This window comes from Enterobacter cloacae complex sp. Mu1197 (assembly GCF_040059225.1).
GTDB classification, from domain to species: domain Bacteria; phylum Pseudomonadota; class Gammaproteobacteria; order Enterobacterales; family Enterobacteriaceae; genus Enterobacter; species Enterobacter quasiroggenkampii.
Genome location: NZ_CP157375.1, coordinates 2,454,532 through 2,685,217 on the forward strand (window position 1 = coordinate 2,454,532; position 230,686 = coordinate 2,685,217).

At 54.5% G+C, this 230,686-nt stretch carries 209 protein-coding genes, 2 tRNA genes, 6 pseudogenes and 1 other annotated feature (1 of these 218 cut by a window edge); of the genes and pseudogenes, 97 read left to right on the forward strand and 120 right to left on the reverse strand.

The genetic code is table 11. The features are described from left to right. The first annotated feature begins 76 nt into the window (after positions 1–76). Together yddG and ABFV38_RS11635 are read left to right on the forward strand one after the other, a co-directional pair. Entirely contained in the window at positions 77–955 is an 879-nt protein-coding gene (gene yddG, locus ABFV38_RS11630) for an aromatic amino acid DMT transporter YddG (RefSeq protein ID WP_348957290.1), read from the forward strand. Positions 956–1,585: 630 nt separating this feature from the next. Then, positions 1,586–2,695 (forward strand): porin OmpC, encoded by a 1,110-nt coding sequence (locus ABFV38_RS11635; RefSeq protein ID WP_032647384.1) that lies wholly within the window; start codon positions 1,586–1,588, stop codon positions 2,693–2,695. Between the two features lie 54 nt (positions 2,696–2,749). Here the strand turns inward: ABFV38_RS11635 and ABFV38_RS11640 are convergent, their stop codons facing one another. Next, the gene (locus ABFV38_RS11640; RefSeq protein WP_048223352.1) at positions 2,750–3,694 is read right to left on the reverse strand and encodes a LysR substrate-binding domain-containing protein; all 945 of its coding nucleotides are present in this window, start codon (positions 3,692–3,694) and stop codon (positions 2,750–2,752) included. Positions 3,695–3,864: 170 nt separating this feature from the next. On the opposite strand from ABFV38_RS11640, the gene ABFV38_RS11645 reads away from it, so the two are divergent. The 7 genes from ABFV38_RS11645 to ABFV38_RS11675 are packed head-to-tail and all read left to right on the forward strand — an operon-like array spanning position 3,865 to position 10,315. Further along, positions 3,865–4,815: a branched-chain amino acid ABC transporter permease gene (locus tag ABFV38_RS11645; RefSeq protein ID WP_348957291.1), complete on the forward strand. Its 951-nt coding sequence runs from the start codon at positions 3,865–3,867 to the stop codon at positions 4,813–4,815. Positions 4,816–4,823: 8 nt separating this feature from the next. Continuing rightward, a complete protein-coding gene (locus tag ABFV38_RS11650; protein ID WP_063621767.1) occupies positions 4,824–5,930 on the forward strand; it encodes an ABC transporter ATP-binding protein in 1,107 nt (368 codons plus the stop codon). Beyond that, positions 5,927–6,694 (forward strand): ABC transporter ATP-binding protein, encoded by a 768-nt coding sequence (locus ABFV38_RS11655; protein WP_348957292.1) that lies wholly within the window; start codon positions 5,927–5,929, stop codon positions 6,692–6,694. The genes ABFV38_RS11650 and ABFV38_RS11655 overlap by 4 nt, the downstream gene beginning before the upstream one ends. Next, a complete protein-coding gene (locus ABFV38_RS11660) occupies positions 6,687–7,406 on the forward strand; it encodes an ABC transporter ATP-binding protein (RefSeq protein WP_069719167.1) in 720 nt (239 codons plus the stop codon). The genes ABFV38_RS11655 and ABFV38_RS11660 overlap by 8 nt, the downstream gene beginning before the upstream one ends. A gap of 28 nt (positions 7,407–7,434) precedes the next feature. Beyond that, positions 7,435–8,592: a branched-chain amino acid ABC transporter substrate-binding protein gene (locus ABFV38_RS11665; RefSeq protein ID WP_348957293.1), complete on the forward strand. Its 1,158-nt coding sequence runs from the start codon at positions 7,435–7,437 to the stop codon at positions 8,590–8,592. Between the two features lie 17 nt (positions 8,593–8,609). Then, positions 8,610–9,092: an L-2-amino-thiazoline-4-carboxylic acid hydrolase gene (locus ABFV38_RS11670; RefSeq protein WP_047071799.1), complete on the forward strand. Its 483-nt coding sequence runs from the start codon at positions 8,610–8,612 to the stop codon at positions 9,090–9,092. Further along, on the forward strand, positions 9,089–10,315 hold the full coding sequence (locus tag ABFV38_RS11675) for a Zn-dependent hydrolase (RefSeq protein ID WP_348957294.1): 1,227 nt from the start codon (positions 9,089–9,091) through the stop codon (positions 10,313–10,315). The genes ABFV38_RS11670 and ABFV38_RS11675 overlap by 4 nt, the downstream gene beginning before the upstream one ends. 66 nt (positions 10,316–10,381) lie before the next feature. Here ABFV38_RS11675 and ABFV38_RS11680 read toward each other — a convergent pair whose 3' ends face one another. Further along, the gene (locus tag ABFV38_RS11680; RefSeq protein ID WP_348957295.1) at positions 10,382–11,869 is read right to left on the reverse strand and encodes an MFS transporter; all 1,488 of its coding nucleotides are present in this window, start codon (positions 11,867–11,869) and stop codon (positions 10,382–10,384) included. Positions 11,870–11,985: 116 nt separating this feature from the next. On the opposite strand from ABFV38_RS11680, the gene ABFV38_RS11685 reads away from it, so the two are divergent. From ABFV38_RS11685 to narI (ABFV38_RS11710), 6 genes are all read left to right on the forward strand, one after another. Next, on the forward strand, positions 11,986–12,561 hold the full coding sequence (locus tag ABFV38_RS11685; protein ID WP_235403415.1) for a TetR family transcriptional regulator: 576 nt from the start codon (positions 11,986–11,988) through the stop codon (positions 12,559–12,561). 209 nt (positions 12,562–12,770) lie between these two features. Next, complete coding sequence (locus ABFV38_RS11690) at positions 12,771–14,159, forward strand: NarK family nitrate/nitrite MFS transporter (RefSeq protein WP_348957296.1); 1,389 nt, start codon at positions 12,771–12,773, stop codon at positions 14,157–14,159. Positions 14,160–14,186: 27 nt separating this feature from the next. After that, positions 14,187–17,927 carry a nitrate reductase subunit alpha gene (locus ABFV38_RS11695; RefSeq protein ID WP_348957297.1) on the forward strand — a complete coding sequence of 1,247 codons (3,741 nt, stop codon included), beginning with the start codon at positions 14,187–14,189 and terminating at the stop codon, positions 17,925–17,927. Further along, the gene (narH, locus tag ABFV38_RS11700) at positions 17,924–19,468 is read left to right on the forward strand and encodes a nitrate reductase subunit beta (RefSeq protein ID WP_235403417.1); all 1,545 of its coding nucleotides are present in this window, start codon (positions 17,924–17,926) and stop codon (positions 19,466–19,468) included. Before ABFV38_RS11695 ends, narH (ABFV38_RS11700) begins: the two co-directional genes overlap by 4 nt. Continuing rightward, on the forward strand, positions 19,468–20,163 hold the full coding sequence (gene narW, locus ABFV38_RS11705) for a nitrate reductase molybdenum cofactor assembly chaperone (RefSeq protein WP_024909584.1): 696 nt from the start codon (positions 19,468–19,470) through the stop codon (positions 20,161–20,163). The genes narH (ABFV38_RS11700) and narW overlap by 1 nt, the downstream gene beginning before the upstream one ends. Next, the gene (gene narI / locus ABFV38_RS11710; RefSeq protein ID WP_014883923.1) at positions 20,160–20,840 is read left to right on the forward strand and encodes a respiratory nitrate reductase subunit gamma; all 681 of its coding nucleotides are present in this window, start codon (positions 20,160–20,162) and stop codon (positions 20,838–20,840) included. Before narW ends, narI (ABFV38_RS11710) begins: the two co-directional genes overlap by 4 nt. Before the next feature lie 86 nt (positions 20,841–20,926). Here narI (ABFV38_RS11710) and ABFV38_RS11715 read toward each other — a convergent pair whose 3' ends face one another. Both ABFV38_RS11715 and nhoA read right to left on the reverse strand, forming a co-directional pair. After that, entirely contained in the window at positions 20,927–21,376 is a 450-nt protein-coding gene (locus ABFV38_RS11715; protein WP_047071785.1) for a hypothetical protein, read from the reverse strand. Positions 21,377–21,470: 94 nt separating this feature from the next. Continuing rightward, a complete protein-coding gene (nhoA, locus tag ABFV38_RS11720) occupies positions 21,471–22,316 on the reverse strand; it encodes an N-hydroxyarylamine O-acetyltransferase (RefSeq protein ID WP_045908808.1) in 846 nt (281 codons plus the stop codon). A 108-nt stretch (positions 22,317–22,424) separates the two neighbouring features. Here nhoA and ABFV38_RS11725 point away from each other — a divergent pair, with 108 nt between their 5' ends. The 3 genes from ABFV38_RS11725 to ABFV38_RS11735 all read left to right on the forward strand — a co-directional run bounded on the left by ABFV38_RS11725 (position 22,425) and on the right by ABFV38_RS11735 (position 23,770). Beyond that, positions 22,425–22,997, forward strand: coding sequence for a flavin reductase family protein (locus tag ABFV38_RS11725; RefSeq protein WP_033145657.1), 573 nt, complete (start codon positions 22,425–22,427; stop codon positions 22,995–22,997). A gap of 126 nt (positions 22,998–23,123) precedes the next feature. Then, on the forward strand, positions 23,124–23,345 hold the full coding sequence (locus tag ABFV38_RS11730; RefSeq protein ID WP_235404351.1) for a hypothetical protein: 222 nt from the start codon (positions 23,124–23,126) through the stop codon (positions 23,343–23,345). Next, on the forward strand, positions 23,345–23,770 hold the full coding sequence (locus ABFV38_RS11735) for a DUF3828 domain-containing protein (protein ID WP_348957298.1): 426 nt from the start codon (positions 23,345–23,347) through the stop codon (positions 23,768–23,770). Before ABFV38_RS11730 ends, ABFV38_RS11735 begins: the two co-directional genes overlap by 1 nt. A 77-nt stretch (positions 23,771–23,847) precedes the next feature. Here ABFV38_RS11735 and fusA read toward each other — a convergent pair whose 3' ends face one another. Next, on the reverse strand, positions 23,848–25,947 hold the full coding sequence (gene fusA / locus ABFV38_RS11740) for an elongation factor G (RefSeq protein WP_348957299.1): 2,100 nt from the start codon (positions 25,945–25,947) through the stop codon (positions 23,848–23,850). Between the two features lie 160 nt (positions 25,948–26,107). Here fusA and ABFV38_RS11745 point away from each other — a divergent pair, with 160 nt between their 5' ends. Next, the gene (locus ABFV38_RS11745; RefSeq protein ID WP_069719160.1) at positions 26,108–26,407 is read left to right on the forward strand and encodes a helix-turn-helix domain-containing protein; all 300 of its coding nucleotides are present in this window, start codon (positions 26,108–26,110) and stop codon (positions 26,405–26,407) included. Here ABFV38_RS11745 and ABFV38_RS11750 read toward each other — a convergent pair. Together ABFV38_RS11750 and ABFV38_RS11755 are read right to left on the reverse strand one after the other, a co-directional pair. Further along, entirely contained in the window at positions 26,400–27,041 is a 642-nt protein-coding gene (locus tag ABFV38_RS11750) for a helix-turn-helix domain-containing protein (RefSeq protein WP_235404353.1), read from the reverse strand. The two genes, ABFV38_RS11745 and ABFV38_RS11750, sit on opposite strands and share 8 nt — an antisense overlap. Before the next feature lie 121 nt (positions 27,042–27,162). Beyond that, positions 27,163–28,494, reverse strand: coding sequence for a 2-hydroxycarboxylate transporter family protein (locus ABFV38_RS11755; RefSeq protein WP_229225935.1), 1,332 nt, complete (start codon positions 28,492–28,494; stop codon positions 27,163–27,165). 414 nt (positions 28,495–28,908) lie between these two features. Here ABFV38_RS11755 and ABFV38_RS11760 point away from each other — a divergent pair, with 414 nt between their 5' ends. Beyond that, the gene (locus ABFV38_RS11760; RefSeq protein ID WP_348957300.1) at positions 28,909–30,594 is read left to right on the forward strand and encodes an NAD-dependent malic enzyme; all 1,686 of its coding nucleotides are present in this window, start codon (positions 28,909–28,911) and stop codon (positions 30,592–30,594) included. A gap of 44 nt (positions 30,595–30,638) precedes the next feature. Here the strand turns inward: ABFV38_RS11760 and ABFV38_RS11765 are convergent, their stop codons facing one another. The 11 genes and pseudogenes from ABFV38_RS11765 to ABFV38_RS11815 form a co-directional block, all read right to left on the reverse strand. Next, positions 30,639–31,640 carry a Kdo(2)-lipid IV(A) acyltransferase gene (locus ABFV38_RS11765; RefSeq protein ID WP_348957301.1) on the reverse strand — a complete coding sequence of 334 codons (1,002 nt, stop codon included), beginning with the start codon at positions 31,638–31,640 and terminating at the stop codon, positions 30,639–30,641. Between the two features lie 184 nt (positions 31,641–31,824). Next, positions 31,825–32,055, reverse strand: coding sequence for a tautomerase PptA (pptA, locus tag ABFV38_RS11770; protein ID WP_008501760.1), 231 nt, complete (start codon positions 32,053–32,055; stop codon positions 31,825–31,827). A gap of 37 nt (positions 32,056–32,092) precedes the next feature. Then, on the reverse strand, positions 32,093–32,710 hold the full coding sequence (locus tag ABFV38_RS11775) for a glutathione S-transferase family protein (protein WP_348957302.1): 618 nt from the start codon (positions 32,708–32,710) through the stop codon (positions 32,093–32,095). A gap of 47 nt (positions 32,711–32,757) precedes the next feature. Then, complete coding sequence (locus tag ABFV38_RS11780; RefSeq protein WP_063956520.1) at positions 32,758–33,645, reverse strand: transporter substrate-binding domain-containing protein; 888 nt, start codon at positions 33,643–33,645, stop codon at positions 32,758–32,760. Between the two features lie 9 nt (positions 33,646–33,654). Beyond that, positions 33,655–34,428 (reverse strand): amino acid ABC transporter ATP-binding protein, encoded by a 774-nt coding sequence (locus ABFV38_RS11785; protein ID WP_348957303.1) that lies wholly within the window; start codon positions 34,426–34,428, stop codon positions 33,655–33,657. Continuing rightward, entirely contained in the window at positions 34,412–35,338 is a 927-nt protein-coding gene (locus ABFV38_RS11790; protein ID WP_348957304.1) for an amino acid ABC transporter permease, read from the reverse strand. The genes ABFV38_RS11785 and ABFV38_RS11790 overlap by 17 nt, the downstream gene beginning before the upstream one ends. A 9-nt stretch (positions 35,339–35,347) precedes the next feature. Next, the gene (locus tag ABFV38_RS11795; RefSeq protein WP_008501765.1) at positions 35,348–35,857 is read right to left on the reverse strand and encodes a GNAT family N-acetyltransferase; all 510 of its coding nucleotides are present in this window, start codon (positions 35,855–35,857) and stop codon (positions 35,348–35,350) included. 9 nt (positions 35,858–35,866) lie between these two features. Continuing rightward, positions 35,867–38,130, reverse strand: a pseudogene (locus ABFV38_RS11800) (NtaA/DmoA family FMN-dependent monooxygenase). A gap of 16 nt (positions 38,131–38,146) precedes the next feature. Continuing rightward, a complete protein-coding gene (locus tag ABFV38_RS11805; protein WP_045908821.1) occupies positions 38,147–39,268 on the reverse strand; it encodes an amidohydrolase in 1,122 nt (373 codons plus the stop codon). Beyond that, positions 39,265–40,266, reverse strand: coding sequence for an LLM class flavin-dependent oxidoreductase (locus tag ABFV38_RS11810; protein WP_348957305.1), 1,002 nt, complete (start codon positions 40,264–40,266; stop codon positions 39,265–39,267). The genes ABFV38_RS11805 and ABFV38_RS11810 overlap by 4 nt, the downstream gene beginning before the upstream one ends. Before the next feature lie 110 nt (positions 40,267–40,376). Further along, complete coding sequence (locus tag ABFV38_RS11815; RefSeq protein WP_348957306.1) at positions 40,377–40,916, reverse strand: AAA family ATPase; 540 nt, start codon at positions 40,914–40,916, stop codon at positions 40,377–40,379. Between the two features lie 342 nt (positions 40,917–41,258). Between ABFV38_RS11815 and ABFV38_RS11820 the strand changes: the two genes are divergently transcribed. Next, positions 41,259–42,794: a methyl-accepting chemotaxis protein gene (locus ABFV38_RS11820; RefSeq protein WP_348957307.1), complete on the forward strand. Its 1,536-nt coding sequence runs from the start codon at positions 41,259–41,261 to the stop codon at positions 42,792–42,794. On the opposite strand, the gene ABFV38_RS11825 is transcribed toward ABFV38_RS11820, so the two are convergent. After that, entirely contained in the window at positions 42,791–43,189 is a 399-nt protein-coding gene (locus ABFV38_RS11825; protein ID WP_008501772.1) for a cupin domain-containing protein, read from the reverse strand. The two genes, ABFV38_RS11820 and ABFV38_RS11825, sit on opposite strands and share 4 nt — an antisense overlap. Before the next feature lie 108 nt (positions 43,190–43,297). Here ABFV38_RS11825 and ABFV38_RS11830 point away from each other — a divergent pair, with 108 nt between their 5' ends. Next, positions 43,298–44,212 carry a LysR family transcriptional regulator gene (locus ABFV38_RS11830; RefSeq protein WP_348957308.1) on the forward strand — a complete coding sequence of 305 codons (915 nt, stop codon included), beginning with the start codon at positions 43,298–43,300 and terminating at the stop codon, positions 44,210–44,212. Between the two features lie 304 nt (positions 44,213–44,516). After that, a complete protein-coding gene (gene ansP, locus ABFV38_RS11835) occupies positions 44,517–46,013 on the forward strand; it encodes an L-asparagine permease (protein WP_023618706.1) in 1,497 nt (498 codons plus the stop codon). 92 nt (positions 46,014–46,105) lie between these two features. On the opposite strand, the gene ABFV38_RS11840 is transcribed toward ansP, so the two are convergent. Continuing rightward, complete coding sequence (locus ABFV38_RS11840; RefSeq protein ID WP_048029833.1) at positions 46,106–47,167, reverse strand: YncE family protein; 1,062 nt, start codon at positions 47,165–47,167, stop codon at positions 46,106–46,108. Positions 47,168–47,409: 242 nt separating this feature from the next. Between ABFV38_RS11840 and pqqU the strand changes: the two genes are divergently transcribed. Continuing rightward, positions 47,410–49,524, forward strand: coding sequence for a TonB-dependent receptor PqqU (gene pqqU / locus ABFV38_RS11845; RefSeq protein ID WP_045908826.1), 2,115 nt, complete (start codon positions 47,410–47,412; stop codon positions 49,522–49,524). Between the two features lie 120 nt (positions 49,525–49,644). Here the strand turns inward: pqqU and ABFV38_RS11850 are convergent, their stop codons facing one another. The 3 genes from ABFV38_RS11850 to ABFV38_RS11860 all read right to left on the reverse strand — a co-directional run bounded on the left by ABFV38_RS11850 (position 49,645) and on the right by ABFV38_RS11860 (position 52,252). Further along, on the reverse strand, positions 49,645–50,313 hold the full coding sequence (locus ABFV38_RS11850; RefSeq protein ID WP_044596524.1) for a GntR family transcriptional regulator: 669 nt from the start codon (positions 50,311–50,313) through the stop codon (positions 49,645–49,647). Between the two features lie 257 nt (positions 50,314–50,570). After that, complete coding sequence (locus tag ABFV38_RS11855) at positions 50,571–51,611, reverse strand: NADP-dependent oxidoreductase (RefSeq protein ID WP_348957309.1); 1,041 nt, start codon at positions 51,609–51,611, stop codon at positions 50,571–50,573. 65 nt (positions 51,612–51,676) lie between these two features. Then, positions 51,677–52,252 carry a helix-turn-helix domain-containing protein gene (locus ABFV38_RS11860; protein ID WP_008501301.1) on the reverse strand — a complete coding sequence of 192 codons (576 nt, stop codon included), beginning with the start codon at positions 52,250–52,252 and terminating at the stop codon, positions 51,677–51,679. 148 nt (positions 52,253–52,400) lie between these two features. Between ABFV38_RS11860 and ABFV38_RS11865 the strand changes: the two genes are divergently transcribed. Then, on the forward strand, positions 52,401–52,919 hold the full coding sequence (locus ABFV38_RS11865) for an N-acetyltransferase family protein (RefSeq protein ID WP_348957310.1): 519 nt from the start codon (positions 52,401–52,403) through the stop codon (positions 52,917–52,919). Further along, positions 52,916–53,365 (forward strand): DMT family transporter, encoded by a 450-nt coding sequence (locus ABFV38_RS11870; RefSeq protein WP_348957311.1) that lies wholly within the window; start codon positions 52,916–52,918, stop codon positions 53,363–53,365. Before ABFV38_RS11865 ends, ABFV38_RS11870 begins: the two co-directional genes overlap by 4 nt. 3 nt (positions 53,366–53,368) lie before the next feature. Here ABFV38_RS11870 and ABFV38_RS11875 read toward each other — a convergent pair whose 3' ends face one another. Together ABFV38_RS11875 and ABFV38_RS11880 are read right to left on the reverse strand one after the other, a co-directional pair. Continuing rightward, complete coding sequence (locus tag ABFV38_RS11875) at positions 53,369–53,602, reverse strand: YdcY family protein (protein ID WP_348957312.1); 234 nt, start codon at positions 53,600–53,602, stop codon at positions 53,369–53,371. A 100-nt stretch (positions 53,603–53,702) separates the two neighbouring features. Next, a complete protein-coding gene (locus tag ABFV38_RS11880; protein ID WP_348957313.1) occupies positions 53,703–55,301 on the reverse strand; it encodes an ABC transporter substrate-binding protein in 1,599 nt (532 codons plus the stop codon). A 283-nt stretch (positions 55,302–55,584) separates the two neighbouring features. Between ABFV38_RS11880 and ABFV38_RS11885 the strand changes: the two genes are divergently transcribed. The 3 genes from ABFV38_RS11885 to ABFV38_RS11895 are packed head-to-tail and all read left to right on the forward strand — an operon-like array spanning position 55,585 to position 62,094. Beyond that, positions 55,585–56,934 carry an SrfA family protein gene (locus ABFV38_RS11885; RefSeq protein ID WP_055321421.1) on the forward strand — a complete coding sequence of 450 codons (1,350 nt, stop codon included), beginning with the start codon at positions 55,585–55,587 and terminating at the stop codon, positions 56,932–56,934. Positions 56,935–56,938: 4 nt separating this feature from the next. Further along, positions 56,939–59,920, forward strand: a complete 2,982-nt coding sequence (locus ABFV38_RS11890) for a virulence factor SrfB (protein WP_348957314.1) — start codon at positions 56,939–56,941, stop codon at positions 59,918–59,920. Continuing rightward, entirely contained in the window at positions 59,917–62,094 is a 2,178-nt protein-coding gene (locus tag ABFV38_RS11895) for a virulence factor SrfC family protein (RefSeq protein WP_348957315.1), read from the forward strand. Before ABFV38_RS11890 ends, ABFV38_RS11895 begins: the two co-directional genes overlap by 4 nt. A gap of 71 nt (positions 62,095–62,165) precedes the next feature. Here the strand turns inward: ABFV38_RS11895 and ABFV38_RS11900 are convergent, their stop codons facing one another. The 9 genes from ABFV38_RS11900 to ABFV38_RS11940 all read right to left on the reverse strand — a co-directional run bounded on the left by ABFV38_RS11900 (position 62,166) and on the right by ABFV38_RS11940 (position 70,683). Further along, on the reverse strand, positions 62,166–62,921 hold the full coding sequence (locus tag ABFV38_RS11900; protein WP_235403489.1) for an alpha/beta hydrolase: 756 nt from the start codon (positions 62,919–62,921) through the stop codon (positions 62,166–62,168). Positions 62,922–63,007: 86 nt separating this feature from the next. Next, positions 63,008–63,181, reverse strand: a complete 174-nt coding sequence (locus ABFV38_RS11905; protein ID WP_013096478.1) for a GhoT/OrtT family toxin — start codon at positions 63,179–63,181, stop codon at positions 63,008–63,010. A 182-nt stretch (positions 63,182–63,363) separates the two neighbouring features. After that, positions 63,364–64,788, reverse strand: a complete 1,425-nt coding sequence (patD, locus tag ABFV38_RS11910; RefSeq protein WP_235403488.1) for an aminobutyraldehyde dehydrogenase — start codon at positions 64,786–64,788, stop codon at positions 63,364–63,366. A gap of 24 nt (positions 64,789–64,812) precedes the next feature. Then, complete coding sequence (locus tag ABFV38_RS11915; RefSeq protein ID WP_023292290.1) at positions 64,813–65,619, reverse strand: ABC transporter permease; 807 nt, start codon at positions 65,617–65,619, stop codon at positions 64,813–64,815. After that, positions 65,609–66,553, reverse strand: a complete 945-nt coding sequence (locus tag ABFV38_RS11920) for an ABC transporter permease (protein WP_348957316.1) — start codon at positions 66,551–66,553, stop codon at positions 65,609–65,611. Before ABFV38_RS11920 ends, ABFV38_RS11915 begins: the two co-directional genes overlap by 11 nt. 1 nt (position 66,554) lies before the next feature. Beyond that, positions 66,555–67,568: an ABC transporter ATP-binding protein gene (locus tag ABFV38_RS11925; RefSeq protein ID WP_235403486.1), complete on the reverse strand. Its 1,014-nt coding sequence runs from the start codon at positions 67,566–67,568 to the stop codon at positions 66,555–66,557. 17 nt (positions 67,569–67,585) lie between these two features. Further along, positions 67,586–68,731 (reverse strand): putative ABC transporter substrate-binding protein YdcS, encoded by a 1,146-nt coding sequence (gene ydcS / locus ABFV38_RS11930; RefSeq protein WP_024907240.1) that lies wholly within the window; start codon positions 68,729–68,731, stop codon positions 67,586–67,588. A gap of 271 nt (positions 68,732–69,002) precedes the next feature. After that, on the reverse strand, positions 69,003–70,412 hold the full coding sequence (locus ABFV38_RS11935; protein WP_032674890.1) for a PLP-dependent aminotransferase family protein: 1,410 nt from the start codon (positions 70,410–70,412) through the stop codon (positions 69,003–69,005). A gap of 82 nt (positions 70,413–70,494) precedes the next feature. Continuing rightward, the gene (locus tag ABFV38_RS11940) at positions 70,495–70,683 is read right to left on the reverse strand and encodes a hypothetical protein (protein WP_032645155.1); all 189 of its coding nucleotides are present in this window, start codon (positions 70,681–70,683) and stop codon (positions 70,495–70,497) included. A gap of 390 nt (positions 70,684–71,073) precedes the next feature. Between ABFV38_RS11940 and ABFV38_RS11945 the strand changes: the two genes are divergently transcribed. From ABFV38_RS11945 to hslJ, 4 genes are all read left to right on the forward strand, one after another. Then, complete coding sequence (locus tag ABFV38_RS11945; protein ID WP_048029816.1) at positions 71,074–72,474, forward strand: cytochrome ubiquinol oxidase subunit I; 1,401 nt, start codon at positions 71,074–71,076, stop codon at positions 72,472–72,474. Beyond that, positions 72,474–73,484 (forward strand): cytochrome d ubiquinol oxidase subunit II, encoded by a 1,011-nt coding sequence (gene cydB, locus ABFV38_RS11950; RefSeq protein WP_348957317.1) that lies wholly within the window; start codon positions 72,474–72,476, stop codon positions 73,482–73,484. The genes ABFV38_RS11945 and cydB overlap by 1 nt, the downstream gene beginning before the upstream one ends. Continuing rightward, complete coding sequence (locus tag ABFV38_RS11955; RefSeq protein WP_008501283.1) at positions 73,484–73,612, forward strand: DUF2474 domain-containing protein; 129 nt, start codon at positions 73,484–73,486, stop codon at positions 73,610–73,612. The genes cydB and ABFV38_RS11955 overlap by 1 nt, the downstream gene beginning before the upstream one ends. A gap of 128 nt (positions 73,613–73,740) precedes the next feature. Beyond that, positions 73,741–74,178 (forward strand): heat shock protein HslJ, encoded by a 438-nt coding sequence (gene hslJ / locus ABFV38_RS11960; protein WP_048029814.1) that lies wholly within the window; start codon positions 73,741–73,743, stop codon positions 74,176–74,178. Here hslJ and ABFV38_RS11965 read toward each other — a convergent pair whose 3' ends face one another. Then, complete coding sequence (locus tag ABFV38_RS11965; RefSeq protein WP_023312003.1) at positions 74,179–74,445, reverse strand: DUF333 domain-containing protein; 267 nt, start codon at positions 74,443–74,445, stop codon at positions 74,179–74,181. Positions 74,446–74,716: 271 nt separating this feature from the next. On the opposite strand from ABFV38_RS11965, the gene nifJ reads away from it, so the two are divergent. Together nifJ and ompC are read left to right on the forward strand one after the other, a co-directional pair. Beyond that, positions 74,717–78,241: a pyruvate:ferredoxin (flavodoxin) oxidoreductase gene (gene nifJ / locus ABFV38_RS11970; RefSeq protein ID WP_348957318.1), complete on the forward strand. Its 3,525-nt coding sequence runs from the start codon at positions 74,717–74,719 to the stop codon at positions 78,239–78,241. 388 nt (positions 78,242–78,629) lie between these two features. Next, positions 78,630–79,739 carry a porin OmpC gene (ompC, locus tag ABFV38_RS11975; protein ID WP_045908842.1) on the forward strand — a complete coding sequence of 370 codons (1,110 nt, stop codon included), beginning with the start codon at positions 78,630–78,632 and terminating at the stop codon, positions 79,737–79,739. Positions 79,740–80,078: 339 nt separating this feature from the next. Here ompC and ABFV38_RS11980 read toward each other — a convergent pair whose 3' ends face one another. From ABFV38_RS11980 to ABFV38_RS12020, 9 genes are all read right to left on the reverse strand, one after another. Continuing rightward, entirely contained in the window at positions 80,079–80,156 is a 78-nt protein-coding gene (locus ABFV38_RS11980) for a hypothetical protein (protein WP_223239581.1), read from the reverse strand. Positions 80,157–80,224: 68 nt separating this feature from the next. Further along, positions 80,225–80,647: a GFA family protein gene (locus ABFV38_RS11985; protein ID WP_348957319.1), complete on the reverse strand. Its 423-nt coding sequence runs from the start codon at positions 80,645–80,647 to the stop codon at positions 80,225–80,227. A 3-nt stretch (positions 80,648–80,650) separates the two neighbouring features. Continuing rightward, positions 80,651–80,848, reverse strand: a complete 198-nt coding sequence (locus ABFV38_RS11990) for a hypothetical protein (RefSeq protein ID WP_023616678.1) — start codon at positions 80,846–80,848, stop codon at positions 80,651–80,653. A gap of 89 nt (positions 80,849–80,937) precedes the next feature. Further along, complete coding sequence (locus ABFV38_RS11995) at positions 80,938–81,969, reverse strand: methyltransferase (protein WP_348957320.1); 1,032 nt, start codon at positions 81,967–81,969, stop codon at positions 80,938–80,940. 258 nt (positions 81,970–82,227) lie between these two features. Continuing rightward, the gene (locus ABFV38_RS12000) at positions 82,228–82,677 is read right to left on the reverse strand and encodes a hypothetical protein (protein ID WP_348957321.1); all 450 of its coding nucleotides are present in this window, start codon (positions 82,675–82,677) and stop codon (positions 82,228–82,230) included. Between the two features lie 152 nt (positions 82,678–82,829). After that, complete coding sequence (locus ABFV38_RS12005; protein WP_045908846.1) at positions 82,830–83,270, reverse strand: VOC family protein; 441 nt, start codon at positions 83,268–83,270, stop codon at positions 82,830–82,832. A 73-nt stretch (positions 83,271–83,343) separates the two neighbouring features. After that, a complete protein-coding gene (locus ABFV38_RS12010) occupies positions 83,344–83,688 on the reverse strand; it encodes a DUF1294 domain-containing protein (protein WP_252073226.1) in 345 nt (114 codons plus the stop codon). Between the two features lie 441 nt (positions 83,689–84,129). Next, positions 84,130–85,653 (reverse strand): EAL domain-containing protein, encoded by a 1,524-nt coding sequence (locus tag ABFV38_RS12015; RefSeq protein WP_348957322.1) that lies wholly within the window; start codon positions 85,651–85,653, stop codon positions 84,130–84,132. A 160-nt stretch (positions 85,654–85,813) separates the two neighbouring features. Then, positions 85,814–87,069 (reverse strand): IS3 family transposase gene (locus ABFV38_RS12020; RefSeq protein WP_348957323.1). Its coding sequence is split into 2 segments (ribosomal slippage): positions 85,814–86,718 and positions 86,718–87,069, totalling 1,257 coding nucleotides; the frame shifts between segments, so codons are not numbered across the junction. Positions 87,070–87,373: 304 nt separating this feature from the next. On the opposite strand from ABFV38_RS12020, the gene ABFV38_RS12025 reads away from it, so the two are divergent. Further along, positions 87,374–87,676 (forward strand): hypothetical protein, encoded by a 303-nt coding sequence (locus ABFV38_RS12025; RefSeq protein ID WP_348957324.1) that lies wholly within the window; start codon positions 87,374–87,376, stop codon positions 87,674–87,676. Continuing rightward, on the forward strand, positions 87,670–88,080 hold the full coding sequence (locus ABFV38_RS12030) for an ASCH domain-containing protein (RefSeq protein WP_348957325.1): 411 nt from the start codon (positions 87,670–87,672) through the stop codon (positions 88,078–88,080). Before ABFV38_RS12025 ends, ABFV38_RS12030 begins: the two co-directional genes overlap by 7 nt. A gap of 33 nt (positions 88,081–88,113) precedes the next feature. Here the strand turns inward: ABFV38_RS12030 and ABFV38_RS12035 are convergent, their stop codons facing one another. Then, complete coding sequence (locus ABFV38_RS12035; protein ID WP_348957326.1) at positions 88,114–88,629, reverse strand: GNAT family N-acetyltransferase; 516 nt, start codon at positions 88,627–88,629, stop codon at positions 88,114–88,116. Positions 88,630–88,723: 94 nt separating this feature from the next. Further along, positions 88,724–89,458, reverse strand: a complete 735-nt coding sequence (locus tag ABFV38_RS12040; RefSeq protein ID WP_348957327.1) for a YnfC family lipoprotein — start codon at positions 89,456–89,458, stop codon at positions 88,724–88,726. 133 nt (positions 89,459–89,591) lie between these two features. Between ABFV38_RS12040 and ABFV38_RS12045 the strand changes: the two are divergent. Together ABFV38_RS12045 and ttcA are read left to right on the forward strand one after the other, a co-directional pair. Beyond that, a pseudogene (locus ABFV38_RS12045) lies at positions 89,592–89,681 on the forward strand (hypothetical protein); the annotation flags it as partial. Between the two features lie 35 nt (positions 89,682–89,716). After that, positions 89,717–90,652 (forward strand): tRNA 2-thiocytidine(32) synthetase TtcA, encoded by a 936-nt coding sequence (ttcA, locus tag ABFV38_RS12050; protein WP_348957328.1) that lies wholly within the window; start codon positions 89,717–89,719, stop codon positions 90,650–90,652. Between the two features lie 42 nt (positions 90,653–90,694). On the opposite strand, the gene dbpA is transcribed toward ttcA, so the two are convergent. The 4 genes from dbpA to ABFV38_RS12070 form a co-directional block, all read right to left on the reverse strand. Then, the gene (gene dbpA, locus ABFV38_RS12055; protein ID WP_348957329.1) at positions 90,695–92,068 is read right to left on the reverse strand and encodes an ATP-dependent RNA helicase DbpA; all 1,374 of its coding nucleotides are present in this window, start codon (positions 92,066–92,068) and stop codon (positions 90,695–90,697) included. A 27-nt stretch (positions 92,069–92,095) separates the two neighbouring features. Further along, a complete protein-coding gene (locus tag ABFV38_RS12060) occupies positions 92,096–92,260 on the reverse strand; it encodes a hypothetical protein (protein ID WP_304665500.1) in 165 nt (54 codons plus the stop codon). Between the two features lie 291 nt (positions 92,261–92,551). After that, positions 92,552–93,535: a zinc transporter ZntB gene (zntB, locus tag ABFV38_RS12065; protein ID WP_023292275.1), complete on the reverse strand. Its 984-nt coding sequence runs from the start codon at positions 93,533–93,535 to the stop codon at positions 92,552–92,554. Positions 93,536–93,778: 243 nt separating this feature from the next. After that, complete coding sequence (locus ABFV38_RS12070; RefSeq protein WP_069719081.1) at positions 93,779–94,921, reverse strand: methyl-accepting chemotaxis protein; 1,143 nt, start codon at positions 94,919–94,921, stop codon at positions 93,779–93,781. Between the two features lie 457 nt (positions 94,922–95,378). On the opposite strand from ABFV38_RS12070, the gene ABFV38_RS12075 reads away from it, so the two are divergent. The 4 genes from ABFV38_RS12075 to ABFV38_RS12090 all read left to right on the forward strand — a co-directional run bounded on the left by ABFV38_RS12075 (position 95,379) and on the right by ABFV38_RS12090 (position 99,823). Then, on the forward strand, positions 95,379–97,502 hold the full coding sequence (locus tag ABFV38_RS12075; RefSeq protein WP_348957330.1) for an EAL domain-containing protein: 2,124 nt from the start codon (positions 95,379–95,381) through the stop codon (positions 97,500–97,502). 92 nt (positions 97,503–97,594) lie between these two features. Then, positions 97,595–98,827 (forward strand): sensor domain-containing diguanylate cyclase, encoded by a 1,233-nt coding sequence (locus ABFV38_RS12080; protein WP_348957331.1) that lies wholly within the window; start codon positions 97,595–97,597, stop codon positions 98,825–98,827. A gap of 74 nt (positions 98,828–98,901) precedes the next feature. Then, positions 98,902–99,042 (forward strand): Ecr family regulatory small membrane protein, encoded by a 141-nt coding sequence (locus ABFV38_RS12085; protein ID WP_045909000.1) that lies wholly within the window; start codon positions 98,902–98,904, stop codon positions 99,040–99,042. 217 nt (positions 99,043–99,259) lie between these two features. Beyond that, positions 99,260–99,823 carry a DJ-1/PfpI family protein gene (locus ABFV38_RS12090; RefSeq protein ID WP_196352900.1) on the forward strand — a complete coding sequence of 188 codons (564 nt, stop codon included), beginning with the start codon at positions 99,260–99,262 and terminating at the stop codon, positions 99,821–99,823. A gap of 79 nt (positions 99,824–99,902) precedes the next feature. Here ABFV38_RS12090 and ABFV38_RS12095 read toward each other — a convergent pair whose 3' ends face one another. After that, a complete protein-coding gene (locus tag ABFV38_RS12095) occupies positions 99,903–101,519 on the reverse strand; it encodes a peptide ABC transporter substrate-binding protein (RefSeq protein WP_045908857.1) in 1,617 nt (538 codons plus the stop codon). Between the two features lie 185 nt (positions 101,520–101,704). Here ABFV38_RS12095 and mpaA point away from each other — a divergent pair, with 185 nt between their 5' ends. Next, positions 101,705–102,418 carry a murein tripeptide amidase MpaA gene (gene mpaA / locus ABFV38_RS12100; RefSeq protein WP_045908858.1) on the forward strand — a complete coding sequence of 238 codons (714 nt, stop codon included), beginning with the start codon at positions 101,705–101,707 and terminating at the stop codon, positions 102,416–102,418. Here the strand turns inward: mpaA and ycjG are convergent. Then, positions 102,409–103,374 (reverse strand): L-Ala-D/L-Glu epimerase, encoded by a 966-nt coding sequence (gene ycjG, locus ABFV38_RS12105; protein ID WP_348957332.1) that lies wholly within the window; start codon positions 103,372–103,374, stop codon positions 102,409–102,411. The genes mpaA and ycjG overlap by 10 nt on opposite strands. Positions 103,375–103,481: 107 nt before the next feature. Here ycjG and tpx point away from each other — a divergent pair, with 107 nt between their 5' ends. Both tpx and ABFV38_RS12115 read left to right on the forward strand, forming a co-directional pair. Next, entirely contained in the window at positions 103,482–103,988 is a 507-nt protein-coding gene (gene tpx / locus ABFV38_RS12110) for a thiol peroxidase (RefSeq protein ID WP_023335907.1), read from the forward strand. Positions 103,989–104,262: 274 nt separating this feature from the next. Then, entirely contained in the window at positions 104,263–105,471 is a 1,209-nt protein-coding gene (locus ABFV38_RS12115; protein WP_348957333.1) for an aldose 1-epimerase family protein, read from the forward strand. A gap of 44 nt (positions 105,472–105,515) precedes the next feature. Here the strand turns inward: ABFV38_RS12115 and tyrR are convergent, their stop codons facing one another. The 3 genes from tyrR to ABFV38_RS12130 all read right to left on the reverse strand — a co-directional run bounded on the left by tyrR (position 105,516) and on the right by ABFV38_RS12130 (position 109,616). Next, positions 105,516–107,057 (reverse strand): transcriptional regulator TyrR, encoded by a 1,542-nt coding sequence (gene tyrR, locus ABFV38_RS12120; protein WP_008501254.1) that lies wholly within the window; start codon positions 107,055–107,057, stop codon positions 105,516–105,518. Positions 107,058–107,169: 112 nt separating this feature from the next. After that, positions 107,170–108,222: a YcjF family protein gene (locus ABFV38_RS12125; RefSeq protein WP_032674907.1), complete on the reverse strand. Its 1,053-nt coding sequence runs from the start codon at positions 108,220–108,222 to the stop codon at positions 107,170–107,172. Next, entirely contained in the window at positions 108,219–109,616 is a 1,398-nt protein-coding gene (locus ABFV38_RS12130) for a YcjX family protein (RefSeq protein ID WP_262821948.1), read from the reverse strand. The genes ABFV38_RS12125 and ABFV38_RS12130 overlap by 4 nt, the downstream gene beginning before the upstream one ends. Positions 109,617–109,771: 155 nt before the next feature. On the opposite strand from ABFV38_RS12130, the gene ABFV38_RS12135 reads away from it, so the two are divergent. After that, complete coding sequence (locus ABFV38_RS12135) at positions 109,772–110,782, forward strand: LacI family DNA-binding transcriptional regulator (protein ID WP_348957334.1); 1,011 nt, start codon at positions 109,772–109,774, stop codon at positions 110,780–110,782. Between the two features lie 34 nt (positions 110,783–110,816). Here the strand turns inward: ABFV38_RS12135 and ABFV38_RS12140 are convergent, their stop codons facing one another. The 15 genes from ABFV38_RS12140 to pspA form a co-directional block, all read right to left on the reverse strand. Beyond that, positions 110,817–111,731 carry an OmpG family monomeric porin gene (locus tag ABFV38_RS12140; RefSeq protein WP_104950814.1) on the reverse strand — a complete coding sequence of 305 codons (915 nt, stop codon included), beginning with the start codon at positions 111,729–111,731 and terminating at the stop codon, positions 110,817–110,819. 66 nt (positions 111,732–111,797) lie between these two features. Further along, on the reverse strand, positions 111,798–112,880 hold the full coding sequence (locus ABFV38_RS12145) for an ABC transporter ATP-binding protein (RefSeq protein WP_048223583.1): 1,083 nt from the start codon (positions 112,878–112,880) through the stop codon (positions 111,798–111,800). A gap of 13 nt (positions 112,881–112,893) precedes the next feature. Next, positions 112,894–113,559 carry a beta-phosphoglucomutase gene (gene pgmB / locus ABFV38_RS12150; protein WP_262801563.1) on the reverse strand — a complete coding sequence of 222 codons (666 nt, stop codon included), beginning with the start codon at positions 113,557–113,559 and terminating at the stop codon, positions 112,894–112,896. Then, positions 113,549–115,828 (reverse strand): glycoside hydrolase family 65 protein, encoded by a 2,280-nt coding sequence (locus ABFV38_RS12155; RefSeq protein WP_348957335.1) that lies wholly within the window; start codon positions 115,826–115,828, stop codon positions 113,549–113,551. The genes pgmB and ABFV38_RS12155 overlap by 11 nt, the downstream gene beginning before the upstream one ends. After that, positions 115,822–116,880 carry a Gfo/Idh/MocA family oxidoreductase gene (locus tag ABFV38_RS12160; RefSeq protein ID WP_348957336.1) on the reverse strand — a complete coding sequence of 353 codons (1,059 nt, stop codon included), beginning with the start codon at positions 116,878–116,880 and terminating at the stop codon, positions 115,822–115,824. Before ABFV38_RS12160 ends, ABFV38_RS12155 begins: the two co-directional genes overlap by 7 nt. Before the next feature lie 11 nt (positions 116,881–116,891). Continuing rightward, positions 116,892–117,680 (reverse strand): sugar phosphate isomerase/epimerase, encoded by a 789-nt coding sequence (locus ABFV38_RS12165; protein ID WP_045908869.1) that lies wholly within the window; start codon positions 117,678–117,680, stop codon positions 116,892–116,894. 17 nt (positions 117,681–117,697) lie between these two features. Continuing rightward, complete coding sequence (locus ABFV38_RS12170) at positions 117,698–118,750, reverse strand: zinc-binding alcohol dehydrogenase (RefSeq protein WP_111966570.1); 1,053 nt, start codon at positions 118,748–118,750, stop codon at positions 117,698–117,700. 28 nt (positions 118,751–118,778) lie between these two features. Beyond that, positions 118,779–119,621, reverse strand: coding sequence for a carbohydrate ABC transporter permease (locus ABFV38_RS12175; protein WP_008501243.1), 843 nt, complete (start codon positions 119,619–119,621; stop codon positions 118,779–118,781). Continuing rightward, positions 119,608–120,489, reverse strand: a complete 882-nt coding sequence (locus ABFV38_RS12180; protein WP_045908871.1) for a sugar ABC transporter permease — start codon at positions 120,487–120,489, stop codon at positions 119,608–119,610. The genes ABFV38_RS12175 and ABFV38_RS12180 overlap by 14 nt, the downstream gene beginning before the upstream one ends. Before the next feature lie 22 nt (positions 120,490–120,511). Further along, entirely contained in the window at positions 120,512–121,804 is a 1,293-nt protein-coding gene (locus tag ABFV38_RS12185) for an ABC transporter substrate-binding protein (protein WP_048029781.1), read from the reverse strand. A gap of 14 nt (positions 121,805–121,818) precedes the next feature. Further along, positions 121,819–123,516: an alpha-amylase family glycosyl hydrolase gene (locus ABFV38_RS12190; RefSeq protein WP_348957337.1), complete on the reverse strand. Its 1,698-nt coding sequence runs from the start codon at positions 123,514–123,516 to the stop codon at positions 121,819–121,821. Positions 123,517–123,712: 196 nt separating this feature from the next. Next, positions 123,713–123,937 carry a phage shock protein PspD gene (gene pspD, locus ABFV38_RS12195; RefSeq protein WP_023312043.1) on the reverse strand — a complete coding sequence of 75 codons (225 nt, stop codon included), beginning with the start codon at positions 123,935–123,937 and terminating at the stop codon, positions 123,713–123,715. A 12-nt stretch (positions 123,938–123,949) separates the two neighbouring features. Next, a complete protein-coding gene (gene pspC, locus ABFV38_RS12200; protein ID WP_023617934.1) occupies positions 123,950–124,309 on the reverse strand; it encodes an envelope stress response membrane protein PspC in 360 nt (119 codons plus the stop codon). Continuing rightward, entirely contained in the window at positions 124,309–124,533 is a 225-nt protein-coding gene (gene pspB / locus ABFV38_RS12205) for an envelope stress response membrane protein PspB (RefSeq protein ID WP_023312045.1), read from the reverse strand. The genes pspC and pspB overlap by 1 nt, the downstream gene beginning before the upstream one ends. Positions 124,534–124,582: 49 nt before the next feature. Next, complete coding sequence (gene pspA / locus ABFV38_RS12210) at positions 124,583–125,251, reverse strand: phage shock protein PspA (protein ID WP_023617933.1); 669 nt, start codon at positions 125,249–125,251, stop codon at positions 124,583–124,585. 166 nt (positions 125,252–125,417) lie between these two features. On the opposite strand from pspA, the gene pspF reads away from it, so the two are divergent. From pspF to ABFV38_RS12255, 9 genes and pseudogenes are all read left to right on the forward strand, one after another. Continuing rightward, positions 125,418–126,395 (forward strand): phage shock protein operon transcriptional activator, encoded by a 978-nt coding sequence (pspF, locus tag ABFV38_RS12215; RefSeq protein WP_045410368.1) that lies wholly within the window; start codon positions 125,418–125,420, stop codon positions 126,393–126,395. A 76-nt stretch (positions 126,396–126,471) separates the two neighbouring features. Continuing rightward, positions 126,472–127,353: a hypothetical protein gene (locus tag ABFV38_RS12220; RefSeq protein ID WP_348957338.1), complete on the forward strand. Its 882-nt coding sequence runs from the start codon at positions 126,472–126,474 to the stop codon at positions 127,351–127,353. Between the two features lie 79 nt (positions 127,354–127,432). Further along, positions 127,433–127,606, forward strand: a pseudogene (locus ABFV38_RS12225) (site-specific integrase); the annotation flags it as partial. 66 nt (positions 127,607–127,672) lie between these two features. Beyond that, positions 127,673–129,313 (forward strand): ABC transporter substrate-binding protein SapA, encoded by a 1,641-nt coding sequence (sapA, locus tag ABFV38_RS12230; protein ID WP_045908875.1) that lies wholly within the window; start codon positions 127,673–127,675, stop codon positions 129,311–129,313. Next, the gene (gene sapB, locus ABFV38_RS12235) at positions 129,310–130,275 is read left to right on the forward strand and encodes a putrescine export ABC transporter permease SapB (protein WP_069719064.1); all 966 of its coding nucleotides are present in this window, start codon (positions 129,310–129,312) and stop codon (positions 130,273–130,275) included. The genes sapA and sapB overlap by 4 nt, the downstream gene beginning before the upstream one ends. After that, positions 130,262–131,152, forward strand: a complete 891-nt coding sequence (sapC, locus tag ABFV38_RS12240) for a putrescine export ABC transporter permease SapC (protein WP_045908876.1) — start codon at positions 130,262–130,264, stop codon at positions 131,150–131,152. The genes sapB and sapC overlap by 14 nt, the downstream gene beginning before the upstream one ends. Further along, entirely contained in the window at positions 131,152–132,144 is a 993-nt protein-coding gene (gene sapD / locus ABFV38_RS12245; RefSeq protein ID WP_008501228.1) for a putrescine export ABC transporter ATP-binding protein SapD, read from the forward strand. Before sapC ends, sapD begins: the two co-directional genes overlap by 1 nt. A gap of 1 nt (position 132,145) precedes the next feature. Further along, on the forward strand, positions 132,146–132,952 hold the full coding sequence (gene sapF / locus ABFV38_RS12250; protein WP_008501227.1) for a putrescine export ABC transporter ATP-binding protein SapF: 807 nt from the start codon (positions 132,146–132,148) through the stop codon (positions 132,950–132,952). A gap of 148 nt (positions 132,953–133,100) precedes the next feature. After that, positions 133,101–134,042: an ATP-grasp fold amidoligase family protein gene (locus ABFV38_RS12255; protein ID WP_348957339.1), complete on the forward strand. Its 942-nt coding sequence runs from the start codon at positions 133,101–133,103 to the stop codon at positions 134,040–134,042. Here the strand turns inward: ABFV38_RS12255 and ABFV38_RS12260 are convergent. Next, a complete protein-coding gene (locus tag ABFV38_RS12260) occupies positions 134,023–135,087 on the reverse strand; it encodes an ATP-binding protein (protein WP_348957340.1) in 1,065 nt (354 codons plus the stop codon). The genes ABFV38_RS12255 and ABFV38_RS12260 overlap by 20 nt on opposite strands. Beyond that, a complete protein-coding gene (locus ABFV38_RS12265) occupies positions 135,084–135,788 on the reverse strand; it encodes a response regulator (protein WP_348957341.1) in 705 nt (234 codons plus the stop codon). The genes ABFV38_RS12260 and ABFV38_RS12265 overlap by 4 nt, the downstream gene beginning before the upstream one ends. Before the next feature lie 271 nt (positions 135,789–136,059). On the opposite strand from ABFV38_RS12265, the gene ABFV38_RS12270 reads away from it, so the two are divergent. The 6 genes from ABFV38_RS12270 to pdeR all read left to right on the forward strand — a co-directional run bounded on the left by ABFV38_RS12270 (position 136,060) and on the right by pdeR (position 146,175). Beyond that, positions 136,060–136,446, forward strand: a complete 387-nt coding sequence (locus ABFV38_RS12270; RefSeq protein WP_196353007.1) for a transporter — start codon at positions 136,060–136,062, stop codon at positions 136,444–136,446. A gap of 95 nt (positions 136,447–136,541) precedes the next feature. Beyond that, positions 136,542–139,637 (forward strand): multidrug efflux RND transporter permease subunit, encoded by a 3,096-nt coding sequence (locus ABFV38_RS12275; RefSeq protein WP_348957342.1) that lies wholly within the window; start codon positions 136,542–136,544, stop codon positions 139,635–139,637. Positions 139,638–139,907: 270 nt separating this feature from the next. Then, a complete protein-coding gene (gene fabI / locus ABFV38_RS12280; RefSeq protein ID WP_003856831.1) occupies positions 139,908–140,696 on the forward strand; it encodes an enoyl-ACP reductase FabI in 789 nt (262 codons plus the stop codon). 154 nt (positions 140,697–140,850) lie between these two features. Continuing rightward, positions 140,851–141,837: a CMD domain-containing protein gene (locus ABFV38_RS12285; protein ID WP_008501221.1), complete on the forward strand. Its 987-nt coding sequence runs from the start codon at positions 140,851–140,853 to the stop codon at positions 141,835–141,837. Positions 141,838–141,925: 88 nt separating this feature from the next. Beyond that, positions 141,926–143,860, forward strand: coding sequence for an exoribonuclease II (locus ABFV38_RS12290; RefSeq protein WP_032647557.1), 1,935 nt, complete (start codon positions 141,926–141,928; stop codon positions 143,858–143,860). A gap of 323 nt (positions 143,861–144,183) precedes the next feature. Beyond that, positions 144,184–146,175: a cyclic di-GMP phosphodiesterase gene (gene pdeR / locus ABFV38_RS12295; RefSeq protein WP_348957343.1), complete on the forward strand. Its 1,992-nt coding sequence runs from the start codon at positions 144,184–144,186 to the stop codon at positions 146,173–146,175. Here the strand turns inward: pdeR and ABFV38_RS12300 are convergent. Continuing rightward, complete coding sequence (locus ABFV38_RS12300) at positions 146,172–147,041, reverse strand: crotonase/enoyl-CoA hydratase family protein (RefSeq protein WP_032674921.1); 870 nt, start codon at positions 147,039–147,041, stop codon at positions 146,172–146,174. The genes pdeR and ABFV38_RS12300 overlap by 4 nt on opposite strands. A gap of 193 nt (positions 147,042–147,234) precedes the next feature. On the opposite strand from ABFV38_RS12300, the gene ABFV38_RS12305 reads away from it, so the two are divergent. From ABFV38_RS12305 to osmB, 3 genes are all read left to right on the forward strand, one after another. Further along, on the forward strand, positions 147,235–147,417 hold the full coding sequence (locus ABFV38_RS12305) for a hypothetical protein (RefSeq protein ID WP_045908883.1): 183 nt from the start codon (positions 147,235–147,237) through the stop codon (positions 147,415–147,417). 44 nt (positions 147,418–147,461) lie between these two features. Continuing rightward, positions 147,462–148,214 (forward strand): DNA-binding transcriptional regulator YciT, encoded by a 753-nt coding sequence (locus ABFV38_RS12310; protein WP_045908884.1) that lies wholly within the window; start codon positions 147,462–147,464, stop codon positions 148,212–148,214. 260 nt (positions 148,215–148,474) lie between these two features. After that, on the forward strand, positions 148,475–148,693 hold the full coding sequence (osmB, locus tag ABFV38_RS12315; RefSeq protein ID WP_008501216.1) for an osmotically-inducible lipoprotein OsmB: 219 nt from the start codon (positions 148,475–148,477) through the stop codon (positions 148,691–148,693). A 105-nt stretch (positions 148,694–148,798) separates the two neighbouring features. Here osmB and yciH read toward each other — a convergent pair whose 3' ends face one another. The 5 genes from yciH to pgpB all read right to left on the reverse strand — a co-directional run bounded on the left by yciH (position 148,799) and on the right by pgpB (position 152,448). Continuing rightward, positions 148,799–149,125, reverse strand: a complete 327-nt coding sequence (yciH, locus tag ABFV38_RS12320; protein WP_045908885.1) for a stress response translation initiation inhibitor YciH — start codon at positions 149,123–149,125, stop codon at positions 148,799–148,801. Further along, on the reverse strand, positions 149,125–149,862 hold the full coding sequence (gene pyrF / locus ABFV38_RS12325) for an orotidine-5'-phosphate decarboxylase (protein WP_235404048.1): 738 nt from the start codon (positions 149,860–149,862) through the stop codon (positions 149,125–149,127). The genes yciH and pyrF overlap by 1 nt, the downstream gene beginning before the upstream one ends. A 185-nt stretch (positions 149,863–150,047) precedes the next feature. Continuing rightward, the gene (gene lapB, locus ABFV38_RS12330; protein WP_048029769.1) at positions 150,048–151,217 is read right to left on the reverse strand and encodes a lipopolysaccharide assembly protein LapB; all 1,170 of its coding nucleotides are present in this window, start codon (positions 151,215–151,217) and stop codon (positions 150,048–150,050) included. Between the two features lie 6 nt (positions 151,218–151,223). After that, complete coding sequence (locus tag ABFV38_RS12335) at positions 151,224–151,532, reverse strand: LapA family protein (protein ID WP_008501212.1); 309 nt, start codon at positions 151,530–151,532, stop codon at positions 151,224–151,226. 148 nt (positions 151,533–151,680) lie between these two features. After that, a complete protein-coding gene (gene pgpB / locus ABFV38_RS12340) occupies positions 151,681–152,448 on the reverse strand; it encodes a phosphatidylglycerophosphatase B (protein ID WP_348957344.1) in 768 nt (255 codons plus the stop codon). Positions 152,449–152,645: 197 nt separating this feature from the next. On the opposite strand from pgpB, the gene ribA reads away from it, so the two are divergent. Then, a complete protein-coding gene (gene ribA / locus ABFV38_RS12345) occupies positions 152,646–153,236 on the forward strand; it encodes a GTP cyclohydrolase II (protein ID WP_008501210.1) in 591 nt (196 codons plus the stop codon). 182 nt (positions 153,237–153,418) lie between these two features. Here ribA and acnA read toward each other — a convergent pair whose 3' ends face one another. From acnA to topA, 5 genes are all read right to left on the reverse strand, one after another. Next, the gene (gene acnA, locus ABFV38_RS12350) at positions 153,419–156,094 is read right to left on the reverse strand and encodes an aconitate hydratase AcnA (protein ID WP_032674926.1); all 2,676 of its coding nucleotides are present in this window, start codon (positions 156,092–156,094) and stop codon (positions 153,419–153,421) included. Positions 156,095–156,255: 161 nt separating this feature from the next. Continuing rightward, positions 156,256–156,354, reverse strand: a complete 99-nt coding sequence (gene ymiC / locus ABFV38_RS12355; RefSeq protein WP_032623144.1) for a small membrane protein YmiC — start codon at positions 156,352–156,354, stop codon at positions 156,256–156,258. A gap of 310 nt (positions 156,355–156,664) precedes the next feature. Then, positions 156,665–156,805: a YmiA family putative membrane protein gene (locus tag ABFV38_RS12360; protein WP_213327741.1), complete on the reverse strand. Its 141-nt coding sequence runs from the start codon at positions 156,803–156,805 to the stop codon at positions 156,665–156,667. A 338-nt stretch (positions 156,806–157,143) separates the two neighbouring features. Continuing rightward, positions 157,144–158,118: an HTH-type transcriptional regulator CysB gene (gene cysB, locus ABFV38_RS12365; RefSeq protein WP_008502814.1), complete on the reverse strand. Its 975-nt coding sequence runs from the start codon at positions 158,116–158,118 to the stop codon at positions 157,144–157,146. A 187-nt stretch (positions 158,119–158,305) separates the two neighbouring features. Then, on the reverse strand, positions 158,306–160,903 hold the full coding sequence (topA, locus tag ABFV38_RS12370) for a type I DNA topoisomerase (RefSeq protein WP_059365098.1): 2,598 nt from the start codon (positions 160,901–160,903) through the stop codon (positions 158,306–158,308). A gap of 399 nt (positions 160,904–161,302) precedes the next feature. Between topA and ABFV38_RS12375 the strand changes: the two genes are divergently transcribed. Continuing rightward, positions 161,303–161,554, forward strand: a complete 252-nt coding sequence (locus ABFV38_RS12375) for a YciN family protein (RefSeq protein WP_003856804.1) — start codon at positions 161,303–161,305, stop codon at positions 161,552–161,554. A gap of 34 nt (positions 161,555–161,588) precedes the next feature. Here ABFV38_RS12375 and sohB read toward each other — a convergent pair whose 3' ends face one another. Continuing rightward, a complete protein-coding gene (sohB, locus tag ABFV38_RS12380) occupies positions 161,589–162,635 on the reverse strand; it encodes a protease SohB (RefSeq protein WP_167211111.1) in 1,047 nt (348 codons plus the stop codon). 251 nt (positions 162,636–162,886) lie between these two features. Between sohB and ABFV38_RS12385 the strand changes: the two genes are divergently transcribed. After that, entirely contained in the window at positions 162,887–163,648 is a 762-nt protein-coding gene (locus ABFV38_RS12385; RefSeq protein ID WP_348957345.1) for a YciK family oxidoreductase, read from the forward strand. After that, entirely contained in the window at positions 163,645–164,235 is a 591-nt protein-coding gene (gene cobO / locus ABFV38_RS12390) for a cob(I)yrinic acid a,c-diamide adenosyltransferase (protein ID WP_045908891.1), read from the forward strand. Before ABFV38_RS12385 ends, cobO begins: the two co-directional genes overlap by 4 nt. Before the next feature lie 35 nt (positions 164,236–164,270). Here the strand turns inward: cobO and rluB are convergent, their stop codons facing one another. Further along, complete coding sequence (rluB, locus tag ABFV38_RS12395; protein WP_348957346.1) at positions 164,271–165,146, reverse strand: 23S rRNA pseudouridine(2605) synthase RluB; 876 nt, start codon at positions 165,144–165,146, stop codon at positions 164,271–164,273. 1,215 nt (positions 165,147–166,361) lie between these two features. On the opposite strand from rluB, the gene ABFV38_RS12400 reads away from it, so the two are divergent. Next, complete coding sequence (locus ABFV38_RS12400; protein WP_348957347.1) at positions 166,362–167,762, forward strand: PAAR domain-containing protein; 1,401 nt, start codon at positions 166,362–166,364, stop codon at positions 167,760–167,762. Further along, positions 167,759–168,157 carry a hypothetical protein gene (locus tag ABFV38_RS12405; protein ID WP_348957348.1) on the forward strand — a complete coding sequence of 133 codons (399 nt, stop codon included), beginning with the start codon at positions 167,759–167,761 and terminating at the stop codon, positions 168,155–168,157. Before ABFV38_RS12400 ends, ABFV38_RS12405 begins: the two co-directional genes overlap by 4 nt. Before the next feature lie 671 nt (positions 168,158–168,828). Here the strand turns inward: ABFV38_RS12405 and ABFV38_RS12410 are convergent. Both ABFV38_RS12410 and rnm read right to left on the reverse strand, forming a co-directional pair. Continuing rightward, on the reverse strand, positions 168,829–169,449 hold the full coding sequence (locus ABFV38_RS12410) for an L-threonylcarbamoyladenylate synthase (protein WP_003856793.1): 621 nt from the start codon (positions 169,447–169,449) through the stop codon (positions 168,829–168,831). Then, positions 169,446–170,327, reverse strand: a complete 882-nt coding sequence (gene rnm, locus ABFV38_RS12415) for an RNase AM (RefSeq protein ID WP_045908893.1) — start codon at positions 170,325–170,327, stop codon at positions 169,446–169,448. The genes ABFV38_RS12410 and rnm overlap by 4 nt, the downstream gene beginning before the upstream one ends. 160 nt (positions 170,328–170,487) lie before the next feature. After that, positions 170,488–170,581, forward strand: a sequence feature (Trp leader region). A 25-nt stretch (positions 170,582–170,606) separates the two neighbouring features. Between rnm and ABFV38_RS12420 the strand changes: the two genes are divergently transcribed. The 8 genes from ABFV38_RS12420 (at position 170,607) to ABFV38_RS12455 (ending at position 179,227) form a co-directional block, all read left to right on the forward strand. After that, entirely contained in the window at positions 170,607–172,169 is a 1,563-nt protein-coding gene (locus tag ABFV38_RS12420; RefSeq protein WP_348957349.1) for an anthranilate synthase component 1, read from the forward strand. Beyond that, positions 172,169–173,764 (forward strand): bifunctional anthranilate synthase glutamate amidotransferase component TrpG/anthranilate phosphoribosyltransferase TrpD, encoded by a 1,596-nt coding sequence (trpD, locus tag ABFV38_RS12425; protein WP_008502806.1) that lies wholly within the window; start codon positions 172,169–172,171, stop codon positions 173,762–173,764. The genes ABFV38_RS12420 and trpD overlap by 1 nt, the downstream gene beginning before the upstream one ends. A 3-nt stretch (positions 173,765–173,767) precedes the next feature. After that, a complete protein-coding gene (gene trpCF, locus ABFV38_RS12430; protein ID WP_348957350.1) occupies positions 173,768–175,126 on the forward strand; it encodes a bifunctional indole-3-glycerol-phosphate synthase TrpC/phosphoribosylanthranilate isomerase TrpF in 1,359 nt (452 codons plus the stop codon). 10 nt (positions 175,127–175,136) lie between these two features. Continuing rightward, entirely contained in the window at positions 175,137–176,330 is a 1,194-nt protein-coding gene (trpB, locus tag ABFV38_RS12435; protein ID WP_024907111.1) for a tryptophan synthase subunit beta, read from the forward strand. Beyond that, positions 176,330–177,139 carry a tryptophan synthase subunit alpha gene (gene trpA, locus ABFV38_RS12440; RefSeq protein WP_223539075.1) on the forward strand — a complete coding sequence of 270 codons (810 nt, stop codon included), beginning with the start codon at positions 176,330–176,332 and terminating at the stop codon, positions 177,137–177,139. The genes trpB and trpA overlap by 1 nt, the downstream gene beginning before the upstream one ends. Positions 177,140–177,320: 181 nt before the next feature. Further along, complete coding sequence (yedE, locus tag ABFV38_RS12445; RefSeq protein ID WP_235404033.1) at positions 177,321–178,532, forward strand: selenium metabolism membrane protein YedE/FdhT; 1,212 nt, start codon at positions 177,321–177,323, stop codon at positions 178,530–178,532. Further along, positions 178,529–178,762 (forward strand): sulfurtransferase-like selenium metabolism protein YedF, encoded by a 234-nt coding sequence (gene yedF, locus ABFV38_RS12450; RefSeq protein ID WP_003856774.1) that lies wholly within the window; start codon positions 178,529–178,531, stop codon positions 178,760–178,762. The genes yedE and yedF overlap by 4 nt, the downstream gene beginning before the upstream one ends. Before the next feature lie 126 nt (positions 178,763–178,888). Then, positions 178,889–179,227 (forward strand): hypothetical protein, encoded by a 339-nt coding sequence (locus ABFV38_RS12455; RefSeq protein WP_063621876.1) that lies wholly within the window; start codon positions 178,889–178,891, stop codon positions 179,225–179,227. A 46-nt stretch (positions 179,228–179,273) separates the two neighbouring features. Here the strand turns inward: ABFV38_RS12455 and ompW are convergent, their stop codons facing one another. Then, positions 179,274–179,906 carry an outer membrane protein OmpW gene (ompW, locus tag ABFV38_RS12460; RefSeq protein WP_032674934.1) on the reverse strand — a complete coding sequence of 211 codons (633 nt, stop codon included), beginning with the start codon at positions 179,904–179,906 and terminating at the stop codon, positions 179,274–179,276. A gap of 282 nt (positions 179,907–180,188) precedes the next feature. Here ompW and ABFV38_RS12465 point away from each other — a divergent pair, with 282 nt between their 5' ends. From ABFV38_RS12465 to yciA, 4 genes are all read left to right on the forward strand, one after another. Further along, positions 180,189–180,593 (forward strand): YkgJ family cysteine cluster protein, encoded by a 405-nt coding sequence (locus ABFV38_RS12465; protein ID WP_032674935.1) that lies wholly within the window; start codon positions 180,189–180,191, stop codon positions 180,591–180,593. Between the two features lie 25 nt (positions 180,594–180,618). Continuing rightward, positions 180,619–181,362, forward strand: a complete 744-nt coding sequence (locus ABFV38_RS12470) for a YciC family protein (RefSeq protein ID WP_348957351.1) — start codon at positions 180,619–180,621, stop codon at positions 181,360–181,362. Positions 181,363–181,418: 56 nt separating this feature from the next. Then, on the forward strand, positions 181,419–181,958 hold the full coding sequence (locus ABFV38_RS12475; RefSeq protein ID WP_028018783.1) for a septation protein A: 540 nt from the start codon (positions 181,419–181,421) through the stop codon (positions 181,956–181,958). A gap of 104 nt (positions 181,959–182,062) precedes the next feature. Beyond that, complete coding sequence (gene yciA / locus ABFV38_RS12480; protein WP_008502796.1) at positions 182,063–182,458, forward strand: acyl-CoA thioester hydrolase YciA; 396 nt, start codon at positions 182,063–182,065, stop codon at positions 182,456–182,458. 8 nt (positions 182,459–182,466) lie between these two features. On the opposite strand, the gene ABFV38_RS12485 is transcribed toward yciA, so the two are convergent. Together ABFV38_RS12485 and tonB are read right to left on the reverse strand one after the other, a co-directional pair. After that, positions 182,467–183,722 (reverse strand): IS3 family transposase gene (locus ABFV38_RS12485; RefSeq protein ID WP_348957323.1). Its coding sequence is split into 2 segments (ribosomal slippage): positions 182,467–183,371 and positions 183,371–183,722, totalling 1,257 coding nucleotides; the frame shifts between segments, so codons are not numbered across the junction. Between the two features lie 89 nt (positions 183,723–183,811). Next, entirely contained in the window at positions 183,812–184,534 is a 723-nt protein-coding gene (tonB, locus tag ABFV38_RS12490) for a TonB system transport protein TonB (protein ID WP_023617069.1), read from the reverse strand. Between the two features lie 220 nt (positions 184,535–184,754). Here tonB and ABFV38_RS12495 point away from each other — a divergent pair, with 220 nt between their 5' ends. Continuing rightward, positions 184,755–185,051: a YciI family protein gene (locus ABFV38_RS12495; RefSeq protein ID WP_023327637.1), complete on the forward strand. Its 297-nt coding sequence runs from the start codon at positions 184,755–184,757 to the stop codon at positions 185,049–185,051. A gap of 40 nt (positions 185,052–185,091) precedes the next feature. On the opposite strand, the gene ABFV38_RS12500 is transcribed toward ABFV38_RS12495, so the two are convergent. From ABFV38_RS12500 to ABFV38_RS12535, 8 genes and pseudogenes are all read right to left on the reverse strand, one after another. Beyond that, on the reverse strand, positions 185,092–186,045 hold the full coding sequence (locus ABFV38_RS12500) for a helix-turn-helix domain-containing GNAT family N-acetyltransferase (RefSeq protein ID WP_348957352.1): 954 nt from the start codon (positions 186,043–186,045) through the stop codon (positions 185,092–185,094). 203 nt (positions 186,046–186,248) lie between these two features. Beyond that, positions 186,249–186,962 carry a hypothetical protein gene (locus tag ABFV38_RS12505; RefSeq protein WP_348957353.1) on the reverse strand — a complete coding sequence of 238 codons (714 nt, stop codon included), beginning with the start codon at positions 186,960–186,962 and terminating at the stop codon, positions 186,249–186,251. Between the two features lie 169 nt (positions 186,963–187,131). Further along, positions 187,132–187,353 (reverse strand): DNA-binding transcriptional regulator, encoded by a 222-nt coding sequence (locus ABFV38_RS12510; protein WP_348957354.1) that lies wholly within the window; start codon positions 187,351–187,353, stop codon positions 187,132–187,134. 217 nt (positions 187,354–187,570) lie between these two features. Then, positions 187,571–187,894, reverse strand: a pseudogene (locus ABFV38_RS12515) (phage baseplate assembly protein V); the annotation flags it as partial. 103 nt (positions 187,895–187,997) lie between these two features. After that, on the reverse strand, positions 187,998–189,248 hold the full coding sequence (locus ABFV38_RS12520; protein ID WP_348957355.1) for an adenylate/guanylate cyclase domain-containing protein: 1,251 nt from the start codon (positions 189,246–189,248) through the stop codon (positions 187,998–188,000). A gap of 112 nt (positions 189,249–189,360) precedes the next feature. After that, positions 189,361–189,921: a hypothetical protein gene (locus ABFV38_RS12525; protein ID WP_348957356.1), complete on the reverse strand. Its 561-nt coding sequence runs from the start codon at positions 189,919–189,921 to the stop codon at positions 189,361–189,363. 4 nt (positions 189,922–189,925) lie between these two features. Continuing rightward, entirely contained in the window at positions 189,926–190,375 is a 450-nt protein-coding gene (locus ABFV38_RS12530) for a phage virion morphogenesis protein (RefSeq protein ID WP_348957357.1), read from the reverse strand. Beyond that, positions 190,368–190,529 (reverse strand): annotated as a pseudogene (locus tag ABFV38_RS12535) (phage tail protein); the annotation flags it as partial. The gene ABFV38_RS12530 and the pseudogene ABFV38_RS12535, both read right to left, overlap by 8 nt. On the opposite strand from ABFV38_RS12535, the pseudogene ABFV38_RS12540 reads away from it, so the two are divergent. Then, positions 190,527–191,840, forward strand: a pseudogene (locus ABFV38_RS12540) (terminase family protein); the annotation flags it as partial. The pseudogenes ABFV38_RS12535 and ABFV38_RS12540 sit on opposite strands and share 3 nt — an antisense overlap. Then, a complete protein-coding gene (locus tag ABFV38_RS12545; protein ID WP_348957358.1) occupies positions 191,837–192,862 on the forward strand; it encodes a phage portal protein in 1,026 nt (341 codons plus the stop codon). The pseudogene ABFV38_RS12540 and the gene ABFV38_RS12545, both read left to right, overlap by 4 nt. Before the next feature lie 388 nt (positions 192,863–193,250). On the opposite strand, the gene ABFV38_RS12550 is transcribed toward ABFV38_RS12545, so the two are convergent. The 4 genes from ABFV38_RS12550 to ABFV38_RS12565 form a co-directional block, all read right to left on the reverse strand. Beyond that, positions 193,251–194,036, reverse strand: a complete 786-nt coding sequence (locus ABFV38_RS12550) for a hypothetical protein (protein WP_348957359.1) — start codon at positions 194,034–194,036, stop codon at positions 193,251–193,253. A 296-nt stretch (positions 194,037–194,332) separates the two neighbouring features. Beyond that, positions 194,333–196,465 carry a replication endonuclease gene (locus ABFV38_RS12555; protein ID WP_348959421.1) on the reverse strand — a complete coding sequence of 711 codons (2,133 nt, stop codon included), beginning with the start codon at positions 196,463–196,465 and terminating at the stop codon, positions 194,333–194,335. Between the two features lie 187 nt (positions 196,466–196,652). Beyond that, positions 196,653–197,288 (reverse strand): leucine efflux protein LeuE, encoded by a 636-nt coding sequence (leuE, locus tag ABFV38_RS12560; protein ID WP_348959422.1) that lies wholly within the window; start codon positions 197,286–197,288, stop codon positions 196,653–196,655. A gap of 111 nt (positions 197,289–197,399) precedes the next feature. Continuing rightward, the gene (locus ABFV38_RS12565; RefSeq protein ID WP_021240326.1) at positions 197,400–197,573 is read right to left on the reverse strand and encodes a YciY family protein; all 174 of its coding nucleotides are present in this window, start codon (positions 197,571–197,573) and stop codon (positions 197,400–197,402) included. Positions 197,574–197,717: 144 nt separating this feature from the next. Here ABFV38_RS12565 and cls point away from each other — a divergent pair, with 144 nt between their 5' ends. After that, positions 197,718–199,178: a cardiolipin synthase gene (gene cls, locus ABFV38_RS12570; protein WP_348957360.1), complete on the forward strand. Its 1,461-nt coding sequence runs from the start codon at positions 197,718–197,720 to the stop codon at positions 199,176–199,178. Between the two features lie 33 nt (positions 199,179–199,211). Continuing rightward, positions 199,212–199,541 (forward strand): HI1450 family dsDNA-mimic protein, encoded by a 330-nt coding sequence (locus ABFV38_RS12575; protein ID WP_006810881.1) that lies wholly within the window; start codon positions 199,212–199,214, stop codon positions 199,539–199,541. 31 nt (positions 199,542–199,572) lie between these two features. Here ABFV38_RS12575 and ABFV38_RS12580 read toward each other — a convergent pair whose 3' ends face one another. The 7 genes from ABFV38_RS12580 to ABFV38_RS12610 all read right to left on the reverse strand — a co-directional run bounded on the left by ABFV38_RS12580 (position 199,573) and on the right by ABFV38_RS12610 (position 207,458). Continuing rightward, a complete protein-coding gene (locus ABFV38_RS12580; protein ID WP_348957361.1) occupies positions 199,573–200,442 on the reverse strand; it encodes an ion transporter in 870 nt (289 codons plus the stop codon). A gap of 14 nt (positions 200,443–200,456) precedes the next feature. Continuing rightward, the gene (gene oppF / locus ABFV38_RS12585; protein WP_348957362.1) at positions 200,457–201,461 is read right to left on the reverse strand and encodes a murein tripeptide/oligopeptide ABC transporter ATP-binding protein OppF; all 1,005 of its coding nucleotides are present in this window, start codon (positions 201,459–201,461) and stop codon (positions 200,457–200,459) included. After that, positions 201,458–202,471: an ABC transporter ATP-binding protein gene (locus ABFV38_RS12590; protein WP_348957363.1), complete on the reverse strand. Its 1,014-nt coding sequence runs from the start codon at positions 202,469–202,471 to the stop codon at positions 201,458–201,460. Before ABFV38_RS12590 ends, oppF begins: the two co-directional genes overlap by 4 nt. An 11-nt stretch (positions 202,472–202,482) precedes the next feature. After that, positions 202,483–203,391 (reverse strand): oligopeptide ABC transporter permease OppC, encoded by a 909-nt coding sequence (oppC, locus tag ABFV38_RS12595; protein WP_008502787.1) that lies wholly within the window; start codon positions 203,389–203,391, stop codon positions 202,483–202,485. Positions 203,392–203,403: 12 nt separating this feature from the next. Then, positions 203,404–204,324, reverse strand: coding sequence for an oligopeptide ABC transporter permease OppB (oppB, locus tag ABFV38_RS12600; RefSeq protein WP_008502786.1), 921 nt, complete (start codon positions 204,322–204,324; stop codon positions 203,404–203,406). Between the two features lie 84 nt (positions 204,325–204,408). Next, positions 204,409–206,040 carry an oligopeptide ABC transporter substrate-binding protein OppA gene (oppA, locus tag ABFV38_RS12605; RefSeq protein WP_008502785.1) on the reverse strand — a complete coding sequence of 544 codons (1,632 nt, stop codon included), beginning with the start codon at positions 206,038–206,040 and terminating at the stop codon, positions 204,409–204,411. 770 nt (positions 206,041–206,810) lie between these two features. After that, positions 206,811–207,458 (reverse strand): YchE family NAAT transporter, encoded by a 648-nt coding sequence (locus ABFV38_RS12610; protein WP_008502784.1) that lies wholly within the window; start codon positions 207,456–207,458, stop codon positions 206,811–206,813. A gap of 478 nt (positions 207,459–207,936) precedes the next feature. On the opposite strand from ABFV38_RS12610, the gene adhE reads away from it, so the two are divergent. Continuing rightward, on the forward strand, positions 207,937–210,615 hold the full coding sequence (gene adhE, locus ABFV38_RS12615) for a bifunctional acetaldehyde-CoA/alcohol dehydrogenase (RefSeq protein WP_028013432.1): 2,679 nt from the start codon (positions 207,937–207,939) through the stop codon (positions 210,613–210,615). A 68-nt stretch (positions 210,616–210,683) separates the two neighbouring features. Here adhE and tdk read toward each other — a convergent pair whose 3' ends face one another. Then, positions 210,684–211,298: a thymidine kinase gene (tdk, locus tag ABFV38_RS12620; RefSeq protein ID WP_021240332.1), complete on the reverse strand. Its 615-nt coding sequence runs from the start codon at positions 211,296–211,298 to the stop codon at positions 210,684–210,686. 549 nt (positions 211,299–211,847) lie between these two features. Between tdk and hns the strand changes: the two genes are divergently transcribed. Then, positions 211,848–212,261, forward strand: coding sequence for a histone-like nucleoid-structuring protein H-NS (gene hns / locus ABFV38_RS12625; RefSeq protein ID WP_008502781.1), 414 nt, complete (start codon positions 211,848–211,850; stop codon positions 212,259–212,261). A 202-nt stretch (positions 212,262–212,463) separates the two neighbouring features. On the opposite strand, the gene galU is transcribed toward hns, so the two are convergent. The 3 genes from galU to rssA form a co-directional block, all read right to left on the reverse strand. After that, positions 212,464–213,372 (reverse strand): UTP--glucose-1-phosphate uridylyltransferase GalU, encoded by a 909-nt coding sequence (gene galU, locus ABFV38_RS12630; protein ID WP_008502780.1) that lies wholly within the window; start codon positions 213,370–213,372, stop codon positions 212,464–212,466. Positions 213,373–213,572: 200 nt separating this feature from the next. Next, on the reverse strand, positions 213,573–214,586 hold the full coding sequence (rssB, locus tag ABFV38_RS12635) for a two-component system response regulator RssB (RefSeq protein WP_032647605.1): 1,014 nt from the start codon (positions 214,584–214,586) through the stop codon (positions 213,573–213,575). 91 nt (positions 214,587–214,677) lie between these two features. Then, positions 214,678–215,580, reverse strand: a complete 903-nt coding sequence (gene rssA, locus ABFV38_RS12640; RefSeq protein WP_348957364.1) for a patatin-like phospholipase RssA — start codon at positions 215,578–215,580, stop codon at positions 214,678–214,680. 114 nt (positions 215,581–215,694) lie between these two features. On the opposite strand from rssA, the gene ABFV38_RS12645 reads away from it, so the two are divergent. The 4 genes from ABFV38_RS12645 to ABFV38_RS12660 all read left to right on the forward strand — a co-directional run bounded on the left by ABFV38_RS12645 (position 215,695) and on the right by ABFV38_RS12660 (position 217,404). Then, positions 215,695–216,150, forward strand: a complete 456-nt coding sequence (locus ABFV38_RS12645) for a YchJ family protein (protein ID WP_348957365.1) — start codon at positions 215,695–215,697, stop codon at positions 216,148–216,150. 49 nt (positions 216,151–216,199) lie between these two features. After that, positions 216,200–217,042, forward strand: coding sequence for a formyltetrahydrofolate deformylase (gene purU / locus ABFV38_RS12650; RefSeq protein WP_023312104.1), 843 nt, complete (start codon positions 216,200–216,202; stop codon positions 217,040–217,042). Between the two features lie 157 nt (positions 217,043–217,199). Continuing rightward, positions 217,200–217,284, forward strand: a tRNA-Tyr gene (locus ABFV38_RS12655). A 35-nt stretch (positions 217,285–217,319) separates the two neighbouring features. Continuing rightward, a tRNA-Tyr gene (locus ABFV38_RS12660) sits at positions 217,320–217,404 on the forward strand. Between the two features lie 76 nt (positions 217,405–217,480). On the opposite strand, the gene ABFV38_RS12665 is transcribed toward ABFV38_RS12660, so the two are convergent. Then, complete coding sequence (locus tag ABFV38_RS12665; protein WP_021240337.1) at positions 217,481–217,924, reverse strand: Lrp/AsnC family transcriptional regulator; 444 nt, start codon at positions 217,922–217,924, stop codon at positions 217,481–217,483. Positions 217,925–218,031: 107 nt separating this feature from the next. On the opposite strand from ABFV38_RS12665, the gene ABFV38_RS12670 reads away from it, so the two are divergent. Next, the gene (locus ABFV38_RS12670) at positions 218,032–218,928 is read left to right on the forward strand and encodes a DMT family transporter (RefSeq protein WP_348957366.1); all 897 of its coding nucleotides are present in this window, start codon (positions 218,032–218,034) and stop codon (positions 218,926–218,928) included. On the opposite strand, the gene narI (ABFV38_RS12675) is transcribed toward ABFV38_RS12670, so the two are convergent. The 5 genes from narI (ABFV38_RS12675) to ABFV38_RS12695 all read right to left on the reverse strand — a co-directional run bounded on the left by narI (ABFV38_RS12675) (position 218,925) and on the right by ABFV38_RS12695 (position 227,362). Next, positions 218,925–219,602, reverse strand: a complete 678-nt coding sequence (gene narI / locus ABFV38_RS12675) for a respiratory nitrate reductase subunit gamma (protein WP_023312107.1) — start codon at positions 219,600–219,602, stop codon at positions 218,925–218,927. The two genes, ABFV38_RS12670 and narI (ABFV38_RS12675), sit on opposite strands and share 4 nt — an antisense overlap. Further along, positions 219,602–220,312: a nitrate reductase molybdenum cofactor assembly chaperone gene (narJ, locus tag ABFV38_RS12680; RefSeq protein ID WP_348957367.1), complete on the reverse strand. Its 711-nt coding sequence runs from the start codon at positions 220,310–220,312 to the stop codon at positions 219,602–219,604. The genes narI (ABFV38_RS12675) and narJ overlap by 1 nt, the downstream gene beginning before the upstream one ends. Beyond that, on the reverse strand, positions 220,309–221,844 hold the full coding sequence (gene narH / locus ABFV38_RS12685) for a nitrate reductase subunit beta (RefSeq protein WP_348957368.1): 1,536 nt from the start codon (positions 221,842–221,844) through the stop codon (positions 220,309–220,311). Before narH (ABFV38_RS12685) ends, narJ begins: the two co-directional genes overlap by 4 nt. Further along, positions 221,841–225,584, reverse strand: a complete 3,744-nt coding sequence (locus ABFV38_RS12690; RefSeq protein WP_348957369.1) for a nitrate reductase subunit alpha — start codon at positions 225,582–225,584, stop codon at positions 221,841–221,843. The genes narH (ABFV38_RS12685) and ABFV38_RS12690 overlap by 4 nt, the downstream gene beginning before the upstream one ends. Positions 225,585–225,964: 380 nt before the next feature. Continuing rightward, the gene (locus tag ABFV38_RS12695) at positions 225,965–227,362 is read right to left on the reverse strand and encodes a NarK family nitrate/nitrite MFS transporter (RefSeq protein ID WP_348957370.1); all 1,398 of its coding nucleotides are present in this window, start codon (positions 227,360–227,362) and stop codon (positions 225,965–225,967) included. A 309-nt stretch (positions 227,363–227,671) separates the two neighbouring features. Between ABFV38_RS12695 and narX the strand changes: the two genes are divergently transcribed. Further along, a complete protein-coding gene (narX, locus tag ABFV38_RS12700; protein WP_048029745.1) occupies positions 227,672–229,468 on the forward strand; it encodes a nitrate/nitrite two-component system sensor histidine kinase NarX in 1,797 nt (598 codons plus the stop codon). Further along, a complete protein-coding gene (gene narL / locus ABFV38_RS12705; protein WP_008499531.1) occupies positions 229,461–230,111 on the forward strand; it encodes a two-component system response regulator NarL in 651 nt (216 codons plus the stop codon). Before narX ends, narL begins: the two co-directional genes overlap by 8 nt. A 3-nt stretch (positions 230,112–230,114) precedes the next feature. Here narL and ABFV38_RS12710 read toward each other — a convergent pair whose 3' ends face one another. After that, positions 230,115–230,686, reverse strand: partial view of a YchO/YchP family invasin gene (locus tag ABFV38_RS12710; protein WP_348957371.1) — the 3' end only. It continues 835 nt past the right edge of the window; 572 of the gene's 1,407 nt are visible here — the last part of the coding sequence; the start codon falls outside the window, past its right edge; it ends in the stop codon at positions 230,115–230,117.

A 230,686-nucleotide genomic window follows, 5' to 3' on the forward strand; every position in this document is an offset into this window, starting at 1 on the left:
TAAGAGAATAATTCACGACAGCGACAGGCGTAATGCGATACATTTTTCCTTTGATTTTTATTGCGATGGCGAAGTAATGGACAGAAAGAGAGCAACGCTTATTGGGCTGGCGGCGATATTGTTATGGAGCACCATGGTCGGCCTTATTCGCAGCGTGAGTGAGGGACTGGGGCCGGTAGGCGGTGCGGCGATGATCTATACCCTCAGCGGATTGCTGTGCCTGGTGACGGTAGGATTTCCTGATATCAGACGGTTCTCGCCGCGGTATCTTATTGCGGGCAGCGTTTTATTTGTCAGCTACGAAATATGCCTGGCGCTGTCGTTGGGCTATGCCGTTACGCGCGCGCAGGCGATTGAAGTCGGTATGGTGAATTACCTCTGGCCGAGCCTGACGATCGTATTTGCGATTTTGTTCAACGGGCAAAAATCGACCCTGTGGGTGATCCCAGGCCTGGTCATTTCGCTGCTGGGCGTCTGCTGGGTATTGGGCGGCGAAGAAGGATTACACCTTGAAGAAATAACCCGCAATGTCGTTTCCAGCCCTCTCAGCTATGCGCTGGCGTTTGCCGGGGCCTTTATCTGGGCCGCCTACTGCACGGTCACCAGCAAATTTGCGAAAGGACAAAACGGCATCACCCTGTTTGTCTTGCTGACCGCGCTAAGTCTGTGGGTGAAATATGCCCTGAGCGATCAGCCCGACATGGTGTTTACCCTCCCGGTGGTGGTGAAGCTCGTTATGTGCGGCATTGCGCTTGGGTTTGGTTACGCCGCATGGAATATTGGTATCCTTCACGGTAACGTCACGGTGCTGGCTGCCGTGTCCTATTTTACCCCCGTCCTCTCTGCTGCGCTTGCTGCCGCAGTGTTAAGCTCCCCCCTTTCATTCTCGTTCTGGCAAGGCGCGCTGATGGTCTGCGCCGGGTCGTTGCTCTGCTGGTACGCAACGCGAAAATAAGGTTTTCTTCCGTGGCCGGGGGAATTTCAACCCGGCAACATAATTAACATAAATTTAAAATGTGATCGCACTTCAGAATATTTATCCTGATAACAGGCAGTCTGTTTAAATTCGGTTTATATTTGCTGTTATCTGTAAAGCCCCCTGAAAGGAATTGACATAAACTGACAACGGAATGAAATTAGTCAACCATCAATATTAACGCCATGGATAGCCATGACTGCAATAATTCAGATCTGACACATTTGTGGAAATATGCGGAATAGCCGTCAAACATTCAGACCAACCCACTGCTTTTAAAGAAAAATAGCAATAGAACCCGCCTCAACCCCTCGAATATACCGAAATCTAACGCACGATACCAAAACCTTCAGAAATTATAGCAACAGCAATAATCCCACGCATTAAATACATATTAATCGTATAAATTCCGGTCATATTGTTTAAATATCACCCTTCCCACACGATCGAGATCACACTAATTGAAATTATCTCTAATATTTTGAAACTTATTATTGAAATAAGACTACGAGATTTTTAAGAATAGCATGCCATTTACGAACAGCCTCGTTTAGAAATCGTTCAGAGTGGTTCAGGAAATACCCAAAAAAATTATAAGGAACATTTAAGATGAAACTTAAATTAGTTGCAGTGGCAGTCACTTCCATGCTGGCAGCAGGCGTTGTTAACGCTGCCGAAATTTACAACAAAGACGGTAACAAGCTGGATCTGTACGGTAAAGTGACAGGTCTGCACTATTTCTCTGATGACGCTGGCGCAGATGGCGATAAAACCTACATGCGTATCGGCTTCAAGGGTGAAACCCAGGTTAACGATCAGCTGTCCGGTTACGGCCAGTGGGAATACCAGATTCAGGGCAACAAAGACGAAGGCGACAACCAGTCCTGGACGCGTGTGGCGTTTGCAGGTCTGAAATTCGCGGAAGCAGGTTCATTCGATTACGGTCGTAACTACGGCGTGATTTACGACGTGACCTCCTGGACCGACGTGCTGCCAGAATTCGGCGGTGACACCTATGGTGCCGACAACTTCCTGCAGTCTCGTGCTAACGGCGTGGCAACCTACCGTAACCAGGACTTCTTCGGTCTGGTTGATGGCCTGAACTTTGCTCTGCAGTATCAGGGTAAAAACGGCAGCGTAAGCGGTGAAAACACCAGCGGCCGCAGCCTGCTGAACCAGAACGGTGACGGCTATGGCGCATCCCTGACTTACGATCTGGGCGAAGGCTTCAGCGTAGGTGGTGCAATGTCCTCTTCCCGTCGTACCGCTGACCAAAATGCGGCTGGCGTATACGGTGAAGGCGACCGCGCAGAAGTGTATAGCGGTGGTGTGAAATACGACGCGAACAACGTTTACCTCGCGGCGCAGTACTCTCAGACCTATAACGCAACCCGCTTCGGTACTTCTAACAACAAGCGTACCGACATCTACGGCTTTGCAAACAAGGCGCAAAACTTCGAAGTTGTGGCTCAGTATCAGTTCGACTTTGGCCTGCGTCCATCCATCGCTTACCTGCAGTCTAAAGGCAAAGACATCGAAAACTTCGGCGACCAGGATCTGGTTAAATACATCGATGTTGGCACGACCTATTATTTTAACAAAAACATGTCCACCTACGTGGATTACAAAATCAACCTGCTCGACGACAACAAGTTCACTCGCCAGGCAGGCATCGGTACCGACAACATCGTGGCGCTGGGTCTGACCTACCAGTTCTAAACCTTGTCTGTCCAAAAGCCAGCTGAACAAGCTGGCTTTTTTTATCGCCCTCTTTTACCCGACGGACGACTCCCCGCCCGCCGCCCGACGCAGCCAGGTTTGCAGCAGCTTGCCGTCCTCGGTCATCTCTGAATCTGAACGCACGCAGAGGTAATAATCGCGTCCGTCATCAATCGGTAGGTCAAATATCTTCACCAGCTCGCCGCTCTCAAGATACGGCGCAATCAGCGGCTCACGCATTAGCGCACAGCCCAGACCAGCCTGTACGCCCGCCAGCGTCAACAGTCCGTCTTCAAACAGCGGGCCGCTGCGCCGGAGAGGACGTTTTACCCCCTGCAACAAAAACCACTGCGTCCAGCTCGTACGTTCTTCATCGTGCAGGAGCGGCATTTGCAGCAACTGCTCAGGCGTATCGATATGGCCATGAATGCGTAAAAACGCACGGCTGCACACGGGCACCATCTGACCGGAAATCAGCTTTTCACTCTGATAGCCCGCCCACTGCCCGTTGCCAAAACGAATCGACATATCCGACGCGTCGCTCAGATAGTTACGGTGGTTGGCATATACCACGTTGATCTCGGTTTGGGGATTGGCGCGCATAAACGCAGGCAAACGTGGGATAAACCACCCCATACCAAACAGCGGGATTAGGCTGATGGTGACCTGACGCGTTTGCGCCTGCTCCGCCAGATGCTCCGTCGCCTGGCGCAGCACGTTAAACGCCGCACGGATCGAGCGGTAATATTCCCGCCCGTGCTGGCTCAGCACCAGCCTGCGCCCCTGACGTTCCGTGAGCGGCATTTGCAGGTATCCTTCGAGCACCTTGAGCTGATGGCTGACGGCCGACGGAGAGATATTCAGCTCCTGTGCGGCCAGCGTGACGCTGCCCAGCCGGGCGATGGCCTCAAAGGCACGTACGGCCCGAAGCGGCGGATCGTTTGCCAGGCGGCTTTCTGCATACGCCGCCAGATTCGCCAATTGTTCTGTTTTATTCATATGTTGATTTCTTTAGGCTTCTCACCCAAAAGCAGGCATAAACTATTTTCATATAAATCATAAAGATAAAACAATATTTATTTATCATAAGAAATAATAGATGCGTATTTTACAATTTAATTCATTTATTGGATGGTAGCCGCAGAACGAGCACTTTTCGGGTACAGACGTTGGATACACTCATACAACAACTGATCAACGGTGTGATGCTGGGAAGCATCTACGCGCTGATCGCGCTGGGCTATACCATGGTGTATGGCATTTTGCGCATTATTAACTTTGCCCACGGCGATATTCTGATGGTCGGCGCGCTCACCACGCTCTCCGCCATGAACGCTCTGAACACCACCTTCCCGCATATGCCGCTGCTGTTGCAGCTTGGCATTGCCCTGGTGATTGCCATGGCCGTTTGTGCCCTGCTGGCGATGGCCGTGGAACGCTTTGCCTACCGTCGACTGCGCAACGCCCCGCGGCTCGCACCGCTGATCTCGGGTATCGGCGTCTCCGTCCTGCTGCAAACCGTGGCGATGATTATCTGGACACGCAACCCGCTGATGTTCCCGCAGATCCTGCCCATGGATCCGATTGCCGTGACGTCTGGAAGTGAAACGCACCCGCCCGCCATCGTGACCGTTACCGGAATTGTCACCGTGGCGCTGGCGCTAGCTGTGATGACCGGCCTGTGGCTGCTGGTGGAATACACCCGTCTGGGGCGCGGCATGCGCGCCGTGGCGGAAAACCCACGCGTGGCCACGCTGATGGGGGTTAACCCAAACGCCATCATCACCCTGACGTTTGCGATTGGCGGGGCGTTTGCCGCGCTGGCAGGCGTGATGATGGCCAGCAACTACGGTAACGCCAGCTTCTCGATGGGCTTTTTGCCCGGGATCAAGGCCTTTACCGCCGCCGTGCTGGGGGGCATTGGTAACATTCGTGGCGCCATGATTGGCGGCATCCTGCTCGGCATTATCGAAGCGCTGGGCGCAGGTTACCTCGGTGAACTGACCCATGGCGTATTTGGCAGCAACTATCAGGATGTCTTTGCCTTTATGGTGCTGATCCTGGTGTTGGTCTTCCGTCCGGCTGGCCTGCTGGGCGAGCGCGTGGCGCACAGGGCGTAAGGAATACCATGACAACACTTCAACTCCAGACCCCGGCGACGACACGCAAATTCTGGTCAGGCATGAGCCTGTTCTGCCTTGCGCTGCTGATTGCTCCCGTGGTGGCCACGCAGCTTGGCGGCAACTACTGGGTGCGCGTCATCGACTTCGCTCTGCTCTACATCATGCTGGCGCTCGGGCTTAATATTGTGGTCGGCTATACCGGCCTGCTGGACATGGGCTTTATCGCCTTTTACGCGGTCGGCGCCTACCTCGCGGCACTGATGGCCTCCCCACACCTGCTGGAGGTGTTTCCGATCCTCGGCGTCTGGTTCCCGGACGGGCTACACACCTCGTATCTGCTCATTATTCCGCTGGCCGCCCTCGTCGCGGCAGTCTGCGGGATTTTACTCGGTGCTCCTACGCTCAAGCTGCGCGGGGACTACCTGGCGATAGTGACCCTCGGCTTTGGCGAAATTATCCGCATCCTGATGCGTAACCTCGACCGTCCGGTAAACATTACCAACGGCGCAAAGGGCATTACCGGGGTGGATACGCTGAACCTGTTCGGCCTGAAGTTCAGCGGCGTATACCACTGGTTTGGTTTCAAAGTGCCTGCCCTGTGGCTGTGGTACTACCTGCTGATGCTGGTCATTGTGGCGATTATTTTTGTCTGCCTGCGCCTGCAGCATTCCCGCATTGGTCGCGCCTGGCACGCCATCCGCGAGGATGAAGATGTGGCGCGCGCGATGGGCATCAACGTGCGTAACTATAAACTGCTCGCCTTTGCGATGGGCGCCTCCTTTGGCGGCGTGGCGGGTGCGCTTTTCGGCGCGTTTCAGGGCTTTGTCTCCCCGGAATCCTTCACGTTACAGGAATCGATTGCCGTACTGGCAATGGTGGTGCTGGGCGGCATGGGGCACATTCCGGGCGTGATCCTGGGCGCGGTACTGCTGACCGCCCTGCCGGAACTGCTGCGCAGCCAGGCAGCGCCGGTTCAGCAGGCGCTGTTCGGTACGGTGCTGATTGACCCGGAAGTGCTGCGCCAGCTCTTTTACGGTCTGGCACTGGTGCTGGTCATGCTGGTACGCCCGTCCGGGATCTGGCCGGTACGCCACAAGGAGGCGAAGGCATGAGCCTGTTAACCGTACGCAACATGACAAAACGCTTCGGCGGCCTTACCGCTGTAGATGACGTTTCCTTAACCGTGAACAAAGGCGAGATCTACGGGCTGATCGGCCCCAACGGCGCGGGAAAAACCACCTGCTTTAACCTCATCACCGGCCTTTATCCGGCGGACAGCGGCGAGTTTTCGATAGCGGATAAGCCCTATTTCCCAAAACACATAGAGAAAGTGACCGCCGCCGGGATTGCGCGCACCTTCCAGAACGTGCGCCTCTTCAACGACATGTCGGTACTGGAAAACGTGATGGTGGGCCGCCACGTGCGCACCCGTAACGGCCTGTGGGCCGCGCTGAGCCGCCACAAACGCGCCCGTGAGGAAGAGAAACAGACCCGCGAACTGGCCTGGCACTGGCTGGACTATACCGGCATTGCGCAGTTCGCCCACTATCGCGCCTGCGATCTGGCCTATGGCCATCAGCGTCGCCTGGAAATCGCCCGCGCGCTGGCAACAGATCCGCTGCTGCTGGCGCTGGACGAACCCGCCGCCGGGATGAACGCGGCGGAAAAAGTGGCGCTCGGCGAGCTGCTCATCCGCATCCGCGATCACGGCAAAACCCTGCTGATGATTGAACATGACGTCAAGCTGGTGATGGGCATCTGCGACCGTCTGACGGTCCTTGATTACGGCAAAACGCTTGCCAGCGGCACGCCGGAAAACGTGCGGCGCGACCCGGCAGTGATCGCCGCCTGGCTTGGAGGCAACGCCCATGTCTGAATTACTGAAGGTAGAACGTCTGGACGTGCATTACGGCGGCATTCAGGCCGTACGCGACGTCTCCTTTACCCTGCGCGAGGGCGAACAGGCTACGCTGATCGGCGCGAACGGCGCGGGGAAAAGCTCCACCGTACGCGCCATTACCGGGCTGGAAAGCTTTAGCGGCAGTATTGAATTCAGCGGTAAAGCGGTGCGTAAACAGAGCCCGGAGACCCTGCTTCGCGACGGACTGGTGATGGTCCCGGAGGGCCGCGGGATCTTCTCCCGCATGACGGTACTGGAAAACCTGCAGATGGGCGCCTGGCTAAGGCGTGACACTGTCACCGTTAAACGCGAGATGAACGAGATATTCGAGCGCTTCCCGCGTCTGGGCGAACGCCAGCATCAGCTTGCCGGGCTGTTGTCCGGCGGTGAGCAACAGCTGCTGGCCCTTAACCGCGCCCTGCTCAGCCGCCCACGTCTGCTGATCCTCGACGAGCCCTCGATGGGCCTTGCCCCGAAAATGGTCGAGAACATTTTTGCCGTGATCGCCGGGCTGCGTGAGCGCGGTGTCGCCCTGCTGCTTATTGAACAAAACGCCCGGCTCGCGCTGGAAGTGACCGACAGCGCGTGGGTGATGGACAGCGGCAGCATTGTTCATCATGGCGAATCGACTGCACTGCTTAACGACGATCAGATTGCACAGATTTATTTGGGCGAAATGCCCGTTTAACCAGACCAGCCAACATCAGGGAAATACAATGAAAACAGTAAAAATCAGTGCGCTCAGCGCCGCTATTCTCCTCGGCAGCTTTGCCTCGACGGCCACGTGGGCCGCTGACAGCGAAACCGTGGTCATCGGTCTGGCGGGGCCGCTGACCGGCCCATCTGCCCGTATCGGGAAAGATCTGGAGAACGGCGCGCAGCTGGCCATTGACGATATTAACAAGCAGCACCCGACCATCGGCGGCAAAGCGGTCACCTTCAAACTGCAGTCCGAAGACGATCAGTCCGACCCGCGCACCGCCGTGGCCGTCGCGCAGCGTCTGGTGGACAGCGATGTGGCGGGCGTGGTCGGCCACTGGAACACCGGCACCAGCATTCCTGCGGCCCGCATTTATCACGATGCAGGCATCGTCCAGGTGGCACCGGTCGCGACCGGTCACGCCTATACGCAACAAGGTTTTGATACCAGCTTCCGCGTGATGGGACACGACGATGACGGCGGCCAGCTCGCCGGTCAGTATGCGGTCAATACCCTGAATGCCAAACGCATTGCGGTGATCGACGACCGCACCGCATTTGGTCAGGGGCTTGCAGACCAGTTTGTTAAATCGCTGGAAGCCCAGGGCGTGAAAATTGTCGATCGTCAGTACGTGGATGACAAAACGGTCGATTTCAGCGCCGTACTGACCGCCATTCGCAGTAAAAACGCCGATCTGATCTTCTTCGGCGGCGTCGACAGCCAGGCCGCACCGCTGGCTCGCCGCATCAAACAGCTGGGCATGAATGCCACGCTGATGGGCGCAGGCGGATTCGTCAGCCAGACGTTCCTCAAGCTGGCGCAGAAAGAAGGCGAAGGCGTTGTGGCGCTGGAGCCGGGTCTGCCCGTTGACCAGATGCCGGGCGGAAAGGCATTCGAACAGGCCTATCAGGCCCGCTACCACACCCATATCGAACTGCACGCCCCGTTCGCCTATGACGCCACCCGCGTGCTGGTTGCGGCAATGGAAAAAGCAGACTCCGTTGAGCCCTCCGCGTATCTGCCTGCCCTGCGCGCCATCAGCTATTCCGGCGTCACCGGGCAGATCGCGTTTGATAAAGAGGGCAACCTGAAATCGCCGTCGTTCACAGTCTACAAGGTTGTCGACGGCAAATGGCAGCCGCAGACCGTGCTGGGCGGCGCAAAAGCGAAGTAACGCAGCGAGGCAATGTGATGAGTGATAATAACGAGCTGGGCATTCTCGCCCGCCGCAAAATTGAAGCCGAAATTATTAAGCCAATTTATGAAATCCTGGTGCGCGAGATAGGAAAAGCCCGCGCCCAGGCGGTGATTGGCGAGGCCATTGAGCAGGCCGCGATTGACGCTGGCAAAGCGTTTGCCAGCAAAGAACCCAACGGCGCGAACATCAAGAGCTTTATCGCCCTGCAGTATCTGTGGGAGAAAGATAACGCCCTGGACGTGAAGGTGATCGACGCCGACGACCAGCAGTACAACTACAACGTGACCCGCTGTCGCTACGCGGAGATGTACCACGAGATGGGTCTGGGCGAGATTGGTCACCTGCTCTCCTGCGCGCGCGATGAAAAATTCATCGTTGGCTATGCGCCGGACGTTGAGCTAACCCGCACCACCACCATTATGCAGGGCGGTGCGTGCTGTGATTTCCGCTACCGCAGCAGCAAGGACAAGCCATGATCCGCGTCAACGCCGAACGTTTGTGGTCAACGCTTGAGATGATGGCGCAGATCGGCGGCACGCCCGCCGGTGGCGTCACCCGTCTGGCATTAAGCGAGGAAGATCGTGTTGCGCGTAACCTGCTGCGCGACTGGGCGCTGGACGCCGGTTTTACCTGTGACGTCGACAGCATGGGCAATATGTTTGTCCGCCGCGCGGGAAAAAAACCGCAGCTTGCCCCGGTCATGACCGGTTCACACGTGGATACCCAGCCGCTGGGGGGAAACTACGACGGGGTTTACGGCGTGCTGGCCGGGCTCGAGCTGCTGCGTACCCTCAATGACCATCACGTTGAGACGGAGCGTGACATCGTGCTGGTTAACTGGACCAACGAAGAAGGCGCGCGCTTCGCACCAGCCATGCTTGCTTCAGGGGTCTGGACGGGGCAGTTTAGCGAAGCGTACGCCCATGCCCGCGCCGATCACGATGGCATCACCGTGGGTGAAGCGCTGGATAGCATTGGCTACCGGGGTGAAGCCCCTGCCCGCGCGTTTCCGGTTCACGCCTGCTACGAGCTGCACATCGAACAGGGACCAATTCTGGAAGACGAAGCCCTGGATATAGGGCTCGTCCGCGCGGCAATGGGCCAGCGCTGGTTTACCCTGACGCTGGACGGATTTGCCGCCCACGCGGGCACCACGCCGATGCACAGCCGCCGCGACGCGCTGACCGCCTTCGCGGAGCTGGCGCTGAAGGTGGAAGAAATTGGCTATCGGCATGCGCCGGACGGACGCGCGACGATCGGTATGGCGCAGGTTACGCCAAACTCGCGCAACGTCGTGCCGTCTCGCGTGGTATGCAGCGTGGAGTTTCGCCATCCGGCGCAGGCGGCACTGGAAGCCATGGAGGCAGCGCTGCATAAGGTGGCTGAAAGCCTGAGCCTGCGCGGCGTGTCGGCTATCGTTGAGCGCATTTTTGACTACGCGCCCATCGCGTTTGATGCCAAATGTCTGGCTCACACGGAGAAGGCGGTGGCAGAACTGGGCTATTCGTCGAAACCGATGGTCTCAGGTGCGGGACATGACGCCTGCTATGTCAGCAACATTGCCCCTGCCAGCATGATCTTTATCCCCTGCGTGAAAGGCATCAGCCATAACGAAGCGGAAAGGATCCTGCCGGAGTGGTCGGAAAAAGGGGCGAACGTGCTGTTGCACAGCGTGTTGGCCGCGGCCCAGGAAAAATAAACCGTGTGGCGCGGCTCGGACAACAGCGCCCGTAGGCCCGGTAAGCGCAGCGCCACCGGGCGTGTTTTACCCCTTCGGCACCTTCGCCAGGCTGAACCAGATCCCCACTGCCAACAACAGCAGCATGCCGCCCGCACTGCCCAGCGCCACGCTGTGGGAGGTAATAAACGCACTTTTCGCCGCCTCAATCACCGGCTCCGCCAGGGACGGCGTCAGATCCTGCGCCACCTTCATCGCTTCCCCAATCGATGACGAGGCTTTATCGATGAGCGAGGCATTCAGCCCCTGCGGCAGGTCAATCGACGCCGAGAAGCTGCGGGTCAACAGCAGACCAAAAATGGCGATCCCCAGCCCGGCCCCCAGCTCATAGGACATGGTTTCAATCGCCCCTGCGGCGGCGGCTTTCTCCTTCGGCGCGGCAGCCATAATGGCGGAAGTCGAGGCCAGCAGCGCGCTGGCGGCACTGAAGCCGAGCAGCACCATCAGCCCCCACGCCTGCCACTGCTGCGTGCTGAAGTCGAGCGTCGACAGGCCGATAAAGCTGACGGCGCTGAGCCCCATGCCGCCGGCCGCGACGATGCGTAGCCCTAATCGCCCAACCAGCACGCCCGCGATCGGCCCGCTGAACCCGCTGGCGACCATCACCGGCAGCATAAACATGCCCGCTTCAAACGGCGTAAAGCCGTGAACAAACTGCAGCTCCTGGGCCATCAGCAGCTCAAACCCGACCAGGGCAATCATGGCGGTCATCGCCATCACCACGCCGCTCAGAATAATGCGATGGCAGAAGAGACGCATATCGATCATCGGTACGCGGGCACGAAGCTGAATACGCACAAAGATAAACAACAGCACCGAGCCGGTAACCAGCGCGGCGGCCACCAGCCACGGCGACAGTACGCCCTTTAGCGCGGTTTTGGCGCTGTAGACCAGCAGCAAAATCGCCACAATCAGCATGATGGCATGGCTGATATTCAGCGGCTGCTCCGGGCGGCCCTGCTGACGGGGCACAAAACGCGCCGCCAGCGACACCACCACCAGCACGATCGGCACGTTGATTAAAAACACCGATCCCCAGTAAAAATGCTCCAGCAGCATACCGCCAATCAGCGGGCCAAACGCCGCCCCGCCGGAACCGACCGCCGCCCAGACGCCGAGCGCGATGTTGCGATCTTTCGCGTCGGTAAAAAGCGTGCGGATCCCTGCCAGGGTGGCCGGAATAATCATCGCAGCACCAATCGCCAGCGAGGCGCGCGCCGCGATCAGCCATCCTGCTGAGGGGGCAAACGCAGCCGCCAGCGATGACAGGCCAAACAGCGTACTGCCGATCATCAACAGCCGTTTAAAACCGATGCGGTCACCCAGGGCGCCCATCGGCAGCACCATCCCCGCCATCACCAGCGAGTAGATATCGATGATCCACAATAATTCGTTACCGCTGGCGCCCAGCGTCATGCTCAATGTTGGCGCCGCCACGTGCAGCACCGTCGCGTCAATCGCGACCGGGATATACACCAGCACGATAATCACTAACGCTAACCACTGACGAAACATAAATTTCCTTTTCATTTTAAACCTGGACACATGTCCAGATTGCGATCCTACGTAAAGTTGAACGCGTGTCCAGCTTTTTGTTACACTCGTTTCGTTCCCATTGAGAGTGAGTAAAGATGCGATATCTGAGCAAGGATGAACGGCGCGAAGCCATCTTACAGGCCGCCATGCGCGTGGCGCTGGCCGAAGGACTGGCGGCAATGACGGTACGCCGCGTTGCGGCTGAAGCCGGCGTCGCGACCGGACAGGTTCACCATCATTTTACCTCCGGCGGGGAGTTAAAATCGCTGGCCTTCGTACGGTTAATCCGCGAACTGCTGGATGCGGATGTTGCGGGTGAACAGGCCGGATGGCGGGAACAGCTTCATGCCATGCTCGGCAGCGATGACGGCAGGTTCGAGCCTTATATTCGTCTTTGGCGTGAAGCGCAGATCCTGGCCAGCCGTGATGCCGACATTAAGGGTGCCTATGTAATGACCATGGAGATGTGGCATCAGGAGACCGTGGCGATTATCCGTGCCGGGGCGGAGGCTAACGCCTTTACGCTTACCGATCGCGCCGAAAGTATCGCCTGGCGGTTGATCGGGCTGGTTTGCGGGCTTGATGGGATCACCACGTTAAATATGCCCGAAATGGACGATGTGGCGTTTAATAAGCATCTCGATAAACTGATTTCCCTCGAATTATGTTAATACTCCTGAAGGCGTATTCATAACCTTCGGGCTTACAATTAGTAACATATTAAGCGAACCCTTATTTCCTTTCTAAACTCAGGGGTTCGTTTTTTTATCTATCCTTTCAGATGTATCCAAAAACATCCAATAAACCCAGCCACACCTTCTAGATCATCTTTTTGTTTTCACTGCTTTTTTCTCTTCATTAAGGTAAGCAAGAGGGCGATATGTCGCAACAAAGTGAAAAGAACAATCAGCATCTGTTGAGCAACTGGAAACCCGAAAACACGCAATTTTGGGAGAATAAAGGGAAACATATCGCACGAAGAAACCTATGGATTTCTGTGGCTTGCCTGCTATTAGCGTTTTGCGTATGGATGTTATTTAGCGCTATTGCCGTGAACCTGAATAAAGTCGGATTTAATTTCACCACCGATCAACTTTTTATGCTAACGGCATTACCTTCTCTCTCCGGCGCGATATTGCGCGTTCCCTATTCGTTTATGGTACCAATATTTGGCGGACGAAACTGGACGGTATTGAGTACCGTCATCCTGATTATTCCCTGCGTCTGGCTGGGAATTGCCATTCAGACCACCGCGACGCCTTACTGGATCTTTATCGTGATTGCCCTGCTCTGCGGCTTTGCAGGCGCCAACTTTGCCTCCAGCATGGGCAACATCAGCTTCTTCTTCCCCAAGGCAAAACAGGGTAGCGCGCTCGGTATTAACGGCGGGCTCGGCAACCTGGGCGTCAGCGTGATGCAGTTGGTCGCGCCGCTGGTGATCTTCCTGCCGATGTTTACCTTCCTGGGCGTGGAGGGCGTACCGCAAGATGACGGTTCCACCCTGTGGCTGGCAAATGCTGCCTGGATATGGGCTCCGCTTCTGTTGCTGGCCACTCTTGCGGCCTTCTTTGGGATGAACGATATCGCCAGCTCCAAGGCCTCTATCGCCAGCCAGCTCCCGGTGCTGAAGCGCTTTCACCTCTGGCTGCTGAGCCTGCTCTATCTGGCGACCTTCGGCTCGTTTATCGGCTTCTCGGCAGGCTTTGCCATGCTGTCAAAAACTCAGTTTCCGGACGTCAACATCCTGCACCTCGCCTTCTTTGGCCCTCTAATCGGTGCGCTGGCGCGTTCAGCGGGCGGAATGATCTCTGACAAACTGGGCGGCGTACGGGTCACGCTGATTAACTTCGTCTTTATGGCCCTCTTTAGTGCCCTGCTCTTCCTGACGCTGCCCGGCTCTGGCTCCGGCAGCTTTGTCGCGTTCTATCTGGTCTTTATGGGGCTCTTCCTCACCGCCGGGCTCGGCAGCGGATCCACCTTTCAGATGATCGCGATTATTTTCCGCCAAATCACGCTCGACCGCGTCAAAAAGCAGGGCGGCACGGACGAGCAGGCGCAACACGAAGCGGTGACGGAGACCGCCGCCGCGCTGGGCTTTATCTCCGCTATCGGCGCCGTTGGCGGGTTCTTCATTCCTAAAGCCTTTGGCACCTCGCTGGCGATGACCGGATCGCCGGTCGGCGCCATGAAGGTGTTCCTCGTGTTTTACATTGTCTGCGTGCTTGTTACCTGGCTGGTGTATGGCCGCAAATCCGCAAAAAAAGAATAACTACACGTCCGAAGCAGGAGAAATGTCATGAGCAAACTGTTGGATCGCTTTCGTTATTTCAAAACAAAGGGGGACAGCTTCGCCAACGGGCACGGGCAGGTATATAACACCAACCGCGACTGGGAGGACGGCTACCGTCAGCGCTGGCAGTTCGACAAAATTGTGCGCTCAACCCACGGCGTGAACTGTACCGGCTCCTGCAGCTGGAAGATTTACGTTAAAAACGGCCTGGTAACCTGGGAAACCCAGCAGACCGATTACCCCCGCACCCGCCCTGACCTGCCCAACCACGAACCGCGCGGCTGCCCGCGTGGCGCAAGCTACTCGTGGTATCTCTATAGCGCCAACCGTCTTAAATATCCGCTGGTGCGTCGCAAGCTGATTGAGCTGTGGCGCGAGGCGCTGGCGCAGCATACCGATCCGGTGCTGGCCTGGGACGCCATCCAGAGCGATCCGCAAAAGGCGCAGAGCTACCGGCAGGCGCGCGGACGCGGCGGGTTTATCCGCTCGAACTGGAAAGAGCTGAACCAGCTGATTGCCGCCGCCAACGTCTGGACCATCAAAAATTATGGCCCGGACCGCGTGGCCGGTTTTTCCCCTATTCCGGCGATGTCGATGGTCTCCTACGCCGCCGGCACGCGCTATCTTTCCCTGCTGGGCGGCACCTGCCTGAGCTTCTACGACTGGTACTGCGACCTGCCGCCTGCGTCGCCGATGACCTGGGGCGAACAGACCGACGTGCCGGAGTCCGCCGACTGGTACAACTCCAGCTATATCATTGCCTGGGGCTCGAACGTGCCACAGACCCGAACTCCGGACGCCCATTTCTTCACGGAGGTGCGCTACAAGGGCACCAAAACCGTCGCCATCACGCCGGACTTCTCGGAGGTCGCGAAGCTGAGCGACCAGTGGCTGTCCCCCAAACAGGGCACCGACAGCGCCCTCGCCATGGCGATGGGCCACGTGATCCTCAAAGAATTTCACCTCGATAACCCCAGCGACTACTTCCTCAACTACTGCCGCCGCTATACCGATATGCCGATGCTGGTGCTGCTGGACGAGCAGGAAGACGGTCGCGTGGTGCCGGGACGTATGCTGCGCGCCTCGGACCTTGTCGACGGGCTGGGTGAAGCTAATAACCCTGAATGGAAGACCGTCGCCTTTGACGTAGGCGGAAATCTGGTGGTGCCAAACGGGTCAATTGGCTTCCGCTGGGGAGAAAAAGGCAAATGGAACCTGGAGCCGCAGGCTGCGGGGCACGAAACCGAACTGACGCTGTCGCTGCTCATTACCCACGACAGCGTGGCCGATGTCGCCTTCCCCTACTTTGGCGGCAACGAGAACCCGCATTTCCGCAGCGTGAAGCAGGAGCCGGTGCTGACGCGCCGCGTGCCGAGCAAAATCCTGACCCTCGCCGACGGCAGCGAGAAACGAGTGGTCAGCGTTTACGATCTGGTGCTGGCTAACTACGGTCTCGATCGCGGTCTGGAGGACAGCAATGCCGCAGAGAGCTATGAGCAGGTCAAAGCCTACACCCCCGCCTGGGGCGAGCAGATCACCGGCGTGCCCGCCAGGCTGATTGAAAAAATCGCCCGCGAGTTTGCCGACACGGCGCACAAAACCCACGGCCGGTCGATGATTATTCTCGGTGCAGGGGTGAACCACTGGTACCACATGGACATGAACTACCGCGGGATGATCAACATGCTGGTCTTCTGCGGCTGCGTCGGGCAGAGCGGCGGCGGCTGGTCCCACTATGTTGGCCAGGAGAAGCTGCGCCCGCAAACCGGCTGGCTGCCGCTGGCCTTCGCGCTGGACTGGAACCGTCCGCCGCGCCAGATGAACAGCACCTCCTTCTTCTACAACCACGCCAGCCAGTGGCGCTACGAGAAGCTGACCGCACAGGAGCTGCTCTCTCCGCTGGCGGACGCCTCGAGGTTCACTGGCCACCTGATTGATTTCAACGTCCGCGCCGAGCGCATGGGCTGGCTGCCGTCTGCCCCGCAGCTCAACCTTAACCCGCTGCACGTGAAGGCGCGCGCTGACGCCGCTGGGATGTCCCCGCAGGATTACACCGCTCAGGCGTTAAAATCGGGCGATATCCGCTTCGCCTGCGAGCAGCTGGACAACGGTAAGAACCATCCGCGCAACCTGTTCGTCTGGCGCTCTAACCTGCTCGGCTCGTCCGGGAAAGGCCACGAGTACATGCTGAAATACCTGCTCGGTACCGAGAGCGGGATTCAGGGCGAGGATTTAGGCTCGACCGACGACGTGAAGCCTGAGGAAGTGGAGTGGCAGACCGCCGCCATTGAGGGCAAGCTCGACCTGCTGGTGACGCTCGACTTCCGCATGTCCAGCACCTGTCTGTTCTCGGATATCGTCCTGCCCACCGCCACCTGGTATGAAAAAGACGATATGAATACCTCAGACATGCATCCCTTTATTCACCCGCTCTCGGCCGCCGTCGACCCGGCGTGGGAGTCCCGCAGCGACTGGGAGATCTACAAGGGCATAGCCAAAGTCTTCTCCGAGGTCTGCGTCGGGCATCTCGGCACCGAAACGGACGTAGTGTTACAGCCGCTACAGCACGACTCCCCGGCGGAACTCTCCCAGCCGTTTGACATTCAGGACTGGCGCAAAGGGGAATGCGATCTGATCCCCGGTAAAACGGCGCCGAACATCGCGGTGGTCGAGCGGAACTACCCGGAAACTTACGAACGTTTCACCGCCCTCGGCCCGCTGATGGATAAGCTCGGCAACGGCGGGAAAGGCATATCGTGGAACACGCAGAACGAGGTCGATTTCCTCGGCAAGCTGAACTACGTCAAGCCCGACGGCCCGGCGAAAGGTCGTCCGCTGATTGAAACGGCGATCGACGCCTCCGAGGTGATCCTCGCTCTGGCACCGGAAACCAACGGTCAGGTGGCGGTGAAGGCCTGGGAAGCGCTCGGCGAACTGACCGGACGCGATCACACCCATCTGGCGCTGAACAAGGAAGACGAAAAGATCCGCTTCCGCGACATCCAGGCGCAGCCGCGCAAAATTATCTCCAGCCCAACCTGGTCAGGTCTGGAGAGCGAGCACGTCTCCTATAACGCGGGCTATACCAACGTCCACGAGCTGATCCCATGGCGCACGCTGTCTGGCCGCCAGCAGCTGTATCAGGATCATCCCTGGATGCGCGCGTTCGGAGAGAGCCTGGTGGCCTACCGTCCGCCGATTGATACCCGAAGCGTCACCCATATGCGCGAGATCCCGCCGAACGGCTTCCCGGAAAAAGCGCTCAACTTCCTGACGCCGCACCAGAAATGGGGCATCCACTCCACCTACAGCGAAAACCTGCTGATGCAGACCCTGTCGCGCGGCGGGCCGATTGTCTGGATCAGCGAAACCGACGCCCGCGAGCTGGGCATTGAGGACAACGACTGGATCGAGGCCTTCAACGCCAACGGCGCCCTCACCGCCCGCGCGGTGGTCAGCCAGCGCGTGCCGCCGGGCATGACCATGATGTACCACGCCCAAGAGCGCATCCTGAACATTCCGGGTTCAGAGGTGACCGGACGGCGCGGCGGGATCCACAACTCGGTGACCCGCGTCTGCCCGAAACCGACGCACATGATCGGCGGCTACGCCCAGCTGGCGTACAGCTTCAACTATTACGGCACCGTCGGCTCCAACCGCGACGAATTCATCATGATCCGCAAAATGAAAAACATTAACTGGCTGGACGGCGAAGGTCGGGATCAGGTACAGGAGGCGAAAAAATGAAAATACGCTCACAGGTTGGCATGGTTCTGAATCTCGATAAATGCATCGGCTGCCACACCTGCTCGGTGACCTGCAAGAACGTCTGGACCGGGCGCGAAGGGATGGAATATGCCTGGTTTAACAACGTCGAAACCAAACCGGGTATCGGCTACCCGAAAAACTGGGAGGATCAGGAGGAGTGGCAAGGCGGATGGATCCGCGGCATTCACGGCAAGCTGACCCCACGCCTCGGCGGCAAAATGGGCGTGCTGTCGAAGATTTTCGCCAACCCCGTCCTGCCGCAGATTGACGATTATTACGAACCCTTCACCTTTGACTATCAGGATCTGCACCGCGCGCCGGAGGGGGATCACCTCCCTACCGCCCGCCCGCGCTCGTTGATTGACGGCAAGCGGATGGACAAAATCGTCTGGGGGCCCAACTGGGAAGAGTTGCTGGGCGGCGAATTTGAAAAACGCGCCCGCGACCGTAACTTCCAGAAGATCCAGAAGGAGATGTACGGCCAGTTCGAAAACACCTTCATGATGTATCTGCCGCGCCTGTGCGAGCACTGCCTCAACCCGAGCTGTGTCGCCACCTGCCCGAGCGGCGCGATTTACAAGCGCGAAGAGGACGGCATTGTGCTGATCGACCAGGACAAATGCCGCGGCTGGCGCCTGTGCATCAGCGGCTGTCCCTACAAGAAAATCTACTTCAACTGGAAGAGCGGCAAGTCAGAGAAATGCATCTTCTGCTACCCGCGCATTGAGTCCGGCCAGCCGACCGTCTGCTCGGAAACCTGCGTCGGGCGCATCCGCTACCTCGGCGTGCTGCTGTATGACGCGGACCGTATTGAAGAGGCGGCCAGCACCGAGCATGAAACCGATCTGTACGAGCGCCAGTGCGACGTGTTCCTCAACCCGAACGATCCGGCAGTAATTGAGGAAGCGCTGGAGCAGGGTATTCCGCAGAACGTGATTGACGCCGCCCAGCGTTCTCCGGTCTACAAGATGGCGATGGACTGGAAGCTGGCTCTGCCGCTGCACCCGGAATACCGCACCCTGCCGATGGTCTGGTACGTGCCACCGCTGTCGCCGATTCAGTCCTACGCGGACGCTGGCGGCCTGCCGCAGAGCGACGGCGTTCTTCCCGCAGTCGAAAGCCTGCGCATTCCGGTGCAGTATCTGGCGAACATGCTCAGCGCGGGCGATACTGGTCCGGTGCTGCGCGCCCTGAAGCGCATGATGGCGATGCGTCACTACAAGCGCTCCCAGACCGTGGAAGGCGTGACCGATACACGCGCCATTGAAGAGGTCGGCCTGACCGAAGTGCAGGTTGAGGAGATGTACCGCTATCTGGCGATTGCCAACTACGAAGACCGCTTCGTGATCCCGACCAGCCACCGCGAAATGGCGCGCGACGCTTTCCCGGAGAAAAACGGCTGCGGCTTCACCTTTGGCGACGGCTGCCACGGCTCTGACACGAAATTCAACCTCTTCAACAGCAGCCGCATCGACGCGATTAACATCACCGAGGTGCGCGAACACGGGGAGGGAGAGTAATGCAGATCCTGAAAATCATCGCGCTGCTGATCGAGTATCCCGATGACACCCTGTGGGAAAACCGTGATGAAGCGCTTTCGTTAATTGCGCAGGACGCGCCCATGCTGCTGCCGTTTGCCCGGCAGCACCTGAGTGCCCCGCTGCTGGATAAACAGGCCGAATGGTGCGAGGTGTTTGAGCGCGGTCGCGCGACATCGCTGCTGCTGTTCGAGCACGTTCACGCCGAATCCCGCGATCGCGGTCAGGCGATGGTTGACCTGATGAGCCAGTATGAGAAAGCCGGTCTGGTGCTGGACTGCCGCGAGCTGCCGGACTACCTGCCGCTATACCTGGAATACCTGAGCATCGTGACCGAGGACGAGGGCCGCGAAGGTTTGCAGAACGTCGCGCCGATCCTGGCGCTGATCGGCGGCCGCCTGAAACAGCGCGGCGTGGCGCATTATCAGCTGTTTGACGCCCTGCTGACGCTGGCGGGAACGCGCCTTTCCAGCGACAGCGTGGCGAAACAGGTGTCCGGTGAAAAACGGGATGATACCCGTCAGGCGCTGGACGCTGTGTGGGAAGAGGAACAGGTGAAGTTTATTGAAGACAACGCCACATCGTGCGACAGCTCGCCGATGCAGCAATATCAACGACGCTTTAGCCAGGACGTCGCGCCGCAGTATGTGGACGTCAGCGCCGGAGGCCCAAAATGACGCACTACCTGAACGTGTTTTTCTATGACATTTATCCCTACATCTGCGCCACCGTCTTTTTCCTCGGCAGCTGGTTGCGCTACGACTACGGGCAATATACCTGGCGGGCCTCATCGAGCCAGATGCTCAGCAAACGCGGGATGAACTGGGCCTCTAACCTGTTTCATATCGGGATTCTGGGGATCTTCTTCGGGCACCTGTTCGGCATGTTAACCCCGCACTGGATGTACGCCTGGTTTTTACCCGTCGCGGTTAAACAGCAGCTGGCCATGATTGCGGGAGGGATCTGCGGCGTGCTGACGCTGATCGGCGGGTCGATGCTGCTGATTCGCCGCTTGTTCAACCAGCGGGTGCGTGCCACCTCCACCACGCCGGATATCATCATTATGAGTATCCTGCTGATACAGTGCATTCTGGGGCTATCGACCATTCCTTTCTCCGCGCAATATCCTGACGGAAGCGAGATGATGAAGCTGGTGGGCTGGGCACAAGGGATCGTGACGTTTAAGGGCGGCTCGTCGGAAATGCTGAGCGGCGTGGCGCCGATCTTCCGCGTGCATCTGGTGTTGGGGATGACGATCTTCCTCATCTTCCCCTTTACCCGCCTGGTGCACGTCTGGAGCGCGCCGTTTGAGTACTTTACGCGGCGGTATCAGGTGGTGAGATCGCGCCGTTGATTTGTCGGGTGGCGGCTACGCCTTACCCGACCTACGTTCACACGCCCGTAGGCCCGGTCAGGTGTTGACGCCACCGGGCCGCAATGTCAGAACAAAGTACTTCCGCTGACGACTGAAATAACCAACAGCAGCAGCAACACTGCGACAATCAGACCAAAAGCCAGTAACGCCGCATGAAAAGCGAGCGTGGCCCCGGAAAAAAACAGTGCACCACTCACCCCCCATCTGTTCTCTTTGCGCATCCCAGCCGTGAACGCAAGCCCTAATGCCACCACGGATAAAATTATTCCGCTATTGATAAGAATGCTGTCGATATCGACCGCTTTCTTTTTCGCTTCAACGGTCGGCTGTTCTCCCTTTATGCCAGCAATGATCCCTTTTTTTACCGCCGAAACTTTTTCAGCCACAACAATTTCAAGCGCTGTCGACTTTGTCGAAAAAGGACCAAAAGTGAACTGCACTAATGAAAGAAGCAGTGCAATAACCCCGAGTAACATTCCCACTGAACTGAATTTATTCCGCAACAAGATTTCCATATCAGCATGTCTTTGATGATGTTTAAACTAACCTGCCGGGTAGCGGCCTATGTTTGGGTACCCGTAGGCCCGGTAAGGTGTAGCCGCCACCGGGCTATTTCCCTGCCTGCGGATGCGTATCAAAGCCCGCCATCACCGCCGTCAATTCTGCGAGTGAAAAACCGTGCTTAGGATCGTCAACGCCCAGCCCAAAGCGTTTCTGCATCAACTGGTAAAGCGCCTCAGCATCCGGTAAGTGAACCTGCTCCTCCACATGACCGTTCTGCCAGTGGGTAAAGTTGAAGTTGGTCAGCGTCAGCTTACCGCCGTCCGGCAGATGGCGGCACATCAGCAGATGATGGCGGAAGTGCGACTGCGGCCAGTGCGCTGACCAGAAATTCCCCATCACGTAATCACTGAAATACTGTGTCGTCAGGTCAAAGTGGTACATCGACTGCCAGTGCTCGTGGTGACGGAACTGCAGCACCCAGTCGTTACCCTCGCTCAGCAGACGATACAGGCCGTGCGGCGTTTCCTGTTCCTCACTGGCAAGCAGACGAATTGGCGCCGTCAGCGTCTGGCCGCCAAACCCCACGTCCGCAATCCAGCGCTCGCCGTTAAGCTCAACCAGCAGCAGGCGATGCGTACGCGGCGGCATTTGCGGCGGGCTCGCTAATACCACGCGTCCCAGCACGCTGCGTACCGTGAAGCCGACTTCACGCAATACCCGCTCAAACAGGCCGTTTTGCTCAAAGCAATATCCTCCGCGACGGGCGGTGACCAGCTTGTCGACCAGACACCGATCGTCAAGCTGGATTTCGCGCGGCAGCACGACGTCAATATTCTCAAAGGGGATCGCACAGTTATGGTGTAAATGCAGTGCGCGCAGGGTATCGATATCCACCCGTGTCGGTTGCGTCCAGCCGATGCGAGCGAAGTAGGCGGTCAGGAATGGGGACATGAATCAGTTTCCTTTGATTGTGATGTTCTGTTTATAAACTAATTTTACGCACTCACTTTGATTTACGTGCTTTTTCGTCATACTCATCGTTACAGATGAGGAGATCCTATGAGCCACTTTCGCCCTGTTGAATTACGTCATGCCAGCCGTCTGCTGAACCACGGCCCTACCGTGCTGATCACCAGCCGCGATGAAAGCCTGGACAGACGTAACGTTATGGCCGCCGCATGGTCAATGCCCGTTGAGTTTGAACCGCCACGCATCGCAATCGTGGTGGATAAAAGTACCTGGTCACGCGAGCTGATCGAACGCAGCGGGAAATTTGGCATCGTTATCCCCGGCGTGGCGGCGGCCAACTGGACTTACGCGGTCGGCAGCGTCAGCGGGCGCGATGAAGACAAATTCAACTGCTATGGGATCCCGGTGGTGAATGGCCCGGAGCTCGGCCTGCCGGTCATTGAAGAGAAATGCCTGGCGTGGATGGAGTGCCGGTTATTACCCGTGACCTCCGCGGCAGAGAAATACGACACCCTGTTTGGCGAAGTGGTTTCAGCGGCAGCGGATGAACGGGCGTTTATCGCCGGGCGCTGGCAGTTTGACGGGGATAAGCTCAATACCCTGCATCATCTTGGAGCCGGGACGTTTGTGGCGAGCGGGAAGATGGTGAAGGCGCTGGATTGATTGTTTAAATCATATATGGCTGAATTATATTAAATTTCTATGGCATTTTATGTTTGCTCTTGTGTTGTAAAACGGAGGATATTTCCGGAGTTGCTGCATTAGCACTCTCCCGTTAAGGAAATATCAATGTCATGGAATAAAGATGGCGCAATCTCCTATGCCAAATCACACGCCCAACCGAAGAGCACCGGTTATTGTGCTCGCTACGTCACCGAAGCGATCAGAACGGGGGGGAAATTAAAAATTCCCAATACGCGTCTGGCAAAAGATATGGGGCGTACATTGGTCAACGCTGGATTCCGCCTGGTATACGATCAACCTCATTACGAACTGTTCAGGCACGACTAATGAAAATACTCTGCTTTTTTCTTTTTGCCTTGTCTCCGTTCGCAGTCGCCCAAATTGACTATGCCCCAGGCCAGGCTGCGCTTAAATTCAATCAATGGTATATCGCTCAGCTGAATCAGGACAAACCGCCAGTGCTAAATCCAGACATTATGAATGAATACGTTGCCTCTGGGACAATTGATGCAATTAAGGAGATGTACTCAGGAGACAGTAACGAAAAAGACATGCCCGATGCTGATATGTTCATTAAAGCGCAGGACTGGGATGAGGACTGGGATCAGATAACCGTTCTGCATTCTGATTTTGATGCCGTTTGCACAAACGTTTATATCGCATTTGGTAAGAAACAAGATCACGTTGTAGCAGATTGTCTCGTTCACGAAAAAGGGAAATGGAAAGTTCGGTCGGCCACGCTGATCAAGTAATAAACGTCTATGAAAGCCCTCTGCTACAGCGGCAAAAGCACATGGTAGCCCAGCGACTACCATGTGCAATTCATTAACTACTTCGCACGCCGTGAAATAATCTCATCCGCAACATTCCGCGGTGCTTCCGCAAAATGGTGGAACTCCATCGTATACGTCGCGCGTCCCTGGGACATCGAACGCAATGTCGTGGCATAACCAAACATTTCTGCCAGCGGTACGTCGGCGCGGATAATCTGGCTGCCGTACTGCTCTTCCATCCCCTGCACCATGCCGCGTCGGGAAGAGAGATCGCCCATGATGTTACCGGCGTACTCTTCCGGTGTTTCCACCTCCACATGCATGATCGGCTCAAGAATCACCGGATCCGCCCTGCGGGCCCCCTCTTTAAAGCCGAGGATCGCGGCCATGCGGAACGCCATCTCCGAGGAGTCGACGTCGTGATACGAGCCAAACGTCAGTGTCGCTTTAACATCGACGACCGGATAGCCCGCCAGCACGCCGCTGTTCATCGCTTCCCGCAGCCCTTTCTCAACGGACGGAATATACTCACGCGGCACCACGCCGCCCTTAGTGGCATCTTCAAATTTAAAGCCACTTCCAGGCTCCAGCGGCTCCAGGCTCAGCACCACATGGCCGTACTGGCCTTTACCGCCGGACTGTCGGACAAATTTGCCTTCGATGTCCTTCACCGTTTTACGCAGGGTTTCACGGTAGGTCACCTGCGGACGACCGATATTTGCTTCGACGCCAAACTCACGTTTCATGCGGTCGACGATAATCTCGAGGTGTAACTCACCCATACCGGAGATAATGGTCTGGCCGGACTCCTCGTCAGTGTGCAGGCGGAAAGACGGGTCTTCTGCCGCCAGACGCTGCAGCGCAATGCCCATTTTCTCCTGATCGCCTTTGGTTTTCGGCTCAATCGCCAGCGAAATCACCGGATCCGGAAACTCCATGCGCTCAAGCGTAATGACGGCGTTCGGATCGGTGAGCGTGTCACCGGTGGTCACGTCTTTCAGTCCGACGCAGGCCGCGATATCCCCGGTGCGCAGTTCGTCCACCTCGTGGCGATCGTTGGCATGCATCAGCACGATACGCCCGATGCGCTCTTTCTTCCCTTTCACCGGGTTATACACCGCGTCGCCTTTGCGCAGTACGCCAGAGTACACGCGGATAAAGGTCAGTTGTCCGACGTACGGGTCGCTCATCAACTTGAACGCCAGAGCCGAGAACGGCTCATCATCACTCGGGTGACGCTCCGCGTGCTGCCCTTTTTCATCCACGCCATCAATAGCCGGCACGTCCAGCGGCGACGGCATAAGCTCAATCACCGCATCGAGCATGCGCTGTACGCCTTTGTTTTTGAACGCGCTGCCGCACAGCATCGGCTGGATTTCGCCCGAAATGGTGCGAATACGTAGCCCTTTGATAATTTCCGCTTCCGTCAGGTCGCCGGTTTCCAGGTATTTGTCCATCAGTTCATCGCTGGCTTCCGCCGCCGCAGAGACCATTTTTTCCCGCCATTCCTGGGCGGTACTGACCAAATCGTCCGGCACGGGGGCATAGGTAAACACCATGCCCTGCGTCGCGTCGTCCCACAGAATGGTGCGCATCTTGATCAGATCCACCACGCCGGTGAAGTGATCTTCGGCCCCCACCGGGATGACAATCGGCACCGGATTGGCCTTCAGGCGTTCCTGCATCATCCGCACGACGCGGAAGAAATCGGCACCCGGACGGTCCATCTTGTTGACGAAGGCCAGACGCGGAACGTGATATTTATTGGCCTGACGCCAGACGGTTTCCGACTGCGGCTGCACGCCGCCCACGGAGTCATACACCATCACGGCACCATCGAGTACGCGCATGGAACGCTCCACCTCAATGGTGAAATCCACGTGCCCCGGGGTGTCGATGATGTTGATCCGGTGCGGTTCATAGCCTCTGTCCATGCCTGGCCAGAAGCAGCTAACCGCCGCGGACGTAATGGTAATCCCGCGCTCTTGCTCCTGCGCCATCCAGTCAGTGGTTGCCGCGCCATCGTGTACTTCACCCAGCTTGTGGCTCATCCCGGTATAAAACAGGACGCGCTCAGTGGTGGTGGTTTTACCGGCATCGATATGCGCGGAGATACCGATGTTGCGATAACGTTCGAGAGGGATGGGTCGGGGCATGATATTTCCTTAGTCACTATGACGTGTTTGTGACGACCAGGATGGTCGTGCATTCGTTCGTTTGCTATAATAGTCCTATTGTACGAGTATTATCGAACTATTTTTTAAGGGTTGACCTATTGTTGATATAGCTCAATCTGACGCCATACGCAGGAAAACGATGATCCCTAACCACCCTGAAACTGAACAAATACTGCTGGAAAATGTGCTCTTTGCCCTCGGCAACCCGCTCCGGCTATCGATTATTCGCCGGCTCGCCGATGGCAGCGAACTGAGCTGCAACGCGCTGCGCCCGGAAGATGTGGTGAAGTCCACGATGACCCATCACTGGCGCGTATTGCGCGACAGCGGGGTCATCTGGCAGCGTCCGCAGGGACGCGAAAACATGATTTCATTGCGACGAGACGATCTGGATACCCGTTTTCCAGGGTTGATGGCGATCCTGCTGCAGGTTACGTAATTTCAGTCCCTTCCAGGCGATAGACCGGGATCTGCCGGGTTGTTTTGGTGAGCGTATCGAACACCTCGGCGTTGGACGTCACGATCCGCATCCCTGTTTTGCGTAGCCGTTGTACATCAGCCGCGATGCGCTGAATGCCAAACCAGAAAAGCCCGTCGAGCGCGGTCACAGACAGCCCGTTTTCCAGCGCCAGTTTGAGGCGCTCCTTTGGCGCTTTCACCTGCTGGGCAATTTGCCGGTAAGACGCTTCCGTCGCACCCGTGGCATCTCTGCGCTGGATCCGCGTCTTCAGGTGATAGGTAAACTCGTCAGGTATACCGTCCAGATCCCGTTTAAGGCTGTAGACGCAGCCAAAGCGCTTGCCATTGAACAGAACATTTTTCTGACTGAGCTGAAGCTCTTTTCTGACAGCATCAATCAACTGGGGCGCACGGGTGAGAAGCAGCCTGAAGGGCAGCTCGAAGCTGGTGACGTAATCCACATTAAGCAACGCGAGACGCAGACGATCCTCCGCACCGGACTGTTGCTCACGGCACTCCTCCAGCACCTCCGCCCACTGGCGCGTCAGGCGCTCCGGTTCGGCGGCTTCGGTCAGGAGATATTTTTCAATCTGATAATCAACTCTTCCGGTCATCGTGTGGTATCCCGTCGCTGTGGCTGCGGTAATTCTATACAGCGCGGTGAGTTTTATAAAGGACTGAACCGCAGCGACACGCTGTAAATGTCGTTGCGATTCAGTATCCTGAGGTTTCGAATCAGTGCGCCATAACCCAGCCCATCAGCAGCGTGGCGAAAATGACCGTCGAGGCACCGCCGATACGCGTCGCAATCTGCGCGAACGGCATGAGCGACATGCGGTTGGAGGCGGACAGAATGGCCACATCTCCCGTACCGCCCAGCCCACTGTGGCAGCAGGTAACAATCGCCGCTTCCACCGGATACATATTCAGACGCGACGCAATCACGTAGCCGCTCAGCGCCATCGCAATCACCACCGATCCGCATACCACTACATAGCCCACCGAGAAGACCGACACCACGCTTTCAAGCGGCACGTATAGCATCCCGAGGCCGATCATCAGGGGCCAGACCAGCGCAGCCGAAACGAATTTATAGCAGCTGTGCGCCCCCTGCTCCATTGAGGCCGGGATCACCCTGAAGTATTTACACAGGACGGCAATCAGGATCATCAGCACCGGGCCGGGAATGTGGACCAGTTTTTCAAACAAGCCCCCGACGATGAAAAATGCGCACACCATCAGCAATCCGCCGCCCATCAGGTGAAAATCCGTCTGCTGTGCGCCCGGCGCCCCGGCGAACAGGCTGGCGTCGTCTTTACTCCGCGTGAGCATGCCATTTCCTGAAAGCGCAGGACGTTTCGTCCCGAGACGCGCCAGCGAGCCCGCACAAATAATGGCGAAGATATTTCCGACGACCGCAGCGGGAGCCAGCTGCGCCACGTAGACGTCCGGCGTCTGCCCCAGTATGGCCGAATAGGCCAGAGACAGGGGCAAAATCCCCTCGCCAATTCCGCCGCCAATGATGGGCACAATGATAAAGAAGAACGTATGGTAAGGCGTAAACCCAAACAGCGTTCCCACAATAAGCCCGCTCAGCACGGCCATCAATGTCCCCGCCACCAGCGGAACAAACATGCGCATCATGCCCTGGATCAGCAGCACCCGGTTCATCCCCAGAATGCTGCCTACCACCAGGCAGGCGATGACGAAATAGAGCAGATTCGCCTCCTTCATCAGCAGATGCACCGTATCAAGGGTTTGTTTCCCGAATGCGCCAAAATAGACCAGCACGGAAGGCACCATCAGACACAGGATCGCCGGGCCGCCGATGTCCTTCAGCACGGGGATTTGACGCCCCACTTTGGCAAACGCAAAGCCAAGGGTCATGATGACCGCCAGTCCGCCTATCATATTTTTCGGCAACAGCCCTGCCCAGGCGGACGTCGCCACAATCGCGGCAATCCCCACGAACAGCATCAACGGGACTGCGCCAACCTCGGTATTGTTGAGCCCAAAGGCGAAACGCGAGGTCGACAGCTCAGAAGTCGGTACAGGATTATCTTTCATATAATCACCTGAAATTTGTGTTCGGATATGCAGAGAACGGAATAAACGAAAAACTATTCCTGATTCGAATAAATGTTCTTAAATAGAAAATAAAGACTTTGGTGGCCTTTTCTAAAAACAGGCTCAGCGTGAAATTAACATGGGCCGCCAAAGAGAAATGTGAACACAATAGCCCTTTCCTTTTAAATAATTTAATTCATTATTATGTAACTAAAGTTATTCATTACATTCAATGCAATTCTTTTGAAATTAATAAAACCAGAAGGAATGTGAACCTTGTCACTCCTGCTCCGTTAGCTAAGCGCTAAATTAGCTCCCCAACAAAACACAGAAAACTGCGTGCCTTTATCATCCTTAAAGTCACTGTTTCTGCTCGTCTTATTTCTGTTTCGTTTAAATATTCAGGAGTTGACCATGTCTCGTAAAGACGTTCTGTACACGCCTTATAATGGCGCCGTACTGCTGGAAAATCCGTTATTAAATAAAGGCCTCGCCTTTATTAAAGAAGAACGGGATAATTTTAATCTGCATGGATTATTGCCGCATAACGTTGAAACCATTGAAGAGCAAACCGAGCGCGCCTGGGTGCAGTTCTGCCATTTTAAAAGCGATATTTCCCGTCATGTTTATTTGCGCAATATTCAGGACACCAATGAAACTCTCTTTTACAACCTCTTGCGTTCGCATCTGAAAGAGACGTTACCGATTATCTATACCCCGACGGTGGGTGAAGCCTGCGAGCATTTCTCCACGATTTATCGCCGCGCGCGCGGCTTGTTTATTTCATGGCCTAACCGCCATCGTATTGATGAGATGCTGCAAAGTTTCTCGCGCAACGACGTTCGGGTGATTGTGGTGACGGATGGAGAGCGCATTTTAGGGCTCGGCGACCAGGGTATCGGCGGTATGGGCATTCCGATTGGCAAGCTGTCGCTCTATACCGCCTGCGGAGGGATCCATCCGGCCTCCACCCTCCCGATTATGCTGGATGTCGGCACCAATAATCAGCAACACCTCGACGACCCGATGTACATGGGCTGGCGTCATCCGCGTATCAGCGACGATCAATACGCAGAATTTATGGATATGTTTATCAGCACGGTTAAAGCGCGCTGGCCCAACGTACTCCTGCAGTTTGAAGACTTTGCACAGAAAAATGCCACCCGACTACTCCAGCGCTACCGCGATCAGCTGTGCTGCTTCAATGATGATATCCAGGGCACGGCAGCCGTCACCGCGGGGACGCTGATCGCAGCGGCCCACGCGGCGGGCACGCGCATTCGCGATCAGCGCGTGGTCTTCCTCGGCAGCGGCTCTGCGGGATGCGGGATCGCTGAAAAAATTGTGGCGCTGATGGTCGATGACGGCCTGACCGAGTCCGAAGCCCGCAGCAGGATCTTCATGGTCGATCGCTTCGGCCTGCTAACCGACGACATGACCAACCTGCTCGATTTCCAGAAAAACCTGCTTACCGCGCGCGACGCCGTAAGCCGCTGGCAGGTAGACGCGAAGAATATTTCCCTGCTGGACGTGGTGAAGAACGCACATCCAACGGTGATGATCGGCGTTTCAGGTCAGCCGGGGCTGTTCAGCGAAGAGATCGTCAAAGAGATGCATCGCCACTGCCCACGCCCGATTATCATGCCGCTCTCGAACCCGACGTCGCGGGCGGAGGCCCAGCCTCAGGATCTCATCGCCTGGACCCAGGGGGCCGCGCTGGTAGCCACCGGCAGCCCGTTCGCGCCGGTATTCTGGGAGAACGCGCACTACGAGATTGCCCAGTGTAACAACGCCTATATCTTCCCGGGTCTTGGGCTTGGCGTTCTGGCCTGTAACGCGCGTCGGGTGACGGAAGAGATGCTGATGGCAGCAAGCCGCAGCCTGGCTGCCCAGTCTCCGCTGGTGACCACGGAAAGAGGAGGATTGCTGCCGCCGGTAGATCAGATTGAAACGGTTTCACGCCAGATTGCCGTTGCCGTCGCCCGGGCCGCCATTGAACAAGGCGTGGCGCCGTCGTTAGATGATGAAACCCTGATGGCGCGTATCGAGAAAACCTGGTGGCAGGCGGACTATGCGCCGTACCGCCGATCCGCGCTGTAGCGCCGGTCATGCCCTCACCGCAGGGTGAGGGCATCGCTGTGGTGTTAGTGCTGTATGCCTGAGCGGTCAGAAAAATCGCTGGCGGAGAGACTATCACCCCGAGTTGCCGCCTGTTTCAGACGGGCATACCGATCAGGTACCCCTTCAGGACGGGTTTTGAAGCGACGGTGCAGCCACATATACTGCTCTGGGGCCATGAGTACGGCCTTCTCAATTGCCCTGTTCATCTGCGTCGCCACGGCTTCTTTATCGCCGCCCTGCAGCGCCTCGCTGATATCCTCCAGAATAATCAGCTCGTAACCGGTGCCATCCGCCCTGCGACGCGGCACAAAGGGGATGACGGCAGGTTTAGCGCTTTTGACCAGCATATAGCTGCCCGCCGTCGTTGCGGCATCCGCCACCGCAAAGAACGGCACAAACACGCTGTTGGTTTTGCCATAGTCGTGGTCCGGGGCGTACCACAAAATTTCATTCTGCTTCAGCGAGCGGATCATGCCCTTTAAATCATGGCGATCGAGCATGGTTTTGTTGGAGCGCAGGCGCCCTCGCGTCTGGAGCCAGTCCAGCAGAGCATTGTTATTAGGACGATAGACCCCAATACCGGGGTTGAGCATGCCAAATATCCGCGCGCCCAGCTCAAGCGTCAGAAAATGCATCCCCACCAGCACCACGCCTTTTCCCTGCGCCCTCGCCTTTTCCATGTGCTCATACCCCTGCACGGTAAAGCATTTCTTCACCCGCCACGCTGGCCAGAACCATGCCATCCCGGTTTCAATCACCCCCATTCCTACCGATTCAAAATTACGTTGCAGCAATGACTCGCGTTCATCCTTTTTCATCTCCGGGAAACAAAGCTCCAGGTTGCGGCGGGCAATCTCGACGCGGCGAGGAAGTAAGCGCATCGCCAGTCGCCCCAGTCCATGACCGATTCTGAACAGAAGCGGATAAGGGAGCAGCATGATGAGCCACAGAGCCGCAATGCCGGCCCAGCTTAGCCAGTAACGGGGATGAAGAAAGGCGAATGAAAAACGGGGTAATTTTGTCATCAGAAAATTATCCTTTAACGTGTCTGTCCTTAATTGATTCTGTTGAAGATCTTTCCTAAGGATGAATAATATGCCAGTCAGAAACGTTAATTGTAGCGGATAAGACAAAACGCATTTTTATCGATTTTTGCGAAAAACGGGAAAACAAACCGGGGAGGATTTATTCGCTCCCCGGCAGAAGATCTTACATCGAATACCCGGGCTTCTTAATAAGCTCCTCCAGCTTCGGTCCAATTTCGGTATCCCAGACCTGCGCCTTCCAGTCTTCAGGCGCGATCTGCTTCAACGCCACCGACACGGAACTGTCTTTGCTGTTGAAATGGCGAATAATCACGTCGGCAATATCCGCCGCCAGGGCAGCTTTTTGTTCGTCGTTTAAATCACGGGGAAAACATTTAATATCTACGTGTGGCATGTGCAGGCTTCCGGTTGTGAATGTGGGTTCCACGTTATCAGATAATTTTGTTTGCCTTTAACACCTTGTGCAGTTCCGGTCGCTGGCATACGGCGTCCGCAATCGCCGTGAATTTAGGGGTATTTTCGGCAAACCAGGCGTGACGGGGCCCCCAGGTGCGCGCCACCGCAATATACACATCCAGCAGCGTCAGCCGTTCCCCCAGCGCAAACGGGGTAGCCTTAAGCTGGGTTTCGAACCACAAATAAAGGGATTTCCGGTATGCGATGCAGTTTTTCTGCAGCTGTTCTGGCGCATCCGGCACCCAGCGTTCGGGATAGTCTGCATAGGTAAACGTGGGATAGACGTTGGCTACGAACCAGATGAGCAAACGCTGAAACTGCTGACGTTCAGCCTGCCCCACGGGTGGGGCGAGATCGGGACACCGGTCGAGCGCCATCAGGGCAATCGCCGCCGTTTCGGTCATGATGGCGCCATTTTCCAGCTCCAGCGTCGGCACCTGGCACAGCGGATTGAGCTTGTGCAGCAACTCACGCTGCGGACCGGGCTGGTCAAACCCGTCCACGTTGATAAATTGATAAGGGATCTCAGCCAGGGTCAGCATCACCTCACTGATTGCCGAGCCCCAGCCGGGTACGCCATAAAGTTTAATCATGTTGCCCCCTGAGGGTGAGGGATGAAAACCCTAAGTGTAGAGCACCATTAGTAGGTTATCCCAGGCGGGTTGACCTCCGATTGCGCCACCGCTTCGCCCTGCTCACCCCAGCGCGCCAGCACCTTCTGGTAATCTCCGCGCGTAATCGCACCGTTCAGCGCGGCCTGCAGGGCGTACACCAGCTCGTTGCCTTTTTTGGTGGTGGTCGCGACATAGGCTTTTTTCGGCCCTAAACCGACCACGCGGGTCTTGCCGGTGAGCGCGGCTTTATAGGCCGAGACCGACTGCGGCCCGAAGAACACGTCCGCCCTGCCGGACTGAATATAGAGGTTGCCCGAGGCATCGTCGTGGAGATAGACCGGCAGCGCAGGCGCCCGCCCTGCCTTTTGGTTCTCTTCGTTCCAGCCCAGCAGGATACGTTCCTGATTAGTACCAGAGCCGACAATCACCTTTTTCCCCGCCAGATCTTCCGCGTTTTTAATGGACTGCACCTCGCTGGTGGATTTCACCGAAAACGCCAGCGAATCGACGCGGTAGGTTGCAAAATCGAACTTCTCTTTACGCTGTTCGGTCACCGCAATGTTCACCAGCGCCACGTCGTAGCGTCCGGAGGCGATCCCCAGCGGCCAGTCTTCCCACGCCGTCGGCACCAGCTTCAGCTTCAGCCCCAGGCTGCCCGCCAGCAGGCGAGCGATATCCGGGTCGCTGCCAATCCGCGTTCGGTTATCGCTTGCCAGCAGCGCCAGCGGCGGGGAGTTCAGCGCCGAAATGGCGACCGTCAGCGTCCCCGGTTCAACGAACCGGTAATTCGCGGGGATCTTCGCCACCGCCTGCGGATCGATCCTCACCGGCAGCGGCTGCTCGTTGGCTTTTAAATCAATGCTGGCGTGGCTGGCGGCTGAAAAGATCAGCCCCGCCAGAAGTCCGTATTTCATTGGCGCTCCTTACAGCACTTTTGACAGGAACTGGCGCGTTCGCGGGTGCGACGGATGATTCAGCACCTCGTCACTGCTGCCCTGCTCCACAATTTTTCCGTCGACCATAAACACCACCTGATCCGCCACTTCCCGGGCAAAGCCGATCTCGTGAGTGACCACCACCAGCGTAGTGCCGGACCGGGCCAGTTTTTTGATTACGTCCAGCACTTCCCCTACCAGCTCCGGATCCAGAGCCGAGGTGGGTTCATCAAACAGCATCACGCGGGGACGTAACGCCAGCGCGCGGGCAATCGCAATGCGTTGCTGCTGGCCGCCGGAGAGATGGCGGGACCAGGCATCGGCTTTATCCCGCAGCCCGACCACGTCCAGCAGGCTGTACGCTCTTTCCACCGCCTCTCTTTTGCTGAGCTTTTTATGCGCGATGGGCGCTTCAATCAGGTTTTCCAGCACCGTGAGATGGGGAAAGAGATTGAAGTTCTGAAACACATAGCCCACGTTGACGCGCTGTTTGAGGATCTCTTTCTCCTTCAGCTCGTAGAGCTTGTCGCCCTGACGACGGTAGCCAATGTAGTCCCCGTCGATCTGAATAAAGCCTTCGTCGACGCGCTCCAGGTGGTTAATGGTACGCAGCAGCGTCGATTTTCCCGACCCGGACGGCCCGAGGATGACCGTCACGGATCCCGGCGGGATCTCAAGCGACACGTTGTCGAGCGCCTTATGGCGTCCAAAATATTTGCTGACGCCGGTAATCGAGATATGTCCTTCAGGAGAGGCTTGCATGGATAGGCTCCTGTGCTGGCGAGGTGGTGACAGAACGGGTACGACGGGCGGCACGGTTCTGATTAACCGCTGAGCGGCGTTCGCTGCGGGCAAGTGCGCGTTCAACACCGTACTGGATAGCGGACAGGACGGTGGTGATCGCCAGGTACCAGGCGGCACCGACCATCAGCAGCGGGATCACCTCCTGCGTGCGGTTGTAGATCATCTGGATGGTATAAAACAGCTCCGGCATCGCCAGGACGTACACCATCGCTGTGCCCTTGGCGAGGCTGATGATTTCATTGAACCCCGACGGCAGAATGGTACGCAGCGCCTGAGGCAAAATGATGCGCACCGTGCGGCGCCAGGCCGGCAGACCGAGCGCGGCGGCGGCCTCATACTGCCCGTGATCGACCCCGAGGAAACCACCGCGAATGATCTCGGCGGTATAGGCGCTCTGCACCAGCGTTAGCCCCACTACGGCGGTAGAGAACTGCCCCAGCACGTTGATGGTTTCAAAACTGCCCCAGGTGATGCTGGTAAACGGCACGCCGAGCGAGAGCGTGTCGTAGAGATAGGAAAAGTTGTACAGGATAATCAGCACGACGATCAGCGGCAGCGACCGAAACAGCCAGATATACGCCCACGCCAGGCTGCTCAGCAGCCAGGATGACGAGAGTCTCGCCAGCGCCAGCATGCCGCCAAACACCACGCTCAGCACGGTACCGATCAGCGTCAGCAGCAGGGTCTGCCCGACACCTTCGAGGATCACCGGGTCGAAGAACCAGCGGGCGAACACCGCCCACTCCCAGCGCGGGTTAAAGGCTACGGACTGAATCACGACCGCCAGGACAAACAGCGCCACCGCGGCGCCGACGGCCCGCAGCGGATAACGCGCCGGGACCACCTTAATGGTTTCAACGTTGCTCATCGTCGTTCCTCATGCGGTTTTACTGAACGCTTCACGTACCAGCGTTTTGGTGAAACGCAGCCGACCGTCAAACGGCGGCTGGCTATACTCTTCCGGATCGCGGTTCAGATCGAACTGCGGCTGATAGCCCTGGCTAAGATAGAGCCTGACCGCCTCCGGCTGACGAAAGCCGGTTGTCAGGTAGATCTGACTGTACCCTGCCAGCACCGCCCTGCGCTCCAGCTCCTGCACCACGCGCCCGGCAAGCCCCTGCTGACGCAGGGTTTTGTCCGTCCAGATACGTTTGATTTCCGCGGTGCGTTCGTCGAACGGTTTGTACGCGCCGGTGGCAATAATCTTCCCGTCGCGCTCCAGGACGATAAACAGCCCCTGCGGCGCCAGATACCACTCGGTGAGCTCCACTTCCGCGTCTTTAGAGAAGTAGTCTCCGTAGCGGGCCGCATATTCCCCGAACAACCCCTCGATAATGGGCTGAAGTTCGGCATCTTCCGGTGATACATCACGAAATCGTTCGCTCATTACGTCTCCTTAATCGCCCAGGCCAGCCGGGTTCACTTCGGACTGAGGAATGCGCTCAACCCCTTCTCCCCAGCGGTTCAGCACTTTGTCGTAATCGCCGTTTTTGATGACGCCGTTCAGCGCGGTTTGCACCGGCTCAACCAGTCCGCTGCCTTTTTTCAGCGTCACCGCGATGTGTGCCGCCTTCGGCCAGCCGCCGTCGACGCTGCCCACCAGTTTGGTTTTCCCGTTCAGCGCCGCTTTCCATGCGCCAATCACGTTCGGGCCAAAGTAGGCATCCGCGCGCCCGGACTGCAGCGCCAGGGTTTGGGCCGCATCGTCTTTGGTGTAGATCGGGGTAAAGGGCTTCAGTCCCTTCTTCAGGTTTTCGGCATTCCATGCCAGCAGGATGGCCTCCTGGTTGGTGCCGGAGCCGACGATAATCTTCAGCCCCGCGATGTCTTCCGCCTTCTGCAGCGACGTAATCGGGCTGGTGGATTTCACGTAAAAGCCGAGGGAATCCTTACGATAGGTAGCAAAATCAAACTTCTGTTTGCGTTCTTTGGTGACGGTGATGTTGCTGATGGCGGCATCGTATTTCCCGGACGCCACACCCAGCGGCCAGTCCTCCCAGGAGGTGGGCACCACGTTGAGCTCCAGTCCGAGGCTGTCGGCGACCAGACGCGCGACGTCAACTTCGCTTCCCAGCAGCGTTTTGTTGTCGTCGGAGAAGACCGTCAGCGGCGGCTGGTTGAGTCCCGCCACCGCAACGGTAAATTTCCCGGGCACGGCAAAGCGATAGTCTTTCGGCAGCTGCGCTACCGCCTCGCTATTTTTCGCGGTGTTAATCGGGGTTTTATTGGCCTCGATGCTCACACCGGTGCCGTTAATATTCACATTCTCTGCCCAGACGGCAGGGGTAAAGGCCAGCGCAAGCGCCAGAATAAGCGATGATTTCTGCATAGCGGGGTTCTCTTTTATTGTTGTGTGTACTGGTTTTTCGGTTGGTCTAAGCCAAGGCTTTCGCGCAGCGTGGTGCCCGGGTAGTCGGTACGGAACAGGCCGCGGGCCTGAAGAATGGGCACTACCTGGTCAACAAAGCGCGGGAAGGTGTCCGGCGTGCCGCCCTGAATAATGAAGCCGTCTGCGGCATAGCCTTCAAACCAGGCCTGAAGACCGTCTGCCACCTCCTCCGGCGTGCCGGAAAAGCGCGGGCGCGGCGAAGCGGCCTCCAGCGCCACCTGACGCAGGGTTAAGTTGCGTTCGCGGGCGTTACGCTTGATTTCATCGGTGGTGCTGCGGAAGCTGTTTTTGCCTAAGTCGCCGATATCCGGGAACGGCTCGTCGAGCGGATACTGGCTGAAGTCGTGATGTTCAAAATAACGCCCGAGGTAATTGAGGGCGTCATTAATCGACACCAGCGCCGCCGTGGTCTGGTACTGGTTTTCCACATCATCGGCATCTTTCCCCACAATCACGCTGACGCCCTGGAAAATATGGAGATCCGACGCGCGGCGGCCGTTTGTTTCCAGCTGCTGTTTTACGTCGCGGTAAAAGGCTTTTGCCTCATCGAGCGTCTCGTGGTGGGTGAAAATGGCGTCGGCATGTTTCGCCGCCAGCTTTTTCCCGTCGTCCGACGCCCCGGCCTGAAAGACAATCGGGCGACCCTGCGGCGTGCGGCCAATATTCAGCGGACCGGCGACCTGGAAGAAGTCTCCGTGGTGATCGAGCGTATGCAGTTTCGCCGGGTCAAAAAACTGGCCGCTCTCTTTGTTACGAATAAACGCGTCCTCTTCCCAGGAATCCCACAGCCCTTTCACCACGTCGAGATATTCATCGGCAATCCGGTAGCGCAGCGCATGCTCGGGGTGTTTTTCACGGGAAAAGTTCTTTGCTGACCCTTCCAGCGGCGAGGTCACCACGTTCCAGCCCGCGCGGCCGTTGCTCAGGTGATCGAGGCTCGCGAACTGGCGCGCCGTGGTGAAGGGCTCGCTGTAGGAGGTGGATAAGGTTCCCACCAGCCCCAGGCGCGAGGTGATGCTGGCCAGTGCGGAAAGCACGGTTAACGGTTCAAAACGATTCAGAAAATGGGGGATCGATTTCTCGTTAATATAGAGGCCATCGGCCACAAAGAGAAAATCGAGCTTCCCTTCCTCGGCCTTTAACGCCGTCGCTTTCACAAAGTCGAAATTAATACTGGCATCGGCGATCGCTGCAGGATGGCGCCAGGCGGACATATTCCCGGATGCACCATGCAGAATGGTGCCCAGCCGCAGTTGTCGGGTTGCAGACATATTTACCTCTCCTGAATTAAACGTGTTGCAGGGCTTTTTCCGCAAGCTGTGCAAAATAGCGGGCGGCGGGCTCAATCAGTGCTTCATCCGGGTTAAAGGCCGGGTGATGTAAACCAAACGGACTGTTGCTGCCAATGCTGACAAACGCGCCGGGAACAGACTGCAAATAGACCGCAAAATCCTCCCCGCCCATATGCAGTTCCGCGTGCCGGGTTTCATATCCGGCCTCACGCGCGACCGAGGTGGCAAAATCAGCCCAGCGCTCGTCATTCACCAGCGCGGTAGGCCCGGCATACCAGGTGATATCAATCTGCGCGCTGAAGGCGCTGGCAAAACCGGCGGCAATTTCACCCACGCGGGCTTTCACATTCTGCTGCACTTCCGTGCGATGGGTTCGAAGCGTGCCTTCCAGCTCGACGCTTTCCGGCAGCACGTTCCAGGTGTTGCCGCCCGCAATACGTGTCACGCTCAGCACCACGGAATCCAGCGTGTTGACGTTGCGGCTGGCGACGCTTTGCAGCGCCGTTACCAACTGGCTCGCCAGCACAATCGCGTCGTTGCCTTCATGAGGACGTGCGGCGTGCGCGCCTTTGCCGGTAATGCGGATCACGAAGCGGTCAACGTTGGCGTAGAACGGCCCGCCGCGGGTGGCGAACTCACCGACCGGCAGGCCGGGCTCGTTGTGCATACCGAAAATCGCGCTGACATCGCGCAGGGCACCGGCGCGCACCATGCTCTTCGCACCGCCAAAGTTCTCTTCAGCAGGCTGAAACAGGATACGCACCCGGCCGTTAAGCGAGGCCTCCCGTTCTTTCAGCTTTAACGCGGCACCAAGGATGACGCTGGTGTGAATATCGTGTCCGCAGGCGTGCATCACCCCTGCATGCTGTGAGCTAAACGGCACGCCGCTGCGCTCCTCGATCGGCAGCGCGTCAATGTCGGCGCGCAGCGCAACCAGCCTGCTGCCCGTTCCGATTTCCGCCACCAGCCCGGTCGACAGGTCGTAAGGCTGTGGGGTGATCCCGGCGTTGGTCAGCCACTGGCGCAGGCGCGCGGTAGTTTCGACTTCCTGGCCGGACAGTTCCGGGTTCTGGTGCAGTTCGCGGCGCCAGGCAATCAGTTGTTCGCCAAAGCTCATACGGTGACCTCCTTGTTAAGACGCGCCCCGGCAAGCAGACGCAGCGACGCGACGCGCGTAGCCCCCTCCGCTACCGGCGTGTCGATGATAAATTCGTCAATGCCCCACTGCTGATGCAGCGCGTTGAGCTGTTCCACTACCGACTTAGCGGTGCCCGCCAGCAGCGACTGCGCCCGACGTGCAATGCGCACCGGCTCACTGCCCGCCTGGCGTGCAAACGCGTAGGCCTGCTCTTCGCTGGCCACGGTGACACGCTGCCCGTTTGCCAGCTCAACGCCCCACACTTCGACCTTCTGCGCCAGCGCGTCTGCCTCAGCCTGCGTCGGCGCGACAATCGCCTGCACCGCCACTATCACATCCCGCGCGCTGTTCTCACGCCAGGTCGATACCACCTCGCGCAGCAGGTCCGGGTCACCGTTCAGGTGTGCGGCAAACACAAAGTGCCAGTCGAGCCTGGCGGCCAGCAGCGCGCTTTCGGTACTCGCGCCCAGCAGGAAACCCTCCGCAGGCAACGGCGGCAGCGGCGTGGCGCGGACGGCCTCTTCAATAGCGTGATGCTCAGGACGGATCCAGCGGTCGAGCTGGGCCAGTTGTTCGGCAAAGCTGCCCTTTTCCTGTTGATTCAGGCCCTGCTGCAGCGCGCGGGTTGAGAGCGGTAATCCGCCGGGGGCTTTCCCGACGCCGAGATCGACGCGGCCAGGCGCCAGCGCGGCCAGCACGTTGAAGTTCTCGGCGACTTTATAGGGGCTGTAGTGCTGAAGCATTACGCCGCCGGACCCGACGCGAATGCGCGTGGTTTGCCCGAGGATCCAGGCAATCAGCAGCTCCGGCGAAGGGCTGGCAAGCTGTGGGGTGTTGTGGTGTTCGGCAATCCAGAAGCGGTGATAGCCCAGATTTTCTGCCTGCTGCGCCAGCGCCAGGGTACGCGCCAGTGCATCGGCAGCCGTTTCGTTTTCAGCGATGGGGCTTTTATCCAGAATGCTGATTCGCCATGACATGTTGCGTTCTCGTTTGACTTAACATGTCGACATTATTAAAGGCGCATTTCACCACTGAGAAACAATTAATTTACATTTAGTTTGCCGGAAAACAGATATATAAAACCCTGCTAAGAATAAGACTTTAAGGAGGCAATCAGCGATTCCACCTGCTCCCGACGGGTAATGCGGACGAAGCGAATATGGCTATATTGCGGGTTTTGCAGATCGGCTTCATAGCGCGTACGGTTGTTACGCCAGGTTTTCATCGTCCAGATGATAATGGATTCTCTGCTGAAGAACGCGCGCCGGAAACTCTCTTTATTCCCCGTTCCCGGCCAGAGTTCGTGCTTATGCCAGGCCCGCTTTATTGCTCGCGTGACGGCCTGCCAGAGGGTGCGGATAAACCCGTAATCCACCCACACCACCACATCGACATCGCGCCATTTCACAGGCCGCGTGCGGTTGTAGTTACCGTCCAGTACCCAGTCAGGCGAAGCCTGTAGCGCCTGCGCCAGCTTTGCCTGAAACTCGTCGTCCGGTGTGCCCTGCCAGTCAGCCTGCCAGTAGAGTCTGTCCATCTCGATACAGGGAATAGCCAGTTCGGTCGCAATCTGCTTCGCCAGCGTGCTTTTTCCACTTCCGCTGGTTCCTATGACGTTAATTTTCACCTCAGCCTCCCTGTATTCACGAAAATGAGACTAAATCATAGCGTTTTCATTCTGTTAACGAAACGCTATTTCAGCATGACAATTTCTTCAGGGAGGCGATCTCCCTCTTGCAGTTTGGCTTATGTCATTTATTTAAATCGATTCAAAATAACACCCACTAAAATATTTTCAATTTTATTACATTCGACAACATTAACATATTAAAAATAATGAATGCCGGGTATTTCGGAGGATCTCAATTTCAGCGAGAATATGCACAGACCGTTATTAAAAATAATCACTTTTATCTTGCCGGAGCGCTTTCCGGATTTTTTATTCTTGCACAACATCATGGAGTTACTCATGAGGCGTAACACCCCCGTTACACAAAACGAGTATTTACTTAACGCTGGTTCGACGTTAATGTCCACCACCGATACAAAAAGTCATATAACTTATGCCAACTCCGCTTTTATAGAAGCCAGCGGATATAAAGAAGAGCATCTTCTGGGTGAGCCGCATAACCTCATCCGCCATCCCGACATGCCTGCCGAAGCGTTTGGCGACATGTGGTTTACCCTCCAGCAGGGTGAGACCTGGACAGGGCTGGTGAAGAATCGTCGTCATAATGGCGATCACTACTGGGTGCGTGCCAACGTGACGCCGGTCTGGCAGGGGGAATCCCTGACCGGCTATATTTCGGTGCGCAATATCCCCTCACGGGAGGAGATCGCGGCCAGTGAAAAGCTGTATGCAAAAGTACGTAATAATGAATTAAAACAGTACCGTTTTTATAAAGGACTGTTTGTTCGGCGCGGTTTATTTTCCTTTTTATCGCTCTTTAAATGTCTCAGTACCGGAAAACGAATTCAGCTTGGTATTACTGCGACAGCGATACTTTCCTGCCTGGCGATGTATTTATTCCGCGATCGTCTCGTTCAGGCCACCACTCTGGTGCTGCTTTTTTCTGCGCTGTCCTGTTATCTTCATGCGCAGATCGCCCGGCCGGTAAAATCCATTGTTCAACAGATGCAGCGCGTGGTTTCAGGACGTAAAACGGACTATTACCATTTTGACAGGATCGATGATATCGGGCTGATGATGCGCCTGGTGAATCAGTCTGGTTTAAACCTGAATTCACTGGTTGACGATGTCGGGGCGCAAATCAGCGGTATTGGCACCATCAGCCAGCAGGTCGCGAAAGAAGGTGCGGCGCTGCAGACGCGCTCTGAAGAAACCGCAGATTTCTTGCAGCAAACCGCATCTGCAGTGGAAGAGATCGCCAGCGCCGTAAAGCAGACGGCCGAAACCGCAAACGAGGCGATTCAGATGGCGGATCGAACCCGCGACAGCGCCCACTGCGGCGAAGCGATGATGAAAGAGACCATCGGTATGATGCAGTCCGTTTCGCAGGATAACGGCCAGATCGTCGATATTATCAGCGTTATCGATCGTATTGCCTTCCAGACCAATATTCTTGCGCTGAATGCCGCCGTGGAAGCGGCGCGCGCCGGTGAAGCCGGCCGCGGCTTTGCCGTGGTCGCAGCTGAGGTGCGCAATCTTGCGCAGCACTCCGCGACGGCGGCGAAAGAGATCAAAGCGCTGATCGAGAAAAACGTTGCCAGCGTCAACGCTGGCGTGGAGAAGGTGGTACAAACCGAATCACAGCTGACGGTCATGATCGACCATGTTCTGCAGGTTTCCACCTTGATTAAGGAGATTGGCCTCGCCACGCAGGAGCAAACTCAGGCGCTGACGCTGATTAACGCCTCCCTCTCCCGTATCGGCGCAATGACCCAGAGCAATACGGGGATGGTGGATAACGTCACTCACGCCGCGAATCACCTGACGCAGCGGACGACGCGCCTGCAGCAGGCGATTGCCGTTTTTGGCGGTTAGCCGTTCGGGTACTGCTCGTCGGTCACTTTTTCCAGCCATGTTACCGGGCTGCCGTTTACCGCTTCGGCGATGGCAAGATGCGTCATCGCCGTTTGCGCACTTGCGCCGTGCCAGTGCTTCACGCCGGGTGGGATCCAGGCGATATCGCCCTGATTCAGGATTTCCGCCTCTTTGCCCCACTCCTGTAACCAGCCGCGACCCTGCGTCACAATCAGCGTTTGTCCCAGGGGATGCGTATGCCAGGCCGTGCGCGCGCCCGGCTCAAAGGTTACGGTTGCCCCGCCGACGCTGGCAGGTTCGGTCGCCTGAAAGGGCGCGTCAATCCGAACAGCCCCGGTAAACCAGGCTTCCGGTCCTCGTACTGACGGTAATGAACCGCTGCGGATAATTTTCATCTTTTGCTCCTCGTTGACTGTTGCGTTAACAGTAGCGCAAAGCACTCCGCAGCATTAGGGTGCATAATCAGATAGGACACATGACTGAAACTCATAAATAGAACCGCGATGCTAAAAGATAATTTCAACGATCTGCTCTCCTTTATGGTGGTGGCCCGCGAGCGCAGCTTTACGCGCGCAGCGGCGCAGCTGGGCGTCTCGCAATCGGCACTGAGCCATGCGATGCGCAAGCTTGAGGCGCGACTAGACGTTCGCCTGTTAACCCGCACAACCCGCAGCGTGGTTCCGACACCCGCGGGTGAGCAGCTTTTTTCGCGCCTCAGCCCGCATCTGCTGGAGATCGAACAGGAACTCACGGCGCTTCGCAGCACCCGCGACAAACCCGCAGGCGCTATCCGCCTCGTCGCCGGCGAGCACGCGATGGACGCCGTGCTCTGGCCGGTACTGAAGCCTTTTATGCTGCAGTATCCTGACATTAACGTCGAAGTGACGGTCGACAATGGCCTGACAGATATCGTAGATGGCCGCTTCGACGCGGGGGTTCGCCTGGGTGAACAGGTGGCAAAAGACATGATTGCGGTGCGGATTGCGCCGGACATGCGCATGGCGGTCGTCGGCTCCCCGGATTACCTGGCTCGTTTTGGCGTGCCGCTCGTGCCGGAGCAGCTGGGTGAACACCGCTGTATCAATCTCCGCCTGCCCACCCGAGGGGGATTGTATGACTGGGAATTTGAGCGCGACGGGCGCGAGCTTCGCGTGCGGGTTAACGGACAGCTTACGCTGAATAACCTGTCGCAGCGCATCGACGCCGCGGAGAATGGTCTCGGATTAGCCTACGTGCCCGAGTCCTCGGTTCTGGACGCTCTGAATCAGGGACGGCTGGTCAGGGTCCTTGAATCGTGGTGCCCCACGTTTGAAGGATATCACCTCTATTATCCGAGCCGTCGGCAGCACACAACCGCGTTCAGGTTACTTCTGGATGCCCTGCAGCAGCAAAAATTTATACCATCTGGTAATAATTAAGAGAATCTGATGATTAAATAATCAACCCCACCATTGTTTTGACTAAAAACTCATCACGTTTCAGCGTGTTGTGATCCCCGTCTGCTCTGACCACACGATTTCCTTCGACGCGCATCACTTTCGGCACGGTTATATTTTGCGTCGCTTATGAATTGCAGGTAGGATGCCTCGCCATGTTTCGCCTTATCCATACGCAGAATGACTGGGAAGGCGACATGTGTTTGCGCAGAAGCAATCGTTTGTATTGCGCTCTGCCAGGCAGGACTATCACGATAATGGTTCAGACAGGCAAACAGGTAACTCAATGAAAACAAGCAATAAAAGCGCAGCCGATCATCATGCTGCTAAACGTCGCTGGTTGAACTCCCACGAAGAGGGCTACCACAAAGCGATGGGCAACCGTCAGGTTCAAATGATCGCCATCGGCGGCGCTATCGGAACGGGTCTGTTTTTAGGTGCTGGTGCACGCCTGCAGATGGCTGGCCCGGCTCTCGCCCTGGTCTATCTGGTGTGCGGGATCTTCTCTTTCTTCATTCTTCGTGCACTGGGCGAACTGGTACTGCATCGCCCTTCCAGCGGCAGCTTCGTCTCTTACGCCCGTGAATTCCTCGGTGAAAAAGCCGCTTACGTCGCGGGCTGGATGTACTTCGTCAACTGGGCGATGACCGGTATCGTCGATATCACTGCCGTTGCGCTGTATATGCACTACTGGGGCGCGTTTGGCGATGTGCCGCAGTGGGTCTTTGCGCTTGGCGCGCTGGCGATTGTCGGCACCATGAACATGATCGGCGTGAAGTGGTTCGCGGAGATGGAGTTCTGGTTTGCGCTGGTTAAAGTGCTGGCCATCGTGGTGTTCCTGGTCGTGGGTACCGTCTTCCTCGGCAGCGGTAAGCCGCTGGATGGCAATGCCACCGGCTTCCACCTGATAACCGATAACGGCGGATTCTTCCCGCATGGTCTGCTGCCTGCGCTGGTTCTGGTTCAGGGCGTCGTGTTCGCCTTCGCCTCCATCGAGCTGGTGGGTACCGCAGCAGGTGAATGTAAAGATCCGCAGACGATGGTGCCAAAAGCCATCAACAGCGTGATCTGGCGTATCGGTCTCTTCTACGTCGGTTCCGTGGTGCTGCTGGTGCTGCTGCTGCCGTGGAACGCCTACCAGGCGGGCCAGAGTCCGTTCGTGACCTTCTTCTCTAAGCTGGGCGTGCCTTACGTGGGCAGCATCATGAACATCGTGGTGCTGACGGCGGCGCTCTCAAGCCTGAACTCCGGCCTCTACTCGACCGGTCGTATCCTGCGCTCCATGTCGATGGGCGGTTCTGCACCGAAGTTCATGTCCAGGATGAGCAAGCAGCACGTGCCGTACGCCGGTATTCTGGCGACGCTGGTGGTCTATGTCTTCGGCGTGTTCCTGAACTACCTCGTTCCGTCTCAGGTGTTCGAAATCGTTCTGAACGTGGCTGCACTCGGGATTATCGCATCCTGGGGCTTTATCGTGGTCTGCCAGATGCGTCTGCGCAAGGCGATTAAAGAAGGCAAAGCCGCTGACGTCAGCTTCAAGCTGCCTGGCGCGCCGGTAACGTCCTGGCTCACCCTGCTCTTCCTGTTCAGCGTGCTGGTGCTGATGGCGTTCGACTACCCGAACGGCACCTACACCATCGCGACCATTCCGCTGCTGGCCGTGCTGCTGATTGCGGGCTGGTTCGGCGTGCGTAAACGCGTTCATGAAATTCACAGCACCGCGCCTGTTCATCCTGATGATGAAAAACACGACGCGCCGCTGGTGGAAGAAACCTCGCGTTAATAAAAAAGCCGGGTGGCGGCTTCGCCTTACCCGGCCTACATTTCATTATTTTGTAGGCCCGGTAAGCGCAGCGCCACCGGGCAATTCCCATCTTACAGCGCGATACGAATGACATCGTCAGGCTGGGTGGCTTCCTGCTGGCGGGTGGATTTTTGTTTCACCGTCACGTACAGGGTTTTGCCATCCGCAGAGAGCGCCAGGCTGTTCGGGTAGACCGGCGTGTCGAACGTTTTAGTCACCTTATACGTTTTCCCATCAATCACGCTCACCTTGCCGGCTTCACGGTGCGTCACGTAGGCTTCATTGCGGGCCGGGTTAAACAGGACCGCCAGGGATTCCGGCGCGGCGATTTTCGCGATCACGCTGCCGTCTTTCAGGCTCACCACCAGCACTTCCGGCTGTTTTGAATCGGTCAGGAACGCGCGCTGACCCGCTGTATCAAGGCTCAGGTTCAGGTAGAAGTGCTCTTTCCCGTCATCCTGCACTTTTTTACGGCTCAGGATTTTGTTCGTTGCCGTATCAATGGTTAACAGCTCGCCATCCGCATTCGTGGTGTACAGACGTTTCGCCTGCGCATCCAGCGCCAGGCCAGTGCTGTAAGTACCGGTATTGGCAATGGTCTCTTTCAGCTTCAGCGTGGCGCCATCCACCACCCAAATCACGCTCTCTTTACCGACACCAGTGATGTAAATCGTGTTGCTTGCGTCATCCGCCACCAGCTGGCGCGGCTGCAGCGGTTTGACGGTTTCGCTGCGTTGACGCCCGTCCAGTACCAGTCGCCCTTTTACGTCACCCGTTTTTGCATCAATCGCGGTTACCGCGCCGTTGATCGTATTACCGAACCACAGCGTTTGGGTCGCGTTGTCAAAGGTGGCACCAAAGGGTTTGAGATCGCTATGGATCGCCTGCGTCACGTCCAGCGTGACCGGATCAAGACGGTAAACAACCCCGCCCTTGTCGGTTTTACGGCTTTGCGAGGTCGCCACCCACAGCGCATTCTCCTGCTGGCTCACGGCCATTTCATACGCCCCTTTGCCCACCGCTTTACGCAGCACCTCTTCGGCGGCATGCACCTGGAACGTCCCGGCAAGCAGTAAAGTGGCAGACAGCAGTGACAGGCTCAGACGCGGCGAGCACAGATGACGTAAAGACATAACAATTCCTTTTCTGAAAAGTGGGGTTTGGGCTGACATCACTTCCGGCAGACAACGTCATGGCATTGCCTTTTGATAATGAGAATAGTAATCATTAATCAGAGGAATGTGGAGTTTTTCTTTCCCTTCTCGTCTTTCATTAACGCAATGTGCGGTTATAGTTTTCAAAACATTTACAAAACCTTTAACATGTATGGACATGTTCCATTTGGTTCGTTTACATACCACAACCGGTTTTATTCATGAAAATCATTTCTGCCCGTAAGGCTTCTCTCCCGCTGCTGCTGGTTCCTGTTATTTTTGCGCCACTCACCGCCATGAGCGCAGAGGAACAGACCATGATCGTCAGCGCCACGCCGCAAACCGTATCGGAACTCGATACCCCGGCAGCGGTCAGCGTCGTCAATGGCGATGATATGCGCCAGGCTGCACCCCGCATCAACCTGTCTGAATCCCTTGGCAGCGTCCCGGGACTGCAAATCCAGAACCGTCAGAACTACGCCCAGGATCTCCAGCTGTCGATGCGCGGGTTTGGCGCTCGCTCAACCTTCGGAGTGCGCGGTATCCGTATGTACGTCGACGGTATTCCAGCCACCATGCCGGACGGACAGGGTCAGACCTCCAACATCGACCTCTCCAGCGTGGAGAGCGTTGAAGTGCTGCGCGGCCCCTTCTCCGCCCTGTACGGCAACGCCTCTGGCGGCGTGATTAACATCAACACCCAGACCGGTCAGCAGCCGCCGACTATTGAAGCGAGCAGCTATTACGGCAGCTACGGTACCTGGCGCTATGGCATGAAAGCCACCGGCGCGATGGGTGATGGCACCCACGCGGGCGATGTGGATTACACCGTTTCCACCACCCGTTTCACGACCAAAGGCTACCGCGACCACAGCGGCGCGCGGAAGAATCTTGCCAACGCGAAGCTGGGCGTGCGTATTGATGACGTCAGCAAGCTGACGCTGATCTTCAACAGCGTGGACATGAAGGCCAACGATCCGGGTGGACTGAATTATCAGGAGTGGCGGGACAACCCGCGCCAGTCGCCGCGCGGCGATCAGTACAACACCCGCAAGACCATCAAGCAGACCCAGGCCGGTCTGCGCTACGATCGCCAGCTCAGCACCCAGGATGACCTGAGCGTGATGATGTACGCCGGCGAGCGTGAAATGACGCAGTACCAGTCGATTCCGTATCAGCCGCAGCTAAAAGCCACTCACTCCGGCGGGGTGATTGATATGCAACGCCACTATCAGGGCGTGGATACCCGCTGGACGCACCGCGGCGAGCTGCTGGTGCCGGTGACCTTTACCACCGGTCTGAACTACGAAAACCTGAGTGAAGATCGTCGCGGCTACGAGAACTTCGTGATGAGCAATGGCGTGCCGGATTACGGCGTCAAAGGCGATAAACGTCGCGACGAACGCAACCTGATGTGGAACGTCGATCCTTATCTGCAGAGCAGCTGGCAGCTGACGCAGAAACTCTCTGTCGATGCGGGTGTTCGCTACAGTTCGGTCTGGTTTGATTCCAATGACCATTACGTTACGCCGGGCAACGGCGATGACAGCGGTGACGCGAGCTATCACAAATGGCTCCCGGCGGGCGCCGTGAAGTATGCGGTGACTGACGGGTGGAACCTCTACGCTGCCGCAGGGCGTGGGTTTGAAACGCCAACCATCAACGAACTCTCCTATCGTGCCGATAATCAGGGCGGTCTGAATATTGGCCTGAAGCCATCCACGAATAACACGTATGAAGTGGGCAGCAAAACCCGAATCGGCAACGGTCTGCTGACGGCGGCGTTGTTCCGCACCGATACGGACGATGAGATCGTGGTGGACTCCAGTTCCGGCGGCCGCACAACCTATAAAAATGCCGGGAAAACCCGCCGTCAGGGTGTGGAAGTTTCCCTGGATCAGCAGTTCGCGGAGAACTGGAAGCTTAAGATGGCGTGGACGTATCTGGATGCCACCTACCGGACTAACGTCTGCAGCGACGCAGACTGTAACGGTAACCGTATGCCGGGGATTGCGCGCAACATGGGCTTCGCTTCGTTTGGCTGGCAGCCGGAGGAAGGCTGGTACGCGGGCACGGACGTGCGTTACATGAGCGATATTATGGCCGACGACGAAAACACCGCGAAAGCGCCGTCTTATACGGTAGTCGGGCTGAATACCGGGTATAAGTTTAACTACGGCAACTGGGGAATGGACGTCTTTGGCCGCGTCGATAACCTGTTCGATAAAGAGTACGCGGGATCGGTTATTGTCAACGAGTCCAACGGTCGTTATTACGAGCCTGCACCAGGCCGTAACTATGGCGTCGGGCTGTCGGTCTCTTATCGCTTCGAGTAAGCAAAAAAGAAAAGTTTATTTTATAAATGAAATAACCCTCCTGATGGCAATAAGCCATCAGGAGTTATTCACCGGATAAATAATTAGCGGCGGTATATAGTCGCTCTGATAAATAATCTCTCAGTTAAAATATTGTCGCTGTAAAAGAGAATCCGCTTCATCAATCAACTTATCAATGGCCTTTTGGCTGGCCTCCACATCTCTCCGCTCAAGGGCTGAAAGAAGCTCGTCATAGTGATATGTTGCCGTTTTGATGTCGCTAAGCTCCTGGTGCAGATAGTTCATACAGGGGCCGATGCGGACCCATAGCTGTTCAATTAAGGCATTAAGCGTCGGCATTTCCGCATACTGATAAAGCGTAAACCTGAAGACACGATTCGCATGCAAGGCCTGCTGAACGTTTCCATTGCGCATGGCCTCATGGAAGGCCTCTGACATTTTGCGCAACGCCTCCAGCTTGCCGTCTGACATATTCTGGCATGCTGCGGCAACCGCCATTGGCTCAAGCTGTTTTCGGATGGCGTTAATCTCGTTATAACGTTCCAGCGTCACCTCAGGGACCAGAAAAGCCTGCGCTGGCGTGGCGTGAAGCGCGCCTGAGGAGACCAGGCGCAGCAGCGCTTCGCGAACCGGCGTAATACTGGTGCCTAATTTATCAGCAATCTCTTTCGTAATCAGTCGTGCTCCTGGTTTGAGGGAGCCTGTAATTAACGCCCCTTTCAAACTGTGTTCAACCTGCATGGTAAGGCTAACCCTTTGGGCTTTTTCTAAGTGATCCAAATCAAGCATGTGGAATTCCTGTAGCTAAAACTTAATGCTATTTTTAAACGCCAGTTTTAATAAAACGGCGCCGGTACGATATATCCTGTATCGTCATGCCTGGTGGTGGGAAGTACGTAAAACAGCAAAAAAAAAGCAAACATCATTTTTTTTATCGTTTTCGGGCTCATCCGGGATGATGGCGCGAAAAACCGTGTCCAGTAATTAAAGACAATATATCGTATCTTCACAAATAAATATGGCGGGAAACCCCGCCATTGTGCGCTTTATTTATTGTCACTCGCGACGCGAATCACGACTTTGCCGAAGTTTCGTCCTTCCAGCAGGCCAATCAGCGCCTCGGGAGCGTTTTCCAGCCCGTCCGTCACCTGTTCGCGATAGTGGATTTTCCCCTCCTGCACCCAGCGCCCCATCTCTTCCTGGAACTCATGAATGCGGTGTCCATAATCCTGGCCGATAATAAAACCCTGCATACGAATGCGTTTCTTGAGAAGGGTCGCCATCAGGAGCGGCAGGCGGTCCGGCCCGTCAGGCAGGCCCGTCGCGTTATAGCCGCTCACCAGGCCACACACCGGCACGCGCGCGGAGGTGTTCAGCAGGGGCAGCACGGCATCAAACACTTTCCCGCCGACGTTTTCATAATAGACATCAATACCGTTCGGACAGGCGTGTTTCAGCTGGTCGGCAAAATCCGCCGCATGGTGATCCAGACATAGGTCAAAGCCGAGAACCTCAACGGCATGACGGCATTTCTCTGGGCCACCGGCCACGCCGACCACCCGGCAGCCTTTGATTTTGCCGATCTGCCCTACTGTCGCGCCAACCGGACCGGTCGCCGCAGCCACCACCAGCGTTTCACCCGCTTTCGGTTGCCCGATATCCAGCAGCACCATATAGGCGGTAAAGCCCGGCATGCCCAGTACGCCCAGCGACCAGGAAGGATGAGACGGATTGTCGCCCAGCTTCACCAGGCCGCTGCCGTCCGAAAGTTCATACTCCTGCCAGCCGCTGTAGCCCAGCACCCATTCACCGGCTTTGAAGTCGGGATGGTTTGACTGCTCAACGCGGCTGACCGTTCCCCCCACCATCACCGCACCGATCTCAACCGGCGGTGAATAGGATGGCGCGTCGCTCATGCGACCCCGCATATAAGGATCCAGCGACAGCCAGACGGTACGAAGCAGAAGCTGCCCCGCACCCGGTTCCGGAACAGGCTGCGTTTCCAGACGAAAATTTTCCGCGACCGGTGCGCCCTGTGGACGAGAGGCCAGCACCCAGCGGCGGTTATGCGAAACAGAGTGATTCATCAGGATCTCCTTCTGGTACAAATGTCATTACAGCCTGGCTCACGTTCAGCGTTATCGCATTAGCATTACGAGCCAGACTGGTTGAGGCGTACAACCAGATAGATGCAGGTTTCATTCGTCTCGTTGATGAACCGGCAGTCATTAGGCGGCCCCAGCTCAAGACAGTCTCCGGCGTGCATCTCGTGGCGGGTGTCGCCCTCCTGAAACACCAGCTCACCGGACTGCAGCCAGATAAGCTGACGCGCCAGCGCGTAAGAAGAAGCCGGCATCGGAACGTCGCTTCCCGCAGGCAGTTCCACCTGAACCAGGTCGATGGGCAGATCGGTACGGGGAGAAACATGGCGGCGGAGGTAGTGCGTCTGCGGATCGCGCCAGACGGGCTGGTTTGCCAGGCGCAGCAGCTTACCCTCCTGCATTTCGGCCCGGGCAATCAACGTTGACATGCTGATGCCAAACGCGCCCGACAGGCGGGCAAGCAAGGTGGCTGTCGGGCTACTGTCCCCGCGCTCTATCTTATGGATCATGGCGCGGGAGACCCCTGCCCGGTCCGCCAGCTCACTCAAGGACCATCCGCGAGACTCGCGTTCAAGGCGAATTCTTGCGCTAATCCGTTGATTCATTGTGTCTGTTATGGTGTTCATGACGTCATACTATAGTGTATGAACGGCATTTCAATGGGCTTTTGATAACAAAAAAATATGGCTTATGCCGTAGCGATCGGGCGATACAGTTGTGTAATATCGTAGCGATAACGTAATACTATAGTGAACAACACACAGAGGCTTCATCATGATCGTTCGTCATGCCTGCAAAGAAGACTGCGCTGCGATAGGCGAGATTTACAACAACGCGGTGCTGCACACTGCCGCGATCTGGAACGATAAAACCGTCGATACCGATAACCGAATCGCCTGGTTTGAGGCGCGCTCGCTTGCGGGCTACCCGGTTCTGGTAAGTGAAGAGGACGGCGTAATCACCGGCTACGCCTCTTTCGGCGACTGGCGCGCCTTTGACGGCTTCCGTCATACGGTTGAGCACTCGGTCTATGTCCACCCGGCCCATCAGGGCAAAGGGATTGGCCGCACGCTGATGAAGGCGCTGATTAACGAGGCCCGCGCCATCGGGAAACACGTGATGGTGGCCGGCATTGAAGCGCAAAACCATGCCTCGATTCATCTCCATGAAACGCTCGGCTTTGTGACGACCGGACAAATGCCGCAGGTGGGAACCAAGTTTGGCCGCTGGCTGGACTTAACCTTTATGCAGCTGCAGCTGGACGAGCGCAGCGATCCGGACGCGATCCCATGAATCAGTCACTGACGCTGGCGTTTCTGGTCGCGGCGGGCATCGGTCTGGTGGTGCAAAACACCCTGATGGTGCGTATCACCCAGTCCTCCTCCACCATTCTTATCGCGATGCTGCTGAATTCGCTGGTCGGCATCGTGCTGTTTGTCAGTATTCTGCTGCTGAAACAGGGCGTGGCCGGATTCAGCGAGCTGGCCGCGACGGTGCGCTGGTGGACGCTTATCCCGGGGCTGCTGGGATCGTTTTTCGTGTTTGCCAGCATCAGCGGCTATCAGAATGTTGGCGCGGCGACGACCATCGCCGTGCTGGTCGCAAGCCAGCTGATTGGCGGGCTGGTGCTGGACGCGCTGAGGAGCCATGGCATCCCGCTGCGCGCCCTGATCGGCCCGGTGTGCGGCGCGGTGATGCTGGTGGTCGGGGCCTGGCTGGTGGCGCGACGCCAGTTTTGAGGGTTACAGTATGGTGCCGCCTTTCGTCAGCTGTTCCTCACGCGCGTCCATCTCCTCTTTATGCTGCTTACCGTGGTGCGAAATCGCGGTGCGCAGACGCTGCTGCTGGGTGTAGCGATCTTCACGGTTAAGCTCTGCATCATCGCTTAATTCAATCAGCAGCTCGTTCATGTGGGTAATGACGCTCTCTTCGATAGCGGCATCGACGCGGGCAATAACTTCGTTTAAATGTGACATTGTCACTCCTTGTTATGTGCCCGGTGGCGCTACGCTTACCGGGCCTACGGGTGCCAAATGTAGGCCGGGTAAGGCGTAGCCGCCACCCGGCTAAAAAGGCTTAGTTCAGCTTCGCTTTCGAGAAATCGCTGCCCATCAGGCTTACGCTGTACCCGGTCACATTGCTGCGGGTCGCGTAGAACGTTTTCCCGTTGGCCAGCGCGATCCACGGCGCCTGCTGGTAGAAGATCTCCTGCGCCTGGCCATAGAGCTTGGCGCGCTCAGCCGGGCTGCTGGTCAGCTTCGCTTTTTGCACCAGACCATCATACCCCTTATCGCACCAGCGCGCGGCGTTTGAGCCGGTTTTAATGCTGTTGCAGCCGAGCAGCACATCGGCAAAGTTGTCCGGGTCGCCGTTGTCGGACATCCAGCCAAACAGCGCGGAGTCATGTTCGCCTTTACGCATTCCGGAGAGATATTCGCCCCACTCGTAGGAGACAATTTTGGCCTTCACGCCGACTTTTGCCCAGTCGCTCTGGATCATCTCCGCGATACGACGCGAGTTCGGGTTATACGGACGCTGAACCGGCATTGACCACAGCGTGACTTCCGCGCCCTTCTCCAGACCCGCCTGCTTCAGCAGGGCTTTCGCTTTTTCAGGATCGTAGCTGTAGTCCTTCAGGTCTTTATTGAAGCCCAGCATATTTGGCGGGATCGGCGATTTTGCCACCGTGCCCGACCCCATAAAGACCGCATTAACGATGGCCTTCTTGTCGGTCGCGTAGTTGAGCGCCTGACGCACCAGCACGTTATCAAACGGTTTTTTCTCGGTATTAAACGCCAGATAACCGACGTTCAGCGCATCGACCGAGTGCAGCGTCAGGTCTTTGTTGTTTTTGATGGCGTCAAACTGAACCGGGGATGGCGCAGGAATGATCTGGCACTCGTTGGTCTGCAGCTTCGCCAGGCGGGTTTCCACGTTTGGCGTAATGGAGAAAATGAGATGCTTCGTCGGCACCTCGCCTTCCCAGTAGTTCGGGTTCGCGACGTAGCGGATCAGCGAATCCACTTTGTACTGCTGCAGCACGTAAGGCCCGGTGCCAATCGGCCAGGTGTCCACGTTCTCAGGCGTACCTTTTTTCAGCATTGCGTCGGCGTATTCAGCGGAGAGAATCGAGGCGAAATCCATTCCCCAGTCGGCCAGAAACGCGGCGTTGGGTTCGCTGAGGGTGAACTGGACATGGTAATCATCGACCTTTTTAACGTCCTGGATCAGCTTATCGAGACCGACATCATTAAAGTACTCGTAGTTGCCCTGCGACACGTTGTGGTACGGGTGTTTAGGGTCTTTCTGACGCATGACCGAGAAAATAACGTCATCGGCATTAAAATCGCGCGTCGGTTTGAAGTATTTGTTGCTGTTGAACTTCACCCCTTTACGCAGGGCAAAGGTATAGGTCTTGCCGTTCGGCGAAATCGTCCAGGACTCAGCCAGCGACGGCACCGGGGTGTTTTTCACCGGGTCGAAATTGATCAGACGGTTATACAGCACCTGAGAGCTGGCCACAAAAGACGGGCCAGAACTGGCGATTTGTGGGTTGAAGGACTCGGGGGAGGCTTCTGAACAGTAAATAAGGGTGTCGTTATTTGCCGCCCATGCGGCACCGGCTGGTAACAGCGCGCTCAGCGCAAGGGCGAGCAGTGTTTTCCCTGTAGACATGGTTATAACCCTGACAGTTTTATTATATAGGACAGTAATAACAGCACAGGCGTTTTGACCTGGCAAATAACGAAACACTATCAGGTTATTCTAAAGCCGCGTTTTTTGCTGTTTTAACCGCCAGCGCTCAAAAAGATGATTTGCCTTAAGTGCCATTATTCGTCAAGCACAACCGTCACTTTCTATGCCGCAAGAAATCGGCGCTTTTAGCGTCTCTTCCTCCGTTTGGTTGCTTCCTCGTTTCGTTAAAGTAATGGTGTGAAGAAGTATATGGGATCAAATCGTGGCAAAAACTCTTTTACGCAGCGGTAATCTGGATGATTTTCAGGCCGTTGGCGGCGGCGGACAAGCCGTTTTCGAATCAGCGTTGCAAATCCGGGAAGCGCTCCGTTTGCGCAAACAACAGGCCATCGTCGACTGTCTGGCGATTCCTCAGGTTAACGACAGCGGCGACCGCGTGGACTGGTATTCCCCGGTTGAAGGGAGCGTAATCAGCTGGAAAGCGGCCGATGAAGATGATCGCTATCGCGCCCTGCGCTATCTGGAAAACACGCTCGCCAGCGTCGAGTCATTAAGCAAGAAATGCCTGCAGTCGCCTAAAACCGCGCAACAGCTTTTTGGCTCTCTGCTGTCAAAGGCGTTTCAGTTTCCGGGCGAAAACTTCCTCTTCCTGGTGGACGGAAAGCCGGTCATTAGCTTCTGGGGGTTTGTAAACCTGAACGAGAACGCGCGCGACGATGTCCTCGACTGCCTGCGTGAATCGCTGATCCCTGAGCCAGCCCCCGTTGTGATTGACGATCCTGAACCCGAGCCTGAGCCAGAGCCGGTGATGACCTTTGAGCATGCTGACGAGCCGCTGATCGCCCCTTCCACGGTGGTGCGTATTACGCCGGAGGAGCTGTATGAGCCCGAACCGGCCCCCGCCGTTGCACAACCTGTTCAGGCGCCTGCTCCGGCGAACGTCGTGAAAAAGCGCCGCGTTCCCCTGTGGACCCTGCCGGTTGCCGCCGTGATCGTCGCTGCCATTGCCGCCCCGCTGCTGTGGCCAAAACAGGCACCTTCCGCTGAGCCCGCCCCGGCTCCCACACCTGAACCTGTGGAGATTGCGCCAAAACCGATCAAAGCGGTTGAGCCGCTGGCGATGAAGCTACCGCTGCATCAGGCGGAGGTCGTGGCCAGCAAAGAAAAAGAAGCCGCTCCGGCCGCTCCTGCGCCACAGCCCGCTCCGGTGGTGATTGTCGCCATCCCAAAAGACGCCATGGTGATGGAAGCGAATCAGGTAAAAGCGGGATCGACGCGTTTCCTGAACGGCACCTGGCGCGCCATCCTCGATGTGAAAGATCCGGTTACCGGCAAGCCGCCGTCGCTGCGCTATCAGATCCAGAACAATAAAGGTTTCGCCCGCGTTGTCCATGGCGACAACATTGTCTGCCGCGCGGAGGTCTTCTCCGGGCTGCACAGCAATGGCGAGCTGATGATTAAGAGTCGCGGCACTGCCCGCTGCACCGACGGTTCCCGCTACCCGATGCCGGAAATTGCCTGTAAAGCAGGCACCAGCGATATCGCAGAATGTCGCGCCCGTTATGATGCCAACACCGTCGTCCCACTGACGTTCAAGAAAGCAGGTGCCTGATCCTATGCTGGTAAATCTTTGCGACTATAAACAAAGCGTCACGCTTATTGCCAACAGCGGCGTGCAGTTCCTCGATTTCGGTCTGACGCCGCAGGACTCCGCCAGCAACGGGCGCTTCGTACGTAAAACCGCGAACGGCCCGCTATTGCGCCTCGATTTCGACCTGGTCAACGGTCGCTATACCCTGCCCGGCATGAACGGCGGGCAGCCTGAAGTGGTCAAACCGGAAACCACTATCCCGCTGCATCAGTCGCTGGCGGTACTGGATGGCGTCTGGCTTCCGGTTCCGTTCCTGCGCTTCAACCCACCACGGACTTTTGTTGAAGGGCCGGATAACTGGGCGCGCGTTCAGGTGCGCAAGCTTGAAACCCCGGACACGGCAGGCAATACACACCGCGTCACGCTCGCGCTTGACAGCCAGATTGCCGACCATGCCACGTCCGCGCTCTCTCCGGTGGAAAACGATATTCTGAACGGGACCCGCTTCGCGCTGGCGTGGCGCGATAACGAGGTAGACAGTTTCCTCGATCAGACCTGGATTGACGGCTGGCTGCGCGAGGCGTTTACCCAGTATGCCGACGGCGTTGAGAACCGCTCTGAACGCGACCTGCAGCAGGCGATGCGCAGTTTTGAATATCAGGCCCACTGGCTTAACCTGCTGACTATGCTCGGTGAACAGCTCACCGTACCGGAAGTGAAATTTGTCACCCATACGCTCAGCACGCCAGCCATTCCGGTTGACCTGATCCTTGACGTGGGTAACACCCACACCTGCGGCGTCATTATTGAAGACCACGGCGATGCGAACGATGGGCTGCGTCAGACCGCCGAGCTGCAGGTTCGCTCGCTCAGCGAGCCGCAGTTCCTGAACGAGCCGCTGTTCACCAGCCGTCTCGAGTTTTCAGAAGCGCGTTTTGGCAAGCAGCACTTCTCGGTGGAAAGCGGTCGCGAAGACGCGTTTGTCTGGCCGTCGATTGTCCGCGTCGGCGATGAGGCCCGCAAGCTGGCGATGCAGCGTCTGGGAACCGAAGGCAACAGCGGTATCTCCAGCCCGCGTCGCTACCTGTGGGATGAAACCCCGGTCGTGCAGGACTGGCGCTTTAGCCAGATGAACAGCAAGACCCAGCGTGAACCGCTTGCCACCGCGTTCCCGCTGATGAACCTGATGAACGATGACGGCGAGCCGCTCTTCACGCTGCCGCAGGACGAGCGCCTGCCGGTCTTCTCGCCGCAATACAGCCGCAGCACCCTGATGACCCATATGCTGTGCGAGCTGCTGGCACAGGCGCTGGGGCAGATCAACAGCGTCGCCACGCGCCTGCGTCTGGGCTTCCCTGCCTCGCCGCGCCAGCTGCGCACGCTGATCCTGACGCTGCCCTCCGCCATGCCAAAGCAGGAGCGCGAGATCTTCCGTCGCCGCATGTTTGAAGCCATCGCGATTGTCTGGAAAGCGATGGGATGGCACCCGCAGGATGAGGATTTTGTCACCCGCAAACAGCAGGAAAAAAGCGTGGTGCCGGTACCTGAAATCCAGATGGAGTGGGATGAAGCCAGCTGCGGTCAGCTGGTCTGGCTGTATAACGAAGCCATCTCCCGCTTTGGCGGCCAGACCGAAGCCTTCTTCGCCTCCCTTGCCCGTCCGGACCGTGAACCTGAGCCGGGCAGCCAGCCGGGGCGCGCGCTGCGCGTCGCGTCCATCGACATCGGCGGCGGCACAACGGATATGGCGATCACCCATTATCAGCTGGATGACGGTTCCGGCAATAACGTCAAAATCACCCCGCAGCTGCTGTTCCGCGAAGGGTTTAAGGTCGCGGGCGACGATACGCTTCTGGACGTGATTCAGCGCTACGTGTTGCCCGCTCTGCAAACGCAGCTGCAGAAATCCGGTATCGCGGATGCCTCGCTGCTGATGGCCTCGCTGTTCGGTGACTCCGGGCGCATTGATACCCAGGCCGTACTGCGCCAGCAAACGGCGCTGCAGCTCTTTATGCCGATTGGCCATGCCATTCTTGCCGGATGGGAATCCAGCGACGTTGACGATCCGCTGGCCGGTCTGCATGCCACCTTTGGCGATCTGCTGCCGCAGAAGCCGACCCGCAACGTGATGAACTATCTGCAGCAGGCGATCGATCATGCCCTGCCTGCGGGTTCAGACGCTTTCGATCTTTTCGCCGTGCCGCTGCATGTGAATTTCCGCGAAATGCAGGATGCGATGCTGACCGGGCAGTTTACGCTGGCCTCCCCGCTCCACGCGGTATGTGAGGCGATCTCCCATTACAGCTGCGACATTCTGCTGATCACCGGACGCCCGGGCTGCCTGCCTGGGGTTCAGGCGCTCATTCGTCACCTGCAGCCGGTGCCGGTCAACCGCATCGTCTGGCTGGATAAATACCAGGTACATGAGTGGTATCCGTTCAGTCAGCAAGGGCGCATTGGCAACCCGAAATCGACCGCTGCCGTGGGGGCCATGCTCTGCAGCCTGGCGCTTGACCTGCGTCTGCCGCGCTTCAACTTTAAAGCCGCGGACATTGGCGCGTATTCCACCGTGCGCTATCTGGGCGTGCTGGATAACACCGTCAATACCCTGCACGAGGAAAACGTCTGGTATCAGGATATCGATCTTGATAAACCCGGCGCGAAGCTTGATGCACGTCTGCACTTCCCGCTGCGCGGGAACGTGACTCTCGGCTTCCGTCAGCTGGCAAATGCGCGCTGGCCGGCCACGCCGCTCTACACGCTCAGCATTAACTCGGCCGAACTGGCAAAAGCGATTGCCGGCGACGGCGTGCTGAACGTGCGGCTCAAGCTCTGCGGCGGCAGCAAGCAGGAAGGTCCGGAGGCCTTCGAGCTGAGCGATGCCTGGCTGCAGGACGGCACGCCGGTGGCGCCTGACGCATTAACTTTCAAACTGAATACCCTGGCCGATCGCCGACACAGCGGTAGCCACTACTGGATCGACAGCGGGAGCGTATACCTGAAATGACAGCGACCACGAACACCACTCAGGCCTTAATCGGGTGGATTAACGAGACGCGCCTGACCGCCCCTGTGCTGGATAACGATGCCGACGCCCTGCTTGCTCGCATCAACGCGGTGCAGGCGCGGGAGCAGGCCATTGAACGCGCCATGACCCGCCAGAGCAGCATTGGGCTTTACGGCCATTCGCAGAGCGCGAAAGCGCACCTGCTCTTGTCGCTGTGCGGCAGCGGCAATGGTCGTCTGAACGTGACGCCAGGCCAGCGCACCTTTGACTATTTTTCGCATATCAATCCAGGACATGCCCTGACCAATATGGCCGTCCGCTTCACCCGGGAAACCCCGGAAGCGCTTGGCGAGGCGTTTCCGCTGCGCCTGAGCCTGGTCACCGAGGCCGAGCTGGTACAGCTGTTTATTGCCCGCACGACGCAGCACCCGCAGATGCGCGCGGTGGATAAGGCGGTCATCGAGACACGTCTGGAGAAATGGCGCGGACTGCGCCAGCCGCAGGGCGTGCCCGGCATCACCGCTCAGGAAGTGGGGGCAATTGCCCGCTTCTGGCAGAGCATGGTACCCGCAGCGAAACAGCAAATTGATGATGCCCTGTGGCATGAGTTTGCCCAACTGGTGCCTTCACTCGATCTCAGCACGCGAGCCAGCGTCTGGTCGCTGCTCTGGGGCGAACAGCAGGAACTGACCCAGCAGTGGTTAAACCTGGCCCATGTGCTGCACCAGACCAGCCATGCCATCGAGCTTGCGGCCCCCCTTAGCCTGCTGGTGGACAGCTTTGGGCTGCCGGGTGAAGGGTTCCTGACGCACGACGGCTCGATAGCGCTTCAGCATGCACAGGAGACGCTTCTCCATCCGCTGAACAACGGTGAAATGCTTAACGCCATCAGCCTCCCGGTCGATGTGCTGGCCTTCCTGACCCGCGAACTGGTGCTGCCGGTTGAGAGCGGCGCACTGGATAATGTTGATATCATTGATATCCCGGTGTTTGAAGAACGCCATGCCGATCCGCTACGCCAGGCGAAATCCCAGTGGCTGCTTGAGCACTATCGCCAACAGCTCCAGCCGGATGTGCTGGTCATTTGCAACGCGACGGCGCAGCACGAACAGACGGCCAAAAAAGCAAAAGTGTTAATGAACTGGGTCAGGGAGACGCAGCCTGCCGAAGAATCTGCCCTGCCGGGGCTGGTGTGGGCGATCACCCCGCATGACGCCCGCTTTACTACCCGGCAGAACCTCGACGAAGCCGTACAGCATCTGCTCGGAAAGCCAGGCTTGCGCTGGGGCACCCTCCAGGCCCTGGACAGCCACAGCATGCAGCGCGTCATTGAGTGGCTGTCTCAGGCCACGTTGCCCGCGCAGCGACAGAAACGTCTCGGCACGCTGAAAAATGCGCTGCATCAGGAGCTCTCGGCGCTGATGCAAAGCTACCTGGCACCGCTGGTTGAGGAACCGGGTACCCGACGCGCTCAGGCAGAAAACATGGTGCGCATGCTGCAAAGCAGTGCCGCCCGCCACGGCGAGCTGCTTGAAGGCCTGCTGCCGCCGCTGAAGGCCTTTGAAACGCTGCTGGCCGTTCAGCAGCCGCGCGAGGAGCAGGTTAACGGGCTGTTTACGGATACCATTGACCTGTTTGCCGATAATGCTCAGGAAAGCGCAGGCCTGTTCCAGACCAAAGACAAAGCGCGTCTGGCGCACAGAGTATGGATAAATCATCTGCGCCAGTGGAGCCGCAACGAGGCGACCGCCGCCCGTCTTGGGCTGGATCCTGAGGTGTTACAGCAAATCGCGGATGTGCTGGTCGTCACCAGCTACCGGCTGAATCTGCCTCAACAGCTGCAGCGAATTGTCGAAGCAGATAAAAGTAGCGCTGCGCAACTGCATGCCGTGATGGGCAATTTCGTTGGCTGGCTGGGTTACGACCAGACGCCCGTGCCGACGCGTCCGGCAAGCCGCATCCGCAAGGGTCAGGCCATCTTCGTCACGCCGGTGGTCAGCAGCGCCGAACCTCGCCTGACGCGCCTGGGAGAACAGCCGGTCCATGCGGCTACCGCATATGTTTACGACTGGCTGGTCGCACTCTATAGCCGCGCGATAGAGAACATTGATTACCACCACCCGCATGATGTTCAGCCTGACGCACGTCAGGCACTTCGGGCTTTAATAAAGTAACCTCCCTTCTTGCCGGGTGGTGCTGCGCTTACCCGGCCTACATTTCGCAACGATGATACATTGCACAATAATCACATCGTCATACATTCGGCTAAGGCCCGCGCCAGCGCAGAGGGGTTTTCCCAGGACATTGAGTGCCCCGCCGCAGGAATAATTTTCACCTCAACGCCCTTCTGCTGGAGATTTTCCACATCGTCATCCGGCAGAGAGAGCTCGCCAAAAATCAACGTTACCGGGCAAGAGAGTGACAGGAACTGCGCTTCCCATTCCGGTTCAACACCGGCCACCAGGCCAGATGCACCGCGCCAGACGGCATAAGCGGCATTGCTCTGCAGGCATCCCGCCCATGCTGTTTTTTCTGCGCTGAGCATGGCGTCATATCCGTGCTCCAGAAACTGTTGCTCGGATTGCGCCGCTATAGACCGGCTGAACATGCCCCCACCCGCGTGAAAATTGGGCTCTGACACCATCAGTCCCTTCACGCGCGTTGCCAGCAGCCCCGCCGTCTCGATAGCAATACTGCCGCCCATGCTGTGGCCGTATAACCAGAAGGAATCCAGTTTAAGATGGTCAATCAGTTCCGCGACAACGTGCGCCTGGTCAGTGGTTTTATAGCTGTAGTGCTCAGGCTTATCGCTGTAGCCGCTGCCGGGCAAGTCGATGAGAATCGCTCTGCGCGCGCCAAACAGCGGGTCACAAACGACGCGGGGATATTCATAGGAAGAGGCGCAGCCCAGCCCGTGAATGAACACCACGGGATCGCCGGTACCGGGCAAGTCGTGCCAGCGCACGGTGCAACCGGCCTGCTGCGAGTAAAAACTGTTCATAAGCACTCCTTTCATGATGCACTGTGTATTTATACAGCCATCACATCAGGAATGCTATGTTCATCTTTTAAAACTGGAAGCGTGCTTCAGAAAAGCGAGACCAGCAGCGCAACGGGAAAGCTCATTGGCCAGGTTGACCCCACCAGGAAAGCGCTGAGCAGGCGGATACGTTTGCGGTCTTTAGAGAGGAACCAGGTGATTAATGCGCAGATGGAAGCCATGATTGCGTAAAAAACCAACATCTTTTGATACAACGTCATTCTGTATACCAGAGCCGAAAAAATAACCGCACGCAATATGCGTCATATGTTGACACAGATCAAGTTTTTTCGTTACAGAATAACCACTTAAAAATTACGGCTAATAACAATTGAGTATCTTACGTAACACGTGTGGCGTGCAAGGAGCACGCCTGGCCGCGCAAGCGACCAGGCTGAGCGGATCAGTGTTTGATCATCACATGCCTGACGACCGTATAATCCTCAAGCCCGTAGACCGACATATCTTTGCCGTAGCCCGATAATTTCATGCCGCCGTGCGGCATTTCGCTCACCAGCATAAAATGGGTATTCACCCAGGTGCAGCCGTACTGCAGGCGCGCGCTCAGGCGATGGGCGCGCCCCACGTCTTTGGTCCAGACCGATGACGCCAGGCCGTATTGCGAATCGTTCGCCCAGGCCAGCACCTGCGCCTCGTCATCAAATTCGGTGACGCTCACCACCGGGCCAAACACCTCGCGTTGAACGATGGCATCGTCCTGTTTTGCCCCCGCCAGCAGGGTTGGCTGGAAGTAGTAGCCCGCCCCCTCTTTTTTGCTCCCGCCGGTGACAACCCGGATATGGCCGAGCGTTTTCGCCTCATCGACGGCCTGGCAGACGCGTGAAAGATGGGCGGCCGAGCTGAGCGGACCGAGTTCGGTAGACTCGTCCTCCGGGGCACCCATTTTAAGACTGGCAACCGCGGCGCCCAGCTTTTCCACCAGTTGAGCATAAATTCCCTTCTGGGCATAAATGCGGCAGGCCGCCGTACAGTCCTGTCCGGCATTGTAGAAACCAAACGTCCGCACCCCTTCAACCACCGCATCGAGGTCGGCATCATCAAACACGATCACCGGCGCTTTGCCACCCAGCTCCATATGGGTGCGTTTAATCGAGGACGCCGTATGGCCGATGATATGTTCACCGGTCGCAATCGAACCGGTCAGCGAAACCATGCGGACCTTCTCGTGTCCGGTGAGCGGGTCGCCGACCGTTTTGCCCCGACCAAACAGCACGTTCAGAACGCCCGCCGGGAAGATATCTTTTGCCAGCTCTGCCAGCTTAAGCGCGGTCAGGGGCGTGATCTCAGAGGGCTTAATCACCACGCAGTTCCCTGCTGCCAGCGCGGGGGCCAGCTTCCAGGCTGCCATCATCAGCGGGTAGTTCCACGGCGCGATAGAGGCCACCACGCCCACCGGGTCACGGCGAATCATTGACGTGTGGCCGTCAAGGTACTCGCCAGCGGCGAGGCCGTTCAGGCAGCGGGCGGCCCCGGCAAAGAAACGGAAAACGTCGACCGCCGCCGGAATTTCATCACCCAGCGCGCAGTGCAGAGGCTTGCCGCAGTTGAGGGACTCGAGCCGGGCAAACGCCTCGCCGTGCGCTTCAATCGCATCCGCCAGCCTCAGCAGGCACTCGGCGCGGGTTTTCGGCGTCGTTTGTCCCCACGCCGCAAAAGCACGATCAGCAGCCAGCACCGCCGCGTCGACCTGGGCCGCTGACGCCTCAGCAATTTCCAGCAGTACCTCTCCGGTGGCCGGGTTATAAACTGGCTGTTTTTCACCTTCTCCGGCAACCAGCTCACCGTTTATCAGCAGATGTTTTTGCATAGCATTTTCCTGTTGAATTCACTGTTATTTCCCGCTACCGGCAATGTTTTCGCCGTCGCGGGTTAGCCACCAGGCTCCCAGAATGGGGATAGTTGTCACCAGCATCACCAGCAGAGCAACAACGTTGGTGACGGGCACGTCGCGCGGACGCCCGAGCTGGTTGAGCAACCACAGCGGTAACGTGCGCTCGTGTCCCGCCGTAAATGTTGTGACGATTATCTCGTCAAACGACAGGGCAAACGCCAGCATTCCCCCGGCCAGCAGCGCGGAACCCAGATTGGGCAGCACCACGTAGCGAAAGGTTTGCCACCCGTCAGCCCCGAGATCCATCGACGCTTCCACCAGGCTCCAGGAGGTGCGTCTGAACCGGGCAATCACGTTGTTAAACACCACCACCACGCAGAAGGTGGCGTGTCCGACGACGATGGTGAAAAACCCCGGCTCAAGATTGATCGTTTTGAAAGCCGTCAGTAGTGCCAGACCGGTGATGATCCCCGGTAACGCAATCGGTAACAGCAGCAGCAGAGAGATCGCATTCTTGCCAAAAAACGCGCTTCGCCACAACGCTGCTGCAGCAAGCGTGCCAAGCACAAGGGCAATGGCGGTGGAAAGCGCGGCAATTTGGAGTGACAACGTCACGGATTCGATAATATCGCCGCGCCCCGCCGCCACGCTAAACCATTTCAGCGTCAGCCCCTGTGGCGGAAAGCTGAAAGCGGCGTCTTCGGTGTTGAAGGCATAGGTCGCGATGATCAGCAGCGGGAAGTGCAGGAAGATGACGCCTCCCCAGGCTGCCACTTTCAGGAACAGCGGTGCGCGTTCAGAGTGCATCGAATGCTCCCAGACGTTTCACGAACGCCAGATAAAGAGAAATCAGTACGATGGGTACCAGCGTGAACGCGGCGGCCATCGGCATATTGCCGATAGCGCCCTGCTGGGAGTAGACCATGTTACCGATGAAATAGCCCGGCGGGCCGACCAGCTGAGGAACGATGAAATCCCCCAGCGTCAGGGAAAACGTGAAAATAGATCCCGCCGCAATGCCCGGTATGGCCAGCGGCAGAACGACATAACGGAACGTCTGACGGGGGCGCGCGCCGAGGTCGGCTGAGGCCTGCAGTAGCGAGGCCGGCAGGCGCTCCAGCGCCGCCTGGACGGGCAGGATCATAAACGGCAGCCAGATGTACACGAACACCAGAAACCGCCCCAGCCCGGAGGTGGATAAGGTGTTACCGCCCACTGCCGGGAGCGTCAGGATTGAAGTCAGAATCGTCTCCAGTCCAAGATGGCTGAGAAACCACTGCGCCACGCCGTCCTTCGCCAGCAGCAGCGTCCAGGCGTAGGCTTTGACGATATAGCTCGCCCACATTGGCAGCATCACGGCGATATAGAAGAAAGCCTTCCACTTGCCGCTGGTGTATCGCGCCATGTACCAGGCCATCGGGAATGCGAGGATGGCGCTGGCAATGGTCACCGCAATCGCCATCGTTAACGTGCGCAGGATGATGTCGTAGTTTGCCGGGTTTAAAAGCGCCTGAATATTCGCCAGCGTCAGATCCGGCGTGACCGCCATGGTGAAATCGTCGAAGGTGTAAAACCCCTGCCACAGCAGCGTCAGCAACGATCCTAAATAGACGATGCCAAACCACATCAGCGGCGCAAGCAGAAGCAGGAACAGGCCGAGCGACGGTTTACGCCAGAACAGTGCGGTCATGCGGCTTAAGCGGCCGCGCGGGGCGGGAGGATGCGCGACACTCATATCCATTTCACCTCTCCTCGTGAAGGCGGATCATCGCGTCGCGTGACCATGACGCCATGACCGCCTGCCCCGGCGCAATGCTGCTCAGCGGCGAGACGTCACTGAAATTAGCCTGACTCACCAGCAGTTTGGCGCCATCGGCGAGCTTCAGCTCCAGACGCGTGGCCGCCCCCTGATACTGAACGGCCTGCACGACGCCCTGAACCTGAACGTCACCCTGTTCATTAAGGCGAATATGTTCCGGGCGCAGGGAAAAGGTGCCCTCCATCCCGCAAAGTGTCTGCGCAAGGCCCGCATCAAAAACGTTAGAGGTGCCAACAAAGCTGGCGACAAACGGCGTGCGCGGACGCATGTAGAGATCGCGCGGGGTATCCACCTGCTCGATGCGCCCGTTATTGAACACCGCCACCCGGTCCGACATGGAAAGGGCCTCGCCCTGATCGTGGGTGACAAAAATAAAGGTGATGCCGAGTTCCTGCTGAAGTTTCTTCAACTCGAACTGCATCTGTTCCCGCAGCTTGAGATCGAGCGCCCCTAAAGGCTCATCCAGCAGCAGGACGCGCGGTTCATTCACCAGCGCGCGGGCAATGGCGACACGCTGACGCTGGCCGCCGGAAAGTTGTGAAGGTTTGCGGGCGATGGCAAAGCTCAGGCCCACTTTTTCCAGGGCATCACGGGCCTGGGCATGCCGTTTTTTCTTGTCGACGCCTTTGACCATCAGCCCGTAGGCAACGTTGTCGAGGATCGACATATGCGGGAACAGCGCGTAGTCCTGAAACACGGTGTTCACATCCCGCTCCCAGGGGGGCAGTTCGCTCGCTTCTTTACCGAAGATAGAAATCGTCCCGCCTGACAGCTGTTCAAAACCGGCGATCAGACGCAGGCAGGTGGTTTTGCCGGAGCCCGAAGGCCCCAGCATGGAGAAAAACTCTCCGTCACGAATCGCAATGGTGACCCCATCCACCGCCCGGACGTCGCCGTACAGGCGGGAAACATTGTTAAACTCGACTGCGTACGTCATGTTCTGCTCCCGGGCAATTAACGACCGCCCATGATGGCGATGTAATCCTGCGTCCAGCGGCTGTAAGGGACAAATTTGCCGCCTTCTGCGATGGGGGTTTTCCAGAACATGATTTTGTCGAACTCGTTATAACCGTTTGTTTCGCAGCCTTTATCGCCCAGCAGCGTGCTGGCTTTACACCCTTCCGGAACCACAGGCAGGGAACCAAACCATGCTGCCAGATCGCCCTGCACTTTCGGCGTCAGCGACCAGTTCATCCATTTGTAAGCGCACATCGGGTGTTTAGCCTGCGCGTGCAGCATGGTGGTGTCCGCCCAGCCTGTCACCCCCTCTTTCGGGAAGACGGTGGCAATGGGCTGGTTCTCGGCCTTCAGCGCATTCGCCTGATACGGCCAGGCGCTGGAGGCCACGACGCCTTCGTTTTTGAAGTCGCTCATCTGGACGGTAGTGTCGTGCCAGTAGCGGTGGATCAGGGCATGCTGGTCGCGAAGCACCTTAAGCACGGCGGCATACTGTGCTTCGGTGAGCTGGTACGGGTCTTTAATACCCAGCTGCGGCTGCGTGGCTTTGACAAACAGCGCGGCATCGGCGATGTAAATCGGGCCGTCATACGCCTGCACGCGTCCCTGATTGGTTTTACCGTCCGGCAGATCCTGTTTAGTAAAGACCACGCTCCAGCTGTCCGGCGGCGTCGGGAAGGTTTTGGTGTTGTACATCAGCAGGTTTGGCCCCCACTGGTACGGCGTGCCGTAGACCTTGCCCCCGACGTTAAACCATTCCCCTTTCACAATCCGTTCGTCGAGGGTTTTCCAGTTGGGGATGAGGTCGGGGTTAATCGGCTGGACGCGTTTGCCCATGATCAGTCGCAGGGAGGCATCACCTGAAGCGGTCACCAGATCGTATCCCCCTTTCGCCATCAGGCTGACCATTTCATCCGACGTGGCTGCCGTTTTGACGTTGACCGCACACCCGGTCTCTTTTTCAAACTGGGTGACCCAGTCGTAGTTTTTATCCGTCTGTCCCCGCTCGATGTATCCCGGCCAGGCGATAATATCCAGTCGACCTTCCCCGTCGCCAATGGCCTTGGGGGGTTCTGCGGCTTGCGCTGTCATGATAGTCATGCCGAGCGCACACAGGCTGCTGCGGGCAAAATTTTTGCTCATAAGAGTTACTCCTGTCGCAATGAAATTTAGCGGCAGCCGTGCCGTAAAAATATCTCCCTTATTAAACGTAGACCGCGCAAATGCGCCGCACCGTACGGCTTCAGGAAATTTCATCAAGGTGTGACCGAGGGCGCATTCCCCGTTAACTGGATTATAGACAAGGAGTTAGGCGCGAGAGACGGTATGCAGATTTCCTATGACAGGTCACCGCGAAATATTCGCAGTGCCGTCATCAGGATAAGAATTGATTATTTAAATAACGGAGAAAGGATTATTCCAGCATCGTGCTAATTAATTTTCCTAACTGAATGACCGCCTGCTCTTCCCGCTCTCCCCAGGCCCAGGAAGTATTAAAACGAAAGAACGGCGTCCACGCGTCAGAGGTGGAAAACATCTTTCCCGGAGCAATGCTGATGTGGTGCGTTAAGGCCTTTTCGCTCAGCAGCCCCGCATCCAGCGGTGCCGGCAGTTCCAGCCATAAAAAGTAGCCGCTGTCGTTATGGTGAATTTTGACACCGGCAGGCATATGGCGCAGAAGTGACTGCCAGGCCTGCTGCTTCCGCTCGGCCAGCGTACGCCGCAGGCGGCGCAGGTGGGCGTCGTAGCGTTTGGTCGCCAGGTAATCCACCAGCGCCAGCTGCATGGGAGAACTGGTTGAGAGCGTGCTCATCAGCTGCAGCTGCTGAATGCGACGCGCGTGTTTTCCTGCTGCCACCCAGCCGATGCGAAAACCGGCCACCAGACATTTTGAAAAGGACGAGCAGTGAAGCGTCATGTCCTGACGATCCCACGCTTTCGCCGGGAGCGGCTTTTCGCGGCCAAAATAGAGTTCGCTGTAGACGTCATCTTCAATCAGCGGGACGTTGTGCTGTGTTAACAGTGCGACAAGCTGCGCTTTTTTCTCCGCGCTCAGCGTGAAGCCGAGCGGGTTTTGGCTGTTGGTCATGATCCAGCAGGCTTTAACCGGGTACTCATTCAGCGCCTGTTCAAGGGCGTTGAGATCGATCCCCTCGCGGACGTCTGTCGCAATCGACAACGCTTTAAGCTTCAGGCGTTCCAGCGCCTGTAGCGCGCCGTAGAAACAGGGGTTTTCGACAATCACCCAGTCCCCCGGTTCGGTCACCGCCTGCAGGCTAAGATTCAGCGCCTCGAGCGCGCCTGCGGTGATCACGATCTCTTCCGGGGAGATGTTCATCCCCTGCTGCGCGTAACGACGGGCAATGGCGTGGCGGAGATCGACGTTACCCGGCGGCAGGTTCTCAATCACGCTCATCGCCGTCGCGGTTTTACTGACGTTAGCCAGCGAGCGGTTGAGCTGCTGAAGCGGGAAAAGCCGGGGATCGGGAAACGCGGAAGCAAAGGGAACTACGGAGGGGTCGCGGCTGGCCTGTAAGACATCGAAGATATAGGTATTGATATCCACCGCTTCGTCACGCATCACCTGAGCGGGTGGCGCAGGCTGTTGTGCGGTCGGGCGCGAGGCAACGTAATAGCCCGACTGCGGTCTGGCGACGATGCGCCCCTGACTTTCCAGCATCTGATACGCGTGGCCAACGGTCATAAAACTCATGCCGCTGCTCGCCACCTGCTCTCGCAGGGAAGGCAGCTTATCGCCCGGCAGCCATACGCCAAGTTCAATCTGCGAGATAATTTGTTGCGCCAGACGCTGGTATTTTTTCATCAGATTCTCCTTATGACCGATAGTGTATATCAGCAGGAGAAAAAGAGAAGATTTAGCTAACTGTTATAGTCTGGAAGATGAATTACTTACGGTATTCGGTCACATGGCTCTGAGCGGAATGCGCGGCGGCCAGGTGGTCGAGCGTGATCATCGGCGATTTGCAAAAAATGCATTTCGCGCCAAACGGGTTTTTCTCAGACACGTCAAAGGCTGAGGTACGGTACTGCGAACCATGGCAGCATGGGCAGCGAAAATGGATATAAGAAGTCATAGGATTCTCCTGAAACGTTAAAACGTAAATTACTAATGGGCCGATTGGGCATAATGGTTTTAAACAAAACGAATCGGAATGTAGATAAAGACCCAAGAGAGGCTGCGGAGAGGCACAACGTGATGAGAACTGCTTTAAAAACTACGTCAGATATTTATTTGGACTCAAAACCAGAAGACCATTAACGCACGGCGCTGACGACAAAGCAAGCGGTTTAATGCGGAGAATTCATAAAAAGAATGTTTTTATTCCACAGCCTCAAGGTATATCAGATGGCTAAAGCGTGAAATTTACGCCAACTGTTATGGTTAAAATTCGCTTTTCTGCGTCTGCTCGTCCGATCTCCGCCCCTATACCATAACAGCACACCGTTTGACATTGAGGCTGTGCATGTTTGGTTTAGATGCTTTTCACCTTGCGCGGATACAGTTTGCCTTTACCGTATCCTTTCACATTATTTTCCCGGCCATCACCATTGGTCTCGCAAGCTACCTTGCCGTGCTCGAAGGGCTGTGGCTGAAAACAAAAAATCCGGTCTGGCGCTCGCTGTACCATTTCTGGTCGAAGATTTTTGCCGTCAACTTTGGCATGGGCGTGGTCTCCGGGCTGGTGATGGCCTACCAGTTTGGCACCAACTGGAGCGGCTTTTCACAGTTTGCGGGCAGTATTACCGGCCCACTTCTGACCTACGAAGTGCTTACCGCCTTCTTCCTCGAAGCCGGATTCCTCGGCGTAATGCTGTTCGGCTGGAACAAAGTCGGGCCTGGGCTGCACTTCTTCGCTACCTGCATGGTCGCGCTGGGGACCATCATCTCTACCTTCTGGATCCTCTCTTCAAACAGCTGGATGCAGACCCCGCAGGGCTATGAGATCGTCAACGGTCAGGTGGTGCCGGTGGACTGGTTCGCGGTGGTGTTTAACCCCTCCTTCCCTTACCGCCTGCTGCACATGTCGATAGCCGCGTTCCTGAGCAGCGCCCTGTTTGTCGGCGCATCCGCGGCATGGCATCTGCTGCGCGGGAATAATACCCCCGCCATCCGGGCAATGTTTTCGATGGCACTGTGGATGACGCTGATTGTCGCCCCCATTCAGGCCCTGGTTGGCGATATGCACGGTTTGAACACCTTAAAACACCAACCCGCCAAGATCGCCGCCATTGAGGGCCACTGGGAAAACCCGCCTGGTGAGCCGACCCCGCTGCTGCTGTTTGGCTGGCCGGATATGGAGCAGGAGCGCACCCGCTTTGGACTGGAGATCCCCGCGCTCGGCAGCCTTATTCTGACGCACAGTCTGGATAAACAGGTTCCGGCGCTGAAAGAGTTTCCAAAGGAAGACCGCCCGAATTCCACCATCGTCTTCTGGTCGTTCCGCATTATGGCGGGCCTGGGCATGCTGATGTTGCTGCTTGGGGTAACGGCACTCTGGCTGCGCTATAAAAAGCGCGTTTATTCATCGCGCCCTTTCCTGTGGTTTGCGCTGCTGATGGGGCCATCCGGGCTGATTGCCATTCTGGCCGGGTGGATCACCACGGAAGTGGGCCGCCAGCCGTGGGTGGTCTATGGGCTTCAGCGAACGAAGGATGCGGTTTCTGCCCATGGTGATTTGCATATGAGCGTGAGCCTGCTGGCCTTCTTCATCGTTTACACCTCGGTATTCGGCGTGGGTTACAGCTATATGGTGCGCCTCATCCGAAAAGGCCCGCAGCCGCATGAGTCTTTCGCCACCGAGTCCGATGGACGTCCGGCGCGCCCGCTTTCTGCCGTCACAACTGAACATAAGGAGCAGCCATAATGGGTATCGATCTTTCCATTATCTGGTTTGTGATCATCGTCTTTGCCACGCTGATGTATATCGTGATGGACGGTTTTGATCTGGGGATCGGCATTCTGTTCCCGGCCACGCAAAACGCCGACGATCGCGACGTGATGGTCAACAGCGTCGCGCCGGTCTGGGACGGGAATGAAACCTGGCTGGTGCTGGGCGGTGCCGCCCTGTTCGGCGCATTCCCGCTGGCCTATGCGGTCATCGTTGATGCCCTGACCATTCCGCTGACATTAATGCTGATCGGACTTATTTTCCGCGGGGTGGCGTTTGAGTTTCGCTTTAAAGCCACGCCGGCGCACCGTCCGTTCTGGGATAAGGCGTTTATAGGTGGTTCCATTCTGGCGACGTTTACCCAGGGCGTGACGGTAGGCGCCGTCATTAACGGCTTTACCGTCACCGGCCGGGCCTATACCGGCGGCCCCTTTGACTGGTTTACCGCGTTTAACCTGTTTTGCGGCGCGGGCCTGGTGGTGGCCTACGCGCTGTTAGGCTCGACCTGGCTGGTGATGAAAAGCGAAAACGCGTTGCAACAGCGGATGCGTGAAGTATCGAAAACACTATTAATCGTGCTGCTGGCGTTTATTGCCGCCATTAGCCTCTGGACGCCGCTGGCGCAACCGGCCATCGCCGCGCGCTGGTTTACGCTGCCGAACCTGTTTTATCTGCTGCCCGTCCCGGCGCTGGTCGTGATGTTGAGTCTGTACCAGTGGCGCTGCCTGAATAATCCCGACAGCCATAGCCGTCCGTTTATTCTGACGCTGGGGCTAATCTTCCTCGGCTTTAGCGGGCTGGGGATCAGCATCTGGCCGCATATTATTCCACCGTCGATCACCCTGTGGCAGGCCGCCGCACCGACGCAAAGCCAAGGCTTTATGCTGGTCGGCGCGCTGTTGATCATTCCCGTAATTCTGGTCTACACCTTCTGGAGTTACTACGTTTTCCGCGGCAAAGTTCAGCATGGGGAGGGTTATCACTGATGCAACAACCGGTCTGGAAAAGATTGCTGTGGCTGGCCATTATCTGGGGCGGCAGCGTACTGGCGCTGGCTGCGGTCAGTATGCTCTTCCGTATGCTGATGACGGCAGCAGGGTTTAAATCGCATTAACTCATCCCGGGCAACCGCAGCGTTGCCCGTCTCCTTCCCCCCGCACTTTCAGATAAACCCCATTAACGCACGGCAGAGTATCGTTACACTGGAAAAAGATTCACAGTATTTATAGTTTGAGAAGAAAAATGAAAAAGCTCATTGCGTTAAGTGTTATCAGTCTTGTCCTTACCGGGTGCGTTAATCCGGGTAAAGCCTCCGTTCAGCCGGAGCAACTTCAGAACCACCGCTTTGTGCTGGAAAATGTGAACGGTAAGGCCGTTAAGACCGCGACAACGCAACCTGAGATCAGTTTTAGTGCCCTGCCTGATATCAGCCTGGTGAATAACATCAGCGTTTCTGGCCAGATGTGTAATCGCTTCAACGGACAGGGGAAATTGTCCGAAGGCGAGCTTAAAGTGAAAACGCTGGCCATGACGCGCAAGCTCTGTACTGAACCGCAGCTGAATGAGCTGGATCAGGCCATCGGCGACATGCTGCGCAAAGGGGCGCAGGTCGACCTGACGGAAGACCAGTTAACGCTGGCGACAGCCGATAAAACGCTGATGTTTAAGCGTGTAGAATAATCAGTAGTTACCGCAGCTCCCAACGGCAAGCGACTGTTCACTACAGCGTTTGCCGTTTGGCAAGGCGCACATCCCAATCGCAGAACCATCAAGCTGGCGGGCAACCGACAGCGAGCCGCCAATCATCGCGCAGTTAGCCTGACCCGAGCTGGACATCGCCGCCTTCATTCCCGGCGCCACGTGGGCTGCCGTTGCCTGCTGAACGGGTTCACTGCTACATGCCGACAACAATAATGCGGCACACCCTACCCAAAATGCTGAGCGCATGCTCTCTCCCCCATGAATAATGCGAAACCTATGCATAATAGGCATCCCATCCCGTGTCGTCGAGAGCGGAAGTGCGTATTTATGCGCTCCAGAAACAATTTCTCGCAATTTTTTCGCCAAAAGTTTGATCTACTCATTGATGGCGAGAATACCGAGGACACAAAAGCGAAAATCGTAAAATCCCCCGTTTGCTAGAATACACAGATAATATTCAGGGTTTGTCGTCGTAATACAGACCCCTATTTTTTGCGCAATGTAAGGGTGTTGTCCTATGCAAACTATTGACGGTAATGGTGCAGTTGCCTCAGTCGCGTTTCGCACCAGTGAAGTTATCGCCATCTACCCGATTACGCCAAGTTCTACCATGGCTGAGCAGGCAGACGCCTGGGCGGGTAACGGGTTAAAAAACGTCTGGGGCGATGTCCCGAGAGTAGTTGAGATGCAGTCTGAAGCCGGTGCGATTGCCACGGTGCACGGCGCGCTTCAGACCGGCGCGCTTTCCACGTCGTTTACCTCTTCTCAGGGATTGTTGTTAATGATCCCGACGCTGTACAAACTCGCCGGGCAACTGACCCCTTTCGTTCTGCACGTCGCAGCGCGGACCGTTGCCACCCACGCGCTCTCTATCTTTGGCGATCACTCAGACGTGATGGCCGTACGCCAGACCGGCTGCGCGATGCTATGCGCCAGCAGCGTTCAGGAAGCCCAGGACTTTGCTTTAATATCGCATATCGCCACGCTCAAAAGCCGGGTGCCGTTTATTCATTTCTTTGACGGTTTCCGCACCTCTCACGAAATTAACAAAATCGTCCCGCTGGCTGACGAGACAATCCTGAAACTCCTCCCGCAGGCGGATATCGACGCGCATCGTGCCCGCGCCCTGAATCCGGAACACCCGGTGATTCGCGGCACGTCAGCGAACCCGGATACCTATTTCCAGTCCCGTGAGGCCACGAACCCGTGGTACAACGCGGTTTACGACCATGTTGAACAAGCGATGAATGACTTTGCCGCCGCGACCGGTCGGGAATACAAACCCTTTGAGTATTACGGCCATCCGCAGGCGGAACGGGTCATTGTGTTGATGGGCTCTGCCATTGGTACCTGCGAGGAAGTTGTTGACGAGCTGCTGACGCGCGGCGAAAAGGTTGGCGTGCTTAAAGTGCGTCTCTATCGGCCGTTCTCGGCGAAACATCTGCTCTCTGCGCTGCCGGAGAGCGCGCGTACCGTTGCGGTTCTCGATCGCACCAAAGAGCCGGGGGCGCAGGCGGAACCACTGTATCTGGATGTGATGACGGCTCTGGCCGAAGCCTTTAATCATGGCGAACGTGAAACGCTGCCGCGCGTGATCGGAGGGCGGTATGGTTTGTCCTCCAAAGAGTTCGGACCGGACTGCGTGCTGGCGGTATTCAACGAGCTCAGCGAAGCGAAGCCCAAGCCGCGCTTTACCGTCGGCATTTATGATGATGTGACCAATCTGTCCCTGTCGTTGCCGGAAAACACCCTGCCCTCAACCGCCAAACTCGAGGCGCTGTTCTATGGTCTGGGCAGTGACGGCAGCGTCTCTGCGACCAAAAACAACATCAAAATCATCGGGAACTCCACGCCGTGGTACGCCCAGGGGTACTTCGTCTATGACTCCAAGAAAGCTGGCGGTCTGACTGTTTCCCACCTGCGCGTGAGCGAACAGCCCATCCGCTCTGCGTATCTTATTTCTCAGGCTGATTTTGTTGGCTGTCACCAGCTGCAGTTTATCGATAAATACCAGATGGCCGAGCGCCTGAAGCCTGGCGGTATTTTCCTCCTGAATACGCCATACAGCGCAGATGAGGTCTGGTCGCGCCTGCCGCAGGAAGTGCAGGCGGTGCTAAACCAGAAAAAAGCCCGTTTCTTTGTAGTGAACGCGGCGAAAATTGCCCGCGAATGTGGCCTTGCCGCGCGTATCAATACCGTTATGCAGATGGCCTTCTTCCATCTGACGAATATCCTGCCGGGCGACAGCGCGCTGGCGGAACTGCAGGGCGCGATTGCCAAAAGTTATAGCAGCAAGGGCCAGGAGCTGGTCGAACGTAACTGGCAGGCGCTGGCGCTGGCGCGCGAGTCGCTGTTCGAGGTGCCGCTGCAGCCGGTCAATGCCGCAAGCCCGAACCGCCCTCCAGTCGTGTCCGATGCGGCGCCTGATTTCGTGAAGACCGTGACGGCGGCGATGCTCGCCGGGCTGGGTGATGCCCTGCCCGTCTCTGCGCTGCCGCCAGATGGCACCTGGCCGATGGGCACCACCCGCTGGGAAAAACGAAACATCGCCGAAGCGATCCCCATCTGGAAGGAAGAACTGTGTACCCAGTGCAACCACTGCGTGGCGGCCTGCCCGCACTCTGCCATTCGCGCCAAAGTGGTGTCACCGGAAGAGATGGAGGCCGCGCCGGCCAGCCTGCATTCGCTGGATGTAAAATCCCGCGATATGCGCGGACAGAAATACGTTCTGCAGGTCGCGCCGGAAGATTGCACCGGCTGTAACCTGTGCGTCGAGGTCTGTCCGGCGAAAGACAGGCAGAACCCGGAGATCAAAGCCATCAATATGATGTCGCGTCTGGAGCATGTTGAAGAGGAGAAGGTCAATTATGACTTCTTCCTGAATCTGCCGGAAATCGATCGCAGCAAACTGGAACGCATTGATATTCGCACTTCACAGCTGATCACGCCGCTGTTTGAATACTCCGGCGCCTGTTCAGGCTGCGGTGAAACACCGTATATCAAGCTGCTTACCCAGCTGTACGGTGACAGGATGCTGATTGCCAACGCTACCGGCTGTTCGTCTATCTATGGCGGTAACCTGCCCTCAACGCCGTACACCACTGACGCCAACGGTCGCGGTCCCGCGTGGGCGAACTCGCTGTTCGAGGACAACGCCGAATTTGGCCTGGGCTTCCGCCTGACCGTTGACCAGCACCGCGCACGCGTGATGCGCCTGCTGGAACAGTTTGCCGGGCAGATCCCCGCCGGGCTCAATGACGCGCTTCACGCGGACGCGACGCCAGAGGTACGTCGTGAGCAGGTTGCTGAGCTACGTCAGGCGCTTCAGGGCGTGGCGGGCGCTGAACAGCTGCTGACCGACGCGGACGCGCTGGTTGAAAAATCAATCTGGCTGATTGGCGGTGACGGCTGGGCTTACGATATCGGCTTCGGTGGACTGGATCACGTGTTGAGCCTGACCGAAAACGTCAATATCCTGGTTCTGGATACGCAGTGTTATTCCAACACCGGTGGTCAGGCGTCGAAAGCGACGCCGCTTGGCGCAGTCACGAAATTCGGTGAACACGGCAAACGCAAGGCACGTAAAGATCTCGGCGTGAGCATGATGATGTACGGCCATGTTTACGTCGCACAAATCTCGCTGGGGGCCCAGCTTAACCAGACGGTGAAGGCTATCCAGGAAGCGGAAGCATATCCAGGCCCGTCGCTGATCATTGCCTACAGCCCGTGTGAAGAGCATGGCTACGACCTGGCACTCAGCCACGATCAAATGCGACAGCTGACCGCGACCGGCTTCTGGCCGCTGTACCGGTTCGACCCGCGTCGTGCTGATGAGGGTAAATTACCGCTGGCGCTGGATTCGCGTCCGCCGTCAGATGCCCTGGCCGAGACCTTAATGCAGGAACAGCGCTTCCGTCGCCTTAACGCGCAGCAGCCGGAAGTGGCTGAACAGCTATGGAAAGACGCCGCGGCCGATCTGCAAAAACGGTATGACTTCCTGGCGCAACTGGCGGGAAAAGCCGAAAAATCGACCAGCGACTAGTTTCTCAGCCCGGCGTGTCCGGGCTTTTTTATGCCATAAAAAAACCCGGTGTATTCACACCGGGCGAATCCAGATAATCATTAAATATCTATTTAGTTTCCTAAATAATATTCACGCGAATTATGGATAAATAATCTTAAAGGCATATAACGCCGCCAAGAATAGCTTACTTAACGCCTGATTAATAATTTTAATTTTATATACTTTGCATTAAGACATTCATCAAACCAATGACTATTACCGTTGATTTATTCGGTTTAGATTTTACTTAGTTCGTAACAATTATAATTTATTACTCTTACTCAGGAGTGATTTAGCATGAGACAACTTTCTCATTCAGGAAGTTCAACAGGTAATTAAATAAAAACAACCGCAAAGGAATATCATAATGCAAAGAAAAGTACTGGCCCTGATGATTCCGGCTCTGTTAATGGCTGGCGCAACTCATGCAGCAGAGATTTATAATAAAGACGGCAACAAATTAGATCTGTACGGAAAAGTAGATGGTCTGCACTATTTCTCCGACGATAAAGGCGCTGACGGGGATCAAACCTACATGCGTCTGGGCTTCAAAGGCGAAACCCAGATCAACGACATGATGACCGGCTACGCGCAGTGGGAATACAACATTCAGGCTAATAACACCGAAGGGTCTGATAACCAGTCCTGGACGCGTCTGGCCTTCGCCGGTATCAAAGTGGGTGATTATGGCTCCTTCGATTACGGTCGTAACTACGGTGTTCTGTACGACGTAGAAGGCTGGACCGATATGCTGCCTGAGTTCGGCGGGGACTCCTATACCAAAGCCGATAACTTCATGACCGGCCGTGCCAACGGCGTGGCCACCTACCGTAACACCGACTTCTATGGTCTGGTGCAGGGTCTGAACTTTGCGCTGCAGTATCAGGGCAAAAATGAAGATGCCAGCAACAATCAGGAAGGCACCAACAACGGTCGCGACACGCGTCACGAGAACGGTGACGGCTTCGGTATCTCTACCACCTATGACTTCGGCATGGGGATTACCGCAGGTGCAGCCTATACCTCTTCTGACCGTACCAACGAGCAGGTGATGAATACCACTGCGGGCGGCGATAAAGCGGATGCATGGACTGCGGGCCTGAAATATGACGCCAATAACATCTATCTGGCAGCCATGTACTCTGAAACCCGCAATATGACGCCTTACGGTGATAACACCGACGCCGTGGCCAACAAAACCCAGAACTTCGAAGTGACCGCACAGTACCAGTTCGACTTCGGCCTGCGTCCGTCCCTTTCCTACCTGCAGTCTAAAGGTAAGGACCTCGGCAACGGCCAGGGCGACCAGGATCTGGTTAAATACGCTGACATCGGCGCGACCTACTACTTCAACAAAAACATGTCCACCTATGTTGATTACAAAATCAACCTGCTGGATGAAGATGACAGCTTCTACAAAAACAACGGCATCGGCACGGATGATGTCGTGGCACTGGGCCTGGTTTACCAGTTCTGATTGCCAGAGCCCGCATGATGATGCGGGCTCCCCCCCTTTTTTGAAGCTCGTCACAAAAAACAGGTTCTGGAATCGTGTGGTTGAGGGTAAGTTGAGGGAAAGCTGGTTAAACTCAGACGATAACCTTTTCATCACAAGGGATAACAGCGTTGTTTGGTCGTGTATCCGTTGCCGTACTTACTCTTTTAGCGCTCATCTGGATGGCGTTAATTTTTGATTTTGCTGATATTGTCGGTCATCTGGGCGCGGTGTTGAACCACCTCGATGGCGTTTAATATTGCTCCCGCGAAAATAAAAAGCCACCAGCAGTGCCGGTGGCGGGTAAACGCGCAGTACGCGTTATTTTTTCACGGGTTGAGGCTTTTTATCACCTGATTCAGGGGCCTCACGCGGATCGTCTTTTTCAACACAGAGCATAGTTTCTCCTGTTTCAGATAACCACCCTCCACTATAGCCAGGCTGATTACAGAGTGGCCAGGCGGCAATTACGCCTCAACTGCCCCTTTCTTGTGAAAAGAGAGGTAGCCAAACACCCCACTGTCTCCATCCGAGGGATGGTTTACCCCGTCCATTACCGTCACTTCAGGGAAATCGAACGGTGAGACGTTTTCGAAGCAGGCAACGTTCACGCCGTATTCGTTTGGATTGGAACGCCGCTGATGGAACGTGTAGATCCCGCACACCGAGCAGAAGAAGTGCCGTGCCGTCCCCGTGTTGAACCGGTACTCCGTGAGCTTATCCTCACCTTTAGTCACGGTAATCCCTGACAGCGGCGCAGAGACGACGACCGCGCCCCGCATGCGACAAAAGGAACAGCTGCAGCGCCGCGCGGTATTCAGGCCATCCGTGAGCGCAACGGTAAAGGCCACCGCACCGCAATGGCACTGCGCATTACGACATTCAGCCATAGGCTATACCCCTTTTCTCACCAGCTCGGCGGCCTTGACGAAAACCTCGTCTTCTACACCATCGCCTTTTTGCCTGCCGAGCCTGACCAGTTCATCGACAATACTGTTGCGATGGATCGGTTTCTGCGCTGAAACCAGCCCAATGACGGCGGCCCCAATCGCCAGCCCCACTAAACCTGTTTGTTCGTCTTTGTTCATCATGCTCATGCTCCTGATACAACAAACAAGCGTAGCAGGAATCCGGTAAAACGGAATGAGGACACTCGCTTTGTGAATATAATTTACGTAATTCAGACAGGTACGACTTCTAAAATCGACAAATACGAACGGGTGTCTATTATATTGTTTAGCTTCAGACTGGTCTTTTCAAACAAGGTCAGATACTCAGACTCCGTTCTTGCCCGCCCTCCATCAAAGCTTGTTAAAAGAAGAAGGTCAATTTCAAATCGTCCCTGTTCATTATTTTCTTTTTTTATAAGTGGTTCAAAAATTAATAATCTGGAATTTTCTTTCATTGCATTTCTACACGATTGAAGTATCTGAATCGCCTTCTCATCAGGCCAGTCCATCAAAATATATTTAAGCAGGTAAATATCCGCAACAGGACAGGCTTCAAAAAAGCTACCCTCAATGGTCTTCCATCGACGATTATCCTTTAACAAGTGCAGTCGATTCCGCTCAAGCACGTCTTTTTGATCGAACAGGATCCCCGTTAAGGTCGGATTTCGACGTAAAACGGCCAACAATAAGTTACCCAGCCCACCGGCGATATCGGCAACGACAGCGTTTTGAGGGAACGAATAGCTATCTGCGATGACTTCATTCTCTACGGATGACATAGAGGCCATACCCGCATGAAAAATGTTGCTGTCAGTCATCGTGTCATCATGCTGCCAGTAGTCGTAAAAAGGCTTGCCAAACAAGTCATTAAAAACAGGTTTGCCTTGCAATATCTCATCCATTTTAGCCGCTGGCTGCCAGAATGTTGGGTCTGTCAGCATGAGCACCGCCGCACGTAATGAAAATTCATGCTCAGAACACAGGAACTGTGCTGAATGGCTAAGGCTGTATTCAGCTTCGGACAGTTCGTTGAACACTCCACGAGAGGATAATACGCGCATGATCCGATGAAGATAGTCGCCATCGACATTAAGCTCCTCCGCCAGTTGTGTAACGGATTTTTTTCCTTCAACCAGATGATCTGCAACGCCTAATACTGCGACAGCCCGAAGTGCTGCCTGCCAGACAAAACCCATGCTTTGCTCTAACAAACACATTCCTTCTTTACGGCTTAGCAAATCCAGACTATTAGGATGTGACATTTTCTACTCCTTACCAATAAAGATGTGCTGAACAACTAAAACGCCGTTAGCAAGCGTAAGTCTGGTAGCGAGCTTTATCCATAATGTCAGTAAGGATTATTTGTGCGGTTTCGTACCGTTTAGCATACAGTCCATTTCAATACGTAAAAAAACAGGGCCACTTACTCCATATTTTGATTAATAACACCATGACACTATTATTTCATAAATGATTACCATGATAGAAATAATACCTGTCGTGAGACAGACATTTCATCGTTAGAATCTCGGTGCCAGCCCGTATTTTGGCGTTTTGATATTTGCCGCCCAAATTTTGATATCGTTTTGCAGGAGAATAGTGAAATCAGATTTCAAATGCGTCACCATGCCATTGACGCTGTCCGCATCCAAAACTGAAAAATGTTCAATTCTGTTCTTCCCTATCTGAACACAAGCATATTTGGCGGGCAGCACTTTACCATTCACATTGAGTGGCAGCTTATTCTCACCACAGCGCCCTTCCGTAATATATGACACCAGCAAATTAGCGGATTTCCTGCCAGGCTGGGATACGCTCACCATGACGGGATAACCTTCCGAGGTCTGCGTCATATCATAAAGCACCGCATTTTTCATATACCAGGTATTATATTCCCGCTCCTGAAAAGCGGACCAGGCAGGCGCAGAAAAAAGCGCCAGCACTGCCAGCGTAATAGAGACTATTTTCATGGAATGTTATCGTCCGTGGTGTTGCACGTATTATTCAGATTGTGCAAAAAACAGCAACAACTTAAGAATAGTCCTACCACTATTGGCAGTGATGGAGGATCAATTAACGACGCGCGACGCGGTCTGTTTCCTGTTGCTAACGTATCTTCGCTTTATTTATTCCGACTGGCCGTTCGGATCGCTTCCAGACCGACGCGCTGTCCGAATGACAGCTCTAACGTATTTCCATCGGGATCGGCAAAAAAGACATAGTATCCGACGGGATCGCCTACATTCTCAGGCGCTTTCCTTAGCACACCTTCAGCGGTGGCCATCGCGGTTTTTCTGTCAATTTCTTCGCGGGTCGCACAGGCAATTCCCAGATGCCCGAAACTGCCCAGCGGCGTATCGGTCACAGTATCGGCCTGTACCAGAACCAGTGCAAAAGGACGGGTATGGTCGCTAAGCCATGCGACTTTTCTTGCATCAGGCATGTCGGGTTCACGTAAATGAATGACCTCCATACCGGCATAGCGACGATAAAAGGCAATACTCTTTTCCAGGTCCCTGACCATAAACGCGACATGAGTGAAACCTACATCAATGTCTTTCATTTTAATGATGTTACTCCTTTATCAACGTGGTGCTGACATCTTAAAAGCTCAAGTTAACTTGATGTCAATACGCTCATAAAGAAGAAACAGGCGAGAAATGGTAAACCGCCGCCATCACGGCAATGCTAACGACAATGCTTAAGAAAAAGTAGGTTTTAAAGGGCTGCTTTTGCGTTTTATGGCGAAAGAGCTGCTGGCCCACAATCGCGCCAGGCCAGCCGCCGGTTACGCCAAATACCAGCAGCGTGGCTTCCGGTACCCTGCGCATACCCTTACGCGCTGCCCGTTTATCGGCGCCATACATAGCCATCGTCAGCACATTGATCAGCAGAAACCACATAGCCAAAGGGTTAGAGGCAAAAAGGCTGCCGATTGCAGCAAAGATCAGGAGTAAATAAAAAAAGCGATTGAGGGTCATAGCACCAACCACCGGGTTGTTTAGCAATTACGAAGCCGCATTATACCCTATCTTGCTGACGCATCTTCAAGCCAGGTTAATATGTAAGCATGACTGCATCGTCATTTCGCAGTCAGCATTTTTTTCTTAAAAAATTATACGGAAACGCCTAACGTCCAAAACCCACCGCCAGAGCAGTTACTTAACAAGTTAAACATGATTGCATCTATTATTCAGCCGTGAAGGCGGTAATATTGACCAGGATCAACTTTAAAATTTTACCTTAGACTCTTCATTCTTTTTTTTAGTATGTAATCTCTACAGCAAAGGTTGAAAACAATTAAATTGACCACAAAGCACTCAGATAACAAAATAGCACCGTAGTTAAAACAATAACGGTCTGCATTTTATTTGGGGGATGATGCCCCCCTTTTTTTCTTTATCGCAATTCCGGGGAAAACGTCACTCCACCCTCACTTTAACCTTTGGCTTCGACAAAAGGATTTTTATCAACTCCTTAAAAGGAACAGGTTTGTAGAAGAAGTAGCCCTGTAAAAACGTGATGTTATTGCGGATGAGATAATCAAGCTGTTGCTGGGTTTCAACCCCTTCCGCCACAATACGGATTGACAGTTTTTTTGCCAGTTCCAGTACCGAATCCAGGATCAGGGTGGAATCCTCATTGGCATTCACTCTGGCAACAAAGCTTTGGTCGATTTTGATGTAATCAATGTGCAGGTCCTGCAGGTAGGACAGGCCAGAATAGCCCGTTCCAAAATCATCCAGCGCGATTGCAAATCCGTTGTTATGCAGCTCATTGAGGGTCTTAACGAGATGTTCATCTACGTGGAGGGGCTCGCGCTCGGTCACCTCAACGACGAGGTTCAGATCCTGTTGCACAAAGCTGCGCTTGTAATTCAGGCACTCTTCAAAAAAGGTAGAGGCCACGATATGAGACGCACTGAAGTTAATTCCTACATGGAATCCTTCCGGCAGCAGCGTAGAAATTGAATTCATCTGCATTGCAACCTGACGCATTAAGCTTTGGGTTAATGGAATAATTAGCCCTGATTTTTCTGCAAGAGGAATAAACGACGCGGGAGAAATAAACCCGGATTGCGGATGCTTCCATCTGGCCAGCACCTCTACACCGCGCAAGGTGCCCTCTTTTCCGCTCACGACGGGTTGGTAATAGGGAATAATTTCATTTCTGTAGATGGCGGTGCGCAGCGAATCTTCAGGCGATATATCCTTAGAGAGATAGCGTTGTAGAAGATAAGCAGGAAGAGAGGAAATGAGCAGCAGAAATAACAGCACTCCACCGGCCTGGTCGAATAATCTCGTCAGGCTAAAAAGTGGCGGAGCGTTAAATTGAATCGCGAAGGGATAATCAGCGTCTTTTACCGTCAGTACATCTTTGTTTGCATGGGGTGCCGTCAACACATCGCCGGATTGGCCTAAACGACGATTGCCGACTTGCAGTGAATACGCCACGCCACGTAATGGCATATTCAGCGCATCCCGGATATGGCTGTCGCTGATGCTCACCATGATTCGGCTTCCGGCATGGTTTGTCTGGTATAAGAGAACCGGCAGGCCGTTGACCGTACTTTTCGATGGAACAAGGAGCAATGATGCCTGAGGCAGCGCTGAGCTGTTAACCAACAACACGCGATTTCCCGGTAAAGAGGAGCACCAGACCGCATCTTGTTTCAGAATAACGATCGTTCTCAGATGGGGTTGTAATGCCGCTTCAGTACCGAGCCGATACTGCCCTTCAGCATCACACTCATTCTCAGCAAGCTGCATTGCTATATGGGTCGCATGACGAGCTTCTTTAAGAATGACGTTCATGTTTCGCACGACATAGTGCGCCCCTGCAAGGCTGTCAGCCCGTGCAGAATACCAAACCTGTAAATTGATGATAAAAACGCCCAGCATAAAAATTGCCGTGGCTGCAGCTAAGGAGACAGGTGCATGGCGCATTCAGGGTTCTCGACTCGAGTGACGTTGCCGCTTCGGTGATGCTGAAGTGATTGAATTATCTTCGTCTTAAGCATGGTTGATAAAGAAAGAAATACCATGTCAGGCGTCAGAAATTTTCCCGCAAGCCAGGCTCCATCTTTGCACCTTCTCAAATGGGTGACTAGTCCTGATATAGGTTGACAGTTTTCTGTCTGTAAAACGCCTGATGAACATCATCGGGCGTTTTGTATTTCAGGGCCTGGTGTGGCCGCTCATGGTTATAAATTGTCACCGATTCTTTTACCATTTCCCGGGCCTGCGCCAGGTCGGCAGGGCGCGAGAGTAAAAACTCATTTTTCAGGATCCCGTTTATTCGCTCAGCCAGCGCATTCTGGTAGCAGTCATAACCATCGGTCATTGAACAGGTTATTCCGTTTCTCTCATGGACTGACTGATAAAGCACTGAACAGTATTGCTGCCCTCTGTCAGAGTGATGTACCAGCGGACCTGTCGTTTTTCTCCGCCCCAGAGCCTGTCTGAACGCTTTTACCACGTTTTCTGTCTGCAGGTTTTCCCCGACATGGTAGCCCACGATTTTTCTGGAGCAGGCATCAGTGACCAGGCTCAGATAAGCCGTGCCGCTGCGCAGCGGAAGATAAGTTATATCAGCGACCCAGACCTGCTCTGGTTCAAGGGCGGTGACCTGTCCCGTGCCAGGTTTCAGCAGATTAGGATGCCGGTAAAAGCGATGATGGCTGTTGGTGGTTTTGTGATATGCCCGTTTCACTGGCACAAGGAGCCGGTATTCATCCAGCAGGTTAAACAGACGATCACGTCCGATATTCAGCCTTTTATCGGCCTGAGTATTCAGCAGGTAGTGCAGTTTACGCGTACCGATTCGCGGCTGACGACACCTGACGCGGGCAACAAAATCAAGAACCTGAGCATGATGTTCCTGGCGTTTTCTGCACCTGGTGTTGTCCTGATACCATGCCTGCCTGCTGTGCCCCAGGAACTGGCATACGCGGGTAACGGTTATTTTTGGGGCCGGACTTTGCGCGAGGACTTGCCGGGCCGCTTTTTTACAACGCTCACCCCGTAATCATTTTTCAGGACATTGATAACCGACTCAAAAAACTCAGCTTTCTGGTTCGCCAGCGCAAGCTGTTCTTCAAGTTCCCTGATTTTTTGCTCGGGAGTAAGCGGGACAGTCGTCTGGGCCACAGGCAGTTTCCTCTTTACCCGGTCAGGAAATTCGGGGCTCCAGTCAAGCCGGCCATGTTTACGCAGCCAGACAAGAACAGTGGAGCGCCCCTGAATGCCATACCGCTGCTGGGCCTGTTTATAGGTCATCTCGCCTTTTTCAACCTGCTCAACAACGGCTATTTTAAAGGATAGAGGATAATCACGTTGGGTGCGTTTGAAGTCAGTCATCATCACGTTCTCCGGATTTAAGTCAGAAACGTGTCAACGCTATTCAGGACGGGTCAGGGGAAATAAAAAGGCCGCCGAACGGCAGCCTAGGTTGATACATGCTTATTAGTACTGCTTTATTGTCTTGACCGGCGTTCTTTCTGACCAGTCAGGCCGCTCGCCTGCCATGATTGCGCGCTGTTGTGATGGCGTCACAGACTGCGTTATTTCAGGCATCGACTTGTACTCAGGTTGATGAGGTGGGCTGAGAACCAGATCGGAGCTACAGCCTGACAGTAGCAACGCCACCAGTAGCGATGAATTAAGCTTGAACACGTTAACCCCTTCCAATGGGATAAAAGTTACAGAAAAAGCGTGGTGTCGGTTCTATCCCGGTGACTTTTCTTTGTTATACAACGTCACGCGCCTGGCTACCGGCCATAAATTCGCCACGCAGATAACTCCGCAAGGATATATTTACTCGAGCAATAAGCGCAACGCCTTGTTTTCCTGCCCACCAGTGAAAAAAGGTGTCAGGAAAGCAGAGTACGCTTCTGGTATCGACGATGTTTATGCTAAAACCGCTGGTATGTTTCTTTTGACAAAAGTTATGAGGGACGTTGAATGGTGACGCTTGAGGAATTAAAAATGAAATACCCGGGCGCACAGGCCAGGCAAATGGGTGACAACCCGGAACTGGCGAACGAACTAGCGGACCTGATTAAAAAAGGGCTCAAAACGGCCACCTGCGGATCTTTTGCCTCGTACTCGCAGGATGTGTCTGCTCCACGGATAGGAAGCTATAACATAATCCTTGATGGTCAGAATATCCCGGTCTGTGTGATCCGGCTGGTTTCCATGCGACTGGTGCGTTTTTGCGATGTTAATGAGGAATTCGCTCGTAAAGAGGGTGAAGGTGATTTAAGCCTTGAATACTGGCAGACAGAGCATCAGCGATTTTTCTTCCGCGAAGGCCATTTTTCTGAAGATATGGAACTGGTCGCAGAAGAATTTGAATTGGTTGAGGTGCTGTAAGCGGAGATAAAGTGGCAGAGGTGTATCTGTTACTTAAGCAGGCTTACCAATATTAAGCTCATAGACTACGCATTCCGTATCGTAATGCTGCTCTATTGCTTTATAAGTCATACCTAGCCTTTTCATAACACGCTGCGATGCGATATTTTCGGGATCGGCCACGGCCACCAGATAAGATGCTCCCACCCGTTCTACAGCATAATCAACGATCGCTTTCGCTGCCTCTGTAGCATAGCCTTTGCCATTGTGTTCAGGAACGAGGCGCCAGCCAATCTCTAATGGTGCACCCTCCACGTTTGCCAGGTGCTGGAGGCATCCTGCACCAACGATCGCACCAGAAGATTTCTCTCTGATAGCCCACCACGAGAAGTGATACTTATCCCAGCGAGCCTGCACCCTTCTGATGCCCTCCCAGGTTTCTTCGGGCGTTTTAACGATACCCTTATTGATATAGCGCATCACCTCAGCATCACTATCCATTACCCTTAAGCCTTCATAATGTGAATCATTATAGGGTTCCAGGATTAAGCGGACCGTTTCTACATTCATCTTAAATTCCTCTTACATTAAGCCAGTGCCTTCATTGAACTCGTCCCGATAAAACACCATGACGCCGGAGGTAGCTTATTGGAATCGTTTAAGACTAGTAGAATTCAACTTTCGTATGCGCTGTCATTGAAACTGGTTTCGGCGCCGGATTACCTGCGTTCTGTACTGTGGCATTACATATTTCAGGCACAAGCATTTCGTTATAATGACAAGAACTGGTTGCTGTATAACCGTCCGAGAAAACTGATGAGTTTATTAGTTTATAATCAAGAGGCTTTCTTTTTTTATCAACATAAGATATTTCATTTTTAGATATAACGCTTCCTGAACTATAAAATTCAGAGCGCGTCAAATTATAGCCTTCATCATAAAAATGTTCAGATATTTTTTTGCCTAAAAAATAGGTGTCTTTAATTAATCCATTCGGGTAAAGAGTGTAACGCAACTCGTCACCATTTTCATTTTTACTCAAAATGTGACATTTTTCATCAAGTTGTATTGAGAAAGGCTTGCCATCTCTATGGCCAATAAGACTTCCATTTGTATATTTTAGAATGGTTTCATGTCCAGAAGAAACATTATCAAGATTTAAGCTATCAACACAACCATTTTTATCCAGTCTGATGGAGATTTTATAAGTGATTTTTCCATTCTCCTCAACATCAGTATCTAAGGATTTAACAGCCCCCTTAACTGGATTGAAATCAAACATAGTCGATAAGTTATAAAGTAGAGGTATGTAGTGATTTTCTGCAAAAGCCATGCTTGAAAATAAGGAAGTACAAAGGAAAAGAGTAGAAGTTTTTATCATTTTTAAATCTAAGCTCAAGTTACCCTCAAATTAAGTAAGCTCATTACAGCATGCTTATTGCTAATTTTCAATATTGATACTGGCGGAGATGATTGCACCACAACTGCGCCGTTTGCCGTAAAGTCGCTATCGTATCCAAACGTCTGAACGCTACCCTTTATCACGTATCGGCGCCAGATTTCACGCAGCAGTAAAACGTGCTGGCATTCGCCGCCGGAATCCGTACCATACGCGGCATACAATTTTTGCCCCTGCTGGCTCCGAAGGTAGTACTCAATGCAAGAGAATCAAGAGATTAACAAAAAAGAGCAATACAACCTGAACAAACTGCAAAAGCGACTGCGCCGTAACGTGGGCGAAGCCATTGCAGACTTCAACATGATTGAAGAAGGCGACCGCATCATGGTTTGCCTGTCAGGGGGTAAAGACAGCTACACCATGCTGGAGATCCTGCGTAATCTTCAGCAAAGTGCGCCGGTGAAATTTTCCCTGGTGGCGGTCAACCTTGACCAGAAACAGCCGGGTTTCCCGGAACACATTCTGCCGGAATACCTCGAGAAGCTGGGCGTTGAGTACAAAATCGTCGAAGAAAATACCTACGGTATTGTGAAAGAGAAGATCCCGGAAGGGAAAACCACCTGTTCTCTGTGCTCTCGTCTGCGCCGCGGCATTCTGTATCGTACCGCGACGGAGCTGGGCGCGACCAAAATTGCGCTGGGCCATCACCGCGACGATATCCTGCAAACGCTGTTCCTCAATATGTTCTACGGCGGCAAGATGAAAGGTATGCCACCTAAGCTGATGAGTGATGACGGTAAACATATTGTGATCCGCCCGCTTGCCTACTGCCGTGAAAAAGACATTGAGCGTTTTTCCCAGGCGAAAGGGTTCCCGATCATTCCATGTAACCTCTGCGGCTCTCAGCCGAACCTGCAGCGTCAGGTGATTGGCGACATGCTGCGCGACTGGGATAAGCGCTATCCGGGTCGTATCGAAACCATGTTCAGCTCCATGCAGAACGTCGTCCCTTCCCATCTCGCGGATGTGGAGCTGTTCGACTTTAAAGGCATCAATCACGAGTCAGAAGTCGTGAACGGCGGAGATCTGGCGTTTGACCGGGAAGAGATCCCGATGCAGCCAGCAGGCTGGCAGCCGGAAGACGATGACAATCAGTTTGAAGAGTTGCGTCTGAACGTGCTTGAAGTGAAGTAAGCGGTTAGCGTCTCAGAAACACCTTCTGAGACGCTTCATGCTTTATTTCAGCAGGCGTACGCGGCAGGTTTTACCCTTAATTTTCCCGTTTTGCAGCTGCTTCCATGCCTTATGGGCAACCGCCTGGCGAACCGCGACGTAGACATGCGCAGGATGGACAGCAATCTTACCGATATCCGCCCCGTCCAGACCCACATCCCCGGTCAGTGCACCTAGAACATCACCAGGACGCATCTTGGCTTTTTTACCGCCATCAATGCACAGGGTCGCCATTTCGGCCTCCAGCGGCACAAGGCTGACGCCGGCTGGGGGATTCATCCAGTTCAGCTTAATTTGCAGCATCTCAGAGAGAATATTGGCGCGCTGCGCCTCTTCTGGTGCGCAGAAGCTGATCGCCAGACCGCTGTTTCCTGCGCGCGCGGTGCGGCCAATACGGTGCACGTGTACTTCCGGATCCCACGCCAGCTCAAAGTTCACCACCAGCTCAAGCGATTTAATATCCAGACCGCGCGCAGCAACGTCGGTCGCAACCAGCACGCGGGCGCTGCCGTTCGCGAAACGGACCAGCGTCTGATCGCGATCGCGCTGTTCCAGATCGCCATGCAGCGACAGCGCGCTCTGCCCGGCGGCATTCAGGGCATCACAAACCGACTGACAGTCTTTTTTGGTATTACAGAACACCACGCAGGAGGCAGGCTGATGCTGGCTCAGCAATTTCTGCAGGAGCGGTATCTTCCCCTGCTGCGAGGTTTCAAAGAACTGCTGTTCGATCGCGGGCAGCGCATCTACGCAGTCAATTTCAATGGTAAGGGGATTTTTCTGCACGCGGCCGCTGATGGCGGCAATGGCTTCCGGCCAGGTTGCGGAGAACAGCAGCGTCTGGCGATCGGCCGGCGCAAAACGGATCACCTCGTCAATGGCATCGCTGAAACCCATGTCCAGCATGCGATCGGCCTCATCCATGACCAGCGTTTGTAGCGCATCCAGCGAGACGGTGCCCTTCTGCAGATGATCGAGCAGACGGCCAGGCGTCGCGACAATAATGTGCGGGGCATGCTGGAGTGAATCACGCTGGGCGCCGAACGGCTGCCCGCCGCAGAGGGTTAAGATCTTGGTATTGGGCAGGAAACGCGCCAGGCGACGCAGTTCACCCGCGACCTGGTCTGCCAGTTCGCGGGTCGGACACAGCACCAGAGACTGGGTCTGAAACAGCGCCGCATCGATATGCTGCAACAGGCCAAGGCCAAATGCCGCCGTTTTTCCACTGCCCGTTTTCGCCTGCACGCGCACGTCACGGCCCTCAAGAATGGCAGGTAAGGCGGCCGCCTGAACAGGCGTCATCGTGAGGTATCCCAACTCGTTGAGGTTATCGAGTTGGGCGGCGGGCAGAACATTCAGGGTAGAAAAAGCGGTCACTGTAGTCTCTCGTGGTGATCTTTGCAGTCAGATGGCGCGTATCCTCGCAGATCTCGCGGTTCGATGCGACAATTTAATCGGTTCTTCATCGGGCGGCGGGTCCGGCATCGGCTGCGGACGCGGGATGGGATCGGGCATGGGTACCGGATCGCTGGGGATAGGATCGGACTGACGCGATTGTGGCAGTAGCAGAGCGTTAAGGATGCTCATCATTCCCTCCAGAATTTGCTGTCGTCCCTTTTAGGGTAGACGCTGAGAATCAGGAGGCAAAAAAAAGCCGACTATGAAGTCGGCGTCGTACGAATCAATTGTGCTATGCAGTAATTCAAAAAAGGAAGTAAGACAATATGGAGCGCAACGCCCATCGCTTGACGTTGCATTCACCTGCGGGAGTAATATTGCACCTTACGGGGTAGATGTTTATTGACTTCGCTCAATTAAAAGAGCGTTTTAATCCCGGAAAAAGACGAAAAAAGCGTAAATTTACAGCCATTTACTACGATGCAACCACCATGCAACACCCCCAATCAAAACAACTAACATCACGCAAAACGCCGTAAAGCCGTAGCGATAAGCGCCCCCGGGAATTCCCCCCAGATTGACGCCAAACAGCCCGGTCAAAAACGTGCTGGGTAAAAACACCATCGCCATCAGGGACATCGTATAGGTTCTTCGCGCCAGCGACTCCTGCATCACCTGCGCGATTTCGTCCGCCATCACCGCCGTTCTGGCAATACAGGAATCAATTTCATCCAGCCCGCGGCCCAGCCTGTCGGCAATATCCTGCATTCTGCGTCGATGATCGTCGTTCATCCAGGCGAGCCTTTCGCTGGCCAGCCGCGCATACACGTCGCGCTGCGGCGTCATGTAGCGGCGCATCACAATCAACTGCTTACGCAACAAGGCCAGAAAACCGCGCGGCGGGATCTGCTGATCGAGCAGGTTATCTTCCAGGTCGATGATTTTATCGTGCAGTTCTTCGATAAACTCGCTCGCGTGATCGGTAAGCGCGTCACAGACGTCCACCAGCCAGCTGCCGCAGTCGATCGGCCCGGTGCCCTCTTTCAGATCGTTGACGATGTCATCCAGCGCCAGAACCTTACGCTGTCGGGTGGAGACAATCAGCCCATCGTCCATATAGACCCGCATCGCAACCAGCTGATCCGGACGTTCATCCGTGCTGCCGTTAATACAGCGCAGGGTGATCAGCGTCCCGTCCCCCATTCGGCTCACGCGGGGGCGCAGGCTTTCACCGGCCAGCGCATCGCGCACGTTGTTAGGCAAGAGCGGGGTCGACGCCAGCCAGTCAGCGCTGTCCGGGTGGGTGTAGTTCAGATGCAGCCAGCAGGGATGCGCACTGTCGATCACATCATTGTCTTCCAGCGGCCGGGCACCGCCGCGACCGTCCAGCACCCACGCAAAAACTGCGTCTGGAACGTTTAGTTCAGATCCTTTAATGCTTTCCACAGCTCCTCCGCCTTTTAGCTCTTTCGGTGTCAGTCTAGCTTTCATCAGGGGTTAAGCAACAACTATGTATCCCATCGCGCTGAAATCGTTCATGAAATGTACATGCCATGCGTTTCACCCGGCGGCACTACGCTTGCACGGGCCTACAGTGAAGGGTGTAATGTATTGATATTGCGGCAGAGTGTAGGCCGGGTAAGCGCAGCGCCACCCGGCAAGAAATATGGCGAGAGAGGTGCGGTTTTGTCAGAGAGAGTGCTCTGGCCGCGGGAGGAAGGATGGCGAGCCGCCAGGTAATGAGGACAACGATCCCTGATCCAGTCTGAAATTACGCGTGCGGGCCTGCAGCTCAATCACCTGATTGCGCAGGACATCAGAGGAGCCGTTGAGTTCCTCCGCCATCGCCACGTTGCTTTGCGTGACTCGCTCCAGCTCCGAAAGCGCCAGCGTGATCTGGGAAATGCCTTTCTCCTGCTCAGAGGTCGACGCGGAAATTTCATCCATCAAGCGGCTGACGTTCCCCGACCCCGTCACGATTTCATGCATATTCTTCTCTGCCTGTGACACCACGGTCGCGCCCTGCGTGACGTTACTGCTGGTGACTTCAATCAGCGCTTTGATATTCTTCGCGGCCTCTGCGCTGCGGTGTGCCAGGTTTCTGACCTCTTCCGCAACGACAGAAAAACCTTTTCCGTGGTCGCCTGCCCTTGCCGCCTCAACGGCCGCGTTGAGCGCCAGAATATTGGTCTGGAACGCAATGCCGTCAATCAATGAAATAATCTCCGTCATCTGTTGGGCGCATTCGGTAATGGACTGCATATTGTTGGCGACCTGCCCCATCAGCTCCCCGCCCTTGCGCGCCTGCAGCGTCGCCACATTCGCCTGTTCGCTCGCCAGGCGGGTGTTATCGGCATTGTTTTTGGTGCTCGCCGCCATTTGTTCCATGCTGGCTGCGGTTTGCACTAAAGACGCAGACTGCTGTTCGGTTTTTACCGAGAGCTGAGCGCTACGGGCCGAGAGCTGATCCGATAAGGTCATGGCGGTTTGCGACGACGCCCTGATCTCGCGCACCAGCGTCGCAATGTTGCCGGAAAGGCTATTGATCCCGGGAATAAGTCGACCCGCGCAGTTATTGCCAAACTCCGGGATAGAAACCCCAAGGTTGCCTGCTGTCACCTCTTCAATACTTCTCTTTACCGTATTGATCGGCGTCACAAGATAGCGGGTCATATAGACCCAAAGCAAAAATAGCGCAACGAAATTGATAACGTTAAGGGAAATAAAGAGAGAGGACTTGCTGGAAATTAGAACAACGACACCTGCGTTTACCAAAAATAGCGATAAAAGGAACCCGATAATAAAGGTTCTGACACTAATATTTCTTAGCATGATGATACCCACGTTTTATATTTTGGTCGGCATCTAGACTTATAGCATTGGCTCAGACGATTTTCCTCGCAAACTTCACGGGATTGTTTTTTCGCCGTTAGCAACCTGGGATTTAGCTTAAGTCAGATAAAAAGAGCGTATTAGTGAAAATGTTCTTCGCTGCGTGCTGTGATACTGGTCTGCTGCCACGTTAAGCGATACCATCCGCTGCGGCGCACTGATACAATCGCCGTTATATTTAAGGAGCTTTGCTACTTTTATTCGCTCTTGTTTAGCAATGCTTAATACGTTAACAATGAGAATATATTTTATATTCTTAATACGTTTTAGAGTATTAATATGACTGGTCATTTTACACGATAAAAAACTAATATTGTTTGAATGCGCATGTTCGTTGCCAGATAAAGATGTGCCCGGCAGGCGAAATCGGTAACCCTCTCAGGCGTGGGATTGCATAATGCTCAATATATCGTGGGACCCTGTGTTAATCGCTATCTCTTATCTGGTGGCGTTTATCGCCTCCTTTGTGGCGCTGGACAGTGCCGGAAAGATCCCCCTTTCCAGCCGAAAGGCTGCCCTGTTCTGGCGTATGGCCGGCGGCATCTCGCTCGGCATCGGCATCTGGTCGATGCACTTTATCGGCATGCTGTCGATGCAAATGCCCATGATGATGCGCTATGACCTCTGGTTAACCCTTGCATCCCTGGGCGTCGCGGTTATTGCGTCGACCACGGCCCTTGATATTGCCGTCGCGGGAAAAAAACGGTCTCTCTTTCGCCCCATCGTAGCCACCGCAATCCTGAGCGCAGGCGTGGTATCCATGCACTATATCGGTATGGCGGCCCTGATGCTGGATGGCAGCATCATCTGGGATCGCCGTATTGTGGGGTTGTCCGTGGTCATTGCCGTGGTGGCTTCCGGCACTGCGCTGTGGCTGGCTTTCCGCCTGCGAGACAAAGGGGTTTTTATCGAGCGCCTTCTCGCGGCCCTGGTCATGGCCGCCGCCATTTGTGCGATGCACTATACCGGCATGAGTGCCGCGCATTACCCGGAAATGTCGCATACCCTTCCCGGTGGGATCGGCGAGCTCGGGTTATCCATCTGGGTTTCGGTCACCACGCTCTGCCTGCTTGGCGTGATGTTAATTATTTCCCTTGTCGACTCTCACCGGCGTACCGGCCGGCTGACGGACAATCTTCGGCAGCTCAATCGGCAGCTTGAGCTGCAGGCGCGCTTTGATGCGCTCACCGGACTCGCGAATCGCCATCAGATGGACATCCGCATGCAGGACTGCCTGCGCAGCGCGTTGCTGAGTAACAAGCAATTTGCCGTCATTTTCCTGAACGTCGATCATTTCAAACGCGTCAACGATACCTGGGGTCACAGCGTCGGCGATGAGTTATTGATCACCGTTGCACAGCGCATCACTTCCCGTCTCACGCGTGAGATGACTCTGGCAAGGCTGGGAGGTGACGCCTTTATCCTGCCGGTACCGGAATGTGACGACGACAAACTCAACGCCCTGCTCGCGTCGTTGCTCGAGGATGTGCGACGTCCTCTTTCGATCTGTGGTCATACGCTAAGCACGACAATCAGTGCGGGCGTTAGCCTCTATCCTCAGGATGGCGAAACGCTGCATGAGCTAAAGCTCAAGGCGGATGCAGCCCTGCATCACGTCAAAGACGACGGCCGGAACGGCTGGGCGCACTACCGATCCGAGATGTCGACAGCAATCCCGGCAAAACCCGGTTTTCTGCAGGAACTCTCTCAGGCGCTTGAGCGCGATCAGTTTGAACTCTGGTACCAGCCAACCTGGTATGCACAAGAGAAGACTATCCATGGTTTTGAAGCCCTGCTGCGCTGGCGGCACCCTGAGCAAGGCGTTGTTCTGCCGGGCCTGTTTATCCCCTCGCTGGAACAAACCGGCTTAATTATTCCGGTGGGCAACTGGGCCATTGAAGCGGCATGTCGACAGCTGCATTTCTGGACTGAACAAGGGTTTAGCCAGTGGACGCTGTCGCTCAACTTATCCCCCGTCCAGTTCGAACAGCCGGACATTTTCCACATCGTATCGTCGATGCTGGAAAAATATAGCTTGTCCCCGTCCAGGCTGATCCTTGAGGTTACGGAAAGCACCGCGCTGAAAAATCTCGACCGCAGCATTGAGTTACTCAACGCGTTTAATCATGCGGGGATCACCGTCTCGATTGATGATTTCGGTACGGGCTACTCGAACCTGCTGATGCTGAGCGTGCTGCCGGCAAAAGAGCTCAAGATCGACAAAAGCTTTGTGACGTCGATGCTGGAAAATGAAAAAAGCTACAAGCTGGTTGAAACCATCATGAGTATCGCCCGAACCATGGAGATGACCGTGGTGGCTGAAGGGATTGAAACGCAAGAGCAGCAGGAGGTTCTCACCCGTCTCGGCTGTGACTACCTGCAGGGTTATCTTTTCTCCCGTCCCTTACCTGCCGAACAGGTGCCGTGGCTGCTTCTGCAGATAAACTCCGACAGGCAAATTATACCCATTAATAAAATTCAAACGGACCCCGCATTTATTTCACAAAAAAACCATGCCTGACGGGGTTGAGTAGAGTATGTTTCAAAGCAGTAGACACTCGTCACGTCTGTCATGATTGTCAGGCGCATTGAGCCGATGAACAGGAAATGCCTATGTCGCAAAACGGTTTTGAAGCGCTGAACGTCATTAAAACACCCGTATGGCTGATTTCCCCCGCTTCGGAAGCGATCGTTTTTGCGAATGTGACCGCAACGCAGCTTATGGGAGAGAAGACGCTCAACCAGCTGCGTAAAGGCCTCTATTCCGCGAATGCACAGCACCTCCTGTCGATGTATGTACCTGAACTGAAAACCGGGCAGGAGATCGTCGAAATCTGGACAATAAGCCGGGATGGACAGGATACGCCGCTAAGCTGTCGTCTCTCGCTTGCCCATTATGCCCCCTGGGGAGATGTGATTGTTTTCGAGGGGATCGCCCAGCACATTCTCTCTGGGCTAAAGGCCAGCCGCTCCGCAACCTACCGGCGGAAAAAACAGGGGTTTTACGCCCGTTTTTTTCAGACCAACAGCGCGCCGATGCTGTTAATCGATCCGGCCCGCGATGGCCAGATCGTTGATGCTAACCTGGCCGCGCTCAATTTTTACGGTTACTCACATGATGACATGTGCAGTAAACATACCTGGGAAATCAATACCCTGGGGCGAGACGTCTTGCCCATTATGACCGCGATTGCCGCGCTGCCCGGCGGCCATAAGCCGCTCAACTTTGTTCACCGCCTTGCCGACGGCTCTACCCGCCACGTTCAGACGTATGCCGGCCCCATTGAGATCTACGGTGACAAGCTGATGCTGTGCATCATCCACGATATCACCGAGCAAAAAAGACTGGAGCAAGAGCTGGAACATGCCGCGCTACGTGACTCCATGACCGGGTTACTCAACCGTCGCCAGTTCTACGCGATTACCGATCCCAACAACCTGAATCATCTTCCTGCCCAACAGCAGTTTAGCCTGCTGCTGGTGGATACCGATCGCTTCAAAAACATCAACGACCTGTTTGGTCATCTGAAGGGCGATGAGGTGCTTATCGCCCTCTCCCGAACGCTGGAAGCCTGTAGCCGGGAGAATGATCTGGTGTTCCGCTGGGGAGGCGAAGAGTTCGTTATCCTGCTGCCGCATACCGCTCTCGACATCGCGTTGCAGATTGCCGAGTCGATCCGTGCAGCCGTTGCCCGCATTACGATTCCGGGCTTACCGCGGTTTACCGTTAGCATTGGCGTGGCGCGACATAACCAGGGTGAGACGATTGATGAGCTGTTTAAGCGGGTAGACGACGCGCTGTATCGCGCTAAAAATGACGGACGCAATAAAGTCCTTGCAGCATGAAACTGGAGTATACGGGAAAGCCCCGCTACAATGCCTGCCTCGACTCAATTAACTTCTGGTGGGTAAAATCTGCAATGGGAAAAACAGAAATAATACTCACCTTAATTATTTTGCTCCTTATTATATTTGGCTTATGGTTTATTTTTAGCGGTGAGATCTGGTATCTCGTCGAATTTCTCGAAAATAGTCTTTACCCGACCTTCGATGCACCATAACGCACGTTTAATATCTTGTTTCACCTACCGAATTTGTCAGGTATCTGCAAGCCTGACAGCCGCGTAAGATACGCGCCGTTATCCTCCAACTACGTTGATAACGAATCACTTATTCATTTGCTTATGTTGCCCGTGCTCTGACGGGCTTTTTTATTTCCGGCATTTCAGCCACGCCAGGCTATATCTTAATCATCTTTAATGACAAGGGAGAGGAATGATGAGCAAGAAGATCCTGATGCTGGTGGGCGATTATGCCGAAGATTACGAAACCATGGTGCCTTTTCAGGCTTTGCAGATGATTGGCCATCAGGTGGATGCAGTCTGTCCCGACAAACCAAAAGGCGACTACATCATGACGGCAATCCATGATTTCGACGGCGCCCAGACCTATAGCGAAAAACCCGGTCACCGCTTTACCCTCAACGCCGACTTTTCCGCCGTAAAGGAGCAGGACTACGACGCGCTGCTCATCCCCGGCGGCAGAGCGCCCGAGTATCTGCGGCTAAATGAGGATGTGTTAAAGCTGGTACAGGCATTTGACGCCGCGCGCAAACCGATTGCTGCAGTGTGCCATGGCCCGCAACTGCTCGCTGCCGCGGGCATCCTGAAAGGCCGTACCTGTAGCGCCTACCCGGCTTGTGCACCTGAGGTACGCCTCGCGGGTGGACACTACGCCACGATCGGCATCGATCAGGCCCATGTCGACGGTAACCTGGTGACGGCTCCCGCCTGGCCCGCCCATCCGCAGTGGCTGGCGAAGTTTAGTGCGTTATTAGAATAACAGGTCCCGCCACATCGCTGCCGGGAAGCGTCATGCATTGTAAAACTGGCGCTTAGGTGCGCCAGTTTTATATTAACCGTCAGTGTTTCTCAATATACATCGTCCGGCTATACGCCACGTCTTCCGGGTTATTTATCGGGTACCCTTTCACCCACGGCTTAATCAGGCGACCGTTGGTGTACTGGTAAATAGGCGCGATAGGTGCTTTCTCCATGAGGATTTTCTCCGCCATGTTGTAGTCCGTGTTACGCGCTTTCGCCGTGGTTTCGAGCGTCGCCTGGTGGATAATTTTATCGTAAGCCGGGTCATTAAAACGCGAGATATTGCCGCTGTGGGTTGAGGTCAGCAGGGACAGGAAGGTCGAGGGCTCGTTGTAATCCCCCACCCATGACGCGCGGATCACATCAAAATTGCCGGTATTGCGGCTGTCGATGTAGGTTTTCCACTCCTGGTTTTGCAGCTTGACATCCACACCGAGATTTTTCTTCCACATGGACGCCACCGCAATGGCGATTTTCTGGTGGTTTTCCGACGTGTTGTACAGCAGGTTCAGCTTCAGCGGACGCTGAGGGCCGTAGCCTGCGGCCTGGAGCAAGGTTTTGGCCTGAGCGTTCAGCTCCTGCTGGGACATCTGCTCGAACGGTGAAGGTTCAGGCGTGAAGCCCGCCGTCACGTCAGGGGTAAAATGCCAGGCCGGTTTTTCGCCGGTACCCAGTACCTTTTCTGCCATAATGCGGCGATCGATAGTCATACTCAGGGCAAGACGAACCCGGGCATCGGCCGTCGGCCCCTTTTGCGTATTAAACGCGTAGTAGTAGGTCCCGAGCTGAGGCGGTGTATACACCTGTCCCGGAATGTCCTTCAGGAGCTTCTGATACATGTTTTTCGGGAACGATTCGGTAATATCGATATCCCCTGCCAGATAGCGTTTCGTGGCGGACGATTCCTGGTTAATCGGAATAAAGGTCACTTTTTGCAGGACAGTTTTCGCATTGTCCCAATAGTGGGTGTTCGGAACGACAACCAGTTTTTCATTCACCACGCGGTCGTTCAGGACGTAGGCGCCATTACCGACCAGCGCTCCCGGACGCGTCCACTCTTTCCCGCTTTCAACGTTCGCTTTTTGCACCGGATAGAAGGCGAAGTTTGCCGTCAGGTTGCTAAACCACGGTAGCGGTTTATCCAGCTGGACGCGCAGCGTCCTGGCATCCACCGCCGTCACGCCCAGGGTATCAGGAGCCGCCTTACCGTCGATGATAGCCTGCGCATTGTTGATACCTGCCAGCGCTGCAAACCAGGCAAACGGAGAGGTCGTTTTTGGGTCAACCAGACGCTGCCAGCTGTAGACAAAATCCTGCGCGGTGACCGGCGTACCGTCAGACCATTTTGCGTTATCACGCAGGGTGAACGTCCAGGTACGGTTATCGTTACTCTGCCAGCGCGTCGCCACGCCCGGGGTCAGTTCCCCTTTCTCATTCTGATTCACCAGCCCTTCGAAAAGATCGCGAATCACCTGAATCTCTGGCAACCCCACCGCTTTTGCCGGATCGAGCGAAGCCGGTTCATCTTTAATATGTCTGACCAGCTCCTGTTTTTGCGCCAGCACCGTGCCCTGTGGGACATCAGCAGCGTATGAGAGTGTAGAGAGCCCGCACAGGCACAGTGCGGTGAAAAGACGCGAAACAGGATGCTTCATAAGATCCCCTTTAAAAAATTCAGGTAACAAGCAGATGCGTAATTATTTGTTTCGACAATAAGAAATGCAAATAACTTACGCCTGAATAGTGATTTAAGGCAATTCTCAGCCGCCACGGAAACTATTTGATTAACAGCGGCTTTTGCACAACACTGCCAGTAGAGACTTCTTTATCAGGATTTCGTATGGCAACCACCCGACCCCGCGCGGAACGCGGCGCCTTCCCTCCGGGCGCTGAACAATATGGCCGCTCATTTTTAGGCGCATCGCTGATCTGGTTCCCGGCACCCGATGCCGATCGCGAAAGCGGTTTGATTATTGCCGGCACGCACGGTGATGAAAACTCGTCTGTCGTCACGCTCTCGTGCGCGCTGCGGACATTGACCCCTTCATTACGACGTCATCACGTGATTCTTGCCGTCAATCCGGATGGCTGTCAGCTGGGATTGCGGGCGAATGCGCGGGGTGTCGATCTGAACCGTAATTTCCCGGCAGCAAACTGGCGCGCTGGCGAAACGGTTTATCGCTGGAACAGCTCCGCCGAGGAGCGAGACGTGGTGTTGCTGACGGGAGACAACCCAGGCTCAGAGCCGGAAACGCAGGCGCTGTGCCAGCTTATCCATAAGATCCATCCCGCCTGGGTTGTCTCCTTCCACGACCCGCTGGCCTGCATTGAAGATCCGCGCCACTCTGACCTGGGCGCGTGGCTGGCCCGGGCGTTCGACCTGCCGCTCGTCACCAGCGTGGGTTATGAAACACCCGGATCATTCGGGAGCTGGTGCGCCGACTTAAGCTTACCCTGCATCACCGCTGAGTTCCCGGCGATCTCCTCCGACGAAGCCAGCGAAAAATACTTAAAAGCCATGATGGAGCTTCTGCGCTGGCAGCCTCAGAGATGAAGCACGCCGCTGGTAAATTTCAGGGCCGGTGAAACGTCAACCGCCAGCCACGTCGGGCCATCCAGATCGGCGAAACGAACCTGATTGACCAGCGGCAGCGCCGCGCCGATCGCCCGGGAGGTGCAAAGCATGCATCCCAACATCAGGTCGAACCCCTGCGCCCGGGCGTCCGCCGCCAGAGCCAGGGCTTCAGTCAGTCCGCCTGCCTTGTCGAGCTTGATATTGACCATGTCATAGCGGCCCTTAAGCTCGCTCAAATTCTCGCGGGTGTGGCAGCTTTCATCCGCGCACACGGGTAACGGATGGATAAAATTCTTCAGCGCCGCATCCTCTTCTACCGGCAGAGGCTGCTCCAGCATCGCCACCCCCAGGTCAGCCAGCAGCTGGCATCGCGCGGCGAGCCCTTCGGGATGCCACGACTCGTTGGCGTCCACAATCAGCGTGGCTGAGGGGACCGCCGAGCGAATAGCGACCATCCGCTCGCTGATCAGACGATCGTCTAGCTTCACTTTTAACAGCGTGGCTCCGGCGTCATAGAGCGCTTTCGCACTGGCGGCCATCTGCTCCGGCTCACCAATCACGACCGTTTGCGCGGTCACGATCGATTCGGGCACGACCACGCCCAGCAATGACGTCAGCGATTTTCGCTGCTGAGCGGCTTCAAGGCTCCAGAGCGCACAGTCGATGGCGTTGCGCGCCGCCCCGGCGGGTAAACGCTGCTGTAATGCCTCGCGCGTGAGCCCTTTTTGCAGGTCAGGCACCAGGGTCATGATCTGCGCCATCACAGATGCAAGGCTTTCCCCATAGCGCGGATAAGGCGTACATTCCCCGACGCCTTTCACACCCTCTTCTTCAATTTCAACCACGACCACGCTGGCTTCACTTCGGCTGCCGCGCGAAATCACAAACGGGGTATGCAATGGCCAGGCTTCTTCATAGACCTTAACGCTTCTCATCACTGACTCCTTGCGGCCCGGTAAGGCGAAAAATTTGGTTTGCCGTGTTATCCGCTGATGGCATACACTAGCCACGACGTTAACTATATGTAAACAGGAAGATATCTATGTCACAACTCGTTCATTTCCAGGGCAACCCGGTTGCTGTAGCAGGTTCCATTCCGCAGGCTGGCAGCAAAGCGCAGGCATTTACTCTGGTGGCTAAAGATCTGTCTGACGTCACACTGGCTCAGTTTGCGGGCAAACGCAAAGTACTGAACATTTTCCCAAGCATTGATACCGGTGTTTGTGCCGCATCCGTGCGTAAATTCAACCAGCTGGCGACTGAAATGGACAACACCGTTGTGCTGTGCATTTCCGCTGACCTGCCGTTTGCCCAGTCCCGTTTCTGCGGTGCCGAAGGCCTGAGCAACGTTATCACCCTCTCCACCCTGCGCAGCGCAGATTTCCTCGAGAAATACGGCGTCAGCATTGCGGAAGGCCCACTGAAAGGTCTGGCAGCACGTGCTGTACTGGTTCTGGACGAAAACGACACTGTCGTCTTCAGCGAACTGGTTAACGAAATCACCACCGAGCCGGACTACACTGCCGCGCTGGACGTGCTGAAAGCATAATAAGTCCTTAGCATTCTATACAACTTATTCTCAACCTCGCTTCGGCGGGGTTTTTTATTATTCAAAGATGAATCGTTAAAGCATAAATACTCGTATGTCACATTAATCCTGCAATAATCAGAACAATATGCAACATGATCGTGATCAACAACGCATAATAATCGTTAAAATCCCCTATTTTCATCCCGAGTGAAGCCCATCACATTTCCCTTTTTGTCTAAACATTAGATTTGCTTACGAAAGAAAATAATCGTTTCAGCAAAAAGGATAAAATATGAAGATCAAATTCGCTTTTACGCTTCTGGCGGTCCTGGTTTCTGGCCATGCCGCGGCTAAAACCTGGGTGCTGACAAGTGCTGAAAGCAGCGTAGAGAAAGGAAACTGGAAGATTTCCAGTGATGAGCTGAAAGTTAAAGATCAGACGTTCAGCATTGAGCAAAAAATCTTACACGGCGGCAAGCAGGAAGGCAGTAAAATCATCATTATTAGCAGTAAAGATGGCCTGACGATTACCCTGAGCCCGACACGCGGCATGAACCTTCTGCACGTTGAAGGGTTTGGCACCCGACTAGGATGGAATTCACCCGTCAAAGAGGTCGTCAATCCTGCCTACATTAATCTTGAAAGCCGAAACGGTCTCGGCTGGCTGGATGGATTCAACGAGATGATGGTGCGCTGTGGCTACGAGTGGACAGGTCATCCGGTCACCGCAGATGGGCAAATTTACACCCTTCACGGCAGGGCCGGAAATACACCGGTATCGCAGGTGGAAGTTGAGGTGGCGGATACCGCCCCGCATGAGATCCGCGTTCGGGGTTTGATCAAAGAGAGCACGTTCAAAAAAGCGGATCTGCAAACCATGACCGAACTGCGCTACGTTCCCGGAACTAACCAGTTCAGTCTGCATGATGTTCTGACCAACCATGCCGATTACCCTCATGATTATCAAATCATCTATCACAGCAACTTCGGGACACCGATCCTCGAAGAAGGCGCACGTTTCCTTGCGCCAGCGGCGAGCGTGAGCCCATTCAATGACTACGCCAAAGCGGGCGTTAACGACTGGCAAACCTACGCCGGGCCGACGAAAGGCTTTGATGAGATGGTCTTTAATATTCAGCCGCTCGCCAACAACAACCATGAAACGCTCGCAGCAGTGGTCAATAAAGCCGGCGATAAAGGCGCATCCATCCAGTTTGATACGCGCCAGCTGCCCGTGCTGACCTTATGGAAAAACACTGACACGCTGAAGCAGGGTTATGTCACGGGCATTGAACCGGGAACCAGCTACGCCTACCCCGTCACGATTGAACGCGAACAGAAGCGGGTTAAGCAGCTGCAGCCTGGCGCCAGCGCGCAGTTTGATCTGACCTATACCCTGCTCCACAGCCCGCAGCAGGTAAAAGAGGTTGAAAGCAGGATTGCGTCGATTCAGGGCGAGACAAAAACAGACATCGTTAACACGCCGCTGGCGAAGGAATAAATCTAAAGTGAAAAGTAAAAAGCCTCTTTGCAGAGGCTTTTTTGTTATTCGTCACCTTTCTTATGATTCAAACCATATTCACGTAGCTTATTTGCGATCGCGGTGTGCGACACGCCAAGGCGTTTTGCCAGCTTACGGGTGCTGGGATAGCTGCGGTACAGCTGCGTCAGCACAGAGCGCTCGAAACGGCTGGTGATATCATCCAGCGACCCTTCCATCGCCTCTTCGCCTACGGATACCGTCCCGGCGTCGTAATCCGGCAACAGGATATCCTGCGGACGCAGCTCATACCCTTCAAGCTGGGTCAGCGCGCGATAAACGGCGTTTTTAAGCTGACGAATGTTGCCCGGCCAGCCGTAGCGCATGAGCACCGTGCCCAGATCGGCAGACAGCTTCGGACGCGGCACACCCTGCTCGTCGGCAAAGCGGGCGACGAACAACTCCGTAAGCGGCATGATGTCCTGCGGGCAATCGCGCAGCGGCGGAATGTTCAGCGTCAGGACGTTAAGGCGGTAATAGAGATCCTCGCGGAAGATCCCCTTTTGCACCAGTTCCACCAGATTCTTCTGGGTGGCGCAAATGACGCGCACGTCCACATGTACTTCGTGATCCTCACCGACGCGGCGGAACGTGCCGTCATTCAGGAAACGCAGCAGCTTAGCCTGCATACGCGGCGACATTTCGCCGATCTCGTCCAGCAGCACGGAGCCACCGTTAGCCTGCTCGAAGAACCCTTTCTTGCCCTCCGGCGCGTGACCAAAAAGCTCGCTTTCAACGGCATCTTCCGGAATCGAGGCGCAGTTAAGTGCCAGATAAGGCTTGGCCGCACGCGGGCTCGCCAGATGCACGGCGTGAGCCAGCAGGTCTTTCCCGGTGCCGGTATCCCCGGTAATCAACAGCGGCGCGGTCAGGCTTGCGAGCTTACGCGCCTGATCAACCACATGACGCATTTTCGGGCTGACGGCAATAATCTGGCTGAATGCGCCAACGTCCTGACTGGAGAGGTTTTGCAGCTGACGACCCATGCGCAGCGTCGAGCGCAGCATGATCACCGCCCCGGTCAACACGCGGGTATTCCCTTCCCCTTTCAGATAGACCGGCGTGATCTCCATCAGGAAATTCTGCCCGTTAATCACCACATGCTCGCTGTGCGTGTTCTGCGGATTGCTGTCCAGCCAGCGCTGGAAGTTAAAACCGGGGATCAGCTGCGCTGCGTGATGATTGCTCAGCTTCTCCTGACTCTGTGCGAAAAGCTGGCAGCTCGCGTGGTTAACGCGCTCAACTTTGCTTTTCAAATCCAGGGAGAGGAACGGCTCAGGCATGGCTTCCAGCAGCGCGCTCAGCGCCAGGTGCTCGCGCTCGGACGGCATCCAGGGAATAGTGCGCACATCCGTAACGCCAGCGATACGGCGGATTTCCGCCATCAGGCTACTGAAGGTATTAAATTCAATTTCGGCAAAATTGAGGTAAATTCGCCCGACAGGATCGATCTCAATGCCACGTAAATCAATGCTACGTAAAACAAGAAGATCGAGTAATTCGCGGGTCAGACCGAGACGGTCTTCACAGAAGACTTCAAGACGCATGGGAAATTCACCGTTTTAAGCCAATAACAGTAAAATGATATGTCAGAACACGGTGATCCGGAAGATGGCTGTCAACAAATATTGACAGCCAGCACGATTAGTGAACAAAACCTTATGGAGCAGGTTTTTTATTGAGCGTCTCTTTGAGCTGGCCGATCAGTTCACGCCTGAAATCCCCCAGACGGGGCTTATCGCCATCGATCCACGGCAGCGGACGGCAGACTTCCATCGCTTTAATCCCCAAACGCGCGGTTAATAATCCCGCACCGATGCCCTGAGCCGCACGGGCAGAGAGACGCGCCGCCAGATCCTGCGACATCCAGTCCATTCCCACTTCGCGCACCAGCTCACTCGCCCCGGCAAACGCGATATTGAGCAGGACCAGCTTAAACAGTCTGAGCCGACTGTAGTAACCCAGCTCTATACCGTAAAGGTTCGCAATACGGTTGATCAGGCGCAGGTTACGCCAGGCGATAAAGGCCATATCGACCAGCGCCAGCGGGCTGACGGCAATCATCAGGGTGGATTCCGCCGCAGACCGGCTGATTTCGCGCCGCGCCTGAGCATCCAGCACCGGCTGAACCATGTGGGAATAGAGCGTCACCACTTCCCGGTCATTCTGGGTCTCATGGATGGCGGCGTACCAGCGCTGAAGCGCCGGGTGCGACTGATCGATTCCGGCCTGACTGGCCAGCTTTTCACAGAATGCGCGCCCTTTCCCGGTGCCGTGGCTGTGGAGCAGATCCCGCGCTTCATCACGCTCGTGCGCGCGCTGGCGCAGACGCCAGAGTCGACGCCATTCGGTGGCAACCGACCCGACGCCCGCCCCCACAATCAGCGCGCCCGCGGCGCATCCGCCCAGCGCGACCCAGTCCTGAGTTTGCCAGGCATTCATCGTCCACTGCACGCCCTGAGCCACCACGCTTACGCCAAACAGCGCCAGACCGGCGGTAACCATCCTGCGCCACAGGCTGCGTTTTGGACGCAGCGCGGCGTCCACGACCGCCTCCGCCGGACCGTCCTCAACAGCGGGCTCGTCCTGCAGCGCCGGGGCAAAGTTATCGGCCTGGGTTCCGCTGAACGTCTGCGCCGTTTTGAACGCCTCCTGAGCGTCCTGCTCAAGCGTTCCGGTAAAGTCAATGCGCGGTTTTAACGGTTCCGTCATCGCAATTTATCTCCAATCAAAAACTCCAGCGCCGCATCCAGACGGATGTGCGGTAATGGCCTGTCGACGCTCATTGCCTGCGGGCGGAAGGCTTCAAACTGGAAGCCCTGATTCTGCCAGAAGGCCTGACCCGGCAGCCGCGCAGGCACTTCGCCCGGATACACGGTAAGCGGTTCACCGTCGCTGAGTCGGTTCCCGCGTAATGCCGGTATTTTCTCGCCGTTAAGGTCAATCAGCCCGCTTTGCGTTGCCTGCACCGACGCGAGCCCAAGGCAATCCATGCTGATCCCTTCGAAGGCGGCGTTTTGCCAGGCGTCCTGCACCAGCTGCTGCAGCAGCGACACCATATTGGCATGCTGGTCGACCGTGACGTGATCGGCTTTTGTGGCCGCAAAGAGCAGTTTGTCGATCACCGGTGAGAAAAGACGGCGGAACAGCGTTCGCTGTCCATAGTGAAAACTTTGCATCAGCTGCGTCAGGGCAAGGCGCATATCGTTGAATGCCTGTGGCCCGCTGTTGAGCGGCTGCAGACAATCCACCAGCACAATCTGACGGTCAAATCGTAAAAAGTGGTTCTTATAAAATCCCTTAACCACTTTTTCACAGTAGTAATGGTAACGCTCGCGCAGCATCCCGGCGTTAGTGTGCTTATCAGCCTGCGCCAGCGTCGACTCGCCAACCCCGTCCACATCCGGCCAGGGGAAAAACTGAAGCGCAGGCGCGCCTGCTAAATCACCCGGCAGAACAAAGCGCCCCGGCTGAATGAAGTGTAACCCTTCCTGTTTACACTGGTGTAAATACGCCGTCCAGGCGTCGGCAATGGCCGCCAGACGGTTTTCATCTGCTGGGGCAAGCGGATCCAGCCCTTCGCACAACTTGCGCCATTTGGCTGACCACCCGGCGCGCTGCCCCTGCAGCAATCCCGTCATCTGGCGTGACCAGCTGAGGTAATCCTGCGCCAGCATTGGCAGGTCGAGCAGCCATTCGCCGGGGTAATCGACGATTTCAAGGTATAGCGTGGAGGTATCCTTGAAATGGCGCATCAGGGATTCATTCGAGCGGAAACGCAACGCAAGACGTATTTCACTGACCCCTCGCGTCGGCGTCGGCCACGCGGGCGGATCGCCATACAGCTGCGCCAGCCCTTCGTCATAGGTAAAACGGGGAATACCAAAATCGCGCTGAGGGACGCGCTTAACGCCCAGCAAACGCTCTTCCCGCACCGCGCCAAGCAACGGCAGACGCGCCCCGGCGTGCAGGTTCAGGAGCTGGTTCACCATCGCGGTGATAAACGCCGTCTTACCGCTGCGGCTCAATCCTGTCACCGCCAGTCGCAGATGACGGTCAACGCCGCGGTTTACCAGTGAATTGATTTCGTTTTTAAGTCGCTTCATCGCCGTCCTTCGTTGCCTGGAAGCCTTGAATGCATGGCTTCAGAATACAATAAATGGGGGCAGATCGTTGATTATCAATTCTTATTTATTGCTATTGCCGTTTTTTCTCCAGTAAGATGAACGACATTGCTGTCAGTTCTGAGTGAGTAAGGTGTATGTCACCCACCATTTATGATATCGCACGGGTTGCGGGCGTATCGAAATCAACCGTTTCCCGCGTTCTGAATAAACAAACGAATATTTCTCCCGAAGCACGTGACAAAGTGCTGAAGGCGATTGATGAATTAAATTATCAGCCCAACAAACTGGCTCGCGCCCTGACCTCTTCAGGATTCGATGCCATTATGGTTATTTCGACCCGTTCAACCAAAACCACTGCCGGCAACCCTTTTTTCTCCGATGTCCTTCATGCCATTACGGCAAAAGCGGAAGAAGAAGGATTCGATGTTATTTTACAAACCTCAAAAAGCAGTGAAGACGATCTGCTGAAATGCGTGAGTAAAATAAAACAGAAGATGATCAAAGGGATCATCATGCTGAGTTCGCCCGCAAATGAATCCTTTTTCACCACGCTGGATGCGTATGGCGTACCGGTAGTGGTGATCGGTAAAGTGGAAGGTGAGTATCAGAATATTTACTCCGTCGACACGGATAATTTTCATGACAGCGCCACGCTGACGGAAACCTTTATTAAAAACGGCCGCAAGAAAATTGCCTGTCTGCATGCGCCGCTTGATTATCATGTTTCGATCGATCGCCTGGCGGGTTATAAAGCCAGTCTGGAAAAGCACCATATTGCGATGAACCCGGACTGGATCATGGACGGCGGTTATACCCATGAGAGTGCGCTTAAAGCGGCTCTGGAATTGCTCTCATCACACACGCCGCCTGATGCCGTATTTGCTACCGACAGCATGAAATTACTCGGTCTTTATCGCGCGGCGGATGAGTTGAATCTGATGATTCCGGAACAGGTGGTGATAGCCGGATACAGCGACCCGATGCTGTCTCTCATTTTAACGCCCGCACCTGGCGGCTTTGATATCCCCACCCGAAAACTGGGGGAAGAGAGCTGCGATCTTCTCTTCAGGCGTATCGCGGGCCATCCCGCCCCGCAAAAAGTGCTTGTTGATACCCATTTTTTACTGGCGGCTTCGCTGCGCTAAAACCAGGGGCTTGTAGCCCCTGGAAGCCCCTCGGTCAGAACGCGTAATTTACCCCAACGCCCGCATAGTGGAAGCGGTCGTTTTCGCCCTCGTCATGGTTTTCCCATTCATAGGCGTATTCAAGCGTCATGGATAAACCGTTGTTGAAGTCATAGGCGTACTGCATACCCAGGCGGTTGAAATCATGCCCCTCACGCTCAGGATCGTCCTGCCAGTCCCAGTTCGACCAGCGATCGAGCCCCAGTCGCGTGTAAGGCGTTAAGGTCGTCTGGCCCAACGAAATAGGGAGATAGGCGCGAATTTCCTGAGTGGAGAACTCGCCGTTATTACGTGAACCGTCCATATTGAAACCGCGCTCTAAATAGTAATTTACTTTAGCGGCAAAGGTTTCGTTAATGGTCCAGGTAAAGCCCGTTTCGGTTTCGACGCGGCTGTCTGAATAGCCGGTTTTTTCCAGATCGTTGGCAAATTGATACATGGCAAACCAGCCGCCAAAACGCCAGTCGTCGGTTAATTTTATATCCCAGTCAGGCTGAATTTTGTAGCGCTGCATATTTGCGCTGCCGTCTCTGGCGCCGTGTTCATCCTTAAAGTGATAACCATAATTACGGAAGCCGCCGGTCAGACCGAACGTAAAATCATCGGTTCCGATAAAGCGATAGCGTAATTCAAATTCCGGGCGATCAAAATAGGTGCCACGGGTCATGCTGCTATAATCAACCGGCCCTTCCTGATACATTGCCAGCGAAATAGTCCAGGCATCCCAGGTTGCATTAAACCACACGGAAGGTTCATATAACCCGTCTTTATCCTCCCCCTGGCCTTCGACGTTTTCTATTTCATACATCGCACCAATATTAAATTCCCACTGTTTAGCCGTTTCTGTTGCATGTGCACAGCTAACCCCTGCGCACAGCACGAGCGCAGCACTTTTTAGTAGAGTACTCATCAAATATTCCCTTTATAAGTAACAAACAAAAAAACCGGAAATGGATATTTCCGGCGAACACCTTTCTTATCTAATAGCCGCTTCGGTTTCAGCGTCGAAGAAATGGCACTTATTCATATCGAACTGGATGCCGATATTATCCCCAGCGGCATAATCATTCGCGGCTCCCGCGCGAACAACCAGTTCATGGCCACCAACGGTGGCGTAGAGCATGAACTCTGCACCGGTCAGTTCGGCCACGCTGACTTTTGCCGCGATGTTTTCACCGCTACTCTGCTGGGTGAGAATATCTTCCGGGCGGATCCCAAAGACCACGGCTTTACGCTGGTACCCTGCGGCATGCAGTGACGCGAGTTTGTCTTCGGGGATCTCGAGACGCAGCGTTTCCGTGACGAAATAGCGGTCGTCGATGGCGCCACGAACAAAGTTCATGGCTGGCGAGCCAATGAACCCCGCAACAAACATGTTTGCCGGCTCGTTGTATACCTGCTTCGGTGCACCAACCTGCTGAATAATGCCGTCTTTTAAGATCACAATCCGGGTCGCCATCGTCATGGCTTCCGTCTGATCGTGGGTCACGTAAATCATCGTGGTATTGAGCTTCTGATGGAGCTTGCTGATTTCAGCCCGCATTTGCACGCGAAGCTTGGCATCGAGGTTGGAGAGCGGTTCATCCATCAGGAAGACGCCCGCTTCCCGAACTATCGCCCTGCCCAACGCCACGCGCTGACGCTGGCCACCGGACAGCGCGCCGGGTTTACGCTTGAGGTACTCCCGTAAGCCGAGGATCTGTGCCGCCCAGTTAACGCGCTCTTCGATAACCGCCGGGGCGATTTTCTGCATCTTCAGGCCAAACGCCATGTTGTCGTAGACCGTCATATGCGGGTAAAGCGCATAGTTCTGGAACACCATGGCGATGTCGCGTGACTTGGCGGGCACGTCGTTCATGCAAACGCCGTCGATGACCAGTTCGCCGGCGGAGATTTCCTCCAGCCCGGCAATCATGCGCAGCGTTGTCGATTTACCGCAGCCAGACGGACCGACAAAAACGATAAACTCCTTGTCCTCGATTTCGAGATTAAAATCCTTCACCACGTGGACCTGGTTATCGTAAATTTTCTGAATATGTTTCAGTGACAGTTGTGCCATTTTTAATTCCTTATCAATACGCCCGGGAGGCCCAGAAATCGGTCAGGCATTTCCAGGTCAGTTCCTGCGTTGAATGAAGCTGTAATCCCGCATGGGTCAGGCCTGAGCCAATCCCGACCGACAGCATGCCCGCCGCGTTGATCGCCGCCACGCCTGCGGGCGCATCTTCGACCCCGATGGCCGCACCAGGGCGGACGTTCAGGCCAGCACAGGCGGCGAGGAAGATCTCCGGATCCGGTTTTGAACAGACAATGCGGGAGGCATCAGCGCAAAAATCAAAGGCGTCATGAATACCCAGGGCATGCAGTATTCCAGGTGCATTGAGGGAAACGGAGGCGAGCCCAATTTTGACCTCTGCCGCCCGAATGTCCGCCAGCACCTCCCGGATACCCGGCAGCAGCGACGCCTCGGTCAATGACGACAGCGATGCGACGTAGAGCGCATTTTTCTTCCGCGCCAGCGCCAGGCACTGTTTATCGTCAAACGCCCCCTCTTTTCCACCGTGTCGCAGGATCCGCTGCAGGGATTCCATGCGGCTAATTCCCTTCAGCTCCTCGTTAAACACCTCATCGATAGTGATGCCGATCTCCTGCGCGACCGAACGCCAGGCGAGAAAGTGCAGATGTGCGGTATCGGTGATAACCCCATCAAGATCGAATACAACGGCTTCAGGCTTCATCGCTGGCCTCCGTGGTAGCGGTCCCATTAAAAGATGTAAGAAATTCCCTACGGGAGAATGCCTGCCGCTCCGATACGCAAACCGTTTTTCCCCACAGCGTTAACGTGACGGGCGCGGAGGTATCGATGGTTAAAACGTTATTTTCAAACGTGAAGCGCAGGCGTGCGTTCTGCCAGCGCAGCGGGAAGGCAAGTTTTCGCCAGTGAGCGGGTAGCTTCGGCGCAAGGTGCAGCTCGCCCTCAACAATCTGCATGCCAGCAAACCCCTGAATGACGCCGGACCAGATGGCACCCGTGGCCGCAGCATGAATGCCGTCATCGCTGCTGTGCGGATCGTCGCCCAGATCGATAGCCACGCCAGCGCGCCAGAAGGCGTAAGCCCCTTCCGTATCGCCACAGCGGGCGGCCACAATGCCGTGAATAGCCTTGCTCAGTGAAGAGTCATGGATCGTCCGCGGCTCGTAAAACGCCAGGTTGGCCGCGCACTGGGCTGGGGTAAATTTCTCCGGCAACAGGTAGTTAAGCATCACCACGTCAGCCTGCTTGAGGATTTGCATCTCGTTAACTTCCGCGCGAGAGTAATCCAGCAGGATGGTCTGCTTACCCGCTTTGGCTTTATAGCGGCTTAAATCGATGGCGGGTTTCGCCATGAACGAATCGTCCTGCGGGATCACTCCCCCGGCGTCGGCTTCCGGCAGCCACAAGCGGGCCAGGAAGGTGGTCGCCTTCTCCATAAAGCAGGCCTCTTCACGCTCAAACATCGACATAAACCGGCATGCACTGGCCACGTTGTGCCAGGCCAGATAGTTGGTGTACGCGTTGTTATTCACATGCTCGGTGTATTCGTCCGGCCCAATCACATCATGAATTTCCAGGCGCCCGTTGACCTCCGTGGCGCGGCCCATCCAGAACGTTGCCGTCTCCACCAGCAGGGTCAGCCCTTCATTACGCATAAACGCGTCATCGCGCGTGGCCTGCCAGTAGGCCACAACGGCCCAGGCAATGTCCGCCACGATGTGGTGTTCGGCCAGGGCGGAGGCCACTTTCTGCCGCATGCCCGTACGGATGTTGATAGCCGCAAACTCCGGCGTCTCCTCTTTGCCGCTCGCGGCACTCTCCCACGGGAACAGCGCGCCCGGCCAGCCGTTGCGGCGGGCTTTTTCCCGGGCCCCGGCCAGGTTCAGCCAGCGATAACGCAGCAGACTGCGGGCCACTTGCGGACGAGTGAAAAGATGGAAAGGCAGCAGGAATATTTCGGTGTCCCAGAAGACATGGCCTTTATACCCCTCGCCGGTCAATCCCTTAGCGGCAATGCTGCTCCGCTCATCATGGACTGGCGTCATGGTGGTTAGATGCCAGACGGCATAGTCCAGCGCCATCTGATCGTCAGGAGATGCAGAAGCCACTTCCACCCTGGCGTCACGCCAGACGTCTTCCCATGCGCAGGCTGAACTTTCCAGCAGCGAGGCATAACCCCTTGCTGCACAAACCTTGAGATCCGCCAGCGCGCCGCGCGCGAAAGATTCCTGTGACAGGGCTTTATCGCTGCGATGGACCACCCAGACAAACTTATCCAGCGTGACAGTGTCACCCTGCGGTATCGTCAGGGAATAGTGAGCAGAGAGCCGACGATTTTTAGCGGTAAAGCAGCTTTCGCTGTCGGCTGATAGCTGACAAAAGGCTGAGATGACAACATCAGCGGCCCGGTCCTGCGTTTCATACACACCCTGCATATAGTGCTGGTCGAACACCCTGACGGAAATTTCATCCAGATGTTGCCGGCCCGTATTGGTTTGTGTCGCATCAATGCCGGTTTTCATCACCACCTGCGAGGCATCATCCAGCGGGGTGATCGCAAGCTGCATGGCCACAAGCGGCAGCTGATCCAGAGAGACAAAACGACGACTCTCCAGGCGATAGCGCTTTCCATTGGGCGAACGCCAGACGACGCGGCGATGCAGTTCGCCATTGGCAAACGCCAGCTCGCGCTGCCACTCAAGAATGTCCCCGGCCAGAAGGGTGTAATTCACCCCGTCCAGCTCAACCTCGATACCGGTGATATCGGGCAAATTGATCAGCTCAGTGGTCTCGTTACGTCCCGCCTGATGATAGAGACCCGCAAGATACATTCCTCGGGTTTGCTGGGTGTAATCTTCTTCATGCGCAGCGCGAATGCCCATGTAGCCGTTACCGCATGCCATAATGGATGCGTACTTATTCAGACTGTGCGGACAAAAGCCCGGATCGGTTAATACAGACACGCTCAGCATAATGTTACGCTTTCCCCTGTTTCTGCCGATTGATAAAGCGCCGCGACAAGCTGCTGAATCACCAGCCCCTGTTCAGCATCTGCAATCATTACGGGCTCTCCCTGCACGTGACGAACAAAGGCCTCCATGCTGCGTAAATGGCGCTGGTCGTCAGCCTCTTCACGCTGAACCAGGGTTTGTAACGTCCCGGCGTCGTCCTGATAAACGTGGGCCGGGAAAAGCGTCGCCCCCGCCTTTTCACCGCAAAAGGCGACATTCATGATCGACTGCTCGCGGATATTCAGCGCGAACGAGGTGTCCAGACGCAAAATGCCGCCGTTGCGGAATTCGATAGTGCCAAACAGGGCATCTTCCACCGTAAACTGTGCGGGATCCCACGCGCCGAACTGGCCGCTGCTTTTTTGGGTTCCCAGCCTCTGGAAGCCGTGCGCCGTGACTCTTTTGACCGCCGGGAAACCCAGTACGTACATCGCGGCATCCAGCATGTGAATGCCAATGTCAATCAGCGGCCCACCGCCCTGCAGCGCTTTGTTAGTGAAGACGCCCCAGCCCGGCACGCCGCAGCGCCGCAGCGCCTGCGCCGAGGTGAAGTAGATTTCGCCCAGCGTTCCGTTCATCACGGCCTCGCGCAGCAGCTGCGTGTCGAGCGCGAAGCGGTGATGAAAATCATATGCCAGCACCTTCCCCGCCTTGCGTGCGGCCATCCGCATCTCATCGGCCTCTTGCGGCGTCATGGCGGGCGGTTTTTCGCACATCACATGACAGCCAGCCTCCAGCGCCGCCATCACATGCTCAAAATGAAATCGGTTTGGCGAACAAACGCTCACCACGTCCGGCTTAACCGCCTCCAGCATGGCGCACGCGTCCTGCCACGCCGACGGTATGGCATGACGCTCCGCAAAAGCCTGTGCCTGTTCGAGGCGGCTGTCCATGACAGCCACCATCTGAACATCACTGCGCGTGGCGTAATACGAGGCATGCACTTTGTCCGCAACCTGCCCGGCGCCAATGATGGCGACGCGCAGTGGCGACGTTGTTGAAGCACTCATCACGCTCGTCATCCTTAGCATTCACGTAAATAAGTGAGGGAATCCCGATAAGCCTGAGCGGGATCTTCAGCACGTACGCGGCACTCGTAAACCACATAGCCCTGGTAATTATCCGCACGCAACTGATCGAACAGGCTGGCAAAATCGAGGCTACCGCTTCCCGGCTGGTAACGATGGTTATCAGCGATGTGCACATGACCCAGCAGATCGCGATGCTGATGCAGCGCCTCCGTCAGCGAATCTTCTTCAATGTTCATATGATAGAAATCACCGATGATCTGCACGTGCTTGAGGGCGTTCTCTTCGATATAGCGTCGTGCGTCAGCCAGGGTGTTGATCATGTGATCCTGGTAGCGGTTCAGCGGCTCCAGATAGACGGTGGTTCCGGTGCGCGCTGCCACCTCATCCAGCCAGCGCAGCGAAGCACTTACCGCTTTGCGGTCGCCTTCGAGGCTGCGTGGTGAAGTCATAGGCGGTAAACGGAAGGTGAACATGCCCCAGGCTGCAGGCACGATAATGCCCTTGCCGCCCACTTCGGCCAGCGCTTCCAGAATGCGTTCAATCTGCGCTAAGCCGTTCAGACGACGCTCTTCGATAAAGTCACCAATCCAGCCATCGTATCCGCCGCAGGCGGTCGTGACCGGCAGGCCGGTGGCCTTAATCGCCGCTTTCACCTCGGCGAGGTTTTCCACCAGCAGCTTGCCGTCAATTTCATAGCCATCAAAACCCATCGCTTTGATGTACTCGAATTTCTCCAGGATATTGCCCGGGAAAAAGGCCTGATTTTGTGTTGCGATTTTCATGAGTTGCTTTCCTTAGCTTAAAAAGTGACGCCCATTTTGATGCTCAGTTCCGGATGCTGATCCACATATTTCATGTAGCTTTCAGCGCTGCTGGTGAAGGTCACGACCGGGTCGATCAGATCTTCACAATTCAGATAACCGTTCATCAGCAGTTCCCAGCAGGTCTCTTCAATACGCTTGCGGCTCCAGCGCGGGTAGTCCGGGTTTGGCTCACTGCAGGCGCGGGAGAAAACAATCTTCGCGTTGTTGAAGTGCGCTTCACGCCCCAGATTGAAGCCTGCAGCGAACGGTTTAGCGAACGCAACGTAGGAAATGGTGCCGCCGTAGGCGAGGCCGCGCAGTGCGGACTGCAGCGCATCGGCAAAGCCGCTGGTCTCGATGATCACGTCTGCGCCCTGCTTTCCGGTCAGCTTTTTAATTTCCAGACCGACATCTGTGCCGATTGGGTTCAGGCAATGGTCCGCGCCATGACGGCGAGCAATGTCGCAACGGTGTTCGATAGGATCCACGCCTATGACGACTGACGCGCCGGCTTTTTTCGCCAGTTGGATCGCAATCTGCCCAATCGCGCCGAGGCCTACCACCACGACAAAGTCCCCGACCCGCACGTTGGCATCACGCACGCCGCTCATGGCAAACTGTGCCGGATCGTAGCAGACGGCGTTCTTCCAGGAGGCACCCTGCGGCATTTTGCGCAGCTTGTAGTTGTTGACGGCATTCACGATGACCGTCTCCTGGAGCGGCCCGTAACAGCAGACGCGATCGCCCGTCTGGTATTCCGTGACGTCAGCGCCGCATTCGATAATGTCGCCGACAATCATATTACCCAGCTGGAACTTACCGAATTCGATCCCGCGGGCCGCCCCCTCTTCACGCGGGGTAAACATCTGCCACTCCGCATTGAACTCTTCATCGATAAACGGACTTGCCGCGCGGAAATCCACCACTTCGGTACCGTGTTTCGGTGCGCCAAAGCAGGCACGAATTTTCACTTCATGTCCCGCAACCGGGCGATCTTCATACTCTACGAGCGCCGCCACGCGTGGCGCTGTCGCAACTAATTTTTTCATGATTGACTCCTTGTTAAAATTGGCCGCCTCAGCCCTTCACGCCACCGGCGGTCAAACCACTTTTAATAAAACGTTCAGACAGGGCGTACATGATGACCACCGGAAGTGCCGTCACCAGCGATGCCGCCATCATGCGACCCCAGATATAATCGGGTGTGCTAAAGAGCGTGTTCAGCCCGACCGGCAAGGTGAAGTTGCTGGCGCTGGACAGGAAAATGGACGCAAACAGATAGTCGTTCCACGCCACCATGAAGCAGTAGACAAACACCGATACGAGCCCGGATATCGCCAGCGGCACGGTAATACGGAAGATGATTTGCAGGCGGTTAAGGCCGTCCATCATTGCGGCTTCTTCTATTTCGTCCGGGATGGTGTCGAAGTAGCTGCGCAGCATGAACACCGCCGTCGGTAACGTCTGCGTCACCATAGTGATAATCAGCGCCAGCTCGGTGTCGTAGATCCCCAGCGCGGTGATGATTTTGAACAACGGCACCACCAGCAAGATGCCGGAGAACATGTAGACGGTGTAAAAACTCGCATTGATCGTCGTACGGCCCTTAAAACGCAGCTTGGACAAGGCGTAAGCGCCCAGCGTACCGAGAAACACGGCAATCACCGATGAGGTCAGCGACACCACCATGCTGTTTCTGAAGTAATCCACGAACGGGAAGATCAGCGGGTTAAAGATGTCGATGTAATGCTGCAGCGTCCACGCCTGCGGCAGAATGGTCGGATGGAGCGAGATCGCCTCTTTGGCGCTCTTGAATGACGTCATCAGCATCACGAAGAACGGGAAAAGCGTGATGATCAGAAATACCGCCAGCCCCAGATAAAAACCAATACGGCTCAGTACGCGTTTATTTGTTGCCATTGAGGTTCACCCTTTTTCTGGTCAGCAGAATCACAGCGAAGATGATCACGAACAGCACCACAGAGATCGCCGCTGCTTTGCCCAAATCGTTGAAAGCGAATGCGGTTTTGTAGAGATAGACGCCCAAAATATCGACCTTCGTGGTCAGCAGGTAGACGTCAGCAAACATGTAGAACATCCAGATGGTGCGAAGCGTCACCACCGTGGCCAGCACCGGCATAATCGCGGGCAGCGTGACGATACGAAAACGCTGCCAGGCATTTGCGCCGTCCATTTCCGCCGCTTCATACAGGGATTTATCAATGGTCTGTAAAATCGCCAGGAATGAGATAAACGCGTACGGGAAGTAACGCCAGATAGCGAACAGCACCACCAGTACGAAGCTGCTGTTCGGGTTGTCAAACCACAGCGGCGCCTGGTCATACAGGTGCAACAGGTCTACACCCAGATAGTTCACGATGCCGTAGCCGTTGTTGAACATGTATTTCCAGGCAAACACCAGCGAAATAGACGGCGTGACGTAGGATAAAATCACCAGTGAACGTGCCGTCTTGCGCAGGCGAAACTCGCGATTAAAGAAGATGGCGACGGCAAGACCCAGCACCGTGCTGCCAATTACGACCAGCGCCGTGTACCAGAAGGTCATCCACAGCGAGTGCCAGAAAGCGGCATCGCTGAGAATGCGAATGTAATTGTCCAGTCCGACAAACACGGCACTAATGCGCGGATTGAGCGGCAAGCGTAAAAAACTGATTTCAATATTGGAAATCATTGGCCAGGCCACCAGGCCCCCCAGCAGAATCAGGCTGGGGGCCAACAGCAGCATGGCGAAAGGCATATCTGAACGACCAGAAAACAACGTCTTCATAATTTCCTTCCGCAGAGCGCTCCTATCGTTGTGTAATGAGATCAGTCAGTCGCTTCTGGCTGCTGCTTAACGTTGTGTTAAGGTCCTTCTGCCCCACCGTGACGTTATGCACCATGGAACTGATAATGCCGGAACCCGTCACGTCGCCCATGCGGGTGTAGTTTTTATCCCCCACTGCGCCAAACACCTGCACGTTCGGGAACTGCGCAATCAGCTCATAAGGCAACTGCCCAAACGCTTTAATCACGTCGTTGTTTTTCCAGGTCTCCGTGCCCACCACCAGTTTGTTTACCGGCAGCGCCGCGCCCGGCGACATCATGACCCAGTCCGTCGCGTTTTGAGCCTGTTCCATCCAGGTAACAAACTTCTCGGCCGCTTTGGTCTCCGCTTCGGTTTGTCCGGTGGTGATCGTGAGCGAGGTGATCATGCCGTACACCGCCGATGACGTTTCAGTCGGTACAACGAAGCCCAGATTAGAAGGGTTTCCGTCCTTGTAGACGGCAGGCAGGATGTAGGTGGAGTAAACCGCCATCGGCGCAGAACCGTTCATGAAGGCGTCTTTGATCTCCATGACATCGTTCGAACCCGGCATGGTGGTCGCAGCCAGCGCTTTATAAAACGCCAGCGCTTTTGCCATTTCCGGGGTATCGATATCGACATTGCCTTTTGCATCAAACACGTTCGCGCCACCGGAAAGGGCAAACTGAGAGAATGACTGCTCGGTCATCACGCTTTCCGCCGTCGGCAGCGCGATGCCGTAATGCTTTTTAGCCGGGTCGTTCAGACGCTGGCTGGCTTGCAGAAGCTGTTCCCAGTTATGCGGCTCCTCAATGCCCGCCGCGGCCAGCACATCTTTGTGATACCAGACGCCGGAAAGCCAGGCGCTGACCGGCACGCCCGTCCAGGCTGCGCCATCTTCCGTACGGACTACGCGTAAGATTCCGTCATAGAAGGTGTTTTCCCCCACCGCCTTAACGGCTTCAGCGATAGCGTCACGATCCAGAAGCTGTTCTTTATCCATCACTTTTGCGTAGTCATGGCTGACCTCAATCACTTCAGGCAGCGCGCCGGTTCTTGCCAGCGTAATCACCTTGGTGTTGTAGGCATCCTCTTCCACCGGTACCTGTTTTACCGTGATGTCAGGGTTCTCTTTCTCGAATTTTTCGATCAGTTTCGTAATAACGGCCTGACGCTCCTGCTCTACCGACGAATGCATAAACTCAATGGTGACAGAGGACGCTTTGTCATCCTTACAGCCTGATAACAGGGCGCACGAAACCAGTGCTGATATCAGCACAATTCTGGGTGTTTTCATGTTTAAGGTCCTTTTTAGTTTTCTTTAATCCACAAAACCTGCCATGGATTTAGGGTCAGAGTCGTATCGGTAATATCTTCTCCGTTAATCAATTCCCTTCCGGCGTGAATGTCAGATTCAACCGTTTGAGGAGCATCACTGAAATTAAATAGCGCTGTTATTTTTTCACCACAATCCGCCACGCGAACAATTTTTAAAACATGCTCACCTGACGTGCTAAAATAAGCCTGACTGTCAGGGTGGAATGCTTTTTCCTCACGACGCAGTACGATTAACTGGCTTAACGCACAATAGACCTGATAACGCAGACTATTTTTATCTTCAAGCGCACTATCAATTTGTCCTGCGGTATATTTTTCGCGATTTATCGCACGGTTATATCCCAGACGCTCTACCCCGTCATAATCATTACGGGAGCCGAGAATACTCTGGATATAAATCGCAGGCACACCGGGGAAGCTTAAAAGGACGGCATGGGCCAGAATAAACCGGGCAATGCGATCGCTATCATGACTTTCTCGCGTACTTAATGCATCCAGATAGGTCACATTAATTTCATAAGGGCTTCGTGTGCCATCCGGGTTATTTTTCCAGTTAACCAACGCGCCTTCAGACTGCAGCTTCTCTACAAGCGAGAGGATCTCCGACTCAGGTAATATTCCGCGTAATGGGTTAAGACCAATGCCATCATGCGAGGCCAGGAAGTTGAACCAGGTGGTTTTGGTAGAAGGCAACGTAAGCGACGCCGCCCACTGGCTCAGCGTGCGCACATTCTGACAATGCACCGCATGCAGCACCAGCGGGGGCAACGAGAACTGATAAACCATCTGCGCTTCATTTTCGCCGTTACCGAAGTAAGAGACGTTATCTTTATGCGGAACGTTCGTCTCGGTGATTATCACCGTGCCGGGGGCAACCGCCTCGGTAATGGCGCGGAAAAGCTGGATGAGCTGGTGGGTTTGCTCAAGGTGAATGCAGCTCGTTCCCGGTATTTTCCACATGAACCCAACGGCATCCAGTCGAATATATCGCGCCCCTTCAATAAGGTAATGCAGCAGCACGTCGACCATCGCAATCAGCACCTGCGGAGAGGCGAAGTTGAGATCAACCTGGTCCTCACTGAAGGTGGTCCACAAATGTCGCACGCTGCCATCATGCAGCGTGAAAGGCGTAAGAAGCGGTAAGGCGCGCGGACGCGTCACCGCGGATAAATCTGTATCAGGATCGACAGAAATAAAGAAATCATCATACCCTGGCATTTGCTTCAGGTAATTAGCAAACCAGGCACTTTTGGCCGACATATGATTGCAGACGAAATCAAACATCAGGCTGGCTGACTGTTTTAATTCAGCAACATCTCGCCATGTTCCGGTTTCAGGCGCAACTTCATGATAATCAATGACAGAAAAGCCGTCGTCCGAGGACCACGGATAAAAAGGCAAAAGATGGACATGAGAAAAAGAACGCGAAAGCCATTTGTTATAAAAACGTGTAAAAACAGGGAGTGCTTTCTCCCCTTTCGCTGAAAACTGGTCGGCGTAGGTTATCAGAACGACATCTTTTTCATCCCAGCCCATTTTACGCTTTTCTGTAATAACAGAGGCGGCCTTTTCAATATTTTCCAGCAGCACATGAAGATGTGCTTCAGAAAACGTTTTTCCATAAACAAGATTAATGAGTGCTTTAATTTTTTCGTTCACTTGATTTTCCATGGTAGCGGTCCCACGGAGTGGCAATCTACTCCCATGAAAAATATCTGTCAACGGACCGGGCAGGAGAAAAACACGATTGCAAAGCAGCTCAGCACAATATTGTGAGCTGCCGCAAAGAAAGCAGGGTTAACGAGGAAGTGCGGTTAATCATCGCCAGCCCCTCTCCTGGAAGAGTAAGGGCTAACGCGTGAGGGAATTACTGGGACAAGTAGCGGCGCGACAGTCGTTTTGCCACTTTTTGCAACAGCGGTTCGAGCGCCACGGCCAGAACCATTCTGACCGGCTTGCGGGCAACGGATTTTATCGCCCACCCCGCCACGCCTGCCGGGCCGAAACGTAACGCGGTCAGCAGGACCAGTTTACCTGCGATTTTGAGGCCGGGTTTAACCTTCTGACCGGCCTGTTGCCAGTGTTGTTTCATCTCTTCTCTCTCTTAAAGCTGACGAAAACGACTTCTCAGCGTAAAAGTATCCGACGTGACATAGCGTTCCATTTCCCGTAACCGCTTCTCCCCGGCAGCGAGTTGTTCATCAACAGCATTAAGGAGATCGCTGCTGGTTGGGGCGCCTTCCGCCGCCAGTTCTCCTTCCGGCATCGGGTCAAGAACAAACGACAGCACGATGTACGCGACCAGGGTAATAAATGCCAGACCAAAGAAGATCGACAGCACCGTCACCACGCGTACGAGCTTAACCGGGACGTCAAGATAATGAGCCAGCCCGGCACAGACGCCGCGTACCATGCCCTGCTGTGGAATTCGCCACAGCTTTTTGTTCAGATTCAGTCCAGACATTAACGGTCCCTCCAGTTTGGATGTTCAGCATCCAGGATGGCTTCCAGCGCCTGAATGCGTTCGCGCATTTTGTTCGCCTCGTCGGAGAGCTGTACCAGACGCTGTTGTTCACTCTGGGAGAGTTCGCCCCGTGAGGAGCGGTTGCTGTAGTGCAGCCATAGCCAAATCGGCAAAACGAACAGCACGAAAATAGTCAGGGGAATAGCCAGAAAAAGCGCGCTCATGTGTACTCCTTGTCTTACGATGCGGCACGTTAAGGTGCCGCACGAATTATTATTGGTTATCTTGCTTCATTTTGGCTTTCAGTGCCGCCAGCTGCTCGCTGATTTCATCATCGGCCTTGAGGTCAGCAAACTGCTGATCCAGCGACTTCTGCTTACCGATACCGTGACTTTCGGCTTCCGCTTCCATCTGGTCGATACGACGCTCAAACGACTCAAAACGGGCCATCGCTTCATCCAGCTTACCGCTGTCGAGCTGGCGACGCACGTCACGGGAAGAGCTTGCCGCCTGATGACGCAGGGTCAGCGCCTGCTGACGCGCGCGGGTTTCGCTCAGCTTGTTTTCCAGCTCGCCAATCTCTTTCTTCATGCGGGTGAGCGTGTCATCCACCAGCGTCACTTCATGCTCGAGCGTCGCGACCATGTCTGCCAGCTTCTGTTTTTCGATCAGCGCCGCACGGGCCAGATCCTCTTTGTCTTTGCGCAGCGCGAGTTCTGCTTTTTCCTGCCATTCGTTAAGCTGAGCGGTGGCCTGTTCAATACGACGCGTAAGCTGTTTTTTCTCCGCCAGCGCGCGGGCGGAGGTAGAGCGGACTTCAACCAGCGTGTCTTCCATTTCCTGAATCATCAGACGCACCAGCTTCTGCGGATCTTCCGCTTTCTCCAGCAGTGAGTTGATGTTGGCGTTCACGATGTCGGCAAAACGAGAAAAAATACCCATAATTGACTCCTCATAGTTCTGTTATCGGGCGATGCCCTGCTGCACAGATAATACAAACATCATGCCAACTTTTTATCTTATTGATTTAACAGGCCATGGTTGATTTTCACGCAGTGGAGAACTATTCTTTCCTGGTGAATATCGCTAAGGAGTGGTTAATTTCATCATGCCTGGATACAAAGACAATTTACTCGGCGAAGCAAACAGTTTTCTGGAAGTGCTGGAACAGGTTTCTCGCCTGGCGCCGCTCAATAAACCGGTACTGATTATCGGCGAGCGCGGTACGGGTAAGGAACTCATCGCCAACCGTCTGCACTACTTATCCGGGCGCTGGGACGGCCCCTTCATTTCCCTTAACTGCGCGGCGCTGAATGAAAACCTGCTCGACACCGAGCTCTTCGGCCATGAAGCGGGTGCGTTTACCGGTGCCCAGAAACGCCATCCCGGACGCTTTGAGCGCGCCGACGGCGGTACGCTGTTTCTTGATGAGCTGGCCACCGCGCCCATGCTGGTGCAGGAGAAACTGCTACGCGTGATTGAATACGGCGAACTGGAGCGCGTCGGCGGTAGCCAGCCGCTGCAGGTGAACGTGCGCCTGGTGTGCGCCACTAACGCCAACCTGCCGGAGAGGGTGGCAGAGGAAAAATTCCGTGCCGACCTGCTCGACCGCCTGGCCTTTGACGTCGTGCAGCTTCCTCCGCTGCGCGAGCGAAGAAGCGACATTATGCTGCTGGCAGACCAGTTTGCGATTCAGATGTGCCGCGAGCTCGGACTGCCGCTGTTCCCCGGCTTCAGCGATTATGCACGGGAGACGCTGCTCGCGTACCACTGGCCGGGCAATATCCGCGAGCTGAAAAACGTCGTGGAGCGTTCCGTCTATCGCCACGGCAGCAGCGAGACGGAGTTGGACAACATCATTATCGATCCTTTTCAGCGCAGCGCCCCGCCCTTGCCCGCACCAGCATCTCCAGGCGACGCCCCTGCTCTTCCCCTTGATTTGCGCCAGTTCCAGCACGACCAGGAGAAACAGCTACTGGAGCAAAGCCTGAAGATGGCGAAATACAACCAGAAACGGGCAGCTGAACTGCTGGGTCTGACCTACCATCAGTTAAGGGCATTGCTTAAAAAGCATCAAATGCGCTGACAATATCAGCATTTAACAGCAGACATTTTACAAAGCCAAGCCTGGATAACTGCTCTACTCCTTAGGACAACAAACAATGCCATTCAATAATAAAAACCTATTTATTACTTTCCTATCCCTCTGCTCATTTCAGACTTATGCAGCACAATGCACAGCGGAAACTTTCGCTAAAAACAAACTGAACAACTTCATCCTCCTGAACCAGCAGACAAGAACCGAAATCCCTAAGTCAGTCGAAATCACTGTTGATAGCCCTGATGGGTATATCCGCGCATCGGCTCAAAGCAACTTTGATCAATGCGGTGAACTCACTGGCAGCAGTGTTAAAGAGGTCAAAACCTCACCGGGACCGAAAAATGTTTTCACGACTACCAATGAAATTCAGTTAAACAGAACGGAATTTGGCTGGCGCATTCAGTTGGATGCGAACGGCGTAATAGTCGATAACAACAGTCAGAAGGCCACACAATTATATCGGCAGACGCTGGAGGGAATGTACCAGCTGAACAACAAAGGACTTATCAGCCACGTGGTTAATCGTTCGATTATCGCGGCCACAAAACCAGGAGATAAAGATAAAACCACAGTGGGCGCAATAGACTACGTATTCAATTCATCAGGGTTACTGGCAAGGGTGGTAAGCAAAGGAAGTTTGGCGATAGATAACAGTACAACTGTATACAGCTATGATGACAATGATCGCCTGATCAAAACCGAGTCCCCCTCAACCATAGAAGAGTATACCTACGATAGCGAGGGCCGTGATCTGTCCCTGAGCAAGACCCAGACGTATTTCACCATTGAAAAAAACCTGACAACGTGTGAGGAGTGGAACTCGCATGGAGAATGCACACGCGCCAATATGGATACCACGATTGTCCCAGCCGATCGGACGGGTAAACAGTATGTGGAAAAACATAAGGCCGTGATGACGACGAAATATGAATACTGGAACTGACCATTCAACCCGCCAAATAGGGTAGCCAAAATGGTATTGGAATCGAAATTGATGTTCGTGGTGTACCTTCACAAGCTTGATGCTATCCGCCGGAGCGAATCCTTCGTTTATAGCGAGTCAGATGCGCCACGAAAATGCTAAGATAGTCCATGAGGTATATTCAAAGTGGATTGCAGGTATGAACGTGCAACGGGTTGTGACGCTGAGTGACCGACTGCAAACGTTACTGCCCCCATTATGCCCTCAGGCTTAAACGACACTGGATAATGTCGTTTAAAATTAGTAGGATAGCCACTTCATATATAATACCTTAAAAATTATGCGTCTGGTTTTATCGTCCTTTTTTGCACTTGGTCTGTTTAGCAGCCAGGCCTTTGCCGCGCCCGGGCAAACGCCGCAGCCTGACATTCGTGACAGCGGCTTCGTCTATTGCGTAAGCGGCCAGGTGGATACCTTCAACCCGCAAAAAGCGGGCAGCGGCCTGATCGTGGATACCCTTGCCGCGCAGCTTTACGACCGTCTGCTGGATGTTGATCCGTACACCTACCGTCTGGTGCCCGAGCTTGCGGAAAGCTGGGAAGTGCTGGATAACGGCGCAACCTACCGTTTTCACCTGCGCGATGATGTCGCGTTTCAGCGTACGCCGTGGTTTACCCCCTCGCGCAAGCTGAACGCGGATGACGTGGTCTTCACCTTCCAGCGTATCTTCAACCGCAACCATCCGTGGCATAACGTTAACGGCAGCAATTTCCCCTATTTCGACAGCCTGCAGTTTGCCGACACCGTGAAAAGCGTACGTAAGCTCGACAACCGCACGGTTGAATTCACGCTGACGCGCCCGGATGCCTCCTTCCTCTGGCACCTGGCAACGCACTATGCATCCGTCATGTCAGCCGAATACGCGGCTCAGCTGACGAAAAAAGATCGTCAGGAACTGCTCGATCGCCAGCCGGTTGGCACCGGTCCGTTCCAGTTGGCCGAATACCGCGCTGGTCAATATATTCGTCTGCAGCGCCACGAACACTTCTGGCGCGGTACGCCGCTGATGCCGCAGGTGGTGGTCGATCTCGGTTCAGGCGGAACAGGACGTCTGTCGAAACTGCTCACCGGGGAATGTGACGTGCTCGCCTGGCCCGCGGCCAGCCAGCTCACCATTTTGCGCGACGATCCGCGTCTGCGTCTGACGCTACGCCCGGGGATGAATATCGCGTATCTGGCCTTTAACACGGATAAACCGCCGTTGAATAACCCTGCCGTTCGACATGCTCTGGCGCTGGCCATTAACAACCAGCGCCTGATGCAGTCGATCTATTACGGCACGGCGGAAACCGCCGCCTCAATTTTACCGCGCGCCTCGTGGGCCTACGACGGTGAGGCTAAAATTACGGAATACAATCCGGCAAAAGCGCGTGAACAACTGAAAGCACTGGGGGCAGAAAACCTCACGCTGCAGCTTTGGGTGCCCACCAGCTCCCAGGCGTGGAACCCCAGCCCGCTCAAGACCGCCGAACTGCTGCAGGCGGATATGGCGCAGGTAGGCGTTAAAGTGATCATCGTACCGGTAGAGGGCCGTTTCCAGGAGGCGCGCCTGATGGATATGAATCATGATTTAACCCTCACCGGTTGGGCCACCGACAGCAACGACCCGGACAGCTTCTTCCGGCCGCTGCTGAGCTGTGCGGCGATAAACTCGCAGACCAACTATGCGCACTGGTGTAACCGGGAGTTTGACGCCGTGCTGCAAAAAGCGCTGGCTTCCCAACAGCTGGCCTCGCGCATCGACGCCTATGATGAAGCGCAGAAGATCCTTGCTCAGGAACTGCCGGTGCTGCCGCTGGCCTCTTCCCTGCGCCTTCAGGCGTATCGCTATGATATTAAAGGCCTGGTGCTGAGCCCGTTTGGCAACGCCTCGTTCGCCGGCGTGTCGCGTGAAAAAGAACAAGAGGTGAAAAAACCATGATTATTTTTACCTTGCGTCGGCTCCTTTTGCTGCTGGTGACGCTCTTTTTCCTGAACTTTGTCGGCTTTAGCCTGAGCTACTTCACGCCCCACGCCCCGCTCCAGGGATCGTCGCTGTGGGATGCCTGGCTCTTCTGGTTTAACGGGCTGCTGCACTGGGATTTCGGCGTATCCAGCATTAACGGGCAGCTTATTTCCGATCAGTTGAAAGAGGTTTTCCCGGCCACGATGGAACTGTGCATTCTGGCCTTCGGTTTTGCCCTGATGGTCGGGATCCCCGTGGGCATGCTGGCCGGGATATATCGCAACAAATGGCAGGATAAGTTTATCAGCGCCCTCGCCCTGCTCGGCTTCTCCATCCCGGTCTTCTGGCTGGCGCTACTGCTGACGCTTTTCTTCTCGCTGACAATGGGCTGGCTACCGGTTTCTGGCCGTTTTGACCTGCTCTATACGGTGAAAACGGTGACGGGCTTTGCCATCATCGATGCGTGGCTGTCTGATTCGGTGTGGCGCCACGAGATGATCGTCAGCGCCCTGCGCCATATGGTATTGCCGGTGCTGACGCTGGCGGTTGCGCCAACAACCGAAGTGATCCGCCTGATGCGCCTGAGCACCATCGAGGTGTTTGACCAGAACTATGTCAAAGCCGCCGCCACGCGCGGACTGTCGCGCCTGACCATCCTGCGCCGCAACGTCCTGCACAACGCGCTGCCGCCGGTTATTCCGCGTCTGGGATTACAGTTTTCCACCATGCTCACGCTGGCCATGATCACCGAGATGGTCTTTAGCTGGCCTGGCCTGGGACGGTGGCTGATTAACGCTATCCGCCAGCAGGACTACGCCGCGATTTCCGCAGGCGTGATGGTGATTGGTTCGCTGGTGATTATTGTCAACGTGTTGTCCGATATTCTGGGTGCCATGGCCAACCCATTGAAGCATAAGGAATGGTATGCCTTACGATAGCGTATACAGTGAAAAGCGCACACCCGGTGTGCTGCGTACCGTGTGGCGTAAATTCTATGGCGATACCACGGCAATGATCGGCCTTTATGGCTGTGCCGGTCTGGTGTTGCTGTGCGTCTTTGGCTCCTGGTTTGCGCCGTACGGCATTGACCAGCAGTTCCTTGGCTATCAGCTGCTGCCGCCGTCCTGGTCCCGCTACGGGGAAGTCTCCTTCTTCCTGGGAACGGACGACCTTGGACGTGACGTGTTGAGCCGCCTGCTGAGCGGTGCGGCCCCGACGGTGGGCGGCGCGTTTGTGGTGACGCTCGCGGCCACGATCTGCGGGCTGGCGCTGGGTATTTTTGCGGGATCCACGCATGGCCTGCGTTCGGCGGTGCTTAACCACATTCTGGATACGTTGTTGTCGATTCCGTCTCTGCTGCTGGCGATCATTGTGGTTGCCTTTGCCGGTCCGCACCTGTCGCATGCCATGTTCGCCGTCTGGCTGGCTATCCTGCCCCGCATCGTGCGCTCGGTTTACAGCATGGTGCATGACGAGCTGGAAAAAGAGTATGTCGTCGCTGCGCGTCTGGACGGCGCGACCACCTTCAACATTCTGTGGTTTGCCGTGCTGCCTAACATCGCGTCCGGGCTGGTCACCGAGATCACCCGCGCCCTGTCGATGGCGATTCTGGACATCGCGGCGCTCGGCTTCCTCGACCTCGGCGCGCAGCTGCCGTCGCCTGAATGGGGTGCGATGCTCGGTGACGCGCTGGAGTTAATTTACGTGGCGCCGTGGACGGTTATGCTGCCGGGTGCGGCCATTATGGTGAGCGTGCTGCTGATCAACCTGCTGGGCGACGGTATTCGCCGTGCAATTAACGCGGGGGTGCAATAATGCCGCTTCTTGATATTCGCAACCTCACCATTGAATTCAAAACCGGTGAAGGCTGGGTTAAAGCCGTCGATCGCATCAGTATCACCCTCGCGGAAGGTGAAATCCGCGGGCTGGTGGGGGAATCCGGCTCAGGCAAAAGCCTGATCGCCAAAGCCATCTGCGGCGTGGCGAAAGATAACTGGCGCGTGACCGCCGACCGTATGCGGTTTGATGATATCGACCTGTTGCGCCTCTCTCCCCGCGAGCGGCGTAAGCTGGTCGGTCATAACGTCTCGATGATTTTCCAGGAGCCGCAGTCCTGTCTCGACCCGTCCGAACGCGTGGGCAAACAGTTAATGCAGAACATCCCCGGCTGGACCTATAAAGGCCGCTGGTGGCAGCGCGTTGGCTGGCGCAAGCGTCGTGCCATTGAGCTTTTACACCGCGTCGGGATCAAAGATCACAAAGATGCGATGCGCAGTTTCCCGTATGAGCTGACCGACGGTGAATGTCAGAAAGTGATGATTGCCATCGCGCTGGCTAATCAGCCGCGTTTGCTGATTGCTGATGAACCGACGAACGCGATGGAACCCACCACGCAGGCGCAAATCTTCCGCCTGCTGTCGCGTCTCAACCAGAACAACAACACCACCATTTTGCTGATCAGCCATGACCTGCAAATGCTCAGCAAATGGGCGGATAAGATTGACGTGATGTACTGCGGACAAACGGTCGAAACCGCGCCGAGTGAAGACCTGATCACCGCACCGCACCACCCGTATACGCAGGCGCTAATCCGCGCGATTCCCGATTTTGGCAGCGCCATGCCGCATAAGAGCCGCCTGAATACCCTGCCCGGGGCGATTCCGCTGCTGGAATCGTTGCCGATAGGCTGTCGTCTGGGGCCGCGTTGTCCGTATGCTCAGCGTAAATGTATCGAGACACCACGCCTGACCGGGGCCAAAAATCATCTTTACGCCTGTCATTTCCCGCTGAACATGGAGAGAGAGTGAAATGGTCGAAACCTTGCTTGAAGTCCGCAACCTGAGTAAGACCTTTCGCTACCGCACGGGGCTGTTTCATCGTCAAACTGTCGACGCGGTAAAACCGCTCAGCTTTACCCTGCGTGAAAAACAGACCCTGGCGATCATCGGCGAGAACGGTTCCGGGAAATCAACCCTGGCGAAAATGCTTGCTGGCATGGTTGAACCCACGGCTGGCGAAGTATTGATTGACGATCACCCTCTGACGTTCGGGGATTACTCTTTCCGCAGCCAGCGCATCCGCATGATCTTCCAGGATCCGTCGACCTCGCTCAATCCGCGCCAGCGCATTTCGCAGATCCTCGATTTTCCGCTGCGTCTGAACACCGACCTGGAGCCCGAGGCGCGCCGCAAGCGTATCTTCGAAACCCTGCGCATGGTTGGGCTGTTACCGGATCACGAAAGCTACTACCCGCACATGCTGGCCCCCGGCCAGAAACAGCGTCTGGGTCTGGCGCGTGCGTTGATTTTGCGCCCGAAAGTGATCATTGCTGACGAAGCGCTTGCCTCGCTGGATATGTCGATGCGTTCGCAGCTGATTAACCTGATGCTGGAGCTGCAGGAAAAACAGGGCATCTCGTATATCTACGTCACCCAGCATCTGGGGATGATGAAACACATCAGCGATCAGGTGATGGTTATGCACCAGGGTGAAGTGGTCGAACGCGGCAGCACGGCGGATGTAATGGCCTCCCCGCTTCACGAGCTGACAAAACGACTGATAGCCGGTCATTTCGGTGAAGCACTGACAGCCGATGCGTGGCGCAAAGACCGGTAAACAAACGTTGCACCGTTTAATAAGGATTAAATAGCCTTAATACGCTGTTTAATCCTTAACTTTTTCATCTCCACAGCTGCTCCATATTTTCAGCAAAATACATCAACAGTTCTTCTCCAGAATATCCGGACATTACGGAGGAGAAGAAATGAACAACGCCACTTACATTCTCAAATATACCGAGTATTTCATCAGAAAATGTCGTTCATTTTTAATGACAGACCTGTACTTTCATACTGTGAGGCTCAAGAAAACATCGGGGAAGCACCCTGACATTAAATCCCCCACGACATTGAGCGAAAAAATATGTCATCGTCTGGTTTATGACCACAATAACGTCTATACCCTGCTTGCCGATAAACTCGCCGTTCGGGAATACGTAATCTCCAGAACAACGCGAGTCAAAACGGTGCCATTACTCGGCGTCTACAGTAAGGTGTCCCAGATTGATTTTTCGACGCTCCCTGAAAAATTCGTCCTTAAGTGCAACCATGACAGTGGCAGCACAATAATATGTACGAACAAAGCGCAATTTAACGTCAGGGAAGCGTGTAAAAAACTCAGTCTCGCGTTAAAGAAAAATATGTACTACACCACGCGCGAATGGCAGTACAAAAACATTACGCCAAAAATACTTTGCGAACCGTATGTCGATCTCTTCGATGATGCAGACAGGAACACAGCGCCCGAAATGCTGAGGATCCATTGCTTTCATGGCGTTGCCCACTATGTTGAAGCAGATTTTACGGATGACAGCGGAAAAGGTTTCATCAACGTTTACGACAGGTACTGGAACTTACAACCCTTTCAGATGGAATATCCGAATACACCGTTGGTGCCAGGCGAACCGGCCTTGTTCCGACAAGCGTTGCTGGCATCCCAGGAGCTGGCGGATGGCATTGACTACTGCCGCGTTGACCTCATGCTAAAAAAAGATGAAATCTATTTCAGTGAAATAACCTTAAGCCCGAGACGCGGTAAACTGTCGATTACCCCGCAGGAATGGGATGCTAAGCTAGGAAAAATTTGGCATTTACCGCCGGCAGGCACATTTGACCTGCCGCTGACGCTCACGAGTCGGGCCAGGTGAGTTTAAATATCGAGTGGTTTTGCTTTGATAAGGTATAGGTAACATCGCCACCATGCGCCAGCATGATGGCTTTTACCACCGACAAGCCCAAACCACAGCCTTCCGGGTTCAGCTGTCTGGCGCCGTTATCGCGCTGAAAGGGCTGAAACAGGAAGTCATGAAACTCCCTGGGAATACCCGGTCCCCCATCCTGAATCAGGATAAAATTGCCTTTATCCGAAACACCATTTTTTACCGTGAGCTTGCGCGAAGTGGAATAGTGTAAGGCATTGTCAAATAAAACGGTCAGACACTGATTGATGCGTAAGGGATCGAATACGCACTGCTGTTCCCTCAGTTCAGTATGGACGGTAAATGCCTTACGGCTGAACTCGGGCATGAAGGTATCAAGCGCGTCCTGTATTGTCCCTTTCAGATCCGTTCTGGCCTGGTATAACGTGTATCCTGCCCCGCCATCCGAACTGATAACCCGGAGATCTTCAATCAGACGGGTTAATCCTTCCGTCTGTTTGAGGAGGTTAGTAAACAGCACCGGGTCCGGGGTAAACACCCCGTCAACCAGCCCCTGAAGCCTTCCGCGTAAAATGGTGACCGGGGTTCTGAGTTCATGCGCAATCGCAGCATTCCAGGATTTCCGCTGGATATCCAGCGTTTGCAGCTTTTCTGCCATTTCATTGAAATCCGTAACCAGGTGATTGATCTCACCCAGCCGGGAACTGGCACAGAATGCCCTGGCGTCCAGATCACCCTGAGAAATTTTTTTCAGGCTGGACGCGACCGCGTTTAGCGGGGTGAGTATTCGCGATGAAAGTTTGACCGTAAAGAATACGGCAATGATCAGGCTGATCGTTGTCGCGGTCCCAATCCATACCCAGTCCCACATCGTCATCTGCTCGTCATCGCCCGCAGCAGGGCCGCCGGGAAGATGATCCAGAATAAAGGAGTAAAAAAACCAGGAGCCCAGTATGGCGATGGCAATTATCGTAAACGTCAGCAACAGCATATACGTTAAGATCTGACGACTCAGGACAGACTCTTTATTCATTTCTTTTCCCCAAGCCGGTAACCCATGCCCCTGATGCTCTCGGGAACACCATAGAGACCGGCTAGCTCCAGTTTTTTTCGCAGCTTGCTCATATGGCTGTCGACAGTTCTGTCGAGCGTATCGCCTTCCGGCAAACACGCGTTGAGCAACTCTTCACGGGAACAGACCTTGCGCGGATACCGCACCAGGTAAGAAAGCAATTTAAATTCGGTCGTCGTTAAGACCGGGGAGATAACCTCGGGCCCCGCAGTAACCTCCACGTAGAAATCATCCGGATAGACCGTAATGAATGGCGTTCTGAGCGGCAGAGCCCCCGCCTGCTGAAGCGCAGGCTTTGTTCTACGCAGCACCGCCTCAACCCGTGCGACAACTTCCGAAGGGTTGAAGGGTTTGATGACGTAATCATCCGCGCCGAGCCTCAGCCCCATAAGTTTATCGAGGTCCTGATCGAGAGCGGAAACCATAATGACGGGGACAGCACTTTCATGGCGAAGCGTGGTAAGCACGCTCCAGCCGTCACACACGGGCAGGTGAATGTCCAGCAAGATGAGATCCGGTTTATGGAGGCGATTGAGCGTTATCGCCTGCTCGCCCTGCCTGGCCCTGAGCGTTTTCATTCCCGAACGCTCTAAGTAGCTCATCAGTATATCGGCGATTTCGTCTTCATCTTCAACAACAAGGATCAGCGTATTTTTGTTCATATTATCTCCGCGGGTGAAATCCCTTTAAGCACGCTATCAGATATCTTGAGCACAATAAGACACAGCCTCCGGGAAAAAGTGCCGTAGTCACGAAAATTTCCCGGTTGATTTAAATGCCCGGTTATTTCTCCACACAGCCTACACATTCAGTCAATAAAGACTCGACAATGTCCGTTCAAAATCGCTAATGAGGCATAACGCGTTGTGCATTGCGCGCTGCAAATTACCACTGTTTCTTAAAGATTTTATGAAGTTGGCTGAAATAATGAACATGGAATTTTCCAAATATTTTTCTCCTAAAAAACTGGGTATATATTCCCTGTTTCTGCTGCTGTCGTGGGGATTACTTTATACCTGGCTGGTGCTGGTACACAGAATGGATGAGAAAGTCGCCTCGACGCTGCTCTCTTCACCCCTTATCTATGGCTGCATCGCATTGTCAGTGGTTTTTCTGGTCATACAAAATAAAGCCGGCGCGTTCATTGAGCTACTTATCATCGCCTTCTGGCTGATGGTGATTTTTGTTTATCTCATTATTACGTTCACCGTGCTGTTAAACGCGATGCCAGATATTGAGGATCTGATCTTTTACTATGAATGTTATTTGATCATTTTTTTTGGTGGAGCACCGCTGTACCTCATTATGAGAATGATCTGAGCCCTTGCTCCACACGGCCTCCATAAACCGCCCACTTCCGCTAAACAGGTGCGCGGTAGAGTCTCTGCCTCACTCTTTTGCACAAAAATAACCCAATGCCTCATTTTTTTATCGAACGTCCCATTTTCGCCTGGGTTGTGGCGCTGTTTATCGTCCTGACGGGTCTCCTGTCTATTCCTCGTTTGCCGGTTGCGCAGTATCCGGCGGTGGCTCCGCCAGGCATCATTATTTCCGTCAGTTACCCGGGGGCCAGCCCCGATACCATGAATACGTCGGTGATTTCGTTAATCGAGCGCGAAATCTCTGGCGTAGATAATTTGCTCTACTTCGAATCATCCAGCGACACAACCGGTTCGGCATCGATTACCGTCACGTTTAAACCCGGCACGGACATCAAGCTGGCACAGATGGATCTGCAGAATCAGATAAAGATCGTCGAGCCTCGTCTTCCTCAGGCGGTAAGACAAAACGGCATTAACGTCGAGGCCGCTAATTCTGGATTTTTAATGATGGTGGGGCTGAAGTCCACCAGCGGTCAATTCGAAGAAGCCGACTTAAGCGATTATTTTGCCCGAAACGTCAGTGACGAGCTTCGTCGCGTGCCCGGCGTAGGGAAAGTTCAGCTGTTTGGCGGCGAAAAAGCGCTGCGTATCTGGCTGGATCCGATGAAGCTCCACAGCTACGGCCTTTCGGTGAGCGATGTGCTTACTGCTGTTGGCCAGCAAAATGCCCTGGTTTCGCCCGGCAAAACGGGAGATGAGCCAGCATCTGCGGGACAAGGCGTAACGTATCCCATCACCGTGAAGGGGCAACTCACTTCGGTAGAAGCGTTCAGAAACATTACCCTGAAATCAGATGCATCGGGTGCGAGGCTGAAACTGTCCGACGTCGCGCGCGTTGAGTCCGGCCTGCAAAGTTACGCTTTCGGTATCCGCGAAAATGGCGTGCCTGCAACGGCTGCGGCAATCCAGCTCTCGCCGGGTGCCAACGCAATGAGTACGGCTTCAGGCGTACGCGCGCGCATCGACGAGCTTTCCCAGGTATTACCGGAAGGAATGGCGTTTACGGTTCCCTTCGATACCGCGCCGTTTGTGAAACTGTCTATCATGAAGGTGGTTCAGACCTTTGTAGAAGCGATGGTCCTGGTCTTCCTGGTGATGCTTCTGTTTCTGCATAAGATACGCTGTACGCTTATCCCGGCGATTGTTGCTCCCGTCGCACTTCTTGGCACCTTCACGGTGATGTTATTGAGCGGATACTCCATCAATATTCTGACGATGTTCGGCATGGTGCTGGCGATAGGGATTATCGTTGATGATGCCATTGTGGTTGTGGAGAACGTCGAACGACTGATGGCGGAAAAAAGCCTCTCCCCACGGGACGCTACCCGGCAGGCCATGCAGGAGATCACCCCGGCGATTATCGGGATCACGCTGGTGCTGACTGCCGTCTTTATCCCCATGGGGTTTGCTGAGGGTTCGGTCGGGATTATCTATCGACAATTTTGTATTTCTATGGCGGTCTCCATACTGTTGTCCGCGTTTCTGGCCCTGACGCTAACGCCTGCCCTGTGCGCAACGTTGCTCAAGCCGCACAAGACAGGAAAGAGCGGAAGTGGAAGGTTCGCGGCCAGGTTTAACGCGCGCTTCCGTTTGCTCACCGTCTGTTACGAAGTCGGGCTGGGTGCCGTTCTGAAGCGAACCGGGCGTATGCTGCTCCTGTACGTTGCGCTTTGCACGGCGCTGTTTGTTGGATTGTCTTCGTTACCGTCGTCCTTTCTGCCGGATGAAGATCAGGGTTACTTTATGTCCTCTATCCAGCTGCCTTCTGATGCCACGATGCAGCGCACCCTCAACGTGGTTAAAAAATTTGAAGCGGAAATTGCGGCCCGGCCGGACATTGAAAGCAACATTATGATCCTGGGGTTTGGCTTTTCAGGTTCAGGACCGAATTCGGCTATGGCCTTCACCACGCTGAAGGACTGGAAAAATCGGCAGGGCTCGACGGCTCAGGATGAAGCCGACCACATACAGGCCAGCATGACGAACGTCACTGATGCCGTCACAATGAGCCTGCTCCCGCCGGCCATTTCGGATATGGGCACCTCCTCGGGCTTCACCTGGTACGTTCAGGACAGAGCGGGAGCGGGCTATGAGGCTCTAAAGAGGGCCGCCGACGCGCTGGTTCTGCAGGCTAATCAACGCCCTGAACTCAGTGATGTCTATATAGACGGTCTGCCAGAAGGAACCAGCCTTGCGCTCCTGGTTGACCGGGAAAAGGCGGAAGCGATGGGCGTCTCATTCGATGAAATCAACCAGACGCTTTCCGTCACCCTGGGCTCAAATTACGTCAACGACTATACGAATAACGGCCGCGTTCAACAGGTGATTATGCAGGCCGATGCCCCCTACCGAATGCAGCCTGAGCAGATACTGAAACTATCAGTGAAAAACCGGATGGGTGAGATGGTGCCAGTATCAACGTTTGCGACGATCTCCTGGAACGTTGCGCCGCAGCAGTTGACGCGCTACCAGGGTTATTCTGCTATACGGATTACCGGAAGTGCGGCGTCAGGCGTATCCAGCGGCACCGCAATGAAGATCATGGAGGGTTTGTCCAGGAGCCTGCCTCAGGGCATGGCGGGTGAGTGGGCCGGGAGTTCGTTGCAGGAGAAAAAATCGGAATCGCAGCTTCCGGGCCTGATCGCCCTGTCGATACTGGTCGTTTTTATGGTGCTCGCTGCCCTGTATGAGAGCTGGTCTATTCCTTTTGCGGTCATGCTGGTTGTTCCACTGGGCCTTATCGGCGCGGTGATAGCGGTGTTTGTGGCCGGCATGACTAATGACGTGTTCTTTAAGGTCGGTCTGATTACGCTTATCGGCCTGTCGTCCAAGAACGCCATTCTGATTGTGGAGTTTGCCAGGCAACTGCATCGCGAAGGGCAACCCCTGCTGGCGGCGACCATTCATGCCGCCAGTCAGCGCCTGCGCCCCATTCTGATGACATCGTTAGCCTTTACCTTAGGGGTTGTTCCTCTGATGCTGGCCAGTGGTGCAAGCGACAGTACGCAGCATGCCATCGGTACCGGCGTATTTGGCGGCATGATTAGCGGTACGCTTCTCGCGATCTTCTTCGTACCGGTTTTCTTTATCGTTATTGCGCGCTTCATCGGCAACATCAGGAAAGCGTGAACACCCTTGCGGGATCGCGCCTCCTCGCTGGTTGGATGAGGCGAAGCTGTTGCCGGGTGATATACTGGACGAATGCTGAAATTTCGCGCCCCCGCGTGTCCGCGACGCATTCTTCGGGACATGCGACTTCGGAGAAGTGCGAGAAATATCGTGACACAAGGGGCTGTGAGTGGGCTATAATTTCGAGCTAATTTCGAATGATTTTGAAATACTGCCTGTAACGCTATGAATTACAAGGCAAAATAAGCAATGAATATAAGGATTAAAGCTATGGGTTTTCTTTCCGGTAAGCGCATTCTGGTGACTGGCGTTGCCAGCAAACTGTCCATCGCATACGGCATCGCACAGGCAATGCATCGCGAAGGCGCTGAGCTGGCGTTCACCTACCAGAACGACAAGCTGAAAGGCCGTGTTGAAGAGTTTGCCGCGCAGCTGGGTTCCAGCATTGTTCTGGAATGTGACGTTGCACAAGACGAAAGCATCGACGGCATGTTTGCTGAACTGGCAAAAGCATGGCCGAAATTCGACGGTTTCGTTCACTCCATCGGCTTCGCTCCTGGCGACCAGCTGGACGGCGACTACGTGAACGCGGTAACCCGTGATGGCTTCAAAATCGCGCACGACATCAGCTCCTACAGCTTCGTTGCGATGGCGAAATCCTGCCGCGCGATGCTGAACCCGGGCGCAGCCCTGCTGACCCTGTCCTACCTGGGCGCTGAACGTGCTATCCCTAACTACAACGTTATGGGTCTGGCTAAAGCGTCTCTGGAAGCCAACGTACGCTACATGGCGAACGCAATGGGTCCTGAAGGCGTGCGTGTTAACGCCATCTCTGCGGGTCCTATCCGCACCCTGGCCGCTTCCGGTATTAAAGATTTCCGTAAAATGCTGGCACACTGCGAAGCGGTTACCCCGATTCGTCGTACCGTTACCATTGAAGATGTGGGTAACTCTGCAGCATTCCTGTGCTCTGACCTTTCCGCAGGTATCTCCGGCGAAGTGGTTCACGTTGACGGCGGCTTCAACATCGCTGCAATGAACGAGCTGGAAATTAAATAAGCTATGGCTCTCTTCCCGCCCGGGAAGAGAGTATTTCCCCCCGCGTCACCCCTTCGTTATTCCGTTCTGCTATTTGTTATCACCTAACAATATTTTTCCCTTTATCTGCCTTACGCCAGGATATTGATCGCCATTTTGAGATCAAGGAACGCACATGGAACAACGCCGTTTTTCCGGCAAAGGCCACTGGTATCATGAAACCCAGTCAAACCACGCGCAGACGGATGTTCTGCCCCTGGTGCCCGAAGCCGCTAACGTCGACGATCGTTTTTTGCTCGATTTAGCCCTGCCTGATGAGATTGTCGCCGCCTGTTCTGGCTGGCTTACTCCTGCCAGAGCCTTATGCCACCAGCTGTTTCCACTCTCAATTCCCGTGAACCGACTGCATACGCTCAGCGCTTACGATCGGCTCAGTACCGCGTTAACGGTCGCTCAGGCCTGCGGCGTTCAGCGGCTCTGTAACCACTACGCCGCCCTCCTCGCCCCGCTTCCCGGCCCGGACTCCTCGCGCGAAAGCAACCGCCGCCTGGCGCAAATCACCCAGTATGCCCGCCAGCTCGCCAGCTCTCCTGATGTCATTGATGATAAAGCCCGGAACCAGCTTGATGAGGTGGGCCTGTCCACGTACGACATCGTGGTGATTAACCAGATTATCGGCTTTATCGGTTTTCAGGCGCGCGTGGTCGCGATTTTCCAGGCCCTGTTGGGACATCCTGTTCGCTGGTTGCCGGGGCATCATATTCAGCCGCACACGCTTCCCGCGAGCCACGATGCGTGGATGCCGCTTTTACCCGTCGTCGAGCTGCGCTACGCGAATGCGCATCAGCTGGAGTCCCTGTCCCGCTGGCAGGCCGAACCCGCGCTCGAGGCGTTGACGCCGGTGCTTTGTCATGAGCCGACGCTGCTCGACCTGACCGGAGAAATCCTGTTAAACAGCCGCGCGGAGATCCCGCAGACGTCCCCCGCACTTTCGGCAGCGGTCGAACTGCTGACCCGCTCTCCGGACCGCTTCAGCGCCGCGCAGTTTACCCCGCTCACGGATCAAGGACTCCAGGGCGAATATGCCATCACGCTGCTTACCCAAAGTGCGTTTGATGGCTGGCTCAATCGTCTGAAAGTGGCGTTTGGTAAAGAGGAATAACCACACTCATTACCCAAAGACCGCTTGCTGAGACAGTGAGAATCGCGTAAAACTGTCAGCCGCTCAATGGCTACGAAAATAGAACATTATGTTTCAGGACAACCCGCTGCTAGCGCAGCTTAAACAGCAACTGCATTCCCAGACGCCGCGTGCAGAAGGGGTCGTAAAAGCCACGGAAAAGGGCTTTGGCTTCCTTGAAGTTGACGCGCAGAAAAGCTACTTCATTCCGCCACCGCAGATGAAGAAAGTGATGCATGGCGATCGCGTCATGGCCGTCATTCATACCGAGAAGGATCGCGAGTCCGCCGAACCGGAAGAACTGATCGAACCGTTCCTGACCCGTTTTGTGGGTAAGGTGCAGCGAAAAGACGATCGTCTTTCTATCGTGCCGGATCATCCTCTGCTGAAAGATGCCATTCCCTGCCGCGCCGCCCGTGGTGTTGAGCATGATTTTAAAGAAGGTGACTGGGCCGTAGCAGAAATGCGCCGTCATCCTCTGAAAGGCGATCGCGGTTTCTATGCGGAACTGACCCAGTTCATTACCTTTGGCGCCGATCATTTCGTGCCATGGTGGGTCACGCTGGCACGCCACAATCTTGAAAAAGAAGCGCCGAACGGCGTGGCAACCGAGATGCAGGACGAAGGTCTGACGCGTCGCGATCTTACCGCGCTGGAGTTTGTCACCATCGACAGCGCCAGCACCGAAGATATGGACGATGCGCTGTACGCTGAAGAGAGTGCCGACGGCAAACTGCACCTGACCGTTGCCATTGCCGATCCTACCGCCTGGATTGTTGAAGGCAGCAAGCTTGACGAAACGGCGAAAATCCGTGCGTTCACGAACTACCTGCCGGGCTTCAACATCCCAATGCTGCCGCGTGAACTGTCAGACGATCTCTGCTCGCTGCGTCCGAATGAAGTGCGTCCGGTCCTTGCCTGCCGCATGACCATTGCTGCGGATGGCGCGATTGAAGACGATATCGAGTTCTTTGCCGCCACCATCGAGTCGAAAGCCAAGCTGGCCTACGATAACGTCTCCGACTGGCTGGAAAATACCGGTAGCTGGAAACCGGAATCAGACGCCATTGCCGCGCAGATCCGTCTGCTGCATCGCATCTGTCTGAACCGCGGCGAGTGGCGTCAAACCCATGCGCTGGTGTTCAAAGATCGCCCGGATTATCGCTTTGTTCTGGGTGAGAAAGGCGAAGTGCTGGATATCGTGGCCGAACCGCGACGCATTGCGAACCGCATCGTTGAAGAGGCGATGATCTCCGCCAACATCTGTGCCGCACGCGTGCTGCGTGACAAGCTGGGCTTTGGTATTTACAACGTCCATACCGGCTTTGATCCAGCGAATACCGAAGCGCTGGCAGCCCTGCTGAAGAATCACGACGTGCACGTCGATCCGGAAGAAGTGCTCACGCTGCCGGGCTTCTGCAAGCTTCGCCGCGAACTGGACGCGCAGCCATCGGGCTTCCTGGACAGCCGCATTCGTCGCTTCCAGTCCTTCGCAGAAATCAGCACCGAGCCTGGCCCGCACTTTGGTCTCGGCCTCGAAGCCTACGCGACCTGGACATCACCGATCCGTAAGTATGGCGATATGGTTAACCACCGTCTGCTGAAAGCGATTATCAAAGGCGAAACCGTTGCCCGTCCTCAGGAGGACACCACGCTGCAAATGGCCGATCGCCGTCGTCTGAACCGCATGGCGGAACGTGACGTTGGCGACTGGCTGTACGCACGCTTCCTGCAGGATAAAGCCGGTACGGATACCCGTTTCGCCGCAGAAATCATCGATATCAGCCGCGGGGGGATGCGCGTCCGTCTGGTCGATAACGGTGCTGTCGCGTTTATTCCTGCGCCATTCCTGCATGCTGTGCGCGATGAAATGGTCTGTAGTCAGGAAAACGGTACGGTGCAAATTAAAGGTGAAACAGTTTACAAAGTCACCGACGTGATTGACGTCACCATTGCTGAAGTCCGTATGGAAACCCGCAGTATTATCGCGCGTCCTGTCGCCTGATAACCTGTTCAATTGTCGGTCATTTCCTTTCCGGAAGGGCCGACAATTTTTCTTTTTATCCCCGCCACAAAAGCATTATTTTTTCTTACTATTTTCAGTCTCCCTTCGCCCAAATTCGCCATAATTATCTACAGTAAAAGAGTGTTGTTATATTCGGTTACGTGAATTTTTATACGCCCAGTATCCTTTTTAACCTGACTCGTTTTATTATCAGAAATCAGGGAAAAACAATAAGTTCACTTCGGTTTTACCGCTGTTTCTCAACGGAAAAGTCGACTGCAAATGAATAATTTGTGCGCTAATGAACAGCTGCGGGAGAAAACATGATGGACGATCTGGAGCAGAATTTGCTGTTTCGCTACATGGGGACTCACAGCCCATGGTGGCGTTTGTCAGCTGACAGCAATGCTCTGCACCTTGCCGCCAGTGAAAATGCCGATGTCACTCAGGTGATTGCGCTGGACGACGATCAGGCCGATCTTATCCGTCACTTAACCGTGATTACCTCCAGCATTTCCATGACGCTCTCGTTATTCGGGGAAGACCTCCCGGTTCACCTTGTTGGGCGGAAAATTACGCGTAACGAGTGGGCCGGTACCGCTTCCGCCTGGCATGATACCCCCTCCGTGGCGCGCGACCTGGCTCAGGGTCTCTCTTTTGCGGAACAGGTCGTTTCAGAGGCTAACTCCGTCATTGTTATCCTCGATCAGAACGGCAATATTCAGCGCTTTAACCGACTGAGCGAAGAATATACCGGCCTGAAAGAGCAGGAAGTGATTGGCCAGAACGTGTTTAAGCTGTTTATGAGCCGCAGCGAAGCGGCAGCCTCAAAGCGCAATATTTCCGGTTTCTTCCGCAACGGCAGTTCCTATGAAGTCGAGCGCTGGATCAAAACGCGTAAAGGGCAACGACTGTTTCTGTTCAGAAACAAATTCGTTCACAGCGGCAGCGGTAAAAATGAAATTTTCCTTATCTGTTCCGGTACCGATATTACCGAGGAACGCCGCGCTCAGGAACGGCTGCGCGTGCTGGCCAATACCGATACCATCACCGGCTTGCCAAACCGCAATGCAATCCACGATCTGATTTCTGACGCCATCAACAACCGCGGCGACACGCAGGTTGGCGTGGTGTATCTCGATCTGGACAACTTTAAAAAGGTCAACGACGCTTACGGGCATATGTTTGGCGATCAGCTGTTACAGGCTGTCGCGCTCGCCATTTTGAGCTGTCTGGATGAGGAACAGGTGCTGGCACGACTTGGCGGTGATGAGTTTATCGTCATGGCCACCAATACCTCTCAGGGCTCTCTGGAAGCGATGGCGTCGCGCATTTTAACCCGCCTGCGCCAGCCGTTCCGAATCGGTCTGATTGAAATTTACACCGGCTGTTCCCTGGGCATCGCCCTCGCCCCGCAGCATGGCAACGACCGGGAAAGCGTCATTCGTAACGCCGATACCGCCATGTACACCGCCAAAGAGAACGGCCGGGGCAAGTTCTGCGTCTTCTCGCCCGAGATGAACCAACGCGTGTTTGAGTATCTCTGGCTGGATACCAACCTGCGTAAAGCGCTGGATAACGATCAGCTCCTGATCCACTACCAGCCTAAAATCACCTGGCGCGGCGAGGTCAGAAGCCTGGAAGCGCTGGTCCGCTGGCAATCACCCGAACGCGGTTTGATCCCACCGCTGGAGTTTATCTCTTATGCCGAGGAGTCGGGGTTGATCGTGCCGCTGGGCCGCTGGGTGATGCTCGATGTGGTTCGCCAGGTGGCAAAATGGCGCGACAAGGGAATAAACCTGCGCGTGGCCGTGAACGTCTCTGCGCGTCAGCTGGCCGACCAGACTATCTTTAGCGACTTAAAGCAGGCGCTGAAGGATCTTAACTTTGAATACTGCCCGGTGGACGTCGAATTAACCGAAAGCTGTCTTATCGAGAACGAAGAGCTGGCGCTCTCCGTGATCCAGCAGTTCAGCCGGCTGGGGGCGCAAATTCATCTCGACGATTTTGGTACCGGCTACTCTTCCCTTTCGCAGCTGGCCCGCTTCCCTATTGACGCCATAAAACTCGATCAATCGTTTGTCAGGGATATTCATAAGCAGTCCATCTCCCAGTCACTGGTGCGCGCCATCGTTGCGGTGGCGCAGGCGCTAAACCTGCAGGTGATTGCCGAAGGGGTCGAAAATGCGAAAGAAGACGCCTTTCTGACCAAGAACGGCGTCAACGAACGGCAGGGTTTTCTGTTTGCTAAGCCGATGCCCGCTGCCGCATTCGAGCGATGGCTAAAACGATATCAGGCGCGAAAACAGCATTAACTGGCTTTACGCAAACCCGCCGCGTGATGGCGGTTTTGCAGCATCACCAGACGCTCCATGTAGGCGATATCTTTCGGTTCAAGGCAGAAAGCCGCGTCTACCCAGTCCTCCGTGATGTCCATCAGTTCACTGCGCGGCAATTGCAGAACGCGCGTCCGGGCGCGCAGCATCGCCCTCACGCCATTCAGTTTTGGCCGTAGCGTGTCGATGAAGGTTCGGGTGGAGACATAGCTTTGTCCGGGTTCAAACAGGAGATCCACCAGGCCGTGCTGTTCGTACCATTCCGCCGTATGGGATTCCCCTTTGTAGATGAGCTCCTCTGCCAGCTTCATGCCTGAACGGCGTGCAACCAGGGAATATCCCCCCATGCCCGGAAACAGGTTAAAGGCAATTTCGGGGAAACCTAAGCGGGCGTCGCGCTGAGCCAGAACGAAATGGTGCGCAAGAGCGGCCTCAAACCCGCCCCCTAACGCGCTGCCTTCGACCATGGCCAGAGAGATAGCCCCCGTATCAAATCCCCGCGAGGCCGCATGCACGCAATCAACGCAGGCGCGCGCATAGGCCCGTAACGCTTCACGTCGACCGTGCTGAATGCACTCAACGAAGAACTGCAGGTCACCGCCCGCGTTATACATCTCGGGAACCAGCGATCCGGTCACCCAAAAATCAACCGCAAAACCAGACTGGCGGACGAGCCATGAAAAATTCATGATCTCCTCTATCAATGCATGGTTGAAGCAAGGCCGTGGCTGAGCCCGTAACATCATCCAGACGGTATGTCGCTCCGCCTCGTAATACCCTGACAGCTGGGTGAACCGTTCAGTATCGGTAAACAGTGTACAGGTAGGCTGATTGATAACTGTCATAGTCTACTTCCTCCTATAAAAAAGCGCGTTGCGCGCAGTTTTAGACTAATCCACTCAATAAGCCCGCTGTATGAGGGGGAATAATTTTATCACTTCCGTTTATGTAATTTAGTTATTGCATTTTTTCCCTTCTCTTTTGAACCCAATTTCTGCATCATTGAAAATATTAACTTTTCGCGCCTGGGGTGAGATTATGTCTACGATTGACGCACAAGCTGTAGCACAACGAATTGATACCGTGCTGGATATCCTGGTGGCGGGCGATTATCACTCTGCTATCCGTAATCTTGAGATCCTGAAGTCTGAACTTCTTGCTCAGCATGGCGCTGACGCTGCGCCCGAAAACAGACAGCCAAAAGCGCCGTGGGAAGTTTAACGCCCACCGTTTCCGACCTCGTTTCGCTTTATTAAATGGATGCTATGAATTCCCGACAACAACTCATTTTGCAGATGGTCATCGATCAGGGACGCGTAAGCGTAGTCGATCTCGCGAAAACCACTGGCGTTTCTGAAGTCACCATCCGTCAGGATCTTAATCTGCTGGAAAAACAGAGCTACCTGCGTCGCGCGCACGGCTATGCGGTCCCGCTGGACAGTGATGACGTTGAGACGCGCATGATGAACAACTACGCGCTCAAACGTGAACTGGCGGAATTTGCTGCCTCCCTGGTGAACAACGGTGAGACCGTCTTTATTGAAAACGGCAGCAGTAATGCCCTTCTGGCGCGAACACTTGCCGATCAAAAAGACGTTACCATCATCACCGTCAGTAGCTATATCGCGCATCTGCTTAAAGAGACGCGCTGCGAGGTGATTCTGCTGGGCGGTATTTATCAGAAAAAAAGCGAAAGCATGGTTGGCCCGCTGACCCGTCAGTACGTCCAGCAGGTTCATTTCAGCAAGGCCTTTATCGGGATTGACGGCTGGCAGCCGGAGACAGGTTTTACCGGCCGGGATATGATGCGCTCTGACGTGGTCAATGCCGTACTGGAAAAAGAGTGCGAAGCCATTGTGCTCACCGACAGCTCTAAATTTGGTGCCGTTCATCCTTACACGATGGGTCCCGCTTCACGCTTTAGCCGTGTGATTACCGATGATCGTTTGAGCGAAGCGCATCGCAATAAACTCGAAGAGAGCGGTCTGATCGTCAATATTATTGAAACCAGCGCCTGATTTCCCTCCGCGCCCGAATTTCGGGCGCGCATGTTCTTTCTCTGAGATGATTCTTAACCCTGCTTTAAGAGTTTTTACCTGTATAACCTGCCCTAAAGTCGTAAAATTACTGTTAGCGATATAACAGGAAGTGACTATCACCTGCGTGATGAAGTAACGCCTGCGCGACCAGCTTTCACGGGGAAAAGAATTAAGTATTCGATTCGTCTATACTTAACGTGTACATCTTTCCGTGAATCGATAATTCAGGAGAAAGTATTATGACCTTAACCAGCAAAAAATTAGCCGCCGCTGTTCTGGCAATCACTGTAGCAATGTCCCTGAGCGCATGCTCTAACTGGTCTAAACGTGACCGTAACACCGCGATTGGTGCCGGTGCCGGTGCTCTCGGTGGTGCAGTATTAACGGATGGTAGTACGCTGGGTACATTAGGTGGCGCTGCTGTCGGTGGTATTATCGGTCACCAGGTTGGCAAATAACTATTATCTAAGCCTTCCTCGATATTGCGATATTTAAACGCATTTCAGGTCTGACATACGCACGTATATAACACGAGCCACGGCATTTGCCGTGGCTCATTTATTTTAGCCGCCTGCCAGTTTAACTTTCATGCCTTTGGCTTCCAGCAGTGATTTTATTAAATCACGTTTATCACCCTGGATTTCAATAACCCCGTCCTTTACGGCACCGCCGCAGCCACATTTCTTTTTCAGCTCGGCAGCCAGCTTAGTCAGTTCTGCATCATCCAGATCAATGCCGGAGATAAGGCAGACCCCTTTCCCCTTACGTCCGCTGGTTTGACGCTGGATTCGAACGATACCATCACCCTTTGGACGCTCCACTTTGGCTTTCGGTTCGTCTATCCGCCCGGAATCGGTTGAGTAGACCAGGCGGCTGTTGGAATCGGTCATTACGCCCCCTTGTTCAGCGATGCATTGATAGCCTTAAGCGTCTCAGCCGGGTTTGCAGACTGCGTCACCGGACGCCCGATAACCATATAGTCTACGCCCGCCGCCAGCGCCTGCTCAGGCGTCATAATGCGGCGCTGATCGCCCACGTCGCTGCCCGCAGGGCGGATACCTGGCGTGACGAGTTTAAAATCCTGGCCCAGTGCTGATTTGAAACGTACCGCTTCCTGCGCGGAGCAGACAACGCCATCCAGGCCGCACTGCTGCGTCAAACGGGCGAGACGTTCAGCATGCTCCGCAGGTGACAACGTCACGCCGAGGTCACGTAAATCATTTTCATCCATGCTGGTCAGCACAGTGACGGCGATCAGCAGCGGCGCGTCCTTACCGAACGGCAGGAGCGCCTCACGAGCGGCGGTCATCATTCTTGCCCCACCCGACGCATGGACGTTGACCATCCATACACCCAACTCTGCGGCTGCAGCAACGGCGTGGGCCGTGGTATTCGGAATATCATGGAATTTGAGGTCGAGGAAAACGTCAAAGCCGCGCTGTTGCAGATCGCGAACGATTTGCGGTCCAAACAGCGTGAACATCTCTTTGCCAACTTTCAGACGGCAGTCGCGAGGGTCGATACCGTCGACAAACGCCAGTGCAGCGTCACGCTTATTGTAATCAAGCGCAACAACAACAGGAGAATCCGTAATTACGCGGGAAGTGGAGGATGTAACAGACGTCATGACCAGCCCTTTTCGTCTATGGGCGCGCAGCGGCGCGGAACAGATAAACGGCCAGCATTCTACCTGCCGCCGCCGCAAATTGACAGAAGCCATTTATGTCCCTGCCAGGCTGGCAAACCGCACGGTGTTGAGAAAGTGCTAAAAGCTATCAGTATGTTGTAACTAAAGTGAAGGCTTTTAAAAAATCACTGCCCGTCCAGGCCGCGGATTGGCTTGATGGTTGACCAGGCCCGGCATGAAGGACAATGCCAGTAGAGGGTATAGGCGGTAAAACCACACTTCTGGCAACGGTAGCGCGGCTTGCTGCGTACCTGTTCGCCAACCATGTCGCGCAGCACCATCAGGCTCTCTTTGGCGCGCCCTTCTTCCGCGTCGTTCAGGTGGTAATCCATCAGCTTGTGGAAGACCCGCATCGTCGGATGACGCTGAAGCTGTCGGGTGATATAGACTTGCGCGGTGTCGCCACCCTCATACTGCTCAACAACGTCAGCGAGCATCAGTTCCGCGGTTGCGCCGGTATTCTCTTCCACGCAGCGACGCAGGAACGCCACCCACTCTTCCCGCTTGTCCAGCTGTTGATAGCAGGTTTGCAGCATCTCCAGTGTTTCACTGACCAGTTCTTTGTCCTGGTCGATAACCCGCAGCAGGCTTTCAACGGCTTTGGCATAATCGCCATTCGCCATAAAGACGCGCCCCATCATGATAGAGATACGGGCGCTGTTGCGGTCCGCGGCGGCACCTTTCTTCAGCAACGTCATGGCCTTATCCATGTCGTCGTTGCCCATCTGCTGAAGGGCAAGTTCACAGTAGAAATGGGCTATCTCAACGCGCTGCTTATCTTTACCCAGCTTCACCAGACGTTCGGCCGTATCAATGGCTTTTTGCCAGTCGCTGGTGGCCTGATAAATCTGCAGGAGCTGCTGCAACGCGCCGATGCGGAAATCTGTTTCATCCACCAGCTGAGCGAACATATCTTCAGCGCGATCGTACAACCCCGCGGCCATGTAATCTCGTCCCAGCTGTTGTACGGCCAGGAGTCGTTGATCGTAGGTCAGCGAGGCGCTTTCCATCAGGGTCTGGTGAATACGAATGGCGCGGTCAACCTCGCCGCGCGAGCGGAACAGGTTACCCAGGGTAAGATGCGCTTCAACGGTCCCCGTATCCTCTTTCAGCATGTCGAGGAACAGGTCCACCGCTTTGTCCTGCTGATTGCTCAGGAGGAAGTTGACCCCCGCAACGTAGTCGCGGGAGAGTCGGTTGGCCTCATCCTGTTTTGTTTGTTGCGCACTTCTGCGGCCCATATACCAGCCATAGGCTGCGGCGACAGGCAAAAGCAGAAACAACAACTCCAGCATCGTCGATTATTCCTTCACGACCGGCACGCCAGAGCTTTCCGGCATGTCGGACGCAGGCGCAATGTGATGTTCGAGTCGTTTGATTTTACGTTCTGCGCGCGCAAGCGAAACACGGACTTTTAACCAGAACAAACCGCAAACCAGCCAGCCAATGGCAAAGCCTGCAGCAAATAAGACCGCGAGCAGGCTCGACACACGGTATTCACCCTGAGCCAGCAGATAGTTAAACGTCACCTGCTGATCGTTTTGTGCACCCAATGTGACTGAAATGACAAAAATCGCCAATACCAGTAAGAAAATGAGTAAATATTTCACATTACTTCCCGTTATGTGGTTCAAGCGAATAAAGTGTGTTCAACTTAACGCAATCAGCCTTATAAACTACCATTTTAGTGACGGGCGCGAAACGGAAAAAGTGACGCGCACGTCATGGATCTATGGGCAAAATGCGGAATATCAACCGTCAGGCGTCCGTTTGGTCCCTTTCGGCTATTTCTTCTTTCTCTTCCGGCGGTGGCGTTAGCGGGCCGCAGAATCGTTCAGCCAGCCAGGTCGCCAGCATCACCAGCAGCCACGAGATGAGCGTGGCAACGACCAGATCCCGTGGCCAGTGCATCCCCAGCAGTAAGCGGCTGCCCATGACCGCCGTCGCCCAGACCAGCAGAATCACGATAGTGACCGTACGACGTCTTGGCCAAAGCAGCCCAACCCCCAGCAGCGCCCAGCTGGCGGCAAACATGGTATGGCCAGAAGGAAACGCGAACCCGGTCTCTTTCTGCCAGTGTTTTCGCAAGAATTTCGGGATATCTTGCTGTTCCGCAAGCTGATCTTTGACCAGCGCGCCGCGATCTTTACGCTTTAAAGTGTAGAACTCATCCACCGGAACATGGTGCGTTTTTTCCAGCCAGACGACAAAAGGACGCGGCTCCTGAACGCGATCTTTCACCCAGGATTTTACGCCCTGACCGATAAGGATAGCGCCACCGAGGATAGCAAAGAGCATCAGCGCCGCGCGCAGACGAAAGCGCAGGCACCACAGAAACCAGGCGCAGAGGAGAACGTGGGTAATAATTCCCCAGGGCTGGGTGACCGTTTCCGTAATCCAGTATAACGTTTTCAACCACGTGGCGTTCTGCCCGGGCTGCCACATCCACCCGGAAAGCCATACGGCCAAAGGCATAATCAGTAAAATGGCCGCACCTGCTGCCGTACGTCTGGCGATTGAATGCATGTCTTCTCCTTTTTCGCTAAGCGTCACAATCATAACTGAAATTTATTCACCTGGTGGAGATGTCGGATCGTGCGTTTAACGTTCATATAGCATGGTGCCCATTAGGCGAACATGCTGAGCTTGTGGCAAAATAAACTGATACAGAAAGCAAAACAGGGCACAGGCACGAAACGTGTCAGCCTACTCTGGAGAATCACATGCAGCTTAAACGTGTGGCAGAAGCCAAACTGCCAACCCCATGGGGCGATTTCCTGATGGTGGGTTTTGAAGAACTGGCAACCGGACAGGATCATGTCGCACTGGTGTATGGCGACATTTCAGGGCAGACACCGGTGCTGTCCCGCGTCCATTCAGAGTGTCTCACCGGCGATGCGTTGTTCAGCCTGCGCTGTGATTGCGGTTTCCAGCTGGAAGCAGCCCTTTCTCATATTGCTGAAGAAGGCCGCGGCGTGCTGCTTTATCACCGTCAGGAAGGGCGTAATATTGGTTTGCTGAATAAAATTCGCGCCTACGCGCTTCAGGACCAGGGCTACGATACGGTTGAAGCGAACCATCAGCTCGGTTTTGCCGCTGACGAACGTGATTTCACCCTGTGCGCCGATATGTTCAAGCTGCTGGGCGTGGACGAAGTACGTCTGTTGACCAATAACCCGAAAAAAGTGGAGATCCTGACCGAAGCCGGGATCAACATCGTTGAACGCGTACCGCTGATTGTCGGCCGTAACCCGAAAAACGCCCACTACCTTGATACCAAAGCCGCCAAAATGGGCCATCTGCTGAAAGAGTGATGCTAACTGAAATTGATGACAAGCCCTGTTATCAACAGCTTAGCCGTTTTTTGCCGGGTGACGCTGCGCTTACCCGGCCTACTGTAATTTGTAGGCCCGTGCAAGCGTAGCGCCGCCGGGCGAAACGTACATCAAGCACTTTGTCAGCAGTCTGAGCCCGGCACGCGTGCCGGGCTCGTTCATCAATCCAGCATCTTACGAATCACGTAATGTAAAATGCCGTCGTTCTGGTAGTAGGTCAGCTCGGTTGCCGTATCAATACGGCACCGGCAATCCAGCACCTCGGTTTTCCCGTCTGCCCGCGTTAACGTCACCGGCACCGTTTTACCCGGCTGCAGGTTTTGCAGGCCGCTAATGTCAATCTGCTCTTCCCCGGTCAGGCCCAGCGTTTTACGCGTCACGCCCTGCGGGAACTCAAGCGGCAGGATCCCCATGCCAATCAGATTCGAACGGTGAATACGTTCGAACGATTCGGCGATGACCACCCGAACGCCAAGCAGGCGCGGACCTTTCGCCGCCCAGTCGCGGCTGGAGCCGGAACCGTATTCTTTCCCGGCAATCACCGCCAGCGGCGTCCCTTCCTGTTGGTATTTAACGGCCGCATCATAGATCGACACAACTTCCGTTCCAGGCAGATGACGCGTCATGCCCCCTTCCACACCTGGCACCATTTCGTTACGAATGCGGATGTTGGCAAAGGTCCCGCGCATCATGACTTCATGGTTACCGCGGCGCGAGCCGTAAGAGTTAAAATCGCGGCGTTCGACACCCCGGCTTTGCAGGTAACGGCCTGCCGGGCTATCGGCTTTGATGCTCCCCGCCGGAGAGATATGATCCGTCGTGACGGAATCCCCCAGCATAGCCAGGATACGCGCGCCATGGATATCCTTAAGCGGCGCGGGCTCGGCCTGCATCTCATCAAAGAACGGCGACAGACGAATATAGGTCGAGTCATCCTGCCAGCCATAGGTATCCGAACCTGCAACATTGATGGCTTTCCATTCCGGCGTCCCCTCAAAGACTTCCGCGTACTCTTTGCGGAACATTTCGGTAGAGACCTTCTCAACGGCCAGCGCGATTTCTCGCGAGGATGGCCAGATATCTTTCAGATAGACAGGGTCATTCTTGCGATCGTGACCAATCGGATCGGTCACCAGGTTGATATTCATGTTCCCTGCGAGAGCGTACGCCACGACCAGCGGCGGCGAAGCAAGCCAGTTGGTTTTTACCAACGGATGAATGCGCCCTTCGAAGTTTCGGTTACCGGAAAGAACGGCGCCTACCGTCAGGTCACCCTGCTTGATCGCCGTTTCGATGGGTTCAGGCAGTGGCCCGGAGTTACCAATACAGGTCGTACAGCCGTAGCCCACGAGGTTAAAGCCCAGCTCGTCCAGGTACGGCGTCAGTTTGGCCTGAGCCAGGTAATCCGACACCACTTTGGATCCCGGCGCCAGCGAGGCCTTAACCCACGGCTGAGGTTTTAACCCAAGCTCGACCGCCTTTTTAGCCAGCAGACCGGCTGCCATCAATACGCTGGGGTTGGACGTGTTGGTGCAGGAGGTAATGGCGGCAATAACAACCGCGCCATCCGGAAGCTGATACTGATGCCCGTTCAGAACATAGTCGACGGGACGATGGTCTTTCTGCGCCACGTTCACTTCCAGGGCATTGCTGGCGGCAAACGCTTTCGGCACGTCAGACAACGCAACCCGATCCTGCGGACGTTTCGGCCCCGCGAGGCTCGCTTCGACGCTTCCCATATCAAGTTCAAGCGTGCTGGTGAAAACAGGCTCATCGCCCGGATTGCGCCACATGCCCTGCGCTTTGGTATACGCTTCCACCAGCGCGACCTGCTCTTCGCTGCGGCCGCTAAGGCGCATGTACTCCAGCGTGACGTCGTCAATGGGGAAAAAGCCGCAGGTGGCACCGTATTCCGGCGCCATATTGGCAATGGTGGCGCGGTCGGCCAGCGGCAGCGAATCCAGACCGTCACCGTAGAATTCAACAAACTTGCCCACCACGCCATGCTTACGCAGCATCTGGGTGACGGTCAGCACCAGATCGGTGGCGGTAATGCCTTCAGAAAGCTTTCCGGTCAGCTTGAAGCCCACCACATCCGGGATAAGCATGGATACCGGCTGGCCGAGCATGGCGGCTTCCGCTTCAATACCGCCGACGCCCCAGCCCAGCACGCCCAGACCGTTGATCATGGTGGTATGCGAATCCGTGCCCACCAGGGTGTCCGGATAAGCGACCCACTCTTTATCCTGCAATTCGCTCCAGACGGCTTTACCCAGATATTCAAGGTTCACCTGGTGGCAAATGCCGGTGCCTGGCGGGACCACGCTAAACCGACTGAACGCCTGCTGTCCCCACTTCAGAAATACGTAGCGCTCGTGGTTACGCTCCATCTCCAGACGCACGTTTTCGCCAAAGGCGTCATCATCACCGAAGTGGTCAACGGTGACGGAGTGGTCAATGACGAGGTCAACCGGGGAAAGCGGGTTAACTTTTGCCGTATCCCCGCCGAGACGCTTAACGGCTTCGCGCATCGCGGCCAAATCAACCACGGCCGGAACACCGGTAAAGTCCTGCATCAGCACCCTTGCCGGGCGGTAGGCGATTTCTCTGTCGGCATGGGCCTTCTCAAGCCACCCTGCCAGCGCCTGGATATCATCGAGCGTGACAGAATCACCGTCCTGCCAGCGCAAGAGGTTTTCCAGTAAAACTTTCAATGACTTGGGTAAACGCGAAATGTCCCCAAGCGTTCTGGCAGCCAGCGGCAGGCTGTAGTAGTGCCAGGTTTTATTTTCTGCCTGTAATGTGTCCTTACTGGCTTCGCGTAGGGTTAACGACATAAGCTCCTCCTTAATCACAGAGATGCCCTGACAATCATCAGGGCCGTAATTAAAGATAACACAAAGATGTCGTAACGTTTTGATAACAACCCAAATTGATAAATTTAGGATGGTTCCAGCGCGGGGGAACAAAAAACCCCGCCGTAGCGAGGTTTTACAATTTAGTGGAGCGCCAGCCAGATGAGCTGACTCCAGAACAGAATCGACACGGTAAAAACGCCGATCCACGACCAGTATTTGTGAGACGTCATGTTATTCATCATAGGGACACCAGGCATTATTTATAAAAATTCCGAGGTCGTTCCTCAGTGCTATATTGCTGATGTGTATTTATTAAAGAGTACAAAAGCGCAGAGTCGATATTCAGACTATTTGCATCATTACGCAATAAACTAAATTATTGTTTTTTGGGTTCGTCTTCTGCGAACACATCAATAAAAGCCTGCTGCTGCGGCGTCAGTTTCCAGGACGCGGGTACAACAGTCGCAGGTGCTTTACGCCCTCTGTGGCCGCTGTCACGATGCTGACACATCTGTTTTACCGAAGCTGTACGTACCGTCACTGACATATTTAACCCCAATATTTCCAGGCCAGGAGAGCAACCACCACCCAAAACAGGGTAGAGACGAGAAAGACCGCCAGCCAGGCTTTACGCTTGAGCGCAGGATCCCTTTGCGGTTCTTCACTTCCTGAAGGCATTGCTAACCTCATACAATCGACATCGCTTATCATTTAGGACCAAACAATTGGTACAATTAATCATCTGTTGAGATAAATCCTAAAGAAACTTTAGCCGAAAAGCCAGTGAATTTACGCACCGGGAGGTATGAAATATTCAATCTTTTGACCAGAAATAAATAATTGAAAAGAAAAATTTGCGAAGGCGTAAATTAGTTTCTACTTTTGTCGCCAATTCACGACATTATAACCTTACGTATTAAATGGATAATGACATTATATGGCAGGGGAATCGCAGATGATGATAATTCTAATTTAGCTTTGAGAGGTTATTTCGGTATCTTTCCCTGGGGGAAAGATACCGGGTGTGATTATTTTTCGGGAAGTTTGATGTCTTTAAACATCTCTTCAATATCTTCATTTGAGCGTAATGCCACGGCGGTATCAACCACATCACGCGTTAAATGCGGGGCAAAGCGCTGAATAAAATCATACATATAGCTGCGCAGGAAGGTGCTGCGGCGGAAACCAATTTTTGTGGTGCTATGGCTGAAAACGTCGTGCGCATCAAGACGCACCAGGTCAGGGTCTGACACCGGATCCACCGCCATGCTGGCTATGACGCCCACCCCCAATCCAAGCCGGACATAGGTCTTAATCACGTCGGCGTCCGTCGCGGTAAAGACAATGCGCGGCGTTAACCCTGCCCGGTTAAAGGCCGTATCAAGCTCAGAACGCCCGGTAAAGCCAAAGGTATACGTTACCAGAGGATACTGGGCCAGCTCTTCGATAGTGACCGACCCTTTACCCGCCAGGGGGTGATCGGGGGTCACCACAATAGAGCGGTTCCAGTGGTAGCACGGGAGCATGACCAGATCGTCATAGAGGTGAAGCGCTTCGGTGGCGATGGCAAAGTCTGCATTCCCCTTGGAGACGGCTTCAGCGATTTGCGTTGGCGAGCCCTGGTGCATATGCAACGAGACGCGAGGATAACGCTCGATAAAGCCTTTGATCACGCCGGGCAGCGCATAGCGCGCCTGCGTATGCGTGGTGGCAATATACAGCGAGCCTTTATCCGGCCAGGTATGCTCCCCTGCCACAGACTTAATCGCATCAACTTTGGAAAGGACTTCCCGCGCAATGCGGATGATTTCCTGCCCCGCCGGCGTCACCTGGGTAAGATGCTTACCGCTGCGGGCGAAAATCTGAATGCCTAACTCATCCTCCAGCATACGAACTTGTTTGCTGATGCCCGGTTGCGAGGTATATAACCCCTCGGCGGTAGAAGAGACGTTAAGGTTATGATTCACCACCTCAACGATATAACGAAGCTGCTGTAATTTCATGCCAGACCATCCGATTTAGCGCATGCGGTCAATCGCTTAAGACGATTTAATAATAAGAAACAGGTTAACTATAACCACTATATCATTTATAGCCTGACTGTATAGTACGGAACAAAAAATAATAACAAGGTAATAAAAAAGGGCCGGAAATCCGGCCCTTTCACAGGTAAGTTACGGTTAGGGAAGATTATTTCTTGCCTTCAACCCATTTGCCATCGACAAAGAAGGCTGACCATCCGGTCGCTTTACCCTCTTTCTCTGCCGCAACATACTGCTGCTTAGTTTTACGGCTAAACCGCACCACGGTTTTGTTGCCTTCCGGATCCTGCTGTGGCGCATCGGCCAGATAACGCAGTTTCTCCGGCAGACGATCGCGGAAGCGATGCAGCTCTTCCACCAGCGGCGCGCGGGTTTCACGCGATTTCGGGAAGGTGTTGGCGGCCAGGAAGACACCTGCCGCGCCGTCACGCAGCACGAAGTACGCGTCGGATTTCTCACACGGCAGTTCTGGCAGCGGAACCGGATCTTCCTTCGGCGGAGCCACTTCACCGTTACGCAGAATTTTGCGCGTGTTTTTACATTCGTCGTTGGTGCAGGCCATGTACTTACCGAAACGCCCCATTTTCAGGTGCATTTCAGAACCACACTTCTCGCACTCCACAATCGGGCCGTCATAGCCTTTAATGCGGAACTCGCCCTCTTCGATCTCATAACCGTCACACGTTGGGTTATTACCACACACGTGCAGCTTACGTTTTGGATCGATCAGGTAGCTGTCCATTGCCGTACCGCATTTTTTGCAGCGGCGCTTGGCACGCAGAGCGTTAGTTTCCGCATCGTCACCTTCCAGCACGTTGAGAACTTCATTCTCCGGCACCAGGTTGATGGTGGTTTTGCAGCGCTCTTTTGGCGACAGCGCATAGCCGGAGCAGCCGAGGAACACGCCCGTGGTGGCAGTACGGATCCCCATCTTGCGGCCACAGGTTGGGCAGTCGATGCTGGTCAGTACCATCTGGTTAGGCAGCATGCCGCCCTCTTCAGGGTCTTTCTCCGCTTTTTCAAGCTGGTCGGTGAAATCGCTGAAGAAGCTGTCGAGGACCTTTTTCCATTCCGCCTGGTGGCTGGCAACCTGGTCGAGACTGTCTTCCATTTGCGCGGTGAAATCGTAGTTCATCAGCTCGCGGAAGTTGGCTTCCAGACGATCGGTGACGATCTCACCCATTTTTTCCGCATAGAAACGACGGTTTTCAACACGGACGTAACCGCGATCCTGAATCGTCGAGATAATTGACGCGTAGGTCGACGGACGGCCAATACCACGTTTTTCCAGCTCTTTTACCAGAGATGCTTCACTGAAGCGTGCAGGTGGCTTGGTGAAGTGCTGAGCCGGGATCAGCTCAACCAGAGACAGTTCATCACCTTTGTTCACCGCAGGCAGCGTTCGATCTTCATCACCTTTACGCAGCGCAGGCATCACTTTCGTCCAGCCGTCGAAACGCAGAATACGACCGCGCGCCTTGAGACGGAAATCACCCGCCCCGACGGTCAGCGTGGTGGAGTCGTACTGGGCCGGGGTCATCTGGCACGCCACAAACTGACGCCAGATCAGCTGATACAGCTTCTGCGCGTCGGCTTCCATATCTTTCAGCGATTCAGCGAGCACAGAGACATCAGAAGGACGAATCGCTTCGTGCGCTTCCTGAGAATTCTCTTTGCTGGCAAACTGGTTAGCGCTTTCCGGCAGGTATTTCTTACCGAAGTTGTCGCTGATGTAGCCACGCACCATGTTGACCGCGTCCTGACTCAGGTTGGTTGAGTCGGTACGCATGTAGGTGATGTAACCTGCTTCATACAAGCGCTGGGCCATCATCATGGTTTTCTTCACGCCGTAACCCAGACGGGTGCTTGCCGCCTGTTGCAGGGTAGAGGTGATAAACGGCGCACCAGGCTTGCTGCTGGTCGGTTTGTCTTCACGTTCCAGTACCTGATAGCGTGCCTTTTCCAGCAGCGCCACGGCGGCCATGGTCTGGTCGCGGTTTTCCGGACGGAAAGGCTTATCGTTCTGATGACTTACCTGCAGCGGCAGAGCGTCACCGCCCGGCGTGGTCACATTGGCATCAACTTCCCAGAACTCTTCCGGCACGAAGGCTTTAATTTCGCGCTCACGCTCAACGACCAGACGCACGGCGACGGATTGCACGCGACCTGCGGACAGGCCACGGGCAATCTTCTTCCACAGCAGTGGAGAAACCATGTAACCCACGACGCGGTCCATAAAGCGACGCGCCTGCTGGGCGTTGACGCGGTCGATATTCAGCTCGCCCGGCTTCTCAAACGCCTGACGAATCGCATTCTTCGTAATTTCGTTAAACACTACGCGGCTGTAGCGTTTGTCATCACCCCCGATCACTTCCCGCAGGTGCCACGCAATGGCCTCCCCTTCGCGGTCAAGGTCGGTTGCGAGATAGATGTGGTCTGCTTTTTCAGCCAGCTGCTTCAGCTCGTTAACGACTTTTTCTTTCCCTGGCAGCACTTCATATTGTGCATCCCAGTTATGCCATGGGTTAACACCCATGCGGTTGACAAGCGCGCTACGTTCATCCTTTTTAGGCTTTTTAGCCCCTTTGGTGGAGGTAGAGTCTGCGCTCTTTTTGCTGGCTGAGCCACTGGTCGGCAAATCGCGGATATGACCCACGCTGGACTTAACCACGTAGTCATTACCCAGATACTTATTGATCGTTTTGGCTTTTGCCGGGGACTCAACGATGACGAGAGCTTTACCCATATTCACCTTTACCTAATTTAATTCTTCCAGGAATACGCCGCACGTTGATTTCCCTTCCGCTGACGACGAGCCAATGATATTGCGACTGCGTCAGGAGATATCAACCCCTTTGTCTTACCGGGCGTTAAAGAAAAGCCGCCCAGGTGATTGAGTTCTCGGGTATTTTTCTCACATCTCGTGTAATTCGTGACGAATTCCCGGTTGAATGTCAAGCAATTCTGTTGCCAGAATGACGAAAGCGCACACTCTACCTGATAAAATTCGTTACGCAACTTTATTAGCATGCAAAAGCAAATCCTGCCAGCCAGGCCCCTGCACCTTATCCCCTCACAATACAGGGAAAATTTGCCCCCAAAGCGCCCTCGGCGTAGACTATTGTCACTGTTTAAGGAGTGGATTATGCAGAATACGACCCAACCTATTGACCGAGCCTCTCTGCTTATCGAAGCAAACAAGCTTATTCGTGACCATGAAGATACGCTGGCAGGCATTGAAGCCACCGGCGTAGAGCAGCGAAATGGCGTGCTGGTTTTCAGCGGCGAATACTTCCTAGATGAACAGGGCTTACCGACCCCGAAAAGCACCGCCGTGTTTAACATGTTTAAATACCTGGCGCACACGCTTTCCGAGAAATATCACCTGGTCGATTAACGCAAAACGCGAGGCATAAGCCTCGCGTTTTTGTTTACAGCAGCGGTTTTTGTCCGCGCTGTAGCCAGCGGAGCAGCAGGCGGTCCGCGCTTTCTGCGGCACTGTTGGTAAAGCGGTCAAGGAGTCGCTTGCGCTGGGCAAAACGGACGCCTACCAGTTCCCGGCCTTCCATCAGGTTGAGCAGCAGATCGTCACTGGTTCCGACTTCATCCACCAGCCCTTTCTCCTGCGCCTGAACGCCGTACCAGTGCTCACCCGTCGCGACCTGCTCAATGTCCAGCGTCGGGCGCATACGGTGCACAAAGTCTTTAAAGAGATGATGCGTTTCGTTGAGATCCTCACGGAATTTTTGGCGCCCTTCTTCCGTGTTTTCACCCAGCAGCGTCAGGGTGCGTTTGTACTGACCCGCCGTGTGAAGTTCGATATCAATCTCTTTATTTTTCAGGAAGCGGTTAAAGTTCGGGATCTGCGCGACCACGCCGATCGAGCCAATAATAGAAAACGGTGCGGCCACAATTTTGTCTGCCACGCAGGCCATCATGTAGCCACCGCTCGCCGCCACTTTATCTACGGCAACGGTCAGCGGGATCTGTTTTTCACGCAGGCGCTGTAGCTGAGACGCGGCCAGGCCGTAGCCATGCACGACACCTCCCGGGCTTTCAAGACGAACAACGACCTGATCCTGCGGCGTCGCCACGGCCAGAACAGCCGTCACTTCCTCCCGCAAAGAGGACACTTCATGCGCATCCATGCTGCCCTTAAAATCGATCACGTAGACGCGGGGCGTGACCTTATCCTGTGGCGTATTGAGCTTCGCCTTTGCTTTTGCCGCTTTGGCTTCCTGTTTATGCTTTTTCTTCTGCGCTTTGAGCCACAGTTTCTGTTGATGACTGTCAAGCAGCGCCAGAGACATCTCTTCCTGCATCTCTTTATACTGCTCGCTCAGGCGGGTGATGCGTAACTCCCCACGCTGACGCTTGCGCTGCGTCAGGTTGACAATCAGAACGGCAACCACCGCAATGGCAATCACCACCGTCGCGATTTTCGCCAAAAACAACCCATATTGAGAAAGTAATTCCACGCGTTCCACCTTGATTTAACCACGAATCTTTCACGGCAGTGTACAACAGCCCTGCCCATGCGTCTCGCTCGTGACATTACCTCTGCGAGGCGCCTTCAGGAATCCCCGGTCTGGCGTTTAAATATTTGCAAATTGTTAATTTTACAGCAATGCGTCCTGTAGACTGATTGAATTATCAGGCGAATTCGGGCATAAAGCCGAAAAGTCACAAAAGAAGGCGTCTTTGAGTCACCGTGCGCCGAGGAGTCACCTTGCATTATCAACCGCAAAAAAATCTGCTGCAGAACCGCATCATTCTTGTCACTGGGGCCAGCGACGGGATTGGCCGTGAAGCGGCGCTGACCTACGCTGAGTATGGCGCGAGCGTCATCCTGACCGGCCGCAACGAAGAAAAACTTAAAGGGGTGGCGCAGGAGATTGAAGCCGCAGGTGGGATTCCTGCTCGCTGGTACACGCTCGATCTGCTCACCTGCACGCCCGCGTCATGTCAGGAGCTTGCTCACCGCATCAGCACCCATTACCCGTGCCTGGACGGCGTACTGCACAATGCCGGATTGCTTGGCGAAGTTCGCCCGATGGATGAACAGGATCCCGAGATCTGGCAGGAGGTCATGCAGGTCAACGTCAACGGGACGTTTTTCCTGACCCAGGCACTGCTTCCTTTATTACTCAAATCGGATTCGGGTTCACTGGTGTTCACCTCCTCCAGCGTAGGCCGTGAGGGGCGTGCAAACTGGGGTGCCTATGCCGTATCAAAATTCGCGACCGAAGGCATGATGCAGGTGCTGGCAGAGGAGTACCAAAGCCGCCATCTGCGCGTAAACTGCATTAACCCGGGCGGTACGCGCACCAAAATGCGCGCCAGCGCCTTCCCAACGGAAGATCCGCAGAAGCTGAAAACGCCGGCAGACATTATGCCGCTCTATCTCTGGCTAATGGGCGACGACAGCCGCCGCAAAACCGGGATGACCTTTGACGCCCAGCCAGGCCGTAAACCAGGAATATCGCAATGAGTGAAGAACGTCACCAGCAGCGCCAGCAGCGTCTGAAGGAACAGGTTGATGCGCGCGTCGCGGCCGCTCAGGATGAGCGCGGGATCGTCATCGTCTTTACCGGCAACGGCAAAGGGAAAACCACGGCCGCATTCGGCACGGCGACACGCGCCGTCGGCCACGGACAGAAGGTCGGCGTTATCCAGTTTATTAAAGGTGAGTGGCCTAACGGCGAGCGTAATCTGCTTGAGCCTCACGGCGTTGAGTTCCAGGTGATGGCGACCGGATTTACGTGGGACACCCAGAACCGCGAAACCGATACCGCAGCCTGTCTGGCCGTCTGGGAGCACGCTAAAAGAATGCTGGCCGATCCTTCACTCAATATGGTTCTGCTGGATGAGATCACCTATATGGTCGCCTACGACTATTTGCCGCTGGAAGACGTGCTTAATGCACTGAAAGACCGTCCCGCCCATCAGACGGTTATCATCACGGGCCGCGGGTGCCATCGGGATATTCTGGAACTGGCAGATACCGTCAGCGAGCTGCGTCCGGTTAAACATGCGTTTGATGCGGGCATCAAAGCGCAAATAGGGATTGATTACTAAAGAAAAAAGCCCGGTGTCTTCACCGGGCTTTTACATTAACCGTTGTTATTACGGCTGCCAGAGCGGCGGTTGCTGCTCACCTGGCTGTGACGCTTCACCGCACGGCGAATCTGGTTCGCCTTCATGCGGCGACGATCTTTCTCCACCGCCACTTTAGAGGTGGTTTCCGGCGTCAGGCCGACCAGCTCGCGCAGGTAGTTGGTCTGGGTCAGATCCAGTTCAGTATATCCCCCACGCGGCAGGCCTTTTGGCAGCAGGATGTCGCCGTAACGGACACGGATCAGGCGGCTAACCTGCACGCTTACCGCTTCCCATAGACGACGCACTTCGCGGTTGCGGCCTTCGGTCAGGGTCACGTTGTACCACTGGTTGATGCCTTCCCCACCGGTAAATTTGATGGTTTTGAACGCCGCAGGACCGTCTTCCAGCTGAACGCCACGTGACAGGTCGCGCAGTTTATTCTCGTCAACCTGGCCGAACACGCGCACGGCGTATTCACGTTCCACTTCACGGCTTGGGTGCATCAGACGGTTTGCCAGTTCACCATCGGTGGTAAACAGCAGCAGACCGCAGGTATTCACGTCCAGACGACCAACGGCAATCCAGCGAGCGCCACGCAGTTTAGGCAGACGGTCAAACACCGTCGGGCGACCTTCCGGGTCATTGCGGGTACACAGCTCGCCTTCCGGCTTGTAGTAAGCCAGCACGCGGCAGATTTGTTCAGCAGACTCTTTCACGGAGATAAGATGACCGTCGATACGGATCTTCAGCCCCGGTACGATTTCTACGCGGTCACCCAGCGTGGCGATTTTACCGTCCACACTCACGCGGCCCGCTTCAATAATGGCTTCGATTTCACGGCGTGAACCGTGGCCGGCACGCGCCAGCACTTTCTGTAACTTCTCGCTCATTGAGCTTCCTCAGGTGTCGCCTTCACAGGCGTCTGGTGTACTTTCTAAAACAACGAGTTAACGTTAAAATTAGACTAACTCGCTGATCTGTAACTATTTCATGGTACACAGCATGGCAAACAACGTGTCACACAAGCTGTCACACACAATGATTCGTGGGCGCACATACTACACTAACTTTAGACTAAATGATTCAACAAGTTTTGTGCGCTTAAGTCTCGGTACTGATAGACAAAAGCAAACAGAAATGATCATGAATCAGATCCGTCATTTCATTCCCCTTGTACAGAATGGAACGATGAGCCTCGAAGAGTTCAAACGTAAAATTTAGAGCTACCGAGCCGCCACTAAGCAAGACTTTGACAATTATCTTCTACATGCACTCGAAAGGGATGTTGCCGAAGTCGAGCGTCTGTTGGAGTTAGGACCGTTGCACAGAAACATAAATCCTGCTTCTCCATTATCTGCTTCTTATACCATTGAAGCCGCAAAAGGCTATTCGGAAGCTCACTTCCAACGCATGGTAAATGGTAGCGTTTAGACAGCAAACGAAGTGCTTGCAAGTCTTCACATGAAGAAACTTGAACTTTCCAAGGATGATTTGCCCCTTGCGAATCATGTAGGTGCTGCACTTGATATGAGCTGAATCGCCAAATGCAAGCGTCTGTTTTACCTGCTAGATTGCAGAAGCCGCTAAAGCTATCGGGATTCATGGCACTGTATCGGCGCACAACTTCCGCAAAGCTGGCGGGAATGCCATCTACAAGCGTTCTGCAAACAACATCGTTTTAGCTATGACCGTGCTCAATCACAGCAACATCACCGATACCAGGCGCTATCTGGATGTAAACAAGCAAGCCGTTAGCCGTGTGATCAATGAGATGGATTTATAAGGAGATGCGTATGAAACATCTGGTGCTCACGCTGGTGTTAGTGCCAGTCCTCGCCCGTGCTGGACGCATAACCTTAATTCTTAGTGACGAGCAGGAGACAGACAACGCAAAGGTCTGCATCTATAGCAACGCAAATTATACAGAGACAGTGCCGTTCAGACCGTCCGAACAGTGCAAATACACCAGGACATTCGTGGAGCACTAACCCCCTTTACTGGTTGTTACGAAACGTAGTTTCACTTAGGTCAAATACTTGTTGTTCATATGGTTATTGCTTGTAAAATGACCTCCGTGATTATTTCCATAACAGGTAGAGGGCGCTATGGCGACAGGTATTGTTTTATGTCAGGGGGACAGAACTTCATGCGGAGGAAGGATAGTTGCAGGCTCCGCACTGGGTATTGCCTTCGGTAAACCGATAGCGAAAGAAGGTGATCCTGTAACCTGTGGCAAAGATGGCAACACATACAAGATTATCGGCGGGATCTCAATTTTTACGGATGGTGCAGATGACAGACGTGTAGCAGGGTCGCTCGATAGCTATAGTTCATGCCCTTGTAAGGCAAAAATACGTCCTTCCAATGCTTACCCCATGTATGAAAAAGAAGAACCAAAGGCATTTAGAAATGTAGGCTTAGCGGCAGTGGCTCCACTATCCGCCTCACTCACTTCAAACGCATACTCAGAACCAGAACAACACGCCCAGACAGCGAAAAAGAAAACAGGCATCGACGCAGGTTTTGCCGTTCTCCCCTGTGGCGGGACTACAGAAGCGTGGCAACGTCTGCTATTTACAGAAAACCCGCCAGCAGGAGCAAAGGAGCTATTCTCTACGCTGAACGGCCCGGATGAAAGATACAAAACGGGTTCGATTATGCTTCTGGTTGATCCAGAAAAACAGGACGACGAGCAAATCGCCCACATTAAAGCCGCGAAAGCGCGAGTCGATGCGGCGTTAGAACCGCTGACAATTCAGGAAGCTAACTTCCTGCATAAACATAAAGACACCATTGATCTTTTTACCTCTCAAGCCAGTACGACAACAGGGATCGCCTCAGAAGCTGCGGGAAAATACTTTGAGAAGATCGAGAGTGTTCTGACCAAGATTCAGCAAGCATACAAAAATCAGTACATCACCAGCGGATCACTGATCAGTGAACAATTTTATGTTCAGAGACGGCAACTGTTCGGTGAACTCGATAGCATTCTAACGGATTTCACGCGTCACAAACTGGCATTGCAGGACTACCCAGACATTAAACGGGCGTTGGGACTTTCAACCAGTTCGATTACACATCGCTGGAATCAGACCGGAGTTGCAGATATTGAGGGCTACGCCACTTTCATCGAGAAAGCTGCAAAGTATGTGAAAATGATGAAAACAGCGGGCTATGTCGGAATCGCTCTTGATGGCGTGAACAGGCTGGATAAGATTTACGAAGCCTGCACAGTCGGGTCTGACTGCGAGAAAACGGCGTATACCGAGGTTGGAAGTTTTGGTATGAGCATCGGAGGCGGTGTATTCGCAGGTTCACTCGCATCAGGGGGAGCCTCTGCAACCGTTTGTTCTTTTGTCTTGGGCGCATTAACTATTGAAGCAGCTGGTGCGGGAATGTTGGCTTGCGGTGTAATCTTCACTGGCGCGGCTGGATATGCCGGGGGAGAAATGGGAGGAAAACTCGGCGAAACATTAGGTGAAAAAGTTTATGAGGTAACAAAATGACCGTTACCGCATCTGATGCTCTACTTTTCATCATTTCAGGAGCAATGATGATCGCTTTAGTTTCGATGGTTATCATCTCCATTCTGAACAAAAAGCGATTCCTTGAGGTCTGCCGCTTGTATGAAGCCAAGTTTGGAACTTTGCCCCTTGCCGCAGCACTATTGAAAGATGCTGACGTCATTGGATTTACAGCAGGGTACACAACCAAAATGGACTTCATCATTCATCCGTTGATCTATGGAAAAAAATCCATCCATAGCAAGAACGATGATGTTGCATTCATCAGAGACTTACCAGCAAAAATCAGATACTGGTTTATTGCGGAATTTGTTTGCTCAGTGATTGGTTTGGTTGCATTGCTTCTCGGTGGTGTGTGGCTTTGGGTCAACAAATGACCAATCTACCATCAGATCTAATCATCTGCGGATTTGGAGGGTTAAGCCTTGTCTGCGGTATCGCCGTCGCGTTGCTCTCATTTATCAACAAAAGCGCTTCTCCGCGATCTGTATGCTGTATAAAGAAAAGTTTGGTTCTCTCCCGGCAGGGGCTATTATTTTCGACAAAGCGGGCTCGATAGGATTTAACTCAGGTTACGCCACAAAGATCAACTTTATCGTAAATCCATTAATCTTTGGTTCAAAAATTGGTTTATCGTCGAGTACGCTTTCTCTGTTTTAGGATTGCTATCAATCATTATCGCCGGGTCTGTTCTGTACTTCCGATAAACACCCAAAGCCAAGCCAGCAATCATGCTGGCTTGCAATTAGCACATAGCGATCCCTCACTTCCACCAGCTTCTCCCGAATCAAAGAAGTCCGTTGATGATACCTGCTTATTGGCGCAGACGTTGAAGCCTGCCAGAGAATAGAAAACGGTTTGCATGAAGGATGGGAGTCAACGTGCTGCTAAAGCTGCCACACAAAGCGATGATCGCCATTCGCGCACTTAGAATAATACATTGATTAATAATGATTTTATTATACTTGCGCGCCTTCACAGGCGTCGAATCAGGTCAAAACAGGGCTGAGCCCTGCTTTGATGGCCGCATAATATATCTGCTTATACTTTACAAGAAAGGCTTTACGTCACCCACGCCTTCTCGAATCACTTCCGGTGCATCTTCGGTTAAGTCGACCACGGTGGTCGGCTGCTGGCCGAGATAACCGCCATGAATAATCAGCTCGACCACCTTCTCCAGACGATCTTTGATCTCTTCCGGATCGGACTCGGTAAACTCGCTGCCCGGCAGCATCAGCGAGGTAGAGAGCATCGGCTCGCCGAGGGTTTCCAGCAGCGCCTGCGCAATCGGGTTCGACGGCACGCGCATGCCGATAGTCTTACGCTTTTCCTGCAGCAGGCGGCGCGGCACCTCTTTCGTCCCTTTCAGGATGAAGGTGTAGTTGCCCGGCGTGTTGTTCTTGATCAGGCGAAACGCCACGTTATCCACATAAGCATAGGTGGACAGCTCAGAGAGATCGCGGCACATCAGGGTAAAGTTATGGCCGTCCGGCAGTTGGCGAATACGGCAAATGCGTTCCATCGCCCCTTTATCTTCGATTTTGCAGCCCAGCGCGTAGCCTGAATCGGTCGGGTAGACAATCACGCCGCCTTTGCGGACGATCTCCACGGCCTGGTTAATCAGACGTGGCTGCGGGTTATCCGGATGGATATAGAAAAACTGACTCATACTTCCCTCTCTTCAATTTGCTGCGGCTGTTCCCAGAGCTGCCAGACCGGCTCAACGCCAGCAGGCAGCCAGAGCTTGCGCCCCAGTTCGATCCAGGCGCAGGGCTGATGGAAATCAGAACCCTGTGAGCCAAGCAGACCGTACTGTCGGGCATAGGTCGCGAGCTGCGCGCGCTCATTGGGCGCCTGCTGACACTGGGCGACTTCCATCGCCTCACCACCGTTTTCGGCAAAGTGCGCCAGCAGCCTTTTCAGCCATTTAGCAGAAAGATTATACCGCCCCGGATGGGCCAGCACGGCCTTACCGCCAGAATGATGAATCACATCAATAGCTTGTTTTATTGTACACCACTGTGGCGGAACGTATCCGGTTTTCCCGCGCGCCAGATACTTTTTAAAGACATCCGCCATCGTCGTGGCCTTACCCGCCTCTACCAGAAAACGGGCGAAATGACCGCGCGTGACCGCCCCGCCGTTCGCCAGCTTTTGGGCACCTTCCAGTGCGCCCGGAATATGCGCCTTTTCCAGACGTTCGCCGATCATCTCCGCGCGCTGGTTGCGGCGCGTTTTTTGTTCTTGCAAAAAAGCAGTCAGTGCCGGATGGTCTATATCGATGTTCAGGCCAACGATATGAATCTCATGGTTTTCCCAGACGGTCGAAATTTCGACACCGGAGACCAGATTAAGCGCCAGCCCGCTGCGGGCGATCTCGGCGCGCGCCGCCGGAATGGCATCCGTCGTATCGTGATCGGTTATCGCCAGCGTACCGACGCGCATTTCAACGGCACGATGAACCAGGGCTTCGGGTGTCAGCAGGCCATCAGAGGCCTGAGTATGGCTGTGTAAATCATAAATAATAGCGTAGGTGGTATCGCTCAAAGCACTTCCTATAACAGGTTGGAGACATCCGAAACCATCATGATACCGACTTATATCGAAATTCTGAAATCAAGGGTTGACAACACGCCATCGAACTAGTTAACTAGTACGCAAGTTCACACGAGAAAGGTATCTGAAAATGACAGCACATTTCACTCTGCACGGTTGGTGGCGTACTTCCTGATCATCGGGCAGTGTCACGCGTCTGCGAAATGCAAACAGATACCCGCCCGCTACCCAGCGGGCTTTTTTTTGAACAGAATAAATGAGAACACCAACATGCAAACAGCCAAACCCCATCTCGAATTGCTGACCTGCGAGGCGGCCTATCGCCACAACCCGACCGCGCTGTTTCATCAGGTGTGCGGGGCACGCCCGGCAACGCTGCTGCTGGAATCTGCGGACATTGACAGCAAGGACGATCTCAAAAGCCTGCTGCTGGTCGACAGCGCGTTGCGCATTACCGCTATAGGTGACACTGTCACAATCAAAGCCTTATCAGACAACGGCGCATCGCTGCTGCCGCTGCTGGATGCCGCCCTGCCTTCAGGCATCGAAAACGAACGTCATCCAGAAATGCGTATTCTGCATTTCCCGCCGGTTAGCCAGTTGCTGGATGAAGACGCGCGCCTGTGCTCCCTTTCCGTCTTTGATGCCTTCCGCCTGCTGCAGAACCTGGTCACCGTTCCGCACGATGAGCGTGAAGCGATGTTCTTTGGCGGGCTGTTTGCCTACGACCTGGTCGCCGGATTTGAAGATTTACCGGAAACCGAGCAGGGCAATCGCTGCCCGGACTATTGCTTCTATCTGGCCGAAACCCTGCTGGTGATCGACCATCAGAAACAGTACACCCGTATCCAGGCCAGCCTGTTCACGCCTTCGACCGCTGAGAAAAACCGTCTTGAGCACCGTATCGCGCAGCTTCAGCAGCAGATGACGGAAGCGCCACCTGCACTGCCGGTACAGCGCGTGGAAAAAATGACCTGCGATGTGAACCAGACCGACGATCAGTACGGTGCCGTGGTTCGCCAGATGCAAAAAGCGATTCGCGCCGGGGAAATTTTCCAGGTTGTACCGTCCCGTCGCTTCTCTCTGCCCTGCCCGTCTCCGCTGGCCGCTTACGACGTGCTGAAAAAGAGCAACCCAAGCCCGTACATGTTCTTTATGCAGGACAATGACTTCACGCTGTTCGGCGCCTCGCCGGAAAGCTCGCTGAAATATGACGCCACCAGCCGTCAGATTGAAATTTACCCGATCGCCGGAACCCGTCCACGTGGACGTCGCGCAGACGGCTCGCTGGATCGCGATCTCGACAGCCGCATCGAGCTGGAAATGCGCACCGACCATAAAGAGCTCTCCGAGCACCTGATGCTGGTTGACCTGGCGCGTAACGATCTGGCTCGTATTTGCACCCCAGGCAGCCGCTACGTGGCGGACCTGACTAAAGTCGACCGCTATTCGTTCGTGATGCACCTGGTCTCCCGCGTGGTCGGTGAGCTGCGCCAGGACCTCGACGTGCTGCACGCCTACCGCGCCTGCATGAACATGGGCACCCTGAGCGGTGCGCCGAAAGTGCGCGCCATGCAGCTGATTGCCGCCGCCGAAGGGCGTCGTCGCGGCAGCTACGGCGGCGCGGTGGGTTACTTCACCGCCCATGGTGACCTCGATACCTGCATCGTGATCCGCTCCGCCTATGTTGAAGACGGTATTGCCACCGTCCAGGCGGGTGCCGGGATTGTTCTTGATTCTGTTCCGCAGTCTGAAGCTGACGAAACGCGCAGCAAAGCCCGTGCGGTCCTTCGCGCCATTGCTACCGCACACCACGCACAGGAGATTTTCTGATGGCTGACATTCTGCTGCTCGATAATATCGACTCCTTTACCTACAACCTGGCAGATCAGCTGCGTGCGAATGGCCATAACGTCGTTATCTATCGTAACCATGTACCGGCGCAGACCCTGATTGACCGTCTGGCCACCATGCAAAACCCGGTGCTGATGCTCTCTCCGGGGCCAGGCGCGCCGAGCGAAGCGGGCTGTATGCCGGAGTTGCTGACCCGTATGCGCGGCAAGCTGCCGATTATCGGCATCTGCCTCGGTCATCAGGCGATTGTTGAAGCCTATGGCGGCTACGTTGGCCAGGCGGGTGAAATCCTCCACGGTAAAGCGTCCAGCATCGAACATGACGGCCAGGCGATGTTTGCCGGGCTGCCGAATCCGCTCCCGGTCGCGCGCTACCACTCGCTGGTCGGCAGCAACATTCCGGCCGGGCTGACGATCAACGCCTCGTTTGAAGGGATGGTGATGGCGGTACGTCACGACGCGGATCGCGTCTGCGGGATGCAGTTCCATCCGGAATCCATCCTGACCTCCCACGGTGCCCGCCTGCTGGAGCAGACCCTCGACTGGGCGTTACAGAAGCTGGAGCAGACCAACACCCTGCAGCCGATTCTGGAAAAACTGTATCAGGCGCAAACCCTGAGCCAGCAGGAGAGCCACCAGCTCTTCTCCGCCGTGGTTCGCGGTGAGCTGAAGCCGGAACAGCTGGCGGCCGCGCTGGTGAGCATGAAGGTTCGCGGTGAAAGCCCCCAGGAGATCGCCGGTGCCGCCACGGCCCTGCTGGAAAATGCCGCCCCGTTCCCGCGTCCGGACTATCCGTTTGCCGATATCGTCGGCACCGGCGGTGACGGCAGCAACAGTATCAATATTTCAACCGCCAGCGCCTTTGTGGCCGCAGCGTGTGGTCTGAAAGTGGCGAAACACGGTAACCGCAGCGTGTCCAGCCGGTCAGGCTCGTCTGATTTACTCGCGGCATTCGGCATTAATCTCGATATGAACGCCGAACGTTCCCGTGAAGCGCTGGATGACCTGGGCGTCTGCTTCCTGTTTGCGCCGAAGTATCACACCGGTTTCCGCCACGCAATGCCGGTTCGTCAGCAGCTTAAAACCCGCACCCTGTTTAACGTGCTCGGCCCCCTGATCAACCCGGCCCATCCGCCGCTGGCGCTGATCGGTGTCTACAGTCCGGAACTGGTCCTGCCGATTGCAGAGACGCTGCGCGTGCTGGGTTACCAGCGTGCCGCCGTGGTGCACAGCGGCGGAATGGATGAAGTGTCACTGCATGCGCCGACGCTGGTAGCCGAACTGCGCGACGGTGAAATCCTGAGCTACCAGCTGGAAGCCGCTGACTTTGGTTTAACCCCGTATCACCAGGAAGCGCTGGCCGGCGGTACCCCGGAAGAAAACCGTGACATTCTGACGCGCTTATTACAAGGTAAGGGAGAGGTTGCCCATGAGGCCGCCGTTGCTGCCAACGTCGCCATGCTGATGCGTTTGCACGGCGAGGAAGACCTGAAGGCCAACGTTCAAAAAGTTCTGGATGTACTGCGCTCCGGTGCAGCTTACGATCGCGTTACCGCACTTGCGGCAAGAGGGTAAAGAATGCAGACCGTTTTAGCGAAAATCGTTGCCGATAAGGCCATCTGGGTGGAAGCCCGCAAGCAACAGCAGCCGCTTGCCAGTTTTCAGAATGACGTCGTCCCGAGCAGCCGTCGTTTCTATGACGCCCTGCAGGGTGCGCGCACCGCGTTTATTCTTGAGTGCAAAAAAGCGTCTCCGTCTAAAGGCGTTATCCGTGACGATTTCGACCCGGCGCGTATTGCCGGCATTTATAAGCATCATGCGTCCGCTATCTCCGTGCTGACGGATGAGAAATATTTTCAGGGTAGCTTCGATTTTCTGCCGATCGTCAGCGGTATCGCGCCGCAGCCGATCCTGTGCAAAGACTTTATCATCGACCCGTATCAGATCTGGCTGGCGCGCTTTTACCAGGCTGACGCCTGCCTGCTGATGCTCTCGGTGCTTGACGACGAGCAGTATCGCCAGCTCTCTGCCGTCGCGCACAGCCTGAAAATGTGCGTGCTGACCGAAGTGAGTAATGAAGAGGAGCTGGAGCGTGCGATTGCGCTGGAAGCCAAAGTGGTAGGCATTAATAACCGCGATCTGCGTGACCTGTCCATTGACCTGAACCGCACGCGCCAGCTGGCACCGCGTCTGGGATCTGGCGTCACGGTGATCAGCGAATCCGGCATTAACAGCTACGCTCAGGTGCGCGAGCTGAGCCACTTCGCCAACGGTTTCCTGATTGGCTCCGCCATGATGGAACATGACGATCTCAATGCGGCAGTACGTCGCGTGCTGCTGGGTGAAAACAAAGTCTGCGGCTTAACCCGCGAACAGGACGCCCAGGCCGCGTATGAAGCCGGAGCGATTTTTGGCGGGCTGATTTTTGTGGATTCCTCTCCTCGCGCGGTCAGCGAAGAGCAGGCGCGTAAGGTCATCGCCGCGGCACCACTCAGCTATGTTGGCGTGTTCCGCAATGCGGATATCGCAGAGGTGGTTGAAAAAGCCGACGCGTTATCCCTGAGCGCAGTGCAGCTTCACGGCGATGAAGATCAGGCCTATATCGATGCCCTGCGCGCCACGCTGGCACCGCAGGTACAGATCTGGAAAGCGCAACGCGTTGACGATACGTTGCCCCCGCGTAACCTGAACCACGTGGATAAATACGTCCTCGATAACGGCCAGGGCGGAACCGGCCAGCGTTTTGACTGGTCCTTGCTGAACGGCGAAAAGCTGGACAACGTCCTGCTGGCGGGCGGTTTAAGCCCGGACAACTGTGTAGAAGCCGCGAAAACCGGCTGCGCAGGCCTCGATTTCAATTCAGGCGTAGAGTCCCAGCCGGGTATTAAAGATGCCAGCAAACTGGCCTCGGTTTTTAAAACTCTGCGTGCATATTAAGGAAGAGAAGATGACGACATTACTTAACCCGTATTTTGGTGAGTTCGGCGGGATGTACGTCCCGCAAATCCTGATGCCCGCGCTGCGCCAGTTGGAAGAAGCGTTTGTGAGCGCGCAGAAGGATCCGGCGTTTCAGGCTGAATTTACCGACCTGCTGAAAAACTATGCAGGCCGCCCAACGGCCCTGACCAAATGCCGCAACCTGACGGAAGGCACGAAAACCACGCTGTATCTTAAGCGTGAAGACCTGCTGCACGGCGGCGCGCATAAGACTAACCAGGTGCTGGGCCAGGCGCTGCTTGCGAAGCGTATGGGCAAAACCGAAATCATCGCCGAAACCGGCGCAGGCCAGCACGGCGTGGCCTCGGCGCTCGCCAGCGCCCTGCTCGGTCTGAAATGCCGCATCTATATGGGGGCGAAAGACGTTGAGCGTCAGTCTCCAAACGTTTTCCGTATGCGTCTGATGGGTGCGGAAGTGATCCCGGTGCACAGCGGCTCCGCGACGCTGAAGGATGCCTGTAACGAAGCGCTGCGCGACTGGTCTGGCAGCTACGAAACCGCGCACTATATGCTCGGTACCGCGGCGGGCCCGCACCCGTTCCCGACCATCGTGCGTGAATTCCAGCGCATGATCGGGGAAGAGACCAAAGCGCAGATCCTCGAAAAAGAGGGTCGTCTGCCGGATGCGGTCATCGCCTGCGTCGGCGGCGGATCTAACGCCATCGGTATGTTCGCAGACTTTATCGACGACACCAGCGTGGGTCTGATTGGCGTCGAGCCTGCGGGTCACGGCATTGAATCGGGTGAACACGGCGCGCCGCTGAAGCATGGCCGCGTGGGGATCTACTTCGGCATGAAGTCCCCGATGATGCAGACCGATGAAGGCCAGATTGAAGAGTCTTACTCTATCTCTGCCGGCCTCGACTTCCCGTCCGTCGGGCCGCAGCACGCCTATCTGAACAGCACCGGTCGTGCGGACTATGTCTCCATTACCGATGACGAAGCGCTGGAAGCGTTCAAAACGCTGTGCCGCAGCGAAGGGATCATCCCGGCGCTGGAGTCTTCACACGCTCTGGCCCATGCGCTGAAAATGATGAAAGACAATCCGGAAAAAGAGCAGCTGCTGGTGGTCAACCTTTCCGGACGCGGTGACAAAGATATCTTCACCGTTCACGATATTCTGAAAGCACGAGGGGAAATCTGATGGAACGCTACGATAACGTATTTGCAGAACTGAAATCCCGCCAGGAAGGCGCGTTCGTTCCCTTCGTCACCCTGGGCGATCCGGGCCCTGAACAGTCGTTGAAGATCATCGACACCCTGATTGAAGCCGGTGCCGATGCGCTGGAGCTGGGGATCCCGTTCTCTGACCCGCTGGCGGATGGCCCGACCATCCAGAATGCGACGCTGCGCGCGTTTGCCTCGGGCGTCACGCCAACCCAGTGCTTCGAGATGCTGGCGGCGATCCGTCAGAAGCACCCCACCATCCCGATTGGCCTGCTGATGTACGCCAATCTGGTGTTCAACCGCGGTATCGATGAGTTTTACGCCGAGTGCGCACGCGTGGGCGTCGACTCCGTTCTGGTCGCCGACGTGCCGGTTGAAGAGTCCGCGCCGTTCCGCCAGGCTGCGATGCGTCACAATGTCGCCCCGATTTTCATCTGCCCGCCAAACGCGGACGATGAGCTGCTGCGCCAGATTGCCTCTTACGGGCGCGGTTACACCTACCTGCTCTCCCGCGCAGGCGTGACCGGTGCCGAGAATAAAGCCGCATTGCCGCTGCACCATCTGGTGGAAAAGCTGGCCGAGTACCATGCCGCACCGCCGCTGCAGGGCTTCGGGATCTCCTCTCCGGATCAAGTCACCGCGGCGATTGACGCGAAGGCTGCGGGTGCTATTTCCGGCTCTGCGATTGTGAAGATCATCGAGAAGAACGTGGACAAGCCCGAGCAGATGCTGACCGAGCTGAAGGCGTTTGTAACCGCCATGAAGGCGGCGACGCGTAAAGCCTGACCCCTCCACCGTCTGGCATCCCTGCCAGACGGTTAGCCTTTATTCCCCGCCATCAACAAAGGATGACGTTAAAATTGATCCTTTCGATATTTTCGGTCTGAATGGCTTTTCAAACCGTCATGTAAGCGTATGATCTGGACTCTTTTTTATCTTTAATCCTTCTGAGTTCAGAGGCTTATTCATGTCATGGCAATCCTTCAAACAGGCTTACCTGGTTAAGTTCTGGTCACCCGTTCCGGCCGTTATCGCGGCAGGCATTCTCTCTACTTATTATTTTGGCATTACCGGTACCTTCTGGGCCGTGACCGGCGAGTTTACCCGCTGGGGTGGACAGCTGCTGCAGCTCGCAGGCGTGCACGCCGAAGAGTGGGGATACTTTAAGCTCATCCACCTCGGCGGTACGCCCCTCACCCGTATTGACGGGATGATGATCATCGGCATGTTCGGCGGCTGCTTCGCTGCCGCGCTGTGGGCAAACAACGTTAAGTTGCGTATGCCCAAAAGCCGGATCCGCATTTTGCAGGCGGTTGTCGGCGGCATGATTGCCGGATTCGGCGCACGTCTGGCGATGGGGTGTAACCTTGCCGCCTTCTTTACCGGGATCCCGCAGTTTTCGCTTCACGCCTGGTTCTTTGCCGTCGCCACGGCCATCGGCTCTTACTTTGGCGCAAAATTCACCCTGCTGCCGCTGTTTCGTATTCCAGTGAAAATGACAAAAGTTAGCGCAGCATCTCCGTTAACCCAGAAGCCCTCTCAGGCCCGCCGCCGTTTCCGCCTCGGAATGCTGGTCTTTTTCGCCATGGTGGCATGGGCGCTCTGCACCGCCCTGAACCAACCTAAGCTCGGTCTGGCGATGCTGTTCGGTGTGGGTTTTGGTCTGCTCATTGAACGCGCGCAGATCTGCTTTACCTCCGCGTTTCGCGATATGTGGATCACCGGGCGCACGATGATGGCGAAGGCGATTATCGCCGGGATGGCGGTCAGCGCCATCGGCATCTTCAGCTATGTACAATTGGGCGTCGAACCGAAAATCATGTGGGCCGGTCCTAACGCGGTCATTGGCGGCCTGCTGTTCGGCTTCGGGATCGTGCTGGCTGGCGGGTGTGAAACCGGCTGGATGTATCGCGCCGTCGAAGGCCAGGTGCACTACTGGTGGGTGGGTCTGGGAAATGTGATTGGCTCGACGATCCTGGCGTACTACTGGGATGACGTGTCTCCCGTCCTGGCCACCAACTGGGACAAGGTCAACCTGCTGAATACCTTCGGGCCTCTCGGCGGCCTGCTCGTCACCTACGCCCTGCTGTTGGTCGCTTTTTTACTGGTCGTCGCACAGGAGAGACGTTTCTTCCGCCGTGCGAGCGTTAAAACAAAAACGCAGGAGAATGCAGCATGAAAGAGATTGTGCCTGATTATCGTCTGGATATGGTTGGCGAGCCCTGTCCATATCCGGCGGTGGCTACGCTTGAAGCGCTGCCGCAGCTTAAGAAAGGTGAAATTCTGGAGGTGGTCAGCGACTGCCCGCAGTCCATCAACAACATACCGCTGGATGCGAAAAACCACGGTTATACGGTGCTGGATATCCAGCAGGATGGCCCAACCATTCGCTATCTGATTCAAAAATGATCGTTAAGGGCCTCGTCAGGGGCCTTTATCGTATTGAATTATAAGACATCTTGATCCACGGCAAAAACGTAATTTCTGACTTAAGTAAAATCTCATTTCCCTTTTGAAGGAGGTTTTCGCGGTTTGATGTATTTACGAGCTTTACTGGTTTTCGCTTTATTGATTCCCTTCCATGCGCTGTCCCTGAATTTCTCTTCTACCTTCCTGCGCCTGAATTGTCCGCAAAGAGGACTTGTCGAGGTTATTCTTCACGTTTATGACCACACCCAGGAACGGTGGCACGGTCATTTTGAAACCGGCGCTGGACATAAACGTGCGGGTGATACTGAAATTATCCCGTTTGCCAACGGCGATATTCTCTTCCACTCCCTGTCCAGCGACGCTTTCAGCTATTTATATGATGGGGAAACGATCTTGAGGCACTGCGTAAAGCTTGATGAGCGGCCGGTTTATCCGTCGTTTTGAAGTGAGCAAAGCAAACTGGCCACCCTGTGGCCAGTTTGACGGGGGATCAGAAACGATAACCCGCAGAGAACATGAACACCCACGGATCCAGGCGAGTATTGATACTTTGCTGCTGACCGCCCGCCTTGAAGCGTACGTCCGTATCAATATCCATATACCAGACCGAGGCGTTGATCAGCCAGTCGCGATTAATCAGGTAATCCAGACCGACCTGTCCCGCCATGCCCCACGAATCTTTCAGGCTGAGGTCCGTCAGACCCGCCTCTTTACCAGTATCGTTGAATTTCTCATCAAAGAAGGTGGTGTAGTTTACACCGGCGCCAATATAAGGACGCACCTTGCTGCTTGAGTCGCCAAAGTACCATTGCGCCATCAGCGTTGGCGGTAAATGGTGAACCGTAGCGATATCGCCGGTTGGTCCTAAACCGACGCGATGACGGAACGGCGTTGCGGCCAGAAGCTCAACTCCCACGTTATCCGTCGCCATCCAGGTAAAGGTTAAACCTAACTGGGTGTTATTACTGACGTTAAAACCGCCCATTCCCAGCACGTTATCCGATCCTTCAGTTGGGCGAACCGTAGCCGAACCGGCACGAATAAAGAATTCGCCTGCTTCATGCGCATACGCGCCGCCAGAGAGACTGCTTAATACAAGGGCTGCCACCGCTAATTTTTTCATATCCGCTCCATCGTTGTGGTTTTAATCGCGGATGAGAATATACTCACAAAAGGGTAATAAGTGATCTGCCACAGATCACATTAAAACCAGTAACTTAACATTCATTGATCTGGATTAATTTTTTGTTACGCATCCAAAACCAATAAGTTGTTTCCATGTCAATTTTTGGCATTTCACGGTTACAAAATTTTCCCTTTTCCCCCTCTTGCTCTTCCTCTGGCGGCTGGATAATTTATCGCTCTCACAAGTTGATTTGATGCGTTCTTCTTTTGCAGGTGTGCCATGAGTGATATTAACCCGTGCATGACGTGCGGAGCCTGTTGTGCGTATTTTCGAGTCTCTTTCTACTGGGCCGAAGCCAGCGATGGCGGCGGTACCGTTCCGGTTCATCTTACCGAGCCGTTAACCCCCTTTCTGCGCTGCATGAGCGGCACAAACCAAAAGCAGGCCCGCTGTGTGGCGCTACAGGGTGAGCCTGGGGTCGCGACCCGCTGTTCCATTTATGAGGATCGCCCCAGCCCGTGCCGGGAATTTGCCATGTCGGGGGAAGATGGGCAGGTCAACGAAGCCTGTAACCGCGCCCGCGCCCGCGTTGGATTACCGCCGCTTTACAAAGATATGCTTTTCCATACAAGCCTTGATGCTGCCACAGCAGGTGCATCCGGTGTACAATTGCCGGCTAATTAACACCTGCAATACTCAAGGAGAGTGCATGTCTATCACGGCGAAGTCTGTCTACCGTGACACGGGAAACTTTTTCCGCAATCAGTTCATTACCTTTTTACTGATCGCGTTGCTTTGCGCCTTTATCACGGTGGTGCTGGGTCATGCGTTCTCACCGAGTGAAGAACAGATTGCCAGCCTGAGCCAGGGCGACCATCTTGCGGGTAGCGTGGGGTTGTTTGAGCTGGTGCAAAACATGACGCCGGAGCAGCAGCAAATTCTGCTGCGCGCTTCTGCCGCGTCCACATTCTCAGGCCTGATTGGTAATGCGGTTCTGGCGGGCGGCGTTTTGCTGATGATTCAGCTGGTATCGGCAGGTCACCGGGTCAGCGCCTTACGGGCGATTGGTGCCAGCGCGCCGGTCTTACCTAAGCTGTTTATACTGATCTTTTTGACCACCCTGCTGGTGCAGATGGGGATTATGCTGGTCGTGGTGCCGGGGGTATTACTGGCTATCGTGCTCTCATTTGCCCCGGTGATGGTCGTGCAGGATAAGATGGGTATTTTTACCGCGATGCGCAACAGCATCAGACTGGCATGGGCTAATATGCGTCTGGTGGCGCCCGCCGTGATCGGCTGGCTGCTGGCCAAAACGCTGCTGTTATTGTTTGCGCCGAATTTTGCGGTTTTAACGCCTAATGTTGGCGCCGTGGTGGCGAATACGCTGAGCAATCTCATTTCAGCGTTACTGCTCGTCTATCTGTTCCGCCTGTATATGTTAATTCGTCAGTAATCCCGAGGCGGGGGGCATCGCTGTCTCCCGCCCCGCTCAGAAGATGGAATCACAGAATGAAGCAGTTTCTTGATTTTTTACCGCTCGCGGTGTTTTTCGCTGTCTATAAGTTGTACGACATTTTTGCTGCAACAAAAGCATTAATCGTTGTGACCGCCGTTGTGCTGATCTATAGCTGGATTCGCTATCGCAAAGTCGAAAAAATGGCGCTTATTACGTTCATCCTAGTGGCGGTGTTCGGTGGATTGACCATTGCCTTGCATGATGTTGAATTTATTAAGTGGAAGGTGACTGTTATTTATGCATTGTTTGCAGCAGCATTACTGTTCAGTCAATGGTTCATGAAAAAGCCCCTTATCCAGAGCATGTTAGGTAAAGAACTCACGCTGCCGCAGGTAGTCTGGTCGCGTCTGAATACTGCCTGGGCAATCTTCTTTATTCTTTGCGGTCTCGCTAATATCTATATCGCCTTCTGGCTGCCGCAGGATATCTGGGTCAACTTTAAGGTCTTTGGTCTGACTGCGCTGACGCTTATCTTCACGCTGTTAAGCGGTGTATACATCTATCGTCATATGCCGCAGGACGACAACCACTGATTACTGACTGACCAGAACGTCAACGACGGGCGTTCTGGTCTATTCTCTCCGCACGCGAATCATAGTAGCATCCCGCCTGAAGTCTTCCGTTACGAGTTAAAACAATGACAACAACTAACGCCCCTCAGGGTGAACTGGTTTTACGCACACTGGCAATGCCCGCTGACACCAATGCCAATGGCGATATTTTTGGCGGCTGGCTAATGTCGCAGATGGATATGGGCGGCGCAATTCTGGCAAAAGAGATTGCTCACGGGCGTGTGGTCACCGTGAGAGTGGACGGCATGACCTTCCTGCGCCCGGTTGCGGTGGGTGATGTGGTTTGCTGCTACGCGCGCTGCGTGAAACGCGGTAATACCTCCATTTCCATCAACATCGAAGTCTGGGTCAAGAAAGTCTCTTCTGAGCCGATTGGGCAACGTTATAAGGCCACTGAAGCGCTGTTTATTTATGTCGCCGTGGACAGCGAGGGTAAACCTCGTCAACTTCCACAGGCCTGATCGACTGACTAGTCCTGATATAGGTTGACAGTTTTCTGTCTGTAAAACGCCTGATGAACATCATCGGGCGTTTTGTATTTCAGGGCCTGGTGTGGCCGCTCATGGTTATAAATTGTCACCGATTCTTTTACCATTTCCCGGGCCTGCGCCAGGTCGGCAGGGCGCGAGAGTAAAAACTCATTTTTCAGGATCCCGTTTATTCGCTCAGCCAGCGCATTCTGGTAGCAGTCATAACCATCGGTCATTGAACAGGTTATTCCGTTTCTCTCATGGACTGACTGATAAAGCACTGAACAGTATTGCTGCCCTCTGTCAGAGTGATGTACCAGCGGACCTGTCGTTTTTCTCCGCCCCAGAGCCTGTCTGAACGCTTTTACCACGTTTTCTGTCTGCAGGTTTTCCCCGACATGGTAGCCCACGATTTTTCTGGAGCAGGCATCAGTGACCAGGCTCAGATAAGCCGTGCCGCTGCGCAGCGGAAGATAAGTTATATCAGCGACCCAGACCTGCTCTGGTTCAAGGGCGGTGACCTGTCCCGTGCCAGGTTTCAGCAGATTAGGATGCCGGTAAAAGCGATGATGGCTGTTGGTGGTTTTGTGATATGCCCGTTTCACTGGCACAAGGAGCCGGTATTCATCCAGCAGGTTAAACAGACGATCACGTCCGATATTCAGCCTTTTATCGGCCTGAGTATTCAGCAGGTAGTGCAGTTTACGCGTACCGATTCGCGGCTGACGACACCTGACGCGGGCAACAAAATCAAGAACCTGAGCATGATGTTCCTGGCGTTTTCTGCACCTGGTGTTGTCCTGATACCATGCCTGCCTGCTGTGCCCCAGGAACTGGCATACGCGGGTAACGGTTATTTTTGGGGCCGGACTTTGCGCGAGGACTTGCCGGGCCGCTTTTTTACAACGCTCACCCCGTAATCATTTTTCAGGACATTGATAACCGACTCAAAAAACTCAGCTTTCTGGTTCGCCAGCGCAAGCTGTTCTTCAAGTTCCCTGATTTTTTGCTCGGGAGTAAGCGGGACAGTCGTCTGGGCCACAGGCAGTTTCCTCTTTACCCGGTCAGGAAATTCGGGGCTCCAGTCAAGCCGGCCATGTTTACGCAGCCAGACAAGAACAGTGGAGCGCCCCTGAATGCCATACCGCTGCTGGGCCTGTTTATAGGTCATCTCGCCTTTTTCAACCTGCTCAACAACGGCTATTTTAAAGGATAGAGGATAATCACGTTGGGTGCGTTTGAAGTCAGTCATCATCACGTTCTCCGGATTTAAGTCAGAAACGTGTCAACGCTATTCAGGACGGGTCAGACAGGCAAAAAAAGCCTCCATTTCGGAGGCTTTTTTTATTCCATCTGCGCCCCGCCGTTCAGGCGGAAAACAATATTGACGATCAATCCGCTACCCGGCTTGCCTGGCTCATAGCGCCATCTGCGCATGGCAGATTTCACTTCGCGCTCAAACATATTAGAAGGTTGCGCAGATAAGATTTCCACGTTATCCACGCGGCCATCCGCAGTGACATCAAACTTCACCCGTACGCGGCCTTCAATACGCAAGGCCTGAGCTCGCGCCGGATACTGAGGCTGATTGCGGCTTACGGCTCGCGGGCCCGCTGGGGCGGTAACCGTTGGCTTTGACGTCGTTGCCGTATTGTTCATCACCGGACGTGAAGGCGCTGCATTTTCGACCGGCTGGGTCGCGCGCGGTTCAACCGGACGTTCCTCGCGTTTCGGACGCTCCTCAACCTTCTTCACCGGCTTTGGCTTCGGCTTAGGTTTTGGCTTCGGTTCAGGTTTGTGGATCACCACCGGGGCTTCCTTCGGTGGCTCCGGAACGGGTTCGGGTTCTGGCTCTGGTTCAGCCACCGGCTGTGGCGGCGGAGGGGCAACCTGCGGCGGTTCAAGATCCGCTGGCGATACCATCGTCACGGAAATCGGCTGCGCGGGCGCGGGCATTTCAATAACCTGATGAACCGAGGTATACAGCAGACCCGCCACAACGGCACCGTGAATCACGACAGAAAGCAGCGTCGGCCAGGGAAAGCGGCGAGGTAAATCAAGGGTCATCGAAGTCATAGTCATCAACGTTAAAAAACCGAACCCTGATTTTAAATGCAAATAGCAATCATATTCAATAAGACACTTTACTCTGGCGCAACTTTAGCGCCTGAGAGGCCAAAAAAGGCGCATTCAGATCAGGGTATTAACATTGTTTTTATTTTACATTGCAGTCGTTTGCCCTTTCACATAACGTAACTGACACTTTTACCGGTTAAGGAGCTTCGCCGTGTTTTACGTGATTTACTCTGAAGATGTTGCTGATTCGCTCGAAAAACGCCAGTCTGTGCGCCCTGCGCATCTGGCACGTTTGCAGTTGCTTCAGGATGAAGGCCGGTTACTGACCGCTGGCCCCATGCCCGCAGTAGACAGCAACGATCCGGGTGCTGCCGGTTTTGCCGGCTCCACGGTTATTGCTGAATTTGAATCCCAGGAAGCCGCCCAGGCCTGGGCTGACGCAGACCCGTACGTTGCAGCGGGTGTGTATGCAAAAGTGACGGTCAGACCGTACAAGAAAGTGTTCTGATACCAAAGCGGCTCCGAAAGGAGCCTTTTTTTAGGCGCGATTACGCGCCTCTGTACCGGGTAAACTGCTGCTCTGTAATCAGGCTCCCCCACTGGTCGCCTTCCCACTCCTTTACCAGCGTAAACCCAAACGACTCGTACAGACGCCGGGCGGCGGTCAGCTTATTGAATGTCCAGAGGTGCACGGCTGAAAAACCGGCGCTATCGCAGAACCGCATCGCTTCATTCAGCAGTTTTTTCCCCACGCCGTGTCCCCGACAGCCGTCATCAAGAATAAACCAGCGAAGATGGGCTTCACCCGACGCCAGATCCTCGCCATCTATCGCCACCGAGCCGACAATTTTGTTGTTGAGTACTGCCAGCCAAATCTGGTTACAGGGCTTCTCCAGTCTTTCACTGAACTCGGCCAGCCCTGAAGCCACTTTGGCCTCGAAGAAGCGACCAAAGTTATGCTCCCGCGAATAATAGCTGCCATGCATCTCCGCGATACGGCCAATCATGCCGGGGATATACCCCTGCACTATCGTAAGCTCGTCAGGGTGCGTCTCGTTGCCCGCCTCACGGCATGCCAGCAGCGCGTTGGCATAAAGGGAGAGCCCCTCAGAAATGGTCTGCTGCTGGGCAGGAGCAAGACGCTTTATTGCTGTGACCACGCGCTCATTGCTGAATGCATTAATTTTGCTGACCGTCTCGTGACCTTTCGCGGTCAGCCTGAGGTTCTTCGCTCTCGCATCCTCAGTAGAAATAACTTCCTCGAGTTCGCCCGCGGCAATCAGGCGAGCAAGCATCCGGCTGACGCTGGACTTTTCCAGGCCCAGCAGTTGCACCAGCTGACTCGCCGTCATCTGTTTGCGTAAGGCGATTTCGACCAGGGTATGGACGGCCGAAGGTGAGTAGCTCGTTGAGGCCAGGGTAGAACCCATAAAACCTAACTCTCGCACCATGAGGCGCGAGGAACGTCGAATAACGCTGACTACCGGGGTTTCGCTGTGCATGTTCTGTCCTCATCATTTAGTTGCACTATACAACTAAGTGATGAGGCGTTGTCAAACAGAATTAAAAAGGCTCCCGCAGGAGCTTTTTAAAACTCATTAACATTATGAGATTAAAGGATTAATTTCATACCACGTCCACATATTGACCACATTGATACTTGTAGCCCCGCTGTTGCGAGGCTTCGATTCCTGAAACTTAGTGGCTATGCTTGACTACCATCAGGTAACTTTAATTTTAGATTTTCATTAAATTCTTTTGGTGTCATTAAGACAGCAATATCACTTAAATCACCTACATCAAGATAATACGGTTGCGATTCTAATCTTCTAGTATTGATTTTCACTCTGTATTCGCGTTGGTGTGAATAAAAACTCCTTTTTTGAAAGCCGAGATGTTCTTCCGGCATATTTCCGTGAAAACTATGTTCATCAAAATAGTCAACCAGACCTAATGTACCATCAAAATTATTTTTTTTGATGGCAGAAGTACATCGTTCTATAAATTTTGATGCATTCATAATAACTACACAGTATTTACCTAAACCAAAGCATAATTCGTGAATCTCAAGCGTTCGCTTGAAATCCGACAATGTATCTGATGAAACAGATGCATATCCTCGGCTGTTTAATGAGTATATGCAGAATACATTGCAATCTAACAACTCGTTTCCATGCACCACTATTGGCGCCGCAAGTTCTGATGCAGAGATACTAACCTCACCAAATTTTATTTCACTTAATTGTTTTGGTTGATAAAGAGCGACAATCCCTTCATACTCATCACCACGTAACTCTCCTGATTCATCTTTATATTCTTTAAAGGATCTAATTGTATTCATGAAGAGTGTACCTTTGATAAAACTCTCCGCATGTTCTTTCTTTTCGAATAATTTCACAAAAGCAAAAATTGTCGACATACCATGCCCTCAGTCAATAAACTTATTATCTTAGACTCACCTAGATTACATCAAATAATTATTAGTTCAAACATAAAAAACAGCTCACGGATCACGACTCGCAACTTGGGAATTGATCAAATTAATTTTTGTACATAAGGCCTCCATTTGTTGTGAGACTTTTATATCCTCACATCAAATGAATTTGCTGCTGGCCCGACGTGGTGGGATGCGGCGACACTGGCACGACCTCCCCCGGCGATACAATAAAGCGCTCAACCGTTTCGGTGGTCACAAACGTCGCGCTGCAGTTGATGTTTGTGCACTGGTGATACCGCTCTTTGGTCGTGTCAGTAAAATAGCGACTTGTGCGGGCGTGAGCGGCAAAATGGCATTTTGGACAGTGAAACATGGCGAGCACCTCATTAAATTTCCGATGAGTTAATTTTACTCACTTCATCCTTATATAACAAATACTTAAAAACAAATCACTGCGTTAATTCTTCGCTTTCGTACTCCACATCCGAAACCTTAACCTCAAGCTCTAAGCCCGTCGTGTAGCCGTTCCCGTTGAGGTTATGCACCACCCGGCCGATTATCCACGCCTGATCGTCTATGACGCGCTTAACCGCCCCGTCAGGAAAGGACACATGAAGCGCATCAGGGGAGGCAGACGGCGCGGGATGGTCGTCCGAGAAAATGCCGGGCAGCACAAATGCCGTATCGAGCTCGCCGCCGATCGCCAGCAAAAGCACCTGCTCGCCAACGGATGGAGCCCACCATACGCGCGAGCGACCGGCGCGGCAGGTAAGCCAGTTCAGCCAGGTGGTTTCCATTCCGCCGGTCTGGACACGACAAAGCCCCTCGTCGTGGTCGACGTCGGTCACGATGCCGGTGCGGATAAGGTTGCGGATCGCGCGTGCGATTTCCTGCAGAGAATTTAGATTATTCATGGGGAAAGGATGCCGCCGGGGAGGCCAGCGGCAATCCTTTGTAATTTTATGGGGCATGGTACAACGAGAATGCTTAAAACAAATCAACAAAAACCTTCTCGGTTTATTCGTTAATAAATACCGAGAAACATTTTTCATTTCCAATTAATCGTTCGCCATCCCAAAAAGAGACATACATATGATGAAGTCCTTTATAGGAGGTATCCTCCCAATGCTTTGCAAAATAGCGCCCTTCTGAATACTTAGCATCTTCATATTCTTCATGATTACCATTATTTTCTGTTTCAGATGCTTCAACACCTGTATTGACGACTCTAAACCTGAACCGTGGATTCGAGTAGGCTACTTGCGAGTAAAAGTAACCTTTAAAGGATATACCCATTCCTTTTTTGATAATTCTTGAGCATGGATAATACTCATCATCTGAAACATCATCTTTGTTAGCCTTCAAACTTGCTCTAACATTTAACTCACCAATTTCTTCAGAAGTTGGCAGCAATTTACAGTAGAGTTCATTATTTAAAACAAACTGTTTATAATTTATCGGCTTCCCACTAGCATCACGATAATTCGGGGTGATGTATTTCACGTCAATCACCTCATTACCTTTTAATTTAGTTTTAACTGAGAGTTGATTTTCATCAAAACCTAGAAGTTTTGCGAGACTATCCCCAATCATAATTGAATTCTTAGGGGCTTTTTGTTGAAGTTTAGCAGCAACATCAACAAAAAAAGAAGTAGCAGTTACTTCCTGGCTATCCATATACCCGTATTTACCCCACACAACTTGTTCATCTGCTCCATAATCAATTCCAATCCTTATACCTAGATTTTCATCCACACCCAGTTCATTTAATTTAGGGATAACAACATCTTTAAACATTTGAATTAAGAAAGTTGCACAATTTATTGCATCAATAGCACTATCTGCAACACGCCCATTTTGCTTGTAAACATCACTTCTAAAGAATGCCATGACAGCATCCCCCATGATTCTATGAACATGCCCATCAAATGAGTTTACGGTTTCAATAGCACATCTAATAATATCATTTTTTATTTTGAAGACAGTTTCAGGAGAGAAGATAACGCCTAATTTTGTTGAACCGATGATATCCATGAAAAGCGTGACTGAATAACCATTCCTTAACTCGCCCTCTTCCATGCCGTCAAAATCAGGATGGCATCCAAAGCTCGACATGAGTTTCCCATGCTTGCCGAATTTATGACGTACTATTTCTTTGACCCCATAGCTTTGATTTTCCGCGCTGAGTTGCATACTTTCAAGGCCGGCAGTGCTTTTGACAAAATTATAAGGCTTCCTAGAATTTTCCGCTCCCACCATAGAATCCATAGCTGATTCCATGAGCGAATCATTTCGCCATCTATACTTAGAATCGGAAATTGTCTTATCCAGACTCTTCTCTAAGTTTGAGTATATATTTTTAATTGACATAAAATCCCTCTCAACAATTTGTTAGAACAATCATGTAAATTGCAAAGCAAAGCACGTAAAACGCAGCCTTGATGAAGGTTATAGCTGTAATCTGCCTTTCATATTTTGACACCAATGCTTTAGAAAGATTATGATTTAGAGCTATTAATTGATTAATTAACTCCAGATCACTATCTTCTCTAAAACTTTTCTTATAATCCTCAAGATCATCATAATTCGCAGCAATATCCACAAAAGAAAAAGTATTTCTCCTTGCACTAGCCTTAATATAAGGTGTAACACCATTCAATGAAGATAAAACAGATAAGACCAATAAAAAAATGACAATAATAAATAATAATGACAAGATAACCCTATCTTCCTCAACAGTCACCATATCCATTATTTTTGTGTAATTCGTCGCCAACGCAACAATTATAGCTGATGCTAAACTAAGTAAAATTGTTGATTTGGTATTTGCGGAGTTTAAATAAGAATCAGTGCGAATGATAACTTTTATCATTAGGTCGATTTTTTTATTTAAATCCACTTCGTTCTCTTTGCCAAGCTTTCTCAAAATGATTCCTACCATGGGATTATTCCGATATGTGATTAATGATCGTATTTAAGATGATGTCAACATCTTCATGCGTGCATCCCAGGAGAGCACGTTCCGGATATTTGAGGTCTCTAGCAAATGGATTTGGCCGGTCTTTTAATCCGTACTGATGAATGCGCGCAATGCGCTGCACTTCGCCGGTAAACGCCACCACAGCGCTATTTTCGCGGCCAGTGGCTTTCATGTAGCGGCTTGTGCGGAGCTTCTGGAACATCACCCGTTTAATCCGCCCGGTTTTATCCCTGAGCGGCTGACGCTTTCGCGCCTGATACGGCGTGCCGTCCGGGGCTTTTTGCTGTTTGATGCGTTGCTGTTGCGACTTGCGCAGCTCCTTTGCAATCTCCCCGGCCAGCTTCCGGCGCGCTGCCGGTGACAGAGCAGCAATCAGATCATTGAGCCTGTCGTCAAAGGGCTTAAATTCACTCATCCCATTTGCTCACCAGTTCGCCGTTGATGTAGAGCTCTTTTGGCCGGGTGACGGGCTCCGGCAGCGGCGGCTCGGGGGCATAGCTCACATGCAGAGCGCCGTTTTCCTCTTTGATGAGGGTTCGCTCGGTGAGCTGCAGGCTGATGCTGATGTCGAGAAATTGGAGGAGATTTTCTTCGACCAGTCGTTTGATTATCAGCTCCGCTGGCATAAAGCAGGGTTAGAGCACCGCATCCGCCACATCCTGAAATCGCGACAGATTGGCGCGACGTTCTACTTTGCGCGCGAGTCACTTCTGCGCGCGCTTAAGACCGGGCAAAACCAGATATTTTTGTCGGCCAGTAAAACGCAGGCTTACGTGTTCCGTAAGTACATCATCGCCTTTGCCCGTCTGGTTGACGTCGACCTGTCAGGCGACCCGATCGTCATCGGCAACAATGGCGCTGAGCTGATTTTTCTCGGGACCAATTCCAACACCGCGCAGAGCCACAACGGCGACCTGTATGTCGATGAAATTTTCTGGATACCCAATTTCCAGAAGCTGCGCAAAGTCGCCTCGGGCATGGCCTCGCAGTCACACCTGCGCACCACCTATTTTTCGACCCCGTCGACGCTGGCGCACGGCGCTTACCCGTTCTGGTCAGGCGAGCTGTTTAACCGTGGCCGCAGCAACCGCGACGAACGTGTCGACATCGATATCAGTCATCAGGCGCTCGCCGGTGGCTGCACCCTGTTTAACCTCAACCAGCTTAAGCAGGAAAACAGCTCGGATGACTTCCGTAACCTGTTTATGTGCGAGTTCGTCGACGATAAGGCGTCGGTATTCCCGTTCGAGGAGCTGCAGCGCTGCATGGTCGATGCGATGGAAGAATGGGAGGACTTCGAGCCGTTCGCCGACCGTCCGTTTAACTGGCGACCGGTCTGGATTGGCTATGACCCGTCACACACCGGGGACAGCGCCGGGTGCGCGGTACTGGCTCCGCCGCTGGTTGCCGGTGGCAAGTTCCGCATCCTTGAGCGTCATCAGTGGAAAGGCATGGACTTTGCCGCACAGGCCGAGGCCATCCGGGCGCTGATCGAGAAATACACCGTTGACTATATCGGCATCGATGCGACCGGCATCGGCCAGGGGGTTTACCAGCTCGTGCGCTCATTCTTCCCGGCGGCGCGCGCCATCCGCTACACGCCGGAAATGAAAACCGCAATGGTACTGAAAGCAAAAGACACCATCAGGCGCGGGTGTCTGGAATATGACGCCGGTGCGACCGACATCACGCAGTCATTTATGGCTATCCGCAAAACCATGACCAGCAGCGGCCGTAGCGCCACCTATGAAGCCAGCCGCAGTGAAGAGGCCAGCCACGCGGATATCGCGTGGGCGACCATGCACGCGCTGTTAAACGAGCCGCTTTCCGCCGGTAGCGGTATGCAAGCAACTACAATTCTGGATATCAACTACAGATGAAAAAACGCCAAGAGAAACAGCCAAAACAGACCAACATGACCGCCAGCGCAGCGCAAAAAATGGAAGCGTTCACCTTTGGCGAACCGTCATCCGTTCTGGATCGCCGCGATATCCTCGACTATGTCGAGTGTATCAATAACGGCAAATGGTACGAGCCGCCGGTCAATTTCTCGGGTCTGGCAAAAAGCCTGCGCGCCGCCGTGCATCACAGCTCGCCGATTTACGTAAAGCGCAACATTCTGACCAGCACCTTTATCCCGCACTCGTTGCTGTCCCGTCAGGATTTCAGCCGCCTTGTGCTTGATTATCTGGTCTTTGCTAACGGCTATCTTGAAAAGCGCATGAGCGTGACGGGCCAGCTCATGAAGCTTGAAACCTCTCCGGCCAAATATACCCGTCGGGGTGTCGAAGAAGGGATTTACTGGTACGTGTCTAGCTATACCCACCCACACCAGTTCGCCCCCGACTCGGTGTGCCACCTGCTTGAACCCGATATTAATCAGGAGCTCTACGGGATGCCGGAATATCTGAGCGCGCTCAATTCCGCCTGGCTGAATGAATCCGCCACGCTGTTTCGTCGCAAGTATTACCAGAACGGCGCGCACGCGGGTTATATCATGTACGTGACCGACGCAATTCAAAGCAGCACCGACGTAGAAGCAATTCGAAAAGCGATGACAAACTCGAAAGGTATGGGGAATTTTAAAAATATTTTCCTCTATGCCCCTAACGGTAAATCGGATGGTATTAAGATCGTGCCGCTGAGTGAAGTCGCCACGAAGGATGATTTTTTTAACATAAAGAAGGTGAGCGCCGCCGACCTGCTCGATGCGCACCGCGTACCGTTCCAGCTCATGGGCGGCAAGCCTGAAAATATCGGCTCGATGGGCGATATTGAGAAGGTGGCGCGCGTGTTTGTGCGCAACGAGCTGACTCCGCTGCAGGAGCGTTTCAAAGAGATAAATGACTGGCTCGGGATGGAGGTGATCCGCTTTAAGGATTACAACATTGAGACCGATTAAGCCCGCCCAAAATGCCGCCTACGGGCGGCACATCCTCAGACCTTACCAGACGCCACACACGCCACGTAACCCCGCCACTGCTTCACGCGCTTCAACCTCACCGCTCAGCGCGCAGCCACGACGCGCACAGACGCGCTAAATAAATCCTGTCACCACGTCTGGCGCGCAGTGCTATCCCCGCCTCGCCTGCGAGCTTAAAGGGTCGCTTTTAATGCAGGTGCATGACCGCACTCAAACCACGCCAGTATTGGAGATTCCAAGCTATATATGAGATGAAATACAAATGCAAATGCATGCACCTAACAGATGCGACAGGAAACAAAAAATTTATACCTGTTAACTGCATTATTTAAAAGTGAACAGGCATTAGGCTTTTTTCCACTTTATCTCATTTAATACCTTTATAGGTTGCATATGCGCTCATGAATGCAGCAAACGCTGACAGAAAAGTAGCGAAAAGCATCTTCTTCTGTATAGAAGCCGTTTCTCTATAACGCTCATTTTCTTTATTAGATGTGTTCAATGTATCCAACGCCTTGCCAGTAGGCTTATAGCTATTACCTAACTTTGATGCATCATTATTATAAACCAAATAATCAAGGCAAAGCCTAAGATCTTTTTTCATCTTTTCTTGGTCATCATGATAAATCCATAGGGCACCAGCCACTTCAGTCATTAGCGTAACTTCACTAATATAATCTTCTTTATCCAAACCACGATAAACTCGTAACAGCACACTTAGCACTGCAAGCGCATCTGTGATATCTTGCTTTTGCTGGCGATAAACAAATTTTGCTCGACTAAATTCTTTGTTACTACGATCAGCTACATATCGAAATTTCAGTTCAGAAAACCAACTCAATTCACGCAAGGATTTAAATCTTAACTCATGCCCATGATAATAGTATATACCAGAGAATGAGTCTTCACTTAATGAATCAATTTCTACAATATCTTTTGTCCAAAACATTTTCTTAGCATCATCCCAACGGAGAACTTTTAATTTCCCTTCCAAAAACTCCCGAAAAAGATATTGCTTGCCATCATTAGCCTTGATGTAAACTGAATACATGTCATATTTTATAGCATCTTCATATGAGAGACTTATCCCTCCCTTTTCCGGAGTTCTTTTTGAGTTAAATTTCTCAAGGTATTTATTGATATTAATTTTCATAAAACATTCTCAATCTAGGTTATTTTTGACTCCATATTACTCTTTAAGGGTTTTCCGAATCAAACAATAATGATTATTTTAACTCCTTATTCATCAGAACACGATCTTCCATGCACTTGAGGTAGTTAAAAACTGCCTAGAGGTACAGCGAATGGGCCTTATCTCTCTTTAGTAAAAAGACTGAGTTAACGCATAACTTCGATTAATCAGGCATAAAAAATATTTTTTTTAGATTTATTTCATATAGTTACGACTCATCAGTGCAATTTTTTACTCATGGATTTTAGTCATTCACCTCAGTCATCTTGCATTGAAAATCCCGGCCACCCATTAGCAGCCCCGTATTTGAATTTTTTATCGCCATAAATCACCGTTGCCCCACGCGCCAGCGCGTCGAGCTCCCACCGTTCCGGGGTAATGCCCTCCTGAGCTAAATTGAAACGAATTTTTGCGACGCGATCCCTTTCGGGCTTTGTCATCCTTGCTGATGGCGCTTGCTCGCTGGTTTTGAGCGGCGCATTGCTTCTTTGCTGCCGATATCTGCGCGGTGCGCCAGCCTTTAACGCCCCGTTAAGCACCTTCACGACGTCCGGCTCATTCCAGCCGATAACCCCGCGCTCAATCAGATTTAACACCGCTGCGGCTTGCTCAGACGGTGTGGGGGTCATAACTGGATCGCCACCGCCGGTGAGCTTTCCACAGTTATTGACAGGACTCCGAGGCGCGGCAGAGCCGCTTTTTAAGGTCAAAGACTCAACGGCCAAAATCTTTGGAACGATTCGCCATTCGGCTGTACGGGTTACATGGACACGGTCAGCCCCGAGATGAGGGGCATAAATACCGACCACCCTCTCGATATCTTCCTCGTACTCGTTAACCTCATCCGTCACCTTACGGGCGACCCTGACGGCCTGAGCATCACGCGGCATGTTTGCCCCACCCTGCGCGATGATGTACCGCTCAAAGTCACCCTCATCTGCTGCAGCTCGCGCGGCCTCGACCCTGTCGTCAAACTCGCAGGCAATACTCACCCCACGCGGCAGTTTGCGCAGTTCGCGGTAAGCGCCCATCGTTGGGAGACCAATCGGTTTAAACTGAGGGATACGCCATGTTGACGCCCATGCGGTGACGGCTGCGGCCGTATCTTTCAGAGGCTTGCCGGTCTCATTATCGAGCTGGCCGTCGAGCGCGTAACCGTCGATATTTTTTGCAATGTATTTAGCAATATAACCCGCCGCTCCGCCCTGATTAAGATGGCGTGACTCAAAGCGCTGTTTTGCCGCGCCCTTTTCGTGTCCGTCCTCTTTGAGGGCATAACGACGCATAATTTCGTTAATGGCTTTACGCTGACCGGGTTTGCAAAACAGCATCATGTGCCAGTGTGGCGTGCCGTCATGGTGCGGTTCGACAACGCGCATCCCGTAAACCTCTAAATCGTTATCTTTGAAAGCTGTACGCATCAGGCTCCAGATTCGGCATAGATAGCGCTGGCCGTCTTTGGGTGTGAATGCTGTTTCGTTCCAGCCGTGATTGAGCTGCACCGTTTTGCTTTCACCTTTGCCAACCTGACGGGTCGGGTGATACTTCGATGGCGTGGTCAGCGTGATAAACATCCCCACGTCACCAACGCTGGTCGCGTAGCGTTCAATCCCGTCGATAGTATTCATCAGCTCCATACGACGTATTTCAGGGTTCGAAATACTCCCGATGACCTTGCTTATGAGGTCAATACGTTCGCCGGTGATTTTGTTTTCCAGCTCGCAGGATTTCAGGTATTCGAGATTAGCCAGACGGCGCGCGTGAACATCTCGGATCGCCATTTTGCTTGCGTAAGGTGAACGGTCTTTGTTGACCTCACCGGCAGCGATGAGCAGCGCCTCGCGCCAGCGCATCCGCTGTGCTTTGAGCTGGTTGACCCACCACTCCTCTTTAATCAGTCGTGAAATAGCGGAAAATGCCATGCGGATCGTCATCTGACCCTTACGGTATTTTTTCCAGTACATCAGGGTGATGTTAAATGCGCGAGCAATACCGGCCAATTGCCCGTATAGGTGCGACTGAGCTTCATCGGTGAAAAGTGTATCTTTCCCGCCGTGAGCATCCGCCCAAGCGTCGCTTAACTCCTCGTATTTGCTCCAGAGCTGAGAGGCAATTCCGGCCGCAAATTTCCTGAGCTCTTTGTCATTCATATCTGGTAAGCGCGCATACTGGTCGCGCTCGGACAGAAAACCAATCGAGGCGGATTCATTCATCCCGCACAGCTCATTAACACGCTCAAGACACGGCAGCAGCTTGCGCTCAAACGTGTTTTTAAGGAAATACAGCCCACCCAAAGGGCTCTTTTTACGGCGGATGAAGTTATAACGCGATGTAAACAGCGTTTGCAGGAAAAACGGCAGACGGTCAATACGGTTTAAAACACCTTGCACCTGACGGAGTTCGGCACGTGTAACCCGTTGAAGGGTGCTAATGGTGGTCAGAGTGTCCACAATGTGTCCACACCCTAGCCTCTTTTTATGGCTTTTGGCTGCTAGTAGTAAAACGTGAAGCCTTGTCTGGCGCGGCTTCCCAGCTACGCCAGACATTAAAAAGGCTCCCTCCGGAGCCTTTCATCAATCAATGCAGCGACGCCAACCTCGCCGCAAACCCGACAAACAGCAGCCCTATCAGCCCATTCCCCAGCTTTGCCAGTTTCTTTTTCGTTTTGAGATAACGCGTGACAAACGCACCGGAGAAGATCAGGAAGCTCATGTACATGAAGCTGATTAACTCAAGCGTCGTCGCGAGAATAAGGAAAGAGGTGCCAGTGCTCTGTGCGTTCACGTCAATGAACTGAACGAAGAACGATACGTAGAACAGAATCGCTTTTGGATTCGTCAGGCTCAATACCAGCGAACGTTTCATGATCGCGCTGGCAGGCTCGGTACCGCTCTCCTGAGCGTGATTCTGCCGGGTAATGACCGACCAGAGCATTTTGCCGCCCAGCCACAGCAGATAGAAGGCGCCGAGATAGCGCACGATATTAAACAGTACCGGCGTGGTCTGGATTAATGCCGCGACGCCCGCCCAGGCCAGAAACATCAGTACCGCATCGCCGATAAATACGCCCGACGCGGCAAAATACCCTTTTTTAACGCCGTGTCCAATTCCGGTTTTAAGCACAAACAGGGTATTCGGCCCCGGTACGAGCACGATAAAAAACGCGCCAACAACATACGTCCAGAAATTCAGTACGCCAAACTCCGCAAACACTTCTTCTCCCTCCTTTTGCTCAACACAGCAGGAGTAGCGCTGCAAATACGCTACTCCTAAAAATCAGACTCTATAAAATCAGCGGGCACCATTACGGTGCCCTCATGGTACTCAGATATCCTGGACTGCGAACAGCAACGCGTTGCGATGCCGGGTCATTCCACATTTTCTGATGGCGTGAATACGCATATTGCGGCGGGATTGTGCTTCCAGCCAACGAGCCTTGCGACGACTCACCTGTCGCAACATGCGCCAGCGCCCTACTTCTGTTCTACTGCGCTTCATGTCTACAACTCTTTCTCTAACAGAGACGACATTATAAACCCATGCGGGCAGCAAACCAGCGCTTTTACCTGGCGTTTTTATTTGCCAGATGAATCCTGATGCGTACACTCATAACAATACGCTTTCAAAAGGATTTTTTTACCTATGACAACCTTCTACACCGTGGTGAGTTGGCTGGTCATTTTGGGATACTGGCTGTTAATCGCGGGTGTAACGTTACGCATCCTGATGAAGCGCAGAGCCGTACCCTCTGCCATGGCCTGGCTTCTGATCATCTACATCCTGCCGCTGGTGGGAATTATTGCCTATCTCTCTTTCGGTGAGCTTCATCTCGGCAAACGCCGCGCCGAGCGGGCCCGCGCCATGTGGCCCTCAACCGCAAAGTGGCTGAACGATCTGAAGGCCTGCAAGCATATCTTTGCCGAGGAGAACAGCAGCGTCGCCTCGTCACTGTTTAAGCTGTGCGAGCGCCGTCAGGGGATTGGTGGTGTTAAAGGCAATCAACTGCAGCTGCTGACCTCGTCCGACGACGTCATGCAGGCATTAATCCGCGATATCCAGCTGGCACGTCATAATATCGAGATGGTTTTTTATATCTGGCAGCCCGGCGGGATGGCTGATCAGGTCGCTGAATCGCTGATGGCCGCGGCGCGACGCGGTATTCACTGCCGTCTGATGCTTGACTCCGCAGGCAGCGTGGCATTTTTCCGTAGCCCATGGGCGGGCATGATGCGCAATGCCGGTATCGAAGTGGTTGAAGCGCTGAAGGTTAACCTGCTGCGCGTGTTTCTGCGCCGGATGGATCTCCGTCAGCATCGCAAAATGATCATGATCGATAACTATATTGCCTACACCGGCAGCATGAACATGGTTGATCCGCGCTTCTTCAAGCAGGACTCGGGCGTGGGCCAGTGGGTGGATTTGATGGCGCGAATGGAGGGGCCGATTGCCACCTCGATGGGCATCGTTTACTCCTGCGACTGGGAGATAGAAACCGGCAAACGCATTCTGCCGCCACCGCCGGACGCCAATATTATGCCGTTTGAAGAGGCCAGCGGTCACACCATTCATACCATTGCTTCCGGGCCGGGCTTCCCGGAGGATTTGATCCATCAGGCGCTGCTGACGGCGACGTACTCGGCGCGTGAATACCTGATCATGACGACGCCCTACTTTGTCCCCAGCGATGATCTCCTGCACGCGATCTGTACCGCGGCGCAGCGCGGCGTCGATGTGAGCATTATTTTGCCACGCAAAAATGACTCCCTTCTGGTGGGCTGGGCCAGCCGGGCATTCTTTAGCGAACTGCTGGCTGCAGGGGTGAAGATCTACCAGTTCGAAGGCGGATTGCTCCACACCAAAAGCGTGCTTGTCGACGGCGAGTTAAGCCTGGTGGGGACAGTGAACCTGGATATGCGCAGCCTGTGGCTCAACTTTGAAATCACGCTGGTTATTGATGATGCCGGATTTGGCGGCGATCTCGCGGCGGTGCAGGATGATTATATCTCCCGCTCGCGGCTGCTGGATGCCAGACTGTGGGTAAAACGTCCGCTGTGGCAGAGAATTGCCGAACGACTGTTTTACTTCTTTAGTCCGTTGCTGTAAAACGTGCCCAACGATGTTAAACAGGTAGTCATCATGGAAATGGATCTGAACAATCGCCTGACCGAAGACGAAACGCTCGAGCAGGCCTATGACATTTTTCTCGAACTGGCGGTTGATAACCTCGATCCCGCAGACGTGATCCTCTTTAATCTGCAGTTCGAAGAGCGCGGCGGTGCCGAACTGTTTGACCCTTCAGAAGACTGGGCTGAGCATGTGGATTTCGACCTGAACCCTGACTTCTTCGCCGAAGTGGTGATCGGGCTGGCCGATGAAGACGGTGGCGAGATTAACGATATTTTCGCCCGCGTCCTGCTCTGTCGAGAGAAAGACCACAAGCTGTGTCATATTCTCTGGCGCGAATAATAAAAAAGGCTGCGATTGCAGCCTTTTTTATTTACTCCGGCAACGCATTTCCGCAGCGGTTACAAAACCGCGCGTTAAGGTCATGTTCACCCTGGTGACATGCCGGACATTTGCGCTGCTGCTTGCGGCTCTGAAATGCGCTGCTCATATGCGTGGTAATAAGCCCGGTCGGAATAGCAATAACCGAATAGCCAATCAAAATCAGCACTGAGGCCACAATGCGGCCCAGCGGCGTATGGGGCGTTATATCACCGTACCCGACGGTCGTCACGGTCACTATCGCCCAATAAACGGACGCATTGAGCGTCGTGAAACCATATTTCGGCCCCTCTATCAAATACATCAGCGCGCCAAAAACGATCATGACGATGGCAATAAACGAGTAGAAGAGAATAAGCTGATGCCGCGCGCTGACGATAGCGCTCCAGAACACGCGCAGTGAGGGCATAAAGCGCAGTAATTTCAGAATTCGTAATACGCGAATAACGCGCATCGCTCGCCAGGCAAAGACATAGCTCAGGCTGATTTCCGGCCACAGCCACATGACGTAGAGCGGCAGAATGGTGGCTAAATCAATAAATCCCCAGAAGCTGAAAACATATCGGGCCGGGTTGGGCCAGGCCATTACTCTGAGCAGATATTCAGCGGTAAACACCAGGGTAATCGCCAGCTCAAGCCAGACAAAGACATGCCATTCGTCAAACGTCAGGTGGTATTGCGTCCCGGCGCCTGACTCAATAAAGATGACCACCACGCTGAGGAGCGCAAATAAACCGCAAAGACCTTCGAAGCGTCGCCCGGATACCGTTTCAGGATCGAATAAAACATGATAAAGCCGCCGACGGGCTGACGTGAATAAACGCGACACAGTGACCTCGCAAAATATAAGGGCTGACATCATGTCAGCCCTTGCGATTATAACGGGTCTACTTTCAGGCAGGAAACCGCATGTCGGAAACTGCCTTCCAGAACCGGTCGCGTTTTCGCACATTCCGGCCCGGCCATTGGGCAGCGCGTGCGGAAGACGCAGCCCGACGGCGGGTTAATCGGTGAAGGCAATTCCCCTTCCAGAAGCTGGATGGTCTTATTCTTTTCCAGATCGGGATCGGGGATCGGCACTGCCGACATCAGCGCTTTGGTGTACGGGTGCAGCGGATTGTGGTACACCTCGTCATAGGTGCCCAGCTCCACGGCGTGCCCCAGATACATCACCAGCACACGGTCAGAGATGTGTTTCACCACGGCCAGGTCATGCGCGATGAAGATCAGCGACAGCCCCATTTCGCGCTGCAGCTTCTGCAGCAGGTTAACCACCTGCGCCTGAATGGAGACGTCGAGCGCGGAAACCGGTTCATCACAGATAATCAGCTTCGGTTCGAGGATCAGGGCGCGCGCAATACCAATACGCTGACACTGACCGCCGGAGAACTCGTGCGGATAGCGGTTGATGAGGTTAGGCAACAGCCCGACTTTCAGCATCATCGCCTTAACGCGATCGCGCACTTCCTGACGGGACATCTTCGGATGATAGGTCCGCAGCGGCTCGGCAATAATCTCACCGATGGTCATACGCGGGTTTAACGACGCCAGCGGATCCTGGAAAATCATCTGGATATCGCTGCGCACGTCGCGCCACTCGTCGGGTTTCATGCCCAGCAGATCTTTACCCAGCCAAGCCACTTTGCCGTCGGTGGCTTTCACCAGACCGATAATGGCGCGCGCAAAGGTCGATTTACCGCAGCCGGACTCGCCCACCACGCCCAGGGTTTCCCCTTCATACAGGCGCAGCGTGACGCCGTCCACCGCTTTCAGGGTCTTCGACGGCTGCCAGAACCACTGTTTGCCGTCTTCGATGTCGAAATGCACCTTAAGGTCAGCAATCTCGAGCAACACATTGCGTTTTTCATCTAATGCGTTCATACCAGCTCCTCCTGCGGCTTAAAGCAGGCGCGCAGGCGGCCTGGTGCAAACTCTTCCAGCGGCGGTGCGCTGTTGCAGATTTCCATCGCGTGCGGGCAGCGCGGCTGGAACGGACAGCCTTTCGGCAGGCGCAGCAGGTTTGGCGGGTTGCCTGGAATGGTGAGCAGGGACTCCCCTTCCGCATCGAGACGCGGTACCGCGTTCAGCAGGCCAATCGAGTAAGGATGAGCAGGCTGATAGAATACGTCACGCGCTTTGCCGTATTCCATGGTACGGCCGGCATACATCACCAGCACTTTGTCACAGATGCCCGCCACCACGCCCAGGTCGTGGGTGATCATGATAATCGCCGTGTTGAACTCACGCTTCAGCTCGTTCAGCAGGGTCATGATTTGTGCCTGAACGGTAACGTCCAGCGCGGTGGTCGGTTCGTCGGCAATCAGCAGTTTTGGCCGGCACAGCAGCGCCATCGCAATCATCACGCGCTGACGCATACCGCCAGAGAACTCGTGCGGGAACATACGCATGCGCTTGCGCGCTTCCGGCATTTTCACCGCATCGAGCATTTTGACGGACTCTTCAAAGGCTTCGGCTTTGCCCAGACCTTTGTGCAGCATCAGGACTTCCATCAGCTGCTCACCGACGCGCATATACGGGTTCAGCGAGGTCATCGGATCCTGGAAAATCATCGAGATCTGCTCGGCGCGCAGCTTGTTCAGCTCGTGCTCCGGCAGGTTGAGGATTTCGCGACCGTTGAATTTTGCGGAACCGCCAATCACACCGTTAGCGGCCAGCAGGCCCATTAGCGCAAAGGCGGTTTGGGATTTCCCGGATCCGGATTCACCCACGATGCCGAGCGTTTCGCCCGCGCGCAGGTTGAAGTTGAGATCGTTCACGGCGGTCACATCCCCGTCCGGGGTCTTAAAGGTGACGCGAAGATCTTTTACGTCCAGCAGAAGGTCGCTCCGCTGCTGCGCCTGTGGCGTGGTTGCCGTTTCAATCATTGTCATGACGGCGCTCCTTAACGGTCTTTCGGGTCGAGGGCATCACGCAGGCCATCGCCGATAAAGTTAAAACAAAACAGGGTAACGACCAGGAAACCCGCCGGGTATAACAGCAGCCACGGTGATACTTCCATTGAGTTTGCACCGTCACTCAGCAGCGCGCCCCAGCTGCTCAGCGGCTCTTGCGTACCCAGACCGAGGAAGCTCAGGAAGGATTCAAACAGGATCATGCTTGGCACCAGCAGTGAGGCATAGACCACCACCACGCCCAGCACGTTAGGAACGATATGGCGAACCACGATATTCCCGGTAGAGACACCGCCGACCTGCGCGGCTTCGATAAACTCTTTGCGTTTGAGGCTCAGCGTCTGGCCGCGAACAATACGCGCCATATCCAGCCATGACACCATCCCGATGGCCACGAAGATCAACAGGATATTCTGACCAAAGAAGGTCACCAGCAGGATGACGAAGAACATAAACGGGAAGGAGTTCAGGATTTCCAGCAGACGCATCATCACCGAGTCCACTTTGCCGCCAAGGTAGCCGGACAGTGAGCCGTAGAGCGTCCCCACGATCACCGCCACCAGCGCGGCAGCAATCCCGACCATCAGCGAGATACGCCCCCCGATAGCGACACGCACCAGCAGATCGCGTCCGGAAGAGTCCGTGCCGAAATAGTGGCCAGACTCCATATCCGGCGCGCTGGACATCATGCCCCAGTCGGTGTCGAAATAGGTAAATTGCGACAGCATCGGCGCCAGGGTCACAAACAGTGCGATGATCACCAGAACTACCAGACTCGCCACCGCCGCGCGGTTGTGCATAAAGCGACGACGCGCGTCCTGCCAGAGGCTACGACCTTCCACTTCCAGTTTTTCACTGAAGTTTTCCAGCGCCTCGCTGTTTTTCTTACTCAACATCATGGCGTGCTCCAGTTAGTAACGGATTTTCGGGTCGATGACGGCGTACAGAACATCGACGATTGCGTTAAAGAGAATGGTCAGCGCACCGACGAGAATGGTCAGGCTCAGTACCAGCGAATAGTCGCGGTTGAGCGCGCCATTAACAAACAGCTGACCAATGCCCGGCAGGCCGTAAATGGTTTCGATAACCATCGAGCCGGTGATGATCCCGACGAATGCCGGGCCCATGTAGGAGAGCACGGGCAACAGCGCCGGTTTAAGCGCGTGGCGGAAGATAATCCGACGCATCGGCAGCCCTTTCGCGCGCGCGGTACGAATGAAGTTCGAGTGCAGCACTTCGATCATTGAACCACGGGTGATACGCGCGATACTGGCGATGTACGCCAGAGATAATGCCACCATCGGCAAAATCATGAACTTGAGTGCCCCGCCGTTCCAGCCGCCGCCAGGCAGCCACTTCAGCGTAATGGCAAATATCATCACCAGTAATGGCGCGACAACGAAGCTGGGTATGACTACCCCGGTCATCGCCACCCCCATTACGGCATAATCCCATTTGGTATTTTGTCTGAGCGCGGCGATGACGCCAGCGGTGACCCCGAAAACGATCGCCAGAATGAATGCCGCAGCACCCAATTTCGCCGACACCGGGAAGCTGGACGCCACCAGGTCGTTAACGGAATAGTCTTTATATTTAAATGACGGTCCAAAATCACCGTGCGCCAGCTGCTTCAGGTAGTTGAAGTACTGGGTAGAGATAGGATCGTTTAAGTGGTATTTCGCTTCGATATTCGCCATGACTTCTGGCGGCAGCGTACGCTCACCGGTAAATGGACTTCCCGGCGCAAGGCGCATCATGAAGAAGGAAATCGTGATGAGAATAAATAGCGTTGGAATCGCTTCCAGACAGCGACGTAGGATAAATTTCAACATTGCCCGTACCTTCTGGCGTGTGCCTATATAATGTGACGTTGGTTAGACACCGTGGGGCGAGCATGCCCGCCCCACTCATTGCCATTAATGCTTGATAATATACAAGTTTTTAACGTAGATATTATCCATCGGGTCTTTACCGGTATATCCACCTACCCACGGCTTCACCAGACGGGCGTTAACGTAGTAGTAAACCGGAACGATCGCGGAATCTTTATCCAGCTGCTGCTCAGCTTTAGAGTACAGTTCAGTACGCTGTGCTTCGTCAGTGGTTTTCAGCGTGTCGGCGATCAGCTTGTCAAACGCCGGGCTCTTATAGTGCGCGGTGTTGTTTGAGCTGTCACTCAGCATGGTGTTCAGGAAGGAGGTCGGTTCGTTATAGTCCGCACACCAGCCAGCACGCGCCACGTCAAAGGTGCCCTGATGACGGCTGTCGAGGAAGGTCTTCCACTCCTGATTCTCCAGCTTCACGTTCGCGCCCAGGTTCTTTTTCCAGATCGAGGCAACGGCGATAGCCAGTTTTTTGTGCAGATCGGAGGTGTTGTACAGCAGGCTGAAGGTCAGCGGCTTATCCGCGGTATAGCCCGCTTCGGCCAGCAGTTTCTTCGCTTCTGCGTTACGCTGTTCCTGCGTCTGTTTGAACCAGTCTGGCTCGGTCAGTTTTGCGCCATCGGTGTATGGAGGGGTATAGCTGTATGCCGGCAGATCGCCCTGGTTTTTCACTTTGTTCACGATGATATCGCGATCCAGTGCCAGCTTCAGCGCAGTACGAACGCGTACGTCGGTGAACGGTGCTTTCTGGTTGTTAATTTCATAGTAGTAGGTGCACAGGTACGGGTCGACGTGAACTTCTTTAGGGATCTCTTTCTTCAGTTTCTGGAACAGTTCAATCGGCATGTTGTTATAGGTCATGTCGATTTCGCCGCTGCGGTAGCGGTTAACGTCAGTCACTTCGGACGAAATTGGCAGGTAGGTAACCTGATTAATCACGGTTTTCGCGTTGTCCCAGTATTGCGGGTTACGCTCAAGTACCATACGCTCGTTGACCACCCAGTCTTTCAGCTTGTAGGCACCGTTGGTCACGATATTGGCAGGCTGGGTCCATTTTTCACCAAATTTTTCCACGGCGGATTTTGGTACCGGGGAGACGGACGGGTGAACCAGCAACTTATAGAAGTACGGAACAGGTTCGCTCAACGTGACTTCGAAGGTATTGGCATCGATCGCCTTAACGCCCAGATCGGTGATCGGTTTTTTGCCCGCGATGATGTCATCAATATTGGCAATATGGCCATATTGCAGGTAGCTCGCATACGGAGAGGCGGTCGTTGGATTCGCCAGACGCTGCCAGCTATAAACGAAATCTTCAGCCGTCACCGGCGTACCGTCGGACCATTTCGCATCTTTACGCAGATGGAAGGTCCAGACTTTGAAATCTTTGTTTTCCCATTTTTCTGCCACGCCCGGTGCCGGGTGGCCGTCTACGTCCGTTACCAGCAGACCTTCGAACAGGTCGCGGTTGACGTTAGACTCAGGAACACCTTCAATTTTGTGCGGGTCGAGAGACTGAACTTCCGCACCGTTGTTACGCACCAGCGTCTGCTTCTCCGCCAGCTGAACACCTGCAGGAACGTCCGCAGCCATTGCAGCGTTTCCCGCGATTAGCGCAGTTAAAATCCCCGCCGCTACCAGATTTTTTTTTGTGATGATGGACATTGTGTTGGTACTCCACTCATTATAATGACTGGCCTTCGCCAGCTGTGTAATCCCCTGTTGGGGCCTGTACAGCGCAGGAGTTTTTTTTGCTGCTGTCAGGTTCTTCTTTTACTGCTTGCTATCACCGACTTTTTTATTACTGACCGCTCGTATGGCCGTCTTGCGTCGATTCTTTACAGGCCTCCCCTGTTTGAGGCCTGCGCTGGATTTCTGAGAAGAGAACTATATGAAAATAATTCTCATCTGATTGTTTTATGCTGCAAAATATTAGGCCGGAAAGTATCAAATGGCGTAAACGTGCGCCAATACATTTTGCAAATTTGTTAAGCAATTCTCTTTTACGGTGAGTACCGTATCGTTGAGGGCAGCCCTGCCAGACATCGAATATCAGTAAAACAACATGACATTCAACAGGATAGAGAAAATTTTCTCTACAAGCGCGTCGCTGCGCTATCATCGAGTGACTTTGTACAAAAATTTAACAACTGGTTATTATTTAGCACATTCGTCTAGGGGAATGTTGAAATTACTAATATCATTTCGGTTATCTCTCAGCAAGCCCAAGAGTATCATGTGAGTAAAATAACAGAGCGATCGAAGATTTTCTGTGCAGGCGGGTTGAGGCGGAATTAATAACCTATTGAAATACAAGCAATGAACATTATTAGTAGAATTTATTATGATATGTGAGCATTTCAACTTTAGTTATATGATTTGCTGATAATCACGTAAAAAAACGGAGCCGTCGCTCCGTCCTTTCATATGAAGTATTAATGCAATAAACCGGGGAAAATGCTTTTAATACCCGTGACGATGAATTCGATCCCTAACGCCATCAGCAACAGGCCCATGATACGCGTAATGACGTTGATGCCCGTTTGACCCAGCAAGCGTACCAGCCAGGGTGCCATGCGGAACACACCCCAACAGCAGAGCGCAAAAATGGCAATAGCCACTGAAAAGCCAATCAGGTGCATCAGGCTATGGTAACGCGTCCCCCAGACGATAGTTGAACTGATGGCACCCGGACCGGCCATCAGCGGTAAGGCCAGCGGCACTACGCCAATGCTTTCGCGAATAGCGGTTTCTGACTTCTCTTGTTTATTCTGCTTATCCTCGCCCAGCTTACCGCTGATCATGGACATGGCGATGGTCACCACCAGGATCCCGCCGGCAATACGGAAAGAATCAATGGAAATCCCGAACAGCTGAAGAATCGTGTCGCCGAGAAAAAGAGAGGTCAACAATATGATCGCTACCGACAGGTTAGCGGTGAGGTTGGTTTTGTTCCTGGCCGCCGCTGTCTGGTAACTCGTCATACTAATGAAGACAGGAATGATCCCCACCGGGTTGACCAGGGCAAACAAACCAATAAAAAATTTAAAATACGTTGGAAAATCAAAGAGCGTTTGGATCACGTTTTGCTCCGCTTATACACATGCCCTGGACTGACAATTTGTCGTGAGAAATCGCGCTGAAGATACCCTTTTTATCAGCATACTTCACTTGAAATCTGTACCAAAACGTTATCATTTCAGGATGTTAAACATATGTATAATCAATGATAGCGCCGCTTCCAATACTTACGTAATTATTTAACACTGGAAAAATCAGCACGAAATAACCCTGCTGAAAGGTATCAGCTTGGGGGAAAATTGACACAGATCATGATTTTCGTACTCAGAAGTGAGTAATCTTGGTTACACCCCCAGGGAGGTCACCTGACAAAAAGGGATGATGCTAAGGTAAGGCTCTTTTAGTAAATTAGTGTGCTGACGCAGAAAGTAACTCTTTGTTTTACTTTGTGTTACGCAAGTCGTATCGGCTCTGTCTATACTGTGTGACGTATCGAGCGCTGGTTTACTAAAAGAGTTTAAACATTATCAGGAGAGCATTATGGCTGTTACTAATATCGCTGAACTGAACGCCCTCGTCGAGCGCGTTAAAAAAGCCCAGCGTGAATATGCCAATTTCACCCAAGAACAGGTTGATAAAATCTTCCGCGCGGCCGCACTGGCTGCTGCAGATGCTCGAATCCCTCTCGCTAAAATGGCCGTTGCCGAATCCGGCATGGGTATCGTGGAAGATAAAGTGATTAAAAACCACTTCGCTTCCGAGTATATCTACAACGCCTATAAAGATGAGAAAACCTGTGGCGTGCTGTCCGAAGACGACACCTTCGGTACCATCACCATCGCTGAACCTATCGGCATCATCTGCGGTATTGTTCCGACCACTAACCCAACGTCTACTGCAATCTTCAAATCACTGATTAGCCTGAAGACCCGTAACGCAATCATCTTCTCTCCACACCCACGTGCGAAAGACGCGACTAACAAAGCTGCAGATATCGTCCTGCAAGCGGCTATCGCTGCGGGTGCACCAAAAGACCTGATCGGCTGGATCGACCAACCTTCTGTTGAGCTCTCCAACGCGCTGATGCATCACCCGGACATTAACCTGATTCTGGCGACCGGTGGTCCAGGCATGGTTAAAGCCGCATACAGCTCCGGTAAACCTGCTATCGGCGTGGGCGCGGGTAACACCCCTGTTGTTATCGATGAAACCGCTGATATCAAACGTGCTGTCGCGTCTGTGCTGATGTCTAAAACCTTCGATAACGGCGTGATCTGTGCATCTGAACAGTCTGTTGTGGTCGTGGATTCCGTATATGACGCGGTTCGCGAACGTTTCGCCAGCCACGGCGGCTACCTGCTGCAGGGCAAAGAGCTGAAAGCGGTTCAGGACATCATCCTGAAAAATGGCGCGCTGAACGCCGCTATCGTGGGTCAGCCAGCCTACAAAATTGCTGAACTCGCAGGCTTTACCGTTCCGGCAACAACCAAAATCCTGATTGGTGAAGTGAAAGTTGTTGACGAAAGCGAGCCGTTTGCTCACGAAAAACTGTCTCCTACGCTTGCCATGTACCGTGCGAAAGATTTCGAAGACGCGGTTGAGAAAGCAGAGAAGCTGGTTGCCATGGGCGGTATCGGTCACACCTCTTGTCTGTACACTGACCAGGACAACCAGCCAGAGCGTGTTGCTCACTTCGGTCAGATGATGAAAACTGCACGTATCCTGATCAACACCCCTGCTTCTCAGGGTGGTATCGGTGACCTGTACAACTTTAAACTCGCACCTTCCCTGACTCTGGGTTGTGGTTCCTGGGGTGGTAACTCCATCTCTGAAAACGTTGGTCCAAAACACCTGATCAACAAGAAAACCGTTGCTAAGCGAGCTGAAAACATGTTGTGGCACAAACTTCCGAAATCTATCTACTTCCGCCGTGGCTCTCTGCCAATCGCGCTGGATGAAGTGATTACTGATGGCCACAAACGTGCGCTCATCGTGACTGACCGTTTCCTGTTTAACAACGGCTACGCTGACCAGATCACCTCCGTGCTGAAAGCGGCTGGCGTCGAAACTGAAGTATTCTTCGAAGTTGAAGCTGACCCAACTCTGAGCGTCGTACGTAAAGGTGCTGAACTGGCTAACTCCTTCAAACCAGATGTGATTATCGCACTGGGTGGTGGTTCCCCAATGGACGCCGCGAAAATCATGTGGGTTATGTACGAGCATCCAGAAACGCACTTCGAAGAACTGGCGCTGCGCTTTATGGACATCCGTAAACGTATCTACAAGTTCCCGAAAATGGGCGTAAAAGCGAAAATGATCGCGGTCACCACCACTTCCGGTACCGGTTCAGAAGTTACGCCATTCGCGGTAGTAACCGACGATGCAACAGGTCAGAAATACCCACTGGCTGACTATGCGCTGACGCCAGACATGGCTATCGTTGATGCGAACCTGGTCATGGAGATGCCGAAGTCACTGTGTGCGTTCGGTGGTCTGGATGCGGTGACTCACGCCCTGGAAGCTTACGTTTCTGTGCTGGCGTCTGAGTTCTCAGACGGTCAGGCCCTGCAGGCTCTGAAACTGCTGAAAGAAAACCTGCCAGCGTCTTACAACGAAGGCTCTAAAAACCCTGTAGCACGTGAACGCGTTCACAGTGCAGCAACCATCGCCGGTATCGCGTTTGCCAACGCCTTCCTGGGTGTTTGCCACTCAATGGCGCACAAACTGGGCTCACAGTTCCACATTCCTCACGGTCTGGCGAACGCCCTGTTGATCAGCAACGTTATCCGTTATAACGCTAACGACAACCCAACCAAGCAGACAGCTTTCAGCCAGTACGACCGTCCACAAGCCCGTCGTCGCTATGCTGAAATCGCTGACCACCTTGGTCTGAGCGCACCGGGCGACCGCACTGCTGCGAAGATTGAGAAACTGCTGGCATGGCTGGAAAGCCTGAAGGCTGAACTGGGTATTCCTAAATCAATCCGTGAAGCGGGCGTACAGGAAGCTGACTTCCTCGCTCACGTAGACAAGCTGTCTGAAGATGCATTCGATGACCAGTGTACTGGTGCTAACCCGCGCTACCCACTGATCTCCGAGCTGAAACAGATTCTGCTGGATACCTACTACGGTCGTGAGTTCAAAGAAGGTGACGTTGCCGCTGTGAAAACAGAAGCCCCAGTCATCAAAGCTGACAAGAAAGCGAAGAAAAGCGCTTAATTGACAGCAGCAGATGAAAAACCCGCCTTAATGGCGGGTTTTTTTATGTCTGAATAATAAGACTGACGTTATTTTCTGTTGTCGTGCTGAATCGCCGTCAGCGAGCCTACAGACAACGCTTCTTTATAATGCTTACGGCAGACCGAAACATAGCGTTCATTGCCGCCTATCACCACCTGCTCGCCATCTGCATAAGGTTTCCCGGACTGGTCGAGACGAAGCACCATACTCGCTTTACGACCGCAGAAGCAGATCGTTTTCAGTTCGACAAGTTTATCCGACCAGGCGAGCAAATACTGGCTCCCTTCAAAAAGCTCCCCGCGGAAATCCGTACGCAGGCCGTAACAGAGCACGGGGATATCAAGCTCATCGACCACCTCTGACAGGGCATGGACCTGTTCACGCGTCAGAAACTGGCTCTCATCGACCAGTACGCAGTGAATAGGCTGTGCCGCATGTTCCGCACGAATGTCTTCAAACAGATCGGTTTTCGGGTTAAACAGCCTGGCTGGCGACGAGAGCCCTATTCTGGAGCTCACCTTCCCTGCGCCAAAGCGATCGTCAATTTCAGCCGTATAAACAACGGTACGCATCCCGCGTTCCTGGTAATTGTACGAGGATTGCAGCAGCGCGGTGGATTTCCCGGCATTCATTGCCGAATAGTAGAAATAAAGTTGTGCCATTGGCCGTAAAACCCTAATCAATGTGTAATATTCCCGATGAGTCATTGTACCATATTTTGTCCGGTCATCAGCGATGCAGCGCACAGAGGATGCGGTTCAGTGCCGCGTTCACTACCTTCTGCTTCTGAAAATAACCCGTTAAAACATGAAGTAAACCCATTCAGCCACGCCAATATGTTATAAGTTAAGCCAAACATAACACTTCTTTTTATAGTGGAATCCCGACCCTTTAAAATTCACTATTTATTAACTATTTCAGGCTTAACACCAGGGGTGAGAACTAATACAAAAGGCTGATATTTCTCCGCCGCAACTATAATTCCTGCGGGAAATGTCACAAAAAAAAGACGCAATCGACCGGGTTAAGCAGGTTCCGGTGATAACAACCGAGACAGCGGAGTGGTGGAATTTAAGTTAGCGTAATTAATAATAGCGGCATTATTTAGTATTTTTTGAATTCCTTACATTCCTGGCTATTGCACATCTGAATTTATGGCTCTATTATTAGGTCAACAAACCACCCCCCATTATAAGTTTGAGATTACTACAATGAGCGAAGCACTTAAAATTCTGAACAACATCCGTACTCTTCGTGCGCAGGCAAGAGAATGCACCCTTGAAACGCTTGAAGAAATGCTGGAAAAATTAGAAGTTGTAGTTAATGAACGTCGCGAAGAAGAAAGCGCTGCTGCGGCTGAAATCGAAGAACGTACTCGTAAACTGCAGCAATATCGTGAAATGCTGATTGCTGATGGTATCGATCCAAATGAATTGCTGAACAGCATGGCTGCCGCTAAAACCGGTACTAAAGCTAAGCGTGCTGCCCGTCCTGCTAAATATAGCTACGTTGATGAGAACGGCGAAACTAAAACCTGGACTGGCCAGGGTCGTACTCCTGCTGTTATCAAGAAAGCGATGGATGAGCAGGGTAAACAGCTGGACGACTTCCTGATCAAGGATTAATCGAGCCTCATTCAGAAAAATCCCGCATATTGCGGGATTTTTTTTAACCTAAATTTGTCACAAACATCCTCTTACACTCTGTCATAAAGCATTATTTAGCCATTTCATCGACTGTACTTTCAGACAGGTTTTCGGGAGTGTTATGGGCATAAAAAAACCGGTGGGCAGCGCCTCACCGGTTTCGAACATTTACAACCGTGGCTTATTTCTTAATACCTACGCTCTCTTTGAGCCAGGTTTTAAATTCTTCGCCAAGCGTATTGTGGCGGATACCATATTCAACAAACGCCTGCATATAACCGAGCTTATTACCGCAGTCATGGCTCTTACCTTTCATATGGTAGGCCTCAACGGTCTCTTTCTCGATCAGCATATCGATGGCATCCGTCAGCTGGATCTCATCACCCGCTCCTGGAGGCGTTTTAGCCAGCAGAGGCCAGATTTCAGCACTCAGGACATAGCGACCTACAACAGCAAGGTTTGAAGGCGCGACATCCGCTTTAGGCTTCTCTACGACGCCCACCATTGGCACACTCTCACCCGGCTCCAGGTTAACGCCTTTGCAGTCAACCACACCGTATGCCGTTACGTCTTCAACGGGCTCAACCATAATCTGGCTGCTGCCGGTTTCGTCGAAACGTTTGATCATTTCTGCCAAGTTATCCTGAGAAAGATCGGATTCGTATTCATCCAGAATAACGTCAGGCAGAATTACCGCTACAGGCTCATCACCCACGACAGGGTGCGCGCACATAACAGCGTGGCCCAGACCTTTAGCCAGCCCCTGACGAACCTGCATAATGGTGACGTGTGGAGGGCAAATAGACTGAACTTCTTCTAACAGCTGACGCTTAACACGTTTTTCCAGCATGGCTTCAAGTTCAAAGCTTGTATCGAAATGGTTTTCGATAGAGTTTTTAGATGAATGCGTAACCAGCACAATTTCAGTGATGCCGGCTGCGATACATTCATTCACGACATACTGGATTAATGGCTTATCAACCAGAGGCAGCATCTCTTTAGGAATCGCCTTAGTTGCTGGTAACATCCTGGTCCCCAATCCCGCTACCGGGATAACGGCCTTTCTGACTTTCGAATTTAGGGCAGCCATTCAAATTCTCCTGAGCTGTTCAAGTTTTGAACTTTTATGCAATAAATAACGCGTTGAGTATATCAGTCTCGCCCCGCAGTCCGGGTCTGAAAAGAACGCGTTGCCGATCAATTAGGATAAATACGCATGAAACCGGGCAGCGATAGTAGCACTCCCCGTAAAACACAGGTAAAGCAATCTTAAAATGACGATCCAATTGCTTATTCCGTGGACAACATTAAGCGTAACCGTCCTCCGGCGCCCCAAATTTGGCACTGCCACGAGGAACAGCGGTGGCTAATTTGATTAAGATACGCCGTTCCCAACGTCCCAAGCGGTACACCGTTACTCACCTGAATATGGTGTTCACCGGTATTCAGTGATGCATTGAGACCGGCTGAAACGAGGATCAGATTTTTTAAACCGCTATGGTAATAGCCAACCAATAGCGGGAACTGTCCAGGCAGATTGGCCTGACGAAAAAGCTGGTTTACCTGTTTGAGTAAACTGCCTAACTCAGGCAACCGTTGTCCCTGATGGGATAACTGTTCCTGCAACAAACCATTAAATAGCGCACGAAGAAGTAACGCCGCTAATACACCGTTATCCCCCGCCCGGGTGACATCCAGAGAATAAAACGCAAGGTCGGAATCTGACAGTGGCGCAATATCCAGCACCAGTCCTGGCTGGTCAGCGGCCACCAGCTGCCGATAATTTACGCGACAATGTGAAATAGTTTGCTGGACGGGTGGCTGGAGTTCTTGCAACAGTTTCGCCGCGGCAGGCGGATTACTCACCAAAGCGTCCCAGTCCTGGAAAAGACGCTCCTCTTCCTCTACCCGGGAATTAAACATATTCGGATAAAGGCACGCCAGGACCGTTTCTCGCAGCCGATGCAAATCTTTGACCGGCTTAAGCAGGATATCCTGTACCCCAAGACGTAATGCTTTTGCGATGTCCGCCATGTTCTCGGTGGCAGAGATCACCAGAATCGGCGTCTGATTGCCTTCGTTACGCAGATGTTCAACCAGCTTTAGTCCATTCATGCGCGGCATCGCAATGTCGCAAATCATCAAATCGGGCGTAATGCTGATCATTTTTTCCAGGGCGTCGATGCCATCTTCAGCCAGCGACGTCATTGCGCCTAGCGAGGATAACCACGAATCCAGTAGCGATCGGAAAACGGGCTCGTCTTCAACAATCAAAATGTGTTTTCCGGCCAATGGCTGCGTCATGGTTCCTCCCCTGGCTGACAGTAACTAAATAGTGGCATGCGATCGGCACTATCGCCTGTCAGATTTTGCTGAAGTAGTCAAAAAAAGGTGCTTAACGTGCGGTCTGCACAAAAGGCAACAATTCGTCCATTTTCTTTTCGACGGCTAACGAGCCCGCTGCGATGGCGGCCTCAGCCCGATGGAAATCAAGGGTAGAGATTTGCGGACAGTACGGCTGAATAAGAATATCCGGAGGATCGCCTGCCATACGGTTACGTTTAAGGCGGTTCTCGAGAACCTGAATTGACGTGGTCATGATTTCAATCGCCGTCGGCGCGGCAACCGAACGACGCGCGGTCAGACGCCCGATTCTTCCGCGCAGGCGTTCATGCCAGGCCAGTTTCTCGCCCTCAGCATCTTCGCTCTGGAGATTGACCGGCATGAGATCCTGTTGCATCAGGTGGGCATCGTGCTGCAAGTCGACGGCAATCACAATGTCCGCCCCCATCGCACGCGTCAGAGAGATGGGAACCGGGTTAACGACGCCACCATCGACAAGCCAGTAACCGTTGTGTGGGACAGGCGCCATGAGTCCCGGCATACTGCAGGAGGCACGCACGGCAAGATGGATATCGCCTTCGGTGAGCCAGAGCTCGCGTCCTGTGCTGAGGTTTGTCGCGACGGCGCCGAAAGGCATCTGACAATCAGTGAAGTCTTCGAGAGGCATAACCTGGCGGAACTGGTTAAAGACGCGTTCGCCGCGCAGCAGTCCACCACGCTGCCAGGAGAGGTCCATCAGACGCAGCACGTCCCAGTAGCTGAAGGAGCGCACCCATGTCTCGAGCTCCGGAAGCTTCCCGCACGCGTAAGCGGAGCCGACAAGCGATCCGATTGAACACCCTGCAACAATATCGACGGTAATGCCCATCTGATTTAAGGCATTAATCACGCCGATGTGCGACCATCCCCGGGCGGCACCTGAACCCAGCGCCAGCCCAATTTTAACCTTTCTCATTAGTCCTGTTTTACTTCCCCTGGATTCCTGACATAGCGTCAACGCAACGCCTCAGTTAACATAGTGCTACCCGAAGCGTTTTACGCCTTTATATTTTGTTCCAGGAAGAGAATCGTGTCTCAACTCTGCCCTTGTGGTAGCGCTCTGGAGTATAGCCTATGTTGCCAGCGATATCTTTCTGGCGATCAGGTTGCACCAGACCCGTCACACCTTATGCGTTCACGGTACACTGCTTTTGTGATCAAAGACGCAGACTATCTGATTAAAACCTGGCATCCATCCTGCCGCGCAGCCGATTTCAAACAGGACATCGAAGCCGGGTTTGCGAACACGCAGTGGCTCGGCCTCACCGTCTATGAATCCTCTCCAGGCAGTCATGTGGATGAAGGTTACGTCAGCTTTGTTGCCCGTTTTACCGAGAATAATAAACCGGGTGCCATTATCGAGCGTTCCCGGTTCTTAAAGGAAAGCGGGCAATGGTATTATATTGACGGAACGCGCCCACAGTTTGGTCGTAACGATCCCTGCCCGTGTGGTTCAGGTAAAAAATTTAAAAAGTGTTGCGGGTAGTAATGCCTGACAACCCAGACTTCGCAAATACAAACAGGATTTCCCGGCGATGCAATCATTACAACGTAAAGTTCTGCGCACCATCTGTCCCGATCAAAAAGGGCTGATCGCACGAATTACCAACATTTGCTACAAACATGAACTGAATATCGTGCAGAACAACGAGTTCGTTGACCACCGTACCGGCCGCTTCTTCATGCGTACCGAACTGGAAGGTATTTTCAACGACACCACGCTGCTGGCCGATCTGGACAGCGCGCTTCCGGAAGGCTCCGTGCGCGAATTAACCCCTGCGGGCCGACGCCGCATCGTGATCCTGGTGACCAAAGAAGCACACTGCCTGGGTGACCTGCTGATGAAGGCCAACTACGGCGGTCTGGACGTTGAAATTGCTGCCGTGATTGGCAACCACGAGACGCTGCGTACGCTGGTCGAGCGCTTTGATATTCCGTTCGAGCTGGTCAGCCATGAAGGCCATACCCGTGAAGAGCATGACGATCTGATGGCGCAGGCCATTGAAGCGCATAACCCGGACTACGTGGTGCTGGCGAAATACATGCGCGTGTTAACGCCATCTTTCGTGGCGCGTTTCCCGAACAAGATCATCAACATCCACCACTCGTTCCTGCCGGCCTTTATTGGCGCGCGTCCATATCACCAGGCGTACGAGCGCGGCGTGAAGATCATCGGTGCGACCGCACACTACGTGAATGACAACCTGGACGAAGGTCCCATCATCATGCAGGACGTGATTCATGTGGATCACACCTACACCGCTGAGGACATGATGCGCGCAGGTCGTGACGTTGAGAAGAATGTGTTAAGCCGCGCGCTGTATCAGGTGCTGGCTCAGCGAGTCTTCGTTTACGGTAACAGAACCATCATTCTTTAATCTTTCGGAAAATGAATTGATTAGCTTTGCGCCTTTACGGATAAAAAGCAGGCAAACAACTTCGTTTCCCTAAAGGAATGCTTTACAGGGGCGTCTCATTTGATATGATGCGCCCCGCTTCCAGCAGGAAGCAGGCCAGTAAAAAGCATTACCCCGTGGTGGGGTTCCCGAGCGGCCAAAGGGAGCAGACTGTAAATCTGCCGTCATCGACTTCGAAGGTTCGAATCCTTCCCCCACCACCATCTCTCAGCACGACCTCAAAATTTGAATTACCCCTGGTGGGGTTCCCGAGCGGCCAAAGGGAGCAGACTGTAAATCTGCCGTCATCGACTTCGAAGGTTCGAATCCTTCCCCCACCACCATTCTTCCCCAACATAAAAAAACCAAGTCCGCCTTTGTAGGCCGGGTAAGGCGCAGCCGCCACCCGGCGAAAAATGGTTACATCGGCGGCAAACGACGCCTGACCGGCGAACTCTTCACAATCGACGTATTACACTGAGCATGCTCTGCCAGACCGTCCAGCAGCGCATCCAGTTGCTCTATCGATCGCACCACCAGCCTAATCACAAAGCAATCTTCCCCGGTCACTTTGTCGCTCTCAATACACTCCGGCATCGCCTGAATGTACTTATCCACCTTATGCAACAGACCCGGTAAGGGGCGAACCCGTACCAGCGCCTGCAGCGTATACCCCAGCGCCGCCAGATTCACCCGCGCACCATAACCCTGGATCACACCGCGCTCTTCCAGCCTCTTCAGGCGTTCTGCCGTGCTGGGGGACGTCAGACCGATGCGTCCGCTGAGCACCTTCAACGACATGCGCGCATCCTCAACCAGACAGGCTAAAATTTGTCGGTCGATATCATCGATAAGGCATTCCATTCTTTTCACCTAATTTTAAAAAGTCATTTACCTTTTCAACCTTATATCACCCCTGTAAAACCCGACAGCGATTTTCGACAATAGCGTCATTAATCAGGAGGTGGGTGATGCGTGATTTACATAAAGGCGTCTGGCAAATGAGCCTGGCGATGTTAATTTCCGGCTCTATCGGCGCGTTTGTTTTGCTCTCCGGTCTGCCGGTGACGGAAGTGGTGTTCTGGCGCTGCCTTATCGGGGCTATGGCGCTTTTTATTTTTATCCGGGTCAGTCAAAAGCCGTTTAGTCCCCTCACCCGCACCACGCTGCTGCTGGCTATTCTCGGCGGCGTGGCGCTCGTGGTGAACTGGCTGCTGCTCTTCGCAGCCTATGAGCGGATCTCGATTGGCCTTTCGACCGTGGTGTATAACACCCAGCCGTTTATGCTGGTCTTGATGGGGATGTTTTTAGGGGAACGCGTCAGCCTGGTGAAATGGGGCTGGCTGTTACTCGCCTTTGGCGGCGTGGTGATACTGCTCTCCAGCGAGCTGACCGGCACGCATGGCGGTGAATGGCTAGCCGGAATCGGTCTGGCCATGGCCGCGGCCTTCTTCTACGCGCTAACGGCCATGATTGCCCGCAAGCTGAAATCCATCGCACCGCAGCATATCGCCTTTATCCAGGTACTGACGGGCGTCGTGATGCTTTTGCCGTTTGCCAGCATGCCCTCATTTTCCGGCGATTTTCCCTGGCCAATTTTGCTGACGCTTGGCATTGTCCATACCGGCATTATGTACCAGTTGCTCTACAGCGCGATTCAGAAGCTGCCGACGCCCATTACCGGCTCCCTGTCGTTTATCTATCCGGTGGTAGCAATTGTGGTTGATAATCTGCTGTTCGGACATGCGCTGAGCCTGACGCAGCTGGCGGGTGGCGCGCTTATCCTGTTTGCTGCCGCGGGTAACAACCTGGGCTGGGGCGAAAAAAAACCCCGCGAGTGCGGGGTTGGTATCAAAACGGCAAATTAGCGACGGGCGCGTACTATCTGGTATTTGCGCGTCAGGTACTCCACCGGCGCGCTCCAGATATGCACCAGGCGGGAGAACGGGAACAGCACAAACAGCGTCATCCCCAGCACCAGGTGAACACGGAAGATAAACGCTACGCCGTCCAGGTGCGCAGACGCTCCGCCGTGGAAGGTCACCACGGACTGCGCCCAGCCCACCAGCTTCATCATTTCACTGCCGTCCATATGCTGCGCCGAGAACGGAATGGTCAACAGACCCAGCGCGCACTGCACCATCAGCAGGGAGAGGATCAGGATGTCCGCAGCGGTCGTGGTAGCACGCACGCGTGGGCTGAACAGACGACGTTTCAGCAGCAGCAGGCCACCGACTAAGGTCATCACCCCGCAGGCACCGCCGGCGATCATCGCCATCTTCTGCTTCACCTCAATCGGTAGCCACGCTTCATACATCCAGTGCGGCGTCAGCATCCCGAGGAAGTGACCGGCAAAAATGCCCAGAATACCGATGTGGAACAGGTTAGAGCCCACATGCATCCCTTTGCGATCCAGCATCTGGCTGGAGGCAGCGCGCCAGGTGTACTGACCGTAGTCATAACGCAGCCAGCTTCCCACCAGGAACACGGTGCCCGCGATATACGGGTAAATGTCAAAGAAGAACATATTCAGGAAGTGCATTAGTGCCGTCCTCCGTTAGAGATATTCAAATATTGCGGGGCCACGGCACCGGCAAAACGACGCTGATGCGCTGAGATTTCGGATTCCCCGCAGTTCTGGTCAGCGAAGAATTTCACCTGCTCTTCTTCCCATACCGCATCCAGCGCCTGTGGCGTATCGTCACGGGCTTCATCGGCGATTTTCTCCGCCACTTTTTCACTGTCGACCGCGGCGTTGGCCAGCTTCACCAGCAGATCGAACAGCACCGCATAGCGGCTCTCACGCTGCTGAAGACGCGCGCCGAGCAGCGCCAGGATCGGCGCGATGTCCTGCAGACCACCCAGCGCCTCCTCTTTCGGCAACTGCGCCAGATACTCCAGATAGAGCGGCAGATGGTCCGGCAGCTCGCGGCTGTCGAGCTGCAGGCCGTGCTGTTCGTACTGAGCCATCAGATCCACCATCGCCTGACCGCGGTCGCGAGATTCACCGTGAACGTGTTCAAACAACAGCAGGGACGTTGCACGTCCACGGTCAAACAGCTGGCTGTAGTCCGCCTGCGCGTCCAGAAGGTCGCGCGCTAACAGGTCGCGGAGGAAAACGCCAAGCTTCTGGGCATCCTCTTTATCCAGGTTTTCTGAAGACGTGAGTGCATCAAAGAGTTCCTGCTGATGCTGCGCTAGCGCCGCATCCGGGTACTCAAGCAGTCGAGAAACAATGACAAGTTCAATCATGAGTGCGGCTCCGTTTTACTGGTCACATCCATGGCGTCGATGCGGCGGCTGTTGAACAGGTTGAATTTGCTGTCTGACCCGTGGCAACCATCGCCAAAGCTAAAGCCACAGCCATTTTTCTCCGGGAAGGCTTCGCGGGCCAGCTCACGGTGGCTGCTCGGCACCACGAAACGGTCTTCGTAGTTGGCAATCGCCAGATAGCGGTACATCTCCTGCGCCTGCGCTTCGGTCAGACCAACCTCTTCCAGCGCGCGGATATCGGTCACGCCGTCCACGGTTTCGGCACGCTTGAAGTGGCGCATCGCCAGCATACGTTTCAGCGCCAGCAGGACCGGTTGGGTATCCCCTGCGGTCAGCAGGTTTGCCAGGTACTGCACCGGAATGCGCAGGCTCTCCACGTCCGGCAGAATGCCGTTGCTGCCCAGCTCGCCCGCGTCAGCGGCAGACTGAATCGGCGACAGCGGTGGCACGTACCAGACCATCGGCAGCGTGCGGTATTCCGGATGCAGCGGCAGGGCCAGCTTCCAGTCCATCGCCATCTTGTACACCGGCGACTGCTGCGCGGCGTCAATCACGCTCTGCGGAATGCCGTCCTTCAGCGCCTGCTCAATGACCTTCGGATCGTTCGGATCGAGGAACACGTCCAGCTGACGCTGATACAGATCTTTCTCGTTCTCGGTGCTCGCTGCGTTTTCAATCGCGTCCGCGTCGTACAGCAGCACGCCCAGGTAGCGAATACGGCCCACGCAGCTTTCGGAACAGACGGTCGGCATACCGGCTTCGATACGCGGGTAGCAGAAGATGCACTTCTCAGACTTGCCGCTCTTCCAGTTGAAGTAAATCTTTTTGTACGGGCAGCCGGTGATGCACATACGCCAGCCGCGGCACTTGTCCTGGTCGATCAGCACGATGCCATCTTCTTCACGCTTGTAGATGGCGCCGCTCGGGCAGGTCGCCACGCACGCCGGGTTAAGGCAGTGCTCGCACAGGCGCGGCAGATACATCATGAAGGTGTTTTCGAACTGGCCGTACATCGCCTTCTGCATATTCTCGAAGTTCTGGTCTTTGGCGCGTTTCTCGAACTCGCCGCCCAGAATCTCTTCCCAGTTTGGACCGCTGGTAATTTTGTCCATGCGCTGACCGGTGATCAGCGAGCGAGGACGGGCGATCGGCTGGTGTTTGCCTTCCGGCGCGTTGTGCAGGTTCTGGTAGTCGTAATCAAACGGCTCGTAGTAATCATCGATGCCCGGCAGATGCGGGTTAGCGAAGATTTTTCCCAGCAACATCGCACGGTTACCCATGCGCGGCTGCAGCTTGCCGTTGATTTTGCGGATCCAGCCGCCCTTCCACTTCTCCTGGTTTTCCCAGTCGGTCGGGAAGCCGGTGCCCGGCTTGCTTTCCACGTTGTTGAACCAGGCGTATTCCATACCTTCACGGCTGGTCCAGACGTTTTTACAGGTGACCGAGCAGGTATGGCAGCCGATGCATTTATCCAGATTCAGCACCATGCCGACTTGTGAACGAATTTTCATTTTACGCTCTCCTGTACCTGGTCATTACCTTCGCCGTCTAACCAGTTAATATTCTTCATCTTACGTACCACCACGAACTCATCGCGGTTCGATCCTACGGTGCCGTAGTAGTTAAAGCCGTAGGCCAGCTGCGCATAGCCACCGATCATGTGGGTCGGCTTCGGCGTAATGCGGGTCACGGAGTTGTGGATCCCGCCGCGCTGCTCAGTGATCTCTGACCCCGGCAGGTTAACGATACGTTCCTGCGCGTGGTACATCATGGTCATCCCGGCCGGTACGCGCTGGCTCACCACCGCACGCGCCGTCAGGGCACCGTTGCTGTTGAACACTTCGATCCAGTCGTTATCTTCAATACCCAGATCTTTGGCATCCGTTTCGCTCATCCAGACAATCGGACCGCCGCGCGACAGGGTCAGCATCAGCAGGTTGTCGCTGTAGGTGGAGTGGATCCCCCACTTCTGGTGCGGCGTCAGGAAGTTCAGCGCCTTCTCCGGGTTACCGTTCGATTTCGCGCCCATCACCGCTTTCACGGAGCGGGTGTCGATTGGCGGACGGTACACCAGCAGGCTTTCACCGAAGTCGCGCATCCACTGGTGATCCTGATAAAGCGACTGGCGGCCGGACAGGGTGCGCCATGGGATCAGCTCGTGAACGTTGGTGTAGCCGGCGTTATAGGAGACATGCTCGTCTTCCAGGCCAGACCAGGTCGGGCTGGAGATAATCTTGCGCGGCTGGGCCTGAATATCGCGGAAGCGGATTTTCTCTTCCTCTTTATTCGTCGCCAGGTGCGTATGGTCACGACCGGTGAACTCGCTCAGCGCCGCCCAGGCCTTAACCGCCACGTGGCCGTTGGTTTCCGGTGCCAGGGTCAGGATCATCTCTGCCGCATCAATTGCCGTGTTCAGCATTGGCTGGCCTTTGGCCGGACCGTCCGCTTTGGTGTAGTTGAGCTTGCGCAGCAGGTCCATTTCGCTCTGGGTGTTCCAGGCGATCCCTTTCCCGCCGTTACCGATTTTCTCCATCAGCGGGCCGATAGAGGTAAAGCGCTCGTACGTTGCCGGGTAGTCACGCTCAACCGGAATGATGTGCGGTGCGGTCACGCCCGGGATCAGATCGCATTCGCCTTTTTTCCAGTCCTTCACGTCCAGCGGCTGCGCCAGTTCGGCGGCAGAGTCGTGCTGGATGGGCAGCGTCACCACGTCAGTCTCTTTGCCGAGGTGCCCCACGCAGACTTCGGAGAATGTCTTCGCGATGTCTTTGTAGATCTCCCAGTCGCTTTTCGATTCCCACGCCGGGTCAACGGCCGCAGACAGCGGATGAATAAACGGATGCATATCCGAGGTATTCATGTCGTCTTTTTCGTACCAGGTGGCGGTAGGCAGCACGATGTCGGAGTACAGGCAAGTACTGGACAGGCGGAAGTCGAGGGTGACCACCAGATCCAGCTTGCCGTCGAGACCGTTGTCTTTCCACTCCACCTCTTCCGGCTTCACGCCGCCCTGCTTGCCAAGATCTTTCCCCTGGATACCGTTTTCGGTACCAAGCAGGTATTTCAGCATGTACTCGTGGCCTTTACCGGACGAGCCCAGCAGGTTGGAGCGCCAGATGAACAGGTTTCGCGGATGGTTTTTACCGTTCTCCGGCTGTTCCGCCGCGAAGCGGATTGAGCCATCCTTCAGCGATTTCACGGTGTAATCCACCGGTGACATGCCCGCCTGCTTTGCCGCTTCCGCGATGCGCAGCGGGTTAGTGCCCAGCTGCGGCGCAGACGGCAGCCAGCCCATGCGCTCGGCGCGCACGTTGAAGTCAATCAGATGGCCGCTGTAGCGGGATTTATCCGCCATCGGCGACAGCAGCTCCTGCGCGGTGACCGTCTCGTAGCGCCACTGGCTGGAGTGGTTATAGAAGTAGGAGGTGCTGTTCATGTGGCGTGCCGGACGCTGCCAGTCGAGGGCAAACGCCAGCGGCTGCCAACCGGTCTGTGGACGCAGTTTTTCCTGGCCCACATAGTGTGCCCAGCCGCCGCCGCTCTGACCGACGCAGCCGCAGAAGATCAGCATGTTGATCAGGCCACGGTAGTTCATATCGAGGTGATACCAGTGGTTCAGGCCCGCACCGACGATGATCATTGAACGACCATGGGTCTTGTCGGCATTTTCCGCGAATTCGCGGGCAATATGCACGATCTGCGCGCGTGGAACGCCGGTGATCTGCTCTGCCCATGCCGGGGTGTAGGCTTTCACGTCGTCATAGCCGGTGGCGCAGTTCTCATCGCCCAGGCCGCGTTCCAGGCCGTAGTTCGCCATGGTCAGGTCATACACGGTGGTCACCAGGGCGCTAGACCCGTCGGCCAGCTGCAGGCGTTTTACCGGCAGCTTGTGCATCAGTACGTTTTTCAGTTCAACCTTGTTGAAGTGCTCGGAACCTTCACCGCCGAAGTACGGGAAGCCCACCTCGGCGATCTCGTCCTGGCTACCCAGCATGCTCAGGCGCAGCTCCGTCTCTTCACCGGTCGTGCCGTTACGCTGCTCAAGGTTCCACTTGCCCTTCTCGCCCCAGCGGAAGCCGATAGAGCCGTTTGGCGCCACCAGCTCGCCGTCGCTGTTATAGGCAACGGTTTTCCACTCTGGGTTATTTTCCTGGCCCAGCGCGTCCACCAGATCGGCGGCGCGCAGCGTACGGCCTGCTGCGTAGTAGCCGTCACGCTCTTCGAGCATCACCAGCATCGGCATGTCGGTGTAGCGACGGACGTAGTCGGTGAAGTACTGGCTTGGTTTATCCAGATGGAACTCGCGCAGCATGACGTGGCCCATCGCCATCGCCATCGCCGCATCGGTACCCTGCTTCGGTGCCAGCCACAGATCGCACAGCTTGGCGATTTCGGCGTAGTCCGGGGTCACCGCCACGGTTTTGGTGCCTTTATAACGGACTTCGGTAAAGAAGTGCGCGTCCGGCGTACGCGTCTGCGGCACGTTAGAGCCCCAGGCGATGATGTAGCTGGAGTTGTACCAGTCCGCAGATTCCGGCACGTCGGTCTGCTCGCCCCAGGTCTGCGGAGACGCCGGCGGCAGGTCGCAGTACCAGTCGTAGAAGCTCAGGCAGGTACCGCCGATTAAGGAGAGATAGCGCGCACCGGAGGCATAAGAGACCATCGACATCGCCGGGATCGGCGAGAAGCCCGCCACGCGGTCTGGACCGTAGGTTTTCACGGTGTAGACGTTGGAGGCAGCAATCAGCTCGTTCACTTCTTTCCAGGAGGAACGCACAAAGCCGCCGCGGCCGCGAGCCTGCTTGAAGCTTTTTGCTTTATCCGCGTCTTCAATGATAGAGGCCCAGGCATCCACCGGATCGCTGTGTTGCACTTTCGCTTCACGCCACATTTTCATCAGGCGCTTGCGCATCAGGGGGTATTTCAGACGGTTCGCGCTGTAGAGATACCAGGAGTAGCTGGCGCCACGCGGGCAGCCGCGCGGTTCGTGGTTCGGCATATCCGGGCGGGTGCGCGGGTAGTCGGTCTGCTGCATTTCCCAGGTCACCAGACCGTTCTTAACGAAAATCTTCCAGCTACATGAGCCGGTGCAGTTCACGCCGTGGGTCGAACGGACAACTTTGTCATGCTGCCAGCGCTGGCGGTAACCGTCTTCCCAGTCCCGGTTGGTATCCAGAACCTGACCGTGCCCATCGGCAAACGTTTCGCCCTTCTGCTTGAAGTAGCGAAACCGGTCCAAAAATTTGCTCATCGGGTATCTCCTGTATGGAGCCTGTGGCTCTCTAAATCGACATTGCTGATTTGCAGCGAAGGTAACGCCCTGAAAGAGGGGGAGAATTGATAACGATCAAGACGACGAGGGACTTTCAGGCGAGGGGTTACACCGAATACCACCAAAGCGGTATCATTTAAAATTCCATATCCATATGAAATATATCGTTATTTTTAATTTATCGTACAAACCGCCAGGCAAAATTCAACCTCGCAGGTATTAAGGGGTAGAGCGCCCTGTAAAGCGATGGCGATCACAGTGCTGCCTGCGGATTTCCTCTGCGTGGCAATCAGTATGTTGTAACTATTTTGATGCCAAAAAAAACGCGGCCCGAAGGCCGCGTAAACGGATAATCATACTTACTTATTTTTCTTGGTATTACGGCCATATACCAGCCACGTAATCACGACGCAGGCGATATAGAAGACGAGGAAGACCTTCATTGCACCCGCCGGAGAGCCGGTCAGGTCAAGCGAGATGCCGAACGCTTTCGGAATAAAGAAGCCGCCAATTGCGCCAATCGCAGAGATAAAGCCCAGCGCCGCAGCTGTATCCGTCGCCGCTTCGCGCATGGCCTGTTCTTCGCTGCCGCCCTGCGCTTTTACGCGGTCCATGGTCAGCTTACGGAAGATCACGGAGATCATCTGGAAGGTGGACGCGCTCCCCAGACCGGCCGTCAGGAACAGCACCATAAACACGCCGAAGAAGGCGATGAAGTTACCGCCCTGTCCGTCGGCCGGCAGCGTGAGGAACAGCAACGCACAGAAGACCGCCATCACGACGAAGTTAACCAGCGTCACGCGGGTACCGCCCAGACGGTCAGACACCATGCCGCCCAGCGAGCGAGCAAGGGCGCCAATAAATGGGCCGAAGAAGGCGAATTGCAGGATCTGCACGTCCGGGAACTGCGTTTTCGACAGCATCGCGAAGCCCGCCGAGAAGCCGATAAACGAACCGAAGGTCGCCAGATACAGCAGCGCCATCACCCAGAGGTGTCCACGCTTCAGCACCGGCAGCTGTTCGCTCAGCGACGCCTTTGACGCGGACAGGTCATTCATAAAGAACCAGGCTGCGAGGGTGAAGACCACGAGGAACGATACCCAGATCCAGGCTGCGTTTTGCAGATAGAGGGAAGAACCGTCCGCCTGCTCAACGCCACCGCCGCCAAAGGCTGCAAAAATGGAGACCGAGATCGCCAGGGGAGCGATCAGCTGCATCACGCTCACGCCCATATTGCCCAGACCGCCGTTAATCCCCAGCGCGCCGCCCTGCTTCGCTTTCGGGAAGAAGAAGCTGATGTTGGCCATGCTGGAGGCGAAGTTCGCCCCGGCAAAGCCGCACAGCAGGGAGATAATCACGAACACGCTGAACGGCGTGGAGGTATCCTGCACCGCGAAGCCCAGCCACACGCAGGGGATAATCATGATGCCCGTACTGAATGCCGTCCAGCGACGGCCGCCAAAGACCGGCACCATAAACGCGTAAGGGACGCGCAGCAACGCGCCTGACAGCGACGGCAGCGCGGTCAGCATAAACAGCTGATCGGTCGTGAACGTAAAGCCGACTTTGGGCAGGTTTACCGCCACCGCGCTAAACAACATCCATACGCAAAACGCTAACAACAAACACGGCACGGAAATCCACAGATTTCGGCTTGCTACACGATGGCCGCGCTGTTGCCAGAACGCCGGATCCTCTGGACGCCAGTCAGTAATAACGGCACCATTTTCCCTTTCGGGAGCGGATGAGTGACTCATAGACACCTCTGATTCTCGAATGATGCTGCAAACATTAGGGTTTTAGGGCGGCGGTAAGTTGATATAAATCAAAGGAAAAGTGGGAGGATTTGCGGCACAAAAAAAGGTGTTATCCTTAGTGAGTAGGCTAATTCGGTAAAAAAGACGTGGTTTTTCACGGCACTGACGATTCCCTGCAACGCCCACCTCTTGCCCCCTACTCCGTTGGCAATTTAGGGGTAATCCTTTGTTGGTATGGGTATACTCCAGGGTATGCACCAGAATAGCGCAATTCCTGCAAGCAGGCCACGTCAGGAGCACGCCCACTCAATGTTAAAAAGATGCTTATCTCCGCTAACGCTCGTGAATCAGCTCGCCCTGATTGTTTTGCTGTCCACCGCCATTGGCGTGACCGGCATGGCGATCTCCGGCTGGCTGGTACAAGGGGTACAGGGTAATGCGCATGCCATCAACGAGGCAGGCTCACTACGCATGCAGAGTTATCGCCTGCTGGCGGCGGTTCCCCTGACGCAGGACGATCGGCCTTTAATCGATGAAATGGAGCGCACGGCGTTCAGCCCCGAGCTGGAAAACGCCGCTATCCGCGCTGGCCAGCAGTCCCAGCTTAAGGCCCTTCAGGGGTACTGGCACACTCAGCTGCAGCCCGGCCTGAAACAGGCGCGCAGTACAGAAGCCGTTGCCCAGGACGTGGCGGGGTTTGTCTCCCGCATTGATGCGCTGGTCTCCGCTTTTGACCAAACGACCGAATTACGCATCGACCGGGTGGTGATGGTACACCGGGCCATGGCGCTGTTTATGGGGCTGCTGCTGATCTTCACCATCGTGTGGCTCCGCGCGCGGCTGTTGAATCCCTGGAAACAGCTGCTGGCGATGGCCCGCGCGGTGACCGCACGCGATTTTACCCAGCGCACGCACATCAGCGGGCGCAACGAGATGGCCATGCTCGGCCAGGCACTCAATACCATGTCGGCAGAGCTCTCCGAGAGCTACGCGGTGCTGGAACAGCGCGTTCAGGAAAAAACGGCCGGGCTGGAGCAGAAAAACGAGATCCTCTCCTTCCTCTGGCAGGCCAACCGTCGGCTGCACATGCAGGTGCCGTTGTGTGAACGTCTTTCGCCGGTGCTGAACGGCCTGCAAAATCTGACCCTGCTGCGCGACCTGGAGCTACGGGTCTACGATGTGGAAGACGAAGAGAACCACCAGGAATTTACCTGTCAATCCGATATGTCCTGCGATGACAAAGGCTGCCATCTTTGCCCTCGCGGCCTGCCGCCGCTGACCTCCGGCGGCACGACCCTGAAGTGGCGCCTGACGGACAGCCACACCCAGTACGGCATTCTGCTGGCCACCCTGCCAACCGGACGCCACCTGAGCCACGACCAGCAGCAACTGGTGGATACGCTGGTTGAACAGCTGACGGCCACGCTGGCGCTCGACAGGCATCAGGAAAAACAGCAGCAGCTTATCGTCATGGAAGAGCGCGCGACCATCGCCCGCGAGCTGCACGACTCCATCGCCCAGTCGCTCTCTTGTATGAAAATGCAGGTGAGCTGCCTGCAGATGCAGGATGCGGAGATGCCCGAAAGCAACAAACAGCTGCTCAGCCAGATCCGCAACGAGCTGAACACCTCCTGGGTGCAGCTGCGCGAGCTGCTGACCACCTTCCGCCTGCAGCTGACCGAGCCGGGCCTGCGCCCGGCGCTGGAATCCAGCTGTCACGAATTTAGCGCCCGGCTGGGGTTCCCGGTGAAGCTGGATTACCAGCTGCCGCCGCGGTTTGTCCCCTCCCATCAGGCCATCCATCTACTGCAGATCGCCCGCGAAGCGCTGAGCAACGTGCTTAAACACGCTGAAGCAACGGCGGTCACGGTCACCGTCAGCCAGCACGATAATCAGGTGAAACTGACGGTTCACGATAACGGCCGCGGCGTGCCGGAAAATGCCGAACGCACTAACCACTATGGTTTAATCATTATGCGAGACCGCGCTCAAAGCCTGCGCGGTGATTGCCAGGTTCGCCGGAGAGAAACGGGCGGCACGGAAGTTGTCGTCACCTTTATTCCCGAGAAACCGCTCACAACTGCTCAAGGAGAAACCCATGACTAATCAGGAACCGGCATCCATCCTGTTGATCGACGACCATCCGATGCTGCGTACTGGCGTGAAACAGCTGGTCAGCATGGCACCCGATATCACCGTGGTGGGCGAAGCCAGCAACGGCGAACAGGGCATTGAGCTTGCCGAATCCCTCGATCCCGATCTGATCCTGCTCGATCTGAATATGCCGGGCATGAACGGTCTGGAGACCCTCGACAAGCTGCGGGAAAAATCGCTTTCCGGCCGCATCGTCGTCTTTAGCGTGTCGAACCATGAAGAGGACGTGGTCACGGCGCTGAAGCGCGGTGCGGATGGCTATCTGCTGAAAGACATGGAGCCGGAAGATCTGCTTAAGGCGCTGCAGCAGGCGGCGGCGGGCGAGATGGTATTGAGCGAAGCCTTAACGCCGGTTCTGGCCGCCAGCCTGCGCGCCAACCGCGCCACCTCTGACCGTGACGTCAGCCAGCTCACGCCGCGCGAGCGCGATATTCTCAAGCTCATTGCCCAGGGGCTGCCGAACAAAATGATCGCCCGCCGTCTGGATATCACCGAAAGCACGGTGAAAGTGCACGTGAAGCATATGCTGAAGAAAATGAAGCTAAAATCCCGCGTTGAAGCCGCCGTGTGGGTGCATCAGGAACGGATTTTTTAAGGATTACTCCTCCGGAAGCAGCTTCCAGCGCGGATCGTCGTCAGGCAGTGCGACCAGCGGCTGCACCACGGCCAGCGTGATCTCATTGGACGAGACGCGCTGGCCTTTCTCATCTTCCACCACCGCCGACAGGTGCCAGCGGTTTGTCGCCCCTTCCCGATCCTCCCAGGCAGGGATAATCACGCTCCAGCCGTCGCTGCTGTTGCTTTTCGCCGGCGACGTCAGGCTCAGTGCCTGCGTATCGCCCTGCCAGTGGATCTGACGGATGCCGTGCGTGCTGCGAACCTGCAGCTTCAGCATCACGGTCTCACCCCCTTTCAGATCCCACGGCGGCGTGGCCAGCCAGACGGATAGCGTTTTACGCTGGCGGAACTCCATCACCGGCAGGCTGGTGCGCTCAGGTGAGTCGTAGCGGCTGCCGCGTAGGGAGCGCGTGGCGGCGACCTCATCGGCGGATAGCTGCTTTGCCAGCGGCACGCCAAAGCGATAGTTGAGCTTCAGTCCGAGGTTATTCTGGCTCTCACCGCTTTCGCCCTGCTTGTGCCCGGCGGTCAACGTCACCAGCGGAACGGGGG

Bases quoted from the DNA above. Each gene is read 5' to 3' on its own strand.
- yddG (WP_348957290.1), top strand. From the start codon at position 77: ATGGACAGAAAGAGAGCAACGCTTATTGGGCTGGCGGCGATATTGTTA.
- ABFV38_RS11635 (WP_032647384.1), top strand. From the start codon at position 1,586: ATGAAACTTAAATTAGTTGCAGTGGCAGTCACTTCCATGCTGGCAGCA.
- ABFV38_RS11640 (WP_048223352.1), bottom strand. From the start codon at position 3,694: ATGAATAAAACAGAACAATTGGCGAATCTGGCGGCGTATGCAGAAAGC.
- ABFV38_RS11650 (WP_063621767.1), top strand. From the start codon at position 4,824: ATGACAACACTTCAACTCCAGACCCCGGCGACGACACGCAAATTCTGG.
- ABFV38_RS11655 (WP_348957292.1), top strand. From the start codon at position 5,927: ATGAGCCTGTTAACCGTACGCAACATGACAAAACGCTTCGGCGGCCTT.
- ABFV38_RS11660 (WP_069719167.1), top strand. From the start codon at position 6,687: ATGTCTGAATTACTGAAGGTAGAACGTCTGGACGTGCATTACGGCGGC.
- ABFV38_RS11665 (WP_348957293.1), top strand. From the start codon at position 7,435: ATGAAAACAGTAAAAATCAGTGCGCTCAGCGCCGCTATTCTCCTCGGC.
- ABFV38_RS11670 (WP_047071799.1), top strand. From the start codon at position 8,610: ATGAGTGATAATAACGAGCTGGGCATTCTCGCCCGCCGCAAAATTGAA.
- ABFV38_RS11675 (WP_348957294.1), top strand. From the start codon at position 9,089: ATGATCCGCGTCAACGCCGAACGTTTGTGGTCAACGCTTGAGATGATG.
- ABFV38_RS11680 (WP_348957295.1), bottom strand. From the start codon at position 11,869: ATGTTTCGTCAGTGGTTAGCGTTAGTGATTATCGTGCTGGTGTATATC.
- ABFV38_RS11685 (WP_235403415.1), top strand. From the start codon at position 11,986: ATGCGATATCTGAGCAAGGATGAACGGCGCGAAGCCATCTTACAGGCC.
- ABFV38_RS11690 (WP_348957296.1), top strand. From the start codon at position 12,771: ATGTCGCAACAAAGTGAAAAGAACAATCAGCATCTGTTGAGCAACTGG.
- ABFV38_RS11695 (WP_348957297.1), top strand. From the start codon at position 14,187: ATGAGCAAACTGTTGGATCGCTTTCGTTATTTCAAAACAAAGGGGGAC.
- narH (WP_235403417.1), top strand. From the start codon at position 17,924: ATGAAAATACGCTCACAGGTTGGCATGGTTCTGAATCTCGATAAATGC.
- narW (WP_024909584.1), top strand. From the start codon at position 19,468: ATGCAGATCCTGAAAATCATCGCGCTGCTGATCGAGTATCCCGATGAC.
- narI (WP_014883923.1), top strand. From the start codon at position 20,160: ATGACGCACTACCTGAACGTGTTTTTCTATGACATTTATCCCTACATC.
- ABFV38_RS11715 (WP_047071785.1), bottom strand. From the start codon at position 21,376: ATGGAAATCTTGTTGCGGAATAAATTCAGTTCAGTGGGAATGTTACTC.
- nhoA (WP_045908808.1), bottom strand. From the start codon at position 22,316: ATGTCCCCATTCCTGACCGCCTACTTCGCTCGCATCGGCTGGACGCAA.
- ABFV38_RS11725 (WP_033145657.1), top strand. From the start codon at position 22,425: ATGAGCCACTTTCGCCCTGTTGAATTACGTCATGCCAGCCGTCTGCTG.
- ABFV38_RS11730 (WP_235404351.1), top strand. From the start codon at position 23,124: ATGTCATGGAATAAAGATGGCGCAATCTCCTATGCCAAATCACACGCC.
- ABFV38_RS11735 (WP_348957298.1), top strand. From the start codon at position 23,345: ATGAAAATACTCTGCTTTTTTCTTTTTGCCTTGTCTCCGTTCGCAGTC.
- fusA (WP_348957299.1), bottom strand. From the start codon at position 25,947: ATGCCCCGACCCATCCCTCTCGAACGTTATCGCAACATCGGTATCTCC.
- ABFV38_RS11745 (WP_069719160.1), top strand. From the start codon at position 26,108: ATGATCCCTAACCACCCTGAAACTGAACAAATACTGCTGGAAAATGTG.
- ABFV38_RS11750 (WP_235404353.1), bottom strand. From the start codon at position 27,041: ATGACCGGAAGAGTTGATTATCAGATTGAAAAATATCTCCTGACCGAA.
- ABFV38_RS11755 (WP_229225935.1), bottom strand. From the start codon at position 28,494: ATGAAAGATAATCCTGTACCGACTTCTGAGCTGTCGACCTCGCGTTTC.
- ABFV38_RS11760 (WP_348957300.1), top strand. From the start codon at position 28,909: ATGTCTCGTAAAGACGTTCTGTACACGCCTTATAATGGCGCCGTACTG.
- ABFV38_RS11765 (WP_348957301.1), bottom strand. From the start codon at position 31,640: ATGACAAAATTACCCCGTTTTTCATTCGCCTTTCTTCATCCCCGTTAC.
- pptA (WP_008501760.1), bottom strand. From the start codon at position 32,055: ATGCCACACGTAGATATTAAATGTTTTCCCCGTGATTTAAACGACGAA.
- ABFV38_RS11775 (WP_348957302.1), bottom strand. From the start codon at position 32,710: ATGATTAAACTTTATGGCGTACCCGGCTGGGGCTCGGCAATCAGTGAG.
- ABFV38_RS11780 (WP_063956520.1), bottom strand. From the start codon at position 33,645: ATGAAATACGGACTTCTGGCGGGGCTGATCTTTTCAGCCGCCAGCCAC.
- ABFV38_RS11785 (WP_348957303.1), bottom strand. From the start codon at position 34,428: ATGCAAGCCTCTCCTGAAGGACATATCTCGATTACCGGCGTCAGCAAA.
- ABFV38_RS11790 (WP_348957304.1), bottom strand. From the start codon at position 35,338: ATGAGCAACGTTGAAACCATTAAGGTGGTCCCGGCGCGTTATCCGCTG.
- ABFV38_RS11795 (WP_008501765.1), bottom strand. From the start codon at position 35,857: ATGAGCGAACGATTTCGTGATGTATCACCGGAAGATGCCGAACTTCAG.
- ABFV38_RS11805 (WP_045908821.1), bottom strand. From the start codon at position 39,268: ATGAGCTTTGGCGAACAACTGATTGCCTGGCGCCGCGAACTGCACCAG.
- ABFV38_RS11810 (WP_348957305.1), bottom strand. From the start codon at position 40,266: ATGTCATGGCGAATCAGCATTCTGGATAAAAGCCCCATCGCTGAAAAC.
- ABFV38_RS11820 (WP_348957307.1), top strand. From the start codon at position 41,259: ATGAGGCGTAACACCCCCGTTACACAAAACGAGTATTTACTTAACGCT.
- ABFV38_RS11825 (WP_008501772.1), bottom strand. From the start codon at position 43,189: ATGAAAATTATCCGCAGCGGTTCATTACCGTCAGTACGAGGACCGGAA.
- ABFV38_RS11830 (WP_348957308.1), top strand. From the start codon at position 43,298: ATGCTAAAAGATAATTTCAACGATCTGCTCTCCTTTATGGTGGTGGCC.
- ansP (WP_023618706.1), top strand. From the start codon at position 44,517: ATGAAAACAAGCAATAAAAGCGCAGCCGATCATCATGCTGCTAAACGT.
- ABFV38_RS11840 (WP_048029833.1), bottom strand. From the start codon at position 47,167: ATGTCTTTACGTCATCTGTGCTCGCCGCGTCTGAGCCTGTCACTGCTG.
- pqqU (WP_045908826.1), top strand. From the start codon at position 47,410: ATGAAAATCATTTCTGCCCGTAAGGCTTCTCTCCCGCTGCTGCTGGTT.
- ABFV38_RS11850 (WP_044596524.1), bottom strand. From the start codon at position 50,313: ATGCTTGATTTGGATCACTTAGAAAAAGCCCAAAGGGTTAGCCTTACC.
- ABFV38_RS11855 (WP_348957309.1), bottom strand. From the start codon at position 51,611: ATGAATCACTCTGTTTCGCATAACCGCCGCTGGGTGCTGGCCTCTCGT.
- ABFV38_RS11860 (WP_008501301.1), bottom strand. From the start codon at position 52,252: ATGAACACCATAACAGACACAATGAATCAACGGATTAGCGCAAGAATT.
- ABFV38_RS11865 (WP_348957310.1), top strand. From the start codon at position 52,401: ATGATCGTTCGTCATGCCTGCAAAGAAGACTGCGCTGCGATAGGCGAG.
- ABFV38_RS11870 (WP_348957311.1), top strand. From the start codon at position 52,916: ATGAATCAGTCACTGACGCTGGCGTTTCTGGTCGCGGCGGGCATCGGT.
- ABFV38_RS11875 (WP_348957312.1), bottom strand. From the start codon at position 53,602: ATGTCACATTTAAACGAAGTTATTGCCCGCGTCGATGCCGCTATCGAA.
- ABFV38_RS11880 (WP_348957313.1), bottom strand. From the start codon at position 55,301: ATGTCTACAGGGAAAACACTGCTCGCCCTTGCGCTGAGCGCGCTGTTA.
- ABFV38_RS11890 (WP_348957314.1), top strand. From the start codon at position 56,939: ATGCTGGTAAATCTTTGCGACTATAAACAAAGCGTCACGCTTATTGCC.
- ABFV38_RS11895 (WP_348957315.1), top strand. From the start codon at position 59,917: ATGACAGCGACCACGAACACCACTCAGGCCTTAATCGGGTGGATTAAC.
- ABFV38_RS11900 (WP_235403489.1), bottom strand. From the start codon at position 62,921: ATGAACAGTTTTTACTCGCAGCAGGCCGGTTGCACCGTGCGCTGGCAC.
- ABFV38_RS11905 (WP_013096478.1), bottom strand. From the start codon at position 63,181: ATGACGTTGTATCAAAAGATGTTGGTTTTTTACGCAATCATGGCTTCC.
- patD (WP_235403488.1), bottom strand. From the start codon at position 64,788: ATGCAAAAACATCTGCTGATAAACGGTGAGCTGGTTGCCGGAGAAGGT.
- ABFV38_RS11915 (WP_023292290.1), bottom strand. From the start codon at position 65,619: ATGCACTCTGAACGCGCACCGCTGTTCCTGAAAGTGGCAGCCTGGGGA.
- ABFV38_RS11920 (WP_348957316.1), bottom strand. From the start codon at position 66,553: ATGGATATGAGTGTCGCGCATCCTCCCGCCCCGCGCGGCCGCTTAAGC.
- ABFV38_RS11925 (WP_235403486.1), bottom strand. From the start codon at position 67,568: ATGACGTACGCAGTCGAGTTTAACAATGTTTCCCGCCTGTACGGCGAC.
- ydcS (WP_024907240.1), bottom strand. From the start codon at position 68,731: ATGAGCAAAAATTTTGCCCGCAGCAGCCTGTGTGCGCTCGGCATGACT.
- ABFV38_RS11935 (WP_032674890.1), bottom strand. From the start codon at position 70,412: ATGAAAAAATACCAGCGTCTGGCGCAACAAATTATCTCGCAGATTGAA.
- ABFV38_RS11940 (WP_032645155.1), bottom strand. From the start codon at position 70,683: ATGACTTCTTATATCCATTTTCGCTGCCCATGCTGCCATGGTTCGCAG.
- ABFV38_RS11945 (WP_048029816.1), top strand. From the start codon at position 71,074: ATGTTTGGTTTAGATGCTTTTCACCTTGCGCGGATACAGTTTGCCTTT.
- cydB (WP_348957317.1), top strand. From the start codon at position 72,474: ATGGGTATCGATCTTTCCATTATCTGGTTTGTGATCATCGTCTTTGCC.
- ABFV38_RS11955 (WP_008501283.1), top strand. From the start codon at position 73,484: ATGCAACAACCGGTCTGGAAAAGATTGCTGTGGCTGGCCATTATCTGG.
- hslJ (WP_048029814.1), top strand. From the start codon at position 73,741: ATGAAAAAGCTCATTGCGTTAAGTGTTATCAGTCTTGTCCTTACCGGG.
- ABFV38_RS11965 (WP_023312003.1), bottom strand. From the start codon at position 74,445: ATGCGCTCAGCATTTTGGGTAGGGTGTGCCGCATTATTGTTGTCGGCA.
- nifJ (WP_348957318.1), top strand. From the start codon at position 74,717: ATGCAAACTATTGACGGTAATGGTGCAGTTGCCTCAGTCGCGTTTCGC.
- ompC (WP_045908842.1), top strand. From the start codon at position 78,630: ATGCAAAGAAAAGTACTGGCCCTGATGATTCCGGCTCTGTTAATGGCT.
- ABFV38_RS11980 (WP_223239581.1), bottom strand. From the start codon at position 80,156: ATGCTCTGTGTTGAAAAAGACGATCCGCGTGAGGCCCCTGAATCAGGT.
- ABFV38_RS11985 (WP_348957319.1), bottom strand. From the start codon at position 80,647: ATGGCTGAATGTCGTAATGCGCAGTGCCATTGCGGTGCGGTGGCCTTT.
- ABFV38_RS11990 (WP_023616678.1), bottom strand. From the start codon at position 80,848: ATGATGAACAAAGACGAACAAACAGGTTTAGTGGGGCTGGCGATTGGG.
- ABFV38_RS11995 (WP_348957320.1), bottom strand. From the start codon at position 81,969: ATGTCACATCCTAATAGTCTGGATTTGCTAAGCCGTAAAGAAGGAATG.
- ABFV38_RS12000 (WP_348957321.1), bottom strand. From the start codon at position 82,677: ATGAAAATAGTCTCTATTACGCTGGCAGTGCTGGCGCTTTTTTCTGCG.
- ABFV38_RS12005 (WP_045908846.1), bottom strand. From the start codon at position 83,270: ATGAAAGACATTGATGTAGGTTTCACTCATGTCGCGTTTATGGTCAGG.
- ABFV38_RS12010 (WP_252073226.1), bottom strand. From the start codon at position 83,688: ATGACCCTCAATCGCTTTTTTTATTTACTCCTGATCTTTGCTGCAATC.
- ABFV38_RS12015 (WP_348957322.1), bottom strand. From the start codon at position 85,653: ATGCGCCATGCACCTGTCTCCTTAGCTGCAGCCACGGCAATTTTTATG.
- ABFV38_RS12030 (WP_348957325.1), top strand. From the start codon at position 87,670: ATGGTGACGCTTGAGGAATTAAAAATGAAATACCCGGGCGCACAGGCC.
- ABFV38_RS12035 (WP_348957326.1), bottom strand. From the start codon at position 88,629: ATGAATGTAGAAACGGTCCGCTTAATCCTGGAACCCTATAATGATTCA.
- ttcA (WP_348957328.1), top strand. From the start codon at position 89,717: ATGCAAGAGAATCAAGAGATTAACAAAAAAGAGCAATACAACCTGAAC.
- ABFV38_RS12070 (WP_069719081.1), bottom strand. From the start codon at position 94,921: ATGCTAAGAAATATTAGTGTCAGAACCTTTATTATCGGGTTCCTTTTA.
- ABFV38_RS12075 (WP_348957330.1), top strand. From the start codon at position 95,379: ATGCTCAATATATCGTGGGACCCTGTGTTAATCGCTATCTCTTATCTG.
- ABFV38_RS12080 (WP_348957331.1), top strand. From the start codon at position 97,595: ATGTCGCAAAACGGTTTTGAAGCGCTGAACGTCATTAAAACACCCGTA.
- ABFV38_RS12085 (WP_045909000.1), top strand. From the start codon at position 98,902: ATGGGAAAAACAGAAATAATACTCACCTTAATTATTTTGCTCCTTATT.
- ABFV38_RS12090 (WP_196352900.1), top strand. From the start codon at position 99,260: ATGAGCAAGAAGATCCTGATGCTGGTGGGCGATTATGCCGAAGATTAC.
- ABFV38_RS12095 (WP_045908857.1), bottom strand. From the start codon at position 101,519: ATGAAGCATCCTGTTTCGCGTCTTTTCACCGCACTGTGCCTGTGCGGG.
- mpaA (WP_045908858.1), top strand. From the start codon at position 101,705: ATGGCAACCACCCGACCCCGCGCGGAACGCGGCGCCTTCCCTCCGGGC.
- ycjG (WP_348957332.1), bottom strand. From the start codon at position 103,374: ATGAGAAGCGTTAAGGTCTATGAAGAAGCCTGGCCATTGCATACCCCG.
- tpx (WP_023335907.1), top strand. From the start codon at position 103,482: ATGTCACAACTCGTTCATTTCCAGGGCAACCCGGTTGCTGTAGCAGGT.
- ABFV38_RS12115 (WP_348957333.1), top strand. From the start codon at position 104,263: ATGAAGATCAAATTCGCTTTTACGCTTCTGGCGGTCCTGGTTTCTGGC.
- tyrR (WP_008501254.1), bottom strand. From the start codon at position 107,057: ATGCGTCTTGAAGTCTTCTGTGAAGACCGTCTCGGTCTGACCCGCGAA.
- ABFV38_RS12125 (WP_032674907.1), bottom strand. From the start codon at position 108,222: ATGACGGAACCGTTAAAACCGCGCATTGACTTTACCGGAACGCTTGAG.
- ABFV38_RS12130 (WP_262821948.1), bottom strand. From the start codon at position 109,616: ATGAAGCGACTTAAAAACGAAATCAATTCACTGGTAAACCGCGGCGTT.
- ABFV38_RS12135 (WP_348957334.1), top strand. From the start codon at position 109,772: ATGTCACCCACCATTTATGATATCGCACGGGTTGCGGGCGTATCGAAA.
- ABFV38_RS12140 (WP_104950814.1), bottom strand. From the start codon at position 111,731: ATGAGTACTCTACTAAAAAGTGCTGCGCTCGTGCTGTGCGCAGGGGTT.
- ABFV38_RS12145 (WP_048223583.1), bottom strand. From the start codon at position 112,880: ATGGCACAACTGTCACTGAAACATATTCAGAAAATTTACGATAACCAG.
- pgmB (WP_262801563.1), bottom strand. From the start codon at position 113,559: ATGAAGCCTGAAGCCGTTGTATTCGATCTTGATGGGGTTATCACCGAT.
- ABFV38_RS12155 (WP_348957335.1), bottom strand. From the start codon at position 115,828: ATGCTGAGCGTGTCTGTATTAACCGATCCGGGCTTTTGTCCGCACAGT.
- ABFV38_RS12165 (WP_045908869.1), bottom strand. From the start codon at position 117,680: ATGAAAATCGCAACACAAAATCAGGCCTTTTTCCCGGGCAATATCCTG.
- ABFV38_RS12170 (WP_111966570.1), bottom strand. From the start codon at position 118,750: ATGAAAAAATTAGTTGCGACAGCGCCACGCGTGGCGGCGCTCGTAGAG.
- ABFV38_RS12175 (WP_008501243.1), bottom strand. From the start codon at position 119,621: ATGGCAACAAATAAACGCGTACTGAGCCGTATTGGTTTTTATCTGGGG.
- ABFV38_RS12180 (WP_045908871.1), bottom strand. From the start codon at position 120,489: ATGAAGACGTTGTTTTCTGGTCGTTCAGATATGCCTTTCGCCATGCTG.
- ABFV38_RS12185 (WP_048029781.1), bottom strand. From the start codon at position 121,804: ATGAAAACACCCAGAATTGTGCTGATATCAGCACTGGTTTCGTGCGCC.
- ABFV38_RS12190 (WP_348957337.1), bottom strand. From the start codon at position 123,516: ATGGAAAATCAAGTGAACGAAAAAATTAAAGCACTCATTAATCTTGTT.
- pspD (WP_023312043.1), bottom strand. From the start codon at position 123,937: ATGAAACAACACTGGCAACAGGCCGGTCAGAAGGTTAAACCCGGCCTC.
- pspC (WP_023617934.1), bottom strand. From the start codon at position 124,309: ATGTCTGGACTGAATCTGAACAAAAAGCTGTGGCGAATTCCACAGCAG.
- pspB (WP_023312045.1), bottom strand. From the start codon at position 124,533: ATGAGCGCGCTTTTTCTGGCTATTCCCCTGACTATTTTCGTGCTGTTC.
- pspA (WP_023617933.1), bottom strand. From the start codon at position 125,251: ATGGGTATTTTTTCTCGTTTTGCCGACATCGTGAACGCCAACATCAAC.
- pspF (WP_045410368.1), top strand. From the start codon at position 125,418: ATGCCTGGATACAAAGACAATTTACTCGGCGAAGCAAACAGTTTTCTG.
- ABFV38_RS12220 (WP_348957338.1), top strand. From the start codon at position 126,472: ATGCCATTCAATAATAAAAACCTATTTATTACTTTCCTATCCCTCTGC.
- sapA (WP_045908875.1), top strand. From the start codon at position 127,673: ATGCGTCTGGTTTTATCGTCCTTTTTTGCACTTGGTCTGTTTAGCAGC.
- sapB (WP_069719064.1), top strand. From the start codon at position 129,310: ATGATTATTTTTACCTTGCGTCGGCTCCTTTTGCTGCTGGTGACGCTC.
- sapC (WP_045908876.1), top strand. From the start codon at position 130,262: ATGCCTTACGATAGCGTATACAGTGAAAAGCGCACACCCGGTGTGCTG.
- sapD (WP_008501228.1), top strand. From the start codon at position 131,152: ATGCCGCTTCTTGATATTCGCAACCTCACCATTGAATTCAAAACCGGT.
- sapF (WP_008501227.1), top strand. From the start codon at position 132,146: ATGGTCGAAACCTTGCTTGAAGTCCGCAACCTGAGTAAGACCTTTCGC.
- ABFV38_RS12255 (WP_348957339.1), top strand. From the start codon at position 133,101: ATGAACAACGCCACTTACATTCTCAAATATACCGAGTATTTCATCAGA.
- ABFV38_RS12260 (WP_348957340.1), bottom strand. From the start codon at position 135,087: ATGAATAAAGAGTCTGTCCTGAGTCGTCAGATCTTAACGTATATGCTG.
- ABFV38_RS12265 (WP_348957341.1), bottom strand. From the start codon at position 135,788: ATGAACAAAAATACGCTGATCCTTGTTGTTGAAGATGAAGACGAAATC.
- ABFV38_RS12270 (WP_196353007.1), top strand. From the start codon at position 136,060: ATGGAATTTTCCAAATATTTTTCTCCTAAAAAACTGGGTATATATTCC.
- ABFV38_RS12275 (WP_348957342.1), top strand. From the start codon at position 136,542: ATGCCTCATTTTTTTATCGAACGTCCCATTTTCGCCTGGGTTGTGGCG.
- fabI (WP_003856831.1), top strand. From the start codon at position 139,908: ATGGGTTTTCTTTCCGGTAAGCGCATTCTGGTGACTGGCGTTGCCAGC.
- ABFV38_RS12285 (WP_008501221.1), top strand. From the start codon at position 140,851: ATGGAACAACGCCGTTTTTCCGGCAAAGGCCACTGGTATCATGAAACC.
- ABFV38_RS12290 (WP_032647557.1), top strand. From the start codon at position 141,926: ATGTTTCAGGACAACCCGCTGCTAGCGCAGCTTAAACAGCAACTGCAT.
- pdeR (WP_348957343.1), top strand. From the start codon at position 144,184: ATGATGGACGATCTGGAGCAGAATTTGCTGTTTCGCTACATGGGGACT.
- ABFV38_RS12300 (WP_032674921.1), bottom strand. From the start codon at position 147,041: ATGACAGTTATCAATCAGCCTACCTGTACACTGTTTACCGATACTGAA.
- ABFV38_RS12305 (WP_045908883.1), top strand. From the start codon at position 147,235: ATGTCTACGATTGACGCACAAGCTGTAGCACAACGAATTGATACCGTG.
- ABFV38_RS12310 (WP_045908884.1), top strand. From the start codon at position 147,462: ATGAATTCCCGACAACAACTCATTTTGCAGATGGTCATCGATCAGGGA.
- osmB (WP_008501216.1), top strand. From the start codon at position 148,475: ATGACCTTAACCAGCAAAAAATTAGCCGCCGCTGTTCTGGCAATCACT.
- yciH (WP_045908885.1), bottom strand. From the start codon at position 149,125: ATGACCGATTCCAACAGCCGCCTGGTCTACTCAACCGATTCCGGGCGG.
- pyrF (WP_235404048.1), bottom strand. From the start codon at position 149,862: ATGACGTCTGTTACATCCTCCACTTCCCGCGTAATTACGGATTCTCCT.
- lapB (WP_048029769.1), bottom strand. From the start codon at position 151,217: ATGCTGGAGTTGTTGTTTCTGCTTTTGCCTGTCGCCGCAGCCTATGGC.
- pgpB (WP_348957344.1), bottom strand. From the start codon at position 152,448: ATGCATTCAATCGCCAGACGTACGGCAGCAGGTGCGGCCATTTTACTG.
- ribA (WP_008501210.1), top strand. From the start codon at position 152,646: ATGCAGCTTAAACGTGTGGCAGAAGCCAAACTGCCAACCCCATGGGGC.
- acnA (WP_032674926.1), bottom strand. From the start codon at position 156,094: ATGTCGTTAACCCTACGCGAAGCCAGTAAGGACACATTACAGGCAGAA.
- ymiC (WP_032623144.1), bottom strand. From the start codon at position 156,354: ATGAATAACATGACGTCTCACAAATACTGGTCGTGGATCGGCGTTTTT.
- ABFV38_RS12360 (WP_213327741.1), bottom strand. From the start codon at position 156,805: ATGAGGTTAGCAATGCCTTCAGGAAGTGAAGAACCGCAAAGGGATCCT.
- cysB (WP_008502814.1), bottom strand. From the start codon at position 158,118: ATGAAATTACAGCAGCTTCGTTATATCGTTGAGGTGGTGAATCATAAC.
- topA (WP_059365098.1), bottom strand. From the start codon at position 160,903: ATGGGTAAAGCTCTCGTCATCGTTGAGTCCCCGGCAAAAGCCAAAACG.
- ABFV38_RS12375 (WP_003856804.1), top strand. From the start codon at position 161,303: ATGCAGAATACGACCCAACCTATTGACCGAGCCTCTCTGCTTATCGAA.
- cobO (WP_045908891.1), top strand. From the start codon at position 163,645: ATGAGTGAAGAACGTCACCAGCAGCGCCAGCAGCGTCTGAAGGAACAG.
- rluB (WP_348957346.1), bottom strand. From the start codon at position 165,146: ATGAGCGAGAAGTTACAGAAAGTGCTGGCGCGTGCCGGCCACGGTTCA.
- ABFV38_RS12400 (WP_348957347.1), top strand. From the start codon at position 166,362: ATGGCGACAGGTATTGTTTTATGTCAGGGGGACAGAACTTCATGCGGA.
- ABFV38_RS12405 (WP_348957348.1), top strand. From the start codon at position 167,759: ATGACCGTTACCGCATCTGATGCTCTACTTTTCATCATTTCAGGAGCA.
- ABFV38_RS12410 (WP_003856793.1), bottom strand. From the start codon at position 169,449: ATGAGTCAGTTTTTCTATATCCATCCGGATAACCCGCAGCCACGTCTG.
- ABFV38_RS12420 (WP_348957349.1), top strand. From the start codon at position 170,607: ATGCAAACAGCCAAACCCCATCTCGAATTGCTGACCTGCGAGGCGGCC.
- trpD (WP_008502806.1), top strand. From the start codon at position 172,169: ATGGCTGACATTCTGCTGCTCGATAATATCGACTCCTTTACCTACAAC.
- trpCF (WP_348957350.1), top strand. From the start codon at position 173,768: ATGCAGACCGTTTTAGCGAAAATCGTTGCCGATAAGGCCATCTGGGTG.
- trpB (WP_024907111.1), top strand. From the start codon at position 175,137: ATGACGACATTACTTAACCCGTATTTTGGTGAGTTCGGCGGGATGTAC.
- trpA (WP_223539075.1), top strand. From the start codon at position 176,330: ATGGAACGCTACGATAACGTATTTGCAGAACTGAAATCCCGCCAGGAA.
- yedE (WP_235404033.1), top strand. From the start codon at position 177,321: ATGTCATGGCAATCCTTCAAACAGGCTTACCTGGTTAAGTTCTGGTCA.
- yedF (WP_003856774.1), top strand. From the start codon at position 178,529: ATGAAAGAGATTGTGCCTGATTATCGTCTGGATATGGTTGGCGAGCCC.
- ABFV38_RS12455 (WP_063621876.1), top strand. From the start codon at position 178,889: ATGTATTTACGAGCTTTACTGGTTTTCGCTTTATTGATTCCCTTCCAT.
- ompW (WP_032674934.1), bottom strand. From the start codon at position 179,906: ATGAAAAAATTAGCGGTGGCAGCCCTTGTATTAAGCAGTCTCTCTGGC.
- ABFV38_RS12465 (WP_032674935.1), top strand. From the start codon at position 180,189: ATGAGTGATATTAACCCGTGCATGACGTGCGGAGCCTGTTGTGCGTAT.
- ABFV38_RS12470 (WP_348957351.1), top strand. From the start codon at position 180,619: ATGTCTATCACGGCGAAGTCTGTCTACCGTGACACGGGAAACTTTTTC.
- ABFV38_RS12475 (WP_028018783.1), top strand. From the start codon at position 181,419: ATGAAGCAGTTTCTTGATTTTTTACCGCTCGCGGTGTTTTTCGCTGTC.
- yciA (WP_008502796.1), top strand. From the start codon at position 182,063: ATGACAACAACTAACGCCCCTCAGGGTGAACTGGTTTTACGCACACTG.
- tonB (WP_023617069.1), bottom strand. From the start codon at position 184,534: ATGACCCTTGATTTACCTCGCCGCTTTCCCTGGCCGACGCTGCTTTCT.
- ABFV38_RS12500 (WP_348957352.1), bottom strand. From the start codon at position 186,045: ATGCACAGCGAAACCCCGGTAGTCAGCGTTATTCGACGTTCCTCGCGC.
- ABFV38_RS12505 (WP_348957353.1), bottom strand. From the start codon at position 186,962: ATGTCGACAATTTTTGCTTTTGTGAAATTATTCGAAAAGAAAGAACAT.
- ABFV38_RS12510 (WP_348957354.1), bottom strand. From the start codon at position 187,353: ATGTTTCACTGTCCAAAATGCCATTTTGCCGCTCACGCCCGCACAAGT.
- ABFV38_RS12520 (WP_348957355.1), bottom strand. From the start codon at position 189,248: ATGGATTCTATGGTGGGAGCGGAAAATTCTAGGAAGCCTTATAATTTT.
- ABFV38_RS12525 (WP_348957356.1), bottom strand. From the start codon at position 189,921: ATGGTAGGAATCATTTTGAGAAAGCTTGGCAAAGAGAACGAAGTGGAT.
- ABFV38_RS12530 (WP_348957357.1), bottom strand. From the start codon at position 190,375: ATGAGTGAATTTAAGCCCTTTGACGACAGGCTCAATGATCTGATTGCT.
- ABFV38_RS12545 (WP_348957358.1), top strand. From the start codon at position 191,837: ATGAAAAAACGCCAAGAGAAACAGCCAAAACAGACCAACATGACCGCC.
- ABFV38_RS12550 (WP_348957359.1), bottom strand. From the start codon at position 194,036: ATGAAAATTAATATCAATAAATACCTTGAGAAATTTAACTCAAAAAGA.
- ABFV38_RS12565 (WP_021240326.1), bottom strand. From the start codon at position 197,573: ATGAAGCGCAGTAGAACAGAAGTAGGGCGCTGGCGCATGTTGCGACAG.
- cls (WP_348957360.1), top strand. From the start codon at position 197,718: ATGACAACCTTCTACACCGTGGTGAGTTGGCTGGTCATTTTGGGATAC.
- ABFV38_RS12575 (WP_006810881.1), top strand. From the start codon at position 199,212: ATGGAAATGGATCTGAACAATCGCCTGACCGAAGACGAAACGCTCGAG.
- ABFV38_RS12580 (WP_348957361.1), bottom strand. From the start codon at position 200,442: ATGATGTCAGCCCTTATATTTTGCGAGGTCACTGTGTCGCGTTTATTC.
- oppF (WP_348957362.1), bottom strand. From the start codon at position 201,461: ATGAACGCATTAGATGAAAAACGCAATGTGTTGCTCGAGATTGCTGAC.
- ABFV38_RS12590 (WP_348957363.1), bottom strand. From the start codon at position 202,471: ATGACAATGATTGAAACGGCAACCACGCCACAGGCGCAGCAGCGGAGC.
- oppC (WP_008502787.1), bottom strand. From the start codon at position 203,391: ATGATGTTGAGTAAGAAAAACAGCGAGGCGCTGGAAAACTTCAGTGAA.
- oppB (WP_008502786.1), bottom strand. From the start codon at position 204,324: ATGTTGAAATTTATCCTACGTCGCTGTCTGGAAGCGATTCCAACGCTA.
- oppA (WP_008502785.1), bottom strand. From the start codon at position 206,040: ATGTCCATCATCACAAAAAAAAATCTGGTAGCGGCGGGGATTTTAACT.
- adhE (WP_028013432.1), top strand. From the start codon at position 207,937: ATGGCTGTTACTAATATCGCTGAACTGAACGCCCTCGTCGAGCGCGTT.
- tdk (WP_021240332.1), bottom strand. From the start codon at position 211,298: ATGGCACAACTTTATTTCTACTATTCGGCAATGAATGCCGGGAAATCC.
- hns (WP_008502781.1), top strand. From the start codon at position 211,848: ATGAGCGAAGCACTTAAAATTCTGAACAACATCCGTACTCTTCGTGCG.
- galU (WP_008502780.1), bottom strand. From the start codon at position 213,372: ATGGCTGCCCTAAATTCGAAAGTCAGAAAGGCCGTTATCCCGGTAGCG.
- rssB (WP_032647605.1), bottom strand. From the start codon at position 214,586: ATGACGCAGCCATTGGCCGGAAAACACATTTTGATTGTTGAAGACGAG.
- rssA (WP_348957364.1), bottom strand. From the start codon at position 215,580: ATGAGAAAGGTTAAAATTGGGCTGGCGCTGGGTTCAGGTGCCGCCCGG.
- purU (WP_023312104.1), top strand. From the start codon at position 216,200: ATGCAATCATTACAACGTAAAGTTCTGCGCACCATCTGTCCCGATCAA.
- ABFV38_RS12665 (WP_021240337.1), bottom strand. From the start codon at position 217,924: ATGGAATGCCTTATCGATGATATCGACCGACAAATTTTAGCCTGTCTG.
- ABFV38_RS12670 (WP_348957366.1), top strand. From the start codon at position 218,032: ATGCGTGATTTACATAAAGGCGTCTGGCAAATGAGCCTGGCGATGTTA.
- narI (WP_023312107.1), bottom strand. From the start codon at position 219,602: ATGCACTTCCTGAATATGTTCTTCTTTGACATTTACCCGTATATCGCG.
- narJ (WP_348957367.1), bottom strand. From the start codon at position 220,312: ATGATTGAACTTGTCATTGTTTCTCGACTGCTTGAGTACCCGGATGCG.
- narH (WP_348957368.1), bottom strand. From the start codon at position 221,844: ATGAAAATTCGTTCACAAGTCGGCATGGTGCTGAATCTGGATAAATGC.
- ABFV38_RS12690 (WP_348957369.1), bottom strand. From the start codon at position 225,584: ATGAGCAAATTTTTGGACCGGTTTCGCTACTTCAAGCAGAAGGGCGAA.
- ABFV38_RS12695 (WP_348957370.1), bottom strand. From the start codon at position 227,362: ATGAGTCACTCATCCGCTCCCGAAAGGGAAAATGGTGCCGTTATTACT.
- narX (WP_048029745.1), top strand. From the start codon at position 227,672: ATGTTAAAAAGATGCTTATCTCCGCTAACGCTCGTGAATCAGCTCGCC.
- narL (WP_008499531.1), top strand. From the start codon at position 229,461: ATGACTAATCAGGAACCGGCATCCATCCTGTTGATCGACGACCATCCG.